Genomic DNA, 205,394 nt, shown 5'->3' with positions numbered 1-205,394 from the left:
CCGGGCGGACCCGCCCCGCCCGCGCGGCCGTGGTGGTGGGGGGCCGGGCGGCGGCCGGGCCCGCCGGCCGCGCCGCCGCCGTGGGGGGGGGGGCGGGGGGGGCGGGGGAGCCGCCCGAGCCGCGCGACCGGGTCGCCGTGGGGGACGTCGATCCGGCCGAGGCCCCCGGGCCGGGAACCGCGGTCCCCCGGGAACCGGCGGCGGTCGAGGCCGCCGTGTCCCCGGTACCGGCCTGGTGGCCGGGCCGGAACACCACGGCCGCACAGACCAGAGCACCGGCCGCGACCAGGGCGACCGGGGTGAGGGCCCACAGCGTCCGCCGGCGTCCGCGCCGTCGCGCGGCCTGCCTCGTTTCCTTCATGCGCGTTCCGTTCGGGGGATCGAGCCGGTGATGTGTCCATCAGTGGCCGCCGGAAGCGGAAAGGTTGCCGCCCGTTCCCCGGAGATCTCTCCTGCGGGCCGTGCCCGGACCGGGTCACGTCGACCGCGCGCGGCGGATCCGTTTCCGGCCCCGGGCCTGGCCCGGCACCTCGACGAGGTGATGGGTCAGGGCCGCCAACGGCAGCAGCACGGCGAGGAACGCCGCTTCGAGTACGGGACTGTCGCGGCGGTACCGGCCGATCACACCGTCGCTCACCGCCAGCAGGGCCGGATGCACCAGGTACACCGAGTAGCTGACCGTCCCCAGCCAGGTCAGCGCGCGCGGAAATCTCCGGCGGCGCAGCGCGAGGGCCACACCGAAGGTGAGTACGGCCAGCAGGAACGCGGTGATCCAGCCGCGCCGTGCGAAGTGGGCCGCCGCGCCGTGCCCGTACGCACTGCCCACGGCGCAGATCAGCACGACGGCGGCGGTGCGGGCCGCGCACGGCCAGGTGATCTCCCCGCCTTCCGCCCGCCGGACGGCGGTGCCGAGGAATATCACGGCCAGGATCACCAGGCCCTCCCAGAGGGGAACGGTGCCGTTGAAGGGGACCAGGACCAGCGCGAGGACGCCTCCCGCCACGGCCCCCGGCACACGCAGCGCGGACGTCGCGGAACTTCCGCAGAGGACGGCGAACACCAGCGCCGTCGCGGCGAGCGCGACGAGCGGTCCGGTACCGACCGCGGACGAGAGCGCCGACGCCGGCGGCACGAACGCCGCCGTCGCGCTCACGGCGGCCAGCGCTCCCAGAACCACCGCGACCGTCGCCGAGCGCCGGTGCAGCCGGACCGTGAACAGGGCGACGACCAGCAGGTAGAACGCCAGCTCGTACGACAGCGTCCACAGGACGAGGACGACACTCGGCGTCCCCAGCAGTTCCTGGAGCAGGGTGACGTGCGCGACGGCCACCGTGACGGGATTCCGCCCGTCGAAGCGAGCCCCCAGGTGCGCGACGCCCAGCAGATCCAGCGCGAGGACCGAGCCCACCACGGCGGCCCACAGCGGGTAGACGCGAAAGGCCCGTCCGATCCAGAAGGTCCTCACACAGTTCCGGCGCTCGAGCGAGGCGGGGATGACGTAGCCGCTCACCAGGAAGAACACCATGACGCCGTACCGGCCGATGTTCAGCTGGGGCATCAGCTGCCCACGGAACTCCGCCATGAAGGCGTACGACGAGTGGTCGACCGCCACGAGGAGCGCGGCGATCCCGCGCAGGGCGTCCAGCCAGCCCAGCCGCGGGGGACCGGCGGAGCCGCCGGACACGGGTGGACCTGACGCCGGGGACGGCCGGTGTGAGGGCGGCCGGGGAGCGGGAGGTGCGGGTTCCATGATGGTGCCTGCCTGGACCGGGTCCTGTGGGGTGACGGGTGCGCCGGGCCGGCCGGGAAGCGGGCGCGGGGCGGCCCGGTCCGCGATCCGCCGGCGCTCGGCTCGCGAGGCCTGGAATCCACATCGAAGTGCGGACACGCCGCGGCGCGGTACGGGACACGCCCTCAGGAGACGGCTTTCGCCGGGATTGCCTACGCGCCGGCCGGCCGCGTGTTCCGGCGACGCGCAGGCCGACCGGGTCGCGGAGCCCGCCGCGGATCTGTGGCCGGGCGCTGCCCGGCGTCGTGGGCTTCACGTGGACGCAGGGACCGGTCCGGCTTCTGGCGGCCCGGGGAGGAGAGCCGCGGCGGCGAGCGGTGGCATCGGGCATGCGTCGCATCCGGGGATGGGACAGAGTGATGCCATGGGCCGCCTGTGGATGACGTGGTCGCTGGAGGGTGTCGGATCGGCCGGCCAGAACGTCGCGGACGTCGAGGCGGCCTGCCGGGCCCTGATCGGTTCCGTGGAGCGGTCCCGGCGTGCCTTCGAGGTACCGGAGCCGTGGGAGGAACTCCGCGAGTCGGCGCTGCTCCTCCAGGAGCAGATTCTGGGGCCGGGGCGCGAGGTCCTGGGGCAGGGCCGGCACTGGGCCTCCACCCTGAGGGGCGTGAGCATTCTGCTGGTTCCGCGCGAGTGATCCGCGCGGCCGCCCGGGCCGGTGTTTCCGGCCCGGCGGCCGCCGTCCGGGCGAGGCCGTCGGCCTGCCCGGCACGCCCGGTTCCGGCGGGAGCGTCAGACGTCCGCCGCCGCCAGGGGCACCACATCACTACCGTGCCGGAAGGCGGGGTGATCGCCGAGACGGCGTACGTAGTCCAGGAGCCGGGGATGCGAGCGGAGGGCGTCGCAGGGGCCCAGCCCGGTGAGAGCCGTCCATACGTCCACGTCCGCCGCCGTGAGGGAGTCGCCCAACACGTAGGCGCTCGCGGCGAGTTGACAGTCCAGCAGTTCCAGGGCGGCCGCGAGTTCCGAGGCCGGGGCGGACGGGGTGACATCGCGGTCGAGCAGATCGCGGAGGGCTTCGATGTCGGCGGCGAGGGACGGCGGGCAGATCGCGGAGGGGCTCGTCGTGGCGTGACCGGAGAACAGTCCGGCCAGATCGCGCAGGATGGCGGGCGGGTGGTTGCTGACGATGCGTCCGCTCCACCGGTCGCACAGGGCGGGGGCGGTGAGCGGTCCGTCGAAGTGGTACTCGGTGGCCTCGTACGCGCGGCGCAGTGAGGCGAAGGCGTCGGGTGTCCGCGCGGGGTCCGCCAGGAGTGTGGTGGCGACCGAGTCCCGCAGGCCGAGCAGTTCGAGGGTGATGGCGATCCGCAGCGAGAACGGACAACTCCGCGACAGGTACAGCTCGTAGCGGTGTGGAGCCGGGTAGAAGCCGCCGGCGAGACCGGCACCGATGCGGCTGTCGACGCGGTGGGGGAGGGCGGACGGTGTCGCCGCCGGCTGGAGGCGAAGGGCCGAGGGGAACGAAATCTGCTCACAGGGGCGTGCGTCGGCAGTGCTGGACGTGCGCGAAACTGTCTCGGGCATGACTCTCCCTGGGGGAAGAAGGAAGCCGCCGCCGCTTTGTGGGCACCGGCGGCCGAATGCGGATTGACTGCGCTGGTCGCACCGGTCCGGATCGCACGGACCGGCAGCGGATCAGTAAGCGCTGGAGACACGCAACAGATCGATGTGCAGGCGCCTCGTCAAGCCGTTCCTTGGCATTCCCACCGGTCCCGACTCCGGGGCTCGCGAGACGCGAGACCGCACTTGCCCCGCCGCGCCGGCGGGACCCGGTCGTCACCCGGGGCACCCCGTCGCGGTGGAAGGGTTGCCTGTCAGCGGGCCGGGGCCGATGACCGACGGAGCGGGCGGACCCGCACCGTGGGCGCTGACAATCGTGACCGTCCATGCCAGTCTCGGTGCGCTCTGTTGCGCCGTCAAGAAGGCCGCACGCGCGGTCTCACCTGGTGGTCACCCGCATTGACATTGTTTTCGGGGCGGGCCTAACCTGCGGCCCACCAGGGGATGCCTTTTCGGCCGGAGTGGAAATGGTGACGGCGATGCACACAGCTGACGGGACGGCCGCATGGCGGCGCCTCGGCCGCGATGTGCTGTGCGCCGACCGCTCCGTGGACCTGCTGCGCGTCAACAGCGCCCTCTGTACGGGCGTGTGCCGCTCCCTCAGCCGAGGCTGACCGCCTCTTCGGGTCTTTGACGACCGCAGGCTGACGGCTCTTCGAGTCTTCGACGACCACCGCTGTCGCGATGTGTCCTTTCCCGTCCAGCCCCCGTTTCCACGTGTGCCCGCGCCTCGCCGCGTACTGAGCCGTCCCGCTCGGCCCGGCGCTGCCGCTCCGTGGTCCGGGGTGTCCGAATCCGCTGGAGCTCTCCATGAGTCAACCTCCCGGCAGCGCTGTGTCCTTGGGATCAGCGACGCCCGCCGAGGCGATCCCCCGTACCGGCTTCCCCGCCGCGCCCAAGCCTCAGGCGGCCCAGCGGGTCCTTCCGCTCCGGCGTCCCGGCCGCTGGATCATCACGGCCGTCGTGCTCGTGCTGGCCGCCCAGATCCTCCACGGCCTGGTGACCAACCCCTTCTACCAGTGGGATCGGTTCCAGTACTGGTTCTTCCGCCCGACCATTCTCGACGGCCTGCTCATCACCCTCGAAGTGGCTCTCTACAGCGCCGTGTTGGGATTGCTCGGCGGCATCGTGCTGGCTCTGGCCAGACTTTCCCGGAGCCCGGTGCTGCGCGCGGTGAGCTGGGTCTACACCTGGCTGTTCCGGTCGGTGCCGCTGATCGTGGTCCTGCTGTTCCTCTACAACTTCAGCGCGCTGTACCAGACGTTGAGCGTGGGCGTTCCGTTCGGGCCGGCCTTCTTCACCTTCGACGAGTCCCGCCTGGCCACCGACATGGCCGTCGCCGTCGTAGGACTGAGCCTGAACGAGGCGGCGTACGCCTCCGAAGTGGTACGCGGCGGCGTTCTCTCCGTCGACCAGGGCCAGCACGAGGCGGCCTCCGCCCTGGGACTGCCGAAGCGGTACCAGTTCGCGAAGATCGTCTTCCCGCAGGCACTGCGCTCCATCACCCCCAACTACGTGAACCAGCTGATCGGCCTGATCAAGGGCACCTCGCTGGTCTTCTACGTGTCCCTGCTGGACCTGTTCGGCTCGGTGCAGAGCATGGGCAGCACCTACCCCGGCGACATCGTGCCGCTGCTCCTCGTGGCCACCGCCTGGTACCTGATCCTCACCAGCGTCGTGTCCGTCATCCAGTTCTATGTCGAGCGGTACTACTCGCGGGGCGCGCTGCGCACCCTGCCGCCGACCCCGTTGCAGAAGGCGCGGAACGCTCTGCGTGACGTGCGGGCCCGGTTCCGGAGGGAGACGGCGATATGAGCGGCGAGACCCATCTGACGACAGTGAGGACTCGGACGGCCCAGGCCGCCGACGCGGCGGAAGCGGCGTCGGCCTCCTCCGCCCCGGCGGCGGGCGCCGCGGCGGCCGCCGAGAGCGCCGGAGCGCTCCAGGTCGAGCCGGCCGCGGTCGAGGTGCACGATGTGCACAAGTGGTACGGAGCCCAACGGGTTCTGGACGGTGTGGAGTTGACGGTGCGGCCCGGCGAGGTGACGGTCGTCCTCGGCCCGTCCGGCTCCGGGAAGTCCACCCTCCTGCGGGTGATCAACCACCTGGAGAAGCCCGAGATCGGCCATGTGAGCCTGAACGGTGAGCTCATCGGCGTACGCAGGCACGGCGACCGTCTCAAGGAGCTGAGCGAGCGGGCCATCCTGACCCAGCGCAGCCGGATCGGGTTCGTGTTCCAGAACTTCAACCTCTTCCCGCACCTGACCGTGCTGGACAACGTGGCCGCCGCTCCCGTGGCGACCGGGCGGCTGTCCAGGGCCGGGGCGCGGGAACTGGCCCGCGATCTGCTCGCCCGGGTGGGCCTGGCCGACAAGGCGGCCGCCTACCCCCGGCAGCTGTCGGGCGGTCAGCAGCAGCGCGTGGCCATCGCCCGCGCGCTCGCCCTGCGGCCCGGAGTCATCCTCTTCGACGAACCGACGTCGGCGCTCGATCCCGAACTGGTCGGCGAGGTCCTCGCCGTCATCAAGGATCTGGCCCACAGCGGCACCACACTGATCATCGTCACCCACGAGATCGGCTTCGCCCGCGAGATCGCCGACCGGGTGGTCTTCATGGACGGCGGCCGCATCGTCGAACAGGGCCCGCCCGAGCAGGTGTTGGACCATCCGCGAGAAGCGCGCACCAGAGAGTTCCTGAGCAAGGTGCTCTGACCGCTGCCTCTCGACGCACAGCGAGAAACCCCTCGCCGAGGTGCTCCCGCCTCACCGCCCCGACCCGGGGCGGGGGCGACTCCTCCCCGATTCGGCGGCCCGCCGGGACCGTTCCCCCACACCTCTCACCGCACACCCGATAAGGACAGTCATGCCCACCTTCAGCCTGAACCGCAAGGCCCTCCGCGGCGTCGCCGCCACCGCCGCCGTCGCCTCCCTCGCGGCCTCCCTCGCCGCGTGCGGGGGAGACAGCGACGCCGCCACCCGTACGCGGACCGACGCGGCCGGCACCGTGACCGTGGGCGCGCTCTCCAACGGGGCCGCCAAGGAGACCGTTCTGAAGGTCTCCGAGGTGAAGTCGATCAGCGATGAGCTGCCCAAGTCCGTAGCCGAGAGAGGCACGTTGGTGGTGGGGATCGGCGCACTGCCCGCCGGGTCACCGCCCTTGAACTTCGTCGGAGAGGACCAGAAGACGCTCACCGGCAGCGAACCCGATCTCGGAAAGCTGGTCGCCGCGGTCCTGGGGCTGAAGCCGGTGGTGAAGAACTCGACCTGGGAGAACCTGTTCGTCGGCGTCGACAGCGGCAAGGTCGACGTCGCCTTCTCCAACGTCACCGACACCGAGGAGCGCAAGAAGAAGTACGAGTTCGCCTCGTACCGGCAGGACAACCTCGCCTTCGAGGTCCTGAAGAAGAGCACGTGGAACTTCGACGGCGACTACCGGAACCTGGCCGACCAGACCGTCGCGGTGGGGGCCGGCACCAACCAGGAGAAGATCCTGCTGGAGTGGAAGGACAAGTTGGCCAAGGCGGGCAAGAAGCTCACCGTCAAGTACTACCAGGACAACAACGCCACGTCCCTGGCGCTGAACAGCGGGAAGATCGACTCCTTCTTCGGCCCCAACCCGGCCGTCGCCTACCGCGCCACCCAGAACGCCAAGTCCTCCCACCCGACCCGCAACGCGGGCCAGTTCTCCGGCGCGGGCGAGACGATCCAGGGGCTGATCGCGGCCACCGCGAAGAAGGACAGCGGGCTCGCCAAGCCGGTCGCCGACGCCATCAACCACCTGATCGAGAACGGCCAGTACGCCAAGTGGCTGGCCGCCTGGAACCTCTCCGACGAGGCGGTGGAGACCTCCCAGGTCAACCCGCCCGGCCTGCCGCTCGACAACTCCTGAAACCACCGTGCGCCCGAGGGACTTCGCCGTGCGCGGCGAAGTCCCGGGGCGCGTCCGGCCGCGTTCCAGATACGGAGAACCCGCACCGCCATGTCCACCAGCGTCCACGCCGCCCCCGTCCCTTCCCCGAGTCCGGCCGCACCGCACGTCCTCGACAACGCGGCGTGGGCCGCGCTGACCGGTCCGCACGCCCACCTCGCCGAGCGCGTCGGCCGGGCCGCCCGCTATCCCACGGACGTGTCCCCGTTCACCGCCCTCGCCGATCCCGCCGACCCCCGTTCGTGGGACGACCTGGCCGCACTGGTCGGTCCGGGCGCGGTCACCCCCGTCACCGCCGTGCAGGCCGTGCCCGACGGCTGGACGATCGAACACAGCGGCGACGGGGTTCAGTTGACCGCCACCACGCTGCACTCCGAGCCCGCGCCCGAAGCGGTACGGCTCGGCCCCGCCGACGTGCCCGAGATCCTCGGCCTGATCGCCCTCACCCGGCCGGGCCCCTTCCTGCCCCGAACCGTCGAACTCGGCACCTACCTGGGCATCCGGGAAGGCGGCCGCCTGATCGCCCTGGCCGGCGAGCGCCTGCGCCCGCCGGGCTGGACCGAGATCAGCGCGGTGTGCACCCACCCCGGCCACCGGGGCCGGGGCCTGGCCACCCGTCTCGTCCGCGCTGTCGCGGCGGGGATCAGGGAGCGCGGAGACATCCCCTTCCTGCACGCCGCCGCCGACAACACGAACGCGATCCGGCTCTACGAGTCGATCGGGTTCACCCTGCGCCGCCGCACGCGCTTCGTGCTCGTCCGCACACCCGGCGGACAGCAGTCGGCGCACGCCGGACAGGAAGAGGCCGGGCAGCCGGAAGAAAAGACACACCCGTGAGGTTGGGACTGTTCACGACCGTGCGGCGCCCCGTCGGGGAACCGCGAGGGCCGGGCGGACGAGAGACCCGGGAGCACCGGGCCGAGAGGGCGGAGGTGAGGCACATGCGCCGTGTGTCCCGCCGCGTGCCGAGGCCGCTCGCACCCCGCCCCCTGCACCTGTACGGCCGGCCGCACATCGATCTGCAGCGGGTCGCCGGCGCGCTCTGTCGCCCCTGACCCGTCTCCACGCAGCCCCGCCCCGCTCGCCGGGGCGGGATTCCTCGTACGGCCGATCAGGAAGGCACCTCCCGTGTCCTCGTCACGCTCTCCCCTGCACCTCGCCGTCGCCCTCGACGGCGCCGGCTGGCACCCGGCCGCCTGGCGCGAACCGGTCGCCCGCCCCGGTGAACTGCTCACCGCCGCCTACTGGGCCGGTCTGGTCACCGAGGCCGAGCACGGTCTGCTCGACTTCGTGACCATCGAGGACGCGCTCGGCCTCCAGTCCTCCTCGCCCACGGAACCGGACGGCCGCACCGACCAGGTCCGCGGACGCCTGGACGCCGTCCTCATCGCCGCGCGGATCGCGCCACTGACCCGTCACATCGGCATCGTGCCGACCGTAGTGACCACCCACACGGAGCCGTTCCATATCTCCAAGGCCATAGCCACCCTCGACTATGTGAGCACCGGCCGTGCCGGTGTGCGCGTCCAGGTCACGGCACGCCAGAACGAGGCCGCGCACTTCGGACGCCGGACCCTCCCGCCGTTCCGCGTCGAGGACTACCTCACGCCCGCCGGGCAGGAGCTCGTGACCGACCTCTTCGAGGAGGCCGCCGACTACGTCGAGGTGGTCCGCAGGCTCTGGGACAGCTGGGAGGACGACGCGGAGATACGCGACGTCGCCACCGGCCGCTTCATCGACCGCGACAAGCTGCACTACATCGACTTCGAGAGCGGCCGCTTCAGCGTCAAGGGCCCCTCCATCACCCCCCGGCCGCCCCAGGGCCAGCCGATCGTCAGCGCCCTGGCCCACGCCACCGTCCCGTACCGGCTGGTGGCCCGGGCCGCCGACCTCGGCTACGTCACCCCTCACGACGCCGGACAGGCACGCGCCGTCGTCGAGGAGATCCGCGCCGAACAGACCGCGGCCGGCCGGGGGGACGAGACCGTGCACGTCTTCGGCGACCTCGTGGTCTTCCTGGACGACGACCCCGGTGCCGCCCAGGCCCGCCGTGAGCGACTGGACGCCCTCGCGGGTCACCCGTACACGAGCGACGCCCGGATCTTCACCGGAACGCCCGCCGAACTCGCCGATCTCCTCCAGGAGTTGAGCGAGGCGGGCCTGTCCGGCTTCCGGCTGAGGCCCGCCGTCGTCGGGCACGACCTCCCCGCGATCACCCGAGGCCTGGTGCCCGAACTCCAGCGCCGGGGCGCCTTCCGGCGGGCCTACGAGGCCGACACCCTGCGCGGGCTGCTCGGACTCGCCCACCCCGCGAACCGCTACGCCACCACCGCCTGAGCCGGAAGGACCCCCGACCATGAGCAAGCCGCTCAAGCAGATCCACCTCGCGGCGCACTTCCCCGGCGTCAACAACACCACCGTGTGGAGCGACCCCGAGGCCGGCAGCCACATCGAGTTCAGCTCCTTCGCGCACTTCGCGCGCACCGCCGAGCGCGCCAGGTTCGACTTCCTGTTCCTCGCCGAAGGCCTGCGTCTGCGCGAACAGGGCGGACACATCTACGACCTGGACGTCGTCGGACGGCCCGACACCTTCACCGTCCTCGCCGCGCTCGCCGCCGTCACCGAACACCTCGGTCTGACCGGCACCATCAACTCCACCTTCAACGAGCCCTACGAGGTGGCCCGCCAGTTCGCCAGCCTCGACCACCTCTCCGACGGGCGAGCCGCCTGGAACGTCGTCACCTCCTGGGACGCCTTCACCGGCGAGAACTTCCGCCGCGGCGGCTTCCTGCCGCAGGAGGAGCGCTACTCGCGGGCCAAGGAGTTCCTGGCCACGGCGAACGAACTCTTCGACTCCTGGCGGGGGGACGAGATCGTCGCCGACCGGGCGGGCGGCACGTTCCTCGACGACGCCAAGGCCGGAGCCTTCGTCCACCACGGGCAGCACTTCGACATCGAGGGGCAGTTCAACGTCCCGCGCTCCCCGCAGGGCCGCCCGGTGATCTTCCAGGCCGGTGACTCCGAGGAAGGCCGTGAGTTCGCCGCCTCCGGCGCCGACGCCATCTTCAGCCGCTACTCCACGCTCAAGGAGGGCCAGGCCTTCTACACGGACGTCAAGGCGCGTCTCGCCCGCTACGGCCGTCGCTCCGACCAGCTGCTGATCCTGCCCGCCGCGACCTTCGTGCTCGGGGACACCGACGCCGAGGCCGAGGAGCACGCCCGCGAGGTGCGGCGCCTCCAGGTCAGCGGCGCCACCGCCATCAAGCACCTGGAATTCGTCTGGAACCGCGACCTGTCCGCCTACGACCCGGACGGCCCGCTTCCCGACATCGACCCGGACCTCGGCGAACACACCGTCGCACGAGGCCGCGCGCAGGTCCGGATGTACCGCGACCCGCTGGCCGTCGCCCGTGAGTGGCGCGAGCGGGCGGCCGCCAACAAGTGGTCCATCCGCGACCTCGTCATCGAGACCGGCAGCAGGCAGGCCTTCGTCGGCAGCCCCGCCACGGTCGCCGCGACCATCAACGACTTCGTCCAGGCGGACGCCTCCGACGGCTTCATCCTCGTCCCGCACATCACCCCGGGCGGCCTCGACGCCTTCGCCGACAAGGTCGTCCCGCTCCTCCAGGAACGCGGCGTCCACCGCACCGAGTACGAGGGCACCACCCTGCGCGACCATCTCGGCCTCGCCCACCCCGACGCCGAGGCGTACGCCGGCCGGGCGGCGTCGTGAAGTCCCCGGCGCCGCCCGTTCTCGAACCGATCCGCATATCCGCCGAGCGCTGAGGAGGCCTCCGCACATGTCCGAAATCCCTCTCGGCGTCCTCGACCTGATCCCGATCTCCTCGGGTTCCACCGCCGCGGACGCGCTGCGCAATTCCATCGACCTGGCCCGGCGGGCCGAGAGTCTCGGGTACGCCCGCTACTGGTTCGCCGAACACCATCTCAACCCGGGCGTGGCCGGAACCTCGCCCGCGGTCGTCCTCGCCCTGACCGCCTCCGCGACCTCGGCCATCCGCCTCGGCTCCGGTGCCGTGCAACTCGGCCACCGCACCGCCCTGTCCACGGTCGAGGAGTTCGGCCTGATCGACGCGCTGCACCCCGGGCGCCTCGACCTGGGCCTCGGGCGCTCCGGTGGCAAACCGTCCGGCCCGCCCTCCGTCCCGCCCGTGACCGCGACCCCCGTGGTCGACGGCCGCGCCCCGAACGGACTCCGCATTCCACCCCGCTTCTCCTTCGAACACCTTCTGGGCTCACCGCGGGTCGCCGTCCAGCGCGCCCTCCTCCAGCAGCCCAACGCCCAGTCGCAGGACTACGGCGAGCAGATCGACGACATCCTGGCGCTGCTCGCGGGCACCTACCGCTCGGCGGACGGCACGCAGGCGCGCGCCGTCCCCGGTGAGGGCGCGGACCTGCAACTGTGGATCCTGGGCAGCAGCGGTGGGACGAGCGCCGAGGTCGCGGGCCGGGGCGGGCTCAGGTTCGCGGCGAACTACCACGTCAGTCCGGCCACCGTGCTGGAGGCGGTGGACGGCTACCGAGCGGCGTTCCAGCCCTCCGAGGTCCTCGACAAGCCGTACGTCAGCGTGTCCGCGGACGTCGTGGTCGCCGAGGACGACGAGACCGCCCGTGAACTCGCCACGGGATACGGCCTCTGGGTCCGCAGCATCCGTACGGCGGAGGGGGCCATCGAGTTCCCCACGCCGGACGAGGCACGCGCCCACGTCTGGTCGGACGCCGACCGGGCACTCGTCCAGGACCGCCTCGACACCCAGTTCGTCGGCTCACCGCGCCGCGTCGCCGACCAGTTGGAGCAGCTCCAGGAAGCCACCGGAGCGGACGAGTTGCTGATCACGACCATCACTCACGGGCACACGGACCGGGTGCGGTCGTACGAGCTGCTGGCCGAGGAGTGGCGCACGCGGTGACCCGGCGTCGGCCTTCCGGGAGACGGTCAGGACGAGACGAGCCGTGATTGCCCACCGCTCGTCTCGTCCTCCCCGTTCCGCGAGGGGAGTGCTCGGGTGGGGAAGCGATCAGCGGGGCACCGGTCGAGAAGCACGGTCGCGGTGTCGCTCCGCCCCGCCGCCTCCGGGGACACCGCGCCGGGGCGTTACGACTGCGTCACGAACTCTGTTTCGGCTGGTCAGAGAGCCTATAGTCGCAGACTCCCGGATCTTGGAGCCTCATGGCCCGAACGGCCGGGTCCGGCACTTGAGCGAGCGGAACGACAGCGAATGGCGCGCGGCGGGATGACCCGACTTCACGGGTGGGCGACGGTGGCACTGCTGTGCGCGGCGGTGCCGTTCGCGACGGCCTGTACGACGCCGACCGGGAAGCCGGCGGCCAGGAAGACGCCCGAGGCCGGGACGAAGGCCACCGCGTCCACGCCGTCCTGTGCGGGCGGGGCGGTCCGGTGGACCTCGGTGCACCGGGAGCGGCGACTCACCGAAGTCTCACCGGTCGTGAACGTCGGCGAGAGCGACGGCTGGGTCACGTTTCACCCCGGGCTCGTGCGCAACATAGTGCCCCAGGTCAGCACGAGCGACGACCGCGTATCGGAGCGTCAGGTCCTCGCCGCGCTCGCCAAACGCCTCAAGCGGTGGGACCTTGAGCAACTGGCCGCTCCGGGGGAGGAGTCCGTCGATCGTCCGCGCTCTCCCGTCAAGGTCGACTTCCTCGGGCACGCGGGGCGTTTCGTCGAGGCCGAGGGGGTCCAGGCCGTCGACGCGAGCTTCACCGTGACCTGCCCCGGCCGTGACGTCTACGGCAGCGTGAGCACCTGGTTCGGCGACACGGGTGCGTCCCTGGCCTGCGGCGTGAACCCCCGCACCAAGGAGTCCTGGATCCAGGAGGCCTACCGGCTGACATGCGGCCCGCGCTGAAGGCGAGACGGACTGCCTGCCGGTGTCGGCCTGTAGGCGGTGAGGTGTTCGGCGGCTTCCGTGAACGGTCCGGCGGCCGCGGCCGGTCCTTCCGCGCTCCAGCGCGGAGTCGTGGTGTCCCGCGGACAGGCCGGCCGGCCCCGCTCCGTTCAGCAGCTCGCCCGAGCCCTCCGGATCCCTGTGGAGGGCTTCGTGCGGCGGTCCCGTTCAGCCGGTCGAGGCGAGGGCGGTCGTACGGCCTCCCAGCGCGGCGGAGAAGTGGTCCGTCACCTGCTCCAGCGCCTGGGCCGCGGCGGGCGCGATCACGGCTGTGCCGTCCTCGCCGGCGGTGACCTCCTTGTCGAGGGTGAACCAGCCGGGCACGATGTGCGACGCGCCCATGGAAGTGAGCACCGGGCGCAACGCGTAGTCGATGGCGAGGACATGGGCCGTGCTGCCGCCGGTCGCGAGGGGCAGTACCGTCTTGCCGGCCAGGGCGTACTGCGGGAGCAGGTCGAGCAGCGACTTCAACAGGCCCGAGTAGGCGGCCTTGTACACGGGCGTGCCGATCACCACCCCGTCCGCCCCTTCGATCAGGGCGGCGGCCTCGACGATCGCGGGGTGCTGGAAGTCGGCCCCGAGCAGCGCGTGGGCGGGAAGCGCACGTACCTCCAGGGGGATGACCTCATGGCCCTGGAGACGGAGCCGGTCGTCCAGGTGGCGCAGGAGACGCGTGGTGCGGGAGGTGGGGGAGGGGCTTCCGGAGACGGACACGATCGTGGCCATGGCGGACCTTCCGGGTCGGGATTCGGTTACGTGAAGCGGGTGTGCGGCGGACGGGGGGGGGGGGGGGGGGGGGGGCGGCGGGGGGGGGGGGGGGGGGGGGGGGGGGGGGGGGGGGCGCCGGGCCCCCCCCCCCCCCCCCCCCCCCCCCCCCCCCCCCCCCCCCGAGCCCTCACCAGGCGCTCGAGCGCACGGTGATCAGCGGCCGCGGGTCACCACCCCGCAGTGCTTCGAGGAAGGTGATGACCTCGGCCGCCACCGAGCGGTGCTGGAGGTCGTTGAGGACGTCGTGGTGGGCGCCGCGCACGGCCGAAAGGCGGGCCAGGGGCAGCGACTTGGCCAGGCGGGCGAGCGCCTCGTCGTCGGCGAGCGGATCGGAGTCGCCGACGAGCAGCAGGGCCGGGACGGGTGTCTCGCTGTCGTAGGCCGCGCCGAGCACGAGTTCCGGTATCGCGTCGTTGAGCGACCCCCGCCGTACCTGGGGGTCCTGGGAGAGGTTGCCCCGATGAGTGGGGCACGAGGTGCGGACGTCGAGCTCGTCGTCCCACGTCCCGCCGGCGGCGCCGGTCTCGGCGGACGGGCCGGGAAGACCGGCGAGGACCAGGGCGTCCGGCCACCAGGCGGCCGGAGTCCGGGCCCCGCCGAGGAGCGCGGCGAGCGCGACGGCCCCCGAGTCCGCGCCGACGAGGACGACCGGCCGTACGACACCGTCCTCCGCGGCGGTGTCCCCGACGGCCTCGGCGAGCCGGGCCTCCAGCTCGGTCAGGGACGCGGTCGGGTCCCCGGCGTCGAGGGCCGGGGGGTCGATCACCCGGACGCGGTAGGCGTCGGCGGCGAGCCGTCCGCCGAAGCGCGCGTAGGTCGCCCGGGTCTCGCCGCGACCGGGCACCACGATGATCGTGCCGCGGACGAGGAGCCCCTCGGGCCCGTGATGGTCGCTGTACTGGGTCATCTCATACTCCTGCGGATGCGGGCTCGTCCTCGTGCGCGGGCTTCCAGCCCAGCGCGGGTGCCACCTCGGTCGCGATGAGTTCGAGGGCACGGACGGAGGCGTCGTGGTCGGGGACGGCGGGGTTGAACTGGGTGATCAGGTCGGTCGCGACGGGCAGGACCCTCTCGCGGCCCAGGGCTGCGACGATGTCGTCGGGATGGCCGTAGAAGGCGTGGAAGCGGCGCAGCGCCTCGTCCGGGCCGAGGCCCTCCGGGAACGCGCCGCTCCCGGCCATGCGCAGTGCCGCCCGGTGCACGTCGTCGCCGATCGCGCGGAGCGCCGTGCGCCGGTCCTTGGCCGGGAAGACGAAGCGGGACAGGCCGATGCGCGGGCGGTGCGGCTGGTCCCAGGCGGCGAGAAAGGCGTCGGCCCAGGGGCGTTGCACCTCGTCGGTGGGGGCGTCGAACCCGTAGGCCGCCCGGTTGAGCAGCAGGTTCGAGCCGCTGCGCGCGGCGTACTCGGCACCCCGCGCGCTGAAGACGCCCTGCCAGAAGCGGCGGCCGAAGTCGCCGGGGCGGGGCTGGACGCGGAAGCCCGGTGTGCCCACGTCGTCGTGGGCCAGGGCCCGGCGCAGGACGCCGAGGTTCTCGCTGGTCAGTTCGCGCTTGCGGCCGGCGTCCTTGCCGAACGCGGCGTACTCCAGGGCGCTCGATCCGCTGCCCACGCCGATCTCGACGCGGCCGCCGCTGAGGGCGTCGACGGTGGCGATGTCCTCGGCGAGCCGGACCGGATCCTCCAGCGGGAGGACGGTGACGGCGGTGCCCAGCCGGATCCGGGTGGTCCGCGCGGCCGCGTGGGCGAGGAAGGTCCAGGGCGAGGACAGTCCGCCGCCCCCGAGGGAGACGTGGTGCTGGGCGACCCAGCCGACGTCGAAGCCGAGTTCGTCCGCCACGGTGAAGAGTTCCTGCGCGTTGCGGTAGGTGCGGGCGATGTCGGGATCGCGTCCCTGGACATGGGTGAGGAAGCCGAGCCTGAGACGTGGTCGCTCGCTCGTCATGGGATGTCGGCCTTTCGGTGTCGGGCCGCCGTGCCGGCCGGTTGTCGGGTGAGCGGGCCGGTGGACCCGGCCGGTGGAGGCGAAGGCGTGGTCCACCGGCCGGTCACGGCGCGGATCTCAGTCGCTCACGAGCTGCGGCTCGCGGGTGTGGCGGTTGGCCGGGAGGGGCAGGCCGAGGTTGCCGCGCAGGGTGTCGGCCGCGTACTCGGTGCGGAACAGCCCGCGCTTCTGGAGGATCGGGACGACACCGTCGACGAAGAGGTTCAGTTCGTCCTCGGTGCGGAAGGCGAGGTTGATGCCGTCGAAGGTGCCGGCGTCGAACCACTTCTCCACGGTGTCGGCGACGGTCTCCGGGGCGCCGACGAACGGCGAGCCGCGGAACTGGTTGACGGACTCGGCGACTTGACGCAGGGTCAGGCCCTCGGTCCGGGCCCGCTCGATGAGGGCGGACGCTCCGGTGCGGCCGCCCTTCTCCGCGAGGTGCGCGACATCGGGGAACGGCGCGTCCAGGTCGTGCGCGCTGAAGTCGTAGGCGCCGAAGGAGCGGCCGAGCAGGGCGAGGTTGCGGTCGAAGTCGTTGTCCTCCTCGAAGATCTCCCGTTCGCGGCGCCGGGCCGCCTCGTCGGTGGCGGCGACGACCGGACTCCCGTGGATGAAGATCTTGATGTGGTCGGGGTTCCGGCCGTAGGAAGCGGTGCGCTTCTTGATGTCGGCGTAGTACTCCTGGGCCTGCTGGAGGGTGCCGCCCGGTGCGTAGATGCCCTCGGCGACCTGCGCGGCCAGGTCACGGCCCTCCTCGGAGACCCCGGCCTGGAAGATGACCGGCTGGCCCTGCGGGGAGCGGGAGAGGTTGAGCGGTCCCGCCACCTTGAAGTGCTCGCCCTCGTGGTCGAGCGCGTGCAGCTTGGCCGGGTCGAGGAAGACGCCCCGGGCCACGTCCGCGGGGAAGGCGTCGTCCTCGTAGGAGTCCCACAGGCCGCGGGCGACCCGGACGAACTCCAGGGCGCGGCCGTAGCGGGTGGTGTAGTCGAGGTGTTCGTCGAGCCCGAAGTTCCGGGACGTACCGGTGTCGAAGCTGGTGACGACGTTCCAGCCGGCCCGGCCGCCGCTGATGTGGTCGAGGGAGGCGAACCGGCGGGCCAGGTTGAACGGCGAGTTGTACGTCGAACTCGCCGTGCCCACCAGGCCGATGTGCCGGGTGTGGGTGGCCACCGCGGACAACAGGGTCAGCGGTTCCAGGCGGTTGAGGTAGTGCGCCGGATAGGTGGCGTTGATGAACTGGCTGTCGACGATGAACAGCGCGTCGAAGAGGGCGTGTTCGGCCGCCTTCGCCAGCCGGATGTAGTAGTCGATGTCGATGCTGGCGTTCTTCGCCACGCGCGGGTCCTTCCACAGACCGTGCTGGCCGGGACCGCCGACGCCGTAGGGGTGCAGGGCGAGATGGATGGTGCGGGGCATGGCGTTTCTTCCTGTCTCTCGTGGGGGTCAGACGTTCAGCAGGGCCCGCAGGGCGGCGCGTTCGGCCCGGTCGGCCGGGGCCGAGTGCAGCGTGGGCGCGGAACGGACCAGCAGGCGGGTGTACGGGTGCCGGGGCCGGCCGATGACATCGCGGGCGGCGCCGGTCTCGACCAGCTCGCCCTGGTACAGCACGGCGATGCGGTCGGCGATCCCGGCGACGGAACCGAGGTCGTGGGAGATGAAGACGAGGGCCACACCCTCGTCGCGGAGTTCCTGGAGGATCCGCAGGATCTGGACCCGGTTGGCGGAGTCCAGGGCGCTGACCGGCTCGTCGAGGATGACAAGACGCGGTTCGGTGACCAACGCCCTTGCCACGGCGACACGTTGGCGCTGCCCGCCGGAGAGTTCACCGGGCAGCCGGTCGAGCAGGTCCTCGGACAGCTGGACGCGGGCGAGGAACGCGCGGACCCGGCGCGCGGCCTCGTCGCGGGACACACCCCGGACGAGCAGCGGCTCGGCCAGGGAGGCTTCGATCGTGAGGTCCGGGTCGAGGCTGCGCAGCGGGTCCTGGAAGACGTACTGGACCAGACCGCGGCGGCGCAGCGCGCGCCACCGGCGCCCGCCGTAGGCGGTGACGTCCTCACCGTCGACGACGACGGACCCCGCGGAGGCGCGCACCAGGCCGAGCACGGCCCGCGCCAGGGTGGACTTGCCCGAGCCCGTCTCGCCGATGATCCCGACGGTCTCGCCGGGCACGACGCGCAGCGAGACACCGCGCAGCGCGTGCCGGCGCCGTCGGCGCGGTCCGTAGCGCACTTCGAGGTCGGTGACCTCCAGGACGGGCCGCGTCGGCTCCCCGGAGGCGGTGGCCCCCGCGGCCGGGCCGGTGTTCACGGCCCGGGTGTCCGTGGCTCCGGGTTTCACGGTCTCGGTGTTCATGGCCCGGGTGTCGGTGGCTCCGGCGTCCACGGCCTGGGCGTTCGCGGTTCCGGGTTTCACGGTCTCGGTGTCCGCGGCTTCGGTCCTCGCGGTCTCCGTGCTCATGCGTCCTCCTCGGGCGCGAGGAACTTCTCCAGGCCGTACTGCTGGTGTTCGGCGATCAGCAGCCGGGTGTACTCGTGCCGCGGACGGTGGAGCACGTCCTCGGTCGGGCCCTGTTCGACCACCTCGCCGTGGCGCATGACGAGGACTTCGTCGCACAGCTGGGCGACGACGGCGAGGTCGTGGGAGACCACGACGAGGGCGAGTCCGGTCCGCTCGCGCAGATCGGCGAGCAGGTCGAGGATCTCGGCCTGGACGGTGACGTCGAGCGCGGTGGTGGCCTCGTCGGCGACGAGGATCCGCGGTCCCGCGGCGATCGCCACGGCGATGAGGACCCGTTGGAGCATGCCGCCGGACAGCTCGTGCGGGTACTGGGCGCTGACGAGTTCCGGATCCCGCAGATGGACGGACCGCAGCAGTTCGACCGCCCGGCGGCGGGCCGCGCGCCGCTTCAGTCCCTTCTTGACCCGGACGACCTCGGCGATCTGCGCCCCGACCCGGATCGAGGGGTTGAGATAGGACGCCGGGTCCTGGAAGACCGCGCTGATCGTCGCGCCCCGCAGGTCCGTCCACCGGGCCGGGGACAGTCCGGCGATGTCGTTGCCGTCGATCTCCACCGAGCCACCGGTGATCTCGAAGGGGGCGGGCAGGATGCCCAGCGCGGCACGGCAGGTGAGGGTCTTTCCGCTGCCGGACTCGCCGACGATGCCGACGGCACGGCCGGGCGTGAGCGCGAAACTCACACCGCGCACGATCTCCCGGCCGGTGGCCGGGTCGCCGATGCGCACATCGCGTACGGCCAGCACCGGGGACGGAGACCGGGCTGGCTCTCCGGGACCGGGCGCGGCGGCCTCTGCGGTCTCCGCGGCTTTCTCGGTCTCCGCGGTCTTCCCGGCTTCGGGGAGGAGCTTCTCGGACAGGGCGGTCATCGCGCACCTCCGGCGGGAGCGGGAGCGGGAGCGGGAGCGGGAGCGGGAGCGGGGTCGGCCTCGGTGCGCCGGCCGGCGCGTGTGTCACGGCCGCCGGCCGGCGTGCGGCCCGCCTCGCCGGAGACGTCGCGGACGGCGTCGGCGAGGAGGTTGCAGGCCCAGACGGTCACCATGATCAGCAGGGCGGGGGCGAGCGGTGCCCACGGCTGATGGCTGAGGTAGCCCAGATCCGAGGCGAGCAGGCCGCCCCAGGTGGGTGCGGGAGGCTGGACCCCGATCCCGAGGAAGGTCAGGCTCGACACGATGACGAAGCCGACCCCGACCGTCTGCGCGAGCGCGACCGCGATCGGCGGAAGCACCTTGCCCCAGATGTGACGGCGTACGATCCAGCCGGTCGAGGCGCCCGCGATGATCGCGGCCTCCACGTACGGCGAGCGGGCGACGGCCAGGGTGGCGGCGCGGGCCACGCGGTAGAACAGCGGGGACACCAGCGCGCCGGTGACCAGCATCGCCTGGGTGAGACCGTTGCCGAGCAGGGCGACCACGGCGACGGCGAACAGCAGGAACGGCAGGGCGACCAGCGTGTCGGCGAGCCGGAGGGTGACCCATTCGAAGACCCGGCCGAGATGGACCGACAGGATCCCGGGGACGGCGCCGATGGCCAGGGCCGTGAACGCGACCTCCAGCGAGCCGAGGACGCTGACGCGGGAACCGTCGAGGAGCCGGCTCAGCACGTCACGGCCGAGGTAGTCGGTCCCCAGCCAGTGGGCGCCGGAGGCGGCGGCGAGCGGATGGTCGCTGGTCGCCAGGGGGCTCTGCGGAGCGAGCAGCGGACCGAACACGGCGAGCACGGCGATCGCGGTGAGGACGGCCAGGGCGATCCGGCCGGAGGTGAGGGCGAGGACGCGGCGCACCATGGTCACACCCCCCGCCGGGAGGCCGGCGTCACGCGGGCCAGCACCAGGTTGACGAGCAGGTTGAAGGCGACGACCAGGACGATCGACACCACGAGGACGCCCTGCACGGCCGGTACGTCCCCGGCCTGCGCCGAGTCGTTGGCGAACCGTCCGAAACCCTGGAGTCCGAAGATCCATTCCGTGACGACGGAGGCGCCGACCAGGGCGGGGAACTTCAGGCCGAGGGTGGCGAGCGCGGGTCCGAGGCCGTTGCGCAGCACGTGGCCGAAGAAGATCCGGCGCGGACCGAGCCCGCGGACCACCGCGCCGGTCACGTAGTTCTCGCGGTAGGCCCCGACGAGGCTTCCGCGCAGCTGACGGGCGACATCGGCGACGACATCGAAGCTCAGCGCCACGGCGGGCAGGGTGATGTGGGCGAGCCACGGCCCGAACCCCTGCTCCGCCGGTACGTATCCGGCGGACGGGAACAGGTGCAGCCCCACCGAGAAGACGGCGACGAGCACGATGCCGACGACGAAGGCCGGCATCACCGAGATCACCGTCACGAAGCCGGTGATCGCGCGGTCGACCCAGGTGGTGCGGCGCACCGCCGCGAGCGTGCCGAGACCGAAGCCCGCGACGACACCGATGACCAGCGCGAAGGTCGCCACCGACAGGCTCACACCCAGGCCGAGGCCGATGAGGGTGGAGATGTCGGCGCCGTTGGTCCAGCTCGTGCCGAGCCGGCCGTGCAGGACGTCACCGAACCAGTCCCCGTACTGGACGAGGAAGGGCCGGTCGAGGCCCCAGTGGGCCTCGACACGGGCGACCGCCTCGGGAGTCGCCTCCTCGCCCAGCTGGATGCGCGCCGGGCTGAGTCCGCTCAGCGACCGCAGCGCGAACGTCACGAACGTCGCGACCAGGAAGACGGGCACGAAGATCGCGACCGACCGGGCGAGGGTGGCCAGGACGCGGCCCAGGGTGTGCCGGGTCCTGGCCGCGGCGGCCGGGAGACGGACGTCGGGCGGGGCCGTTGCCTCCGTCGTCGTCATGGGTTGCCCCCTCTCTGTGATGGACGGAGTGTCAGTTGCCGCCGGCGATGGTCACGCCGGTCCAGTCGATGTGGGCGGGGTTCTTCGGCAGGTCGGAGATGCTCTTGCTCTTGGCGATGAGGTTGGGCGAGGAGTACGTGAAGACCAGCGCCTTGCTCTTGAGGCCGGCCCGGGTCGCCGCCTGGAGGACCTTCGTGTAGTCGGGCGAGTCCAGCGGGGTCCGGCGGACCTTGGCGATGGCCGCCTCGAAGCCGGACGGCTCGTAGGGCGAGCTGAGGTTGAGCGGGCCGTTCGGGCCGAAGTGCGCGGTGAGCGTCTGCGCCGCGGAGTCACGGCCCGTGGTGCCGTACAGCGAGAACGTCAGGTCCTTGGCGAAGAACGGAGTGGCCCAGTTCTTGTCGATCTTGATCGTGACCGTGATGCCGACCTTCGCCAACTGCGCCTGGACGATCTCGGCTTGGGGGTCCTCGGCCGGGATGACCAGGTTGAGCTTGAGGTCGCCGGGCTTGTGACCGGCCTCGGCGAGAAGCTTCTTCGCCTTCGCGGGGTCGTACGCGTAGGCGTCGGCCGACTCCGGGTCGAAGGCGATGTACCCCTTCGGGAACGGCTGGTTGGTCACCGAGCCGTAGCCGAAGGTCAGCTTGTCGACGAACTCCTGACGGTTGACCGCGTAGCGGACGGCGTCGACGACCTTGTCGTTGTCGAACGGCGCCTTGTTGGTGTTGAGGCTGAGGTTGGAGGCGTTGAAGCCGGGCTGCACGAAGACGTCGAGTCCGGCCTTCTTGGCCGCGTCGGCCTGACTCGGGGCTATGTCGGCGAAGTTGTAGACGCCGGTCTGGAGTCCGGAGACGACGGTGGAGGCGTCGGGGGCGGAGCTCAGCTCGACGGTGTCGATGTGGATGTTCTCGGCGTCCCAGTAGTCCGGGTTCTTCTTCAGGACGGCCTTGGTGCCCGGGACGAGCTGGGTGACGGTGAACGGGCCGGCGCCGACCGGGCCCTGGTCCAGCTCGGCGGGGGACGCCGCCGCCTTCGGACTGGCGATCTGGAGGACGCGCTCGCCCAGCAGTTGGGGGATCTGGTAGTCGACCTGGCTGAGGTGGATCACCGCGTCGAGGCCCTTGGCGTCCACCGACGTGATCGAGGTCAGGTCGCCGAACAGGGCGGAGTTCTTCTGCTTCTTGGCCCGTTCGATCGCGGCCTTCACGGCGGCACCGTCGACCGGCGTGCCGTCGCTGAACTTCAGGCCGGGCCGCAGATGGAAGGTGACCACATCGCCCTCGGCGTTGTAGTCCCAGCTCTTGGCCAGGTCGGGGACGGCCTTTCCGTTCTCGTCCGTCCGTGTCAACGAGGCGTAGACCAGCGCGAGTTCACGGAACTGGGCGCCGCTGCCGCTGACGACCGGGTCCCAGTGGGCGGGGAAGTAGGAGGAGGTCCACTTCAGCGCGGCGGAGCCGGCGGACGAGGAGGTCTCGCCGCCGCAGGCGCTGAGCGCGGGGACGAGCACGGTGGCGAGGGCGGTGCCCAGGGCGGCGGCGCGCAGCCGGCCGGGTCGGGGGGCGGAACGGAAGGCCGTGGCGGGGGTGCGGGGCGTGAGGCGTCCGGGCATCGGATTGCTTTCTGCGAAGGCTCCCGCCGCGCCGGGGCGGCGTGGCGGGGAGCGAGGGCGGCCCGCCCCGCGGACGGACGCCACGCAGGCCGAAGACGCGCATGCCTGGGTGTGCTTCGGTGCGCACGGGGGCATGCCGCGTTCAGGGCAGGAGGCGTCGGCGGATCGCGGGGAGGGCCGGGGGGCCGGGGAGCGGAAACGACGAAACGCTGGGAGAGCGGCGCGCGATGACGGGGGCCGGGCGGCGGGTCGGCTCGGGGCCGGTGCCGGAGTCGGCGGGACGGGCGTCAGGCGCCTGGGGGCCGCGGCTGGCGGGCGGTCAGCGACAGAGTGCGCTGCAGGTGCGCCGCAGGTCCACGTAGCGGCACACCACGCCGGGGTGCGTCGTGAGCATGGTGCACATCCTGGGGCCGGTTCTCGGCGGCTGTCAATGGACACCATTTGGTGTCTCATTGGGCGGGACGGGTTCTGACCGCTGATCAGAGCACCGGCGGGGACGGGAGCGGGCTCCACGGCCACCCTCCGCCGCCCTGATCCTCCGTCAGAAGGCCCTCAGGGAACGGAGGGAGCGCCGCGGTCGAGCGCCGGGTGTGCGGCGGCCTCGTCCGGGTGCAGCCACAGGGGGCCGTTGCCGGTCTCGACGCGCACGGCGTCCCCGGGAGGCCACGGTCCGTCGCTCAGCACCGCCGCCTCGGGGCCGGTCAGGCTCCGGTGCCGCGCGAGCGCTTCCGGGGGAGCCGGCCGCGCGGGCTCCGTCAGCAGCCCGGGGCTCAGCTCCTCGAACGCCGACGCGTACTCCTCGTACGACCGCCAGCCCGGTACGACGCGCCGCCCCGCGGGAGCGCGGACCAGCAGCGTCGGCAGCGCGTAGCGGTACCCGCCGTCGGCGGTCTCCTTGGCGGCACCGGGATGCGGCGAACCACCGCGCACCGACAGCACCTCGCCGACCGGCCGACGCGCCTCGGAGCGGTCGGCGAGTACCGCTTCCCGTACGGACGCCGACGCCGCGTCGGCGGCCAGCCGCTCAGGGTCGAGGCCGGGCACACCCCGGACCGCGGACAACGCCAGCGCCGGGGTGTCCGCCGGTTCACCGAGCACGAACACGCTCTCCCGCAGGCGCCGCAGCACCCGCCCGGCCACCTCGTCGCCCTGACGCTCCGCGGCCTTGGCCACCAGCGAGGACGGCCACGAACTCGCCGCGACCCGGCTGAGCCGCCGCGCCCGCGGTGCCCCCGTGTGAGCGCTGATGTCCTCGACGTACCGCGTGTACCAGGCGGTCTCCGCGGCGGGATCGGGTGGCGGGTCGTCGTCGTGGTCGAACAGGACGCAGTACGCGCGCCGCCAGCGCACCCGGCCCGCGAGCGCGGCCCGGAGCCCGCGGAACACCGGCTCCGATCCCCAGGCCCAGGGACACAGCGGGTCGGTGTACTCGACCACCTCGACCGCTTCCACGGTGTCCACCGCCTCCACCGCCTCCACCGCCTCCACGATCGGCCGGTCCGGCGGGCGGGTCACGCGGCTCCCTTGTGGCCCATCCGCCCGGCCGTCCCGGCGGGCAGCAGCGCGGCCAGGGTCGTCCCGCCCAGTACCGCCGCGGCGTCCGCCTCGATACGGCGCCAGATCCCGGGCAGTCCGGAGGCGGGCCCCGGATAGTCGAGGCCGGCCAGCGGTTCGCCCCGCAAGGTGATCAGCTCACCGTCCACGGCGCGTACGACGTCCAGCAGGGTGATCTCGTCGGCGGGCCGGCCGAGCCAGTACCCGCCCTCGCAGCCGCGCTGGCTGCGTACCAGGCCGGCCCTGCGCAACTCGCCCACCACGGACTTCAGGAAGCGGAACGGAACATGCTGCGAGGAGGCCATGGACTCACAGGTGAGCGGGCGGGCCGGTTCGCGGGCGAGCTCCAGCAGAGCTCGCGTGGCGTAGTCCGCCTTCGCGGAGATATGCATGGGCCCATGATGCCCGACCAGGTGTGCGCCGGCGGGGTCTCCACCGGTTCCCCACGTACATTGCGGGAACATTGCCGCAGGTGAAGCGCAATGGATACCTCTTGACATCCTTTTCCGGGCCGCTCTAGCGTCCCCCTCCATGAGCGAGCCGTCGACAACCCCCGGCGAAGGTTTCCACCCCCATCTCCCGGACGCCGAAGCGCAGTCCGTACGCCCCTTGCGCACCCGCCTGCACCACATCCGCGCCGACGCCCTCGACGGCGACACGGCGCAGACCGGTGGCATGCGCAGATTCGCCGCCGTCAGCGGCACCACCGTCGGTTCCGAGAAGCTGTGGATGGGCCAGACCCACGTCGCCCCCTCCACCGCCTCCTCGGACCACCACCACGGAGCCTCCGAGACCGCCATCTATGTGGTCAGCGGACACCCCGAGTTCGTCTTCCTCGACGACTCGGGGGAAGAACCCGAGGAAGTGCGGCTGCGCACCTCACCCGGTGACTACATCTTCGTGCCGCCGTTCGTGCCGCACCGCGAGGAGAACCCGGACCCCGCCGAGGAGGCCGTCGTCGTCATCGCCCGCAGCACCCAGGAGGCGATCGTGGTCAACCTGCCGGGGCTGTACGTGCTGCGGGACGGGGAAGAGGGCTGACGGCACGGGCCGTTCGACCACTCGGTGGGTACGGTGGCGAGGACGACGTCGTGACCTGCGACTCGACCGGACCGTGGAAGGAACCACCGAGATCATGCGCGTCATCGTGGCCCGCCGCCCGACGGAGGCGTTCGGATGAGCGGCACCGAGGCACCGGGCGCCGCCGGGGAACCCGTCCTGCTGCACACCGAGGGGCGGGCCGCCCACATCACCCTCAACCGGCCCAGGGCCCTGAACGCCCTGAACCACGCGATGGTGCGCCGCATCGACCAGGCGCTCACCGCCTGGGAACACGATCCGGCCGTCGAGACCGTGGTCATCACCGGCGCCGGTGAACGCGGGCTGTGCGCGGGCGGCGACATCCGGGTCGTCCACGACGACGCGCGCGACGGGGACGGCACCGCGTCCGCCGCGTTCTGGCGCGACGAGTACCACCTCAACGCCCGTATCGCCCGCTGTCCCAAGCCGTACGTGGCGGTCATGGACGGCATCGTCATGGGCGGCGGCGTCGGCGTCTCCGCCCACGGCAGCGTCCGGATCGTCACCGAGCGCTCGCGTATCGCCATGCCCGAGACGGGCATCGGTTTCGTCCCCGACGTCGGCGGCACCTACCTGCTCGCCCTCGCCCCGGGCGAACTGGGCACCCACCTCGCCCTGACGGGCGCCTCCATCGGCGCCGGCGACGCGCTGTCGTGCGGCCTCGCCGACCACTACCTGCCGTCCTCCGCGCTCCGGCGGTTCGTGTCCGACCTCGCGGACCGGCCCGTACCGGAGGCCGTGGCGGCTCACGCGCGGCCCGCGCCACCGGCGGAACTCGCGGAGCGGCGCGAGTGGATCGACGCCTGCTACAACGCCGACACCGTCGAGGAGATCATCCGGCGCCTGCTCGCGGCGGACGACCCGGCCGCCAAGGAGACGGCGGAGATCCTCCTCGGCAACTCGCCCACCGCCCTGAAGGTCACGCTGGCCGCCCTGCGCCGGGCCCGGCGGCTCGGATCCCTGGAGCGCGTTCTGGACCAGGAGTACCGCGTCTCCTGCGCGGCCCTGTCCGCACCCGACCTGGTCGAGGGCGTCCGGGCCCAGATCATCGACAAGGACCGCGAGCCGCGCTGGTCCCCGGCCACGCTCGCCGAGGTCACCGACGCCGACGTCGAGCGCTTCTTCTCTCCCCTCGGTGAGCGTGAACTCGGGCTGTCCGACGACGAGTCCGGCACCGGCGGGGACACGGCGGGGCGGGACTGAGCACGGCGCCTCACCTGGGACGGGAGGAAGACCACCCCGGTCGGCGCGGTCCTGGCCAGGTACGCGGCACGCGGTGCCCCCGGAATCCTTCCGGGGGCCTGTCGTCCTGTACGGGCCCGCGACGGGCGGCTGCGGGGAGCCGGGCCCGTCGCGGGTCACCGCGGGTGTGAGCGGTGACCGGGCTCCGACCTGCCCCGCCACCGCCGTCCGACTCAGCGGCCTTCGCCGCCGAACACCTTCAGAATGCGTTCCGCCGCGAGCGTGGCCGTCAACCCGCCCTCCCGTACCTGCCGTTCGAGGTCGGGGGCGAGCGCCCGGACGGCCTGATCGGAGTGCAGGCGGCCCAGAAGCTCGTCCCGGACCATCGTCCAGGTCCAGTCCACCTGCTGGTCACGGCGCTTCTCGGCGAGACGGCCGGTCGAGTCGAGCAGCGCCCGGTGCTGTTCCAGGCGGTCCCAGACCGTGTCCAGGCCGGCCGACTCGCGGGCGCTGCAACTCAGCACCGGAGGCGTCCAGGCCGCGTCCCTGCCGTGCATCAGCCGCAGGGCGCCCGCCAGTTCACGCGCGGCGGACTGGGCGTCGCGCGCGTGCGGACCGTCCGCCTTGTTGACGGCGATCACGTCGGCCAGCTCCAGGACACCCTTCTTGATGCCCTGCAACTGGTCCCCGGTACGCGCCAGCGTCAACAGCAGGAAGGAGTCGACCATGTTCGCGACCGCGGTCTCCGACTGGCCGACGCCGACGGTCTCCACGAGCACCACGTCGTAGCCGGCCGCCTCCATCACCACGATCGACTCGCGGGTCGCCTTCGCCACCCCGCCGAGCGTGCCGGCGGTGGGGGAGGGGCGGATGAACGCGGCCGGGTCCACGGCCAGGCGCTCCATACGGGTCTTGTCACCGAGGATCGAGCCGCCCGTACGGGTGGAGGACGGGTCGACGGCGAGCACCGCGACCCGGTACCCGAGCGAGGTCAGCATCGTGCCGAACGCGTCGATGAACGTCGACTTGCCCACGCCCGGCACCCCGCTGACGCCGATCCGCCGGGCCTTCCCGCTGTACGGGAGCAGCTCGGTCAGCAACTCCTGCGCCAGCGCCCGGTGCTGGGGCCGGGTGGACTCGACGAGCGTGATGGCGCGGGCGACCAGCGCCCGCTTCCCGTCGAGCACACCCTTGACATAGGTGTCGAGTTGGATCACAGGTCGTGCCCGAGGTCGGCAGAGAGCCGCTGGACGAGGTCGTACGCCGCGTCCGGGATCACCGTCCCGGGCGGGAAGACCGCCGCCGCGCCCATCTCCAGCAGCGTCGGCACGTCCTGCGGCGGGATCACCCCGCCGACCACGACCATGATGTCCTCGCGGCCCTCAGCCGCCAGCTCCTCGCGCAGCGCCGGCACGAGGGTGAGGTGTCCTGCGGCCAGCGACGAGACGCCCACGATGTGCACGTCCGCCTCCACCGCCTGACGGGCGACCTCGCCCGGCGTCTGGAACAGCGGGCCGACGTCGACGTCGAAGCCCAGGTCGGCGAAGGCGGTCGCGATCACCTTCTGGCCGCGGTCGTGACCGTCCTGGCCCATCTTGGCGACCAGGATGCGCGGGCGCCGGCCCTCGGCCTCCTCGAACGCGTCCACCAGGGTGCGGGTGCGGTCCACGGACGGGGACTCCCCTGCCTCGTTGCGGTACACCCCGGAGATCGTACGGATCTGGCCCGCGTGCCGCCCGTACACCTTCTCCAGGGCGTCGGAGATCTCACCCACGGTGGCCTTCGCGCGGGCCGCGCGCACGGCCAGCTCCAGCAGGTTGCCCTCACCGCCGGCAGCGCGTGTCAGGTCGTCCAGCGCGTCCTGGCACGCCCGCTCGTCGCGCTCGGCCCGCAGCCGCCGCAGCTTCTCGATCTGCTGTGTGCGTACGGAGGAGTTGTCGACCTTGAGGACATCGATCTGCTCGTCGGTCTCCACGCGGTACTTGTTCACGCCGATGACGGGCTGGCGGCCGGAGTCGATGCGGGCCTGGGTGCGGGCCGCCGCCTCCTCGATCCGGAGCTTGGGGATACCGGCGTCGATGGCCTGCGCCATGCCGCCCGCCGCCTCGACCTCCTCGATGTGCTGCCAGGCGCGGCGGGCGAGGTCGTACGTCAGCTTCTCGATGTACGCGCTGCCGCCCCACGGGTCGATGGCCCGGGTCGTACCGGACTCCTGCTGGATCAGCAGCTGGGTGTTGCGGGCGATCCGCGCGGAGAAGTCGGTGGGCAGGGCGAGCGCCTCGTCCAGGGCGTTGGTGTGCAGCGACTGGGTGTGGCCCTGGGTGGCGGCCATGGCCTCCACACACGTGCGCGTCACGTTGTTGAACACGTCCTGAGCGGTCAGCGACCAGCCGGACGTCTGCGAATGGGTGCGCAGGGAAAGGGACTTGGAGTTCTTCGGGTCGAACTGCCTCACCATCTTCGCCCACAGCAGGCGCGCCGCCCGCATCTTGGCGATCTCCATGAAGAAGTTCATGCCGATCGCCCAGAAGAACGAGAGCCGCGGCGCGAACGCGTCCACGTCCAGCCCCGCCTCACGGCCCGCCCGGATGTACTCCACACCGTCCGCGAGCGTGTACGCCAGCTCCAGGTCGGCCGTCGCGCCCGCCTCCTGGATGTGGTACCCGGAGATGGAGATGGAGTTGTAGCGCGGCATCCGCTGCGAGGTGTACGCGAAGATGTCGGAGATGATCCGCATCGACGGCTTCGGCGGATAGATGTAGGTGTTGCGGACCATGAACTCCTTCAGAATGTCGTTCTGAATGGTTCCGGCCAGCTTCTCGGGCGGCACGCCCTGTTCCTCGGCCGCCACGATGTACAGCGCGAGGACGGGCAGTACGGCGCCGTTCATCGTCATCGACACGGTCATCTTGTCCAGCGGGATGCCGTCGAAGAGCTGCCGCATGTCGTAGATGGAGTCGATGGCCACGCCCGCCATGCCGACGTCGCCCGTCACGCGCGGGTGGTCGCTGTCGTAACCGCGGTGCGTGGGAAGGTCGAAGGCGATCGACAGGCCCTTCTGGCCCGCGGCGAGGTTGCGGCGGTAGAAGGCGTTGGACTCCTCCGCCGTGGAGAAGCCCGCGTACTGGCGGATGGTCCAGGGCTGGTTGACGTACATCGTCGGGTACGGACCGCGCAGGTACGGTGCCATGCCCGGGTACGTGTCCAGGAAGTCCAGGCCTTCCGTGTCACGGCCGGTGTACAGCGGCTTGACCGCGATGCCCTCCGGGGTCTCCCAGAACGCCTCGCTCCCGCCCGTGGCCTTCTCTGCGGCGGCACTCCACTCGTCGGCGCTGCCTTCGGTGGTGGGCGTCCCCAGTTCGATTCCGGAGAAGTCGGGGATTCCCATCAGGACACTCCCATGCGGTCGAGGGTGGCGGAGAGGACGGCGACGGCGTCGCAGCCCGCGAAGACGTAGGAGTCGACACCGGCGTGGTCCGCGGGGCGGCCGGCCAGGAAGACGTGCCGGGCCCCGGCCGCGGCGAGGGCCTCGGCGGTGCTCACGGCCTGCTCCTCGTAGAGCGCGTCGCTGGAGCACAGGACCGCCTCGGTGGCACCGCTGTCCTCGAACGAGCCGTCCGTGACGGCCTCGATGCCGCCGGCCTGGAACAGGTTCGCGACGAAGGTGCTCCGCGCCGTGTGCGCGGCGGCCGGGCCGATCGTGGCGAGATAGATCCGGGGGCGGGCCCCGGTGGCGGCGAGATGCGCGTCGGAGCGGGCCCGCAGCGCCTCGTACGCCTCGTCGCGGCGCACCCGCGGCAGTCCGCCGGACGGTGCCTCGGGAGCGGGCTCACGCTCCACCGGGCGCTCCGCCAGATGCGGGAACTCGCTGACGCCGGTGATCGGTTCGCGCCGCTTGGCGAGCTTGACCGAACGGGCCGCCCAGGTGTCCGCCAGGTCGCGCGCCAGCCGGCCCGAGCGCAGGACCGCGGCCTGGCCGCCGTCCCGCTCGATCCCCTGGAAGAACTCCCAGCCGGCGTGGGCGAGTTCGTCGGTCAGCTTCTCCACGTACCAGGAGCCGCCGGCCGGGTCGATCACCCGGGACAGGTGCGACTCCTCGATGAGGATCGTGGAGGTGTTGCGGGCGATGCGCCGCGCGAACGCGTCCGGCAGGCCGAGGGCGTGGTCGAAGGGCAGGACGGTGACGGAGTCGGCGCCGCCGACGCCGGCCGCGAGCGTCGCGATGGTCGCGCGCAGCATGTTCACCCACGGGTCGCGGCGCGACATCATCACCGGCGAGGTCACGGCGTGCTGCGTCTGCGCACCCGCGCCCGGCGCCCCGCACACCTCGGCGATCCGGGCCCACAGCCTGCGCGCCGCCCGCAGCTTGGCGATCGTCAGGAACTGGTCGGCGGTCGCGGCGTACCGGAACTCCAGCTGCGCACAGGCCTGTTCGACGGACAGGCCCGCCTCGGTCAGCTCGCGCAGATAGGCGACACCGGTCGCCAGGGAGGCGCCCAGCTCCTGCGCGGGCGAGCCGCCCGCCTCGTGGTACGGGAGCGCGTCGACGGTCAGCGCCCGGAGTCCGGGGTATTCGGCGGCGCAGCGCGCGGCGAGCGGGACGACCGCGGCGAAGTCCATCGGGGATCCCGTACGGGCCTCGTGGCCGAGCGGGTCCGCGCCGAGGTTGCCGCGCGCGGCGCTCGGCGCGACGCCTCGTGCCGCGTACAGCCGCAGCAACTCCCGGGCCGCCGCCTCGACGTCAGGTCCCGCGTCGAGGACGACGGGCGCCAGATCGAGGTAGACGCCGTCCAGGACCGCTTCGAGCGAGGGGACCGGAATGCCGCCCTCGCCGACCGTGAGCCACAGCGACGTGACGCCGTTCTCCAGGTCGCCGAGGACCAGGGCGTTGTCCGCCGCCGTGTGCCGCTGCCGTACGTCCCAGCCGCCCGCGGTATTGCCCTCGGGCCTGCTGCCCCGGACGAACGGGGCGAAGCCGGGGAAACCGGCGTCGGCGGCCGTGTCACGCGCGGTGTAGAGGGGCCTGGAGGCGAGACCGTCCTCGAGCGTCGTGGTCAGCACGTCTTCGGCTGCCGCGCCCGAGGCCTCCTTGCCCGATTTGCGCAGCACGCCTTCTACCAGGAGCTGCCACTGGTCATGGGTCGCGGAAGGGAACTCGGCGGCCAGCGCGAGCCCGTCGTTGGGCAGGACTGTCATGCTCGGATGCTAGGTCAGACCGCTAGGGCGACAGCAGAGGCCCAGGCTGTGACCTTGACCTCTTGCTGTCGGTGATCCAGATCTCAGCCGTCCGGCGGGCACGCGCGGCCCGCCGGAAACGGTCGTCAGACAGCCGGCGCGGGCACCTTCGTCGCGGGGTCGCCGTCGACGGCGGCGGCGAGCTGCGGCACCAGGCGGTCGAGCATGTACGGCAGGCTCAGCACGCTGACGAAGGACACCGCGTTGCCGTAGTCGCTGGTCTCCTCGATGTAGACCTCGCGGCTCTGCCGCGCGACCTTCAGGTCCGCGTAGAGGGCGTCCTTGTGCAGCTTGGCCTCGTCCTTGGCGGGGTCCGAGACGATCCACACGATGGCGTCGGTGTCCAGCAGGTCGGTGCGCTCCTTGCTGATGTTGGCGCCGAACTCGTCACCGATGACCTTGTCCAGGTCGGCCGGAAGGGTGAAGCCGAGGCCGGTGAGCAGACGGGAACGGGGGTCCTGGCTGCCGAAGACGAAGATGCCCTCGTACGGGGTGGCCATGACGGCACTGGACTTGGCGAACGCGGGGTTCTTCACGGCGGCGGCCTTGATGCCGGCCTCGACGCCGGAGACCAGCGACTCGGCCTTCGACTCCTGGCCGAGCGCCTTTCCGATGATCTCGGTCTGCTTCTGCCACGGCACGCCGAAGTCGTTGTACTCCTTCGGCTGGGCCACCACGGGGGCGAACTTGGACAGGGTCGTGTACTGCGCCTTGGTGAGGCCTCCGTAGACGGCGAGGATCAGGTCGGGGCGCAGTGCCGCGATCTTCTCCGTCTGCGGGCCGGTGCCGGTGTCCTTCAGGACGGTCGGGGTCGTGGCGCCGGCCGCCTTGCCGGCGGCCCAGGGGCCGATGGCCCCCTTGTAGCCGCCGAGCCATTCGGTGGTTCCGACGGGCACCTTGCCGAGGGCGAGCACGGCGTCCTGGTCGGTGAGCCCCACCGTGACGATCCGCTTCGGTTCCGACGTGACGGTCGTGCCGCCGTACTTGTGCGCGATGGTGACGGGCCATGCCTTGCCCGAGGCCGCGGGCTTCGCGGAGTCGGCGTCGTCGGTGCTCCCCGAGGAGCCGCAGGCCGCGACGGTGCTGAAGAGCATGAGGACGGAGGCGAGGGCCGCGGCGAGCCGTGTGCCTCTCAAAGAGCCGAGCATCAGTGGTCCTTCGGGGTCGGAGCGGTGTTGGTGTGCGGGGGGTGGTCGGCGTGCGCGCGCGTGCCGGACCAGGCCTGCCAGAGGGAGGCGTAGGTCCCGCCCGCCGCGCACAGTTCGTCGTGGTGGCCGCTCTCGACGATCCGGCCGTCCTCCATGACGACGATCCGGTCCGCGGCGGCGGCCTGGGTGAGGCGGTGGGCGACGACGAGGGCCGTGCGCCCCTCGATCGCCCGGGCCGCGGCCCTCTCCAGCAGCCGGGCGCCGGTACTGCCGGCCTCGGCCGTCGCCTCGTCGAGGACGGCCACCGGCGGATCGGCCAGCACCAGACGGGCCAGGGCGAGTTGCTGGACCTGGGCGGGGGTGAGCCGGTGGCCGCCCTCGCCCACGACGGTGGCGAGTCCGTCGGGCAGGGCCTCGACCCAGTCGAGCGCGTCGACGGTGGCGAGCGCGGCGCGCAGTTCGTCGTCGTCGGCCGTGTCCCGGGCCAGCCGCAGGTCCGCGGCGAGCGGCCCGGCGAAGACGTGCGTCTCCTGGGTGACCAGGGCGACGGACAGCCCGCCCGTCGCCCGCGTGCCGGGCAGGCGGACGGACCCGGAGGCCGGCCGGTGCACACCGGCGATGAGCTTGGCCAGGGTGGTCTTGCCCGCGCCGCTCGGGCCGACCAGGGCCACCCGCTCCCCGGGCCGCAGCGTGAGGTGCACGTCCCGCAGCACCGGCCGGCCCGGCTCGTAGGCGTGGTGGACACCGACCACGGCGACGGCGCCGGACGGTTCGGTGTCCGGAGCGGATGGTTCGCTGCCGGTGTTCCTGCCGGCGGAACCGGTGTCGGTGTCGGTGGGGTCGGTGCCGGAGTCGACGCCGGCCGGTGCCGGTCCGCCGGCGGGGCCGTCCGTGACGCCGACCAGCCGGTTGAGCGCCGCCGTGGCCGTCTGGGCGTCGTCGAGCAGGACGAGGGCGGAGTTGACCGGCGAGAAGAGGCTGTGGAAGTAGAGGGCGGCGGCGGTGGCCGTGCCGATGCTCACCGAACCGGCACGCACCAGGAAGAAGCCGGTGACCAGCACGGCGGCGAGGCCCGTGTACTCGGCGACGTGCAGCCGGTTGTAGAACCGCAGCACCAGCTCGACCCCGCGCATCGTCATCCCCACGGCCGCCGAGGAGCGTTCGGTGACGTGCGCGGTGTGCTCCTCCTCCAGGCGGTACGCCCGTACGGTGCCGGCACCCGCGATGGTGTCCAGCAGCTGCTGCTGCTGGGCCCCGGTGGCGATCCGCTCGCGGGCGTACAGGGGCACGGCGTTGCGGACGTACCAGCGCGCGGTGTGCGCCTGTACGGGGACGGCGATCAGGGCGGCGAGCAGGAAACGCCAGTCCAGCGCCGCCATCGCGACGAGCGTGAGCACGATGGCGAGGACCGAGCGGACCAGTTCGGGCAGGGCCGAACGGACGGCCTCGCCGACCCGTGCGACATCCCGGGTGACGCGAGCGCTGAGGTCTCCGGTGCCCGCCTTCTCGACCTGTTCCAGCGGCAGTCGCAGCGCCCGGTCCACGAACCGCTCGCGCAGCCGCGCGAGGACGCTCTCGCCGAGCTGCGACACCAGGGACAGCCCGAGCGCCGTCGCGCCGCCCTGCACCAGCGCCACCACGACCAGCAGGACGGCGGGCAGCGTGAGGTCGCCGGGCGGCCGGTGGCCGGCGACGAGGTCCACCATGTGTCCCAGCAGCGGCTGGACGAGGAGTCCCACCGCGGTGGCGGCGACCATCGTGGCGAGGCAGGCGAGAGCCGTACGGCGGTGGGGGCGGACCAGTTCGCGCAGGGCGGCCCGCGTCCTGGCCGGGGTCGCCGTGGGCAGGAGTTCGCGAGTGGTCGTGGTCCCGTCGGTCACGGTCGCCGCTTCCGCGCTCATACCAGCACCGCCGAACGGTAGATCTCGTGGCGGCGCACCAGGTCGGCGTGCGGGGCCGTGTCGGTGACCCGGCCTTCGTGGATGAGCAGCACCCGGTCGGTGACCGAGAGCAGCGCGGGGCTGGTCGTCACGAGCAACGTGGTGCGGCCCTTGCGGAGTTCACGGATGCCCGCGGCGATGCGGGCCTCGGTGACCGTGTCGACCGCCGTGGTCGGTTCGTGGACCACGAGGACGGGCCGGTCGGCAGCCAACGCGCGGGCCAGGGCGACCCGTTGACGCTGCCCGCCGGACAGCGACCGGCCCTGTTCGCTGACCGCCGTGTGCTCGCCGTCGGGCAGGGTCTCGGACACCTGGGTCACCCCGGCCGCCGTCATCGCCGCCTCGGGAGCGCTCGTCCCGGGAGCGGCGGCCGTGACGTTGCCGCGGATCGTTCCCTCGAAGAGGTCGGCGTCGTGCTCGGCCACGAGGATCGCCGTACGGATCTCGGCCGGGTCGAGGTCGCGCAGGGGCACCCCGTCCAGCTCGACCGATCCCGCGTCGGGGTCGCTGCGCCGGCTCAGACAGCGCAGCAGGTCGGCGGCGTGCGCCGGATCGGTCGTCACCACGCCGACCAGTTCGCCGGGGTCGACGTCGAGGTCGACGTCGCGTAGTCCGCCGTGGCGCAGACCGACCAGCCGTACGGCGCCCCGTACCGGCTGGGGCAGGGGGCTGCCGCCCGCGGTGACGGCGGGCGCGGTGGCCAGCACCTCCGCGATCCGGGTGGCCGAGGCCCGGCCCTGGGCGAGCTCGGCGTTGACCCAGGCGAGCACCTCCAGCGGGCCGACGAGGAAGAGGGCGAGCCCGACCGCCGACACCAACTGGCCCAGGCTGATGCTTCCCTGGGCGGCCAGCCGGCCCCCGACCAGGGCGACCGCGGCGATCAGACAGCCGGTCAGCGCGAGCACCATGCCGCTCTGGAAGGCCTGTGCCCGGGCCGCGCGCAGGGTGGCGCGCAGCGAGTCGCGGCTGGTGGCGCGGTAGCGCTCGATGGCGGCCGGCTCGCCCCCGATGCCCTTGAGGATCCGCAGCCCGGTGACCAGGTCCGCGGCGATGGCCGAGGCGTGCGCCGCCCGGTCCTGCTCGGCCTCGCTGCGTGATTCCAGCGGCTTGCTCAGCAGGTGCCCGAGCCACAGCAGGACCGGGGTGCCCACCAGGACGACCAGTCCCAGGGAGACCGAGGTGCGCAGCAGGACGACGGCGCAGGTGGCGATGCCGACGAGCGAGGAGAAGCCCAGCGTCAGCGCCAGGTTGACCGCGCCGACGCGTTTGGCGTCCTCGGTCGCGATGCTGGCCAGAGCGCCGGGCAGCCTGCCCTCCTCGGTCCCGCCCCCCGGGCTCAGGACCCGCCGTACGAGGGTGACCCGCAGGGTGTGTTCGGCCCGGACCGCGGCCAGTTCACCGGACCGGGCGCCGATCCGGAAGCTGAGGGCCAGTCCGGCGTAGACGGCCGCGAGGACCGCGAGCCACAGCACGAGCGCGCCGGAGTCGGATCCCGTGACGGCGCGGTCTATGACGACGCCGATGAGGGTGGGGACGAGGGCCTCGCCGATCTGGTGTCCGGAGGCGAGGAGCGTGCCGAGCGCCACGCGTGCGCGTTGTCCCTCGACCGAGCCTCTCAGGACGCTGCGCCCCGACGGATGTACGGCACTCATCCATACCCCTCCGGGAAGGACGGACGACGGAAACTTAGGTGAGGCTACCTTAAGTTGCGGCGAGATATGCCGTGAAGACGCGGATGGCTTCTCGGTGGCGCCGGACAGGTCGGCGTAACGGCGTGCGTCGACCTGTCCGGCGCAACTGCCTTACGGCTTAACCGAGTTCAAGCAGGGCAGTCGGTCGCCGGGACCGTCTCCGCCGCGCGGTGGGTGAGCAGGGAATCGAGGATCTCCCCGGAGCGGACGGCGGTGGTGGACAGCAGGGTCGAGGTGAGACCGTGCGTGTGCTCGGTCGCGCCCTGCACGTAGACGCCCGCCGTCACCTCGGGCGAGAACTCCACCCGGTGGTCGCGGCCGACGAGCGGCGAGTCCTTGTCGTCGCGCAGGCAGAGTTTCCCGGCCCGGCCCAGCAGCGTGTCCAGGTCCCGGGGGCGGTAGCCGGTCGCGTGGACGAGCAGATCGCAGGAGATGGTCTCCCGTTCGCCGGTGGGGAGGTATTCCACCGTGACGTCGAGCAGGTCGTCCTGGGCCCGCACGTCACGGATGCGCGAGACGTTGCGCAGGCGCAGACGCTCCTTGCCCAGCACCTTCTCGCGGTACATGGTGGCGTACAGCGACTCGATGAGGTCCATGTCGACCACGGAGTAGTTGGTGCCGCGGTGGTAGTCCACCAGGGACTGCTTCACCTCGGGCGTGGACCGGAAGTACACGTCCACCGCCTCGGGGTCGAAGATCCGGTTGGCGAAGGGACTGTCGTCGGCCGGTGTGTAGCCGTACTTCGCGAAGACCGCGCAGATCTCCGCCGCGGGGAAGGACCGGTGCAGGTAGTCGACCGCCTCGGCCCCGCTCTGGCCCGCGCCGAGGACGAGGATCCGCTCGACGGGAGCGCCGGAGCCGGCCAGTTCGGCCACCCGGGGGACCAGTTCACTGTTGTGCCAGACGCGGTCGGAGAGCGTCGTGTCCGGCGGCAGATGCGGTTCCAGGCCGACCGCCACCGACAGGTTGCGGGCTCGCCGGGTGATGGTGCGCTCCGGGGCGCCGGGCACCCGGCTGGTCACGTCGAACCAGCGGACCTCGCCGTCCTCGGAGGTCACCGGTTCGACGGCGACGACCTCGGAGTCGTAGCGGACGAGGTGCGAGAGCCGGGACGCGGCCCAGGCGAAGTACTCGTGGAACTCGATCCGCAGCGGGAAGAGCGTCTTCGCGTTGAGGAAGTCGACCAGCCTGCCCCGCTCCCGCAGGAAGCACAGGAAGGTGAAGTCGCTGGTGGGGTTGCGCATCGTGACCAGGTCCTTGAGGAAGGAGACCTGCATCGTGGCGTCGTCGATCAGCATGCCGCGGTGCCAGCCGAAGGAGGGCTGACGCTCCAGGAACTCCGCGCGGATCCGGTCCTCGGCCGATGCCTGGGCGTTGTGTTCCTCGATGGCGATGGCCAGTGCGAGATTTGACGGGCCGAAACCGATCCCGAGTACGTCGTGTATGGCGTCCGGTTCGTCGTGCAGTGCGTTCACCGCAACTTCCCTTCCCTTGGGCGCCCCTGATGGTAAATAAGGTTAGCCTTACCTTGCAATGGTGGTCTCCAAGAGAGGATCGACTATGCGGGTCGTCATGTTCGGCTACCAGACCTGGGGGCATCGCACGCTCCAGGCCCTGCTGGAGTCCGGCCACCAGGTGGTGCTGGCGGTCACCCATCCCAAGAGCGAGCACGCCTACGAAAAGATCTGGGACGACTCCGTGGCCGACCTCGCCGACAAGCACGGCATCCCGGTGCTGCTGCGCAACCGGCCCGACGACCCCGAACTCCTCGCCGCGCTGCGGGACGCGGCTCCGGACATCATCGTCGCCAACAACTGGCGCACCGTGCTTCCCCCGGAGGTCTTCGACCTCCCCCCGCACGGCACGCTCAACATCCACGACTCGCTGCTGCCGGCCTACGCGGGCTTCTCGCCCCTCATCTGGGCGCTGATCAACGGCGAGCGCGAGGTCGGTGTCACGGCGCACCGCATGAACGCCGAACTGGACGCCGGGGACATCCTGTTGCAGCGCGCGGTCCCGGTCGGTGCGACCGACACCGTCACCGACCTCTTCCACCGCACCGTGGACCTGATCACGCCGGTCGTGACCGAGTCCCTCGGCCTGATCGCCTCCGGCCGGGCCCGCTGGATACCCCAGGACCGCAGCAGGGCGAGCTTCTTCCACAAGCGCTCCGCCGAGGACAGCCGGATCGACTGGACCTGGCCGGCCGAGGACCTGGAGCGCCTGGTGCGGGCCCAGTCGGACCCGTACCCGAACGCCTTCACCCACCATCGTGGCGAGCGGATCCGCGTCGTCGACGCCGTCGTGTCCCGCGGGCGCTACGGCGGCACTCCGGGGCGGATCTTCATCCGCGAGGACGACGGGATCGTCGTCGTGGCCGGAGCGCAGGCCAGGAACGGTCGGCTGCCCGGGCTGCTGGTCCGGCGGGTGCGCACCGAGGACGGAGCCGAGCACGCGGCCACCGACTACTTCCGTACCATGGGCGGCTACCTCACGGCCCGTCCGTGAGCGCTCCGCCCGGCCTCGCCGACCCGCTCGCCCCGCTTGTCCCGGTCGAGCGGCTGCGCGGCCGCACGGTCGTCGTCAAGTACGGCGGCCACGCGATGGCGGACGCGCCGCTGCGGCGGGCCTTCGCCCAGGACGTCCTCTCCCTGCGCCGGGGCGGGGTCAGGGTGGTCGTGGTGCACGGCGGCGGCCCGCAGATCGGCGCCCACCTGGACCGGCTGGGCATCGAGTCCGCCTTCCTGGGCGGGCTCCGGGTCACCACGCCCGAGACCATGGACGTGGTGCGGATGGTGCTCTCCGGACAGGTCCAGAAGGAACTGGTCGGACTGCTCAACGAGCGGGGCGCGTACGCCGTCGGGCTCAGCGGCGAGGACGCGCGCACGCTCACCGCCGTGAAACGGTTCGCCGAAGTGGGCGGCGAGCGCGTGGACATCGGACTGGTCGGAGACGTTGTCCGGGTCAACACGGCTGTTCTCACACTGTTGTTGAAGCACCGTCACATTCCCGTGGTGTCCTCCGTGGGCCGTGGCGAGGACGGCCAGGTCTACAACGTCAACGCGGACACCGCGGCCGGGGCGGTGGCCGCCGCGCTCGGAGCGCACGCGCTGGTCGTCCTGACCGATGTGCCGGGCCTGTACGCGAACTGGCCGGACAGCGACCGAGTCGTCGACCGTGTCACCGCCGCCGAGCTGGAGTCGCTGCTGCCCCGGCTCGACGGCGGCATGGCGCCCAAGATGGAGGCGTGCCTGCGGGCCGTCCGGGTGGGGGTGGCCACGGCCCGGGTCCTCGACGGCCGTGCGCCGCACGCGCTCCTCCACGGGCTCGCCGGAGGCCGCGGCACCACGATCGTGCCGGACGCCGGGCGGTAGTCCCTCACCCCCGGCCGGCGACCGCCGGTTCACCGGCCGCACGGGACGGTTTCGCGCGGCCGGCCGGAGCCGGAGGGCCCGGACCCGGAGCGGGCCCGGACGGCGGCCGGGGACCGCTCAGTCGGCCCGTGCCGCGGTCTCCAGGGCGGGCGCGCCGTGGTGCCGTCCCATCGGAATGACCAGCGGGGTGTCGCTCACCGGGTCCGTGGTGATCGCGCAGTTCAGATCGAAGACGTCCTCGACGGTCGTGACGGTGATGACCTCGGCCGGGGGGCCCTCGGCCACGATCCGCCCGGCCTTCATGGCGACGACGTGATCGGCGTACCGGCACGCCTGGTTGAGGTCGTGCAGCACCATCACGACGGTCCGGTGCTCCCGCCGGTTGAGATCGGTGATCAGGTCCAGCACGTCGATCTGGTGCGCCAGGTCCAGATAGGTCGTCGGTTCGTCCAGGAGCAGGATCTCGGTGCCCTGGGCGACCGCCATGGCGATCCAGGCGCGCTGGCGCTGTCCGCCGGACAGTTCGTCGACGGGCCGGTCCGCGAGTTCCGTCATGCCGGTGGCGGCCAGCGCCGCCCGCACGGCCTGCTCGTCCGCCCTCGACCACTGCCGCCACCAGGTCTGATGCGGCGAGCGGCCGCGGTTGACCAGGTCGACGACGGTCAGCCCCTCCGGCGCGACGGGACTCTGCGGCAGGATGCCGAGCCGTTGCGCGAGCTCCCGCGACGGCATGGAGTGCAGTGCCCTGCCGTCCAGTTGGACGGTTCCGGTACGGGGTGTCATCAGCCGGGCGAGGGCGCGCAGCAGCGTGGACTTGCCGCACGCGTTGGCGCCGACGATCGCGGTGATCCGGCCCGGCGGGACGACGAGGTCCAGACCGTCCACCACCGTCCGGCTGTCGTAGGCCAGGTGCAGACCGGTGGCCCGCAGGTCCGGGCCCGCTCCCGGCACGCGGTCGGCCGGCACGCGGTCGGCCGGCGGGGCGCCCGCCGACAGGGGATTCGCCGACATGGGATCAACCTCCTGAACCCGCGCGGTTGGCGCGGACGAGCAGCCAGAGCAGGATCGGCGCGCCGAGGACGCCGGTGACGATGCCGACCGGGAGTTCCGTGCCGGAGACGAGGGTGCGGGCGATGAGGTCGCTGCCCAGGACCACCAGGGCTCCGGTGAGCCCGGAGGCGACGGTCGGGGGCCAGGCGGTACGGGCCAGACGCTGGGCGATCTGCGGGGCGGCCAGCGCGACGAAGGCGACGGGGCCGGCGGCGGCGGTGGCGAAGGCGATGAGGCCGACCCCGGTGAGCAGGATGGACAGCCGGACGAGCTGCACCCGGGTGCCCAGGCCGGTGGCGACCTCGTCCCCGAGCTGGAGGGTGCGCAGCAGCCGGCCGAGCAGCAGGGCCGCCGGCAGCAGCACCGCCAGCGCGACGGCCAGCGGCCGGGTCTCCTCCCAGGTGCGGCCGTTGAGGTTGCCCACCAGCCAGCCGAGGGCGGCCTGCGCCTCGAAGCGTCCGCCCTTGGCCATCAGGTAGTCGGTGGCGCTCGCGCACATCCAGGAGACGCCGATGCCGACCAGGATGATCCGGTACCCGGTGGTGCCGCGCCGCCAGGCGAGGAGATACACGAGGAAGGCGGTGGCCAGCGCGCCGAGCAGGCCGAGCGACTGGGTCCCGAGCCCCGCGTCCCAGCCGAGCACGAGGCCGGCGACGACGGCGGTGCCGGCGCCCTGCGTGAGGCCGATCATGTCCGGGCTGGCCAGGGGATTGCGGGTCATCGTCTGGAACAGCGCGCCCGAGACGCCGAACGCCGTTCCGGCGAGGAGCCCGACCAGCGCGCGCGGCAGCCGGAGGTCCTGGACGACCAGCACGGTGCCGGGATCCCCGGAGGCGCCCAGGGCACGTACGACGTCCGCGAAGCCGATCGGATAGTCGCCGATCGTCAGGCCCCAGCAGAACAGCAGGAAGGTGCCGACGCCCAGCACCGAGCACAGCGCGACGAGCCGGGGCCGCAGGATCCCCGAGACGGGCGGCACGGCGAGACGGTAGGCGCGGAAGGAGGACGACAGCGGCGGCCGGCCCGAACCGGCGCCGCCCGCCTTCGGGTTGGGGGTGGAGTTCACGGTCGGTCCGGTGATCACGGGATCGGGCACGCTACACCTCCGCCAAGCGCTGGCGGCGGACCAGGGCGATGAAGAACGGGCCGCCGATGAAGGCGACGATCACGCCCGCCTGGACCTCGGTCGGCCGGGCCACGACCCGGCCGAGGATGTCGGCGGTGAGCAGCAGACACGGGGCGAGGACGGCGGAGAGCGGCAGCAGCCAGCGGTGGTCCGGGCCGAGGCCCGCCGAGCGGGCCAGCACCCGGGCGATGTGCGGCACGACCAGCCCGATGAAGACGACGGGGCCGATCACCGCGACCGCGGCGCCGGTGAGCAGGGTGATCGCGGTGACGCCCTGGAGGCGGACCAGACCCAGCCGGCGCCCGAGCGAGGCGGCCACGTCGTCGCCCAGGGCCAGGCTGTTGAGGGCGGGCGCGCAGGCCAGCGCCAGTACCGCGCCCACGGCGAGGAACGGCAGGATGCGCAGGACGGTGGCCGAGTCCTGGTCGGCCATCGAGCCCGCGGACCAGAAGCGGTAGCGGTCCAGCGCGTCCGGGTCGGTGAGCGCGATCGCGCTGGTAAGGGAGGACAGCATCGAGGTCACCGCGATGCCGGCGAGCGCCAGTTTGACCGGCGTCAGCCCGGAACGGCCGAGCCCGCCCAGGAAGTAGACCAGCACGCTCGCCGCGAGGGCGCCGGCGAAGGCGAACCAGACGTATCCGTAGAACGAGCCGAACCCGAACACCCCCACGGCCACCACGATGGCGAACGACGCCCCCGCGCTGACCCCGAGGACTCCCGGGTCGGCGAGCGGATTGCGCGTCAGCGCCTGCATGAGCGCCCCGGCCAGGCCCAGTGCCGCGCCGGCGGTGAGGCCGAGCGTGGTGCGGGGGACCCGCGCCGTCCAGACGATGTTGTCGACGAGCCGGCTCGGCGGGTGGCCGAACAGGGCCCGCACCACGTCGTCGAGCGGTATTCCGGCCGCGCCGACGGCGATGGACACCAGGCAGAGCCCGGCCAGGACCGTGCTCAGCAGTGTCACCAGAACGACGGGGCGGACGCGCTTGCTCCCGGTCACCTTGCGGTCTCCAACGGCCAACTCCCTTAGGTTAGGCAGGCCTTAAGCGTAGTGGGCGACTCGGCAATCTCCGAGGCCATGGCCTTTTGGTTAGGTAATCCTTACCTTAGTATGGCCGCAGTCCTCCGGCTGAGCCGGTTCCGCGCATTCGGGAGGCACGGTCACCTGTGTCCGCTATCGAAGATCGTGTGTCGGGTGTCGACGACGGCGTCGCGGCGTACTGGCGCCGGCGGCTGGATCCGCTCCCTCAAGAAGCCTCGCTGCCCGTCGACTTCCCGTATCCGGCGCGGTCCGGCGGCGACCGGCGGACGCTGCGCCGCGCGCTCGCCCGCACGGCCGGCGAACCGACCCTGCTGGCCGCGTACGCGGCTCTGCTGCACCGCTACGGCGGCGCGCACGACGTCACCGTCGGGGTCGAGGGGCTGCCGGTCAGGGTCGCGCTGGACGGCGGCACCGCGTTCGCGGAACTGGCGGACCGGGTGGCCGGGGCGCTCGCGCAGGCCCGCGACCACCGGGTCGAACTCGACCTGCTGATCGCCCAGTTGGTTCCGGAGCCGACCCGCGGCGGGGGCCTGCTGTTCAACACGGCTTTCCGGGCCGCGACCGGCGAGGCGTCAAGGGGCACGGAGACGGCAGCCGTTGAGACCGGCGAAGCGTCAGAGGGCGCGGCCGGAGCCGGTGAGCCCGTGCCGACCGCCGCCCCGGACGCCCTCCACCCCTCGCTGGACCTCACCCTCGAAGTCGGCCCCGATGAGCTGCGGCTGACCTACCGTCAGGACTTGTTCACGGACGCCACGGCCCACCGGATGGCGGACCACTACGCCACCCTGCTGGCCGACGCCCTGGCCCGCCCCGACACCCTCGTCGGGGAGCTGGAACTGCTCGGGGCCGAGGAGCGCCACCGCGTCCTCCTGGAGTGGAACGACACCGGGCACGACGTCGCCTCCCGCACCTGGCCGGAGATGTTCGCCGAACAGGTGCGCCTGCGGCCGGACGCCGTCGCGCTGGTCTTCGAGGACGTCCGCCTGACCTACGCCGAACTCGACGAACGCGCCAACCGGCTGGCCCACACCCTCATCGCGCGCGGCGCCGGACCCGAACGGGTCGTGGCCCTCGCCGTCCCCCGCTCCGCCGAGCTGATCGTCGCCGAGGTCGCGGTGCTCAAGGCGGGCGCGGCCTATCTCCCCGTCGACACCGACTACCCGGCCGACCGCGTCTCGTACATGCTGGCCGACGCCTCACCCGTCTGCCTGATCACGACGGCGGAGGTGGCCGGCGACATCCCGCCGTGCCCGGGCACGGACGTCCTGGTCCTCGACGCGCCCGGGACGAGGAGCGAGCTGGCGGCGAGCCCGGTCCACGACCCGGGGGAGTCCGACCGCGGTCCGCTGGCCGTCGCGGGTGCCGCCTACGTCATCTACACCTCCGGTTCCACCGGCCGCCCCAAGGGCGTGGTGCTCTCCCACGCCGGTGTCGCCAAACTCGTCGCCACCCAGACCGAGCGGTTCGGGATCGGACCGCACAGCCGCGTCCTCCAGTTCGCCTCACCGAGCTTCGACGTCGCCTTCTGGGACCTGTGCCTCGGCCTGCTCTCCGGCGGCCGCCTCGTCGTCGTGCCCACCGAACTGCGCGTCCCGGGCGCTCCGCTCGCCGACTACGCCCACGCCCACGGCATCACCTTCATGATCCTCCCGCCGGCCCTCCTCGCCGCCATGCCCGAGGACGTCGAACTGCCGTCGGCCACCCTGCTCGCCGGCACCGAACGGGTCTCGCCCGAGCTCGTCGGCCGCTACGCCCGCGGCCGGATGATGTTCAACGCCTACGGCCCCACCGAGGCCACCACCAACTCCACGCTCGGCCTGTGCGACCCCGACACCCCCGCCGGCACCGTCGTGCCCATCGGCGTGCCCGACCCGGGCACCCGCGCCTACGTCCTCGACGCCCGGCTGCGGCCCGTCCCCGCCGGTGTCACGGGCGAGCTCCACCTCGGCGGCGCCGGACTGGCCCGCGGCTATCTCGGACGGCCCGGCCTGACCGCCGAACGCTTCGTCGCCGACCCCTTCGGCGACCCGGGGGAGCGGCTGTACCGCACCGGCGACCTCGTGCGCTGGAAGGCCGACGGACGCCTGGAGTTCCTGGGACGCGCGGACGACCAGGTGAAGATCCGCGGCTTCCGCATCGAGCCGGGCGAGATCGAGTCGGTCCTGCGCGCCCACCCCGCCGTCGACCAGGCCGCGGTGGTCATCCGCGAGGACAGGCCGGGCGACCGCAGGCTCGCCGCCTATGTCGTCCCCTCCCTCGACGCGGGAGCGGGCGCCGGTGCCGACGAACGGGTCCGGGAGTGGAAGGACCTCCACGAACTGCTGTACTCCGCCGCGGGAGCCGAGGGCCGGCGCGAGGACACCACGGCCCACGACCGGGGCACCGGGGGACTGCGCGAGAACTTCGCGGGCTGGAACAGCATGTACGACGGTCTGCCCATCCCGGTCCGGGAGCTGCGGGAGTGGCGCGACGCGACCGTCGACCGCGTCCGGGAACTCCGGCCGCGCCGGATCCTGGAGATCGGCGTCGGCAGCGGTCTCCTCCTCTCGCGCCTGGCGCCCGCCTGCGAGGAGTACTGGGGCACCGACCTCTCCGAGGAAGCCGTGCGCGCCCTGCGCGCCCAGGTCGCGTCCGCCGAGGAGCTCGCCGGACGCGTCCGGCTCGACGCCCGCCCCGCGCACGACACCACCGGTCTGCCGCGCGGCCACTTCGACACCGTCGTCCTCAACTCCGTCGCCCAGTACTTCCCCGGCGCCGGCTATCTCGCCGACGTGCTCCGGGCCGCCGGAGAACTGCTGGCGCCGGGCGGCAGCCTGTTCGTGGGCGACGTCCGCAACGCCCGCCTGCTCCGGTGCCTGCGCGCCGCGGTGGAGATCCGGCGCGCCGCCGACCCCGAGGACAAGCAGGCCCTGCGCGCCGCCGTCGAGCGGTCGGTCGCCTGGGAGGGCGAACTGCTCCTCGACCCCGACTTCTTCGCCACCCTGGACGGCTTCGACGCCGACATCCGCGTCAAGCGGGGCGGCCACCACAACGAACTGACCCGGTACCGGTACGACGTCGTCCTGCGCAAGCGGTCCGGCGCCCCCACCACGACAGCCGCCCCCGCCGCCCCGCACACCACGGCGTGGTCCAAGCTGAACGGACTCGACGCCGTCGACGCGCTGCTCGCCGACGGCCGTGCCCCGCTGCGGATCACGGGCGTGCCCAACGCCCGTCTCGCCCGCGACCTGGCCGCGCTGGCCACCCTCGACGACAGCAGCCGCACCCCGGCACCGGTCGACGCCCCCGACCCCGAGGCCTTCCACGCCCTCGGCGCCCGGCACGGTCTGCGCGTGGCCGTCACCTGGAACGGCGGCTCCGACGACGGCGGCCTCGACGTGCTCCTCGCCCCCTCCGGGACACCGCTCCCCGGACCGTACGAGGTGAACGGCGTAGTGTCCCGCGCCAACCGCCCGGCACCCTTCAGGGACGTGAACTCCCTGATGAAGACGCTGCGTTCGTACGTGACCGGACAGCTCCCGGAGTACATGGTCCCCGCCGCCCTCGTCCCCCTGGACCGCCTGCCGGTCACCCCGAGCGGCAAACTCGACGCGACCGCGCTCCCGGCTCCCGACTACGCCGCCCTCAGCTCCGGACGCCGCCCCCGGGACGCGCGCGAGGAACTGCTCTGCGCGGCCTACGCCGAGGTGCTCGGCCTGGACTCCGTCACCGTCGACGACGACTTCTTCGCGCTCGGCGGCGACAGCATCACCGCCATCCAGCTCCTCGTACGCGCCCGCGCGGCGGGCCTGCGCCTCAGCTCCCGTGACGTGTTCCGGCACCGCACCGTGGCCGCACTCGCCGAGGTGGCCGTCGACCGGACCGACCGGACCGACGGCACCGGCGGCCCGTCCGAGGCCCCCCTGCTCGACCTGACCGAGGCCGAGCGCGCGGCCCTCCAGGGCGAACACCCCCTCCCCGTCGAAGCCCTGCTGCCGCTGAGCCCGCTCCAGGAGGGCTTCTACTTCCACTCCGTCGTGGACGGGGAGGCCCGCGACGCCTACGTGGTGCAGCAGGCCCTCGAACTGGCCGGGCCGGTCGACGCCGAGGCGCTGCGCCGGTCCGTCCAGCGGGTCCTGGACCGGCACGCCCCGCTGCGCTCCTGCTTCCGCACGCTCCCCGACGGCCGGCCCGTGCAGATCGTGGCCGCCGGCGTGGAACTTCCGTGGCGCGAGGTGGACCTCTCCTTCCAGGACGGCCCGATCGCGGACGCGCTCGCCGACGCCGTGGCCGCCGACGAGCGGGGCCGCCGCTTCGACCTCGCCCACCCGCCCCTGATGCGCTGCACCCTCGTGCGCATGGCGGGGGAGAACTGCCGCCTGCTGCTCACCTTTCATCACATCGTCGCTGACGGCTGGTCGCTGCCCGTGCTGCACCGCGAGCTGATGGCGGGCTACGGGGACGCCCCCGCCCCGCTGCCCGAGGTCACCCCGTACGCCTCGTACCTGCGAAGTCTGGCCGGCGCCGACCGGGACGCCGCCCGCACGGCCTGGCGTGCGGCCCTCGCCGGGACCGAGGACGCCACCCGGCTGGTCGAGACCCCCGCCGACGGCGGCCCGGTCGAGCCGGCGCAGGTCCGCGTCGAACTGTCCGAGCGGGTCACCGCACGGCTGACCGCCCGCGCCCGGGAACTGGGCGTCACGCTCGGCACGGTCGTGCAGGGCGCCTGGGGCCTGCTCGTCGGCCGGCTGACCGCCCGTCAGGACGTGCTGTTCGGCACCACGGTCTCCGGCCGGGACGCCGAGGTCGAGGGCATCGAGTCGATGGTCGGTCTGTTCATCAACACCCTGCCCACCCGGCTGCGCTGGGAGCCCGCCGACACCCTCGCCGGGCTGCTCGGCCGCCTCCAGGACGAACAGGCCCGGCTCCTCGACCACCAGCACCTCGGCCTCGCCGAGATCCAGCGCGTCGCCGGGCACGCCGGCGGCGGCGAACTCTTCGACACCCTGGTCGTCTTCGAGAACTACCCGGCCGCGAGCGGCCTCGCCGACCCCACCGGCACCGTCCGCGTCACCGGACACGAGTTCCACGACACCGTCCACTATCCGCTCGCCCTCGTCGTGAAGCCGGGCCGCCGGCTCGACCTGCGGCTCAAGCACCACACCCGGCGGATCGGCACCGAGGAGGCGCGGCGCCTCGCGGACCGGCTCACCCTGGTGCTGCGGGCCCTGGCCGACGACCCCGGACAGCGCGCCGCCGACATCGGCCTGCTCACGGAGGCGGAGCGGGCCGGTGCCCATCTGGCGGGGGAGTCCGTCCCCGTCCCGGACACCACGCTCGCCGCCGCCTTCGAGGCCCAGGTGGCCCGTACCCCCGAGGCCTCCGCCGCGGTCGACGAGGGCGAGACCCTCAGCTACCGCGAACTCGACCTGCGGGCCGACCGGGTGGCGCGGCGGCTGCGCGCCCGCGGCGCCGGTCCCGGCACGGTCGTCGCGGTCGCCGTGCCGCGCTCGACGGACCTCCTCGTCGCCCTGCTGGGTGTGCTCAAGTCCGGCGCCGCCTATCTTCCGGTCGACATGGACTACCCCGCCGACCGGGTGACCCACATGCTGGCCGACTCCGGGACCGCCACCGTCGTCACGACCAGCGGGACCGCGCCCCGGCTGCCGTCGGTGCCGGGCCTGGCCCCCCTGCTGGTGGACGCCCCGACCGAACCCGCGGCCGCGAGCGTGCCGCCCCCCGCTCCGGCCGGCCCCGACGATCCGGCCTACCTGATCTACACCTCCGGCTCCACCGGCCGCCCCAAGGGCGTCGTCGTCACCCATCGCGCGATCGTCAACCGGCTCGCCTGGATGCAGAACCAGTACGGGCTGACCGCCGACGACCGGGTGCTCCAGAAGACCCCCGCCAGCTTCGACGTCAGCGTCTGGGAGTTCTTCTGGGCCCTGTGCGAGGGGGCCTGCGTCGTCCTCGCCCGCCCCGACGGACACCGGGACCCCGCCTACCTCGCCGGGCTCGTCCGCGAGCGACGCGTCACCACCCTGCACTTCGTGCCCTCCATGCTGGAGGCCTTCCTGCGGTCCGAGGAGATCACCGCCGACCCCACCTGGTCGCGTTCCCTGCGCCGCGCCTTCAGCAGCGGCGAGGCCCTGCCCGGCTCGGCCGCGGCCGAATGGCGCGAGCTCACCGGCGTGCCCCTGCACAACCTCTACGGCCCCACCGAGGCCGCCGTCGACGTCACCCACCATCCCTACGACGGCACCCCCGGCACGACCGTGCCCATCGGCCGCCCGGTCTGGAACACCGGCCTGCGCGTCCTCGACGCCTGCCTGCGCCCGGTCCCCGAAGGCGTCCCCGGGGAGCTCTACCTGACCGGCGTCCAGCTCGCCCGCGGCTACCACGCCCGGCCCTCCCTGACCGCCGAGCGGTTCGTGGCCGACCCCTACGGCGGTACCGGCGAACGGATGTACCGGACCGGGGACCTGGTGCGCCGCCGCGCCGACGGCGTCGTCGAGTACCTCGGGCGCACCGACCGCCAGGTCAAGATCCGCGGCAACCGGATCGAACTCGGTGAGATCGAGGCCGCGTTGGCGCGGCACCCCGCCGTCGCCCAGGCCGCCGTCACCGTCGCGGACGGCACCCTCGTCGCCTACGCCGTCCCCGCCCGCGGAGCGGCCCCGGAACCGGCCGAACTGCTCGCCCGGCTCGCGGAGTCGCTGCCCGCGCCCATGGTCCCCGGCGCCTGCGTGGTCCTGGACACCCTGCCCCTGACCCCGAGCGGCAAGCTCGACCGGGCGGCCCTGCCCGCCCCGACGACGGTCCGCGCCGAGCCGCGCGCCCCGCGCGGCGACCGCGAGCGGACCCTGACCGAGATCTTCGCGGCGGTGCTCAGGCTCGACGAGGTCGGGATCGACGACGACTTCTTCATGCTCGGCGGCGACAGCATCACCTCGATCGGCGTCTCCAGCCGCGCCCGCCGGGCCGGACTGGAGGTGAACCCCCGTGACGTCTTCGAGCACCGCACCCCGGCCGCCCTCGCGGCCGCCGCCGTCCCCGGCGCCGGACCCGCCCGCGCCGCCCGCTCCGCCTTCGCCCTCACCCCCGAGGAGACCGAGCGCGTCCACCGGCTCAGCCCCGGCCCGGTGGAGGACATCTGGCCCCTCGCCCCGCTCCAGGAAGGCCTGTTCTTCCACTCGACGTACGACAGCGGAGCCCTCGACGTCTACACGGTCCACGAGTCCTTCGACCTCGCCGTCCCGCTCGACACGGACCGGCTGCGCACGGCCGTCGCCGTCCTGCTGGAGCGCAACCCGGGCCTGCGCGCCGGATTCACCAGCGAAGGACTGCGCCAGCCGGTGCAGTTCATCGTCGCGGACCCGCCCGTCCCGCTCGAAGAGGTCGACCTGTCGGCCCTGACGGCCGGCGAACAGGACGCCAGGCTCGTCGAGTTGACCGAAGCCGAGCGCGCCCGGCGCTTCGACCTGACCCGCCCGCTGCTCTTCCGCGTGCTCCTCGTGCGGCTCGGTGCCGGACGCGGCGACCGGCTGATCATCGGCCGCCATCTGCTGCTGTGGGACGGCTGGTCCGCCTGGACCTTCCTCGACCAGCTCTTCGCCCTGTACGAGTCCGGCGGCGACCCCGGATCGCTGCCCGCGCCCGGTTCGTACCGCGACTACCTGACCTGGCTGGAGACGCAGGACGACGCCGTCGCCACCGGCGCCTGGCGGACCGCGCTCGCCGGCCTCGACGAACCCACCCTGCTCGCCGCCGCCGACCAGGGCCTCGAACCGGGCATCCCGGACCGCCTCGACGCGGTCCTGACGGCGGAACTCGGCGAGCGGCTGCGCGGGCAGGCGCGCCGCCACGGCCTGACCCTCAACTCGGTGCTCACCGCCGCCTGGGGCCTGACCCTGGCCGCCGCGACCGGCCGCACCGACGTCGTCTTCGGCACCACCGTCGCCGGCCGGCCCAGCGAGGTGCCGGACATCGAGCACGTCATCGGCATGTTCCTCAACACCGTCCCCGCCCGTATCGCGTACGACCCGGCCGAGTCCGTCCTCGAACTGCTGCGCCGGGTGCAGGACGAGCGGCTGGCCGTGATGCCGTACGAGTACCTGGGCCTGGGCGTCCTCCAGGCCGAGACCGGTCACCGCAGGCTCTTCGACACCCTCTTCGTGCTGCGCAACAGCGACACCGAGGAGCGGCTCGCGGAACTGGCGGAGCGGCACGGGGCCACCGCCGTCGCCAACGTCGACGCCACCCACTACCCGGTGAACCTGGTCGTCACCCCCGGCCGGTGCATCCAGGTCATGCTCACCCACCGCCCCGACGTCGTGCCGCGTCCGAGGGCCCAGGCCCTCCTGGACCGCTTCACCCTGCTGCTGGAACGCCTGGCCGCCGATCCGGACGCTCCCGTGGGCCGACTCGACCCGCTGCTGCCGGACGAGCACGCCGCGCTGGCCGCCGAACACGCCATCAGCCGTGTCCCGGCCCCCGAGGACACCATCGCCGACCTGCTCGCCGTCCAGGCCGCCGCGACCCCCGACGCCGTCGCCCTGGTCTTCGGCGACAGCACCCTGACGTACGCCGAGCTGGACGCCCGGATCAACCGGACGGCGGCGCTTCTGCTGGCCCGGGGTGCCGGGCCCGAGCGGGTCGTGGCACTCGGCCTGCCCCGCTCGCCCGACATGGTCGTCGCCCTGTTCGCCGTCCTGCGGGCGGGCGCCGCCTATCTGCCGCTCGAACTGGACCATCCGGACGACCGGTTGGCGGCCATGCTCGACGACGCCCGGCCCGCCCTGATCCTGTCCACGGCCCCCGTCGCCGCCCGTTTCCCGGGCGCGGCCGCCGGAACACCCCGCGTCCTGCTGGACGATCCGGCCGTCGAGGCCGAACTGGCCGCCTTCCCGGGTGACTTCACCCGGCGGCGGTTCAGCCTGGAGCACCCCGCGTACGTCATCTACACCTCCGGCTCCACGGGGCGGCCCAAGGGCGTCGTCACCCCGTACCGCGGTCTGACGAACATGCAGCTCAACCACCAGAAGGAGATCTTCACCCCGGCCATCGCCTCGGCCGGAGGACGGCGGCTGCGGATCGCGCACACCGTGTCCTTCGCCTTCGACATGTCGTGGGAGGAACTGCTCTGGCTCGTCGAGGGCCACGAGGTGCACATCTGCGACGAGGAACTGCGGCGCGACGCCGAGGCGCTGGTCGCGTACTGCGAGACCCACCGTGTCGACGTCGTGAACGTGACCCCCACCTACGCCCATCTCCTCATGGAGCAGGGCCTGTTGGAGGAACACCGTCCCCCGCTCGTCCTGCTCGGCGGCGAAGCCGTCTCGGAGGCGGTGTGGAACCGGCTCAGGGACACCGAGGGCACGTACGGCTACAACCTCTACGGCCCCACCGAGTACACGATCAACACGCTCGGCGGCGGCACCCTCGACAGCGCCGCTCCGACCGTCGGCCGCCCCATCCGCGGCACCCGCGCGCACCTCCTGGACGCCTGGCTGAGGCCGGTGCCCGACGGCGTGCCCGGCGAGCTGTACATCGCCGGGATCGGCCTGGCCCGCGGCTATCTCGACCGGCCGGGCCTGACCGCGGAGCGCTTCGTCGCCGACCCGTTCGGCGAACCGGGCGAACGCATGTACCGCACCGGCGACCTCGTCCGCCGCAACCCCGACGGCAACCTGGACTTCCTCGGCCGCACCGACGACCAGGTCAAGATCCGTGGCTACCGCGTGGAACCGGGCGAGATCGAGACCGCGCTCGCCCAGCACCCCGCCGTCGCCCAGGCCGCCGTCATCGCCCGCGACGACGCGTCGGTCCCCGGCACGCAGCGCCTGATCGGCTATGTGGTCCCCGCCGAACGCAGCGGTGAGGAACGGGAGTGGGTGGCGCGCGAACACGTCGGTGAGTGGCAGGACGTCTACTCCGACGAGTACGAGCGGATCAGCACCGCCCTGTTCACCGAGGACTACGCGGGCTGGGACAGCAGTTACGACGGCCGGCCGATCCCCTTCGCCGAGATGAGCGAGTGGCGCGAGCGGACCGTCGAGCGCGTCCGGGAACTGAACCCGCGCCGCGTGCTGGAGATCGGCGTCGGCTCCGGGCTGCTGCTGTCACGGCTGGCTCCCGACGCCGAGGCCTACTGGGCGACGGACTTCGCCGCCCCCGTGATCCGCAAGCTCGGCGAGGAACTGGGGCGCGATCCCGCGCTCGCCGCCAAGGTCGAACTGCGCTGCCGGCCCGCCCACGACCTGACGGGCCTGCCCGAGGGCTGGTTCGACACCGTCGTCATCAACTCCGTCGTCCAGTACTTCCCCGGCATCGACTACCTCACCGAGGTCGTCGAAGGAGCCATGCGGCTGCTGCGGCCCGGTGGGGCGCTGTTCGTCGGCGACGTGCGCAACCCCCGCCTCGCCCCCGTCTTCCACACCGCCGTCCAGCTCACCCGGGCGGCCGCCGACGCGGACCCCGAGGACGTCCGCAGGGCCGCCGGGCGCGGACTGCGGCTGGAGAAGGAACTCCTCGTCGACCCCGACTGGTTCACCACCCTCGGACACGACGTCGACCTGCGCACCAAGCGCGGCCATCACCACAACGAACTCTCCCGGCACCGCTACGACGCCGTCCTGTACCGCGAGGGCGCCGACCCGCTCGACCTGTCCCGCGTGCCCGCCGTCCCGTGGTCCGCCGACCTCGTGACCTGGCTCGGCGAACAGCGGCCCGGACGGCTGCGCGTCACCGAGGTGCCCGACGCGCGCACCGCGGGGGAACGCGCGGCACTGCGCGCCCTGCAGGACGGCCGCGTCGTCGGACCCGACGCCGTCGGCGGGGGAGTGGACCCGGAGGACCTGCACGCGCTCGGCGCCGCCCTCGGCTACCGGGTGCTCACCACCTGGTCGGCCGAACCCGGCCGCTACGAAGCCGTGTTCGTGCGGGCGGACGAGGAGCGGGCGGACGGAAAGGGCCGGGACCGAGGAGCCGCGGCCGCCCGCCCGGCCCCCCGGCCCGTCACCGGGCTGTACCGGCCCGGCGGCGGCGAACCCCCGTACGCCAACGCGCCGACGGCCGCCCGTGACAGGGACACCCTGATCCGGCGGGTGCGCGAGGACCTGAAGACACGGCTGCCCGACTACATGGTGCCCGCCGCCTTCGTCGTCCTCGACCGGCTGCCCATGAACGACAACGGCAAGCTCGACGTCCGCGCGCTGCCCGAGGCCGAACCCGCCGCCGCGCCCGGCACCGGCCGCGGCCCGCGCACCCCCCGCGAAGAAGTCCTGTGCCGCCTCTTCGCCGAGGTCCTCGGACTGCCGGAGGTGGGCGCCGAGGACGGGTTCTTCGACCTGGGCGGCCACTCCCTGCTCGCCACCCGGCTGATCAGCCGCGCCCGCACCGAACTGGGCGCCGAACTGGCGATCCGCGACCTGTTCGAGGCACCCACACCGGAACTGCTCGCCGCCCGCGCCGACGGCGGACGGCCGGCCCGTCCCACCGTCACCGCCGTGGCCGGACGCCCCGGACGCGTCCCGCTCTCCGCGGCTCAGCGCCGCCTGTGGCTGGTCGAGCGGATCACCGGTGGCGGCGCCGCCTACAACTTCCCGCTGGTCTTCCGGCTGCGCGGCGAACTCGATCCGGACGCCCTGCGCGAGGCCCTGCACGACGTGGTGGCGCGGCACGAATCGCTGCGCACGCTGGTCGGGGAGCACGACGGCGAGCCGTACCAGCGCGTGCTGGACGCGCGCGAGGCCGTCGTCCCGTTCACGGTGACCGACTGCGCCGAGGCCGAACTGCCCGCGCTGATCGAGGCGGAGCAGCGCCGGCCGTTCGACCTCGCCGCCGAACCGCCCCTGCGGGCCACGGTGTTCCGCCCCGTGCCGGGCGGCGGGAACGACGGCTGCGTCGTCGCGCTCGTGCTGCACCACATCGTCACCGACGAATGGTCCGACCGGCCGTTCCTGGCCGACCTGGACACCGCCTACCGGGCACGGACCTCCGGCACCGCCCCGGCCCTCGCGCCCCTGGCGGTGCAGTACGCCGACTACACGCTCTGGCAGACGGAGCTCCTGGCCCAGGTGGGCGAGCGCCAACTCGCCTACTGGACCGAGACCTTGCGCGCCCTGCCCGAGGAACTGACGCTGCCCCTGGACCGGCCGCGCCCGGCCGAGCCCAGCGGACGCGGCGCCACCCTGCGCCGCGAACTGCCCCGCGAGCTGGGGGAGGCGCTGCGCGAGCTGTCGGCCACGACCGGCACCAGCATGTTCATGCTGTTCCAGGCCGCCACGGCCGCCCTGCTGCACCGCCTGGGCGCGGGTGACGACATCCCGCTCGGGGCACCCATCGCCGGACGCACGGACAGCGCGCTCGACGACCTGGTCGGCTTCTTCGTCAACACCCTGGTCCTGCGCACGGACCTCTCCGGCCCCGACCTGTCGTTCCGTCAACTGCTGGCCAGGGTCAAGGAGTCGGACCTCGCCGCCTTCGAGCACCAGGACCTCCCCTTCGACCGTGTCGTCGAGGCCCTCAACCCGCCGCGCGTGGCGGGCCGCAACCCGCTGTTCCAGGTCATGCTCGGCTATCACCACCGCCCCGACGGCGACCCGGACCTGCTGGGCCTGCCCACCGAGTGGTACGACATGGACACCGGCACCGCCAAGTTCGACCTCGACCTCACCTTTGTCGACGAGGGCGCCGGCGGCCGCGTCACCCTGCTCCTGGAGTACGCCACCGATCTCGTCGACCCGGCCACCGCCGGACTCCTCGCCGAACGCCTCGTCCTGCTGCTGCGCCAGGCTTCCGGCACCCCGGACCTGCCCCTCGCGGCGATCGACCTGCTCACGGACACCGAGCGGACGGCCGCCGCGCACACCTGGAACGACACCGCCCACCCGGTGGAGACCCGGTCCGTTCCGGAGATCCTGGCCGCCGCGGCGGCCGCGCACCCCGGGCGGACCGCCCTGGTCACCGCCACCGGCAGCCTCACCTTCGCCGAGCTGTCCGCCCGCGTCGACGCCGTCGCCGGACTGCTCCTGCGGCACGGAGCGGGCGAGGGCACGGTCGTGGCCCTGGCCCTGCCCCGGGACGCGATGGTGCCCGCCCTGCTCGGTGTGCTCCGCGCGGGCGCCGCCTACCTGCCCCTCGACCCCGCGTACCCGGCCCACCGGCTGGAGCACATGCTCACCGACGCGGCCCCGGTCTGCGTGCTCACCACCACCGGGCAGGCCGCCCGGCTGCCCGAACAGCCGGGCCTGCCGCGACTGTTCCTGGACGCCCCGCTCCCGGCGGCCCACCCGGTCCCGCCGCGCACCCACCACCCGCTGTCCGCCGCCTACACGATCTACACCTCCGGCTCCACCGGCACCCCCAAGGGCGTGACCGGCACCCACCGCGGACTGTCCAACCTGTTCGCCTCCCACCGGCGCGACCTGATCGCACCCGCGGTCCAGGACACCGGCCGGGGCGTCCTGCGGGCCCTGCACGCGGCCTCGTTCAGCTTCGACGGGTCCTGGGAACCGCTGCTGTGGCTGCTCGCCGGACACGAACTGCACGTCGTCGACGAGGCCACCCTGCTCGACCCGGCCGCACTGCTCGCCACCCTGGACGAGCGGGCCATCGACTTCGTCGACCTCACCCCGACCTATCTGCGCGAGCTCCTCCACCACGGCTTCCTCGCCCCCGGCAGCCGTACACCGGCCGTCATCGCGGTCGGCGGCGAGGCCACCCCCGCCGCGCTCTGGCGGCGCCTGGACGCTCTGCCGGGCGTCGCCGCGCACGACCTGTACGGGCCCACCGAGTGCGCCGTCGACGCGTACGGCTGGCACGGCGGCGGCACCGGCCGCCCCGCCTGGGCGGCGCCGCTCGACAACATCCGCGCCCACGTCCTCGACGACCGGCTGCGCACCGCGCCCGTCGGCGTCCCCGGCGAGCTGTACCTCGCCGGCGAGGGCCTGGCCCGCGGCTATCTGGGCCGGCCCGCCCTCACCGCGGAACGCTTCGTCGCCGACCCGCACAGCCCGTCCGGCGAGCGCATGTACCGCACCGGCGACCTCGTGCGGCGCCGCGCGGACGGCACCCTCGAATTCCTCGGCCGCGCGGACGAGCAGGTCAAACTGCGCGGATTCCGCGTCGAACCCGGCGAGATCGAGACCGCCACGACCGCCCACCCCTCCGTCTCCGCGGCGGCGGTCGTCGTCCGTGAGGACACACCGGGAACGCGCCGGCTCGTCGCCTACGTCGTCCCCGCCACGCCCGACGGCACCGATCCGGCGACGCTGCGCGCCCACCTCGCGGCCGTCCTGCCCGAGCACATGGTCCCCGCCGCCTTCGTCCCGCTCGCCGCCCTGCCCCGCACGGTCAGCGGCAAGCTGGACCGCGCCGCCCTTCCCGCACCCGACACGACGGCGGCCCCCGGCGGACGGCTGCCGCGCACCGCCCGCGAGGAACTGCTGTGCGAGCAGTTCGCCGCCGTGCTCGGCGTGGACCGCGTCGGCATCGACGACGACTTCTTCGCCCTCGGCGGCCACTCGCTCCTCGCCATGCGCCTGGTCAGCCGCGTCCGCGCCGCACTCGACACCGAACTGTCCCTGCGCACGGTCTTCGACGCGCCCACCGTGGCCCGCCTCGCCGCCCACCTGGACGCGGCACGCACCGCCGCCCGCCCGGCCCTCACCGCCGGCCGGGCCCGCCCCGAACGGCTGCCCCTCTCCTCCGCCCAGCGCCGCCTGTGGCTGCTCCACCAGGTGGACGGACCCACCCCCGCCTACAACATCCCCGCCGCCTGGCGGCTCACCGGCGCCCTGGACCGTGCCGCCCTGGAAGCCGCGCTCGGCGACCTCGTCGCCCGGCACGCCACCCTGCGCACCGTCTTCCCCACCGGCCCCGACGGCCTGCCCCACCAGCACGTCCTGGAACCGGAACAGGCACGGATCACCCTCCGCACGGAATCCGCGGACCGGCTCGCCGAGGCCGCCGCGCACCCCTTCGACCTGGCCACCGAACCCCCGCTGCGCGCCACCCTCTGCGAGACCGGCCCGGACGAGCACGTCCTGCTCCTGCTGCTCCACCACATCGCCACCGACGAGTGGTCCGACCGGCCGCTGCTCGCCGATCTCGGCACCGCCTACGCGGCCCGCGCCGCCGGTCACGCCCCCGACTGGGCCCCGCTCCCGGCGACGTACGCCGACTACACGCTCTGGCAGGAGGAAGTGCTCTCCACCGACGGCGACGCACTGCTCGCCCACTGGACCGAGCGGCTGGCCGGCCTGCCCGAGGAACTGACCCTGCCCACCGACCGGCCGCGCCCCCGCGAGTCCGGCCACGCGGGCGGCACCGTCGGCTTCACCCTCTCCCCGGCCCTCGAACGGAGGCTGCGGGAGCTGGCCCGCGCCGAGGGCGCCAGCATGTTCATGGTCGTGCAGGCCGCCGTGGCCGCCCTGCTCCACCGGCTCGGCGCCGGGGACGACATCCCTCTCGGGGCGCCGGTCTCCGGACGCGGCGACGAAGGACTGGAGAATCTGGTCGGGTTCTTCGTCAACTCCCTGGTCCTGCGCACGGATCTGTCCGGCGCCCCCGGATTCGCCGACCTTCTGCGCCGGGTCCGCGAGACCGACCTCGCGGCCTACGACCACCAGGACCTGCCCTTCGAGCGGCTGGTCGAGGCACTCAACCCGGAACGCTCCCTCGCCCGGCACCCGTTGTTCCAGGTGATGGTCGTCCATCTGGGCGAGCCCGGCGGCGTCCCGGACCTCCCGGGTCTGACGGCACGGCGCGAACCGCTCGGCCCGCCGAGCGCCAAGTTCGACCTGAGCTTCGACTTCGTCGAACAGGGCGAAGGGGCGGGCATCCAGGGCTGGATCGAGTACAGCGCCGACCTGTTCGACGACAGCACCGTCCAGCGGATGGCGCACCGCCTCGTCCGCCTGCTGGAGCAGGTGGCCGCCGACCCCGCCCGCCCCGTACGCGATCTCGACGTGCTCGACGAGGACGAGCGCCGCGACGCGGTCGAGCGGTGGAACGACACCGTGCACGAGGTGCCGGCCACGACCCTCGTGGAACTGTTCCGCGCCCAGGCATTCCGGACGCCCGACGCGACCGCCCTGATCGAGGGTGAACAGCGGCTCACCTATGGCGAGTTGGAGTCCCGGGTCGAGCGCACCGCGCGGGTCCTGGCCGGGTTCGGCGCGGGACCCGAGCGCACGGTCGCGGTCGCGCTGCCCCGCTCGGTCGACCTCGTCGTCGCCCTGCTCGCGGTGCAGCGCACCGGGGCCGCCTATCTCCCGATCGACACCGAACACCCGCCGGAGCGCCGCGCGTTCATGCTCGCGGACGCCCGTCCGGTGTACGTGCTCGACGGCCCGCTGCCCGACGGCCCCGAAGGCGAACCGCCCGCCTCCGTGGACCCGTCGACCCCGGCCTACGTCATCTACACCTCCGGCTCCACCGGCCGGCCGAAGGCGGTACAGGTACCGCACCGGGGCATCGTCAACCGCCTGCTGTGGATGCAGGACACGTACGGTCTGACGGACACCGACCGCGTCCTGCAGAAGACCCCCGCCGGATTCGACGTGTCCGTGTGGGAGTTCTTCTGGCCGCTCATCACCGGAGCGACCCTGGTCCTCGCCCGCCCCGACGGACACCGGGACCCGGCCTACCTCGCCGGACTGATCAGGGAACAGGCCGTCACCACGGCTCACTTCGTGCCCTCGATGCTCCGCGCCTTCCTCGACGAACCCACCGCCGCGCACTGCACCGGACTGCGCCGCGTCCTGTGCAGCGGCGAGGCCCTGCCCGCCGGCCTCGCCGCACGCTTCCACACGCTCCTGCCGGCCGAACTGCACAACCTGTACGGGCCGACCGAGGCCTCCGTGGACGTCACGGCCGCACGGATCCCGCCGGGCGCCGACCGCGTCCCGATCGGCCGGCCGGTCTGGAACACCCGCCTGTACGTCCTGGACCGGGCGCTGCGGCCGGTGCCGCCGGGCGTCGCGGGCGAGCTCTACCTCGCGGGCGTCCAGCTCGCCAGGGGCTACCTCGACCGGCCCGGCCTGACGGCCGAACGCTTCGTCGCCGACCCGTACGGCCCGCCCGGCACCCGCATGTACCGCACCGGCGACCTCGCCCGCCTGACCGGCGCCGGAGTCCTCGAATACCTCGGCCGCACCGACGACCAGGTCAAGATCCGCGGCTTCCGCGTCGAACCCGGAGAGATCGAGACCGTCCTCGCCCGGCACGGGACGGTGGCCCACGCCGCCGTCGTGGCCCGCGAGCAGCGTCTCGTCGCCTACGTCGTCCCCGCCCCCGGCCACACTCCCGACCCCGCGGGCCTGCGCACCCACCTCGCCGCCCTGCTCCCCGACCACATGGTCCCCGCCGCCGTCATCACCCTCGACGCCCTGCCGCTCACCTCGAACGGCAAGCTCGACCGGAGGGCCCTGCCCGCACCCGACTTCGCGGCGGCCACCACCGGCACCCTGCCGCGCACCCCGCGCGAGGCCGAGCTGTGCGGTCTCTTCGCCGACGTCCTCGGCCTCGAACGGGTCGGCGTCGAGGACGACTTCTTCGGCCTCGGCGGGGACAGCATCGTCGCGATGCAACTCGTCGCCCGGGCCCGCGCCGCCGGACTCGCGATCAGCCCCCGCGACGTCTTCCGGCACAAGACGGCCGCCGCGCTGGCCGCCGTCGCCGGTGACCTGGCGGACAGCGCCGGCCCCGCGCCCGACGGCGACCTGTTCACGGCGCTCACCGACGACGAGCGCGCCGAACTCGCGGGACTCGGCGCCGCCGAGACCCTGCCGCTGTCACCCCTTCAGGCGGGGCTCCTGTTCCACGCCTCCTTCGACTCCGGCGACGACGGCCCCGACGTCTACACCGTGCAGGTCTCCTACGACCTCGACGGACCCCTGGACGGCGAGCGGCTGCGCAACGCGGGCCAGGCCCTGCTCGACCGGCACGGCAACCTCCGGGCCGGGTTCCGCTACCTGTCCTCCGGCCGCCCCGTCGCGGCCGTGCCCCGCACCGCCGTACTGCCCTGGCGCCAGGTCGACCTGTCGGACCTGGACGACACCGCCCGAGAGGAGCGGTGGAGCCGCTGCCTCGACCAGGAGCGGCGCCGGTTCGACCCGGCCGAGCCGCCGCTGCTGCGCCTGATGCTCGTCAAGGTCGGGCCGGCGGCACACCGGCTGGTCCTGTCCCACCAGCACCTCCTCCTCGACGGCTGGTCCGTCCCGCGCCTGTTCGGCGAGCTGTCCGAGCTCTACGCGGGCCGGGAACTGCCCGCCCCGGCGCCCTACCGCGACCACCTCGCCTGGCTCGGCCGCCAGGACGCCGAGGCCTCGGTCGCGGCCTGGGCGAACGCCCTGGACGGTCTGGAGGAACCCACCCACCTCGTGGCCGCCGACCCCGGCCGCGCCCCGGCGGTGCCCGAGACCCTGACCACACGACTGACCCCGGAGCTGACCGAAGCCCTCACCGGCCTCGCCCGCTCGCGCGGCCTGACGCTCAACACGCTGGTCCAGGGCGCCTGGAGCATCCTGCTCTCCCGGCTCACCGGACGTGCCGACGTCGTCTTCGGCGCCACCGTCTCGGGCCGCCCGCCGGAGCTGGCCGGTGTCGAGTCGATGATCGGCCTGTTCATCAACACCGTGCCCGTACGCGTCAGGATCGACGAACGGGAGAGCCTCGGCGCGTTCCTCGACCGCCTCCAGGACGAGCAGTCGCGGCTGATCGCGCACCAGCACGTCGGACTGTCCGACATCCAACGCGGCGCGGGCCTAGGCGAGTTGTTCGACACCCTCGTCGTCTTCGAGTCCTACCCGGACGCCGGGGGGCCCGGCCTCGGAGCCGACGACGGGCTGCGGGCCGAGGTGCGCGACCACCAGGACGCGACGCACTACCCGTTCGCCTGGGCCGTCGAGCCCGGCGAACGGCTGACGCTCACCGCCGAGTACCGCACCGACCTGTTCGACCCGACCGCCGTCGAACGGATCCGGACCGCGATGGTCCGGCTCTTCGAGGCGATGACCGCCGACGCCGGACAGCCGCTCGCCCGGACCGACATCCTCGGCCCCGACGACCGCCACACCGTCCTGGAGACCTGGAACGACACCGTCCTGCCCGTCGTCCCGGGCGCGCCGGCGACCGTGCCCGCGCTCTTCGAGGCGCAGGCCGCCGCCGGTCCGGACGAGGTCGCCGTCGTCTCGGGCACGGTCACCTGGACGTTCGCGGAACTGAACCGGCGCGCCAACCGGCTGGCCGGCCTGCTGGCCGAGCACGGCGCCGGACCCGAGCGGATCGTCGCCCTGTCGCTGCCGCGCACGGCCGACTTCATGGCCGCCGTGCTCGCGGTGATGAAGGCGGGCGCCGCCTACCTCCCCATCGACGCCGACCTGCCCGCCGAACGCGTCCTCACCCTCCTCGACGACGCCCGGCCCCGGCTCGTCCTGACCACCGAGGCCCTGGCGGACCGCCTCCCGGACAGCGACGTACCGCTGCTGATCCTGGACGCGGAGGAGACCGCCGGACGGCTGGCCCGCCAGTCGGCCGGGAACCCGGAAACCGGACCCGACCCGTACCACCCGGCGTACGTCATCCACACCTCCGGATCGTCCGGCCGCCCCAAGGGAGTCGTGGTCTGCCACCGCAGCGTGGTGAACCTCTTCCACAGCCACCGGAACATGCTCCACGACCTCGCCAAGCGCACCACCGGCCGGCGCCGTCTGCGCGTCGGACACGCCTGGTCGTTCTCCTTCGACGCCTCCTGGCAGCCCCAGTTGTGGCTGCTCGACGGGCATGCCCTGCACATCCTCGACGACGAGACCCGCCGCGACCCGGACCTCACGGCCGAGGCGATCCGGACCGAGGGACTCGACTTCATCGAGGTCACCCCCTCCTTCCTCGCCCAGATGGCCGACAGCGGCCTGATCGGCGACGGGTCCTGCCCGCTCGCCGTGGTCGGCGTGGGCGGCGAGGCCGTGCCGGACGCCCTGTGGAGCCAGCTGGCGGCGCTGGAGTCCACCGCGGCCTTCAACCTCTACGGCCCCACCGAGGCCACGGTCGACGCCCTCGCCGCCCGCGTAGGCGAGAGCGCCCGCCCCCTGGTCGGCCGCCCGGTCGGCAACACCCGCGCCTATGTGCTCGACGCGGCCCTGCGGCCCGTACCGCCGGGTGTGACAGGGGAGTTGTACCTCGCGGGAGAGGGACTGGCCCGGGGTTACCTCGGCCGGCCCGACCTGACCGCCGAGCGGTTCGTCGCCGATCCGTACGGCGCCCCCGGCACCCGCATGTACCGCACCGGCGACCTCGCCCGCTGGACCGAGGACGGCAGGATCGACTACCTCGGACGGGCGGACGACCAGGTCAAGATCCGCGGTTTCCGCGTCGAACTCGCCGAGATCGAGGCGGTACTGGACCGCCACGAGGACGTCGGCCAGGTCGTCGTCATCGCCCGCGAGGACCGGCCCAGGGTCAGGCAACTCGCCGCGTACGTCGTCCCCGTCGAGGGCGCCCGCAGCCCCGACCCCGAGGCGCTGCGCGCCCATGTGGCCGCCGTCCTGCCCGACTACATGGTCCCGGCCGCCGTGACCGTCCTGGACGAACTGCCCCTGCTCTCCAACGGCAAGCTCGACCGCAAGGCCCTCCCGGCCCCCGAGTTCACCCCCGCCGGGGGTGGCCGGGAACCCGCGAACGACCGGGAACGCACCCTGTGCGCCCAGTTCGCCGACGTGCTCGGACTGCCCGGGATCGGTGCCGACGACGACTTCTTCGCCCTCGGCGGCGACAGCATCGTCGCCATGCAGCTCGTCAGCCGGGCGCGCGCCGCCGGGCTGCGGGTCACCCCGCGCCAGGTCTTCCGGCACCGCACGGTCGCCGCGCTGGCCGCCGTCGCCGTCGAACTCGGCCCGGATGCCACGCACTTGGCACACGACGACGGCTCGGGCACGGTGGCGCCGACCCCGATCATGCACGCTCTGCGCGAACTGGGCGGGCCGATCGCGGGCTACCACCAGGTGGCCTTCGTCCAGACACCCGCCGCCCTCGACCCGGCCGCGCTGCGCACCGTGCTCCAGTCCGTCGCCGACCGGCACGACCTGCTCAGGGCACGCCTGGAGCGGACCGGCGGCGCGGACGGGGAACGATGGGCGCTCCAGGTGCCGCCGCCCGGCACCGTGGACGTGGCCTCGTGGCTGCGACGCGTCGACGTCACGGGCGCGGACACCACCGCCCTGCGCGCCGCCGTCGGCGAGCACGCCCGCGCGGCCCAGGACCGCCTCGACCCGGACGCCGGACGCATGGTCCAGGCCGTCTGGTTCGACGCGGGCCGCGGGACACCAGGACGTCTGCTCCTGCTCGTCCACCACCTCGTCGTCGACGGTGTCTCCTGGCGCGTCCTGCTGCCCGACCTCGCCGCCGCCTGGCGGGACGTCTCCGCGGGACGGACCCCCGGCCTCGCCCCGGTCGACCTGTCGTTCCGCCGCTGGTCGCGCAAGCTCGCCGAACGGGCCACCGATCCGGCACGCGAGGACGAACTCCCCCTGTGGACGCGGATCCTGGCCGACGCGCCCGCCCTTCCCACCCTCCGTGGGCTCGACAGCCGCCTCGACGTCACGGCCACCTCGCGGAGCCTGTCCCGCACCCTGCCGCCCGAGGTCACGGAGCCGCTGCTCGGCCGGGTTCCCAGCGTCCTCGGGGCGACCGTCAACGACGTGCTCCTGACCGCACTGGCCCTGGCCTTCGCCGACTGGCGCCGCCGACGGAGCGGGGGAGGGGAGACCGGCGGCGGGGTCCTGGTCGACCTGGAGGGCCACGGCCGCGAGGAGGAACTCGCCGGCGACGCCGATCTGTCGCGTACGGTCGGCTGGTTCACCAGCGTCGTGCCCGTACGCCTCGACCCCGGGGCGATCGACCTGGCCGACGCCTTCGCGGGCGGACCGACGCTGGACACCGCGCTGACCCGGGTCCGCGACCACCTGGCCGCCCTCCCGGCCGCGGGCGTCGGCCACGGCCTGCTGCGCCACCTCAATCCCGTCACCGGACCGCTGCTCGCCCGACTCGGCGCCCCCCAGGTCGAGTTCAACTACATGGGCCGCTTCGGGGTCCCCGAGGCCACCGACTGGTCGTACGCTCCCGAGGACGACGCCGCCGACCTCGACGGAGACCCGGGGATGCCGCTGAGCCACGCCCTGACCGTCAACGCCCTGACCGAGGACCTGCCCGCCGGTCCCGAGCTGTCCGCCCACTGGACCTTCGCCCCCGGCGTGCTGCCCGAGGAGTCGGTCCAGGACCTGGCGGACACCTGGTTCCGGGCGCTGCGGGCCCTGGTCGTCCGGGCCGGGTCCCCGGACGCGGGCCCGCGGAGCCCCGGCACCGGGGCACCCTGACCTCTGACCCCTGACGCCCCGTCCGCATCCGACCCCCGACCTCCCCACCGCACCGCCCGACCGAGAGGAACGACAGATGACCAACCCGTTCGAGAACCCCGACGGCGTCTACCGCGTGCTCGTCAACGACGAGGGCCAGTACAGCCTTTGGCCGGACTTCGTCGATGTGCCCGCCGGCTGGACCGTCGTGCACGGCCCGGGTCCCCGGCAGCAGTGCCTGGACCACATCGAGACCAACTGGACCGACATGCGGCCCAAGAGCCTGGTGGAGAGCATGCGGCGGACGGGCTGACCCGGACGATGCTCTGTACGCGACTGACGAACGCGCGCTTCCTCACCATGGACCCCGACCGCCCCGTCGCCCGTGAACTCGGCGTGTGGCGGGGCCGGATCGTGGGCCTGGACGAGGAGGTGGCCGCCCTGCCCGCCCGCCGGGTGGTGGATCTCCAGGGCGCCACCGTGCTGCCCGGGTTCATCGACGCCCATGTCCACCTGGCCTGGACCGGGTTGAAGGCGGCCACGCCGAGCGTCGCCGGGCGCCGGACCGTGGACGAGGTGCTCGCCCTCGTGGCGGACATCGCGGCCACGGTCCCGGAGGACGGCTGGGTGAACCTCGCGGGATACGACCAGCGGCCGCTGGGACGCCACTTGACCGCCGTCGAGCTGGACAAGGCGAGCGGCGGACGCAAGGTCTTCCTGATGCACGACTCCGGACACGGCTGCGTGGTCAGCACCGCCGTCCTGGACCTGCTGCCCACCGGACTTCCGCACGAGGAGGGGTTCCTGGCCGAGGGGGCGATGGGCGTCGCCCGCGCGCTGCGGCTCCCGCACGCCCAGGAGAGCCTCGCGGACGCCATCGCCCACGCGGCCAGGGAATGCCTCTCGGAAGGCGTGACGGCCTGCGCGGAGGCGGGGATCGCGGGCGCCCTGTTCGGCCACAGCCCGGTCGAACTCGGCGCGTACCAACTCGCCCGCGAGACCGGCAGACTGCCGCTGCGGGTGCAGCTCATGGTGGCGGCCGACCGGCTGCGGCCCGTCACCGCGCACACGTCCGACGGCATCCCCCGGGCCCTCGACCTCGGCCTGCGCACAGGGTTCGGCGACGAACGGCTGTCCGTGGGAGCGCTCAAGATCTACACCGACGGCGGCATGATGGCCCGCACCGCAGCGCTGAGCAGCCCCTATGAAGGACTCGACCACGCCGGTCAGTTGCAGGACGATCCCGAAGCGCTCGCCGACACCGTGGTCGCCGGGCATCTCGCCGGCTGGCAGCTCGCCGTCCACGCGATCGGCGACCGGGCGGTCGACGTGGCCCTGGACGCCCTCGAACGGGCCCAGCGCCTGAAGCCACGCCCGGACGCACGGCACCGCATCGAGCACGCGGGGCTGGTCCGCCCGGACCAACTGGCCCGCTTCGCGCGGCTCGGCGTGATCGCCGTCGTCCAGCCCAACTTCCTGCGCTCCTTCGGGGACGACTACGCGGCGATCATGGGAGCGGGGCGCGCGCCCTGGCTGTACCGGGGGAAGGGCTTCCTGCGGCACGGCATCACGCTCGTCGGCAGTTCGGACCGCCCCGTGACGGACGGATCGCCGCTGCGCGCCGTCCAGTTCATGGTGGAGCGGGCCTCCTCGTCGGGCCGGACGATCGGACCGGACGAGGGCATCACGGTGGAGGAGGCGCTGCGCGCGTACACCGTGGGCGGGGCCTTCGCCTGCCGCTGGGAGAACAGCCTCGGAAGCCTCACCCCGGGCAAGTACGCCGACCTGGCGGTGCTTTCGGACGACCCGACGACGGTGGAGACCTCGCGCATCGGCGACATCGACGTGGTCGCGACCTTCGTCGGCGGCCAGGAGACAGAGGAGGCCGGGGCGTGAGCGCTCGGGTGGACGGTTTCGACCCGCGTACGGATCCGGAAGAGGTGTCCCCGGACCCGCTCCGTTGGGTGATCTGGAACTCCCCGACCGGGGTGATGGTGTTCGACCGGGACACCAACGGCCCGCTGCTCCTGGACGACGAGTCCGCTCTGGACGAGGTGCTGAGCAGGATGCGGGAGGCGGGCGTCCCGGAGAGCGACGACTACCCGGGGCACCCCTGCTCCTGACACCGCCCGGCCTGATCGACAGCCGGTTCCGGCTCTGTCAGGGTGAACCGATGCGGATACCCAGGCAGGCAGCCAGAGTCGCGGTGCTGGACCCGGCGGGCGCCGTCTTCATGTTCCGGTACGACAACGAGGAGGTCGGCGTCCACTGGGCGCTGCCCGGCGGCGGAATGGATCCGGGGGAGACCCCGCTCCAGGCCGCCGTGCGCGAGGTGCGGGAGGAGACCGGCTGGACGGACATCGAGCCCGACGGCACGGCGCTGTGCTTCTGGGAACACGACTTCACCCGCGTCGGTGTCCCCGTACGGCAGTACGAGCACATCTTCCTCGCGTACGGCCCTCGCAGGCAGCCGGGCGGCGAACTGGGCGCCTCGCAGGCGGCGGAGGGCATTCTCGGCGGGAGATGGTGGTCGCCGCGCGACCTCTCGGACCCCGCGGAGCCGCTGTGGCCGCCCCGGCTTCCGGAACTGCTGGCCTCGGTACGGCGGGACGGCCCGCCCGCGACGCCCGTCGACCTCGGGTTCATGCCCAACGGCGGCCTCGCTCCCTGAGCGCGAGCGAGGCCCCGCGTGCGGCGGGGCCCGCCCCGGTCAGTACACGTCGCGGACGTACCGCTTCTCGGCCGCGAGTTGTTTGACGTACGCGGCGGCCCCCTCCGCGCTGTGGCCGCCGTGGGCGACGGCGATGTCCCGGAGGGCCTGGTCGACGTCCTTGGCCATGCGGGAGGCGTCGCCGCACACGAAGAAGTGCGCTCCGTCGCGGAGCCAGGACCACAGCTGGGAACCGTGCTCGCGCATCCGGTCCTGGACGTAGACCTTGGCCCGCTGGTCGCGGGAGAAGGCCGTGTCGAGGCGGCCGAGGGTGCCGTCGGCGAGGAGGCCGGCGAGCTCCTCCTCGTAGTAGAAGTCGGTGGCCCGGTGCTGCTCGCCGAAGAACAGCCAGTTGGGCGCGCGGTGGCCGAGGGCGCGTCGTTCGTGCAGGAAACCGATGAAGGGCGCGATCCCGGTGCCGGGGCCCACCATCACCATGGGGGTGGCGGGGTCGGCCGGCGGCCGGAACCTCGGGGAGGACTGGACGAAGACCGGTACCGGTGTGCCGGGGGCCGCGTCGGCGAGGAAGGGTGAGCAGACGCCCTGGCGCGGTCGTCCGGCGTGGTTCTCGTAGCGGACGACGGAGACGGTGAGCGAGACGAGGTGCGGGTCGGTCAGCGGGCTGGAGGATATGGAGTACAGCCGGGGCTGGAGCGGCCTCAGCATGTCGGTCCACTCCTGGGCGTCGGCCCGGACCGGGTGTTCGGTGATCAGGTCGACCGCCTGACGGCCCCAGGACCACCGGGCCAGTTCGTCCTTGTTGTCGGGGCGCAGGAGCTTCTTCAGGACCCGGTCGTGCGTGCGTTCGGCGACGAAGCGCAGCATCCCGGGAGTGATCCGGGTGATGTCCAGATGCCGGTGCAGGGCGTCGTGGAAGGGCACCTCCCCGCCGCCTTCCAGGCGCACGGTGCCGTCCGGCGCGAGTCCGGTCGCGGCCAGCCATTCCGCGACGAGCTCCGGGCAGTTGACGGGGCGTACGCCGAGGGCGTCGCCGGCCCGGTACACGAGCGGGGTCTCGCTGTCGCGGGTGTCGAAGGTGAAGCGCCGGACCTCCTTGCCCGCGCCGGGCAGGCTGAGCAGCCGGTTTCCGGCCAGACGGGCGGTGACGGGGCCCGGCCTCCTCGGCGGGGCGGCGGACGGCGGCGCCGGGGGAGGGGACGCTCCCGGCGCGGCCGTCTCCACGGCGTCGTCGGTCAGGGAGGCGAGGACCTGGTCGAGCCAGGCCGTGGCCGAGGGCCCGTAGTCGGGTTCGCAGTCGGTGCGCGGTGCGAGGCGTACGGCCCCCAGTTCGTCGAGGCGCCGGTCGAGGCGGCGGCCGTGCCCGCAGAAGTCGCCGTACGAGGAGTCGCCGAACGCGAGGACCGCGTAGCGCAGGCCGTCCAGGCGGGGGGTGTCGGGCGCGGCCAGGGCGTCCCAGAACCCGGAGCCGTTGTCGGGCGCGTCACCGTCACCGAAGGTGCTGGTGATCAGCAGGACGTCGGCGCCGGCGGGCAGTTCCCCCGGGTGGGCGTCGTGCATGCCGACCAGCGTGGCCTTGTGCCCGGTGGTGGTCAGCCGGTCGGCGGCGGCCGTGGCGAACTCCTCGGCGTTGCCGGTCTGCGAGGCCCACAGGACGACGACCTCCCGGACGGGGCTTGTGGGCGCCGGGGCCGGGGGCGGCGTTCCCCGAACGGCCCGGGAGTACATGCCGGCGAGCACCCCGTTCACCCACAGGGCGTGTTCGGGACTGAAGGGCGCGCCCGGAGGCAGCACCGGTACGCCGGGAGCGCCCGGTTCGATGCCGGCGAGGAAGCCGACCAGATACCGCCGCTCGTGCTCTGCCAGGACCGGTGGCGGGGCGGGCTCGAGCCCGAAGACGCCCGCGGGACCCGCGGGCAGGGCGGCCGGCGGGCCCGGCCTCCCGGTCGCGGCGGCCGCCGCGAGGGCCGGAACCGCGCCCGCCCCGCTCCCGGGTCCCGTCGTGACCGTGGCCGTTCGCGGCGCCGTCACGGACACCGGGGTCGCCACCTTGGTCAGCGACACCGCGCACACCTTGAACTCCGGCTGGAAGGACAGCGGGTCCACGGCGTCGCTCGTGACGGCGTTGACACTCAGGTATTCACCGAACAGGTCGTTCCAGTGGAAGGGCGCGAAACAGCAGCCCGGCCGTACCCGGTCGGTCACGACCGCGGGCAGCACCGCCCGGCCGCGCCGGGAGGCGACCTCCACCGAGTCGCCGTCGGCGACACCGAGCGCGGCGGCGTCGTCCGGGTGCAGTTCCACGAAGGGCCCGGGGTTGAGCTTGTTCAGCCTGGCGACCCTGCCCGTCTTGGTCAGGGTGTGCCACTGGTGCTGCACCCTGCCGGTGTTCAGGACGTACGGGTAGTCGTCGTCCGGCATCTCGGCGGGAGCGATGTGCGGGCGGGCGTGGAACACCGCGCGGCCGCTCGCCGTCGGGAAGACCGGGCCCCCGCCGTCCTCGCCCGCATAGCGGATCGGATTGCGGTCGGGACCGTCCTCGCGCGCGGAGGGCCACTGCACCGGCGTGGAGCGCAGCCGCTCGTAGGTGACGCCCCGCAGGTCGTAGCCCGTCTTCGGGTTGTGGGCGCGCTTGATCTCCTCGAAGACCTCTTCCGCGCTGTCGTAGGAGAACCCCCGCTCGTAGCCCATCGCGCGGGCGACGGCGGCGATGATCCGCCAGTCCGCCATCGCCTCCCCGGGCGGATCCACCGCGGGCCGGGCGAGCGTGACATCGCGCTCGCTGTTGACGAGGACGCCCTCCGTCTCGGTCCACAGCGCCCCCGGCAGGACGACGTCCGCGTACGCGTTGGTCTCCGTCTCGGCGAACACGTCCTGGGTGACGACGAACTCGGCCCGCTCCAGGCCCTCGATGACGGTCTTGCGGTTGGCCACGGACGCGACGGGGTTGGTGCAGATGATCCAGCACGCCTTGATGTCCCCGTCGGCCATCTTCCGGAACATCTCGATCGTGCCCTGGCCGACCCCGTCCTTGCGGACCGTGCCGGGGGCCAGTCCCCACAACTCCTCGACGAAGGCCCGCTCCGCGTCGACCAGCACCGACCGCTGGCCGGGCAGTCCCGGACCCATGTATCCCATCTCCCGGCCGCCCATGGCGTTGGGCTGGCCGGTCAGCGAGAACGGGCCGCTGCCGGTCCGGCAGATCGCTCCCGTCGCCAGGTGCAGGTTCACCAGCGCGTTGGTGTTCCAGGTGCCGTGCGTGGACTGGTTGAGGCCCATGGTCCAGCAGCTCATCCACTCCCCGGCCTCGCCGATGAGCCGGGCCGCCTCGCGGATGTCGTCCTCCGGCACACCCGTGATCCCGGCGACGGTGGCGGGCGGGTAGTCGGCCAGGAACTCCGGCATCGCCTCCCATCCCTCGGTGTGCGCGGCGATGAAGGCTTCGTCCGTGTGACCGTTCTCGTACAGCAGACGCAGCAGACCGTTGAGCAGCGCCAGGTCCGTGCCGGGCCGGACCGGCAGGAACAGGTGCGCCTTGTCGGCGGTCGCGGTGCGCCGGGGGTCGACGACGATCAGCTTGGCGCCGCCCGACTTGACCCGCTCCATCATGCGCAGGAACAGGATCGGATGGCAGTCGGCCATGTTGGAGCCGATCACCAGGAAGACGTCGGCGTGCTCGAAGTCCTGGTAGGAGCCGGGCGGGCCGTCCGCGCCCAGCGACAGCTTGTATCCGGTGCCCGCGCTGGCCATGCACAGCCGGGAGTTCGACTCGATCTGGTTGGTCCCGACGAAACCCTTGGCCAGCTTGTTCGCCAGGTACTGGGCCTCCAGGCTCATCTGCCCGGACACGTAGAACGCGAAGGCGTCCGGGCCGTGCTCGTCGATCACCGCGCGGAGCCGACGGGCCGTCTCGGCGATCGCCGCGTCCACCGGGGAGGGCTCGGCCTCCGCTCCCCGTTCGGCGCGCACGAGGGCCGAGGCCAGCCGTCCGGGGGCGGCGAGCATGTCGGCCGTGGTCGCGCCCTTGGTGCACAGACGCCCGAAGTTGGCGGGGTGCGCCTTGTCGCCGGACGCCTTCAGGACCGTACGCCGTCCGTCGGGCCCCGTACCGACGTCGAGAACCATCCCGCAGCCGACACCGCAGTACGAGCAGACCGTCCGCACCTGCTGGGTGGTCGTGGTCACGAGCGGCCCTCCGTGTGATCGGTACCTTCCTCCACCGACGCTACGAAGGACCCATTACGCGGTTGTCACGCCGCTCGATCACCGGGGGTTACGCGCTCCACACACCGCCGCTCCGGGGTCTGTGAGGTGCCCGTACGGTGTGGCCTGCGCCGATGGCCGGGGCCCGGTGATCCGTGCGACGGGGCGGTTGTACAGTCGCCGCCGATCAGTGGGCCGCTTTCGACGTGGTTCCGTGACGCCCCGGAGGGACGCGCACCGATGTGGACCGTCATCGACGACGCCGAGCGTCCGCAGCGGGACCTCGTACCGTACGAGTCCGTCGGTCCGCTTCGGTTCGGGCCTGGAGGACGTGGCCGCGGCGATGGAAGCCCGGGGCTTCTCCGGCGGCGACGACGCGATGGGCCGGCCGCACGGAGCCCTGGCACACCGTGTGGGGTACCGCCCCGAGGGCGGACCGCTGTACGAGCACGACGTGGTGGCCTACCACAGAGAGTCCGGTGAGCTGGCGGCCGTCGCGGTCGACGCCCTGCGCGGACCCCAGGTCCGCGTCGAGGGCGTCCGCCTGATCGGCCGTGTGCCGTCCCGGCTCGAGGAGGAGTTCGAGAGGTACGCGGGGGACCGTGGCCTTGAGCGATGGCACCTCATCGAGAGCGAACCGCACTCCGAGGAACTCGGCCTGATGGTCCGGGGCCAACGGGCCGGTGACATCCTCTTGACGCGAGCCTTCTTCGTCGCCGACTTCCAGGACTGGGCCTACACGCTGCATGACTGTGTCCCGTTCGACGAGTGGGACATTCGCTGACGCCCAGACGGATCATCGAGACGCAAGGACCGTCGTCCAGCCACGGGCACGCGCGCCGGCGAGGCCGCGCGGGCGTCGTGCCGCCGACGGCCGAGGGCGCCCGGACCCGCGCCGGACGCCCCGCCATCGGCTCAGTAACCGAAGCCCGTGGTCGTGTACGCGCACTCCGTGTAGATGTAGCCCGGTGACAGTTTGGCGGTGTCCGAGGCGGGGGACTTCCCGGTGCCGCTCCGGGACTTGTGCACGAAGTAGGTGGTGCCGACGGGCAGACGGATGGTCCGCTGCGGATAGTGCTTGCCGCTGTCGCTGCACGGCTTGAAGCCGATTCCCAGCGTGCTGCCCAGCGAGTACGAGGAGCAGCCCCCGCAGGCCTTGAGGTTGAAGCTCCCCGTCACGGGTCCCGTGTACAGGACCGTTATCTCGTCGGGGCTGTCGTTCTTGACCGTGACGGTGATGCTGCCGCCCGACGCCGTCGTCGGCAGGCGCTTCCCGGCCGCGGGCACGGTCTGCGCGACCTCCGCGGCGATGGCGATCTTCTGCGCGCGCGCCCGGTTCTTGTGGTGCGGGTTCTTCTTGGCGAAGTCGTTCATGGTGGTGACGGCGTCACTGAACTTCTTGTCCTTGTACTGGTCGACACCGCAGGCGTACGCGCCCGAACGCGCGCTCCGCGAGGCCCGGTCGGCGTCCTCGCCGAGGGCGTCGGCCACACCGGCCTGTTCCCCGGGCAGTCCGCGGACCTGCGTATCGAGGGTCCCGAGCCGCTCCACGGCGGTGCACGGGTCGTCGCCGCCCACGGAGCCGACCGCCTTGTCGACCGCGCTCTTCACGGCGGGCTCGACCTTCCCGGCCTGTGCGGACCTGGGGAAGGTCGACAGGAGCTCGCCGAACTGTGTGGTCCAGCCCTCGCCTTCGCCGCTCAGGGACGCCGCCGCGCATTCGTAGAGCGACGTGGCCAGCCGGTCGTCGGGCCAGCGGGCGAGGCTGCCCAGCGTCTTCCTGTCCATGGTGCGCGGCAGCGTACGCAGGTACTTCAAGGGCGGTACGGCGGAGCAGTAGTCCTCTCGCGCGTACGGGGCGGCGACGGTGGCGTAGTAGGTCTTGAGCCGGTCGGGCACTTGCCGGGCCGCGCGTGAACCCGGGTGGTCCTCGCGGAGCGCGCCGTAGGCGGCCAGGGCGCGGCGGTATCCGGCCTCGGCCGTCGCGAAGTCCTGCTTCCCGGACTGTCCGACCAGCTTGTCGGCCCGTTCGAGCCGGTCGAGGAGCATCTGTTCCGTGGCCTCGTCGCGCGCTCCGTCGTACAGGACGACTCCCGCGGCGGGCACGGCCAGCAGGACGACGCCGAGCACGGCCGCGATCAAGGCGCTCGGCAGCAGCGCCAACCGGGTCCGCAGGCCCACGGACGCGCCGTGCGCGGCGGCCAGTACGAGGAAGAGCAGGTAGAGCACGAGCGCGGCACCGGGGACCCCGTCGGGGTCCGCGGGCAGGGCCACCACGAGCAGGATCGCCGTCGCGACCCAGCACACGGCCATCAGCCCCCAGCGGCGCACGACGGCATAACCGAGCCCGAGCCCGCTGAGGTTCAGCAACGCCACCGCGAGGGCCCGCCAGGGGTTGGCGGGAGCGGGCGGCGGCGCGGCCGGCATCGGCGGAACGACGAAGCCGTCACGAGCGCCTTGATGATCCCAGGACATGACGGTCCCCCCGTCGGTCACTCCTGAAGTTACCTGACTTGTCAGCGTACGGACAGTCAGCGACCTGCGACAGTGCCCGCATCGACCCTCCGCGCCCCGCCCGCCACTCCGAACGACAGCGGCACCGCACGTCGCACACGAAGTGACCGCGTCTTCTCATCGTGTTCTGCGTCACGTGGAGCGGCCCCGTCCGTGAGCCTTCTCGGCGCCGTCCTGACGGCCGGTCCGTGACCATGAGCCATGGGGCGGCCGCGTTCCGGCGTTGCTCGACGACCGGGGCCGGCCGCGGACATCGGGCCGTCGTGAGGCGTGTGTGTCTGCAGTGGCGCTGCACCTGACGGCCCTCGCTCTCTGGTGAGAGGCGCTCTCGCCGTGTAACGTCGCTGGCAGATGTCGTGGTTCGCAGTACCTGCCCGCGCCGTGGTGCGGGCGTTTTGCTGTGCAGTGCCCGAGGACCAGGACGACTACCTCCGGGTTCGCGCGGTGCGGACCCGTCATCGAGTGAGAGGCACTGGCATGGCCAGCGGAACTGTCAAGTGGTTCAACGCCGAAAAGGGTTTCGGTTTCATCGCGCAGGACGGCGGCGGCCCCGACGTCTTCGCGCACTACTCCAACATCAACGCCACTGGCTTCCGTGAGCTCCAGGAAGGCCAGGCCGTGACGTTCGACATCACCCAGGGTCAGAAGGGCCCGCAGGCGGAGAACATCACCCCCGCCTGATTTCCGCGTAACGCCCGCACGGCGCCTCGCCGAACGTTTTCGGCCGAGGCGTCGTGCGGGACGGCGGACCACGAAGGCTCGCTGTTCCCCAGGAGGGGCGCCGGGCCGTGTACTGACACAGCAGCCGCGTGCGACATGCCGCGGTGGGCGGCATCCGCCCTTTCCGGCGCCTCCGGCGCCGATGTTCCGACGGCCCGAGTGGCGCCGTCCTCCCCCCGTCGGCGACCCACCACCTCGCGCGGGTCGTGCCGAAGCGCCCGAGACCTTCCGGCCCGAGACCGGGCCGAGTCCGTCGGCGACGGCCCTGCCGATGACGTTCGTCGCGACGCAGGCTCCCCCCCAGAGGTGCAGACTCCCCCCGGATGCCACCCGTTGCTTCCGCGGCTTGTGGTCCGGCCGCGTCGATGATGTGTCTGTCCTCCGGGTCTTGTTCCCGGGTTTTGTGTCCGGGCCGTGCTTTCGAGGCTGTGTTTCGAGGCCCTGTTTTCGAGGTCCCGTCTTCCGGGTCGTCCCGTCGAGCCTGATCCCCGACCGTCACGCGATCCGACCGGAGCGGAACGGTGTTACTCACTTTCGGGTGACGGCCCGGTGGGCTGGGATGACGTGGAGGATGCCCGGCTATCACCCGGAAGCTGTAGGAGTACGGGAGTTGGCGATGACGAGACGTCAATCATCGGCTTTCAGCAGTTAAAGGGCTGATACAAGCATCTGTAACCGACATGTCCGTAATTCGTAACAGGGGTCGGGTGTCGCCCGTCCTGGGCGGGGATGTGCAGCAAGTTATGAGTCCTCGGCCACCGGGCCGGGACTCGCACAGGGTCGCACCGTGCGGGTTCCCCGAGAGGGGTGCCCGCACGGGGTGTGCCGGCTCTCGAACCTTGAGGAGCATTCATGTCCGTTTCCACGTCTGTCACTGCCCGTCGTATGGTGGCCGCCGCCCTGGCGGCCGGCGCGCTGGTCGGTTCGGCGTCCGTGTCGGCCTCGGCCGCGGATCCGCGCTTCGACCGCTCGCACGTGGCCATCAGCAGGGTCCAGAGCAACGCGCCGGGCTTTGACGACCGCTCCGCCCGTTCCTTGAACGCGGAGTGGGTGGAAATCACCAACTCCGGTCGCCGCGGGGTGAACCTGAACGGGTGGACGCTGAAGGACAAGGACGGCAACCGCTACACCTTCAGGCACTACACCCTGGCCGGCCGTGCCACCGTCCGTGTCCACACCGGCTACGGCCGTGACACCAGCCGTGACCTCTTCCAGGACCGCCGCAACGAGGTCTGGGACAACCGTTCCGACACCGCCACGCTGCGGAACGACCGCGGCCGCTTCGTCGACAGCGTCTCCTGGGGCCGGCACCACGACCGCAACCACGGCCGTGACGACCACCGCGGCCACGGCCGTGACGACCACCGTGGCCACGGGCACGACGACCACCGTGGCCACGACGGCCGCTGAACGTCCCCTGACGGCACGCCCGTTCAGCACCGGATGACGGAGGACGACCGGCCGACGGCCGGACGCCGCCAGAGCCCGTGACCACTCGGCTCGCCGGACGGCTTCGCCGAGGAAGACCCGCACCGCACGGTGCGGGTCTTCCGTGTGTACGGGAACGCGCCACTCCGGGTCCATGACCGCTCAGCCGGGTCCCATCCCGGTGCCGCCGAGCAACAGGCCCACATCGACCGCCGCCACGACGACCGCCGTCGCGAACGCCAGCCGCTCCCTGCGGCGTCCCAGCGCCGTCCCCGTCACCGCCACCAGGAGGACCAGGGCCAGCGCCGTCACCTCGCGCCGGCCGGGCGGCCCCGCGGGCCCCAGCGCCAGCAGCGCGGACGCGATCGCCAGCGGTACCGGGAGCAGCAGCCGGGCACGGCCCGGTCCCAGCCGCTGCGGCCACCCCCGTACACCCGTCACCAGATCGCCGCGGATGTCGGGAAGGACATCGCCCAGATGCGCTCCGACCCCCAGGAGCGCTCCGGCGGCCAGGACCCACCAGGCCGGCCACGGACGGCCGGGCAGCCCGAGCGTCACGAAGGCGGGGAGCGCGGCGAACCCCAGCGCGTAGGGCGCCCAGGACCAACAGGTGGCCTTGAGCCGCAGGTTGTACGCCCATGCCGCACCGACCGCGGTCAGGTGGACGGCGCCGGCCGTGAGGCCGCAGAGGAGCGAGAGGGGTACACACAGGGCCAGCGCCGCGTACGCGGCGGCCCACGCCTGCCCCGCTCCGATCGCTCCGTCCACGACGGGCTTGCCACGGCGGCCCGCCGCGATGTCCCGCCGCGCGTCGAACGCGTCGTTGCACCAGCCGACGGACAGCTGCCCCGCGAGCACGGCGGCCCAGACCAGGAGACAACCCCCGGGACCACGGCCGGTGATCACGGCCAGCGCCGCCGTCAGCGTGGTGACCGCCACGACCGCCCCGGGGTGGCACGCCCGGCCCAGACCGGCCACCAGGCCACTCCCGCGCCCCGCGGTGTCTTTGGCCGTCGTGTGCTCGGGAGTACCCACCCGCCGATGGTAGGAGGCTTCGTCCACGTGGTCCGGGCTCGCCACGGGACGAACGGCCGGACGGGCGATCCCTGGTGGCGATGTGCGGGTCCGGGGAAGGGCTGTGGGGCAAGCCCACCCCAGCCGGTTCGGACGGGAGCCCTATGACGCGGATCGCCGCCGTTCACGGAACCCTCGCGCCGCACCGCTACGACCAGTCCGAGATCACCGACATGGTGGCCCGCAGGTGTCTGCGGGCCGGAGCCGACCGCCGCGCGCTCGACCGGCTGCACCGCGCCGCGAAGGTCGGCGGCCGCCACATGACCCTGCCGCTCGAACAGTACGAGGAGCTGGACGGATTCGGCGCCGCGAACAGCGTCTTCGTCCAGGCCGCGACGGACATGGGGGCCAAGGCCGTCCGGGAGGCACTGCGCCTGGCCGGTCTGGCCGCGGCCGATGTGGACCTGCTGGTCTTCACCTCCGTCACGGGGATCGCCGCGCCCTCCGTCGACGCCCGGCTGGCGGGCCGCCTCGGACTGCGGCCGGACGTCAGACGGGTGCCGATGTTCGGCCTGGGCTGCGCCGGGGGTGCCGCGGGCCTCTCCCGGATGCACGACTATCTGCTGGGCCGGCCCGAGGAAGTCGCGGTCCTGCTGTCGGTGGAACTGTGTTCGCTGACCTTCCAGCGCGACGACGCCTCCTTGGCCAACATGGTCGCCACCGGCCTGTTCGGGGACGGCGCGGCCGCGGTGGTGGCCTGCGGATCCCGTCGTACGGGCGAAGCCGCCGGCCCCACGATCGTGGACACGCGCAGCCGGCTGTATCCCGACACCAGCCGCGCCCTCGGCTGGGACATCAAGGACTCGGGCTTCCAGGTCGTTCTGGACCCGGAGATCCCCGAGCTGGTGCGCCGTCACCTCGCCGACGACGTAAGGGGGTTCCTGGACGACCACGGTCTGAAGACGAAGGACGTCAGCGCGTGGGTGTGCCATCCCGGCGGGCCCCGGATCCTGGAGGCCGTCGGTGAAGCACTCGACCTTCCGGACGGGGCCCTGGACGTGACCTGGCGTCATCTGGCCGACGTGGGCAACCTCTCCTCGTCGTCCGTGCTGCACGTACTGCGCGACACCCTGGCCACCCGCCGGCCGCCCGCCGGCACCCCGGGCGTGCTGCTGGCGATGGGGCCGGGCTTCGCCTGTGAACTGGTGCTGTTGCGCTGGTAGGCCACCCGGCGCACGACATGGAACGGTGGGACACGGACACATGGACTGGTACGCACTGCTGGTGGCCGCCGTCGCCGCCGAACGGGCCGGCGAACTCGTCGTCGCCCGTCGCAACGGGCGCTGGAGCCGTGCGCGCGGCGCGATCGAGGCGGGCCGGGGGCACTACCCGGCGATGGTCGCCCTGCACGCAGCCCTGCTGCTCGGCTGCCCGGCCGAGGTGTGGCTGGCCGGCCGGCCCTTCGTCCCGGCACTCGGCTGGTCCATGCTGGCCGTGCTCGCGGGCGCCCAGGCGCTGCGCTGGTGGTGCATCGCCACCCTGGGGTCCCGGTGGAACACCCGGGTGATCGTCGTGCCCGGCCTGCCGCTGGTGGCTCGCGGCCCCTACCGGGTGCTGCGGCATCCGAACTACGTGGCGGTCGTCGCGGAGGGTGTGGCCCTGCCCCTGGTGCACACCGCCTGGGTCACGGCGGTCGTCTTCACGCTGGTGAACGCCGCCGTGCTCACGGTACGCATCCGGTGCGAGAACCGGGCACTGGCCGGCGTGGCCACCTCGTTCGGGTCCGTTCCGGCGTGATCGACGTCCTGGTGGCCGGTGGCGGCCCGGCCGGTCTGGCCGCCGCGATCCACAGCGCGCTGGCGGGCCTGGAGGCGGTCGTGGTCGAGCCGCGGACCGCGCCCGTCGACAAGGCCTGCGGAGAAGGCGTCATGCCCAGCGGCGTCGCCGGGCTGCGGGCGCTGGGCGTCGAACCCGTGGGGAAGGAACTGCGCGGAATCCGGTACGTGGACGGCACCGCCCGCGCCGAGGCGTCCTTCCGCGGCTCCCGCGGCCTGGGCGTCCGCCGTACCGAGCTGCACCGCGCGCTGCACGAGCGCGCGCTCGGCCTCGGTGTGCGGATCGTGCCGGGCAGGGCGGGGGAGGTGCGCCAGACCGCGGACACGGTCACCGCCGCGGGACTCACGGCGCGCTGGCTGATCGCCGCCGACGGCCTGCACTCCGCCGTCCGCCGCGGCCTCGGGCTGGAACTGCCCGGCGGCGCGCACCGGCGCTACGGTCTGCGCCGGCACTACCGTGTCGAGCCCTGGACGGACTTCGTCGAGGTCCACTGGTCCGGCCGGGGCGAGGCCTACGTGACACCGGTCGCCGACGACCTGGTCGGTGTCGCGGTCCTCAGCCGCGTGCGGCGCGGATACGACGAGCACCTGGCCGGCTTCCCGGACCTCACCGCGTCGCTGCGCGGGGCCGGGGCCACGGAGGTGCGGGGCGCCGGGCCGCTGCTCCAGCGGGTACGCCGCAGGGTCGCCGGACGTGTCCTGCTCGTCGGCGACGCGGCGGGCTACGTCGACGCCCTCACCGGCGAGGGGATCGCCCTCGGCCTGACGACGGCCGGTGCCGCCGTCCGCTGCCTCGCGGCGGGGAGGGCGCGGGAGTACGAGCGGGCGTGGGCCCTGCTGACCAGGCGGCACCGGTTGCTGACCGGCGCCCTCCTGGCCGCGAGCCGCCGCCCCGGCACCGCCCGCATGGTCGTCCCGGCGGCGGCCCGGCTGCCTCCGGTGTTCACCGCCGCGGTCCGCGCCCTCCAGTAGCGCGGCGGAAACCTCACCGACGGGGAAACGGCGAGAACCGCCCTGGACCGCCTGGTTCGGGGTACCCGGGTCCCGAGCGACGGCCGGAGCACGCTGGGTCCCGACAATCCAGGCCCTCGTGGCCACCGTGATCGCGATCAAGAGGAGTGCCCACCGATGAGTGAACCGTCCGACGACAAGCACACCCCCACGACACCCGGCGAGATGCGTGAGCAGGTCGAGCGGACCCGCGCCGAGCTGGGAGAGACGGTCCAGGCACCGGCCGGCAAGGCCGATGCCAAGGACCGTGCCAAGGACAAGGGCGTCGAGGTCAAGGAGAAGACCGTGGAGATGGCCGAGCAGGCCAAGGAGAAGACGGCCGAGGTCGCCGAGCAGGCCCTGGCCAAGGCGGGCGAGCTGAGGACCAGGGCGGCCAGGGCCGCGCACACGGTGCAGGACAAGGTGCCCGACCCGGTCAGGGACCGGGCGGCCCAGGCCGCGGACCAGGTGCGGGACAAGGCCGCGCAGGCCGGCGGCGTGTGGCAGGAGAAGGCACCGGAGCCCCTGCGGCAGCAGGCGGCCCAGGGAGCGCGGCTGGCGCGCGAGAACCGCACGCTGGTTCTGGCCACGGCGGGCGCCGCCGTCCTCCTGTGGCTGGTGCTCCGCCACCGGAAGGGATGAACGGGCGGCCGCGCGGAGCGGCGTCGGGCTGATCCGCCGCGACGCGCGGTGCTCCTGTCCGCCGGTGTCCACCGCCGCAGGGAAGTCCCCGGCCGTCCCGGTGCGGGGACTTCCGCCGTTCCCGGGCCGCAGGGACGCGATTCCGGGAGACCCGTGAGGCCGCGGACCAATCGGGGGTACCCGATGCCACGTACGGGCCGCATCCAGGAGGAGGGCGCACCATGCCGGCGGGATCGAACAGGAAGCGCGAGCGGCAGTACGAACACATCAAGCAGAGCGCGCAGGACCGCGGGGAGTCCACGAGCCGCGCCAAGGAGATCGCGGCCCGCACGGTGAACAAGGAGCGGGCCAGGGCCGGCGAGTCCGAGACGGCGGGCAAGGCGTCCTTGCGCGACCCGAAGTCGGCGTCGCAGCGGGGCGGCGAGCGTTCGCACTCGGGGGCGCAGGGCCCCACCAGGGACCAGTTGTACGAAGAGGCCAGGAAGCGCGACATCCAGGGACGCTCGTCCATGAGCAAGCAGCAGCTGAAGAACGCGCTGGGCCGTTGAGCGACGTACCGCGGCGCCGAACGGGAGACCGGCCGTCGGCCGGGAGACCGCGTCACACGGCGCGTCACACGGGCGGGCCGCGACACGAGGGGCGGCTCGGCGGATGGTGCCACCAGGAGAGGGACTGCCGATGCAGGGCGACGAACGGACCGACGGACGCGATGAATCACCCGAGGAGCGGGCCGACCGCAAGTGGGCCGACCTGCTCCAGGAGATCCGGGTGGCCCAGACCGGCGTGCAGATCCTGTTCGGTTTCCTGCTGACCGTGGTGTTCCAGCCGTCCTACCGGCGGCTGTCCGAGGCGGACCAGACCCTGTACATGGTCACGATCGTCCTCGGTGCCGCGGCCATCGGCGCGCTGGTCGCCCCCGTGGCGTTCCACCGCATCGTGACGGGCCGCCTCATCAAGCCGGAGGCTGTCGTATGGGCGTCCAGGCTGACCCTGCTCGGCCTGCTGCTCCTGCTGCTCACCATGATCTCCTCCCTCCTGCTGGTGCTGCGCGCCGCCACCGACGACGACTCGTACGTGCCCTGGATCGTCGCGGGTGTGGCCGGGCTGTACATCCTGTGGTGGCTCGTCATCCCGGCGGTTCTTCGCGTGCGCATGGCGGACCGCGCGGCCGGCTCCCGCGACGAGGACAGCGGTGGAGCGGACTGAACCGGACGTCCGGCACACGCCCCGGGTGGGACGGCCGTGGAGGCCGTCCCACCCGGCGGACGCGGGTCGCGCGATGTCCGGGAGCGCGTGGGGGGCGTCTCGCCGTCAGCGGTTGCGGATGGCGCTGGTGGTGAAGAATCCGGTGGCGGCGGCGGCGACAAGAGCACAGACAGACAACAGCATGGTTCGACGCACGGGACGTCCTCTCTGACGGAGCGTGAGTTGGCACTGTGCACAACGCCGGTCATGCCGTCGGGGGCTCGCCGCCGCCCCATACGCCACCCGCATGGACGCGCTGCCGCTCCGCGTCGCACGGATCACCGGGGCGCGGCACATCCGCCGTCCCCGTGCCGTTCAGCGAACGCGGGCCACCGCCGTGTAGATGCCGCTGTCCTCCGGCGCCGGCGCCGGTACCTCGCCGGACCGGACCCACTGCGTCGCCGTCACGAGCCCGGGGGAGACGAGGTCGAGGCCGTCGAAGAAGCGCTCCACCTCGGCACGGGTACGGAAGCCGAGCTGGATGCCGCCCTTCGCGTACTCGGCGGTGACCTGCGCGGAGAGCTCGGGGAACACGTCGGAGGAGGCGTGCGACAGCACCAGGTAACTGCCCGGGGGCAGGGTGTCGACGAGGTTGCGGACGATGGAGTGGGCGTCCTGCTCGTCGGGGATGAAGTGCATGAGCGCGATCAGCGACAGCGCGATCGGACGGCTGAAGTCCAGCACGTGGCGGGCGTGCCGGACGATGTCCTGCGGCTGCCGCACATCGGCCTGGATGTAGTCGGTGACGCCCTCGGGGCGGCTGACCAGGAGCGCCTCGGCGTGACGCAGCACGATCGGGTCGTTGTCGGTGTAGACGACCTTCGCCGACGGCGTGATGTCCTGGACGATCTGGTGCAGGTTCGGCTGGGTGGGGATGCCGGTGCCTATGTCCAGGAACTGGTCGACGCCCTGCTCGGCGAGCCAGGCGGACGCCCGCTGCATGAACTCGCGGTTCTGCCGGGCCGCGTCCCTCGCCTCGGGCGGCAGCTTCTCTCCCACGGCCTCGTCGACCGGGTAGTTGTCCTTACCGCCCAACAGCCAGTCGTAGACCCGCGCGGGATGCGCCTTGCTGGTGTCGAGCGGCGGAAACGACTGTCGGTCGATCGTCATGCTAGCTCCCATCGCACCACGGAAACGCGGGCAGGCCAAGTGTTCGATCATCCTACTCGGAGCGGTCATGTGGTCGGCACCGTAAGGGAGTTGAGCGGACGAGGAGCCGCCCGCGAGGAACGGGACGGGCCGGGCGCCCCCGCCGGGGGGTCGCAGAGCCGCGCGGCCGGCCGGGCAGGGCTCCGGTTGCGGGGCTCCGCGGGCGCCCGCAGGCTGGCGGGAGGAGTGACCCGTGGCAGGGGATGGTCGTCGTGAGCGGATCCGCAGGCCGGACGACGGGACTGTTCTCACGCCGGGACCGCGCCGTCATCGCCGCCGCCTCGATCGCGATGCTGCTGGTGGAACTGGACTGGTTCGCGCTGAACCTGATGCTGCCCGTGATCGCCCGGGACTTCGGGACACCGGCCACGAACCTTCAGTGGCTCGTGAGCGGCTACATGCTGACACTCGGGGCACTGATGATCGTCGGCGGGCGGGCGGCCGACCTGTACGGCCGCAGACGGATCATCGTCGTCGGGCTGACCGGCTTCGCCGTGATGTCGGTGGTGTGCAGCGCCGCGCAGAACGCGGTGTGGCTGACCGGGGGACGAGTGGTCCAGGGGATGGCGGCGGCCCTGGTCCTGCCCATCGCGGTGGCGGTGGTGACCGCGCACTTTCGTGACAGCCGTCAGGGCCGGGCCGTCGGGACGGTTCTCGCCTTCAGCGCCGTCGGCACCGCGCTGGGGCCCTTCGTCGGCGGTGCCTTCGCCGAGCTCGTCAGCTGGCGCGCGGTCTTCCTGCTGAACGTTCCGTTCTGCGCGCTGGCTGTGCTGCTGATGCTGCGGTACGTGACGGAGTCGCGGGACGAGGGGGCCACGCGGGGGATGGACCTGCCGGGCGCCGTCACGCTGGCCGGCGGTCTGACAACCGTCATGATCGCCGTCGACCAGGGGTCGGACTGGGGCTGGGGCTCGGCGGCCACCCTGGCGTGCTTCGCCGTGGGCGCGTCGACGCTGGCCCTGTTCGTGGCGGTCGAGCGGCGGGCGGCGGAACCGCTGATCGACCTGACCCTGCTGCGCAACCGGCCGTTCGTGACCGTGACGGTGGCCGGGACGGTGTCGAACATCGTGTACTGCCTCGTCGCGGTGCTGGCGGCGCTGTATCTGGAGCAGGCGCGGGGGCTGTCACCGCTGGAGTCGGGAGTGGTCTTCCTGGCGCTGTCGGCGGGAGTCGGCGCGGCGAGCTACTGGTCGGGCCATCTGGCGCACCGGTGGCGGGCGGAGGTGCTGATGGCGGTGGGGCTGTTGCTGAGCGGGGTGGCGCTCGCCGCGCTGACCTGGGCGCATCCCCTGCCGCTCTACGCCGCGGTGTTCGCGGTGGTCGGAGCGGGCGTCGGGCTCGGCTGGGCGCTCACCAACGCGGCCACCCAGTCGTACGTGTCCGCCGGGCGGCTCGCGGCCGCGTCGGGCCTGGTGCTCACCTCCCTGGTGCTGTGGGGCGCGGTGGCCGTGACGGTGGCCGCGACCGTGCTGGAGGAGGTCAGCGGGTCCGCCGGCGGAGCGGCGTCCGACGGCTCGGCGATCAACGGGGTGCTGCGGGTGGTCGCCGTGCTCGCCGTGGCCGGTGCCGGAGTGCTGGTACCGCTCGTCCGTTCCGGCGCGGGAACGTCCACGGGACAGCACACGACGGCGCCCCAAGAGGTCGACGCGGCCCGGCGAACGCGCTCCTAGAATCCCGGCCGGCGCAAGGAACCGTACGAGGCCGGGGCCGACGGCGCGGTGCGGTTCCTCTCCCGGCGTCCGGGCCGCGCCGACGCCGGCGCACAGGCGTGAGCCGGCCTGAAGCGGGTACCGGTGACCGGCGGTGCGGCACCGGTGGCCGGCACGCGCTCTGACCGATCCACGGGGCGTGAGCCTCCCGAGTCGGGTTTTGAACCGCGCTTTGCACACGTACTGCAACCGCGGGCCGGTGCCCGCAGTCCCAATGAACAGTGAGGCAGGGACGATTGTGAGCCGGGGTAAAAGTGAAGCGACGTAACGGGATATCGACGGCACTCGTCATGGTTGCGGTGCTGGCGGGGGCCAGTGCCTGTGGCGGGGGTACGCCGAAGGCGAGTTCGGACGACGGAAAGGCGGGGTCGAAGAAGCCGACGGCCAGTGCGAAGCCGTCTCCATCGAAGCCCGCCGGGCCACCGATGCTGCTGGAGACGATCACGCCGCAGACCGGTGCCACGGTCGGCGTCGCGATGCCGATCTCGGTGATCTTCACGAACCCGGTGGCCCAGAAGGCCCGCGCCGGTGTCGAGAAGCACATGAAGGTCACCAGCTCCCAGCCGATGACGGGCGCGTGGCACTGGTTCGGGGACCGGCGCGCCGACTGGCGGCCCAAGTCGTACTGGGCGAGCGGTACGAAGGTGAAGATCACCGCCGACCTGAAGGGTGTCGCCAACGGCAACGGCCGCTACGGCACGCGTTCCTACGTCCACGACTTCACCGTCGGCGACGACGTCCGCGCGGATGTGTCCGTCACCGGCCACACCATGAAGGTCACCAAGAACGGCGCGCCCGTACGGACCCTGTCGATCAACGCGGGCAGCGCCGAGTACCCCACGTGGAACGGCGTGATGGCGGTGATCGACAAGCAGGAGAAGGTCCACATGACCTCGTGCAGCGTCGGCATCAGCTGCAACAAGGGCGACGCGAACTACTACGACCTGACCCTTCCCTGGGACGTCCACCTGACCCAGTCCGGGACCTACGTCCACTACTCGACCGGCGACCCGAACCCGGGCAGTGGCAGCGCCCGGGGCTCGCACGGCTGTGTCCACCTCTCGATCACCGACGCCAAGTGGTTCTACGGCCAGGTCAAGCAGGGTGACCCGGTCTCCGTCACCGGCTCCCCGCGCGCGAAGGCCTCGGCCGACAACGGCTACGCCTCGTTCAACCTGAGCTGGGACCAGTGGCTGGCGGGCAGCGCGAGCGGAGAGACCGCCGCGGGGTGACCTGCGGTGGCGCCCCGGGGCCGGGGTGATCAGAAGAGCATGGCCAGATCGCCCGGCCGCACCCGGGCCGTGACGGGGAGGGCGGCCTCGACCTCCCCGTCGGCACCGTAGGGCACGGGCCGGTCGGCCTCGATGCGGATCTCCCGGCCCCGCAGGATCACCACTTCCGGCCGGGACACGTGCGCGCCGGTCTTCAGCTCGTTCATGAGGGTGAAGAACAGCCGGCGCGGGGCCTCGCGGATCATGACGACGTCCAGCAGGCCGTCGTCCGTCAGGGCCAGCGGGGCGATGATGCGCCCGGAGCCGTAGTAGGCGGAGTTGGCGGCCACGACGGTGTAGCCGCGGTGGAGGTGTTCCTCCCCGTCGACGGTGACGCGGTACGACACCGGACGCCAGCCGGTGACCGCGCGCAGGCCGCCGGCGTAGTACGAGGCGGCCCCGCGCAGCAGGCGTGCGTGGTTGGCGTGCTGATTGGCGAGCGCGTCGACGCCCGCGTACACGCTCCCGAGAACCACGGTGCGCGCGTGCACCGCGGATTCCACCTCGATGGTGTCGACGCGCCGGGGCTCGTGGTGCAGCAGGACGCGCGTCAGGTCCGTGGCCGCGGTGGGCAGTCGGAGCGCGCGGGCGAAGTCGTTGCCGCGTCCGGCCGGTATCAGCCCGAGGACGGTGCCGGTCCCGCTCAGGGCGCCGCCGATCCCGCCCGCGATCCCGTCGCCGCCCACGGCGAGGACGACCCGGCCCCGCTCCCCGGCCCGGAGCGCGAGCTCCCGCGCGTGGGCCAGGCTGCGGCTGTACTCGGTCTCCAGACCGGCTCCGGCCTCCCTGAGCAGGCGGGCCACCGGGAGCAGTGCCGCCGCCCCGGTGGAGCCGCCCGCGGTGGGATTGACGACGGCGGTGAACTGTCGCATCGGTGTGCCTCCGGGCAGTGACGGGTGAGACGGAGCGGGCAGGGGCGGAGCCTGTGTACGGCGGCGGTGTCGGGCCGGGGCCGGCGGTACGGCTGTACGCGGCGGGGTCCGGGCCGCCGGAGCCCGATGACGTGGCAGGGGCGCCGGGCCGCCGCCACGTCACCGGGGCGGTGTCAGTCGACGGGCAGCAGGATCCCGGGATTGAGGACGCCGTCGGGGTCCAGCCGCCGCTTGACGGCCCGCAGGGCCTCGACACCCAGCGGCCCCGCTTCCCGGAGGTACCAGTCACGGTGGTCCGTTCCCACCCCGTGGTGGTGGCTGATGGTTCCGCCCGCGCTCAGCACGGCCTCGTTGGCGGCCTCCTTGGCCGGCGTCCAGTGGGCCACGGCGTCCTCGCCCTGCGCGGAGACCACCGTGAAGTAGAGCGAGGCACCGTTCTCGTAGACGTGCGAGATGTGGCACATGACCAGGGGCGGGGTTCCCGCGGCGGTGAGCGTCTCGGTCAGGGCGGCGCGCACGGCGGCGTAGAGCTCGGGAACGCGGGACCAGAAGGTCGCGGTCTCCAGGGTCTCGGCGAAGGCCCCGGCGTCGAGCAGCGCGTCACGCAGATAGGGCGCCGAGTAGCGGCCGTGCGCCCAGCGGTCGCCGGGTTCGGCGCCCAGGTAGGTGCCTCCGGCGGCGCGCAGGACCGCCGCGGCTTCCTCGCGGCGGCGCGCGGTCTCCTCCTCGGTCCCCTCGTACCCGGCGATGGCCGTGCAGCCGGCGGCCGCGGAGGCCTCGGCCGAGCCGATGGCGTCGGGCTGGGCGAGTCCGACGAAGGTCTCGGTCTCGTCGGACAGCCGCAGCACCGTGGGGCGCGGCCCGTCCTGGGCGAGCCGGCGCAGCGCGGTGGCCCCCTCCTCGAACGAGGCGAACCGCCATCCCTCGTAGACACGCGTCCGCGGCAGCGGCCTGATCCGTACGGTGACGGAGGTGATGACCCCGAAGGCACCCTCGGAGCCGAGGACCAGTTGCCGCAGGTCGGGGCCGGCCGCCGACCGGGGGGCGCGGCCCGTGTCCAGGGTGCCTTCAGGGGTCGCGAGGGTGAGTCCGAGGACCATCTCGTCGAAGCGGCCGTATCCGGCGGAGGCCTGGCCGCTGGAACGGGCGGCGGCGAACCCGCCGATGGTCGCCCACTCGTAGGACTGGGGGAAGTGCCCGAGGGTGAAGCCGTACTCGGCCAGGAGCGCCTCCGCGTCGGGAGCGCGCAGGCCCGGCTGGAGCGTGGCGGTCCGCGACACCGGGTCGATGCCGAGCATGGCGTTCATGCGGCGCAGGTCGAGGGCGACGAAGGCGCTCCGCTCCGGGGCGAGGCCGCCGACGACGGAGGTGCCGCCACCGAACGGGACGACGGCGAGGCCGTGTTCGGCGCAGACGCGCAGTACGGCGAGAACCTCGTCGTGGGTGGAGGGCAGGACGACGGCCCCGGGAGCGTCCCCCGCGTCGCCCGCGCGGAGCCTCAGCAGATCGGGCGTCGACTTCCCGCGGGTGTGCCTGATCCGGGTCTCCGCGTCGGCGCGCACGTGCTCCGCGCCGCCGACGGCGTCCGCCAGCGCGTCCAGGGCCGGGCCCGGCAGGGGCTCGGGAACGGAGATCTCGTCGAGAGCGTGTGCGGCGGTGTCCCGCGGTTTGACGCCGAGCAGATCCCGCAGCAGGCCGGTCACCGAGTCGGGCAGCGGCGCCGCCTTGGCCGGGTCGCCCCAGCCACTCCACAGCATGTCCATGAACTAGTCCTCATCGGTCGGTCGCGACGTGCCGTCTCCCGCACAGCAGCACGGGGCGTTACACTGTGACACATGACGCCTATTCGTCACAAGCACTCGGACGGCGACCCCGTCCTCGACGCCGTACGCGACTGCGTCCTGGCGGTCGGAGTCCGGCGTACCACCCTGACCGACGTGGCCCGCCGCGCCGGTGTCTCGCGCATGACGCTCTACCGGCGCTGGCCCGATGTGCGGTCGCTGGTCGGCGACCTGATGACCCGTGAGTGGATCGACGTGGCGACGCGCGCCATGCCCGAGCCGCACCCGGGCAAGGACACGCGGACCCGGATCGTGGACGGTCTGGTGGCCGGGGTGGAGGGCTTCCGTGCCCACCCGCTCTTCCGCAAGATCATCGACGTCGATCCCGAACTCCTGCTCCCCTACGTACTGGACCGCCGCGGAGCCAGCCAGGAAGCCCTCCTGGAACTCCTCGCCGACGCCCTGGAGCAGGGGCACGCCGACGGCTCGGTGCGGCTCGCGCCCACGGGAAGACAGGCCCGTGCCGTACTGCTCGTGGTCCAGTCCTTCACCCTGTCGCTGCGGACCATGACCGACGAGGACGACCCCGAACTGACCAGCACGGCCTTTCTCGACGAGCTGCGCACCCTTCTGGAGAGGACCCTCACGCCATGAGTCCCACGAGCAGTCCGTCCGGCCCGGCGGCCCCGGCGCCCGGATTCTCGCTCTCCGCCGCCCGCCGCCGCCGTGAACTGGCCGAGGCGGTGGGCGGCGACACGGTGGACGTCCTGGTGATCGGACTCGGCGCCACCGGCGCCGGGGTCGCCCTGGACGCGGCCGCGCGCGGTCTCGACGTCGTCGCCGTCGACGCCCACGACCTCGCCTTCGGCACCTCGCGCTGGAGTTCCAAGCTCATCCACGGCGGACTGCGCTACCTGGCCTCCGGACAGCTCGACGTCGCCCACGAGAGCGCGGTCGAACGCGGCGTCCTCATGGAACGCACCGCCCCCCACCTGGTTCGCGCGCAGCCCTTCGTACTGCCCCTGACGCCGCTCGTGTCACGCGGTCAGGCCTCCCTGGCCTGGGCCGGCTTCCGGGCCGGGGACACCCTGCGACTGGCGGCGCGCACCTCCCGCGCCACCCTGCCCGCTCCGCGCCGCCTCTCCGCGGTGGAGGCCCGGCACCTGGCGCCCTCGGTGCGCCCGGCGGGCCTGCGCGGCGGCCTGCTGTCCTGGGACGGCAAAGTGACCGACGACGCCCGGCTCGTGACAGCGCTCGCCCGCACCGCGGCCGCCCACGGCGCGAAGATCCTCACCCGGGTCAGGGCCCTGGAGGCGGGCGGGACCGTCACCCGGGTCCGCGACGAACTGACCGGCGAACAGGGCGAGATCAGGGCCCGCGCGGTCATCAACGCGTCCGGCGTCTGGGCGGGCGACCTGGTCGAGGGCATCCGTATCCGCCCCTCGCGCGGAACGCATCTGGTGCTGCGCGCCGACCTGTTCGGACCGCTGCCCGCCGGGCTGCACATCCCGATCCCGGGCGAGACCAACAGGTTCGTCCTCGTCCTGCCGCAGGACGACGGCCGCGTGTACGTGGGCCTGACCGACGAACCCGTCGACGGGGACCTCCCGGACGTGCCCCAGGTCCCGGAGTCGGACATCGGCTTCCTGCTCGACGTCGTCGGCTCCGCCCTGGACACCCCGGTGAGGCGCCATGACGTCGTCGGCGCGTTCGCGGGGCTGCGCCCCTTGCTCGACACCGTGCCGGGCCGCTCGGGAGAGGCCGCCCGCACCTCCGACATCTCCCGCCGGCACGCCGTCCTCACCTCCGACGACGGGGTGACCACCGTGGTCGGCGGCAAACTCACCACCTACCGGCGCATGGCCCAGGACGCCGTCGACGCGGCGGTCGAGGCCCGCGGTCTGCGTGCCGGCCCCTCGACCACCGCCTCCCTGCCGCTGGTCGGCGCGGCGGCCCCGCACCGGCTCGGGTCCCTCGCCGCCCCCGGCCACCTGATCCGTCGCTACGGCGCCGAAGCCCCCGCCGTCGACGCCCTCGCCGCCGGCGATCCCCGGCTGGGCGAGCCCGTGGTGCCAGGACACCCCGTCACGCGGGCCGCGCTGCTGTGGGCCGTGCTGCACGAGGGCGCCCTCGACGAGTCCGACCTCCTGGACCGGCGCACCCGCATCGGCCTGGTGCCCGAGGACCGGTCCGCGGCCCTGACCGCGGCGCGTGAAACGCTCGACGCGGCTGCGGAGCACTCCGTCTGACGTCTCGTCAGAACAACTCGCGCGGACGGCGGAGCCGACATGCGGCCCGCCGTTCCGCGTACCCCAACTCTGGCCCAACTCCCTCTATTTCAAGGTCTGTTGTAACGCGGACCTCATGAGCTACCGTCGGTAACAGCTGCCGGTTAACCCATCGGTAACACCTGCCGTCGGCTCATCGGTGACGCCTTTGCGCCTCGGCACCCCGCGCGCGTATCTCCCGTACCTCCGGCACCTCTTGACGAAAGGCAGCCATGGAGAACTCCAGAGGCAACTCCGCATCACGTCACGGGAACGACGCGGAGGCGGGAGGGGGCATCACACGCCGTCGCGCCCTCACCGTCACCGGAGGGATGATCGCCGGAGCCGCGCTCGCCGCCCAGGCCTTCCCCGCCTTCGGCGCCGAGTCGCAGGACGCGGACGCGATCGTGGTCGGCCACGGGCTCGCCGGGCTGGTCGCGACCGCTGAACTCGCCGCGGCCGGACGGAAGGTGCTCCTCCTCGACCAGGAGCCGGAGGCCAGTCTGGGCGGTCAGGCGTTCTGGTCCTTCGGCGGACTGTTCTTCGTCGACTCCGACGAGCAGCGGCTGATGGGTGTCAAGGACTCCCGCGACCTCGCCTGGCAGGACTGGCTCGGCAGCGCGGGCTTCGACCGGGGCGTCGGTGACCCGTCCGGCCAGGACCACTGGGCGTACAAGTGGGCCGAGGCTTATGTGAACTTCGCGTCGGGTGAGAAGCGGTCGTGGCTCTCCGGCCTGGGCGTGCAGTGGTTCCCGGTCGTCGGCTGGGCCGAGCGGGGCGGCGGGCTCGCGGACGGACACGGCAACTCGGTACCGCGCTTCCATGTCACCTGGGGCACCGGTCCCGCGGTGGTCGAGCCGTTCGAGAAGAAGGTGCGCGCCGCGGTGGCCGCGGGCAAGGTCACCTTCAAGTTCCGCCACCGGGTCGACGGGATCGTGACGACCGGCGGGGTCGTCACGGGCGTCCGCGGCGCGGTTCTGGAACCGAGCGGCGCGGCACGCGGGAAGCCCAGTTCCCGTACCGTCGTGGGTGACTTCGAGCTGCGCGCCCCGGTCGTCGTCGTCACCTCCGGGGGCATCGGCGCCAACCACGATCTCGTACGGCAGAACTGGCCGGACCGCCTCGGCGCACCGCCCAGGTCCATGGTCACCGGTGTGCCCGCGCATGTGGACGGCCGCATGCTGGCGATCACCGAGCAGGCCGGCGGCCGGATCGTGAACCCGGATCGGATGTGGCACTACACCGAGGGGCTGCGCAACTACGCCCCGATCTGGCCCGGTCACGGCATCCGCATCCTGCCCGGTCCGTCGTCGATGTGGTTCGACGCGCGGGGCCGCCGCTTCGGCAGCCCCGACATCCCCGGCTACGACACCCTCCACACCCTCAAGTCGATCACGGGTTCCGGCTACGACTACTCCTGGTTCGTCACCACGCAGAAGATCCTCGCCAAGGAGTTCGCGCTCTCCGGCTCGGAGCAGAATCCGGACCTCACCAACAAGGACGTGTGGAAACTGCTCTCCCGGATCTGGCAGAGCCCGGAGCCGATCGAGAAGTTCAAGAAGAACGGCGCCGACTTCGTGGTCGCCACCACGCTCGCCGACCTCGTCACCGGGATGAACAAGCTCACCGGCGACAACCTCGTCGACCGTGCCGACCTCCAGCGCCAGATCGAGGCCCGTGACCGAGAGATGGACAACCCGTACACCAAGGACGTCCAGGTGATGGGCATCCGGAACGCGCTCGCCTACGTCGGGGACTCCCTCAGCCGCACGGCGCCCGCCCACAAGATCCTGGACCCCGACGCCGGTCCGCTCATCGCCGTACGGCTCAACATCCTCACGCGCAAGACCCTCGGCGGCCTCCAGACCGACCTCTCGGGCCGGGTCCTGAACGCTTCCGGCAGCCCGGTTCCCGGTCTGTACGCGGCTGGTGAGGTCGCCGGCTTCGGTGGCGGCGGCGTTCACGGCTACCGCTCCCTGGAAGGCACCTTCCTGGGCGGCTGCCTCTTCTCCGGCCGCCAGGCGGGACGCGCGGCGGCGGCCGCCACCGCGACCTGACGACCGACGACGATGCCGGGGAGGGGGCAGGCCGCCCCCTCCCCGGCATCGAACAGCTGCTCCTGCACCGTGCCCGCGCACTACACCTGCTCGCGCACCGGTGGCGGCGGCGGTGGCGGTGGAGGTGGCGGCAACGCGACGGTGGCGTTCATGGTCTCCACTCCGGATCGGACGTGGTTCGTCCTGATCGCGACACCCTCGATCCGATGACCGAGGGTGTCGCGGTCACACAGCCGGTGCGGCGCGTTCCAGCCTGCGGACGAGCTGCCGGACGACGACGATCGACAGCCCTGCGGCGCAGATGTCCAGACCGTCGCTGAACATGATCTGCCACAGGGCATGCCGAGCCTGGCTCGCGCTGACCGCCTTCTTCAGATCGCCGGAGGCATCGCCGTAGGCGTTCGCCGCGACGAGGACGGACAGCCACCATGCCGTGAGCAGGGGATGTCCCCGACGGCGCCGCGGTTCCGGCCGGCCGGCGGCCCACAGATCGTTGACGAACATCTTGGGTACGAAAAGCTGCGCCACTGGTATCACCCACCCGAATACCAGCCACGCTCTGCGCCGGCGCTGTCCCTGGCGCCAGAGGACATCCGCGACGTCGCGCATGCTGGCGAGCCAGAGGCTGAACTGGAGCAGGGCCATGAGAAGCAGAGCGGTCCGCCAGCCCATCAGGTTCCTGAAGTACGTGTCGGCCTCGACCAACGGGTTGTCGACGTAGGGTCCTCGCGCCAGGGGTCCGGCCAGCAGCCGGTACTTGTACCACGCCACCAGCCCGGCCGCGAGGGTCACCAGCGCGAACGCGGCGATCGCGCCGCAGGCGAACCGGGCCTGTCCGCGCGGCACCCTGACCGATCCGGTCACTTCACACCCCCTGGGAGCCGCCCGTTCGGACTTTCCGCAGGTCGGCAGCGGATCTTAACCCCCAGGGAGCCTGATGCCCACAGCCCTGGCCCGCGAGCCCGGCGGTCCCGGGTCCGTGCCCTGTCAGGCGGTGAGGAGTGGTGCTGTTTCCTGCTAGTCGTCGATGTCGAGCACCGTGCCGTACAGCCGGTCCACCTTCAGCCGGATGACCACCCGGCGCTCGGCGACCAGCTCCTCCAGGTACGCGTCCTCGTCCTCGGGCCTCGCGGCCCGCGGGATCATCCCGAGCAGTTCCCGCCCGACCGCGTCCCCGGGAACGGTCGTGCTCTCGGAGACCACGGTCTCGCCTTCGGCGACGGCGAACGACCACACGTCGCCGCCCGGCACGTGCAGCGCCGCGCGTGGATTGCGCCGCAGGTGCCGGACCTTGACCCGGTCCGCCGTGGTCGAGAACCGCACCGTGCGGGCTTCGGGGTCCCAGCTGTACACCATGGTCGTCAGGTGGGGGTGGCCACTGCGTTTGATGGTGGCGAGCGTGCCGAACTGCTGCCGGCCGAGCAAGCTGGAGAGGGCTTCGTCGGACAGTGGGCGAGGCTCTGGTCGTTGAGTCATGAAGTGACCAACGTCCCTGACCGTCCAGCAATTTCGTGGACTCCATGAGCACAGCGCTCACATGCACGACACGCCCTCGAGCGGGGTCGCCGGCCCGTGCGGGTGGCGCGTATTCCCCTGGCTCCGCGGACGGTGGCGGGCCGTCAAAGGCACGCGGCTCATTCGCAAGTAGGGTCAGGGCATGACTGATGCAGCCTCCGCTCAGCAGGCGCCGATCGACATCACGGCACTCGCGGAAGATCCCTACGCCGTCTACGCGCAGTTTCGCCGGGCAGGGCCCGTACACCGGATCACCGGGACGGACGGGCTGCCCGCCTGGCTGGTGACCGGCTATGACGACGTACGTGAGGCGCTCGCCGACCCGCGGCTCTCCCTCGACAAGCGCAACGCGACGCCCGGTGGCTACCGAGGCATGGCCTTACCACCGGCACTGGACGCCAACCTGCTCAACATGGACCCCCCGGACCACACCCGCATCAGGCGTCTGGTGGTCCGGGCCTTCACCCCGCGCCGGATCGAGCAACTGCGCGAGCCGATCCGGCGCACCGCTGACCGGCTTCTCGACCGTATCGACGCGGATGAGCGCGTGGACCTGATCGGCTCGTACGCCGCGCCACTGCCGATCACCGTGATCTGCGACCTGCTCGGTGTGGCCCCGGCCGACCGGCTCGACTTCCGGTCATGGACCGACACTCTCGTGGCTCCCGATCCGGCGCGCCCGTCCCTCGCCGAAGAAGCGGTCGGCAGCATGCTGTCGTTCCTCACCCACCTCATCGCCGGCAAGCGGACCGCCCCGGCCGATGACCTGCTCTCCGCGCTGATCGCCGTACGCGACGAGGAAGACCGGCTGAACGAGGACGAGCTGACGTCCTTGGCCTTCCTCATCCTGTTCGCCGGGTACGAGAACACCGTGCATCTCATCGGGAACGGGATCCTGACTCTGCTGCGCCACCCCGAGCAGTCGGCCGAGCTGAAGGCCGATCCCGCGCGACTGAGCGCTGTGGTGGGGGAGTTGGCCCGTTACGACGGCCCCATGCCCCTGGCCATCCGCCGGTTCCCGACCGAGGACATCTCCATCGGCGGGGTGACTGTCCCGGCGGGCGACACCGTTCTGCTGTCCCTCGCCGCCGCCCACCGGGACCCACGCCGCTTCACCGACCCGGACCGCTTCGACATCGACCGGGACACCACCGGTCACCTCGCCCTCGGCCACGGCATCCACTACTGCCTCGGCGCTCCTCTGGCCCGCATGGAAACCGAGATCGCGCTGTCCGCGCTCCTCGGCCGCTTTCCGGACATGGCACTGGACGTGTCTCCGGCCGAACTGCAATGGCGTCCCTCGATGCGGTCCCGCGGCCTGCTCGCCCTTCCGGTCCGCACCGGTACCGCCAAGGAGTCCGCGGCGGATCGATGACGGGGCCGAGACCCGGTGGGGACCACGAAGATCCACCTCGTGGTCGCGGGAGCCCCGGTCACTCCACGACAGGTCTCGGCACTTCATAGCCGGCCGGCGCGAGCTTCATCACCACATGCTCCAACCGTCCGGGCTCCACCGCCAAACGGACGTCACCGTCAGCGGACGTGCATTCCAGCACCAGCAGGCGATAGTGCAACCGGTTCCTCTCCCGCCCCTCGGACCTTCGGATCCGTACGATCCGCGAGTCCACCGGCAGAACGGCCTCACCGGCGCGCGAACGACGTGACTCCCACGACCAGCCCCCTGGCTCGATCACGAACAAGCCCCGTTCCCAACGATCGGCTCCAGCAGGGCAGACGAGACAGGAAACAGTGACACGTCGACCGTCGATGAACCGGGCTGTAAGCCTGTCCTGCCGTCCGTTGGCGTACCAGGCGACCGCTACGGCACCGAGAAGAGCACACATGAAGAACGACAGAACATTTGGCATGCGCGCATTCAACCAGCGGGTATTGACGACGGTCCAGTGAGCGGAAGCTCCGCACCCGAGCGGTGACACCCGCCGTATGCCGCGTCAAGGACCAGGCCGGCGATCTCGACGAGGACGGCGGTCACGGGTTCGCCGCGCAGCCGGTTCATGTGACGGGAGGGGGCTGTTGGGTCTCAGGGGAACAAGGAGGACGATGCCATGCCGGCCGGCGGCGGCGTATGTCTGACGTTCCGGTGGCCAGAAGTTGCCGTTCAACCGGAGTACACGGCGTTTCAAGATCGTCTGGCCAGAGTTCCCCCTCGTGCCTACCTCACCTTCGCGTGCCGGCGTCGCCTCTGTGGCCGCCGTGTCCCTGACACTCTCAGGACTCCTCGCCACCGGATTGCTGGCCGCTCAGCCCGCGGCCGCCGCCGACCCGGCCGGCTACCAGAACGTTCGGATCAACGAAGTCACCTCATCGAACAACGACACGGTGGAGCTGTACAACTCCGGCTCGACCGCGGTGAGCATCAGCGGCTGGAAGATGTCCGACGACGGCTTCTCGCAGCAGTCGTTCAGCCCGTCCGCCACGTCCGTCCCGGCGGGTGGCTTCGTCACCTTCAACTCGCCCAAGGGGCTGGGTGATGCGGACAAGCTGGTGATCTACACGTCCGGCGGCACCGTGGTCGACCGCGTCGAGTGGGCGACCGACAAGGCGAAGCCGGCGATGGCGCGTTGCGGTGGCGACGGCACCGGAGCCTGGGTGACCGCGACCTCGGCGGCCACGTTCGGCACCGCGAACGCCTCGGGCTGCCCCTCGTCGATCCCGGCGGCGAGCCGGGTACGGATCAACGAGGTCACCTCGGACGGCTCCGACACCGTGGAGCTGTACAACGGCGGAACGAGCGCGGTCAGCGTCGGCTCGTGGAAGTACGTCGACGCCGACACCTCCCACTCCGCGGTGACGGTCTCGTCCTCCTCGCCGAGCGCGAGCAGCATCCCCGCCGGCGGCTACGTCACGTTCAACTCCACCATCGGCCTGGGCGACAACGACTCGGTCCTCCTCGTCGACGGCAGCGGCAACACCGTCGACTCGGTGACCTGGACCACCAGCGCCGCCAAGCCGTCGGACGAGCGCTGCGCCAATGGCTCCGGCTGGTTCCGGACCGCCGCGACCGCGACGCTCGGCGGCGCGAACTCCTGCTCGGGCAGCTCGGGTGGCGGCGGCGGTTCGCAGCCCGGCCAACTCCTGGGCGGCGGCGGCTCGCTCACCAGCGGGTGCGCGCCCGAGGCGCCTTCCGGTACGGGTTCCACCCCGACGGGCACGACGGCATGGCCGGGCGGGCCGGACGTCACGATCGTCGACAACGTCTGCGCGTTCACCACGTCCACCGGCCCCGAGGGCCGGGATGTGAGCGGTCTGGCGTTCGACTCGGCGAACCCGTCGGTGCTGTGGGCCGTCAAGAACAAGAACTGGCTGTACAAGCTGGTCAAGAGCAACGGCAAGTGGATCCCGGACACGACCTGGAGCGCGACCGGCAAGCAGATCCGCTTCGCGAGCGGCTCCGGCGAGCCCGACTCCGAGGGTCTGACCGTCGGCGGCAACGGCCACCTCTACGTGACCTCCGAGCGGGACAACACCAACAACACGGCGCCCAAGGACACGATCCTGGAGTTCGACCCGGCCGCGACCGGATCGACGCTCACGCCGGTCCACCAGTGGGACATGACCTCGCAGTTCCCGCAGCTCAACACCGGTGACAAGGACGACGCCAACCTCGGCTTCGAGGGCGTCGGATACGTGCCGGACAGCTGGCTGACCGCCAACGGCTGGGTCAACCCGCTCACCGGTGCCGCCTACAACCCGGCGAACTACCCGCTGCACGGATCGGGCCTGTTCTTCGCCGGCCTGGAGTGGGACGGCTCGCTGCACGTCTACGGTCTGAACTCCGACGGCACGTTCACCACGTTCGGCACGATCGCCACGGGCAAGGCCTCCGTGATGGACGTGACGTACGACGCCGGCACCCAGCGCCTCGTCGCCACCTGCGACAACACCTGCGGTGAGACCCACACCTTCATGAAGGTCAACGCCTCCGGCGCGATCGTGCCGGACGTGACCTACACGAACCCGGCCGTGATGCCGGCCGACAACCTGGAGGGCTTCGCGATCGCGCCGGCCTCGACCTGCGTCAGCGGCTTCCGCGAGGCGGTCTGGAGCGACGACGGCGTCTACGGCTTCGGTTCCGGAACCTCCTCGTACGGACACGCCCTCTACAGCGGCACCTTCCCCTGCTGATCGTGCCGGACACGGGAGGCGGCTCGTTCACGGGGCCGCCTCCCTCACTCATGCCCGGTTCCCGTGGGAGCGGTCACAGTGGGCCGCCCCACTGGCTTGAGGGCCCCCTGGTGCGTCAGCGCGGGCCCGCGTGCGTGTTTAGGTAAGAGTCCTTACTAGAATGCTCGTATGACCGCGCCGAAACCGTCCCTGGAACTGCTGCGTGCCCTGACGGACGAGAACGTGCTGCGCGTCCTGATGGCCCACGCCCGGCTCACCCGGGCGGAGATCGCCACCAGGACGGGCATCTCCAAGCCGACCATCTCCGAGAGTGTCCAGCGGCTCGAGCAGGCACGACTCGTCGTCGACACCGGCGAGCGCACCACCGGGCGCGGCCGGGTCGGCTCGTACTACGCGCTGGCCCCGCACCTCGGTACCGCCCTGGTGGCGAGCATCACCCCGCACGGTGTCGTCGCCGAGGCGGTGGACGCCCTCGGGCGCACCCACGGGCAGGTCCGCGCCGCGCTGCAAGCCGACGCGGGACAGGAAGCGGTCGCCGAGGCGCTCGGCGCGGCCGCCGTACAGCTCGGCGGCCGGACCGGCGGACCGCTGCGTCTGGCGGTCGTGAGCGCCGCCGACCCCGTCGACCGGGCGACCGGCCGGCTGGTGCACCTGCCGGACGCTCCGTTCCTGGTGGGCGCGCTCGATCCGCCCGCCGTCCTGGCCGGCACGGTGACAGGCCCGGTTCTGGTGGACAACGACGTCAACTGGGCCGCGCGCGCGGAGTACGAGCACGGCTGCGTGCAGGGCGTCGACGACTTCGTCTACCTCCACCTCGGAGAAGGCCTCGGCTGCGCGGTGGTCGGCGACGGCGTCGTGCGCCGCGGACATCGCGGGCTCGTCGGGGAGATCGCCCATCTGTACACGGCGGGGCCGGACGGACAGGTGATGACCTTCACGCAGGTGTTCGCCGCGCTCGACCTGCGCCGGGCCTCCTCCACCGCCGTCGACGTGCCGAAGCTGCTGGAAATCCTGGAAGCCCCCGGCGCCGGCGCCGAGCGGGTACGCGTCGCACTGGCACACGCCATCGGCGGTGTCCTGTCCGCGGCCCTCTCCTTCGCCGACCCCCGGACGGTCGTCGTGGGCGGACCCTGGGGCTCCCGCCCCCGCCTGATCGCCGCACTCGAGGAACACCTGGCCCGCTCGCCGCGCTCCGTCCCGGTCACCGCGGCCGCCCTGACCCTGCCCGAGCTGGCCGGAGCACGCTCCCGTGCCGTCGAGGAGCTCGGTTCCCTGATCGTCCGCTCCGCCCACCCCGCCACACAGTGGTGACCGCACAGTGGTGACCGCCCTCAGCCCCTTTCCGCACCGACCCACCCGGAACATGATGACCACGCGCCCTGCCCCTGCCTCTGTTGTCCCTGTCCCCGCCTCTCCTCCTGCTTCCTTCTCCCCTCGTCCCGACATCCGGCTCGTCGTCACCGACATGGACGGCACCCTGCTGGACGCCGACGGGCGTGTCCCGCAGGGGCTGTGGCCCCTGCTCGCCGATCTGCGCCGCCGGGGCATCGTCTTCAGCCCGGCCAGCGGACGCCAGTACGCCACGCTGGCGCACCTGTTCGCCGGCGCCGACGACGGCATGGTCTACATAGCGGAGAACGGCGCGTTCGTCGTCCGTGACGGCGTGGAGGTCTCCTCGGACCCGCTCGACCCCGCAGTCGCCGCCCGCCTGGTCAAGTCCGTCCGGCAGCTCAGGGACGAGGGTGTGGACGTGGGCGTCGTCGTCTGCGGCAAGCGCGCGGCCTACATCGAACGCGGTGACCAGGCCTTCCTCGATGAAGTGGGCCGGTACTACAACGCGCACCGCCTGGTCGACGACGCCACCGCGGTGGACGACGAGATCGTCAAGGTGGCCGTCTTCGACTTCGGGCCGATCGAGCACACCACGGCGCCCGCCCTGGCGTCCTTCGCCGACACCCACCAGGTCGTCGTCTCCAGCGAGCACTGGATCGACGTCATGAACCACAGCGCCGACAAGGGAGTCGCCGTACGCCGGCTTCAGGAGCACCTGAACATCGGTCCGGCCCAGACGATGGTGTTCGGGGACTATCTGAACGATCTCGGCATGCTCGACGCCGCCGACTGGTCGTACGCCATGGCCAACGCCCACCCCGCCGTCATCAGCCGCGCCCGCCACCTGGCTCCCGCGCACAGCGACGACGGCGTCGTCCGCACCATCAGGAGCGTTCTGGACATCTGACACCGGGCGCCGCGGCTGGAAGGTCATGTGTCACTGACGGCCCGGCATCACCCCTGGTCGACTGCCACCCGGAGTCCGCGGATCACATAGCCCCCTATCTCGTCCTGGAACGTGACGCGGGGCGGTGTGAGCATACGGATGCCCTTGAGGGCGAAGAGGTGACCGAGGAAGACGTTGGTCTCCATCATCGCGATGTCGGCACCGGGGCAGCGGTGCGGTCCGTCTCCGAAGGACAGGGCGGCCGCGTACCGCCCGGTCGTTGCCGGCCGGCCGGGGCAGACCGCCGTGGGGGCGGCGCCCACAGCCTCCGGGTCGGTGTTGGCCTCGTCCACGTGGATGTCGACGAGCGCGCCGGCGGGCACGGTGACCGGGCCGTCGGCGCCTGGGACGTCGAAGGCGCCGGTGGTTCGCCGGCTCAGTCGGGCGACCGCGGGTTCCAGGCGCAGGAGCTCATGGATCACCGCGAGGCGTTCGGTCTCGCTCCCGGCCGAGTAGCGCTCGCGCAGAGCGGCGTCGGTGAACAGATGCCATGCGGCGACGCAGATGAACTCGCGGGTCGTGACCATTCCGGCCGCGGCGTAGGTGAGGCACTCGCCGAGGATCTCGGGGTTCGAACAGCCCTCCGCGATCAGGTGCGAGATCAGGTTGTCGGCGGGCTGTTCGCGGTGGGCGCGAATGGCCGGGCGGACGTCGGCGAGGTAGATCCGCAGCCAGTTGGTGTTCTGGCGCAGCAGCCAGTAGATCCCGTGCGGGCTGGTCAGCCCGGGCCTGCCGAACTCCTCGGGGAAGAAGCGCTCCAGCCGGCGCTGGATGCCGGGTCTGCTGCGGGTCAGGCCGATCACCCCGCACGCCACGTCGATCGCGACGCCGAAGGTGAGGTCCTCCAGCCGTGCCCGGCCCTCGGTCCGCAGGGTGTTCAGGTGCTTGCGCGTGACGCGTTCGGTCAGTTCCCGGTAGTGCTCGTCCACGCGGCGGGGTGTGAAGTAGCGGGCGGTCTGACGGCGGTGTTCCCGGTGTTCGGGCCCGTCGCGGTACAGCACGGGCCGCCGGATCCGGGCGGGTAGCTTCTCGACGGTCTCGATGCCCAGACCCGCCTGTACGGTGTCGGTGCTGCGCAGAACGGCGCGCGCCGTCGGGTAGCCGCGCACCTGCCATGTGCCGTCGTCCCGGCGTTCGATCGGGCAGCCGGGTCCGGTGCGATCCCTGCGAATCTTCCGTGCGTCGTCGTCGGCTCGGTCCATCGAATGCTGCCTCCGTCGTCGTGTCGCCACCCCTCCCGGGAGGGGTCCGCTGTCAGGCACGTGCGGCCAGACTTCAGGATGGCCGCACGTGCCGCCAGTGCTTCGGCCGTAACGTCGGCCGGACGTCATGGGGTTATGACGGCCGCCCGCCGAACTGCCAGTTGTGCACCTCGATGTCGGCGTACCGGTCCGGGGTCAGGACGGTGCGTGCCGTGTCCGGGTCCGGCGCCCGGAGCAACGCCGCCGTGCCCAGCCAGGTGGCGCCGTTGTCGGACAGCAGCGGCCCGTAGGCGATCAGCTCGTCCCGGGCGGGCGGCACCGCGAGATCGGCGGCCTGCCCCGTGCCGAGGCCGAGCACCAGGTACCGGTTGCCACCGGTCCGGCCGCCGGGGAAGTCCCACATGGTGCGCCCCAGCGTGTTGCGCCACCGTCGCAGCAGCACGTCCCGGTAGGCGCCGGCCTGGTAGTTCGGCTCGTCGAAGGCGAACGCGCGGGCGGCGGCGGGATCGGGCAGGTCGACGATGTGCACGCTGCCGGTGGGTGTGTCGCCGTCGTCGGCGAGGGTCGGGCCCCGGGCGATCATCTCCTTCGCGTACCGGTCCATATATGACCAATGCTCTTCCACCAGCTCGTCGCGCAGCGGCAGGGAACCGGGACGGTCGCGGTGGAAGCAGAGGAACTCCATGCTCACAGGGTCTCTTCGACGAGGTGACCAGGTCGAGCGGATTTCACCGCGGTGACCGCTCGGCGGCCTCACCCGGAAGCGCGCGTGCGGAGTCCGCGTAACGGATGGCCGTCTCCTCGTCGATGCCGATGCCGATGCCGATGCCGATGCCGATGCCGATGCCGATGCCGAAGGCGAGCGCGAGATGGAGTGGGTCGGCGCCGCGGGCGAGGGCCTCTTCGGACGGGACCACCAGATCGAATGTTCGACCTGCTCTTACGATCAGGCCCTGTTTGGCGAACAGCTCCGCCTGTGACTGAGGGCGGACCCGGTCCGCCCTCGGAGCGCCGGCTGTACTGGCCACGGGCAGCGCCACGACGCCCTTGACGGTGTGGAGATTACCGGCCGGCCGGTCGGTGGCGATCTGGTCCGAGCAGTTGAGCGCTGTCTCTGCCGCGACCGGATCGGAGGGCTGAGCGGGAGTCTTGCCCGATGAGGGGGAGGGCGGCTGTGAACTGGAACCGGTGGAGGTGCAGCCCGCGAGTACGAGGCAGCCGACCACCGCTATGGATGTTCTGCGCGTCATCCCTGACACCATGTGTCCCCCGGTCATCACCGCATAGGAATCACGTGCATGCCACGGCTCCCGGCTCCGCCTCCGCGGCTGTGAAGTCGCCGGTGCCGAGACTGTCCGCATGAGTGAAGAATCCGCACCGCCACCGCCGCCGTCCGCCGAACGGCGCGAACGCCAACGGACCGTCGTCATGGCGACCCTCACCGTCCTGGCGGGCGCGGCCGACGCGGTCAGCTTCCTGACCATGGGCCACGTCTTCACCGCCCTGGCCACGGGCAACGTGCTCTTCCTGTCCTTCGCCGTCGCCGGTGAGGGGCAGGTGTCGGTGGCCCGCCCGGCGATCGCCCTGGCCGCCTTCGTCCTCGGTGCCCTGGCCGGCGCATTGACCACCAAGGGTCTCGTCGCACACCACCGGCACTGGTTCGCGGCCGCGCTGGCGGTGGAAGGGGTACTGCTGGCACTCGCGGGCGCGACAGCGCTGTGGCGGCACGGTTCCGGCTCGCTCGCCGAGGACCCGGACAACCTGGTCATCGCCATCGTCGGCTTCGCCATGGGACTGCGCGCGGACACCGCACTGCGCGCGGCTGTTCCCGGCATGCCCACCTTGCTCGTCCAGGTGTCGCTGGTCCGCCTCATCCACGGCCTCAGCGGAGCCGTCCCCGCGACACCGGAACGGCACACGATCCGGCCCCGGCTCGTCGCCACCGTCGGCGGCATCTTCGTGGGCGGCGCCCTCGGCACGCTCATCACGCCGTGGGGGACGGGCCGCGCGTTGCTCGCCATCGCCGCGGCGGTCCTGATCATCGCGGCCCTCAACGTGCTCCTGGTGCGGTATCACCGGCTCGCGCCGGAACTGATCGGCTGACGTCCTTTCCCGGACGGTTGGTGACCCGATGGCGGGGCGGCATCATCTGTGCAGGTCACAGCCCTGCATCGGTTCATGGAGCAGTGTTTCTGCCGAAGATCGACAGCGGCTATTCTCCGCCTATGTCCCCAACCCCCGCGCAGCGTCGGCTGCGTGACGACCCGCGTACCGCCGAGGTGGCCGCCCGCGAGATCGTCCCCCTTCCCCTCCGTCAGGCCGACGCCCTGCTCCGTACGCTCGGGTCCAGGGAGCGGGTGATCGCGCTCTACCACCAGGGGCTGGGGTACGCCGCGCTCACCGCCGACGCGCTCATCCTCCTCAACGGGGAGACGCCCGCGCGGGTCGACAGACCTCTGGTGGTCATGCGCCCCGCGCACGGGGCCGCGTCACGCGTGGACGTGTCCGTGAAGGGGCGGCGGATCACCGTGTGGGGTTCGCTGATCGACCCGTCCGGCGACCTTCTGGCCGGGACCGGGACCGGGACCGGGACCGCAGTGCAGGGCTCCACCGCCGATGATCCGCGCCTGGCCGCGGTCGTCTCCGGCGAGAAGCTGTCGCTGCCCGACGACCACAAGAAGGCGCTGCTCGCGGAACTCGGACCCGGTGAATCCGTGCGGTCCCTCTACCACTGCGGCTGGGGCTACGCCGCGCTCACCGGGCGCGGACTCGTGCTGCTCCGCGGCCTCATGGCCCCCAAGGCGACCCGGGTGCCCGAGCCCGTGTCCATCCTCCGCCGCGAGCACGGCATCCTCGACTCCACCGTCATCGTCGTCGACGGCAAGGAGTGCAAGCTTCACGGGTCCACGCTCGACCCGAAGGGGGAACTGCTCGCGGAGACGGGCGAGATGTCGCCCGCCGGCTCCGTCGTACGCCCCCACGGACGGGCCCGGGTGTGGGCATGGGCGCGCAGGCGCCCCGTCCTCGCCTCCGTGGTCGCGATGACGATGGTCTCCGCCGCCTGGGGCGCGGGACACGAGGCACCCGCCCGGGCGGGCGCCGACGGCCCCGTGGCGGTACGGGACTTCAAGGGAACGGCGCTCACCACGGCCGTCGCGGACGCGCGACGCCAGTCCTGGACGGCCGTGACGACGGCCGACGCCTCCTCGTCCTTCCGGCCGGTGAAGGACTCGGCGCCCGGCTGGCGGGTCTGCTTCCAGACGCCCTCCCGAGGGGAAACGGTCCGCCCGGCCGTCAGGGGGCTGACGCTCTACGCGGTCCCCGAGAAGGAGGCGTGCCCCACGCGGCTGCTCGGCCCCCGACGGATCGTCATGCCGGACCTCCGGGGCGAGAGTTTCCGCGAGGCCTCACATGCCGTGGACGACCTGGGGTTCGTGTACACGGCCGCCTTTCACGCGCACACGGGTGAGCGTCTCGACCACGGTTCCCGGGACGTGGACGACTGGCGGGTGTGCCGCCAGCGGCCGGCACCCGACCGGGAGGTCCTGCTCTCGACCCGGGCCGACCTGTGGCTGATCGGTCCCGCTGACTCCTGTGCCAAGCCCAGCCCGAAGCCGAAGCCCAAACCGAAGCCGAAGCCGAAGCCCAAACCGAAGCCGAAGCCGAAGCCGAAGCCCAGACCCGAGCCGAAACCGGGTACCGGGGGCACGAGCGGCTCCGCCACGGCGGGTGGTGCGTCAGGAGGGGGCACCGGCGGTGGTGGTTCCACGGGCGGCTCCTCCGGGGCCTCGGGCGGAACCACCGGCGGCACGGGCGGCGGGTCCGGCATCGGGTTCGGGCAGTACTGCTCTCCCGTGGGCGCCACCGCCACCACGGCCGACGGTCGCCCCGCGAAGTGCTTCATGGGCAGGGACGGTCAGGCCCGTTGGGGCTACAACTCCGGCTGATCGGCAACGTGTGACCTAATGCTCCGGAAAGATGAGGAGACACGGGAGTGGCTGTGCGGACGACGGACCGGTGGATCGCGGCGCGGATCCGGCAGGAGTGGTGGCACGCGGCGGCGTGGGCGCTGCTCGGACTGACCCTGTCGGCGGTGGCCGTGGGGCCGAGCCTGTACGTCCCCGGAAAGGTCGCCACGGAGGCGGCCTTCCGCGACGCCCGGCCGTGCGCCGGTGAAGCCGCGGCACGGGACGGCGGAGCCGCGGCACGGGACGACGGCGCCGGCTGCCTGCGCACGGTCCGGGGCACGGTCCTGTCCGCCCGGACGGTCAAGAGCGGCAGGACGAAGGTCTTCCGCGTGCGGCTGCGGCCGCCGGTTCCCGCCCCCGCCGATCAGTCCATCGACCTCGACGCGCACGGCGACCTCTCCGAACTCGTCCAGCCGGGGGAGGAGATGGACGTCACCACGTGGCGGAACGACGTGGTCTCCGTCAGCCAGGGCGGGGTGCGCGAGAGGCTCGCGGGACTGCCGGACGAGGACCCCACCGTGTTCACCGGAGCCGCCCTGGTCGTCGTCTGGTCGGCGGTCCTGGCCTTCATCGCCGCGTTCGGCAGCGCCCGGCGGGCCCGCTGCCTCGCCACCGGGCGCCCCGTCGTCCCCCGGGTCCCGTTCGGCAGGGCCAAGCCCGTGGGCGTGGTGGCCGTGCCGCTGGTCGCGGCCTTCTGCGCCGGTCATTTCTGGGACACCTGGACGGCTGTGGTCATGGCGGTGGTCCTCTGTGCCCTGATCGCGGTCCCGGCCACGATTCTCGCCCTGCGCTGGGACCGGGAGCCGGAGTTCGAGGAGGGCCGCCCGGACTCACCCCCTACGATGCCGCGTCCGGCGCAGAAAGGTCTCCACCGCGGTGATGATCTCCTCGTGCGCCAGCCGCCCCACCAGCGCGCCGCCGAAGACGACGACGCCGACACCGACCAGCCAGGACTGGACGACCAGGACGGTGCCGAAAGGACCGTAGTTGACGGTGCTGGAGGCGATCAGGGGCGAGAAGACCAGACGCGAGAACATCCGTAGACCGAGCAGGCCGAGTGCCGTCAGTACGGCGCCGGGCAGGAGGGCCTTCCCGGCGATCCTGCCGCCGAGCAGCATCCACTGCGACCACCAGAAGAACAGGACGGCGCTCAGTGCCGCGGTCACCGTTCCGGCGGTCGAGTGGCGCCACAACGTGGTCGTCGCGGTCACGTAGATGGTGCCGATGAGCACGGCGAGCCAGAGGACCTGGCGCCATCTGGCGTACCAGCGTGCCGCGGGCAGGTCCCAGATCTTCTCGTAGCCGGTCTGCACCGCCGCGCCGAAGCTCAGGCCGAAGACGGCGAGCGCGGCGAGACCGAAGGCCGTCGTGGTCTGCCGCACCTGCGCGGGCCCGGCGAACAGCCGCGCGACCTCGTCCCGGGCGGCCCTGGACACCCCGAGGCCGTCCCCCAGCCACTGTGCGAACCCCCGCCCGTGTGCCGGATCGGCGGAGGAGACGACGACCAGGAGGGGCACCAGCGTGAGGAAACCCAGGGCCGCGAAGCCCAGCGACCGCTGACCCAGCTCGATGTCCTTGCCGTGCCGCCATCCCCGGCCGGCCGGGGAGTCGCGCAGCGCCGCGGACAGCCGTACCCGCGCGGTGGGCCGGTCGTGGTCGTCGGCGTCCGGCGGGGCGTTTTTCGGCATGCAGACCGATTACCACAGACGACGCCGACAGCGTCAAGGGCGGCTTGCCGGTACGGGGTCCGTTCTCGCCGGATCCGGCGAGAACAGTCACGGGCGGGCCGCCCGTCACCCACGACGGGCGGCCCGGCCGGACGTCGAGTCCGGCCGGGCCGGGGGGTGGTGAGACGGAGTCAGCTCAGTGCGAACTTCTGTGCGGCGGAGCCGTTGCAGTCCCAGATGCGCAGGCGGGTGCCGTTGGCCGTGGCGCCGTCGGGGGAGTCCAGGCAGCGGCCCGACTGCGGGTTGAGCAGCGAGCCGTCGGCGCGCTGCACCCACTTCTGGCCCCCGACCCCGTTGCAGTCCCAGAGCTCGACCTGGGTGCCGTCGGCGGTGCCGTTGCCGATGATGTCCAGGCAGCGGCCGATGGTGCCGAGCGATCCGTTGGCGTTGTGCGTCCAGTACTGGTCCTCGGCGTACGACTGGCAGTTCCAGAGCTGTACGGCGGCGCCGTTCACCCCGGTGTCGTCCGCGGCGACGTCGACGCACTGGCCGCCGGGACCGCTGATGGTGCTCTGCGGACCGTTCGGGACGTTGGTCTGGCCCGAGTAGCCCACGGAGACGATGTTCGCCTGGACGGCGTTCTCGGCCGCGTCGGTCGGATAGCCCGCGACCATGACGCCCTCGAAGAACGTTCCCATGTTCCAGTTGCTGTTGTCGCCGCCCGTGCCCAGGATGATGCCGCCCTCCTGCTGCATCGGCCGGTAGCCGCCCCGTGTGGGCAGCCCTCCGTCCCACCAGGTGGTCAGGCCTCCCGACTGCGAGTTGCCTCCCTTCAGCGCGTAGGTGGTCTGGCCGTTGTTCTTCAGGACCGCCGTCACGTACGTGCTGTTGTTGCCCTTGTTCGCGGTGTTGGAGCCGTTGTCGCCCTGGAACATGCCGTTCTCCAGGTCGGCCTCGACCCAGGGGCCGGACCCGCTGCAGGGAGCGAAGTAGCAGGTGGTGGCGATGGACACGGCGTCCATGTGCCCGTTGCCGGTGTCGGCGGGAGTGGCCTCGGCGTTGCCGTAGTCGAAGCAGCAGGCGGAGCCGACGTGGGTGCCACTGGCGACCATGTAGGCGCCCTCCGGCCGGCCGTTGACCGCGGTGCCGGACGCGGCGCCGTGCGAGCGGTAGCCGACCCCGGGGGAGATCCAGATCCCGTACACCTTGTGGCCGCCCGCCGTGACGGACAGTTCACCGGCGTCCGCACCCCGGTCGGCACCCATGCCGGCCGTGCCCGCGGGACCGGGGAACAGGTCGTTGTGGCGGGACGTCTGGTCGTACACCTTCGAGATGCTGCACGTGGTGTTCGCGCAGAAGCCGTCCTGCCGGGCGGCGTTCGCGTAGCCGCCGGCCGCCAGCAACCCGATGTCGGCGCTCGCGCCGTCGGAGACGCGGGTGACCTGGTAGAGCGGGCCGTTGTACGCGGTGAACAGCGCGCGGGTCGAACTGTGGGCGGCGACGCACGGGGTGTCCGCGGCGGCGTAGATGTCGCAGGGCTGGGAACCCGCGGCCTGGGCGATGCCGGGCATGCCGACGAGGACGGTCACCAGGAGGCCGAGGACGGCCCCGACGGACAGCAGGGCGTGGCGCGGCCGGGGTGACGCCCCGGCTGCGAGCGAGGGGAAGAGAGGCGAGGAGGCAGATCTTCTTCTGCGCATGTGTGCTCCCGGAGTGGAGGGTGGAGCTACAACTCGCCCTCGGGACAGCCGAGTTCAGGGCTGCCTGGCGACTGAGACGGAAGTTACAAGCGCTGGTCGATTGCGTCAATATTTGTTGCTTTCCTTTCTGGTCGACCTTTTCCGGTGTCCGAACGTGTGGCTTTGTGGAGCCCGGCGGTCTGTGCGGAGGTCTGCTCCGGCCGACGGCCTCACTCCGCCGGGGCGGGCGAGGCGACGGGGACGTACGCGGTGTTACTGCCGCGTACCGCCACCACGGGCCGGCCCGTGACCGGTGCCGGGCCGACCCACTTCGGCCGGATCATCCCGTTTCTCTTCACGTCCCCGGCATTCGCCCTGAACAGCGGCGCGCCATCGGAAGATGAAGGAGGTACGACGACCGAAAAGCGCCTACGGCGGCCCGCCCGAGTTTTTTCGACCGGCTCTGCTGTGCAACATTCGAGCGAGGTCGAGCAACAGCCTCGGAGGGGAAACGCATTGTCGCCCACCACGGGATCCGAACACCGGTCCCCGCACGTTCTCACACAGTCCAGCGACGAATCCCTTGTCACCGAATGGGCCGGTGGAAAAGGGAAGAACCTGCACACCCTGACCGCGTCCGGATTTCAAGTACCGCGATGGTCGGTCATCGGCCTGGACGTATTCGCGGAATTCAGCCGCGGCAGCGGCCTCGACGGGCACCTGAAGCGGCTGCTCGCCGACGACTGGGAGCCGAAAGCGGGCCGGATCACCGCCGAGATCGCCGGCCTGATCGAGGCCGCTCCGCTCGACGACCGCCTCACCGACGCCATCGGACTGGCCTACGGCCTGGCCGGCGGGGGCGCCGTCGCGATCCGGTCGTCCGGTGCGCAGGAGGACGGCGCACGCCACTCGTTCGCCGGCCAGTTCGACAGCTTCCTCAACGTCCGCGGCCTCGACGAGGTCGTCGCCCATGTCCGCCGCTGCTGGGCCTCGGCCTTCAGCGAACGCTCCCTGCGCTACCGCGCGCGCCACGGGCTGGCGATCGACACCGGAGGCGTCGCCGTCATCGTGCAGCGCATGGTGGCCGCCGAAGTCAGCGGTGTGCTGTTCACCGCCGACCCGGCGAGCGGGCGCACCGACCGGCACGTCGTCAGCGCCGTCCACGGACTGGGGGAGGGGCTGGTCTCGGGCGCCGTCGACGCCGACACCGTCGTCCTGGACGCCGCCACCGGCGAGCCGCTGACCACGGTGATCGGCGACAAACGGGAGCGCTACGACGCCGGATCCGGACCCGGCTGCCAGGTGTCGCCCGTCGCCCGCGAGGACCGCGCCCAACCGGTGCTGACGGCCGCCCGGCTGGCCCGGCTGCACGCGGCCGGGGCCCGCGTCGCCGCCCGGTACGGCGCCCCCCAGGACATCGAGTGGGCCATCGACGAGGACGCCCTGTGGATCCTGCAGAGCCGGCCCGTCACGACCCTCGCCCCGGCCACCGGCCCCGCGCCCGAGCCCGGACAGGACCTGCGGCTGTGGGACAACTCCAACATCATCGAGAGTTTCAGCGGTGTCGTGTCCCCGCTCACCTTCAGCTTCGCCGCCGACACCTACGCGAAGGTATACGACAGCTACGCCCGGGCCCTGGGCGTCCGCGGGGAGCGGCTGCGCGAGGTGCGGGAGTGGACCCCGTACCTCCTCGGCTATGTCCACGGACGGGTCTACTACAACCTTTTCCACTGGTACCGCATGGTGCGCCTCGCCCCGTTGTACCCGCTCAACCGGCGCGTCCTGGAGAAATCCCTGGGAGTCGCCGAGAGCATTCCCGACGAACTCGCGGACACGCTCCACCCGTTCACGCCCCGGCGCGGGCTGCGCGGCCATGCCTCACGTCTGACACGTACGGTCATCTTTGCCGGAAGATTTCTCACCATCCGAAAGTCCGTCGACACGTTTCATCGAGATTTCTATCGCGCATACACGGTATTCAACAATGTCGACTACGACGCGCTGCCGGGAGACGAGACCTACCGCCGTTTCCGGCGGCTCCAGCGGGAACTCATCGAAAAATGGGGCCCGATGCAGACCCTCGACGCCACGATCCTGCTCTCCGTGGGGCTCCTGGCCCTGCTCACCCGCAGATGGCTGCCGGCCGCGCCCGAATGGTTCGTCTGGGCCGCTGCGGCCCCGGGCGACACGGTCGAGTCCGTGGAACCGGTCTGGGCCCTGCGCGAGCTGGCCGCCCAGGCGCGTGCCGACGCCGACATCCCGGCGCTGCTGGAACGCACACCCGACTCCGAGGCCCGACAGGCGCTGGCCGACGGCGGTCACACCGGCTTCCTGCGGGCCGTCGACGCGTACATCGCCGACTACGGCTACCGCAGCCCCGACGAACTCAAGCTGGAGGTCCCCGACCTGCGCGAGAACCCGGCGGGAGTCTTCGCGCTGCTGCGCGAGGTCCTGCCGGACACCGGCGACGGCGGCGGCACGCCGGACCGCGGCGGCGAGGCCGACGCCTACCTCGACGAACACCTGAGCCGTCCGCGACGCCTGGTGTACGAACGGGTGCGCGGCAAGGCCCGGGCCGCCCTCGCCGACCGGGAACGGCTCAGGTTCTGCCGCACCCGCGCCTTCGGAGCGGCCAAGCGCATGCTGCGCGCCCTGGGCCGCGATCTGGCGCGAGCCGGTGCCGTCGACGCCTGGGACGACGTCTTCCTGCTGCGTCTGGAGGAGATCCGGGGCGCCTACGAAGGCACGATCGCCCATACCGAACTGCGGGACCTGGTCGTGCTGCGCCGCCGGCAACAGGCCGCCGACGCCGAACTGCACGCGCCGTCCCGCTTCACCACCCACGGCGCGCCGTACTGGTCCGGCAACCTCGAACGGGCCGGCTGGAGCAGCGGCCCCGCCGCCCCCAGCGGCGCCCGCGAACTGACCGGAGTCCCCTGCTGCCCCGGCGTCGTCGAGGGGCCCGCCGTGGTCACCGACACCCCGCGCGACATCGGCGGCGGCATCCTGCTCGCCTACCGCACCGACCCGGGATGGGTGACCGCGCTCTCCTCGGCCGCGGCCCTCGTCATCGAACGGGGCAGCCCACTGACCCATGTGGCCGTCGTGGCAAGGGAGCTGGGCATTCCGACCGTCGTCCAGGTCAAGGGCGCCACCACCGAGATCCGCTCCGGCACCCGGCTGCGGGTCGACGGCGCCGCGGGGACGGTCACCGTACTCGCCGACCCGCCCCACGACAGCCCGGCCGCCGCGGACAGCCCCCGAACGGAGACACACCAGTGATCCTCACCGAGGAACGGCTGCAGGACCTGCTCGACAAGTCGCTCGCCGAACTCCCCCCTGACACCGAGTGGGCCGTGACCCTGGAGGGCTCCATCGCGGAAGGGTTCGGCAACCCCTCCTCCGACATCGACTTCCTGCTCGTGAGCCGCACGGACGACGATCTGCCGACCATGCCGTCGCTGCTGTTCGTGGACGGCAGGCGGGTGGAGATCCGCACCCGGTCGGTGCGCCGGCTCGCCGACCAGTTCACGGCGCTGGAGCAAGGAGCGGGACGGCCGGGCCGGATCTCCGAGGATCTCCTCAACCGCTGTCAGCGGGTGCTGCACAGCCATCCGCTGCGCGGGCACGGCCTCATCGAGGAAGTGAAGGCGCTGCTGCCCGTGGAGCGCTTCCGCCGGATCGCCGCCGACTGGTGGGCGCACCGGGCCCGGCAGTCCCTGCGGCACGCGATGGCGCTCCAGTGCCTCGGTGAGAGCGAAGAGGCGGTCGACTGGACGCGCGCCGCGCTCGTGCAGAGCGTCAAGTCCTGGGCGGCCGGCCTGGGCGAGACCTATCTCGAACCCAAGTGGCTGTCCATGCAACTGGACCGGGCGGGACGGGCGGACATACGCGACCGCTACTGGGAGCTCGAATCGGCCGCGGTCCGGCCCGGCGACACCGATGCCGCCCAGGCCCACCTGACCGGCTGCCTCGACTTCGCCGAGAACCTCGGACTCACCAAGGTCCCCCGGCGGCCCGAGCGGCTCACCGTCGAACGCGTGGCCCGGGTGACCACCTGGCAGACCGGCGAACGGATCCACGTCGTCCGCGGCCGACGCGACGTGTTCGTCCTCGGCGCCGACGCCGGAGCCGTCTGGCGCTCCCTCGTCCTGGGCAGGCCGCTGCCCCGAGTGCTGGCCGGGGCCGCCGGTACCGGGGTCGCCGATCCCGGAGCGCTGTTGGCCGTCTTCCTGCGTTACGGACTGATCCGCCTCGCCTGGAAGGGCGGCGGCGCCGTCACCCCGGCACTTCCCCTCGCCGCTCCGCCCGGCCCCGTGACCCCGCCGCCCTCCACCGCGCAGCCGCTGCTCTCCGTGCGCGGCGCGGCCGTCGGCGAAACCCGCTCGGTCGACCTGGTGCCCCTGCCCGCCGACCGGTTCGCCGCCGCCGCCATGGCTCTGGTGTGGTCCAACGTGGTGGTCGAGAACGCCGTCGAGGACCTGACCGGGGCCCTGCGCAGAGGCCAGCACCGGGTGGCCGAACTCACCGCGCGCCGCGCCGTGCACGCCGCGCTGCGCGCGCTGTTCAGCGCCCACGGGGTCGATCCACTGCCCGCGGACGCCGACCTCGTACGGCGTATGGACCTGCTTCCCGCAGTCACCCGGCCGATCGGCGTGCACGCCGCGGAGCTGCTGGTGCGGGGCGTGGACTCGGCGGAGGACGGCGCCGCCCTCCGCGCGGAGCTGCGTCGCTTCATCGGCCTGGTGCGGGGTGCCGTGGGCGCCGACTCCTTCCCGCTCTCGTTCGACTCCGCCCACACCTGGCGGGCGACGCTGCAGCTCGGCCACGACTGGCTGCGCATGGGCGCCCACCTCGGCGCGGAGCTGCCCATCGAAGAGGCCCGCGACCTGCTGGCCGGCAACGGGGCCCAGCCTCATCAGGCCCGGTGACGGCGCCGGGCTCCCGAGCATCCCACCCGACGTTCCGCGCGGAGGATCCACCGATGTCCGATCCGATGAACTCCGGTCCGATGAAAACCGATACGTCGGCTTCCGATCCGATGACGTCTCAGCCGAGGGTGGCCGACCCGACGGCGGCCGATCCGGCGGTGCCCGATCCGGCGGTGTCCGGCCCGATGACGGTGCTGGTGACCGGCGCCAGCGGCTTCGTGGGCGCCGAGGTGACCGCCCGGCTCACCGCCGCCGGTCACACCGTGCTGGCCGTGCTGCACCGCAACGGCGACCTCGTCCGCAACAACGGCAGAAGGCTCACCGCAGATCCGGGCACCCTCACCCGGATGACCGGTGACATCACCCGCCCCGGCCTCGGACTGAGCGGCGACGACCGGCGGCTCGCCGCCACCGCCGACCGGATCGTGCACTGCGCCGCCGTCACCGACTTCGGACTGCCACCGGAACGGTACGAGCGCGTCAACGCCGAGGGCACCCGGCACGTCCTCGGCGTCGCCCTGGCGGGCGGTGTCCCCCTGGTGCACGTCAGCACCGCCTACGTGTGCGGCGAACGCGACGGCACCGCGTACGAGGACGAACTCGACCTCGGCCAGCGCCCCGGCAACGACTACGAGAAGAGCAAGCTGGCCGCGGAGACCCTCGTCCGCAAGGCCGCGGCGGACGGCCTGAGAGTCGCCGTGGTCCGCCCGAGCATCGTCACCGGCGCCACCCGCACCGGCCGTGTCCGCGACCTCAAGACCATCTACCCCGTGCTCCGCGTCCTGACCAGAGGCCTGGTCCGCACCGTGCCCGGCCACCAGGACGCCGTCCTCGACCTGGTCCCGGTCGACCGGGTCGCCGACCTGGTGACGGAGGCCGCCATCCGGTTCCAGGACGCCGAGGGCCGCACCCTGCACGCCGTCGGCCACGAGCTGACCCTGCGGGACATGTCCGACGTCCTCGCCGAGTACCCGTCCCTCCACGTGCCGCGCTTCGTCCCCCCGTCCGCGTTCTCCGCCACGGCCCTGCCCGGCCGCGAACGCCCCTACTACGACCGTGTCGTCTCCCTGTACGCCCCCTACTTCCGGCGCCGCGTCCGCTTCGACGCCACCCACGCCGAGGACTTCGGCCACCGCCCGCCCGCGACGGGCGCACATGCCTACCTGCGCCGCCTCCTCGACCACTGCCTCGCGACCGGCTACCTCGGCCCGACCCCGCGCAAGGAGCCGGCCGCCGCCCGACCCGACGGGAGCACCCACCGATGACGCCCGCCCACCCCACCGAACCCTCGTACGGCATACCCGTCTCACCGCTGCTGACCTGCCACCCCGACAAGCAACGCCTGTACGGCGCGGACACCTACTACCAGGAGAGCCACGACCAACTCGCCGCCCTCACCGGCGACATCACCGGCTTCGCCCACCGGCACGCACTGCTGCTCCTCAAGCCCGACGCCGTCGTGGCCCGCCGGCTGGACGTGGCCGTGGACTGGCTGGCCGGTCAGGGCTTCAGGATCGTCGGCGCGGCCGTCACCCGGCTGACCCGCACCATGATCCGCTCCCTGTGGTACTTCCAGTGGAACCTCGCCACCCCCTACCGCAGGCGGCTGGCCGCACTCTTCCTGGAGGACGCCGACGCCCTCGTGCTCCTCGTCCGACCCGTCCACGACCTGGACGTGCCCGCCTCGGTCGAACTCACCCGGCTCAAGGGACCCACGGACCCGGACGCCCGCAGGCCCGGCCAGCTGCGTCATCTCCTGGGCCGCTACAGCTACTTGCTGAACCTCGTGCACACCCCCGACGAACCCGCCGACGTCCTGCGCGAGTTGGCCGTCCACTTCGACGACAGCGAGCGCGACCGCCTGTTCCGCTCCGCCCTCGCCGACGAGGACCGCACCGGGCATGCCCGGGAACTGACCGGCCGGTTGTACGACGCGACCGCGCCCCGGGACCTCGCCTTCGATCCCGCCGTCGCCCGGCTGCGCGCCACCGTGTCCCGGCACCCGGGCACCGACCCCTCCGCCACCCCGCGCACGCTGCTGGAGACCGCCTGGCGGCTGGAGATCGGACTCGACCCGTGGGACGCCGTCATCGTCGGCTCGAAGGTGCTTCCCATGCGGCAGCCGGGCCGGACGCCCGTGCTGGACGGAGCCGACGCCGACACCTGGCGCCTTCACCTGGACACCGTCCGCGTCACCGCGAACTGAGGAGCGGCCCATGCAGTTCACCCGGACACTCCCCAAGGAACTGGTCCACCGCTCCGCGACGGCGGAGGTCTTCCTGACCGACGCCGAACGGCACGGCGAGAACGAGATACTGCTGGCCGCACGGTTCCCCCGCCGTCACGCCTTCTACGACGACACCACCGGCCCCGGCGACCGCCTCGACCCCTTGCTGCTCCTCGAGGCGTGCCGGCAGGGCATCTTCGTGGTGGCCCACCGCCACCTCGGCGTCCGGCTGGGGCACAAGTTCCTGCTCCGGGCGGTCGAGTTCGAGGTGCCGGACCCGGCCGCCCTCACCCGGGAGGACCGGCCCACCGAGGCGGTCGTCGTCACCCGGATCGAGAAGCGGTTCCGGACCCGGGCCGAAGTACGGGGCCTGCGCCTCTGCTTCACGCTGGCCATCGGCGGCCGGGAGGCCCTGCTGGCCCGCATCGACTACTCCTGGATGCCGCCCGAGGACTGGACGCGTCTGAGGGCCGGACAGCGCGGCGCGCTCGGCCTGCCGGCCGTGCCCGTCGCCCTGCGCGGAGCACGCGTCGAGCCCGCACTCGTCGGCCGGCGCACCCCTGCCAACACGGTCATCTCCCCGCCGCGCACCGCGGACGACGGCACCCACACGGCAGACCTGGTCGCCGAGACCAGCCACCCCACCCTCTACGACCACTGGGTGGACCACGTGCCCGGCATGCTGGAGCTGGAGGCGTTCCGCCAACTCGCCCTGCGCGCCTGCGTGTCCGCCGGAACCGTCCGCACACCCAGCCCGCTGCCCGTCGCCCTGAGAGCACGGTTCCGATGTTTCGCCGAGATGGATCTGCCGCTGGTGTGCCGGACCGCTCCGGCCCGGCCGGGCGCCGACATCGAGTGCACCCTGCGCCAGCCAGGCACCCTGGCCGCCGAGGCCAGCATCAGGCTCGCCGACCCGGACACCCGACCGGCTCGTTCCGTGGCGGCCCCGACCACCCACAGGGCCGCATGAGTTCGGCCGTACCGAACCGAGACGCACCTCACCGGAAGGTCCCCGCAGTGCCCACCGCCGCTCCGCACGTGCCCGCCCGACCGGGCCGGCGTCTGCCCGCCCGCCCTGGCCGTCAGGTGCCCGCTCGACTCGGCCGTTTCGTGCTGCGCATGTTCCGGCCGCAGATCTACGTCACCTACGGGCTGCTGTGGGTCCTCGCCCTGGAGGGCACGGCGGTGGCCGCGACCGGCACGGCCTGGCGTCCCTCCGGTGCCACCGCGATCCGGGTCGTCAGCGTCGTACTGGCCCTGTTGTTCCTGCGGATGCTGGACGAACAGAAGGACCTCGCCCACGACCGTGTCCACCACCCGGACCGGCCGCTCGTCACCGGCGCGATCAGCGCGGCCGAACTGCGCGGCGCCATGGGGGCGATCACCGTGGTGGTGACCGGTCTGAACGCGGCCCGCTCGACGACCGACGCCCTGCTGATTCTCGCGGCCCTCGGATACGGGCTGTTCCTCGCCCCGCTGGAACGGCTCGTTCCCGCCGTGGGCGAACGGCCCCTGCTCGGCCTGGCGTTCACCTACCCGGTCCAACTGCTGCTCGGCGGCTATGTCTACGGATCCCTCGTCGCCGCGGGGACCGTCACCGCCGACTGGCGCGGCGCCGTGCTGCTCGCCCTGTGCGCCTGTGTGTTCCTGCACTTCGAGTTCGCGCGCAAGACCGCCTGGGAAGCGCCACCGGGCGCCCGGCTGTACTCGTCCGTCCTCGGCCCGAGGCGCGCCGCGGCGGTGACCGCGGGCTTCGCGGCCGGCGCCGTCGGCTGCGAGGTCGCGCTGCTCGCCCCGCACGGTCCGCTCGCCCTGCTGCCCTGCCTGGCGGCCGTCCTTCCCGCCCACGGCACCCGGCGGTTCCTGGCCGCCGGCCACGGTGGGTGGCCGGTGCCCGCCGCGATCGCTTTCGTCGTGGCCACCCACCTCGCGCTGGTCGTCCGGGCGGTGCTGCTGCCATGACCGCCGAACTTCCCCTGTCCTGCGAGGAGTTGCTGACCACCACGCGGTCGGTGCGGTACGGCCTCGACCTGGACCGGGCGGTGGACCCGGCCCTGGTCGAGGACTGTCTGAGCATCGCGCTCCAGGCGCCGAACGGCTACAACCGGCAGAACTGGCGCTGGATCGTGGTCACCGACCCGCGCGTCCGGACGGATGTCGCCGAGGTGTACCGGGCCGCGTTCTACGAACGCAACTCCGCCCGTCTCGACCGGCCGGCGGACCTGCCCGAGGGCGTACGCTCGGTCCTCGTCTCCGCCCGGGCGCTGGCCGACCGGCTGCACCGGGTACCGGTCCTGGTCATCCCGTGCCTCGAAGTGCCCGGTGGACAGCTGCCCACGGGCAACCAGGCCGGTCTGTGGGCGTCGTTGCTGCCGGCCGCCTGGAGCTACGCGCTGGCCGCCCGCAGCCGCGGCCTGGTCACCGCCTGGACGGCGGTGCACCTGGACCGTGAACGGGAGGTCGCCGACCTGCTGGGCCTGCCGCCCACGGTCCGCCAGGGCGCCCTGCTGCCCACGGCCCACCCCCTGCGCGACACGTTCCGCCCGGGCCCGAGGCTGCCCCTGGACCAGGTCCTGCACCACGACGGCTGGCAGGGCACCCGGCAGGCCTGAAGCCCCGCGCGCGGGAACGATTCGGCCGTTCCGCGCGGGGCTCGGCCGACCTCCGATTTCCGCCGCCCGCGCTTCAGCCGACCGTCGGGCTGGGGGTCGGGCTGTTGGTGTTCACGTTGAGGTCGGGGCGCGGGGTGAGGACGACCAGCGGGGCGCCGGGCTGCGGCGCGGGCGGCGTGAGCTGGTCCTTGGGGAGCGTGGGCGGGGCACTCTGCTGGGCGATGACCTGGGCGAAGTTGATGGTGCCGGTCTTCTCCATCATGGTGATGTGGTCGAGGACCGTGTCGTTGGCGAGGTCCGCGAGCTCGCGTACGAGGGAGTTGTTGGTGGTCGCGCGCACCTTGGCGATCACCGAGAAGATGGAGCCGTGCGTGACGCGCAGGATGTGGGCGGTGGTCGAGTCGAACTGCTTGCCGGTCAGGGCCGCGGAGGTCGCCACGAACTGCTGCTGCTGCGGAGACGCCTGGTTGGGCAGAGTGATGTTCAGCTGGGCGGCGACCTTGCGGTCCAGGTCGTCGAGACGGGCGTGACCCACGATCAGGTGCTTGCCGGCCTCCCGCATCGCCGCGGTCGAGCCCTTCTTGAGCGCGATCTCGCCCAAGGGGTACTCCCACAGCCCGGCCGCGCGGACCTTGACGACGAAGTCGCGGTCGGCCTCGGTGACCGGGCCCCACTGGGTGTCCGCGATGACGCGGGTCTGGGCGCTGGACGCGGTCTCGAACCCGAGCATGGCCGGGTATGCCAGCGCGGCGAGAGTCAGAGTCACCGCGCCGCCCACGAAGACCGTTCCTGCCAAGTTGCGTGAGACGGGCATGATGCCTCCTGACGTATCGATCAGATTTCACAGGGGGTACGGATGTCGCGGCCCCATTGATCATTTTGCCGGGTAAAATCTGACCTCTTCGCTGTGTTGTGCGTCACAGTCGGTGCACAGGTTGTCGGTTCGGTGCGGCGCGGTGCCGTCGGCGGCGCCGGATCCAAGGGGCCGGCCGGGAGCCGGCAGGGGTCGTCCGGCGGCCGTCCGGCGGGCGTCCTCGGCGGGAACGTACGGGGGAACCCCCGGGCGCGTCCGGCGAGGTCCGCGAAATCGTCTCCATCAATCGATTGATCGGCGCCTCCCGGCGGCATATCCTCCCCGCCATGTCCGACTCGCCACCCGCCTCACCGGCCCCGGCCCCACCGCCCGCCGACGCCAGCCGTGAACGCATCATCGCGGCGGCCACCTCCCTCTTCGCCGACCACGGCTACGACGGCACGAGCACTCGGCGGATCGCCGCCGAGGCAGGGCTGAACATGGCCACCGTCGCCTACCACGTCGGCGGGAAGCCGGACCTCTACCGCGAGGTCATGCTCCGCGCCCACCTCGCCGAGCAGCGGGTGCTGACGGACGCGCTGGCCGCCTTCCGGGAGCTCGCGCCCACCGATCCGGCCGCGGCCGTCACCGGCCTGGTCGACCGCTACCTCGACTTCTGTCTCGACCAGCCGCACATCCCGGCCCTGTGGATGCGCCGCTGGCTCTCGGACGCCGCCGAGTTCGCGGATCTGGAGGCCGCCTACGCACGGCCGCTCGTCGACGCGGTCCGCGACACCGTGCGCGAGGCCGTCCCGTCCGCGGGGTCCGGATCCGCCGAGCCCGCCGACGTCGAGATGACCGTCTGGACGGTGCTGTGGAGCACCCACGGCTTCTGCCGCTCGGGCATCCGCGCCGAGGTGCCGCGCTTCCGCGCCCACCTGCGCGCCCTCGTCCTGCGCGAACTGGGGATCGCCGCCCCGCGACCGCGCGACCGGGAGCGCGGATGACGACCGCCCTGGTCCCCCCGGCCGCCGTCGGCGACCTCACCCGGCGCCGCCTGTTCGTCTACGGACTCGGCTCGGTCGGCACCGGCGTCTTCTCCACCGTCCCCGGCCTGCTGCTCCTCTACTTCATGACCGACGCGCTCGGCGTCCCCGCCGGCATCGCCGGACTCGTCGTCGCCCTGCCCAAGGCCTGGGACGCCGTGTTCAACCCGCTGGTCGGGGCGGCGAGCGACCGTGAGGCCGTCCGCACCGGCCACCGGACCCGGCTGCTCGTCGCTGGCGGGCTCGCGCTGCCGGCCGCGTTCGCGGCGATGTTCCTGTCACCGATGACCGGCACGGGCGCGGCGGTGTGGGTGGCGGTCACCTTCGTCCTGGCCGCGAGCGCCTTCGCACTGTTCCAGGTGCCCTACGTCGCCCTGCCCGCCGAGATGTCCCCCGTGCCGTCCGTCCGCACCCGGATCATGGTCTGGCGGATCGTCTTCCTGACCCTGGGCATCCTCGTCGCGGGCGGTGCGGCACCCCTGGTGGTCGACGCCGCGGGCGGAGGCCGCAAGGGATACGGCACGATGGGGCTGACCGTGGGCCTCGTCATCGCGGCGGTCCTGCTGGTGCCCGCGTTCGGCACCCGCTGGGTGCGCTCACGGCCCGGACCCGAACCCCTCGGACTGGTCGCCGCCTTCCGCACCGCACGCGGCAACCGCGCCTTCTTCGCGCTGCTGCTCTCCTTCGTGCTCCAGGCCGCCGCCGTCGCGATCATGCTCGCCGCCGCACCGTACGTCGCCACCTACCGCCTCGGCGGCTACGGCCTGACCTCGATGCTCTTCGTCTGCCTGGTCGCACCCAGCGCCGTCGCCGTCCCGCTCTGGGCCAAGGCCGCCGGACGGTGGGGACGGCTGCGCTGCCTCACCGTCGCCACCTGCGGCTACGCCCTCGGCGCCGCCGCCCTGCTCCCGGCCGCCGGAAGCGGCAGCGGCACCGCCGCGGTCGCCGCGACCCTCGCGCTGTGCGGACTGCTCGGCGTCTGCTACGCGGCCCTCCAGGTCCTGCCGCTCGCCCTGCTGCCCGACACGGTGCACGCCGACACGGCGCGGACCGGACAGGTCCAGTCGGGCGCGTTCACCGGACTGTGGACGGCGGGGGAGACCGTCGGCCTCGCGGCCGGACCCGGCGCCTACTCGATCGCCCTGGCCGCCACCGGCTTCGTCTCCTCGACCCTGGACCACCCGGTCGCCCAGACCGCCACCGCGCGCACCGGCATCCTCCTCGGCTTCAGCCTCGTGCCCGCCCTGCTCATGCTGCTCTCCCTGCCGGCCCTGCGCGCCTACGGCCGCCGCCGCGCCGTACGAGAAACGGAAACTCCCCGATGACGACTCCTCAGCAGACCACCGCGGGTGCTCCTGCCGCCCACCCGGGCCTGCCCGAGACCGGCCGCTCCGGTGCCGACCTCCTCGCCGACCTCGCCGTCCTCACCGCCGCCGACCTGCCCACCCGGGGCGGCAACACCACCGCCTACGTCTACGACAGCGGCCGTCCCGAAGTACGCGAGGCCGCCGAACGGGCCTACCTGACGATGATGGAGGTCAACGGTCTGGACCCGACCGCGTTCCCCAGCATCGTCGCCCTCGAACGCCAGGTCGTCGGCGCGACCGCCACCCGCCTCGGCGGCGACGACACCACCCCCGGCATCTTCACCAGCGGCGGAACCGAATCGATCATCCTCGCGGTGAAGGCCGCACGGGACGCCCGCCCGGACGTCCTCGCCCCGGAGATCGTCGTCCCCGTCACCGCCCACGCCGCCTTCCACAAGGCCGGCAGCTATCTGCGGGTCACCGTGCGCAGCGCGCCCGTCGACCCCGTGACCTACCGCGCGGACCCCGCCACGATGGCCGAACTCTGCAACGAGAACACGGTCCTCGTCGTCGCCTCCGCACCCTCCTACGCCCACGGCGTCATCGACCCCGTCGCCGAGATAGCCGCCGACGCCGCCGCCCGCGGCATCCTCTGCCACGTCGACGCGTGCGTCGGAGGCTGGCTGCTGCCCTGGCTCGCCGAGGCCGGCGCGCCCGTCCCGGCCTTCGACCTCTCCGTCCCCGGCGTCACCTCCCTCTCCTGCGACCTGCACAAGTTCGGCTACGCCCCCAAGGGCGCCTCCGTCCTGCTGTTCCGTGACGAGGCACTGCGTCTCGACGCCTACTACGCCTGCGCCACCTGGCCCGGCTACAGCGTCGTCAACTCCACGATCCAGAGCAGCAAGGGGGCGGGCCCGCTCGCCGGGGCGTGGGCCACCCTTCAGGCACTCGGAGCCGACGGCTACCGCGAACTGGGCCGCGCCGCCCTGTCCGCGACCCGGACACTGATCAGCGGCGTCCAGGAGATCGACGGCCTCACCGTCCTCGGCACCCCCGAGGCCACCCTGGTCGCCATCGGCACCGATCCGGCGGCCGAGACCCCGCTCGACCTCTTCGCCCTCGCCGACGAGACCCGCGCCCGGGGCTTCTTCCTCCAGCCGCAGCTCAGCCTGGACGGGCTGCCCGCCAACCTGCACCTGACCCTCACCGGGGTCAGCGAGCGGGGCGTCGAGGAACTGCTCGCCGTCCTGCGCGAGTGCGTCGACGTCGTCCGTCCGCTCGGACCCCCGACACCGCCCGCGGACATCGTCGACCTGCTCGGGCAGGTGGACCTGACCGAACTCGACAACGCCTCCTTCGCGGCACTGCTCCCGGCCGCGGGCATCGACCTGAGCGGCGACGGCGCGGCCCGGATGGCCCCGGTCAACCGCCTCCTGGACGCCCTCCCGGCGACGACCCGCGAGGTCATCGTCACCCGTTTCCTGTCCGCTCTCTACAGTCCGTACCTGGGAGGGTGACCCGCCGGGCCGGGGCGACGCGGGTGACCGCCGTGCCGCGGCGACCGGGCCGCGTCGGCCGGGGCGGGTGTCGCGCTCAGCGCGCGACGCGCTGCTTCCGGCCGCCGTGGCGCAGGCGCATCCCTCCGTAGACGAGATCGGCGAGAAGGACGACGACGCCGATGACCAGCAGGTAGAACAGCCCGTGGGCGGCGACCCCGATGATGCCCAGGACGACCGCCACGAGAATCAGGAACAGAAACAGGCTCATCGGGCCCTCCCGGGCTCTCGGCGCGGATCAGCGACGGGCGAGCCGCCGCTCGCCCTTGACACCCGGCGTGTACTCGAGTTCGTAGTGCGCGAAGACCTCCGGCTCGTCCGTGGCGGGCAGCACACCGTCCGTGTCGATGGAGGGGGCCCTCTTCACCAGACTCCGGTCGTGGGCGACCCTCAGGTAGCCCGGGCCGACGGTCGCCCGGTCCAGGGGGACGAACACCAGGCGGTGGCGGGTGGGAAGGCCCACGGTCACGGTGGCGAAGGAAGGATCGTCGGTGGCCGTGTCGACGTAGACGGACTCCAGGGTGCCGATCTTGTGGCCACCGGGGTCCACCACGTCGTGACCACGCCATTCGCGGATGTCACCTGCCTCGAACATCATGTGCCTCCGATGCGGGGGTTCCCCTTCTGGGTTCCCCCGATCGCGGGTCTGATGCCTTGACGGCTCCGGCACCCTGCCGGCGGGCGGTTTGCTTTGATGATCGAGAACGCAATAACTTACTTGCTGTGACCATGACACGCAGAGCGATCATCAAGGGAATGGCTGCCGCCCCGTTCATCGGAGCCGCCGGCAGTGTCCTCTCCGCATCCCCGGCTCAGGCGGCGACCATCGACGCCGGCCAGTTCACCCTCACCGCCCGAACCGCCAACAGCTACGGTGAGTTCGCCGATCTGACGGTGGGTCTGGCGACGAAGCTGCCCAAGGTGGACGCGACCGCGGTCATCGCCGATGTCAACCGCAACGCCACCCACCTGACCAGCGCCCCCAGCACGTCCGAGGCGTTCCAGACGGGCTTCGCCTGGGACTCCGACGACCAGGCGGTCGACTACTGGATTCCGCAGGGCGTCACCACCAGCGCCGACGCCTACGGCAACGGCACCTACCCCGAGGGCGGAACCAACCGTGTCGTCCTCGCCTCCTGGTACTTCGAGACCAACCCCGACGACGACCCGACGGACAAGTACGCGCTCGACAAGGGCCTGAGGCTCACGGTCGTCAACTACAACAACGAGTCGGCGCCGAAGTACCGGCACGTCCTGCTGGTGGAGCCCGTCAAGACCGCGACGGGCGAGTTCTCGTTCAACCCCATCCGCAAGCACGCGGGCGGCATCATGTGGTACGGCAACCTGCTCTACGTGGTGGACACCTACAAGGGTCTGCGGGTATTCGACCTGAACACCCTGTTCAAGGTGCCGCTGACCGAGAAGGACGTGTGCGGTCTGCACACCGACGGGCAGTACTACGGGTACGGGTACCAGTACGTCCTGCCGCAGAGCCATGCCTACGACAACGCGGGAACCTACCTGCGCTACACGGCCATCGGGCTCGACCGCGCCAGCACCCCCGACAGCCTCGTCGTGAGCGAGTACTCCCTGTCGGGCACGGTCAACTACAAGGACGGCACCTTCAACGGCACGGGTGAGGGCACCGGCACGCCCAAGGTGGTCCGCTGGAACCTCGACTACACGGACCGCAGGCTCGCCTCGCTCACCGCGACGGAGGCGGTCACCGTCAGCCAGCAGAAGATCCAGGGCGTGGTGTCCCGCAACACCAAGCACTTCCTCGCCGCCAGCGACGGCCCCTCCACCAAGGGAACACTGCGCACCTTCACCTCCGGTGCCTCGACCGCGAGCGCGGTGTGCGACCTCGTCATCGGGTGCGAGGACCTCAGCTACCACAGCAGCGGGGCGTCCAACTGGTCGTTCGGCGAGTCCGTGATCTGGAACGTGGGCGAGTACGTCAACAAGCGCTACGTGTACGCGGTCCACGCGGACGGTTCGTAGCCGGTGATGGTGCTCACGCCAGGCGCGGGCGGCTGACCGCCGCGGGGGAGGGGCTGGAGACCGACGCGAGCGGATCGGCGCGCGGACTGTGACCGGCCCGTGCGTCGGGGGCCGCCTGCCGGTCGACCAGTCCGTTGAACTGGAGCCGCCGCAGAGCCAGAATGGCCGGATGCGCCGTCTCGTCGTCATCGACGCTCCGTCCAATCTCGGCCTCCGGCCGCCCGCCGAAGGCACCGTGCCCGGGTGTTACAAGCTCGCGGGCGCGCTGCGCGAGCAGCGGCTGCCGCAGCGGCTCGGGGCGTACGAGGGCGGAGTCGTCGTTCCGCCCCGCTACGACCGCGGCGGATGGCGGGAGGGCGACGGCGTGTTCAACGCCGAGGCCATCGCCACGTACAGCCGCAAGCTCGCCGACCGCGTCGAGCACCACGTCCGGGCGGGAGACTTCCCGGTCGTCCTGGGCGGGGACTGTTCCATCCAGCTCGGTGCCTCGCTCGCCCTGCGCAGGATCGGACGGTACGGACTCGTCGTCATCGACGGGTCCGCGGACTTCCGGCACCCCGGCAACTCCGGCCGCGTGGGCGCCGCGGGCGGCGAGGAACTGGCCATCGCGACCGGCCGGGGCCAGCGGGACCTGACGGATCTCGAAGGACTGCGGCCGTACGTCAGGGACGAGGACGTACGGGTCTTCGGCATCCGGGACTACGACGACGAGCGGGCCGAACTCACCGAGTTGAAGATCATGAACGCGACGGTCGGAGAGATCCGGGAGTGGGGGGCCGGTGAACTGGCGGGCGTGGTCCTGCGGACTCTCGAAGTGCCCGTGACCGAGGGGTTCTGGGTTCATCTGGACGCGGACGTGCTGGACCCGTCCGTCATGCCCGCCGTCGACAGTCCCGACCCCGGCGGGCTGCTGCCGGATGAACTCGCCGCGCTGCTGCGGACCTTGGTGCGATCGGAGCGGTGCGTCGGCTTCAACCTCACCATCTACGACCCCGATCTCGACCCCGACGGAACCTGCGCGGCCCTCCTCGCCGACCTCCTCCAGTCGGCCTTCACCGACGCCTGACCGGGAAGGGCTTCGAGCGGCCTCCGTACCGCCGGACGCGACCGGGAGTGATGCCGGGCCGGTGCCCTGCGCGGCGCCCGCCCCCGGCAGGCGCCCGCCGGGCCCGGTGCCGGATCAGGTCACGCGGTGTCCTCCGTCGACGTGCAGCACCGTTCCGGTGATGAACCCGTTGCGCATCACCGAGAGGAACGCCTGCGCGATGTCGTCGGGAGTGCCGACACGGCGGGCCGGGAGTCTCGCGGCCAGCTCGGCGAAGGCCGACTTCTTGTCCATGCCGAGCTGGTCCCAGAGGGGAGTGTCCACCCAGCCCGGGGAGATCACGTTCACGCGCACGGGCGCCAGTTCGACCGCCAGCCCGTACGCCAGTGACGCGAGCGCGCCGTTGGCCGCGGCCATGATGGTGTTCGCCCCGTTCGGCCGGTAGGCGTTGATGCCCGAGGTGTAGGTGATCGAGCCGGTGACGCGTCCGGCCGCGTGCTTGGCGACCAACCAGGCACCGATCAGCTTGGTGTTCACCAACGCCCGTGCGGTCGCGGTGGCCAGGTCGGCGGTCCGGCCGTACACACCGGTCGCGTCCGCCGCGGTGACCGCAACGTGGTCCACCCGCTCCACCCGGGCGAACAGTTCGGCGACATCCTCCTCCCGCCCCAGGTCGGCCGCGATCGTACGGACCCTCCCGCGCCCGGGACGCTCCAGTTCCGCCCGCGCCGTCGCGAGCCGGTCCGCGGACCGGCCGACGATCGTCACATCCGTTCCCTCGGCCAGCAGAGTCCGTGCCAGAGCCAGGCCCATACCGGAGCTGCCGCCGATGATGATCGTGTCTGTCATGGTCCGAGACTGTGCCGCCGGGCCTGTTCCGGGAAGGCCGCGCGGTTCCTGGGTGTGCCACGGCCACCCGGGAGCGGACCGGTCGGTGGCAGACTTCACGCCGTGAACGCGATGGCCCAGTTCCTACGGATCCGACGCGGGCGGATCGGCCCGGCCGACGTCGGGCTGCCCACCGGTCCGGGCATCCGGCGCACACCCGGGCTGCGCCGCGAGGAACTGGCCGTGCTGGCCGGCGTGAGCGTGGACTACTACGTCCGGATCGAACAGGGACGGGAGACCGCGCCCAGCGACGCGGTACTGGACGCGCTGGCCCGTGCCCTGCGGCTCACCGCCGACGAGCACACCCACCTCCTCGGCCTCGCCGACCAGGCCGCCGGACGGACACCACGCCGTCGGCCGGCCGGTCCGCGACCGCCCGGACCCGGCCTGCGGCTGCTCCTGGAATCGGTCCGGCCCAGCCCCGCGTACGTGCTCGACGAGGTCAACGACGTACTGGCCGCGAACCCGGAGGGACTCGCCCTGATGGCGGGGCTCGGCGACTGGCCCTCCGGGCAGCGCAACACGATCCGGTACACCTTCCTGCACCCGGCCGCGCGGACCCTCTTCGCCGACTGGGAACGGGTGGCCCGCAACTGCGTCGCGCACCTGCACACCGCCGAACTGACCGCCCCGGGGCGGACCGCGGCGCTGGTCGCCGAACTGGTGGCGGCCGGCGGCGAGTTCGCCGCCCTGTGGCGCAGGCACGAGGTCTGGGTCAAGCGGGCCGGTCAGACCGCGTTCCGGCACCCGGTGATCGGCTCGGTCACCCTCGCCAACGAGATACTCGGCCCCGCCGGCGACGACCGGCGCATCCTGATCTACCAGGCCCCGCCCCATACCCCCGAGCACGACGCCCTGGTCCTGCTGTCCATGACCACCCAGGACGCGGGAACCCCGTGAACCCCGTGAACTCGTGCTTGAAGGGGCGAAGGGGTCACTGACCGTTCTTCACACCCGGGCGGTGGGTGAAGGCGCCCCGGTAGGCGGCCGGGGTCATGCCGATCTGGCGGCTCAGGTGCTGGCGGAGCGACTCGCCGGAGCCGAGGCCGCTGCGGCGGGCCACGTGCTCGACGGTGAGATCGGTGGTCTCCAGCAGTTCGCGGGCCCGCAGCAGCCGCTGCTGCAGCAGCCATCGGAACGGCGTCACACCGGTCTCGGCCGTGAAGCGGCGGGTCAGGGTCCGCACACTGACCTTCGCCCGGCCGGCCAGGTCGTCCAGTGAGATGGGCCGGTCCAGGTTCCGCAGTGCCCAGACGCGGGCCGCGTCCAACGAGGAATCGGTCGTGGCCGGCAGCGGGGTCCGCACGAACTGCGCCTGCCCGCCCTGGCGCACCGGGGTGACGACCGCCGCGCGGGCCGCCGTGTTGGCCACGGCCGCGCCGTAGTCGGAGCTGATCAGGTACAGGCACAGGTCGATCCCGGCGGCCGAACCGGCGCCGGTGACGATCCGTCCGTCCTTCGCGAACAGCCGGTCGGCGTCCACGCGTACGGAGGGGAAGGCGCGCCGCAGTTCCTCGGCGAGAGCCCAGTGGGTGGTGGCGACACGGCCGTCGAGGAGCCCGGCCTGAGCGAGGACGAAGGCGCCGCTGCAGATCGAGGCGACGCGCTTGCCAGCGGCGGCCGCCTCCCGCAGGGCCTCCAGCGCGGCCGGCTCCGCGTCGTACCGGTTGGTGGTCGAGGGAACGATCACCGTGTCCGCCGCCGCGATCACCTGGAGGCCGTGCCGGATCACCACCTCGATCCCACCGGACGCGGCGACCGTACCGGGCACGGTGGTGCACACCGTCACCTCGTAACAGGGGCGCCCGTCGAGTTCGGCGGCGCCGAGCAGTGTCGACGGCATGGAGAGGTCGAAGGGCTTCACGGCGGGGACGGCCAGGACGGCGACACGATGCATGGCTGGATCCTTGGACCTCGTGGCTGTCAGGCCACTGACTCTACCGCGCGTCCCCACGGCACAGTTGGGCGAGCGGCCGGGCCCCCGCGCACCACGTTTCCCCTTCGGGGGAAGCGGTCCACACGGCGAGAAGACGGAGACAACGCCATGGCTGAATCAGTCGTCATCGGGGCGGGCGCGACCGGGTCCGCGACCGCCAGGCAACTGGCCGAGAGCGGCAGGCGGGTACGCCTCGTCACCCGCAGCGGCAGTGGTCCCGACCACCCCGGCATCGAACGGATCGCCCTGGACGCGGGCCGCACGGGGGAGTTGACCGAGGCACTGGCCGGGGCGACCACGGTCTTCAACGCCGCCATGACCCCGTATCAGACCTGGCCGGAAGCCATGCCACCGTTGTTCACGTCGATCCTCGCCGCGACCGAGCGGGCCGGGGCCGACTACGTGATGCTCGGCAACCACTACGGCTACCGGCAGACCGCCGGGCCGCTCACCGAGCGCACCCCGATGGCCCCGGCCACGCGAAAGGGCCGGGTGCGGGCCCAGTTGTGGCAGCAGGCCAGGGACGCCCACGACGAAGGGCGGTTGCGGGTCACCGAAGTGCGAGCCGGACAGTACCTGGGACCGGGCGCGGTATCGGCGTTCACGCTGCTGGTCGCGCCCCGGGTCCGCGACGGTGAACTGGCCCTCGTCCACGGCGACCCGGACGCGGCACACTCGTTCTCGTACACCGAGGACGTCGCGGCGGCGCTCGTCGCCGTCAGCGGCGACGAGCGGTCCTGGGGACGGGGCTGGCACGCCCCGGTCATCACGACGACGCTGCGCCGGGCCGCGACCGAACTCGCCGAACTCCACGGCGCGCCCGAACCGCGGTTGGAGCCCCTCACCGAACGGGACCTGGCGCTGCTGTCCTTCACCGATCCCCTGTGGCGGGAGTTCGCCGAGATGAGTTACATGTCCGAGCGCCCGTTCCTCGTGGACGACAGCGACATCCGCGACACCTTCGGACTCAAGTCCTCGACGCTCAGAGAGGCACTGACAGCCTGATCCCGCGGTGAACGCCCGCCCCTCGGCAGGTGGTCAGGAGATGCGGTCACATAGTGACGCGTCCCCTCATGTTCCCGGTGGACGAAGTGCACCGATCAGCCTCCGTCACCCCGCCGTGCCTGGCGGGCGAGCGCGCGGAAGTCCTGCCAGCGCACTCGGGGCCGGTCCAGGCCGCGTTGCCGCAGATAGCGGGCGGTGGCCCGGCGGGTCGTGCGCAGCACGGACACCGCCTCGCTCGCGCGGCCCGAGCCCATCGGCTCCACCACGCCCGCCGGGACCAGCAGCAACCCGCCGTCCGCCGCGCGCAGTTCGCCGCGTACGAGCGCGTTGTGCATGTTGTTGAGGCGCTCGTCGTGCCGGTGCACCAGCAAGGAGGCGGGGCCCGGTACGGCCGCGCAGTCGGCCGGCACGTCCACGACGAAGCCGCCGTCCGAGGGCACGGGCCGCGTGCGGGCCAGCACCGGCGCGCCGGTGGCGTCACGGGCGGCCAGCACCGCCGTCGGGTACCGCGCGAGCAGCCCGGCGCCGGGCAGCGGACTGTCCCCCTGGGCCGGCGACTGTGCCGCGGCCGGCAGCGGCGGCCGCACCACGACCAGGTCGGGGGTCACGGTGATCAGCAATCGCAGGTAGTACCAGTCCATCACGCGGCGCAGCGGAGGAAGGACGTACGCCCGGCTGTGCGGCTGCCGTTCGAACAGCGTCCGCCAGTAGTCCTCGGCGCCCTGAGGACCCGTCATGATCTCGTCGGGACACTCGGCGCGCCCTCCGACGAAGATCTGCCGGGGCTCCTTCAGACCGCTGCCGGTGGGCTCGGAGAAGAGCAGCGCGACGCGGCCGTCACGGCGGATGTTCAGCGCCTTCTGGGCGAACGCGAGGGACGTGCTCAGCAGCAGCGTCCCGTCCGGTCGGCGCCGCACGGCCGTCGGCCAGGCGAGGGGGGTGCCGTCCCGGCCCAGGGTGGCGAACTCGCAGGTCCGGTAGGCGTCCAGGACGTCGAGCGGGGCGGAGTCGAGGAGAGGCATCGTGCTACTCCCCGGCCAGCGGGGCGCGCATGGCGCGACGGTAGGCGGCGTACCGGCGTCGGCCGAGGGCCCGCCAGAGCAGCCGGCCGATCAGCGGAACCCGGCCCAGGAAGTAGGCCTGTTCCTCGGGCGTCGCCTCCTCCAGGATCGCGCCGAGCGCCAGCATCCGCTTGTTCTTCGGTATGCCGTCCATGCCCCGCTCGCCGACCAAGTCCCATTCCGGGACGGTCAGATGCTCGGCGACGAGCGGCAGGACCGACCGCTCCTCCTCGTCGAGGTGGAGCAGCAACGCCGCCCGGTGGGCGTCCAGGGCCAGGGCCAGTTCCTCCCCGGGGATCCGGTCGGCGGACCGTTCCCACACGGGGAGCCACTCGGCGACGGCCGCGAGCGTGCGGTCGATCTCCTCGTGCTGGAGCCGCATCCGGCCCACCAGTTCCCCGTCGTGCGGGGCACGGCTCCGCAGCAGCGGCCAGATCAGCTCGTCCTCGGCGTGGTGATGGTGGTGCAGGCCCATGGTGTAGTCCCGCAACGCCCCGGCGATCCGCCCCGCACGGGCCGTGTCCCCGTCGGGCACGGCCCGCACCAGCCGGGGCAGCGTGGCCGACTCGCGCCGGAACACCCGGTGCACCACGACCATTTCGTGGGTATGGGGACGCCCGGCGGTGGAAGAGACGCCGTGGCTGCTGTTGAGGGACATGCTCACTTGCTCCAACGATCGGATGCGTACGAAGTCCGCCCCAGCGTCACGTGCCCCGCTTGGCGTTCACTTGGCGCCCGCCTTGGCGCCCTGCCGGTGTGCACGGTCGCCGCCCGGGGCCGCGCGCGGCAGGCGTCCGAAGCGGCGGGCGTTTATCGTCTGTTGACGGAAGAGACGCAGGTCTCGGGTAGATTCCGCGGGCGTGCTGCGTTTGCGAGTCCTGGGTCCGCTGGGAGCCGAAGTCGCCGGGACACCGGTCGCCCTGGGCGCTCCGCGTCAGCGCGCCGTCCTGTCGCTGCTGATCGCCGCCAGGGGCAGCGTCGTACCCGTGGACCGTATGACGGACGCGCTGTGGCGGGGCGAACCGCCGGCCAAGGCGCTGGTGTCCCTGCACGCCTACCTGTCGAACCTGCGGCGCTGTCTGGAGCCGGGGCGGCCGCCGCGCACCCCGGCCACCATCCTGGTCACCGCCCCGCCCGGATACGTCCTCAGGCTGCCCGGGGACGCGGTGGACGCGTGGCGTTTCGAGACCTGGGTCGGCCGGGCCCGCAGCGCCCCGGCCGAGGAGGCGCGGGTACGGCTGGCCGAGGCGCTCGGCTGGTGGCGTGGGCCGGCCTTCGCGGGGCACGCGGACGAACCCTGGGCCGCCACCGAGGTCGCCCGGCTCGACGGACTGCGCGCCGAAGCACTCGAACTCGCCGTCGCCGCCGATCTGGCCACCGGCCGGGCGGCTCAGGCCGCGTGCGACGCGGAGGGCCTCGTCCAGGACCGTCCGCTGCGCGAGGAGGGCTGGCGGCTGCTGGTCCTGGCGCAGTGGGCCTGCGGCAGGCAGGCCGACGCGCTCGCCTCGCTGCGCCGTGCCGCTGCCGTACTGCGCGACGAGATCGGCTGCGATCCCGGCCCCGCACTGCGGGAGTTGGAACGCGCCGTGCTCGCCGGACGGCTCGACCTCCTGCGCGCGGCGGTGCCGGAACCGGCCTCCCTGCCGCTCGTACTGTCCGGACCCACCGCCGCACCGTCCGGACCCACCGCCATCCCGCCGGTACGGGTCGCCATACCGGTGGTACAGGCTGCCGTGTCGGCGGGGCTCGCCGTCGTGCCGCCCGAATGGGCCGCCGTACCGCCCGCCGCCCCGCCCGCCGCCCCGCCCGCCCGCAGTGCGGTCCCGTCCGCCGGACCCGGCCTGTTCGTCGGCCGGGGCGCGGAGTTGCGTGCTCTGGACGCGACGGCCCGGGCCGCCCGGCAGCGCGGTGGCATCGTGCTGGTCACCGGTGAGGCCGGTGCGGGCAAGTCCGCCTTCCTCGACCAGGCGGCCGCCCGGCTCAGGCGGTCCGGCTGGCGGGTCGTGATCGGGCGCTGTCCCGAGTACGAGGGCGCGCCGCCCGCCTGGGCCTGGGTGGAGGCGCTCGGCGCACTCGCCCGCGAGGTGCCCCCGGCCGCCCCGGACGAACTCGCGGTCCTGCTGCGGGAGTCGGACGGCGCGGTCGTCCCCGTCGGGGACGAGGCGGCCGCCGGCCGCTTCCGTATGCACCGGGCTTTCGCCGCCTGGCTGCGGACCGCGGCCACCCGGACACCGCTCGCCGTCCTGCTGGAGGACGTGCACCGCGCCGACGCCGAGACGCTGGCCCTCGTCGAGGCGGCCGCGGCGGTGACGGGGGTCCCGCTGCTCACCGTCGCCGGGTACCGGACTTCGGACGTGGGCGACCATCTCCTGAAGACCCTCGCCCAGTTGGCCCCCGCCGCCCCGCACCGGATCGCGCTCGGCGGTCTGGCCCCCGAGGACACCGCGACCCTGGTGGAAGCGGTCTGCGGGGGACCGGTCGACCCGGCAACGGTGGCCGCGCTCGCCGAACGCACCGGCGGGAACCCGTTCTACGTCCGGGAGAGCGCGCGTCTCCTCGCCGACGAAGGGGCTCTGGTCGCCGTCTCGGAGGTGCCGCAGGGCGTACGCGACGTGCTGCGCAGGCGCCTCGCGCTGCTGCCCGGCGCCGCCCGGACCGTCGTACAACTCGCGGCCGTGCTGGGTCTGGAGGCCGAGGCCGGTCTGCTCGTCGACGCCTCCGACGGGGAGGAGGACGAGGTCCTGGACGGGCTGGACGCGGCGCTGGCCGCCGGGCTGCTGGCCGAACCGGGCCCCGGCCGCGTCCGGTTCGTACACGCCCTCGTGCGGGACACCGTCTACGCGGACCTGTCCGGCGTACGACGAGCACGGCTGCACGCCCGCGTCGCGCGGCTGCTGCGTCTGCACCGCCCGGGCGAACTCGCCGCCCTGGCACATCACTTCGCGCACTCGGGCAGAGCGGAGGACGCCCCGCTCGCCGTCGACTACGCGCTGCGGGCCGCCGAGGCCGCCGAACGGCGTTACGCGCACGACGTCGCCGTCACCCTGATCCAGCAGGCCATCGACACCCACACGGCGGCGGCGGGCGAGGACACCCCGCCGGACCGGCTGATCGAGCTGCTGGTCCGTCTCCTCGGCGCCCAGGTCCGCACCGGTGCCACGGATGCCGCCCGCCGTACCCGGCGACGGGCGGTCGAACTCGCCGAACAGGCCGACCGGGGTGACCTGGTGGCGGCCGTATACGGCGCCTGGACCGAACCCACCCCCTGGCGCAGCCGGTTGGACGGCCCCTACGACCGGATCGCCCTGGCCCGCCTCGAACGCCTCGCCTCCGAAGAGGGGTTGGACGGCCCTACCCGTGCCCGGGTCCTCCAAGTGCTCGTCGACGCGGTCGCGGGCGAGGACGCTCCCCGCGCTCTGCGAGCGGCCCACGACCAGCTCGCCCTGGCCCGCGCGGACGGTGAACCACGTTTGATGGCGGCCGCGTTGATGACATCGGCGAGGCTGCTGCCGCACGAGGTCCACGCCGAGGCCCGGCCCCCGCTCACCGAGGAGCTGCGCGGCCTCGCGCACGCCCATGACCTGCCCGCGTACCGCTGGGTCTGTGAGCACCTCGACGCGATGACCGCCGCAGCCCGCAACGACCCCGCCGCGGTGCGCCGCCACACCGCCGAGGGGCTCGTGCTCGCCCGCCGTTACCGCCTGGTGTGGGCACAGGGGCTGGGCGCCGCGGCCTCCGCCATGCTGGCCGCCGTCACCGGCCGCTTCGACGTGGCGGAGGCCCGTTACGCGGAGGCCGACACCCTGCTCCAGCGGGTCGGAGCCCATCACGCCACCGGACTGCGCACACTCGCCCTGATCAGCATGCGGCTCCTCCAGGACCGCGCGGCCGACATCGAGCCGATGGTCCACGCCGTGTACGAGTCGGCCGGCGGCTCGGTCTCGGTGGCGCGGGCGCTGGTCCTGGCACGGCTCGGAAGACTCGACGAGGCGCGAGCCGTCCCCGTGTCCCCTGAGCCGATGCGTGACCATCTCTACGGCCTCGAACTGGACTTCCGCGCCCAGCTCGCCGTGCTCGTCGGCGATCAGGCGGGCGCGGTGGCGCTCACCGGTCATCTGGAGCCGCTGCGGGACCAGCTCGCGGGCGCGGCCGGCGTGGCCTACGCGAGCCGGCCCCTCGCGCACGCGCTCGCCGACCTGTACCGGTTCCTCGGCGAACACCGGCGGGCGGCGGACGCCTACGCGCTGGCCGAGCGCACGGCACACGCCTGGGGATCGGCCCATCTCGCCGAACACGCCGCCCGGGCCGCCGCGGACCTGTCGGCCGAACAGAGCCGCCGACGCACCCTCTAGGAGCTCAGCGTCCCCGGATAGGCTGCCGCCGTGGAGCGGATCTTGGTGGTGGGGGTCACGGGCGCGGGCAAGTCCACGCTCGCGCGCACGCTCGGCGAGCGGCTGGGTCTGGCGTACCACGAGATGGACGCGCTCTACTACGACGGCCCCGGCTGGGCCGTGAACGGCTCGTTCGCCGAGGACGTGGCGCGGCTCGGCGCGGGGCCCCGCTGGGTGGTGGACTCCCTCGGCTACCCGGAGGTCCGCGATCTCCTGTGGGGCAGGGCGGACACGGTGGTGTGGCTCGACTACCCGAGGCGCGTGGTCGCGCCCCGTGTGGTGCGCCGCTCTCTGCGGCGCTCCGCCCGTCGCGAGCTCCTCTTCGGCGGCAACAGGGAGACCTGGCGGGGGTGGCTGAGCCGGGAGCATCCGGTCTGGTGGTCCTGGTCCCAGTACGGGTCCCGCCGCCAGGAGATCGAACGCCGTACCCGCGACCCCCGCTTCGCCCCGCTCGCCACCCTGCGCTTCGCCCACCCCGACGAGACCGCCGCCTGGCTCGCGACCCTCTGACGTGCAGTGACGCTCCTTCTCACCCACGCTTCCGAGCTCTGTGACCGACGGGTGGTGTCCAACCCGGAGCGGACGGACCGGACCTATGGGGCGGGTTCGGCGATCAGCGCCGTACCGATCTCGCGGAAGCCGAGTCGGGCGTAGATCCGCGCGACGTCGTCGTCACCCGCCGACAGGAAGACGGTGTCCGCTCCCCTTGACCGGGCGTCGGCCACCAGGGCCGCGGTGACCGCGCCGGCGAGTCCGCGACGGCGAGCCGAGGGAAGCGTTCCCACGCCGACGATCTCGCTGATTCCCGCGAGCGGTTGGTGCTGGCCCGCGGACAGTGCCACCCCTTGCTCGACAGCCGCGGCGACCACCGTCAGACCTGCCCGGACGCGCCGCACGACACGTTCGACCGATCCGTCGGCGACGCGGGCTTCGGCCGCTTCCGCCAACTGCGGTGTTCCCGCGAGACCCACGTGGGTTCCAGGCTCGGCGAAGGCGAGGTGAGGAACGGCCAGGGCACTGGGCAGCGTCGGATCGTCCGCGCCGACGATCCGTACCGACAGGGTGCCGGACGGCCTCTCCACCGGCGCTGCCGGAACCCGTGGATCGAGCACCATCAGCGGATGTTCGTGGACCACGAGTCCCGATGCCTCGACCGCCGCCCGCAGTGTGGGCGTGGTCTCGGCGACCCATTCGAAACTCTCCGGGATCCCCAGTTCCCGCTGACGGGCACGGACCTTCCGCACGTCGGCCGCCTCCAGCGGACCGGACCATCCCCGTGCGGGACGTGCGTAGAACGGCCAGCCCGGTCCCTCCCGCACGAACAGGGTGAGCGGCCCGATGTCCTCGACACGGGCGCCGTGGCGCGGAACCGCGTCGTAGTACTCCTCGAGCCGGTCCAGCAATGCCCGCTCAGGGTGATCGTCAAAGTCGGCAGAAGTCACGTGAGGCATCCAAACAACTGGGCATCACCGACGCCACCTCATTCCCTCTGTCCCGGGGTGGGAGGCGATGTCAGACGGACCTCGTCCGGCCCGCGCGCCGGAAACGGCTGGAGTCTCCCCCAAGGGGAGGTCCTACCGTCCTGACCGACCGCACGCGATGCTTCGAAAGAGGTCTGTCATGACGACGTTTCTGCTGGTCCCGGGACTTTTCATGGGTGGCTGGGCCTGGGAGGCCGTGGCCGCCGAGCTGACCGCGCGGGGGCACCGGGCGCTGCCGGTCACCCTGCCCGGCATGCCCGAGCGGGCAGGGGAGGACCCCGCAGGTATCGGACTGTGTGAGCACACCGACGCCGTGGCGGCTCTTCTGGACGCGGAGGGCCCGGGGATCGTGCTGGTGGCGCACAGCTACGGCATCTTCCCCGCCCTCGCGGCGGCCGACCGGCATCCCGGACAGGTCGCCCGGGTGGTGTTCGTGGACACGGGCTTCCCGGAGCCGGGTGAGTCGCTGGTGGCGCAGATGCCACAGCTCGGCCTGCTCGACCGTGCCCTCGACGGCGTCATCCCGGTGCCCGAGGAGATCCCGGCGCTGCACGCCGTCCCGCCGGCGGAGCTGGAGCGTTACCACCATCTGGCCACCCCGCAGCCGGTCCGGACCGTCACGGAGCCGATCGAACTGACCGGCGCCTGGCTCGAGCTCCCGACCACCGGGGTCTTCTGCCTCGCGAACGGCCTCAGTCTGGAGTTCGCCCGCACCCTGCACGGTACCGGCCTGCCACGGTTCGCCAAGCTCGCCGAGCCCGGAGTCACCTTCTTCGAACTGCCCACCGGCCACTACCCGATGCTCTCCACACCGGTGGAGCTGGCAGACGTCCTGACGCGCGCGGCGGCCGGCGAAGGCGTCGGCCTGTATGAGGTCTGAGCGCCGGAACCGTGGACTTCCCCAGAGAACGGATCACATGGGACCGACGCTGTCGGCGCCTCGTCTCAGGTGAGATCGCGCCAGCCGCTGTCGAGCAGGTCGAAAGCTCTCGTGATGACCTGCTGAGGGTCGTCGTGGCCGCGAGCGGCGTGTGGTGCTTCGAGGGCGAAGTGGGCCAGGGCCGTACAGGCCGGATCGCCCGCGGGGAGGCCGCTCTCTTCGGCGATCACCTTGGCGAGCGCGGCGGTGTGGCGTAGCCACATGGCCTGGTGGTAGTCGCGCAGGGCCGGGGTGCTGTTCACCAGGTCGAGGAAGGTCGTGAAGCGGGGATCGCTGTCGGCGCCCCCTCTGCGGTGGCGCAGTGCGTGCTCGCGCAGGGCGTTCGGGATGGACCGACCGGGGGGCCGCTCGCGTACGGCGGCGAGGAGGCCTGCCTCCTGGTCGGCCTCCTCGTCGAAGACCAGCGCCTCCTTGACGGGGAAGTGCTTGAACAGCGTGGTGGTCGACACGTCCGCGGCGTCGGCGATCTCGCGGATGCCGACGTCGTCGTAGCCGCGCTCGAGGAACAGGCGCAGGGCGGCGTCGGCGATGGCCTGGCGGGTGGCCGCCTTCTTGCGCTCGCGGCGCCCCACGGGGGCAGGGGCGTCATCGCTCTGGCGGGTGGCTTCGGGCATAGAACTAATCTACACCACTAATTGTCTCGCTTAGAAAGTTGAGTCGTTGCACTTATTGATCCGGTGTGCTTTTCTGTTGTGGTGGCCGCGAGGCATTGCCCGGCCCCGGCATCCACACCTCACCGCACCTCACTCCCTCCTGTCCGAACGGAGCGATCGGCCATGTCCACGGCCGATCCCCACTCCCATGAACGGAGCACCACCGTGAACACCCGACGCACCCCCCGAATCGCCGTCGTCGGAGCCGGTCCAGGCGGTCTGACCTGCGCCCGCATCCTCCAGCAGTACGGCATCGACGCCACCGTCTACGACCGCGAAACCGGCCCGGAGGCGCGCAACCAGGGCGGCACGCTCGACCTGCACGAGGACAACGGCCAGATCGCCCTGCGCGAGGCCGGCCTGCTGGACGACTTCTTCCGCGTCTCCCGCGCCGAAGGGCAGGAGATGCGTCGACTGGACCACCTGGCAGGCGCGATCGGCTTCCACCACGTTCCTCGGGAAGGCGAGCGCTTCAAGCCCGAGATCGACCGCGGACAGCTGCGCGACCTTCTCCTGAACTCCCTCCAGCCCCACACCGTGCGCTGGGGCCACACCCTGCGTTCCGTCGGCGGATCCCCCCAGGGGCCCCGCCTGCTGCACTTCACCGACGGCACGAGCGTCGAGGCCGATCTCGTCATCGGAGCCGACGGCGGCTGGTCCAAGGTGCGCCGCGTCCTCTCCGACGCCACCCCCGAGTACACCGGGATCAGCTTCCTCGAAGCGTGGTTCCACGACGTGGACAACCGGCACCCCGGCATCGCCGGACTCGTCGGCCAGGGCAGCGCCGCGGCCGCCGACGGCGAGCGCGGGCTGTTCGCCCAGCGCAGCAGCGGCGACCACATCCGCGTCTACGTCATCCAGCGCGTCCCCGCCGACTGGATCACCGCCGCCGGCCTCACCGCCGAGGACACCGACGGCATCCGGGACATCCTCCTCGACCGCTACCGGGCCTGGTCCCCCCGCCTGAGGCAGATGCTCCGCGACAACGACGGCCTCTACGTCGACCGCCCTCTGTACGCGCTTCCCGTCCCCCACACCTGGGAACACGACCCCACTGTCACCCTGCTCGGGGACGCCGCCCACCTGATGCCCCCGCTCGGCGTCGGCGTCAACCTCGCCATGCTCGACGCCTGCGAACTCGCCCTGGCCCTCGCCCGCCACGAGACCATCGACGACGCCGTCCGGGCTTACGAGAAGACGATGCTGCCCCGCTCCACCGAAATGCAGCACGCACTCGACGGCCACGCCGCCGACCTGCTCTCCGACGAACCGCACGACCCCGACGAGGACGACACCCGCTGACCGAACGCCTCCACCGCCGAACGCCTCCACCGCCGAACGCCCCACCGCCGTACGGTCCGTGACCTCTCGACGGAAGGTGTGAACAAGGATGTGCCGTCAGGGCGACAAGGTCGCCGCCTACATCGGCACCGACGGCTACGCGCAGTGCACCGGGCGCGCCAAGCCGGTCTCCGCCGATACCGACTCGCTGGCCGCCGGCAAGGGCCAGGTGACGGCGGAGGTGCCGCGGGGCGGTGCAAGCCGCTGTCGCGGCAGACCCTCACCGTACGGTCGAAGGACGTGCTGATCTGGAAGTCCGGCGACTCGACCACCGAGCTCTACCGGTCGTCCGACGGACGGAAAGCGGTGCCGGACGAATGCGTCGGCGTCTGGGTGCCGGCAATCGGGACAAGGGGATGCTCCGGATCACCCGGGGCCCGGTCGGCGGCCGCCTGGTGCAGATCTGGGACACGGGCGCGGCGGAGGACGGATCGGAGAGCCGCGACAACACCTTCATCGTCGGCGCCGTGTCCCCGGTGCTGACCTTGAGCCCCGCGATGTACGCCGCGGACGCGGGCAAGGACTGCCGTCAGCCCGACTCCCTCTTCTTGATGGTCGACCGCAATGGTCACCTGCCGCAGTTCAGCATGGCGGTGGACGCCGAACCGGGGGAGTGGGTACGGAAGTAGCGCCACTCGTCCCGGACCCGACTTCCAAGGATTCCACCGGTGCCGGTGCCGGTGCCGGGGACGAGTGCCGGCCAGACCGGTGCACGGGAGGCGAGGTGGATCAGGACGCCTTGGGGTTCCTTGCCGAACTACCAGTCCCGGACGGACTCGACTCCGGAGATGAGGCCGGCGTGGGCGTCGTCGGTGCCGCCGCCGTGGAGTGTTTCGCACTCTTTCACGATGTGATCGAGGGCGGCGAAGAGCTCCTCGCGCTCGACCGTCTCGATGAAGCACGTCCGGCGGTCAAGTCGGTTGAACGCCTCACCGTAGGCACGCCCGAGCTCCTCCATGCGTGTCGATCGGACGACCGCGGATTCCTCGGCGAACACCTGAAGGATCGCCTTCCGTGTCGTCTTGTACTGGGTGACAGCCCGTTTGTAGACGGTTGGGCTGATGTGCTCGCGGCCGTCCCAGTCGCGCAACGGGTTGTTCCGGTTCTCCTCGACCCATGCGGGTTCCCGTGCACGGAGGACGGACACGTAGGTGCCCGCCGTGATCTCCGGTCGCCAGGTACTGCGTGTGGCCGAGGCGTACTCGGCAGGGACGCTGTAGACGTCCAGCGATTCCAGCTTCGGCACGCACTGAGGTCGAAGACGGTCCTCCCCGGACATCCCGAAGAGGTCGTAAACGAGGATCTCCTGGAGGGAGGAAAGCCTGTTCAGCTCGCCCGCGCCGGTCAGGAGACCGAGGCGCCCGTACAGGTGAAGCGTGACCACATCGGGGAAGCGCTGGACGAGCCGGGCGCAGTCGAGGGAGTCGATGGCCCTGATCGTCAGTTGCGCGATCTGTGATTGTGGTGCTGTCGGCCGGTCGAGGAATTCGTTGACCGTCACTCCGGTGTACTCCGCGTTCCAGGCTTCGACCGGATCGTCGTGGACGCCGTTGTCCCATCGCCGTTGCCGGGCGAGCTGGTCGCCCAAACGCCAGCCGGAAGCCCAGGAGTTCGACGGTTCGTCATGGAGCAGGGGCAGCGATCCGAGCACTCTGTGGCTGCGGGGCAGAACCCATGTGTGGTTGCAGAAGGACAGCGCCCCGTTCCACGAGTGGTGGGTCAGCCGCAGCGGGACGACGTCGCCGAGGTCGGCCACGGACGACGGTTCGGGGCCCGACCAGTCCAGTTCGAGCACGGCAGCCGTCTGCGAATCGGCATCGAGTCCGACTATCTGCGCGGCCGTCCACTCTCCAAGAGCGCGTGAACAGACGCTCACGACATCGCCGATCGCGAGCGGTCTTGGCGGTGCGGCCTGCTTCCGGATCGACATGCCCTGATGCTAGCGGCGACTGATCGCGTAGGCGGCGGCCGAGGTGCCCAGCGGCGACCGGCATACCATCGCGCACTACCGGCCGTCGTCCCCGTCCAGCAGCCTCCGCAGCTTCCACGACGTGCAGGGGTCGGGCAGGACGAATCCGCCCGGCGTCTGCGAGGAGTACGACAGCTTCCGCAGCGCGGTCGACGGGAACGGCCAGCACGTCTCGACGGACCAGCGCACACCGCTCAGGTCGGCGCCCGCGAGGTCGGCACCCCGCAGGTCGGCGCCCGACAGATCGGCGCCCCTCAGCCGGGCCTCGCGGAGCGAGGCGCCGTGCAGGACCGCGCCCCGCAGGTCGGCGCCCGAGAGGTCGGCATCGGACAGCACCGCGGCCACGAGGTTGGCGCCTGTCAGGCGGGCCCCTGACAAGTTCGCTTCCGTGAGGTGGGTCGTGTAGAGCTGGGCGTCCGACAGGTCCGCGCCCGCCAGGTTCGCCGAGCCGAGGTAGGTGCCCGCGAGGTCCGCGCCGACCAGGTGTGCCTCGCGCAGATCGGCGAACGGCATCAGGGCGAAGGAGAGTTGAGTTCCCGTCAGCCGCGCCCCGGCCAGTCTCCCCTGGATGAGGACGGCACTGTCGAGGTTCAGGCCGGAGAGGTCGATGTGGGCCAGCAGACCTGCCGGGAGGTAGACCAGATCCTCGACGAGGTGGCGCAGTTCCTTGACGGCGGGTGTGCGCGGGTCGCGGCATGCCTCCGGATGCCCACGCTGCCAGTCGGCCAGTTCGCGAACGCGGTCGAGGCCGGACATGGGCATCGGCATGACGCGCGTTCGGGTCGCTGGGCCGCCCTGTTCGGGGGAGGGCGCAACGACGTCCAGGAGGGCGGTCGGGCCGTACGGAGAAGGGGCGCCGGGCGTGCCTCCAGGACCACCGTCGCTGTCGCCGGGCCACGCGGGGGCGCCGGACCCGAGGCCGGCCGGGCCGTGCGTCCTGCTCCACGCGTCCATCGCGGCCCCGACCATGGCACACGCCGTTCCCGCGTCAGCGGGCCGGTCCGCCCGCTCCGGCGCCAGGAGCGCGAGGACGAGTCCGTCGACCTCGGGAGGCAGCGGTTCGCGGGAGCGGAGGGAGGGCGGGGGCGGCAGCTTCCTCTCGTAGAGGCCGCCGCACTCGGGGCGGGCTCCGGTCAGCAGTTCGTACAGCACGCAGCCCAGGGCGTACAGATCGGCCCTGCCGTCGGTCGTCCCGGGTGCGCCGAGCTGTTCGGGCGCCATGTAGGCGGGTGTTCCCACTGCCTGACCCGCCAGGGTGAGCGGGTGTGCCTGGTCCGGTTCCCGGACGAACCGGGCGATGCCGAAGTCCAGGAGCTTGACGGTCCCCGTGGGGGTGACCATCACATTGCCGGGCTTGATGTCCCGGTGCAGCAGACCGGCCGCGTGCGTGACCTCCAGGGCCCGGCAGATCTGTCCGGCCCAGTCCAGGACCAAGGGCACCGACGCGTCGGCGGCGGCCCGGTCCAGCGTGTGTCCGGCGACCAGTTCCATGACCACGAACACCGTGCCGTCCGCGTCCTGCCCGTAGTCGAGCACGGCCACCACGCGCGGGTCCCATATCCGCCCGAGCGCTCTCGCCTCCGAGGCGAGCCGTTCCTGCGCGGCCGGCACACCGTATTCGGGCGGCAGCACCTTCAGCGCCACCGTCCGGCCGATCCGCTCGTCCTCCGCGCGCCAGACGACCCCCATGCCGCCCCGGCCGAGCACGTCCTTGAGCCGGTAGCGCCCGGCGAGCAGTGCCTGTGTCATGGCTCCCCCTCGAAACAGATAACGTCGCACTGACGAGAATTATCGTCAATGCGACGTTATCGTGGCCGTGGCCGCTTATACAACCCGGTCGGCGGCCGACGGTGATCAGCGCACCACCTCGTCGGCCAGAAGGTCCATGAGAAGGCCGTCGTGCCAACTGCCGTCCAGGCCACGCTCGTACCGCCGCATGATGCCGACCGGGCGAAAGCCGACCTTGGCGTAGCAGCGGATCGCCGCGGCGTTGTCGGCCGCCGGGTCGATGATCAGACGGTGATGGCCGTGCACATCGATGAGGTGGCAGGCCAGTGTGCGTACGGCGTCGGTGCCCAGGCCCCTGCCGTGCACCGCGGGATCGAGGAAGAGGTCGATGCCGGCGTGCCGGTAGTCCGGCTCCTCCTCGGCGTGCCACTGGATCATGCCGATGATCCGCCCCTGGTGGTCCACCGTCAGGCACCGGGTGCCGGCGTCCTGCAGATCGGCCGCGAGCTCCGCCTCGAGATCGTCCCCGCCCCGCCATCGCGCACGTACCTCCGGCGTGGCCCGGATGGCGGCCAGGGCGGGGACGTCGTCCCGGACGGTGGGTCGGAGAACGACGGAAGCGCCACGCAGCACGGTCATGCCGTGTGACCCTAGTGCGACCGGCTACGAAGCGGCGCGCGCCGCGACCGGTTCAACGGAGACGACGATTCTTGACGGCGACTTCGTTCGCCGTTCCGCGAACCACGACACCTGGCGTACCGGCACGGGCAGTGCCCCGATCCTCCTGTCTCCTGGTCCTGGGGCATCCTGTTGCCATGAGTGATCCTCGATCGGCGTGGCAGGAATGGCTGAACAGCCTGGACGCGCCACGGCGGGCTGCTGCGGAGTCGCTGCGTGCCCGGTTCAGTGCCCTCGGTGTGGCCGATCCTGTCGACCTGACCAAGTCGGAGGTCATCGATGATCTTCCGCAGCTCACGCGGTCCGTGCTGCTGCGGAGCCTGTGGCAGGCTGCGGTCGACGGCTGGACCGAACCCGGCTCACTCGATCAACTGCCCGCCGCGCAGCGGCTTCTTGCCGCCGGGGCGGACCGCGAGGACCTTGTTCGCCTGGTCCGAGCCGTGTCCTACGAGGCGGTGTTCGCGACGCTCGACGAACTGGACGAGGGCGGAAACGCGCACGTGTCGGGTGTGGAGGCCGGCTGGGTGGTCATGGAGTCGGGCGAAGACGGCTCTCCGACCGGGCGGCCCCTGTCAGGCCTGCACGAAGACCTCCTGACGATGGATCCCAGCGGGCGAGACGGAGCCGACCTCTGGGAATGAGGCCGGTGCTTCGCGTCGGCATCCTGCTCATGGCCAACGCCGGAGTCATCGCCGCCACCGGGGACACGGCCCCCGACAGTTGGCGCCGCCCGCTCGGCCACCCGCTCCGTGCCGTCGCCACCCCCGGCACCGAAGCCCCCGCCCCTGTCTCCGGCCCCCGCATCAACTGCCCTCTACCGAGCGATGATCCGCTGTGGCAGGAACGCCTGGACGCCGTTTTCCCCGCAGGACCGCGCGGGGCGGGGCCGGCCGGCATCGACGTGGTGCTGCTCGACGCCACTGCCGCAGGACGCGTGTCCACCCTGGCCGGGCGATGGCGGCGCTCTCGGCCGGGAGCGTCACAGGATCCCGCGCGACCGCATCGCAGACCTGGACCTGTTCCCGCAGTCGCTCAACGTCTGATCACGGGCCCGTGTTTCCCTCGAAGGCGCCCAGGTTGATCAGGCTCACTCGGTGGTCCCAGGCGTCCCACCTCACCAGCTTCCGCGCGCCCCAGTAGTAGTTGTCGTAGCCCATGAGGTCGCCGTATGCCTCGTCCTTGCGCGCCCGGTCGGGTCTGCCGAAGGCGGCCAGGAGTTCCTCGTACGAGCTCAGGTGGGCGAAGTGGGACAGATGCGGGCCGCGTATCGAGAAGCCGACGACCGTCCCGGCTCGGACCTTGTAGGTGAGCTTGCCCGTGCAGTACAAGAATCCGTCCGACCGGACAGTGTGGTGGACGACCTCGTCGAGGGTCAGCCGCCGTCCGTCTGCGTGGTAGTACTCGCTGTCGATGTCGGTCCCGCCGCGGTACCGGGCGACTATGGAGGACTGGGCCTGGACGATGCTCAGGCGCGGGACGCCGGTGGCCGGCGCCCCCAGGGCTATGCCGTCCATCTCGACGGTCGTGAGGTCGAGGCGCGGCCGGGACAGCAGGTCCAGGTTGTCGAGGATCTCGATCACCGGAAGAGTCTATGCAGTTCGAACAGCGGTCGGCGTCCGCTTGCTCGGCGGGCCGGTCCGGGGTGGATGTCAGATCCGGGGTGGATGTCAGAGGTGTCTGGCAGGCTCTGGACATGGAGATGACGCTGCAACTGACGATCGACTGTGCCGACCCGCCGAGGCTGGTGGCGTTCTGGAGCGAGGCTCTGGGATACGTACCCGAACCCCCACCGGGTGACCATGCCACGTGGCGGGAGTACTGGGCAGCCATGGGCGTGCCCGAGGAGGAGCTTCCGGCGGGTGCGGGCGACGTCCCGGAGTCGATCGTCGATCCCGCAGGACAAGGGCCCCGGGTGTGGTTCCAGCAGGTTCCAGAACCCAAAGCCACCAAGAACCGCATACATCTCGACCTGAAGGTCGGCGGCGGGCGCGACGTCCCGTTGGCGGTCCGCACGCAGCGGGTCACCGCCACGGTGGACAGACTCGTCAAAGCCGGCGCCGGCGTGCTCCGGATCACGGATGCGCCGGACATGGGGCACTACGCCGTCCAGCTGCAGGACCCCGAAGGCAATGAATTCGACGTCGTCTAGCAGTCGTTCGGTCATGCTGCTCACGGCCATCTGCTGAGCACCGCGACGAGGGCGGTCGCTCCCGCTCGCGTGCGCGACACGGTCCATGCCGCCTACCGGGGGTTCGGACGACCTTGGAAATGGGATCGGAGAGAGTGGGCGATCCAGTCCGCCTGGTCGGCCGACACCCGCTCCGGCTCCGGTCGTCGAAGCAGCTCGAAAATGCCCGGCCCGCGATGCTCTGGCCGCAGATCCTCCGCGCGCGGAACGATGTGGAAGTGCACGTGCGCGAATCCTTCGGCCTCGGCGAATTGGATGACGTAGGTCTTCGCGCAACCGGTCATGGTTCGGAGGGCCCGGGAGAGCTTCACCTGCCACGTCCCCAGGGAAGACGCCTCGTCGTCGGTGAGGTCGTGAACCGCGGCGACGTGGCGTCGAGGCAGGAGCACCAGCCAGCCCGGCAGCGCGGTGTCGAAGGCGTGGGCCACCCGCCAGTGCTGGTCGTACATCATGCACTCGCGTGGCGGAAGGTCGTCGAACTCCGCTTCCTGGCCACATGCGAAGCAGTCGGGAGTCGTCATGAACCGTGATCGTAGAACTGTCGCATGGGGAAATGCCTGTCGGCCTCCGTCGGCAGTCACGTCAGGAGGGCTCCTTCCCGAAGGAGTTCGCGCCGCCACCGCGTCCTTGAGCCGGTCCGCGCCGCCCTTCCGGGCACGGACCGGCTCGTCCTCCGGGAGGTGTCCCGTGCGTGTCAGGGCACGGAGAAAGGCGAGCGTCCTGAGCGCATCTCGTTCCGGGACGCGGGAGGGTGCACTCGATCTTCTTCATCCTCGACCGCAACGGTCGTCTGCCGCAGTTCGGCCGGCGGCTACGAGGCAGCCCTTAGCAGTGGTATCCGTCCGGGCACTCGGGGAACAGCACTCCGAAAAACAGGAAGAAGAGAATCGGTGGAGTGGACACCGAGGCCATGACCAGGAACCGCCCGCGTGCCTGTCGCCGGTCGCTGACCCGAGCCACCACGAATCCCGCTGCCGGCACGAGGGCGGCAATGAACAGACCCGTCAGGCCGAACACCCAGCCGATCTCTCGTCGCACGTCCGGCAACCCCATCGCATGCGCGATCGCCGGGGCGAACATGACGAGGGGCACAGACGCCCACCCCCACGACAGCGCCCTGATGATCCGATCCGCTCGTGCGGGCACCAGGCCGGTCGACCTCGTTTCCCCGCGGCGGCCTTCCGGAGCGACCCCAGACGATGACATGCTCGCATCGTAGGTGGCCGAGGGGAGCCCGCGGCCCTTCGCGGCCTTGGCTCTCCCGTGAACGGGCCCGAACCCGCACGGCGCACAGGCCCCGGCGGTCAGCGTCTTGAACCGTTGCCGATCATGCCTGTGAACTGCGGTGATCCTGACACAATCATGATCACGGGGGAGTCCGGGCATGCGGCTTTCGAGGCCAGGCGGTCCCAACGCCGCGTTGTGGTGGAACAGGAAGCGACCGCGCATTTCACTGCCGGCCGCGCTGGGTGTCGCCGCCGTCTCCGTCACGGGGTGCGGCGGTAAGGAGCCGCGGTCGGGCGTCGCACCAGTCGGTGAGAGCTATGCGGCGAGCGTGGCCGGCTCGCCCAGGTGCGCGGCGGCCGTCCGCCAGGCTGCGGTCACCGCGGCTCGGGCACCCGCTGTACGCGCGGCTTGGTCGCCGGACAGGACCAGCGGCGTGCCCACGTGGACATGCAGCCGAGGACGGCGCACCGGTGCCGTGGCAAGACCGGCGAGCTGCTTGACCACTCCGCCTGAGACCATCCGCCGGGCGCCGGCCTGGCCTACGGGTACGACACGGGCGCCGGTGTGCTCGGCGAGCCGGGCCAAGCCGCTGCGGAACTCGCCGGGGGCACCCTCCGCGGAGTCCTTGCGGCGGGGCAGACCCCCTTCGGCGTAGATGAGGAGATGGTGTCCCCGCTGAAGGGCTTCCGCGGCCAGATCGAGGGCGGCCGCGGCCCGCGGGCCACCCCGGTGCACGGGGACGTGCCCTTCGCGGACGAGGGCGCGGCCGAGCACCGGGATACGCCACAGGCCTGCTGCCGCCATGACGACCGGTTCGATGCCGAGGCGGTACAGAGCGGCGACCACGACGACGGGGTCCGCGAGCGAGGTGTGATTGGCGGCGATGATGCTGCCGGGCTCGAGCTCGGCGGATGCGTCGGTGGTCACCGACAGACGCCCGAACGCGGGCACCAGCAAGTCGGCGGTGCGGCTGAGCACGAAAGGTCTCCCGGTCTGGACGGCGTTGATCCTTATCCTCGTTCCTGGACGACGCCACGGCCTGAGTCCTCGTACTCATCTTGACGGTCTTCAGACACTTCCCCGGCATTGCGCCGCCGACATCAGCCGGCATCAGCCGCCGTCGGGACAGCCGGCGCATCGGCAGGATTCCCCGATCACCAGGTGCACAACAGCGAAGGAGGGCTTCGATGAGGAGTGAGCCGGTCACCGAGGAGTCGATCGCCGAGGCACGGGCACTGGCCCGCGAGGATCCGGGCACCGGACTGCCGGTGCTCGCCCGGTGTCTGCTGGAGTTCGGATGGCGCATCGATCGCGAGAGGCCGTCTGCGCGCATCCCGTTCTTCGAGGAGGCCGTGGCGATCCATCGGGACCTTCTCGCCGGCGGTTCGGAAGAACACCTCGCAGCCGCGATGCACGCGATCTCCTACCTCGGCCTGCACTACTCGCTCGTGCATGCCGATGATCGTTCCCTGGCCGCGAAGACCGAGGCGGCGGCGCTCGCCCGGCAGTTGAACCGTCACCGCCAGGACGGAGACAAGGAGATCAAAATCCTCGGCGCGTTCGCGCACGGCCTCGCCGAGGCCGGTCGGTTCGAGCGGGCCGTGGCCGCTCAGCGCGAGGTGGTCGACATCTACCGCGCGACGGAGGGCCCGGCGGGCCACCCCTCACCTGACGGCGTCGTGTGGTCGCTCCTGGATCTGGCGATCCACCTCGATCTGGCGGGACAGACCGACGCGAGCCTCGAGACCGAACGCGAGGCGCTCCGGCTCAAGCGCCGCATGGTCGCGGCCGAACCACGGCGCCGGACCGGACTGGTGATCTGGCTCGCGGGGGTCTCGCACCGGTTCGCCGACACCGGGCATCCACAGGAAGCCGGAGAACTCCTGAACGAAGCCATCGCCGCCTGCGACCTGCTTCCACCCGAAGGCGACCGCGGGAACTTCGGATTCAACCAAGCCGTCCAGGCCGCGTTGTTCGCCAGGTCCGGCGCCCGTGACGAGCGGACCACCGACGGCCGGGCCGTCCCGGTCGGCGTCAGCCCGGATCCCCAGGCTCTCCAGCCGGTCCTCGGCGTCGACTTTCACTGGTGGGCCTTCAGCGTCCGGCAGACCTACCGCGCGGGATGTGAGGCCATCGATGACGCGATTTCCACGACAGGGGACCTGTCGGCACTCGATCCCGCACAGTTGGCCGAGCTCGGTACCCTGCTGCGCCGCCGGAACATCCGCCGATCGGTCGTGTTCGACCGCGTTCCGCAGCAGTTCGTCGAGAAGGTCATTCCGGCCCTGGGCGAAAGCGTCGCCCTCGAACGCCGGCTTGCCACCGCCCGTCCGGACGGCAGCCGTCGACGCTTGATCCGATCTCTGACCGACCAGGCCATGGGTCACCTGGTCACCGGCGCCGACTCGACGGCAGGTGAGGCGCTCCGCGAAGCTCATGACCTGTACGCAACTGCCGAGAGAGCCCAGAACTGACCTGTCTCAGGGGCAAGTGGGCATGGCGTTCGGGCAGTTCGCGACGCGGACCGCCGGAGATCGAGTGCTGCCGGGAGCCCGTCGGCGGCCTCCAGGCGCAGCGCCGTCAGGTCGAGGGCGTGGTACGAGAGTTGGCCTGTCCGGCTCGCGGTCCGGACCCTCGCCCGTACGCGAAGTCCTCCCAGCCACAAGCATCATGACGGTCGATCATATGTGCGACCGTGTGAGACCCTACCGTGCGCGGACTTCTCGCCGCGGCAGACGGCGAACACCTCCGACACCCTGACCTGTGTCCGGAACGGCGTGCGCTGCCCCCGGTCGAGCGCCGCTCACCGATCAACCCGAACCGAATCGAATTCCTGGGGAACCGATGAACTCCATCATCCGTAAAGCGGCGAACCTCGCCGTCGTCGCCGGTGCGGTCGCGGCCGCATCCATGGCCGGCGCTCCGGCCGCGAACGCCGAGCCGGTCCAGCACGGCTGCGCGTACCCGTACGTCTGCTTCTACGTGGACCGGGCCGCCGTCAACGCCGGACACCCCGCCGCCAAGTTCCAGGTCGTCACCAGCGGATTCCAGGACGTCACGTCCCGCGAAGGCTACATCGTCCTCAACACCCGCAACGACGACGTGGCCTACCTGCGCAGCAACGCGGGCACGCTCTGCGTCGGGCCGAACACGACCACCGTGATGAGCGCCGGCATCACCATCAACGGCGTGAGGATCTCCAGCAGCGCGACCTGCTGACCCCGCGGCGGGCGCGCCCCCCGTGCGCGCCCGCCCGCTCCGCGCACGGCCGGCCCGCGCGGATGCGCTCCGGCCGGGTGCCGGCGCTCGCTGTCCGCGACCTGATCCTGAAAACCGTCCCTCTGGAGACGCCCCGGCCCAAGAGGCTGCCGGCCGATGCGCCGCGCTGACGACGGGCCCGCGACACCGGGGGATGATGGGGGCGGAATGACGGAACGCGAAGTCAGGAGCTTCTATGGCGAAGCGGGTTCACCAACCCCGTGAGGACGCGGAGTTCGATTTCATCCTCGGGATGAGCAAAACCCCGGTCCTCGCCTACTTCACCGGGACATGGCCCAAGGCGATCGAGCCCTGCCGGGCGATGGACCTCGTCGTGGGCGCCGTCGCCGACGAATACGCGGGTCGCCTGACGGCAGTCCGCACCGACATCACGCGCTGTCCGTCGGCAACCGAGCGGTACGGGGTCACCGGAGCCCCGTCCTGTGTCCTGCTGAAGGAGGGCGAGGCGGTGGCGCAGGGCGCGGGGCCCATGGCCATCGCCGAGGTACGGAAGTTCCTGGACGGCCACCTCTGAGCGGCGGCCGTGGCACTGCGGCCGCGATATCGCGCCCTGGCCCACCACCCCCGACACCCCATGCTCCTCGGGCCGGCTCGTGGACACCTGTTCCTCGGCTCGAGTTCTAACGGCACGGCGGATCGTGGGAGGGGTCGGAGCCCGACTCTCCGGTGAGCCGGGCGAGGTAGGTGTCCAGGGGCTGAACACGTCCCGGGAGGACTTCCCGGAGGTTCCACCAGCGCATGGCCGCGATCTCCTCGGTGGCCCGGAAGTCCCGGACGTCGGTGGTGCGGCCTGTGAACAGCGCCAGGTTCTCGGCTCGTCGGTCGGGTGCGAGTACGAAGCCCGCGTAGCCGATGAACCGTAACGGTCCGTCGGGTACCTGGCCGCTCTCCTCCAGCAACTCCCGCGCGGCCGCCTGCCGAAGGGATTCGCCTTCCTCCACGCGGCCGCCGGGCAGTTCCCACGCCTGGCGGAATCGATCGAAGACCATGAGGACACGGTCGGCGTGCCAGAGGGCGACCAACGCCGCCGGCAGCGGCGCGTCACACGGTGGCGCGTCTTCGGTCCCGGGTGCGAAGGAGACCAGGCGATTGCCGCGACCGTCGACCGCGAGAGGCGGGACATGGGAATGGGGCACATCGTCATGATTCCCCGTTCATCGCCGTGAAAGCCTGATCCGGTCATGACGGACGAACGACCGCGACGCGGGTGGGGCGGTCGAGGGACATCGTTCCTGCGGGAGGCCTCACCGCCGGTGCGAGAAAAGGGGTGACCGCGGCGATGCCGGATAGGCTCACCGGGGTCAGGACTCAGGACTCAGGACGTGGACGGGGTGTGTCGGGTGGCCCGGGTTGCGGTGCTCTCCGCGGGATCGTGGGGAACGACCATGGCGAAGGTCTTCGCCGACGCCGGCAACGACGTCGTGGCCCACGCCCGGCGGGCCGAGGTCGCCGAGGCGATCGACGTCCGGCATCAGAATCCGTCCTACCTGCCGGGTGTCCTCCTGCCGCCCCGCCTCCGGGCGACGACGAGCGCGGCCGAGGCCCTCGACGGTGCGGCATACGTGGTGCTGTCGATCCCCGCGCAGACGCTACGGGAGAACCTCGCCGCCTGGGCCCCGCACATCGCCCCGGACGCGGTCGTCGTCAGTCTGATGAAGGGCATCGAGACGCACTCCGGGCTGCGCATGTCCGAGCTGGTCCACGAGGTGACGGGCATTTCGCGCGAGCGGATCGCCGTGCTGTCCGGGCCGAACCTGTCCCGGGAGATCGCCGACGGGCAGCCGGCCGCCTCCGTCATCGCCTGCCCCGACGAAACCGTGGCCGCCGCGGTCCAAAGGGCCTGCCACACTCCCTACTTCCGCCCGTACACGGCCACCGACGTGACGGGCTGCGAGCTCGGCGGCGCGACCAAGAACGTCATCGCCCTCGCCGTCGGGCTCGCCGCCGGTCTCGGCCTGGGCGACAACTCCCGCGCTCTGCTGATCACCCGCGGCCTCGCGGAGACCGCCCGGCTCGGCGCTGCGATGGGCGCCGACCCGCTCACCTTCTCGGGGCTCGCCGGAGCCGGCGACCTCATGGCCACCTGCTCCTCGCCCCTGTCCCGCAACCGCACCTTCGGCGAGCACCTCGGGCAGGGCATGAGCGTCGAGGAGGCCGCCAAGGCGACGAACCAGACCGCGGAGGGCGTGAAGTCCTGCCGGGCCATCCTGGACCTGGCGCGGGCCCACGGGGCCGAGATGCCGATCACCGAAGTCGTGGCCGCCGTGATCGACGGTGAGGCCACCGTGGAAGACGCCGCCGCGGTCCTGCTGTCCCGCACCCCGAAACCGGAACACTACGGCGCCTGAGGCCATCAGCCGGCCTGCGGTCCGGTCAACCGTCCGGCGGGTCCGGTCCGGCGGTCACCGCGTCACGCGTGTCCCCTGAGCTCACGTCCGTTGACCATCTCCGATTCGATCCTCACGAACACCGTGCTCCGCAACGGCATCCAGGAGGCCGGGCCGGCCTCGGACAGCCGTTCGTGCTCGGCGGGGTCGGTCACGACGGTGGCCCGTCCGGTGACGACCACGCTCCAGCCGGACCGGGTCTCCGCGTCGAACGCGTCCGCCTCGAACGCGACCACTACGCCGTCGATCGCGCGGACGAGTTCCGAGTCCGACGAGGTACGCAGCAGAACGGAGTCGTCCGTGTCCAGACAGAAGTTGACCGGCAGGACCGCGGGCAGCGCCTGCCGGGTGTACACCACGCGGCCGACCGGGACCTTCGCCAGGAGGCGAAGGCACTCCTGCCGGCCGGGTTCGTGAAACGTGTCTTCCTGCGACATCCAGCCATCGTCCCTCCCCACGCCGGGACCGAGTAGGGCCGGTCGGCCCTACTGAGGGGGAGCCGAAAGGCAGGTCCTGCTGCCGGACGGCCCAGGGCAGGGCGTCCCGGAACGCGGCCCATGAGGTCAGGCAACCGTTCCGGCGCCTGTCAGCCGGGCTCGCTCACCGGCAGGGGCTCGCGCACCATGAACACGTCCACCGGATCCTCCGCCTCGACGGTGAACCCGTACCGCTCGTACAGCCGCCGGGCCGGACTGCCCTGCAGTACGTTCAGCCGGACCGGCACACCGAGGCGGTCACACCGCTCCAGCAGCTCGCCCAGTACGCCCGAGCCGATGCCGCAGCCCTGGAGGCGAGGCGCCAGGTAGAAGTGCTCGAACCACCGGCAGTCCTCCGCCGGCCGCAGGGCCACGGACCCGGCGAACGCGCCGGCGACCTCGATCACCCAGGTGTGGGCCGGGTCGAATCCGTCCCGCAGCCGCTGGCGCACGCGGTGCGGGTCGTAGCGTCCGAGCCGCTCCAGATCCGCCCGCATCACCACGGCCCGCAGTTCGACCACCGCCTCGAGGTCTCGAAGCGAGGCCGGACGAAGATCCCAGTCAGCCATGATGATCACACTATCGCGCGGGTTTTCTGTCCAGACGACAGCACTCGGGCAGGCGCCGACCGGTGCCGGCCGATGCCGGGCCGGTGTGCCGACCGACACCGGCCCGGCATCTCTCCAGGGAGGGTTTCCGGCGTCCGCCGAGATACGGGACCCCGCCCTCACGCCGGTGTGGGGGACGCGGCTCCTTCCCCGGACGTGGAGTCGAGGGAGTCGAGGAGCTCGCGCTCACGTGGGGTGAGAGGCGGCTCGGACAGCGGCGGCAGCGAAGGACCGCCGAGTGCCGCCAGAACGGTTCGCGGGCGCAGCAGGCGGGCGGGTCCGGCCTTGAGACCGGTGACGTCCCACAGGGCGGACGCGGCGACGTAGGAACCGGTGGCGGCCTTGGTCAGGCGGCGCGTGTACCGGCCTGCGACGCGGTCGACAGCCGTCCGCCTGCCGCCGCGGACCCCGGGATACATCGAGTCCTGGCTGACCGCGATGCTCCACGCCGTTTCGACGACGGCCGCGGCGGCGCGCTGGACCCTGTGGCTGAGACCGGGTGTGCTCAGGTCGGCCTGTGCCAGTTGCCGGCTGAGGACCTGGGCGCCCAGCGCGGCCACCGACATGCCCTGTCCGTAGGCCGGGTTGAGAGTGGCGAGCGCGTCGCCGAGGACGACGAGGCCGTCCGGCCAGTCACGCGCCTTCTCCACGTAGCGGCGGGAGTTGCTGGTGCTGTGACTGACGAAGACGTCCGTGAGCGGTTCCGCTCCGGAGAGGAGCCGGCCCACGATGGGGTGAGGCAGGTCGAGGGTGTAGCGCAGGAACCCGTCGGGATCGGCCGGGGGTTCTCCGCCTCTGGTGCCTCCGAGGCTCACCATCCAGCGGTTGCCCTCGATCGGGACGATCACCGCGCTGCGCCCGGGCTCGCCCAGATAGGGGTTGGCCTGCACCATGGTCAGGGGGAAGTTCTCGGCGCCCGGCGGGGTGCGGTAGATACGGGTGGCGTTGACGAGGCCGGCGTCGACCCGTATCTCGTCGATGCCGGTGATGCCCAGGGCGGTCAGCCAGGTCAGGATGCGGGAACCGCGTCCGCTCGCGTCGACGACGATGTCGGCGTCGAGCACTTCCGGGTTCGCGGCGGTGCCGACGCGGACACCGCGGACGCGCCGGGCGTCACCGGTCAGGTCGACCACATGGGTGGTGCGGATCTCGACGTTGCCGGTGTTGTCCACGACCGCCGTTCGTACGGCCCAGTCCAGCAGCGCCCGGCTGGAGGTGATCATGTTGTGGCTGTCGTGGCGCCACCGGTGGAACCAGCCCTCCGGGCTCAGGGCCAGCATGCCCGAGCTCAGCGATATCTCGCGGGCGCCCGCGGCGAGGAGATGCTCCCTGACGCTGATCTTCGGTATCAGCTCTTCCATGGCGTCCAGACCGCCGGGCATCAAAAGGTGCGCGTGACGTCCCTGGGGGAGCCCTTTGCGGTGTTCCGGCCCGTCGGGCAGCTCGTCGCGGTCGAGCACGATCACCTCGTCGACGGCGGGGGACAGCGCCGCCGCCGCCATGACACCGCCCAGTCCGGCTCCGATCACGACAGCTCTACTCATGGTGCTCCTTGATCTCAGTCATGGGACGCGGTCACCGATCCCCGACGGGCTGCGGCGACGACGGGTGATTGCCCCAGTGCCTGGGCGAGTTCCACCAGTCCCGTCGTGACGACGGCACCGGTGGCGTGCAGGCGGTAGGTGCTGGGTTCGCTGAAGCGGCGGTCGGCCGGGGCGGCCGCCTGCCGCGCGGCGTCGGCGAGCATGGCCGCCTCCGCTATCACGCGGGCCTGGCTGGGGGTGTTGCCCTCGTCGAGCGCCGTCGCCAGCGAGATCCGGTGCACCCGGTCGTCGAAGAGGGGCGCCAGGGCAAGGAGCGCGTCGTGGATGGAGACCTCCAGCCACTGGAGTCGCGCGTAGGGAAGTTCCCACCAGGAGGGCGACGGTTTCGGCGCGGTCGCCGCGCGCTGCACCTCCGTCCACAGCGGTGTCAGCCGGCGGTAGTCGTTCAGGCTGCGCCAGTGGGTGATGGCCGGTGGCAGGAGCCGGGGGATCGTGAAGCCGGCGGAACAGAACAGAGCGCCGAGGGAGACCACGGGCGGCGCGACGTTCGTGGAGAGGAAGTCCAGGTCGTGGCCGAGCCAGCGGGCCACGACAGCGGTGATCTTCGCGATCTCGAAGCCCGCGAGGTCCAGCAGCAGGCCGACGAGTATGAGGCGAAGTCCCGTACGGAGGGGGCCTGTCACCTCACGCATCCACTTGAGGCACACGGCGCTCATCACCGCGATGCAGGCGCCGTGCCCGACCAGGTACAGCACGATCATCTCGCGCATGTACGGCGTGTTCGCGTAGTAGGTGTCGAGGTCGTTGAGCCGCTCGGTACGCGGGTCCGCCAGCGTGAACAGGACGATGACGGCGATGATGAGCAGACCGAAGACGGTGACGGCCTGGCGGGTGCTGCGCCTGACCAGTTCGGGCGGGCCGCCCCTCCACTGGATCAGCAGAATGATCAAGGAGCAGCTGTACGCGGAGATCATGCTGTACGTCAGCGGTGCGCCGAAGTTGGGTACGCCCGTCAGCCGGTTGACGGCGGCCAGGGTGACGGGTGCGGAGCACGTGAAGCACAGAGCACCGATCGAGACCGCGGCGCACGTCGAGGCCGTCAGCGGATTGCGCAGTGCGGCACGCGGCCGGCGGAACAGCAGGACGGCCGATAAGGCCAGGAGTAACGCGGCGAGGTACACGACAAGGCTCATGGGTGAGAACTCCGTTCAGCGGCCTGCGCGGTGGATGGCTGCGCCGGAGCTGTCGGCGTGTGCCTCATACGGCACCCCTGGCGGTCGGACCGGGGTGGACGGGGGTGTCCGGGAGACTGCCGGACGTGCTCAGGGCCTCGGCGATCCGTACGAGAGCCGAGGCGTCCGGCGCCGGGAGCGTCGGGCCGGAGCCGCCCGGAGAGCCGGGAGTCGGCTGCCCGCTGCGCTCCATCCGTACGGCCGCGGCGATGATCGCGGCCCAGCCGGCCGCCTGGGCCCGCTCCCGGTCTCCCGTCGCGAGCAGGGTGGCGTCATGCGTCCGCTCGTACAGATCCCGGTCGAACAGTGCGTCGAGGTAGCTCAGCGCGTTGTGGATGCTGGTCTGGCGCCACATGAGCAGGGTGGCCGGGGAAGACGGCCGTGGGCGTGGCAGCCGTAGGTTGCGGTGGGCGAGTACACCGTCCAGTTCGCGTTCGAGCGGTGCCAGGCCTACGTACGCGCGCCAGGAGTGCAGCCAGGCTGTCAGACCGGGCCCGGCCCAGGGGATGAGGATTCCCGTGACGGTCAGAAGGGCGCTGAGGCCGGCCAGTCCCGGCGAGACCTGCGTTCCGAGGGCCGACCAGTCGGGCCCGCACCAGCGGGCGACGACGGCGGTGAGCTTGGAGACGCTGTACCCGGCGCCGACCACCGTGCCCGCCCCCATGGTCAGCAGCCCCGTGCGGAGCCGGCCGTGGACCTCGCGGGCCCAGCGCAGCGACCACAGAGCGGTGGTCACCACGGCGGCCAGATGGGCGAGCAGGTACAGCACGATCATCTCGGCGATGAAAGGAGTCATCGCGTAATAGGTGTCGAAATCGGTGCGACGCTCCGTGGGCGCGTCCCCGAGCGCGAACAGCACGGCGACGAGAACGAGTACGACGCAGTAGCCGCCCATCAGAAGGCGGGCGATCCTGCGGACGTCCGGTCCGCCCTTCCAGAAGATGATCAGAACGAGGGACATGGCGCTGTAGGCGGTGATGGAGGCGTAGGTCAGCGGTGCGGCGAGATTCGGGATTCCGCCGACCCGGTTGATCGCCCCCACCGTGGGTGGCGCGCCGAGCAGGAAGCACAGGCCGGCCAGCGCCATCACCGCGCAGACGGTACGCAGAATGGGGTCGCGCCAGTGGCGTACGAGATCGGGTGCCCGCACGGTCAGGCCCAGCCACAGCACGCCGCAGCTCACGTAGTTGATCAGTCCGCTCATCGTCGTGTTCCGCGGTAGTTCAGGGCGGCCCCGATGCGACTTGCGAGATCGTCGGCGCTGTTCGGTCCGGACGCGAGGACGGAGTGGTCCGAGGCTTCCAGAAGCGCCCGGAGACGCCGTCCGAGCAGCATGCCGAACCGATCCGCCTCCTGTTCGGCCCGCAGGCTGAAGTCGGTGCGGGCGGCGGTCTGCTGGGCGTCGTGGGACACGTCCAGGTGGTGTGGCGGCGCTGCCTCTCCTTGGCTCATGTGCCACACCTCATGGCCGAAGATCACGATCTGGTGCCATACGGCCGTGCGCTCTTCGATGATGACGTCGTCATGTGTGTCGCGTTCGAGCCAGAGCCCCGTCGCCGTGTGTGGCGGGAAGGCCGCCTTGTGGACGACGACTTCGCGCCCCCGCCACTGGTTGACCGACGCGACCAGCGCGGCGAACAACGCGTCGGCGTCCGCGGGGGGCGTCACCCGGACAGGGCCGATGAGCACGTCGGCAAGCCTGCGCATCTCCCTTTTCCTACGCACCGTTCCCCCCGCGCTCATCCCCGGTTCCGGGCCGTACAAGGCTGTTGCCGACGGGCCCGACGACGGTGTCCGGCCGATCGTGCCGACGGTGTCCCGGCCCGTACGTCACCTCGGCCGGCCCTGGAGGCCCGGCACGTCGGACCGCGTGGTCCCCGCGTTCGGGAACCCGGCGGAGAGCCCGACGAAACAGTGGGGCAGGTCCGCGGACGTCGGGCCGGGCACGTCCGGCGGGCGGACGCCGTCGTCCGGAGGGGCGGTGGTGCCCCGCGCGGGGCCGTTGACGTCGAGAACGTCGGAGAGGCGCCCTCGACGGCCGGCCGGCCGGCTGATGCGCGCCGGCGTTCCGGCCAGTTGGGCACAAGCGTCCGCTGCCACCGAGCGTTCTCCAAGGCGCTTGAAAAGATGATGAGTCGACGTCCACGCGAGACTATCCGGCTGCGCCCGGGTTGTTAAGTTTTCCGTGTTTCCCGGCGGGCGGAGGGGGGTTCCCGCCGCGGGCCCGTCCCCGCACCCGACGGGTCCAGCCGGCCCGGCTGCCCCGGACGGCCTCGGCCGCGGCTTCGGCTGAGACTCCGGGGCCGAAGCGTGTCAGTGTGGAGGCGGAAACCGAAGCCGCGGCGTGAGCGATCACGAGGAGGGCTGGTCATGACCGCATTCCCCACCGCACGAGCCGTCCGCACCACCCCGGAGGGTCTCCTGTGGGAACCCAGCGCACGCTGGGTGCGCGGCCGACGCGCAGAGGTGACCGTCGTGGACAGCAGGCACCCCGTCCTCGTGTGGGAGCCGGGAGTGCCGGTGCCGCTGTACGCCTTCCCGCGCGAGGAGGTCCGCGAGGACCTGCTCCGCCCCGCGAGGAACCCCGCGACGGGCACGCACACCGGATCGCGGATCTTCTACGACCTGGAGCTCGACGGCGAGCTCCAGGAGAACGCGGCCTGGACGTTCCCCGCCTCCGACCTGGCCGGACACATCGCCTTCGAGTGGTTCGGCCGCGTCGGCCGGGGCCTGGACCACTGGTACGAGGAGGAGGAAGAGATCTTCATCCACCCGCGCGACCCGCACAAACGGGTGGACGCCATCGCGAGCGGCCGTCATGTGCGGGTCGAGATCGACGGCACGCTCGTCGCCGACACCGTCCGCCCGGTCCTGCTCTTCGAAACGGGGCTGCCGACGCGGTTCTACGTCCCGCGCGAGGACGTCCGCCTCGAACTCCTCGTCCCCACCGACCACCACACCGGCTGCCCCTACAAGGGCACGGCCGACTACTGGTCGTGGCGGGGCGGCGCCGCCGTCCCGGCGAACATCGTCTGGACCTACCCGGATCCGCTGCCGGCGGTGGGCGCGGTCAAAGACCTCCTGGCCTTCTACAACGAGGTGGTCGACATCACCGTGGACGGCGAAGGCCTGGACCGCCCCGTCACCCCGTTCACCCGAGCACTCGCGGAGCAGACACGGCCGTGACGGATCAGCCGTCCAGCCGCGACCGCCCCGGCGGAAGCAGTGATCGGTCAACCCCGCAGATGTCCCCGTACGGACCGTGCCGCGCGCTCCACGGCATGGCGGGCCTGTTCGGAGTGGTCGGTCGTCTCGAAACCGTGGCGGCCACGGGGTACGTCGATCACCTCGACATCGGCGTCGCACTCCTTGGCGGCGGCCAGGAACTCCTCGACCGTCGCCGCGATCTCGGCGCGCTCCAGTTCCACCCGGGTCAGCACGACCGGCAGCCGTTCCGCGCTTCGCAGGGCGACCGCGGGCCGGAACCGGGAATCGACGCGCCCCCGGTTCGGCATCGGCGCGAGGACCGGACAGGTCGCCGCCACACACCGCAGCCAGGGCGGGGGCGCCGCCAGCCAGTCCGCCGACAGCAGCCCGCCGGCGGAGAAGAACCACAGCGCCACACGGTCCGCGTCGACACGGGGATCGGCCCGTACGAGGTCGACCGCTTCGGCGATGTCCTCGGCGGCCCGTCCGTAGTCGGCCAGATCGTGCAGCCGGTGGTCCAGCATGACGCCGACCGCTCCGAGACCCGCCACGAGGCGGGCGTAGCCGACGAAGCCCGGCCAGTTCCGCGGAGTCGGCCGAACGTCGGGGTGAACCGGACCGCCATGGACGAACACGACCGCCGGCCATGGGCCTTCGGCTTCCGAGAGACTGTCGGGAAGGTCCGCGGGGAGGCCGTCGGACAGGGCACCGGGGAAGTGGAGATCGACTCGTCCGATCCGCTCGCGGCGCCGCTCCGGTACGTCCAGCAGGAACGGGCGAAGGTGAGCCGGCTGTTCGCTCACCGCGGCCGCCACCCGGTGGCCTTCCCCCGCGGCGGCCCGGAGCAGCGTTCCGGCCACGTCGTCCGCTCGGGAGAGCATCGGCCAGTGCCCGGTGCCGAGTTCGAAGAAGGTCACCCGGGGCTCGGTGAGGGCCCGGAGCCGAGGGTCCCCCAACGCCACCAAACCCTCGACCATCGCGATGCTCGAACCGTTGCCGGTGCACAGCACGCCGGTCGACGGCGGAGCGGAGACCGCTCCCGTCAGACGGAGCGGCCGGGTGAGCGTGCCCACCGGCTGCGGGACGGCGTTCTCCGTCAACCGGGTCAGGGCGCTCGCCGGGATCCCGGCGACGCTGCCCCAGCGCTGCCACGCCTCGAGCGGCGGGGGAGGGATCAGCCAGTCGTTTCCGTCCGCACCGGTGTGCCGCGACAGCCGCTCGCGCACGGCCCCGTCCGGCACCAAGGTCAGGGCCTGGTCGCCGTGTCGGGGCATTCCGGCGTCCAGGTGGACGATCCGGGCGATCCGCTCGGGACGCCGGTCGGCTGCGCCGAGCACCGGGTAGATGCCGTAGCAGTGACCGACCAGGACCACCTCCGGCGCGTCCAACCCGTCGATCAGCCGCACCAGATCGCCGATGTGCGTCTCAAGGTCCGTACCGGGGCCCGCCGCAGGGCCGTCGGCGCCCATGCCGGTGAGCGTCACCGGACAGGCCCGCGCCCCCGACTCCCGTAGCCGGGCGGCCACTTCCTGCCAGATCCAGCCGCCGGTGTGGGCGCCCGCCACCAGGATGAAAGTCGTCATCACCGTCTCCTCGTACGGGGGTCCGCGGCCCGGGCGTACCGGTGCTCCGCGCTCGCCGGTACGGTAGGAACTCCCCCTGAGGGAGGTTCAAGTCCGTGTCCCCCGACAGCATGTGGAGCATCGGAGAGCTCGCCGAGCGCGCCGGCGTCACCGTCAAGACCGTCCGCTTCTACTCGGACCGGGGCCTCCTGCCCGAAGGGGCCCGCAGCTCCGGCGGCCACCGCCGCTACGGCCCGGAGGCCCTCGACCGGCTGCACCTGATCCGTTCCCTGCGCACCCTCGACCTGCCGGTTCCCGAAGTGGAGCGGATCCTCGACCGGGACGACACGCTGGAGGACGTCGTCGCGGGGCAGCTGCGGCAGATCGGCTCGCGGCTGACCGCCCTGCGCTGGCAGGAGGCGGCCCTCCAACTGCTCCAGGACTGCGCCCCCGGGGAACGCGCCGCTCGCCTGCGGCTGATCGGCTCCGTGTCCGTCCCGCCCAGCACCGCGCCGCTGGCACGCTTCTGGCGGCGCTGGCTGCCTCCGCGGCTCCCGGCCCGGCTCGTCTCCGCGATCGTCGAACACTCCGTTCCGCAGCTTCCCGAAGGCCCGACTCCGGCCCAGGTGCTGGCCTTCACCCGGCTGCACGCCTTCGTCACCGCCCCCTGCCCCGGCACGGACAACGGGCAGCCCGCGGCACACCGGCCCGACGGCGGACGTCCGGCGGTGCTCTACGACGGTCTCGTCGAGGCGTACGCGCTGGCGTCGCCGCAGGTACGAGCGGAGCGGTCACCGCGAACGGGCGAGGCACTCGACTGCTTCGTCTCCGCCGACGCCCGCTCCCGTGACACGCGGGACACGCCCGCGTTCCGCCGCGGACTGAGCGGGATGCTCGCCGCGGACCCCCGTATCGACCACTACTGGAATCTCACCGCCGAGATCACCGCCTCACCCGAACCGACCCCTGGCGCCATCCACGACTGGCTGTGCGCCGCCCTGGACGACCAGATCGCTCACCAGGCCGGCTGATCCACCATGTGTGTGCTCAGAACGCCCACCGTGTGTGGGTGTAGACCCCGTCGTCGCGACCGAACCCGTACGCGGTGGCCGGGGCCACCCCGTACACCACCGCGTCTCCCTTTCTGAACGCGTTCCCGATGCCGTGGAAGGTGCCCTGAGGGGAGGTGATGTGCGGCCCGTATTTCGTCTCGTACGCCGCGATCACCTCTTCCAGAACGGCCGGATCGGCAACCGGTACCGCCTCGCCCTCGATCACGAGGTCGAGCCCTTCGGTGAGCGAGTTCCCGCCGGTGGTCAGCGCGCAGTGCCCGTTGTGGGCGAGGTTCCTCGCCTTCTGCTCCCCCGGGCCGGTGGAGAAGTACAACACCCCGTCGTGCCAGGCGGCGATCACGGGGGTGACGTGCAGCCGGCCGTCGGGCCGCACGGTCGACACCCAGAAGATCTCGGCGGCCTCCATCGTCCGCCGGGCCTCGGCCCACTCGGTGGCCGTGACGTCCGCGGCACCCGGGCGGGGACGGAGCGCGGAGCTGTAGCGGGCGTCGAGCTCGGTGGTGGGCTGTTCGGCGGGTCCCTGTGTCGGCATGGCGGAACTCCCTTCCTCGTCCTGCCTTGTCCTGCCTCTTCCTGATGACGACCGGTCGACCGTCGCGAATTCATCGCCGCGCCCCCTGTGTCGTCCCCATGGCGATAAGTGGTCCATGGGTGGGGAGCGAGGGCCGGATCAGGTGGACACGATGGCGTTGAGTCCGTAGTCCAGCTCCGAGCCGTCGACCAGGACCGCCTCGACCGTGCGCGAACGAGGGTCGATGTCGGCCACGATTCCGTCGCCCGCGTAGCGCGGGTAGCCGGTTTCGCCTGTCTCGCCGGTCGCCTCGACGGCCGCCGATCGCACAGCGGATTCCTGGGCGGAGACGGCGTCCTTGCCCACGACGTACTCGGGGACCAGCAGGACGGTGAAACGCTGGGGTTCGGTAGTCACGCTCCGGTATTTAAGTGCCTCTCCCGGCGCCCGTCGCGCAGGCGCACGGTAGTTCCTCGCACCTCGGCGGTCGGCCGAGCGGGCGACAGCGGTGGGATGCGCCGCGTGATGGGGGAAGACATCGATCATGCCGCCGTCCCGGCCGCCGCTCGGCCCCGTGACGGCGTTCCGCCGTCGGACGGTCACTCGTCGCATCGGCGGCGCGGCTGCCGTCCGGCGCGACCTCGCGCCTGAGCGGCGGCGATGGTTTCCGCGGACGGTACGGCGACGCGTCGGCCGTCGAGAACAGATGGGCGAACCGTGAGGCACAGGACTACGCAGGTACGAACGCGCAGGACGTCACCGGCTCGGAGCCGTGCGGGGTGGGCTCGGCGGCTGGCGGCCGTCACGGGGGTTCTCGTGCTGTGCGCCCTGCCCACCGGGCCGGCGGGCGCGGCGCGGGAGAACGGTCCCTCACCGGCGAGAGCGCCGCTGTTCGTGTCCGACTACGGCAACAACCGGGTGGTGAGGCTGTCGGCGATCGGCGACAGCCCGTCGACGGTCCCCCTCGACGGTGTCGTACGCCCGACCGGTCTGGCGTGGGACGCCGCCCGCGATCTCTATGTCGCCGACACGGGCAACAACAGGGTGGTGAAGGTGGTGGCGAAGGGCGGGGAGCAGTCCACCGTCCCCACCGTCGGCCTGTCGCGCCCGCTGGGCCTCGCCGTCGACGCCCACGGCACGCTCTACATCGCCGACAGCTTCAACGACCGTGTGGTGAAGGTTCCCGCCGACGGCGGCGGGCAGACCACCGTCCCCACCACGGGACTGCTCCACCCCTGGGGTCTGGCACTCGGCGCGGGCGGGGACCTGTACATCTCCGACTTCGTCAACGACCGGGTGGTGAAGGTCGCCGCGGACGGCAGCGGCCAGACCACGGTCCCCGCGGCCGGCCTGTCCCAGCCGACCGGACTCGCCCTGAACGCCGCCGGTGACCTCTACATCTCGGACAGCGGCAACAACCGCGTCGTGAAGGTGTCCGCGGGCAGTGGTACGCAGAGCACGGTGCCCACGACCGGACTGAGCGATCCGCTGGGCCTCGCCCTGGACGGCCGCGGCGGCCTCTACGTGGCCGATGGTTTCAACAACCGGGTCGTACGGGTCGCGGAGACCGGTGGTGATCAGGTCACGCTTCCCGCTTCCGGCCTGAGCACTCCGACCGGCGTCGCGTTCCCGCCGGCCGACAAGCCGCTCGGGTGACACGGAGCACCACCGAGTACTGGCACCACCGAGTACTACGGAGTACTACGGAGCACCACTGAGCGTCACGGAGAGAAGCCGTTCATGATCCGTCCGGTACGGGGACCTCCACGGGCTTGAGCGGCGTGATGCCGGCACCCGGACCGGGTACGGATCCGCCCCGCAGTTCCGGGGTCCTCGCGCCGACCCAGAGGACCGCGAACAGGCAGAGGAGACCGCCGCTGACCAGGGCGGTCGCCCCCGAGGTCCAGCCCGCGACGACGCCACCGCGCAGGTTGCCGAGGTTGGGGCCGGCCTGGCTGACGATCTGCTCGGCCGCCGTCACCCGGCCCAGCAGGGCGTCCGGTGTGTGGGTCTGGACGATCGTGCTGCGCGAGATCACCGAGATGGCGTCACCGGCCCCGGCGAGGGCCAGGAGCACGAGCCCGGCCCAGGGATCACGCACCAGGCCGAAGGCCGCGAGGGACACGCCCCACAGTCCCGCCCCGCAGAGCATCACCGGCCCAGGACGCCCCAGTCGCGTGATCGTGCCGGACAGGGCGGACGCGGAAATGCCGCCGACGGCGAGCACGGACAGGAACAGGCCGAGCGTGTGCGGACTGCCGCCGAATCGTTCGGCGTTGACCAGCGGGAACAGGCTCGTCGGCATCGAGAGCACGGTGGCTGCCAGGTCGGTGATCAGTGCGCCGCGCACCGCCCGGTGCCCGGCCAGGAAACGGAGCCCGTCCAGCACCCCGTGCAGCCCGGCCCTCGACGGTTCGCCCTCGGGCGGCAGAGCGGGCAGCCCGAACGCTCCGTAGAAGGAGAGCCCGAAGGACAGGCTGTCGACGAGGTAGCAGGGTCCGATGCCGGCCCAGCCGAGCAGGAGGCCGCCGAGTGCCGGACCGGTGAGCATCATGGCCTGACCGGTGATCTGCTGGAGTGCCAGCCCGGCCGCCACCTGCTCCTTCGGCAGCAGCCTCGGCACGAACACGCCCGCCGCGGGACCGCCGACCGCCGAGCAGCAGGACTGCGCGGCCACCAGGGCGAGCACACCCGCCACCGGAACATGCCCGGTGAAGCCCTGCACCGCCAGCAGCAGCGAGACGGTCGCCTGGCCGACGGTCGCGTACAGGTAGATCCGCCGTCGGTCGCCACGGTCCGCCCATGAACCGGCGAACAGCCCGAAGACCATCATCGGCAGCGCCTGCGCCAGCCCCACCGCGCCGGTCCAGACCGTGCTGTGCGTCATGTCCCAGACCTGGTACATGACGGTGACCATGGTCATGAAGCTGCCGAGCACGGACACGGTCCGGCCGATCAGCAGACGCCGGAAGGCCGGGGACGTACGCAGTGGCCGGACGTCGATGAGGGTGCGGGCCAGGCTCATGAGGGGCGGCGGGGGTCGTTCACGTCGCGCAGGGTAACCGGCGCCCTCCGGCCGGGGCGAATCGTTTTCGCCTCGACCGACGCTTCCCCTCCGGCGTGAGCGCCGCGGCCCTGGAGCGCGAGAGGAGCGCCTGCCCGTCGACCCGGGGCCGACACGGCCGGCCGGCGTTGTCAGTGCCCTCCTGCATAGTGCCAACCATGATCAACGAACTCGACGTCATCGACTGGTCCTCGATGACCCACGCGTACGGTCCGGCGGACGAGGTCCCTGTGTGGCTGAAGGCGATGGCCTCGACGGACGCCGTGGTCCGCGAGGACGCGCTCAGCCGCTTCTACAGCGCGGTCCACCACCAGGGAGACGTGTACACGAGTACGACGGCGAGCCTGCCGTTCCTGTTCGCCCTGGCCGACGACCCCGTCACTCCGGACCGCGCGTCGATCGTCGAATTGCTGGTCAGCATCGGGAGCCATGCCGTCGAACGCTGCGAGGACGTCTACGTCGACGGACCGGACTACGCGGGGAGCGCCGTGGTCGTCCGCGAGCGCGCGGACTCCTTCGTCGCCTACGCGTCGGACGACGATCCGCCGGTGCGCCGGGCGGCTCTCGAGGGGCTCGGCCTGTTCATCGACGACGCCGGTCGCGCGGCCGCGCTGCTGCGCGACCGGATGTCCGCCGAGGGCGGAGTCCGGGAGCGTCTGCTGGTCGTGGAGGCCATGGCCACGCTCGCGCTGCGCGTCCCGGACGCGCGGGACACCGCGAAGGCGTGGTTCGGTGTTCTGGCGGGCGACACGGAGAACGATCCGGCGGTTCGGCTCGCCGCCCTGGTGCAAAGAGCCCGTTGCGCGCCCGAACACATGGACGCGGATCTCGTGCCGGCGGCGATCGGTCTGCTGCGGCGGATCACGTTCGTCCCGCCGCGCGCGCAGGGCCGCGAGACCACTGGGCCCGGGCCTGCCGGATCCGGGTCCGAGCCCGGTTCCGGGGCGGGGGACCGCCAGTGCCCGGACGCTGTTCCTGCTTCCGCTCCCGCACAGCCCGCCGCGGCAGCGCCGGACGTGCCGCCGCAGATCGCCGCCGCGTTCGAGGACCTCGCCCGGTCCAACAGCGTCCACTCGCCGGCCACGTCCCTGCTGCGGACCCTCCACGAGGTGCTGGACTCCCGGGTGCCCGAGCGGACCGAGCTGCTCACCGAGCAGCTCGGCAGCCCTGACCCCGGTATCCGCCACGACGCGATACGCATGGCCAAGGGCTTGATGACCTCGTGGCGCGGCGACCACTCCGCTCTGCTCGTACGGGTCGCCGACGGCCTGGTGCCGGGCGATCCGTACACCGCCGCGGAGGTGGCGGAGACGCTCGGATCGCTGGCCTCGATCGCCGAACCCGTACGCGAGAGGCTCGCCGCGTACGTCGCGGCACAGCGCACCGCGTACGGCCCGGAGGTTTGGGCCACGCCGAACCCGCAGGTGCGACGGGCTCATCAGCAGGCGGTCATGGCGCTGGCCCGCCTCGGTGACCGTCGTGCGCTGCCCAGCCTGCTCACGGCGCTCGACCAAGGCGTCGATTCCTGGCGTGCGGTACAAGTCGCCGGTTCGCTTCCCGAGGCCGCGAAAGAGCTGGTGCCGCGGCTCTGCCGGGAGCTCCGGCGCGTCGAACTGTCGGCGCCGGGGCACGACATGGGTACGTCCGCCCTGGCGTCGGCGCTGGGTCGGCTCGGCGACCCGGCGGCCGTGCCGGTGCTGGCGGAGACCGTGACCGCCGCGGTGGCGGACGGGCAGTGGCCGATCGCGGCCACCGTGCTGAACGCCCTCGCCGCCTTCGGACCCGCGGCCGCACCCGCGCTGGAGGTGGTCCGGGCCGTGACCGGGGCCGTCGGTCCGGAGGTCCGCGTAGCCGCCGCGGCCGCCCTGTGGGCCGTGGAAGGGTCCACGGAGGAGGTCGTACCGCTGTTGGAGGACCTCCTCGACTCCTCCCGCCGCCACGAGGCGGCCGACGCACTGGGCCGGATCGGCCCGCCCGCGTCGCGCGTACTGCCACGCCTTCGGAAGATGCTCACCGCCGACTACGAATGGACCCGCGTCCACGCCGCCACGGCCCTGTGGGACATCGGCGGCCCGGACGAGTCGGCGCTCGTCGTGCGGACCCTGCTCGACGCCTGGCAGGAGAACGGCGCCACGGCGAACCACGCCATGGCATGCCTGGACCGGATGGGCACGGCGGCGGCCTCGGCCGCGCCCTTCGTCCGCGCGCAGCTGGCACTCGCTCGCCGGGGTGACTGGTTCTTCGGTGTCGGGAAGGACGAGGAGCTGCAGCGCGTCGGCCGGGCGTTTCTCGTACGGCTCGGCTGAATTCCGTAGCGGCCCGCCGCCGCCTCGTCGGACGGACCGACGTGTGTCAGTTCATCCGGCGGCGGGCCTGCTTCACCTCGTGGTGGACGGCCCAGGCGTCGGCGACCGGGCCCAGGTGACCGAGCTTGTCCGGGTTGAGCACCGAGCGGATGGCCTGGATCCGCCCGTCGAGCACATCGAGGGCCGGCGTGTGCAGGATCTTGCCGTCGGGAGCGCTGAAGACCGCGCCGGGCCGGCCGTTGACCTCGTACGGCTCGAACGTCACGTCGATCCGGGCCGGCACGGGGAAGACGGAGGCCAGGAGCCGGGCCACGTTCTCCGCGCCGACGACGGCCCGGGCCGGATTCGGGGCGTTGCCCCCGCCGCCTCCGAGCGTCCCACCGCCGTGGCGATCTCGTCGGACCCGAAGGCGAACACCTCCCGCAGCACGAACACCGACCGCTCCAGCGGGCTGAGCCGTTCCAGCAACAGCAAGGCCGCCATCGAAACGGAGTCGGCCGGCTCCGCGGAGCGCTCCGGATCCTGGTACGGATCACTCAGCGGAGGCTCGGGCAGCCACGGACCCGCGTCATGCCACCGCCGACGCGCACCGGCGCACCGAGCCCGAGCCGCCGCACCGAGCCGAGCCGTCGCACCGGGCATGAGCCGCCGTGGGGGGACGGCCGACGGCTGTTTTCAGCCACTGGATAAGATCCGCGAGCAAAGCGGCCCGTCCGGGCCGCCGAGTTCTGTGGGGGGACTCCGATGACGTTCCGTCTGCGCGCGCTGCGCGCCGTTCTGCTGCTGGCCGGTTTCTTCCTGATGGGCGTCGTCCTGCTGGCGGCCATGGCGGGGCTGGACTGGCTCCTGGTGACACGACTGCTCACCGCGAGAGCGGCCCGGTTCGAGGGCATGATCATCGCCGTCACCGTTCTGCTGGCGGTGGTGATCCTGCGGGGCATGTTCACCTTCCTCCGCGCCGGACGCTTCGGACCGGTGGACCACGGCGTCGCCGTCGGCCCGGACGACCAGCCGGAGCTGTGGGCACAGGTCCGGGCCGCCGCCGAGGTGGCGGGGGAGCGGCCGCCGGACGAGCTGTACCTGGTCGACGAGGTGAACGCGGGGGTCGGCGAACAGAGCCGCCTGCTGGGGCTGTTGCCCGGACGGCGCCGCATGCTCCTGGGCCTGCCCCTGCTCGCCGGTCTCACCGTTCCCCGGCTGCGCGCTGTCCTCGCCCACGAGTTCGGGCACTACAGCCATCGCGACGGCCGGCTCGGCGCTCTCACCATGCGCGGCCGGAAAGCGGTGCTCCACACGGTCGAGATGTTCCAGGAGGGCAGCACCTCGCTCCACCGGGCGATCGGCGGTCTGTACGTCGGCTACGCCCACGTGTTCCTGCGCACCTCACAGTCCGTCGCCCGTGACCAGGAGTTCGCCGCCGACCGGATGGCCGCCGAACACGCGGGCCGTGACGCGACAGCAGCGATGCTGCGCGCCCTGCCGGTCCTCGCCGCCGCCCACGCCCACTACATGAGGACCTACGCCGGGATGGGGGCGTCGACCGGAGCCCTGCCTCCGGTGGGCGAGGTGTACGGCGGATTCCGCCGGCTGCTCGCGGCCCGGCCCGGTGACCGGCTCGCCGTTCTCGCCGCCGGGACGCGTCCACCGAGGCCGCACCGCTATGACTCGCACCCCCCGGATTCCGAACGGATCGCCCGGATCGAGAAGTTGACCGCCGACGGCCGAGCCGACGGCGGGGACGGTCCGACCGCGCTCACGCTGCTGCGCGACGTGGACGGAGTGTTCGCGGCGCTGGAGAGGCGTCTGCTGCCGGGCGGGGCGGCACAGTTGCCTCGTATGAGCTGGGACGATCTCGTCATGGCGCGCGCTGTCGCCGACGCCGAGGACTGGTCGCGGCCGCTGCGGGTCGCCGTCGCCAGGGCGCTGCGCGCCTCGGCCCCGACGGCGGACGCGGCGGCACCCGTCCGCCGGGGCGGCCCGGCCGGTCAGCCGGAGGAAGCCGCTCTGCCCGGCCTCGACGAGGTGCTGGACACGTTCGACCGCGGACTCCTGTGGATGGAGGTCGCCGATCGCATGCCCAAGCCGCCCCAGGCGGCCCGGCTGACCGGGCCGTCGGCCCGGAACTTCATCCGGCCGAGGATCTTCGACGGGCTCGCCGGCATGGTCCACCTGCGTCTCGTCCGGAACGGACACGCGGTTCCCGACACCGGCTGGTCGGGACAGCCCGGACTCGCCCTGCCGGAGCACTGGGAGAAGGGCCTGGACGACGCTCTCGACGCGGCCGTGGCCGACACGCCTGACACCGCACGGCTGCGCTCCCTGCTCGCCGGCAGCGAGGCCGTCTCCGCGTGACAGCAGCCCGGGACGCATGGCCGGACGGACCCATGGCCCAGGAACGAGGCCGCTCCCGCCGTACGGGTCGCTCCTGCGGTACGGGTCGCCCCTGTCGTACGGGCTGCTCCTGCTGTACGGGCCGCTCGGGCGCTCCCGCCGTACGGGCGATTCGCGGAGGTCCGGGTGGTTCGCCCCGCCGTCGAGTGCCCGTGGTCCTCGGCGGCCGGCGCGGCTGGTTAGCCTGCCTGGATGTCATACCTGTCACTCACACCGCTCCGCTTCTCCCCGGAGGAGATCGCCGAGGTGGTCGGCCTCTACGCGAGCAATCCGGAGTACTGCCGCGCCGCCGGCGAGTACGACCCCGAGCGCATTCCGGCCGACAGGGTCGAGGCGGACCTGCGGGAAGAGGCGGGTACCGAGGGCTGCGAGGTCCTGCTCGCCCGTGACGAGGGGCACCGGATCGTCGGTCTGCTGTGTCTGCTCGACCGTCATCCCACCGACGGGCACCCGTGGATCGGACTGCTGCTGGTGCACGGGAGCCTTCACCGGCAACGGATCGGAAGGCGCCTGGCAGGCCTGGTGGAAGAGCGTTACCGCCGCGAGGGCAGGCCCGGCGTCAGGCTGGCGGTCCTGGAGAACACCCCCGCGTCTCTGGCCTTCTGGAGTTCTCTGGGATGGGAGGAGATCGACCGTCGCACCGACCGCCAGTACGGCCGCCCGTGCATCGTCATGCACAAGCAACTGACCTGATACCCAACGGAGTTGGGTTGCTTCGAGGCACCGCCCGACCGCTGAGAGCCGACGGTGTGCCCGCCACCTGCTTAAAACCGTAGGCCCGCCTGCTCACGGCCGCAGACCTGCCCGCCTGAGTGTCAGGCTCGACAGGTCGGCGATGACCTGCTGGTCTCCGCGTCGCCAGGCGTCGGCGAGGCCGCCCGGCGGGCTGGGGATCGCCGTGAGGTCGCGCTGCGGTCCGGTCAGGGCGCGCAGCGCGAGCAGGTCGGTGCCTCCGGGGGCGTCCAGGAGCCGGCGGGTGGTGGCGCTGCGCCGGATCCAGCGCAGGCGCGGCGGAAGCCACAGCACCAGGACGAAGGCCACCGAGAGGACGATCAGGGCGATCGCGGCCAGCAGGGCCACGCGGCCCACCAGGTCCTCCAGCGACTGCCCGGCGTCGGAGAGGCCGGTAGCGGCGTCGGCGGCCGACCTGAGCGGCTTCTTCAGCGAGCTCCCGACGAGCGGCACCTTCGACGCCGCGTCGCCGGCGTCGTCGAGACCGCCGGCGAGGCTGTCGCCCGCGCTCTGGGCCTTTCGCCCCGGCTCGGCCAGCAACATGATCGCGTGGTGCACCACCAGGGCGAACTTCACCGCGGCCGCGATCAGTGTCACGGCGATCAGGTCGGCGACCACCTGTCGGCTCCGGCGCGCTGGGGTCTGGGCGTAAAGGCGCATGGGCGTGCTCCTGTTCCGGCGATGCCGTAGACCGGACCGGTCGAGTCTCAGGAGGCGCTGCGGGGCGTACCGCCGAGGCTCGGCCGGTCGTGTGCGTACGAGGGAGTGGAGGTGGGTTGCGAGGAACGGGTTTCCACGGCCGGTGAGTTGAATCCGAGGGGACGGGCGGTGGCGCTGTGCCGGAGGTCGACGGGGGTCGGAGGGGCGGGCCCGAACGGTTTCCCGGGCAATGGTGACATTCCGTCAGGGCGACTTCCCGTCTTTCGCGAAGTCGTGCTCGGTGTGGTGCGTGAGGAGGCCGAGGCTTCCCGGCAGTGATGGCGGACCGTCAGGTCCCGGAGCGGCGCTCCGTCAGCCGCGTCCCGCTCGGGCCAGGGCCTGTCCGGCCTCGGATGCCAGGGCGGCGACAAGCTCGGCCGCGGGTGGCAGGTCGGTCACGAGGTCGATGCCCTCGCCCGCCCAGACCGGCTGTGCGGGCACGTTCCCGCTCGCCACATCGGCCTGATAGGCACGGTGTGCCGCCGCGGGATCCGCCGCGAGTTCTGTCTCCCGGCCCCGCCACCGGTCGAGGTACGGGTGGCCCAGGGTGCGGGCCGTGTACTTCGAAGGCCATCGGGAACTCCGCGCGATGTCGAGGATGCGGTTTCGCTCCGTGTCCTGTCCACGTCCGTCCACGAGTGCCTTGGCCGTCGCGGGATCGACGAGGGACTCCGCCGTGGCCTGGAAGCGGGTGCCGATGACCGCCCCGGCGGCGCCCAGGGCCAGGACGGCCGCGACACCCCGGCCGTCCGCGATCCCGCCGGCCGCCAGCACCGGCACGCCCTCGGCCATGTCCACGACGACGGGTACGAAGGGGAGCGTCGACCGCCCGTGCCGGCCGCCGTGCCCGCCGCTCTCGGTGCCCTGCGCCACGATGACGTCGGCCCCGAGTTCCACGGCCTGTCCGGCTTCGTCGAGATCGGTGACCTGGATGATCACGGCCGCGCCGGCCTCGCGGACCCGTTCGGTGTACGGGCTCGGATCGCCGAAGGAGAACATCACGGCCGCCGGGCCGTACTCCAGCGTCTGCTCGATCACGGCCGCGCCGGCCGCCCAGGTCTGGAACCCCACGCCCCACGGCTTCCCGGCCCCCGCCACGATCGGCAGCTCACGCGCCAGCCAGTCCGGATCTCCCCCGCCGGCGCCGAGCAGGCCGAGTCCGCCCCCGCGCGAGACGGCCGCCGCCAGCTCGCCGCCGGCCGATCCGCCCATGGGAGCCAGGGCGATGGGGTGCTCGACACCGAACAACGTCGTGAACGCGGTCGACAAGGCCATGACGGCAATCATCGCCCGTTCGCCGGATCATGCCTACAGCGTGGGCGATTCCGTGACCCCGGACCGGCATCGAGGTGACCGGACATCGAGGTGACCCGGACATCGATGTGACCGAGCCGATGACAAGAAGGGGGCCTTTGAGCCGTCCGGAGCCGTCCGGAGCGCTCACACCGCGGCGAGCAGGTCGTCGAGCGGAGCGGGTACGTGGTCGGGGGAGAGGGCCTCGACGAGGACCCGGCCGTAGTGGATCTTGCGGCCCTTCTTCGTCCCGAAAAATCGCCTCAACTGCCGCTGGGAGGAACGGCCGTGCTGTGCCGGCTGACGAACGAAGGTCCTCAGGGCGCGCAGATCACCCTCCGCCCGGACGAGCTCCTCCACCCGGGACACGCCCAGCGCGCGGATGAGCTCGTCCTCCAGATCCGCCGCGCAGACGAAGAACTCCTGTCGCCTCGCCGTGTTCCCCGCCGGACCGTCCTGCTCCAAGGCGCGGGCGTAGTAGCCCCGTTCCGCCTCGTCGCACAGTCCCGTGAGACGCAGGCCCAGACCCGAGGGGCCGAGGAGGCGGGCGAAGCGCCCCACGCTCATGGCACCGTTCATCGCCAGGACACAGACCCCTTCGGCCTCCAGATCCCGGCCGCGGCTCGCGGCGAGCGCGTCGACCGCCGCGAGATCGCTCGGCCCTTCGAGCAGAACGACCGTCCTCACGGACAGCCGCGCGGCCAGCTCGCGCGCGAGGTCACCGGGGCCACCGGCCGCCCAGGCGGTGACTGACTCCCGGAACGCCCCCATGTCGGTCATGCGCCGAGTCTGAGCCCTCTCGTCCGGCACGGCAATGGAATTCCGTCGCGGCGACGGCCAACGGGGCGGATACGCCGGAAGCGGACCGAAACGTACGCGGCTCCGGCCACCCTCCCGGAGCGAGATCGTTCATCGTCGCCGACGCCGGCCCGGACGCGGCGTCGCGAACAGAAGTCCTGTCCGCGTACGCCGACGCGAGCGTGAGTATGCTCGCTGAGTTGTCCGTCATGAAGCGGCGGAGTGGTGGCGGGTGTGGGGGTTCATTCAATGATGACGTCGCAGCCCGGGGCTGCCGGCGTGGCTTCGCCCGAGCTGGATCGCGCCGCGGCCTGGGGGACGGAAGAGCCGTCGGTGCTGCTGGTCGAGGACGACCCGGGCGACGCGCTGCTCGTGGAGGAGATGGTCGCCGACAGCGCACTCGGTATGCGTCTGCGCTGGGTGCGCTCGATGGCCGAGGCCTGCGACGTGCTCGCGTCCGAGGTCCCCGACTGCGTGCTGCTCGACCTGCACCTCCCGGACGCGCAGGGCCTGGAAGCGGTGTCGAGAGTGCGCGAGAGCGCCGAACACGTCGCCGTCGTGGTCCTGACCGGACTCGCCGAGGAGGGAACCGGTCTGGCGGCCGTGGCCGCCGGCGCGCAGGACTACCTGGTCAAGGGCCGGGTCGAACCGGAGCTGTTCGGACGGGCGGTCCGCTACGCGATCCAGCGCAAACAGGCCGAGCGCGACGCCGTGGCGTTGCAGGCCAGCCAGATGCAGGCCCAGGAGAACGCCCGCCTGGAACGGGGGCTGCTACCGCGCCCCCTGCTGCGCGGCGACGGTGTGGAGGTCGTGACCCGGTACCGGCCCGGCCGCGCGCACGCGCTGCTGGGCGGGGACTTCTACGACATCGTGCAGAGCGCCGACGGCACCGTGCACGCCCTGATCGGTGACGTCTCGGGACACGGTCCGGACGAGGCCGCCCTCGGGGTCGCGCTGCGCATCGCCTGGCGCACCCTCGTGCTCAGCGGCGTCACCGGTGCCGACCAGGTGGGCCGGCTCGAGGAGATCCTCATGGCCGAGCGGGCCAGGAACGGGGTCTTCGCCACCCTGGTCGTCCTCAGCGTGGGCCCCGGCCGGCGACGCGTCCGGATGGTGCGGGCGGGCCATCACGGCGTGCTGATGTGCGGGACCGGCGGCGTCGAGTGGGTGGAGGTCCCGGGCGGCCCGGCGCTCGGCATCATCCCGGGCGGGGCACGCTGGCCCGTCGAGGAACTGGAGCTCCCCGAGGGCGCGGCGATGGTGCTGTTCACCGACGGCCTCTTCGAGGGGCGTGTGGGCCGCGGCACGGAGCGGCTGGGCGAGGAGGGACTGCTGGCGATGGCCCGTGAACTGGACGGTCTGCCCCCGGCCGCGTTCGTCGACGGACTCATCGACCGGGCCGAGGCACTGGCCGAGACGCAGGGTGGCCTGGCCGACGACGTCGCCGTGCTCTATCTGCGCTGGGGCCGACGGGTGTGATGAACGTGCGGGAGAACAGTGACTTCGAGGACGGGACACGGAACGTGGCCGGCGGGCGGTGGGCCGGACGACGGCTGACGGTACAGGGCTGGATCAGGCTGGTGCTGGCGCTCATGGCGCTGCTGGTGGTCGTGGGCGCGGGGGTCGGCGCGGGGCTGCTCCAGCGGACGGCCTCGGTCACCGACCACCTGCTCGTGGACGTCGAACCCGCGCAGACCGATGCGTACCGGCTCCAGGCGGCCCTGGTGAACCAGGAGACGGGGATCCGCGGGTACGCCATCGCGGCCGACCGCCGGTTCCTGGAGCCGTATGCGCAGGGCCGGAAGGACGAGGCCCACGCCGTCGCCCGGATGCGCGCCCTCATCGGTGACCGCCCCGGACTGCTCCGCGAACTGGAGACGGTCGAGAAGCGGGCGGCCGACTGGCGGCGCACCTACGCCGAACCCCTCGTGGACGGCATCACACCGGGCGAGCCCCGCACGATCGACTCCGCGACCGCGGAACGCGGCAAGAAGAGCTTCGACCGTATCCGCGGCGCGTCGGCCGAGCAGATCGCCGGACTGGCGACGGCGGTCGAGGAGGGCCAAGACCAGTTGGAGTCCTCGCGGAAGGTCCGCGACGCGGTGCTCATCGCCATGGTCGTCGTGTTCCTGCTGACCGGTGTGGTGCTGACGATCCTGATCCGCTTCCTGGTGACACGCCCGCTGGACGACCTGCGGATCGCCACACGCCGGGTGGCACAGGGCGACTTCGACCATGTCATCACCGGTGGCGGGCCCGTCGACCTCACCGCCGTGGCGGGCGACGTCGAGAACATGCGCCAGCGGATCGTCGCCGAGCTGGGTTCCTCCCGGGAGCAGCGGGAGATCCTGACCCGGCAGACCGCCGACCTGGACGCGCAGGCCGTGGAGCTCCGCCGCTCCAACGCCGAACTCGAACAGTTCGCCTACGTGGCCTCCCACGACCTCCAGGAACCCCTGCGCAAGGTGGCCTCGTTCTGCCAACTGCTGGAGAAGCGCTACGGCGACCAACTGGACGACCGCGCACGGCAGTACATCGACTTCGCCGTGGACGGCGCCAAACGCATGCAGGTCCTCATCAACGACCTGCTCACCTTCTCCCGCGTGGGCCGTGTCAACGACGCCCGCCTTCCCGTCGACCTGGACCAGGCGCTCAGCAAGGCACTGGCCAATCTGGAGAGTTCGGTCACCGACAGCGGCGCGCGCATCGACCGGCCGGACGAACTGCCCCAGGTCGTAGGGGATCCGACCCTGGCCACGATGCTCTGGCAGAACCTGGTCGGCAACGCCGTCAAGTTCCGCCGCCCCGACCGCCCGCCACACATCAGCATCACCTGTGAGCGGGACCCGGAGGACTTTGGCGCCTGGCGCTTCTGTGTCACCGACAACGGAATCGGCATCCCCGGCGAGTTCGAGGACAAGGTCTTCGTCATCTTCCAGCGGCTGCACAGCCGCGATGCCTACGGTGGAACCGGTATCGGCCTCGCGCTGTGCAAGAAGATCGTCGAACACCAAGGCGGCCGCATCTGGATCGACACGGCCCACACCGACGGCACGCGTTTCTGCTTCACCATCCCGTCCACCGACACGGCGGACACCGTTCACGACAGCACCGAGAACAGGGCCCTGATATGACGACTCCCGCCGGCACCCCCATCGACGTCCTCCTCGTCGAGGACGACCCGGGCGACGAGCTGATGACCCGGGAGGCGTTCGAGGACAACAAGATAGGCAACACCCTGCACGTGGTCCGCGACGGCGAGGAGGCACTCGACTTCCTCTACCGGCGCGCCGCCCACGCCGACGCACCACGGCCCGACCTGATCCTCCTCGACCTCAACCTGCCCAAGTACGACGGCCGCCAGGTCCTGGAGAAGATCAAGTCGGACCCGGCCCTGTCCCACATCCCGGTCGTCGTCCTCACCACCTCGGCCGCGGAGGAGGACATCCTGCGCAGCTACAAACTGCACGCCAACGCCTATGTCACCAAGCCGGTCGATCTGGACCAGTTCATCGCGGCCGTCCGCCAGATCGACGACTTCTTCGTCCAGGTGGTGCGCCTGCCACGGCAGAACGGCTGATCAGGAACCGGCGGCCCCCGGCTGCCAGGTGGCCCGCACCAAGGCCCGTTCGACGCCCGCCAGATAGACGGCCGCGGCGAGCCAGGCCCGTGCGTAGCGGTCCGGGTCGGACCCACCGGTGCGGCCGAAGACGTCACGGGTGCGCCGGTCTGCCTCCGCCGTGAGACCGGCCGCCAGGTCCGCCGCCGTAGGGAAACCACCCCGTCGCAAGGCCGCGCAGTCCCCGCGCGGATCGCCGTCGCGCGCGGGTTCCGCGACCGCCCTGCGGCCGCCCGACACGGCGACCTCGACCAGCCGCCGCAGCCGCCACAGCGGCGCCTGCGCCAGCGGGTCCGGCGCTTCCTCGCCCCGGCCGTCCACGGCGGGCACGGTGGTGGCCCCCAGGACATCCGCCGGCGGGAAGTGCGCGCCCTCCAGCCGGTTGTAGCCCAGGTCGGCGTGGCCCTGCCACTCCCCGGGCAGCCGCAGTGTCGCCTCGGTCCCCGGCAGCGGGGCGACGGCCAGCGGGCGGAGCGTGGCGGCACGCTCCGGGTCCAGACGGCCGATGACCCGCAGCCGCAGCCCCGGCCGGGAAGCGAGCCGACGGAAGTTGGCCGTGTGGGCGAGGCCGGGGTGGCCGTTGGCCGGGACCAGCCGCATCAGGACGCCCTCGGTGCCCGGCCGTCCGGGGGGCAGCTCCCGGGCGATCAAGTGATCCCCGGCCGCCCCGACGAGGACGAGGTCGCAGCCGACCAGCTCGCGCGCGGCCTGCTCGGTGCGCTCCGGGTCGGCGTCGGGCGCCACGGTCAACCGCTCGGCGACAGCTTCGGCGAGCGGACGGGTGAACAGCGCGGCGAGCGGACCCGAGGCCCACGACCCACCGGTGAGCGGAGTCGCCCGTACCCCCTTGCCGGAGCCGAGGCGGCCGTCCTCGGACACCGTCGCGCCGGAGATCAGCATCCCCCCACGGGCGAGCTGGGCGTGATCGAGGTTTCCCGAGCCGAGCGCCACGGTCGCGGTGGCCGCGCCCTGGGCACGAGCCGGTCCACCGGGCTTGACGTCGGCGACCGAGAACCAGCGTCCGTCGTCGGAGACGACATGGGTGACGACCCCGCTGTACCCGGTGGCGGCGATCACCGGCTCGCTGCAGACCCCGTGGACCCGCAGGCCGCCGCCCGGCCGGTAGGCGCGGCGGGCGGTGCCGATCAGCGCCGGCCCTGGGGTTCCGGCGCCCAACAGGGCCGTGGTGAGGAGCAGTTCCCGTACCTGCGCGACGAGGTCGGCCAGCCGGTGGCCGTCATCGCGGGCACGCGCGCCACGCAGTCCTCGTACGACCCGCAGCGCGGCTGCCTCGGCGCGGTGCAGCCCGGCGAGCCGGGCCGTGTGCGCGGCCCGCAGCAACCCGGCCTGGGGGACCGCGCCCGCGGCGGGCACCCCGGCGGCGAGCAGCGCGGCGGCCGCCGTCCACAGGTCGGACGCGGCGGCCAGCTGGGCCTCGGTGAGGGAGACGGCCTCCCCGGGCTCGGTGACGGCCCCTGTGCCGACGGCCTCCGCGGCGTGCGACGCGATGGCAGCGGCGGCGGGCGACGGCGCGGGAGCAGCGGTGTGCCCCACCCCGGGAACTGCGCTGGGCGATGCCCCGGGAACGGCGAGGGGTGCCGCCCCGGGAACGGCGGCGGGCGGGGCGACGGGAACCCCGGTGGTCGTAGCGCCGAGGGCCGTGTCGGCGACCGTCTCGAAGCCCTCCCGCGGCGCGCTGTCGTCCGCGGTCCCCGCTTCGGCGTCCGTATCGGCCAGCGGGCAGGCGCCGAGGACGGCGGCCCTGTGCAGGCACCGGGGGGCGAGCAGACAACTGCACACCACCTGACCCGCGTCCGTGACGGCTCCGGACGCGCCCGGGGTGAGAGCGACCTCCGCGTCCTCACCGCACCGCACGCGCCGGACCGTGCCGTCGGCGAGGACCGGCAGGGCCGCGTACGACACGATCGCGGCGTCCAGCTTCTTGCGCAGCCTGCTCGTCAGGCCCTCCACGGCGGAGGCGACCACATCGGGCGCCACCGGGGGCAGTTCGGCGTTCATCGGGTATCTCCGCGGAGACGGTCGCCCACCCAGCGGGCGAGGGCGAGGGGACTGAGCGCGGCGACGGGCATGCCGGCCGCGACGAGTTGCTGCGCGACGGGCACCGAGTAGCGCGGGGTGCCGGTGTCGTCCAGGGCGGCGCATCCCATCAGATGCACCCCGGAGCTCGCCAGGGCCCGTACCTCACCGAGGAGGCCGCCCAGCGGGTAGCCCTCCTCGAAGTCGCTCACCACGACCACGAGCGTCCGGCTGGGCACCGTGACCAGGGAACGGGCGTGGCTGAGCCCGGCCGCGATGTGGGTGCCGCCGCCGACCCGTACCTCCAGGAGCAGCGAGAGCGGGTCGTCGACCCGGTCCGTCAGGTCGATCACGTCCGTCGAGAACGCGAGGAAGTGTGTGGACAGGGTGGGGACGCCGCCCAGGACGGCCGCCGTCAGGGCCGACCAGATGACGGAGGCCTCCATCGACCCGGACACGTCGACCACGAGGATCAGGCGCCAGTCGGCCTCCTTGCGCGAGCGGGTGCTGAACACCGGCCGCTCCGGCACCACCACGGTTCGTCCGTCGTCCGTGCGGCGTGCGTGGGCGAGGTTCGCCCGCAGGGTGCGGGGCAGGTCGAGCCGGCCGCCGGGCCGCCTGGTGGGGCGAGGTGTCGCCAGCCCGGTGAGGGCCGGGCGCATCCGGGTCGCGAGTTCCTTGGCCAGTTCATCGACCAGACGCCGTACGAGGGGGCGCAGGCCGGCCAGTTGCTTCTCGGGCATCCCGCCCGCGAGGGACAGCACCGAGGTCAGCAGATCGACCGACGGGCGGACCGCGGCGGGGTCGAGTTCGGCCAGTACGTCGCTGCGGCCCTGGTCGGCGGCGCGGGCCAGCACCTCCTCCCGGACCTGTGCTCCGAACAGCGCCTCCAGTTCCTCGGCCCAGTCGCGGGCCGTGGGGAAGGACGCCTCACGGCCACCGCCCTGGCCCGGGGGAACGCCCTCCCGGCCGAGGTCGGCGGAGCCTTCACCGCGGCCGGTGCCGTACAGCTCGTCGAGCGCGTGCGCGTAGCGGCGGGCGTGCTGCGGGAGCTTGTCGGTCTCCCGGCCGAGCAGCAGCCGCCAGCGGTCGGTGGGAGTGATCCGGAGCGCGGCGGACGGTGCGGTGCCGGCGGCTGTGGCCGCCGAGTGCGCCGGTGCGGAGGGTGCGGACGCGGGACGTCCGGCCGCCTCGGGCCGGCCGGGGACCGCGCGGATCCCGGGGTCCCCCGCTTGAGCGGCGTCCGTACCCGTGGGCAGGTCCAGCGCGCGCAGGGCCGCGCGCCCCGCGGCGTCCGCGGCCGTCCACAGCGCCAGGAGTCGCGGCGAGGCGGTGAGCGACAGGTCGAGTCGGTCACCGAGCCGCTCGGTGACCGTGTGCAGGAGCCGGTCGCGGCCTGCGGGGGTGAGCGTGTCGAAGCCCGCGCGCAGGGCGGGCAGCCGGTCGAGGAAGTCCTGGTCGGTGAGGGTGTCGACGCGGTCGAGAAGCGGGTCGAGTGCCGTCGGTGCCGACTGGAGGAGCGCGGCCGCGCCGCCGAGCAGCCCGCCGAGACGGCGGCCAAGGGCATGCCGCGCCTCAGGGCCGGTGGCCGTGTCGATCCAGCCCGCTGTACGCGCGCCGAGGACGGTGGCGTCGTCGAGGTCGAGCAGCACCCGGGCGGCCAGCGCGGCGCCCTGGACGAGTGGTGAGCCGGTGCGGGCGAGGGTGCCGAGGGCGTCGTCCATCCGCAGTCCGAGGCGGTGTTCACCGGCCCGTGAGGCCAGTTCGACGAGTGCGGCCGTGTCCTCCGGCCGGTCGCTGCCCGCCAGTCCGGGCAGGGTGCGGACCGCCGACTCCAGCAGATCGGTGGCCAGTCCGGCGGCGGCCTGCCGGGTGTCCGGGCCGGTGCCGGGCAGATGGCCGCGGCACAGAGCCTCCAGCAGATCGAGTGCGGCCAGGAGCTCGGGCAGGGTGGCCGTCGCGGGGAACAGCGCGGCGGCGTCGGCGAGCCGCTCCGACACCAGCGAGGGCAGATCGCAGCGGGCGGCGGCGCCGAGTGCCGCGAGGACATGGGCGCAGGTGGGCCCGCCGTCCGCGGACTCCCTGCGGAAGGTCTCCCGCAGGGTGCCCTCGGCGGCCAGGGCAGGGGTCACGCCCCGCATCCCGGCCAGGTCCAGCCGTACGGGGACGGCCGGTGTCCATGACACCCGCCAGCGGGTCGTCAGCGCGGCCGCGTCGCCCGTACCGGCCACCGCCACGGTCTCGCCGTAGCCCGCGCCGCACACGGCGAGGCGCTGGAGCAGGACTTCGCGGCGGCCGTCGAGGGCGGAGCGGAGCGGATCGAGCCGCACCTCGCGCGCCGCGTGGTCGTCGGGGCCGGGCAGCCGCAGCGCGGCGACCTCCGCCTCCACGTAGGGGCCGAGCCCGGAACGGGGTGTGCCCGGTGCGATCCGGCCCCGCTCGGTGCCGACCAGGACCACTTCGAGCGCCCGCGCGAGGGCCCGGCCGCGTCCGAGCGGTTCGCCCTGGCCCATCACGCTCGTCAGCGCCTCGACGACCTCGCCCCGCCCGGGTGCCGCGAGTCCGCGCACGCGCGCGAGGTCGCCCGCCATCCGCAGGGTCTCGGCGGCCTCGCCCGTTCCGGCGGGGTGCCCGGCCGCTCGCAGTTCCCGGCACACGTCGGTGACCGCTCGGGCGGCCGCGTCCCGCACCCGCTCGGGGTCGCCGCCGGCCCGGAACACCGCCTGCTGCCAGCGCGGGTCCCGGATGCCGGCCGGATAGCCGGAGCGGGAGTCCAGCAGATCGAAGGCGTAGGGGACGAGGGAGGTGACGACCTCCGGATCCTTCGTTCCGGCAGTGCGGTCGAGCGGCGCCGCCCCCTCGTCGGCGACACCCGGACCCGTGCCGGGCGCGGCGGCGGTCGCCGTCAGCGCCGGGGCGTGGAACGCGCCGACGACGGCCGCGACCCGGCGCCCGTCATCGGCGGCGCGGGCGATCGTCTCGCGCATGTGGGCCTCACGGGCCAGGTCCAGCACCGGTGCGCCGCCCGAGGCCTCGGCGTCGCTGCGCAGTGCCCAGCCGACACCGAGCGCGGCGCGGCGGATCGCCTCGGGGGTGGATCCCGGGGCGAGGACCTCCACACAGCGGTCCCACAGATCGTCGCCGTCACGGCCGGTCCCGGACGCGGCGAGAGCGTTCCCGAAGGAGACGGACGCACCCACCGGCGCCTCCTCGGCGACCGCGGTCCGGGTGTCACCCGACGGGAGGGGACCCTCCGCGGTCCACAGGGGATCGGACATCGGCAGGTCGCAGCACACGACGTCCGCCCCGCGGTCCCGTGCCCAGCGGACCGCGGCCAGCTCGGGGGAGAAGTCGGCGAACGGATAGAAGCCGAGCCGGCCGTTCCCACCCGCCCCGGCGAGCGCGACCGGCGCGACGGTGCCGGGCGCGGCCAGATGGGGCAGCCACGCCTGGAAGTCTGCGGGCAGTTCCACGCACACGACCTCCGCCCCGCACGCGTCGAGCAGGGCGGGCACCGCGGCGGCGAGCGCCGGGCTGTGGTGCCGTACGCCCAGCAGGTACGGAGCCTCGGAGCCGGCGAGGGCGGTGACGGCCGCCCGTGGATCCTGGGGGTACGTCACCGGAGGTTCTCCCGCAGGTCCCAGAGCCGACGCCACACCGCGGAACCGTCCTCGGCGCGGCGGCGCACCGGACCGTCCCAGTAGCCGAGCAGCCGCGCGTGGTCGGCGGGGTCGTCCTTGCGGACGACGCCCAGCAGGTGACCGGGGACCAGGTCGAGGGTGTCGGCCCCGGGAAGGTAGGCGGCGGCCACTCCGAGGGAGACCGCGACCTGCACCGCCTCGGCCGTCGACATGACCGTGCCGGGCCGCTCCACGTCCCAGCCCTCCACGGACCGGCCGGCCCGGAGGTCACGGAAGACGGTGACCAGCACGTCCAGGACCGCGTCGTCGACGCCGAAGGCGGCACCGGCCCGCTCGACGGCCGCGACCGCCTGCCGCCGTACGAGCGCGGTCTCGGCCTCGACGTCGGCGATCGGGTGCACGGTCTCGAAGTTGAAGCGGCGCTTGAGCGCGGCGGACATCTCCGAGACACCGCGGTCGCGGAGGTTGGCGGTGGCGATGACGGTGAACCCGGGGGTGGCCGCGACCTGGGCGTCCTCGGTGCCGGCCAGTTCGGGCACGCTCATCCGCCGGTCGGACAGGATCGACACCAGGGCGTCCTGGACCTCGGGAAGACAGCGCGTGATCTCCTCGACGCGGGCCACCTGCCCGGCGCGCATGGCGGCCAGCACCGGGGAGTCGACCAGCGCCGTCGGCGTCGGCCCCTGGGCGAGCAGCAGGGCGTAGTTCCACCCGTAGCGCAAGGCGTCCTCGGTGGTGCCCGCGGTGCCCTGGACGGTCAGCGCGCTGGTGCCGCAGACGGCCGCGGACAGCAGCTCGGAGAGCATGGACTTGGCCGTGCCCGGCTCACCGACCAGCAGGAGTCCGCGCTCTCCGGCGAGGGTGACGACACACCGCTCCACCAGGGCACGTTCGCCGACGAACTTGGGGGTGACGACGAGCTTGTCGGGCAGCGTGTCGTGGCGCCCGGGCAGTACGAGGGGCTCGCCGCCGCTGCCGCACACGAAGGTGATGACGGCGCGCGGTGTCAGCCGCCAGCCCGGTGGGCGGGGGCCCGTGTCGTGGGCGGCGAGGAAGGCGAGTTCGGTGGCGTGGCGCTCCTCGGCGGGCAGCGTCTGCCGTGCCGGAAGGGCCGTGGCCGTGTCGGTCGGGGTCATGCGTGTTCCTTGCTCGGTAGGTACGTGTGTGGTGAGCGGTTCGGTGAATACGTGTGTGGTGAGTGGCCTGGTCAATACGTGTGTGGTGCGTGGCGGAAGGCGCCGGGGCCCGGGCGGTCGCCAGGCCCCGGCGGTGGGTCAGCGGCGGCGGCCCGGTCGCACCTCGAACTCGGCGAACCGGGGCCCGCCGCCCTCCTGGACCTGCTGCCAGACCCTTCGGTACAGCTCCGCGACCGGTTCGGTCGGCACGATCACGGCGAGCAGAGCCTCCTCCTGCCACAGCAGGTCGTCGTACAGGGGCCGCTTCCACTGCTCCAGCGGAACGCGCGGAGCCTTCGGCACCACCCAGCCGCCGGGCAGGAACAGCGAACGCCCGGCCCGGGTGCGGCTGGCCTCCACCACCAGGTCGGTGGCGGCCAGTTCGGCACGGGCCGCCTTCAGACGGGCCGGTTTCCACCCCGTCCACCGGGCCGTCATCCGGTCCGTCGGGTCGGGCATGGCGAGCAGCATCAGATAGAGCGCCGCGGCGTCCTCCCCGAGGCCGTACTCCTTGGCGGCCTCCGTCACCAGATCCGGCACCGAGCGGCTGGGGTCCTGCGGCCACCAGGTGCCGTCCTTGCCCCGCCCGCCCGCCCGCGGGTCGCCCGGATCGGCGAGCAGGGCCTCGAAGCGGGCGGAGCGGGCCAGACGCAGGGCCACCTCCACCTGGTAGGGGCGCTGGCCGTCGACGCGCAGCGCGGGCAGGTACGGGTCCTGGCCCGCCTCGTCGAGCAGGGAGACCCGCAGGGCGGGGGAGGGCTGGTCGTCGTGCGTGGCGAGGACGACGGCGCCGTACCGCTCGAAGCCCTTGCCCACCTCGGTCGGCGCGCCCGCCGTCTTCCGGAAGGCGGTGATGCTGACGTACTGGTTGAGGTCGAGCATCAGCCCGGGGTGGGACAGCCGGTCGCGGACGGAGTCGAGGGCGGTGGGCAGCGCGGCACGGATCGGATCGCCGGCGGGCAGCCGGTGGGCGAGCCAGGCGGCGAGTCCGACGAAGCCGAGCAGTACCGGTCCGTCGAACCCGGCCGCGCTCCTGTCGACGCACTGGACCCGGTCACCGTCGACGGCCCACTCGAGGTCACGGGTGAGCCGGGGCTCACCGGCCGGGTCGAGCAGCGCGGGCAGTGCCTGGCGGACATTCCACTGCCCGTGCTTGAAGGCACGCACCGCGTCGCCGAGCAGTTCCTCGGGTACGGCGGCCCGTCGGCCCATCCTGCTGTTCCAGACCTCGGCCGCGGCGGCCCGGTCCGGTCCCTCGGTCCACAGGCGGGCGGGTTCGGCGGGCAGCAGCGCGGCCGCGACCGCGGTTCGGATCGCCGGATCCACCTGGCGCAGTTCCTCCTTGGCGACGGCTGCCGCGGCGGCCTTCACGCCGATGGCCGCGCATGCCTGGGCGGTCAGGAACGACCGTTCGTAGACGTCGACCTGGGGCAGACCGGCCACGATCAGCTTGGCCATGGTCTCGGTGACGCCCGTCAGCCGCGCGAACTCCTCCGCGGCCTCAGGGAACCAGGGCGCGGGTCCGCGCGCGGACAGCTCCGCGAGGAACGTGCCGAGCCGGGCAGCGTGCCCGTCCTCGCCCAGCGGGGTCGATGCCCGCAGCGTGTAGGGCTCCGGGGTCTCGAAGCGCCCGGCCGGATCGTGGAAGAAGCCGGCGAAGACGCAGCCGTCCTCATCCTGCGAGAGACGTCCCACCACGGCGATGAACGAACCGCCGCCCAGGGGCAGCACCCCGTTCCACGCACCCTCACGCCATTCGCCCGACGGGGTGCGCAGCACGCCCGCTGCCAGGTGCAGCTCCACCTTGCGCCAGCGAGAAGGCCCGGCGGCCGGTCCCAGCCCCAGGGCGTCGAACTCGGCGAGCAGCGCGTGCAGGGCCACTCGATGGTCCTCGGGGGTGGTGCACGCGCCTGCTCGGAAGGCCAGGGCGGGCACGCGGTCGAGCAGTGTCTCCAGATGCGGCTGTCCGACGGGAATCCGTCGTCCGTCGAGGTGGAGGAGCGCGGCCGGTCCCTCGGCGGCGGGAGCGCCGAAGAGCCCGGCCGCCCGCTTCATCTCGCGCAACGCACGGAAGACGGTGTCGGCCTCGTCGTCCCGGTTCCACCAGGAGCGGGTGGTTCCGCACAGACCGTTCGTGGCGTCGAGGAGCACGGTGTCCGGCGGTCCGGCCGGGCCTTCCTCCTGCGGGCCGCCGTCGAGGGCGCGGGTGAGCCGGGCCGCCACCGCGTCCAGGACGGCCTGCTGACCGCCCGCGTGCCGGACGACACCGGCGATCCCCGCGACCAGCGCGTCGTGGGTGACCGGGAGACGGGAACGGATTGCTTCGAGGAGGACGTCCTTGTCCTCTTCACCCGCGGCGGACAGCAGGGCCGCCGCGGTGTCGCGGTCGATGCCTCGCAGTGCCGCGGAGCCCTCGGGGTCGCGGGCTGTCAGACACTCCCAGTACTGCACCGGCGGCAGCAGCAGCGAGCCCTCGCCGAAGGTTCCGGGCGCGCGGTCGGTCTTGGCCACGGAGGTGACGACGCCGTCCGTGTCCACGATGGCGAGGCTCCAGCTCTCGCGGACGACCGCCCGCGCCTCCTCCGCGCCGGGGAAGACCACCAGCGTCGAGGGCCGGCCGACGCCCGCGGGCAGGGTGATGGTGTGTCCGGCCAGGTCCTGGGCGCGCACGGAGCCGTCGGGCAGCTTCACCACGCGCAGACCGACCAGGCCGTCCACGGGCGCGGAGGCAGGGGTGGCGCCGGCGGTCGGCGACGGACTCAGCCGGCCGCCACCGAACGTGCTGCCCTCGGGGGCGTCCCGCAGGGCGTCGGCGAGGAAGGCGGGCCTGCTCGCACGGCCACGCTCACCCGTCGCCGGGTCGTACTCGTGCCAGTCGTGCGCGCCGCCGTCCGCGCTCCACACCCAGTACGAGACGCCGTCGCAGAGAAGCCGGCGCTCCTCGGGCAGGGTGGTGTCCCCGGCGTGCAGGACGCCACCGCCGGTCGTACGGCCGCCGCCGGGCAGCGGCAGGGTGATCGGCCCGTTGCCCTGGTACCAGTCCATCCGGGTACCCCGGGTGTTCCGCGCGCCCTCCAGTGACACAAGGCGGTCGGGGCGCGGGTGCCAGTAGCCGCGCAGGCCGTCGGTGCGGTCGTTCCAGTAGACGAGAAGCTCGCCGTCCACGTGGTGGAAGCCCGGATCGCCCCAGGCGCCGTTCACCGGGATCCGCAGGTCGTGGGTGAGGAGTGTGCCCTCGGCGCCGATCACCCGCGCCTGGGCGGCCCCGGCCACGATGAGGTGCGGCCAGGCGTCGGCGACGACCACATCCTCGACGTCGGCCTTGGGAACGAGGGAGGCGACCGCGTCCTCCCAGGCGGGCCAGCCGAGTTCGTCGAAGAGCCCGGCCCGCAGGGTGCGCGCCAGCACCGGTGCGAGGTCGGTGCCGGCGGCGGCGCGCACCTCGTCCTCGGCCAGCGCCAGCGCCTCGGCGGGCAGCCACTTCAGCCGGGCCAGCGCCTCGGGCAGCTGGGGCAGGCCCACCGCGGTGAACCGGCGTACGACCGTGCGCACCCAGTCCGCGAGCAGGGGACCGCCGCCCGGCGACGCCGCCAGGAGCGCGATCGCCCGCAGCGACTGGTCGTCGTTGGCGAACCGGTCCGCGCCCCGGTGGAAGGCCGGGTGGAAGCGGCTGTCGGCGGCCAGTGACACCAGGTCGCGGCGCCCCTCGCCCAGGGCCCACTGCGCCAGCAGCAGCGCGTCGCCCTTCCGCGGGGTGGCCACCGGAACGTCCAGCGACAACAGCAGGTCGATCAGATCGAGATCGTAAACGACCCTCAACTCGGCGCCGGAGGAGGCGAGTTCGGCCCGCAGTCGGTCCGCTGTCCGCTCCACCAGCGGATACAGCTCGGCCATACGACTGGGATCGCGCCAGGACCGGGCCCGTTGGCGGTAGGTCAGGAACCGCTCCAGCCAGCCCGCCGTACCGTCCTGCGGCCGCTGCTCATCGGGCAGGGTGGCGTCCCACAGCCCGGCGGTGGCGCCGGAGGCCTCCAGCAGTTCCAGCCACATCGTCGGCATGTCGCTGTCGAGAGCGGCGGGCATCAGATCGAGCAGCGCGCCCCGCACCCGAGGCTCGCGTACGGCCAGGGCGACCAGAGCCGTGCGGTGCCCCTTCCACCAGCCGGCCGCCGCCCGCAGGGTGGCCGGCAGGGTGAGCAGCTCGGACACGTACTCCTGCTCGGTGAGGTTCGCGTCCCGGCCGGCCCCCCGGGCCAGCTTGCGCAGGTCGTTCGCCATCTGCACCGACGGCGGCAGCCCGCCCGCCGTGCGGCGCAGGCACAGCCGGGTGAAGCGCCGCAGCGCGTCCTCGGCCGGCACGCGCGCCGCCAGCTCCCTGGCGTAGGCCGACAGCACCTTCACCGGAAGCGCCCCGGCGAGCGCGAACTCCAGGAACACGGCGTCCAGCCGCTCCTCCTGCACCGTCAGACCGTGCTCCGCCTCGGCCTTGCGGGCACGGGTGAACAGCTGGGCCGCGTAGGTCGCGTTCTCCTCCGTCAGGAACACCCGCCCGGCCTGCTCGTAGAACGTCGGAAGGAAGTGCGGCACCGAGGCCGCCAGCCGCTCCCCGAGTTCCACGAAGGCGTCCAGAGCCGCCTTCGGACGGGACTTGACCTGCCGCGCGGCCCGCTCAAGGTCCGGCACCACGCGCAGCGCGTGGTGTCCGTCCTGCGGGTGGTGCACCAGCACCCATTCGGGAAAGCCCAGCGACTGGCGCGGCCCGAACCCGACGACGACGGGCTCGGTGTCCCGCTCCAGGCCGAGGAATCCGGCGGCCAGGTCCTCCGCCTCCCCCAGCTCGCCCGCGACCAGCCGTACCACCACCCGGTCGTCCAGGCCCGGGTGACGGTACGCCCGCGCCGTCAGCGGCACCCCCTGCTCGCCCGCGTTCTCCGTGTCAGGCGGCAGCACCGCGCCCGCCGCCAGCAGTTCCCCGTACGACACCTGCGTCCCCCCGCTCATGCGTTCTTGCCCTCCTCGATGACACGGCCCGCGTACAGCGCCGCCGCCATCCGCATCCCCTCGGACCAGGCGACCGGTCCCACCTCGCCCAGCGGCAGGGCGCGGCCGTCCTGATCCCGCCAGGTGAGCGCCCCGGTCTCGACCTCGCTGTCCCAGTACGGCTCCCCGATCCACACCGAGGATTCGAGGCTGCGTCCGCCGTCCCGAACCCGGGCGGTCGCGTACCCCCCGGACACGCGGTAGCCGAGCGAACTGGCCCGTGCGGCGAGCGCGAAGCGGGAGCGGAACGAACCCCCGGCGAAGTCCCTCACCTCGGTGGCCTTGGCGCGGAGGTCCCCGGGCTGCCGCCATATGGCCCGGTGGATCTGCTCGACGCGCTGCACCATGCCCAGTTCGGCCGCGAAGTCGCGCAGGTCGTCCAGGTCCGGGAGCAGTACCGGGTGCGGAAGCGTGACCGTGCGCGGGGCGATCCGGACGGTCTCGCCGTCCAGGTTCACCAGCCGCAGTTCGCCCGTGTCGGTGGCGCCACGCAGGAAGCCCACGTCGTCGGGGTCGTCGCCGACGACCACCAGATCGCGCAGCGCGGACTGCCAGGCCTCGTCGGGCCACACCCGGGCCAGCAGCCCCGTGGGTACGGGCAGCGACGACACCATCCACGCGTCGACCTGTTCCCCACACGCCGTGGCATGACGGTCCAGCCACTCGGCGAAGCGCCGCAGCCGGTCCACCTCCGGGTGGTCCTTCAGCGCGCGCGGGAGCGATTTGAGCTGCCGTCCCGCCGACCGGCCCGAGGTGGCACGCGCCGCCACCCGCCCCTCCACAAGGGCGACTTCATACCCGTCACCCGCCGACACCCACCCCACGAGCCACAGCCTTCCGCGTCAAGAACACCAGATGAGAGCACAGTTCACCCAGGTCAGTCCGTCCCGGGTGGAGTGCGACTATGCAGCGAACGCTAGCGTCGGCCACTGACAATCGGCCCCGCAGCCCACAGATCCCGGCAGCCGCCCCCGACCCGCGCCACCGCCGATATCGTGCCGGAGGTGAGCAACTCGTATGCGGGACTTGACGATGCCGAGGTCGCGACAGCCGCGGCCTGTGCCGGGGCGGACGTGGTGCGGGCCCTGTACGGGCGCCGCCTGACGCGGATCGACAAGGGCGGCGGAGACTTCGCGACCGCCGCCGATGTGGAAGCCGAGAAGACGATCCTCGGCATCCTTCGCGGCGCCCGGCCCGATGACGCCGTGCTCGGCGAGGAGAGCGGGCCGCAGGGCGTGGCGGGGGCCGCGCGCCAGTGGCTGGTGGATCCCTTGTGCGGCACGTTGAACTACGCCGTGGGCAACATGCTGGTGGCCGTGAACGTGGCGCTGCGCGGCGGTGCCGCCGCGGTGGCCGACCCGTTCGGCGGCGAGGTCTTCTTCACCGACGGGGAGAGCGCGTGGGTACGGCGGGACGGCGGCGACGCCCGGCTGGTGCCCACGTCCGCCACCCGGCTCGTGGATGTCAACCTGGACCCGCCGTTCCCGAACGCGCCCGGTTTCCGGGCCGTGGACCTGCTGGCCCGGTCCGCCTTCGTGGAACACTTCCGGCCCCGTGTCGTGTCCACGACGCTGGCCCTGGCCTGGGTCGCCGCCGGCAAGCGCGCCGCGTACGTGACGGACGGCGGCGACCTGTCCGGGAGCGTGCACTTCGCCGCCGGCATCGCCCTGTGCAAGGCCGCGGGCTGCGTGGTCACCGGGATCGACGGTGGCCCGACAGGACCGTCGGGCCGGGGACTTGTGGTGGCGGCCGACGCCGAGACCCACCGGCTGCTGATGTCGATGACCGGGAAGCCACGGCCGCGCGTGTGAACGACGCCCCGGAACGGGCTCAGGACGTTGACATGAAAAGTTATGGAAGGCCCTAATGAGAGGTGATGATCACTTACGGCTGTGACGTGCCGGTTCGTGGCTCGGCGGGGCGCCCGGGAGGAACTGTCCGGATGAGGAGACGCCTCGCCGCGCTCGGGGCGATGACGGCCGCCGCCGCTCTGGCCCTGACGGGTTGCGGCGACGACGCCCCCGAGAAGGCATCACCCTCCGCGTCCGGGACGGCCAAGGCGCCGTTGTACGACGAACTGCCGGAGTCGGTGAAGCGGTCCGGTGTCGTCAGGGTCGGCTCGGACATGCTCTACCCGCCGATGGAGTTCGTGCGGAACGGCAGGCCGACCGGCGTCGATCCCGACCTGGCCGCCGTGCTGGGCAGGGAACTGGGGGTGAGGTTCCAGTTCGCCAACGGCGCGCTCGACACCCTGCTCACCGGCCTGCGGGCCAAGCACTACGACGTGGTGATGTCCGCGATGACCGACACCAAGGACCGTCAGGAGGGGCTGGATCCCGCCACCGGGGAGAAGATCGGCGAGGACATCGACTTCGTCGACTACTTCGAGGCCGGATCGGCGGTCATGGTGAAGAAGGGCAATCCGGAGGGCGTCAAGACGCTGGCCGATCTCTGTGGCAAGAAGGTGGCCGTGCAGAGCGGCAGCACCACGTACGACCTGCTCCAGTCCCAGAGGTGCGACGAGCCGATGGACATCGAGGCCTACGACACCCATGACGAGGCGCAGGCCCGCCTCAAGAGCGGCGCTGTGGTGGCCGATGTCGCCGACTTCCCGGTGGTCGCCTACGCGGTGAAGACGGCGGGCGGCGGCAAGGACTTCGAGATGGTCGGCGAGCAGATCGGTGCCGGCCCGTACGGCATCGCTGTGCTGGGCTCGAACAGCCGGCTGCGGGACGCGGTCCAGGCCGCCCTGGACGCCGCCATCCGGGACGGCTCGTACGGGGAGGTCCTGAAGAAGTGGAACGTCGGCGAGGGTGCGGTGACCGACGCCACGATCAACAGCGACACCTGAGCGGACACCGGACACCGGACGCGGACGTCCGTCCCGCTCTCATCGGAACGGGACGGACGATCCCACGAAGGGGCGGACGCGCGGCAGTTCATCCGTGGCGCGACGCGTCCTCGAGCGGCGAGACGTCGAGCGACTCGAAGACCGGCCACTGGTTTCCGGCCTTGTTGATACCGGCCCGGATGGTGATGCCGCCGGAGAGCTGATCGGACGGCTGGTCCGAGACGTGGCTCAGTTCCACCAGGCCGTCGACGTACGCCGTGGTGGTGTTCCGTCCGACCTCGACGGTCACCGTGTGATCGGACTTCGGGTCCAGCGGCCGCGAGGCGACCTTGTAACCGTTGACCAGCAGGGTAGCCCGGTTCCTGGTGATCACCACGGTCACCGGTTCCTTGCTGTTGGTCCGCACACCCAGCGCGGCCTGGTTGGTGCCGTTGCCCAGCGACCCGAGCAGCGCGGTGGCGCTGTAGTCCGTCCAGTCGACGCTGCTGTTCGGCCGGTAGTCGGCCTTGGCGTACCGGGGCGTCCGCGCCGACGACGGCGCCTTGCCGAGGAACACGTCGAAGCTCGTACGGGTCTGGCGTCCTCCCCAGTTCTCCGGCTCGGACAACGGCCGGTGCGCGTCGGCCGGGACCTGGACGTTTCTCGCGACGTCCGTGAGCATCTGCTCGGGAGTGGTCTGGGCGTAGACCTCGACACGCTGGACGAGACCCGCCGACGCGGACCGGCGGCTGGCCGTGAGCGGAACGCTGGAATGATCCGTCATCACGAGCGGGAAGAGCTCCTTGAGCAGATGCCTGGCCTGCGAGTCCGTCGAGTCGGCGTCCTGCTGACCGGGTCCGTCCGAGAAGGGGACCGCGAACATCGTCGGGGTCGGCATGTCGTGGTTGACGATGTCCTTGACGGAGCCGGCGAGGTCGTGGAGCACCCGGGCGCGGTACTCGGCCGTGTTCTCCCGTCTCCCCTCGTCCTTCAGCCACAGGCGGTTCATCAGCGGTGCGCCCGTGTTGCCGGCGGCGTCCACCTGCTTGACGCTGTGCATGGCGCGCGTGTGGCTCTGGAAGTCCCATCGGCCCGACCGGTTCATCCGCTCGATCTCGCGCCAGGTCAGGTAGTAGGGGCGGTGCTTGTCCATCGACCCGGTGATCAGGAAGATCGTGCCGTGCATCTTGTGCTTGGCCAGGATGCGGTCGGCGTACTTCCACAGCCCGTCGGTGCCGTCGTCGAAGGTCAGCAGCACCGAACGCCGCGGCACCGGACCGCCGCTCATGTAGTGGGTGAACTGCTTCGCGGTCAGGGTGCGGTAGCCGGCCTTCTCCAGCGCGGTGAGCTGGGCGTCGAACGTCTTCGGTGTGAGGACGTAGGGGCTCTTGCTGCTCTTGTTGACATCGTGGAAGGTCAGCACCACAGGCGGAGCGTGGTCCGGCAGTCCTCCGCCCTGTTTCGTCCAGCCGGCCTTGTCCGCGGTCGTGATGGACGCCTGGGTCAGTGGCGCCTGCGGGGACATGTACTTCCGGGTGAGGTAGCGCTCGATGCCCGCGGCGCCCGAGGCCACCACCACGGAGAGGGTGAGGGCCCCGAGCAGGACGCGGACGGGCCACTGCGTCCAGCCCCGGCCCCACCCGTGGCCGCGGCCACGACTGCGGTCGTGGGTGGCCTTGTCGGCGTAGTCATCGCGGAAACAGGGTTCCGGACCGTTGCCGTGGTCGTGTACGACGACGGCGACGGGCTCGCGCCACGGAGCCATCAGAGCACGCTCCCTCGCGACAGGACGATCAGGTAGATGCCGCTGACGACCACGACGGCGACCACGTCGGTGATCACCCGGACGGTCTTGCGCCGCAGGAAATTCCTCATCACCGAGTCCTCGACCAGACACCGCGACGGATGGTCGCGAGGGAGTAGGGCAGCAGCCAGGACAGGAGCAGCGCCGACAGCAGACTCATCAGCGGCCGGTAGCGCCAGCGGGTGTCACCGGGGTTGTCGATCTTGAACGCCAGTCCCCAGATGCTGCCCTTGAGCACCACGCCGCACAGATACAGCACGCTCACGAAGATCCCGCCCTGTATCGGGGACAAGATCATGTGGCGGACCGCCATGAACGGTGCGGCCATCACCCACAGCACATGTCCGTAGTAGAGACAGGACGGGCCGACGCCTCGCCGCCACATGAAGGTGCCGGTGAAGAAGGTGTTGCGGATGAAGCTCTTCTTCCAGCGGATCTGCTGCTTCATGAACGGCCGGAAATGCTCGGGCACGTTGGTCCACACCTTGGCCGACTGGACGTAGCCGATACGCCACTTGCGCTCGGGGTAGTCCTGCGCGGTGACGAACGGGGAGTCGGCGTACTGCTTCTTCAGCTTCTCGCCGACCCACAGCTGTCCCAGCACGTAGCCGGTGAGCTGCCGGTCCGTCGCGAACCGGAAGGGGGCGCCCAGGAAGCGGTCGCCCGCCCAGGCGGGGAAGTAGTTGTACACCGCGTCCCGGCGGAAGACCGCCAGCGGACCGGAGACGCACGTGACCGATCCGAAGACCGACTCGGCCGCCTTGGCCACCCGGAACTGCCCCTCGTACCAGACATCCTGAGCCCGGGTGAAGAGCGTTTCGTCGACGTTCAGTGCCCGGCAGTGGCCGCTGACCGCGCCCAGTTCGGGGTGGTCGACCAGGGCCTGCACACACTTGCGCAGAGCGTCGGGCGCCAGGATGCAGTCGGAGTCCGTGAACGCCAGCACGTCGCCGGTCGCGATGCTCGCGCCCTGGACCAGGGCGTGCTTCTTGCCCAGGTTCTTCTCCAGCTTGAGCAGGGTGATGCCGAGCTCGCGCGCGAGCCCGTCCAGGATCTCCCGCGTCCCGTCCTCGGAGAGATCGTCGATCACGATGATCTCCAGGTCGGGGTAGTCACTGCCCGCCATCGAGCGGACACAGCTCTCGATGTAGTCGACCTCGTCCTTGACCGCGAGCAGGAAGGACACCTTCGGCACGGCCGGCAGGGACGGGAAGGACGCGAGGTCCTTGGGGCGCCTGCGCAGGGTACGGACCGACGGGTCGTCGTACCGGCTGTACGCGATCTGCAGCATGGCGATGGTGCCGACCAGCACCGTGATGCCGTAGCCGATGACAAGCGGTTTCTCCGGCACCAGCGGGAGCTCGCGGGCCAGGATCAGCCCCAGCGGCAGCAGGCAGAACATGGCCAGCACCCGGCGCACCGCGAAGCGGACATCGGTATGCATCCGGTTCGTCCAGCGGGTCAGCGGGCCCGGTGGCCTGCCCACGACGGCGGACGAGCGGACCGGCGGCAGCGGTACGGAGGTCCTGGGGCGCGGGTTCGGCAGAATCAGTCCGCACGAGGCGGAGGCGACCGGGACGGTCGCGCCCTCAGGGCCGACCGGCATGTCGTGGGACTCGGCCGCGGTCGCCTGACCTGGCACGCCGCCTCCCGGCGCCCTGGGCAGCACGGCCCCGGGCGCCGCGAGGGCCGCGTCCGCGGCTCCCGACGGGTGCGGGTCGCTCACAGGGTGTCCCGGGCGGCTACGGAGTCCAGCCGGTACGTGGCGTCCAGGACGTCGTCCCGGTCGTTCAGCCAGGCGAGGTCGGCGCCCGGGTGCACGGTGTGCACCAGCACCAGGTCCCACTCGTGGTCCTCGGGCGTGAGAACACTCTCCTGTATCCCGCCGGCCACCCGCGCGGCGCGCACCATGGAGTCGGTGAAGCGGACCCGGGCGCCCTCGTGGACGAGCTCGTCGAAGATCTCCAGCGCGGGCGATTCCCGCAGGTCCTCGACACCCGGCTTGTACGCCATGCCGACGATCAGGACCCGGGCTCCGGTGAGCGGCTTGCCGCGCTCACCCAGTGCCTCGCGCACCCGGCGTACGACCTGGCGCGGACGGCCGGCGATCGCGCTCATGGCGGCTTCGACCAGCGGGGAGGTGCTGCGCTCGGCGCGGAGCTGCCAGAGCAGGTAGTGCGGGTCGCAGGGGATGCAGTGCCCGCCGACTCCGGGGCCGGGGTAGAAGGGCATGAAGCCGAACGGCTTGGTCGCGGCGGCCTCGATGACGGGGATCGGGTCCAGGCCGAGGACACGGCAGTTGTCGGCGAACTCGTTCGCGAGCGCGATGTTGACCGCGCGGAAGGTGTTCTCCCACAGCTTGGTCATCTCGGCCGCCTCCGGCGAGGGCAGCACGTACACGGAGGAAGCGGTGCGCGAGAGCACGGAGATGGCCCGGTCGATGGTCTCCTGGCCCGCGCCGCCGACCACGCGCGGGGTGGTGTCCTGGGTGTGGTGGGCGTTGCCGGGGTCGATCCGCTCCGGCGAGAAGGCCACGAAGATGTCCTCGCCGACGGTGAAGCCGCGCTCGGTCAGCGGCTCGGTCAGCAGGTCACGGGTGGTGCCGACATAGGTGGTCGAGGTCAGCATCAGCAGCTGACCGGGGACGGCGTGCTCGACGACGGTGGCCGCTGCGGCGGTCAGCGCCCGCAGGTCGGGGGCGAGGTGCCGGTCCACCGGGGTCGGTACGCACACCAGGACGGTACGGGCGTCGGCGAGTGCCGCCGGGTCGTCGGTGAGGGTGAAGCGCTGATCGCCGTTGAACTCCTTCAGCCGCTCCAGGTCGCTGGGCAGCAGGTCGACGTCGACTCCCCGGATCGCCTCCAGCCGCTCGGCGCTCGCGTCGATGCCGATCACTTCGGTGCCCGCGGCCAGCAGGCCGAGTGCCGTCGGCAGACCGACATAGCCGAGGCCCACGACCGCCACGGCCCCCACCTCCGGCGCGTCCAGGGCGACTTGACCGCTGAGGGTCTCGAAAGCGGCGCCGAGGTGCAGTCCTTGAGAGGTGGGCAGGGTGTTCGTAGGCATGTGAGCGCTCCAGGTGTGGCTCTTTTGGGATGCACACCGACTGGCGCGCACGCATTGCCGCAGCGGGGACCTCGAGTCCTGCTCGGCCAATGTTCTTGGATGCTTCAACCATCCCAATTGTCCATTTCTTGGTCAAACGCTGGGAAAATGATTAAGTGTGCCGCTTCACGGCTTTTACGGAATCGTTATCAGCCAGCTGAACAGGCGCTTTACCTCTCCTTGGGGGAGTGGTGGAGTCATTCCGCGGGTGGGTCGGTGTGATGTGGCAGTCAATTTCCGGAGTCGCGGAGAGTGACGCGGGTCACTTTGTTTCCCGCGTTCGGGGTTCGGCTTTTTTTGCGGGGACCGTCACGGGCTTCGCTCTCGGTTGTCGAGGCGATATGTGGAAGAATGGGCGCATCTGCGGAGCCGTGCTCCGTGGATGAGGCGCCGCCCGGGTGAACGGCAACCGGGGCGCCGGATCAGGCGAGTGGTCTTCACCCTCGCGAAGTGCCGCGCCCGCTGTCCGGGCCGGCTGTGAATGCGGAACAAGCAGGAAATCCCCATGACTTGTGGCGTCAGGGCAGTGTCTCGCTGCCAATTCCCCCTGCCGGACGGATCGTCGCGGCATTCTCCCGTCGAGCGATGGACGCTCCGGTCGTGACGCGGAGACGACGCACGGCCTGCCTGACGGCCGTCCTCATCGGCGGTGCCGCGATGACACAGACGGCGTGCGGCGGCCGGACCCCGGCTCCTCGCCCGCCCGAGTCGTACGACGCGGCGGTGCGGGCCGACTCCCCGGCCTTCTATCTCTCGCTCGGCGCAGGGAACGCGACCCGTCAGTCCGCGGCCTCCCTCGAGCCCGCCTACCATCACGCACCCGGTGTCACCTCCATGCCCAACGGGGACCGCGCCTCCCTGTTCGACGGAACCTCGCAGTACGTGGAGATCCCGGACGACGACCGGCTCTCCGTCACCACGACCGGTGAACTGACCGTGGAGGCGTGGATCCGGCCCGACACGCTGACGTTCGCCAGGACGGCGGGCGCCGGTTACGTCAACTGGCTCGGCAAGGTCTCGAGTTCGGAGGCCCGGACCGAGTGGCTGGCCCGTATGTACTCGCGGGGCAACAGCGAAGCCCGCGCCAACCGCATCAGTGGATACGTCTTCAACCGGGACGGCGGACTCGGCGCGGGCTCGTACTTCGAGGACCGGGTCCGCCCCGGCCGGTGGATCCACTACGCACTGGTCATCAACACCCGTGAGAAGAGCGGCGCTTACCCGACCGGGTACGTCAAGGTCTACAAGGACGGTGTGCTCCGCGACCAGGACGCCCTCGACGATTACGACATCACCCCCAGCAACACCGACGCCCCGATGCGGATCGGCACCGCCGGCACCAAGTCGTACTTCAAGGGCGCGATCGGCAAGGTGGCCGTCTATGACTCCGAGGTGCCCCAGGCCCGGCTCGCCGCCCACTGCGGGGCCATGAACGCGCACCCCCGGGAATCGGTCACCGGCACCTGACAGGGCCCTTCGGCCGGGCGGTCCCGGATCGTTCGTGACGACTCCTGGACAGCCGGACCCCGCCGTGCTGTCATGTCCGCGGCGCCATTTCCAACGTTGTAGAAGCCGGACAACGTTGTCTTACTGCGAGCGGACCCCTTTCGGAAGGCAGGTCACCTGCATGTCAGTGAGCAGACGGAGAATCCTCGCCCTGGGCTCCGGCGCGCTGGGCGCCGCGGCCCTCGGAGGCACGTTCACGGGGGCCGCGGCCGCGGTGCCCCAGCCGCGAGCGGAGACGGCGCCGGCCGACGCGTTCCAGAAGCTGCCGCCCGGAAGCGTGGTCGCCCGTGGCTGGCTCGCCGGGCAGCTCCGGCTGCAGCTCGCCGGTCTGTGCGGCACGTACGAGAACCTCTCGCACTTCCTCGACTTCTCCACGACCGGCTGGGTGCATCCCGAGCACGACGCCTGGGAGGAGGTGCCGTACTGGCTGCGCGGCTACATCCCGCTGGCCATCGCCACCGGCGACCAGCACGCGCTGGCGCGGTCGCGTGAGTGGGTGGACGGGATCCTCGCGACCCAGCAGAGCGACGGCTTCTTCGGGCCCCGCGGCTTACGCACGGCACTCAACGGCGGACCGGACTTCTGGCCCTTCCTGCCGCTCCTGCAGGCACTGCGGACGCACGAGGAATACACCCACGACCAGCGGATCGTGCCGTTCCTCGTCCGCTTCCTCCGCTACATGAACGCCCAGGGCCCGGGTGCCTTCAACGCGAGCTGGGTGTCCTACCGTTGGGGCGACGGCCTCGACATCGCCGTATGGCTCCACCGCCGTACCGGCGAGGCCTTCCTGCTCGATCTCGCCGCCAAGATGCACGGTCACGGTGCCGACTGGACCGGGGCGACCCCGAGCCGGCACAACGTGAACATCGCCCAGGGCTTCCGGGAGCCCGCCCAGTACGGGCACCTGACCGGCTCCGCCGACCTCGTGAGCGCCACGTACCGGGCCTACGACACCGTGATGGGCTCCTACGGGCGGTTCCCCGGCGGCGGGTTGGCCGGGGACGAGAACTACCGACCCGGATTCGCCGACCCACGGCAGGGCTTCGAGACCTGCGGCATCGTCGAATTCATGGCCAGTCACGAGCTGTTGACCAGGATCACCGGGGACCCGGTATGGGCGGACCGCTGTGAGGACCTGGCCTTCAACATGCTCCCGGCCTCCCTCGATCCCGACGGCAAGTCCGTTCACTACATCACCAGCGCCAACAGCGTCGACCTCGACAACCGTCCCAAGACCCAGGGGCAGTTCCAGAACGGCTTCGCCATGCAGGCCTTCCACGCCGGCGTCGACCAGTACCGGTGCTGCCCCCACAACTACGGCATGGGCTGGCCCTACTTCACCGAGGAACTCTGGCTCGCGAGCGCCGACGGCGGCCTGGCCGCCGCGCTCTACGCCCCGAGCCGTGTGCGGGCGACGGTCGCCGGCGGAACGGCGGTCACCGTCACCGAGGAAACGGGTTATCCCTTCCAGGACACGATCACCCTCACCGTCTCCACGCCCCGTCCGGTGCGCTTCCCGCTGCGACTGCGCGTGCCCGGCTGGTGCGAAGGTCCCCAACTGCAGGTCAACGGTAAGGCGGTCAGCGCCTCGGACGGCCCGTCCTGGGCGCGGATCGACCGCACCTGGCGCGACGGCGACGTCGTCCGCCTGCGGTTGCCTCAGAAGGCTCAACTGCGCTCTTGGCCGGGCCAGCACGGCGCGGTCAGCGTGGAACGGGGCCCTCTCACCTATTCGTTGAAGATCGGCGAACGCTACGACCGCTACGCGGGAGACGACAGGTTCCCCGCTTACGAGGTCCACGCCACCACCGGATGGAACTACGGCCTCCTGCCGGAGACGTCCCTGACCCCGGCGCAGACCGGCACCGCCGTCCCGGACCAGCCCTTCACACCCGGTACCACGCCCGTGTCCATCGCGGCGCGGGCCCGGAGGATCCAGGAGTGGGTCGCGGACGACGAACACGTCGTCGCACCGTTGCAGGACTCTCCCGCCCGCAGCGACGCGCCGGTCGAGACGGTCACCCTCATCCCCATGGGTGCCGCGCGACTTCGCGTCACGTCGTTCCCCACGGCGGCTCCCGACGGCAGGCCCTGGACACCGGAGCCGCCCTTCCGCCGGCTCGCCAACAAGAACAGCGGCAAGGTCCTGGCCGTCGACGGGATGTCGACCGAGAACAGCGCGCGCGTGGTGCAGTTCGACAACACGGGAACGGGCGACCACGCCTGGCAGCTCATCGAGAGGGGCGACGGCTGGCATCTCCTCCGCAACGGGAACAGCGGCAAGGTGCTCGGCGTCGACCACATGTCGATGGACAACAGCGCGATCGTCGTGCAGTTCGAAGACAACGGAACGGACGACCACCTGTGGGCGCTGGTCGACAACGGCGACGGCTGGTACCGCATCCGGAACAAGAACAGCGGGAAAGTCCTCGGGGTGGACCGTATGTCCACCGGCAACAGCGCGCAGGTGGTCCAGTACGACGACAACGGAACGGCCGACCACCTGTGGCGCTTCCTGTGAACGCCTGAGCCCGGTGTGAACGCCTGAGCCCGGCGCGGCGACGGACCGGCGGCGCGGTTCCGGCCCGCCACCGATCGGGCCCCGCACCAGTGGCCCGTCCGCGCCTCGGTCCGAGCGGATGACGAACCGCCGGGGACCTGTGCGTCGCACGGGTCCCCGGCGGTGAGTTCAGTCGAAGAGGGCTATGAGGCCGTTCACCCAGATCGCGAGGAAGGCGACGACCGCCACCAGGCATCCGGCTCCCGTCAGGAAGGCGGTGAACGGACTGCTCTCGCTGTCCGTCTCCGTGCCGTCCGGCACGGTGTCCCAGTCGACGGGCTGCCCCACGGCGTCGGAGCAGGCCACGCGCACCGCTTCCAACTGCCCTCTGGCGAAGGCCGTTCCGGCCAGGGACTCCGAACCGCTCCAGGCGAGTGCGCGCATCCGCCGCTCAGGGGTGGCGTACCTGGACTCGAAGGCCGAGGTCTCGGCCGTGTCCCGATCCGGTTCGAGATACATCCAGCGGCCCGCCTCCGCGGCCTCTCCGTACAGCCGGTAGGTCTCGGCGAGGCGGCGTCGAAGCGTCAGGTCGTTCGGAAACGACGACACGAGCCCGCGCAGGCGCTGACGCGCGACGGGGATCCGGCCGGCGGCCAGGTCCGCGTCGACGCGTGCAAGGGTGTCTCTCAGTGGCATGTGCCGATGATCACCGCTGCGGCGACCGGCGTCGACTGCTTTTGAAGCCCGGTGCCGGGCGTGTGTCAGGATCGGCGTCCATGGAAATCGACATGACTCCCGCCGGTGTGGCCGACTTCCACCGGGTCCTGGCCGATCACTCCCGCTACTGGGGTGAACGGGACCTTCGCTCGCTGCATCTTCTGGCGTTGGTGCAGGAGTTCGGGGCCACCTGCCTCGTCGCACGTGCCGAGGACGGGATCCGCGGCTACGTCTTCGGGTTCGTCACGCCGGACGGCACCGGCTATGCGCATCTCATCGCCGTCAGGGACGACACCCGCGGCAGTGGTCTCGGGCGCCGTCTGTACGCGGCGTTCGCCGAGGCGGCCGAACTCCAGGGTGCGCGGCGGCTGAAGGCGATCACCTCGGTGGGGAACACCGGCTCGATCGCCTTCCACCGCAGCGTCGGCTTCGACGTGAGGATCACCGACGACTACAACGGCCCGGGTCGCGCCATGGCCGTCTTCCGGCGCGAACTGCCACTGGCGTCCTAGTGACCTGAGTCAGAGATTCGGTGGCAGTAGGCGGCGACTTTGTCGAGGATCTCGTCTGCTGTTTTTGTCCGGACGAACGGTCTGGGGTGCTCGTTCCAGTCGGCGAGCCAGGTCCGGATGTCGCGTTCGAGGGTCTGGACGGAGCGGTGGACGCCGCGCTTGAGCTTCTCCTGGGTCGGCTCGGCGAACCACCGCTCGACCAGGTTCAGCCAGGACGCACTGGTCGGCGTGAAGTGCAGGTGGAACCGTGGGTGTGCCGGCAGCCACTTCTTG

158 protein-coding genes, 3 pseudogenes and 1 riboswitch are annotated in these 205,394 nt (G+C 72.2%); of the genes and pseudogenes, 80 read left to right on the top strand and 81 right to left on the bottom strand.

The window, feature by feature from the left end; genetic code table 11:
* A pseudogene (locus ACFYW9_RS22500) lies at window positions 1–361 on the bottom strand (hypothetical protein); the annotation flags it as partial.
* A 114-nt stretch (window positions 362–475) separates the two neighbouring features.
* Window positions 476–1,684 (bottom strand): acyltransferase family protein, encoded by a 1,209-nt coding sequence (locus ACFYW9_RS22495; protein WP_389153076.1) that lies wholly within the window; start codon window positions 1,682–1,684, stop codon window positions 476–478.
* 451 nt (window positions 1,685–2,135) lie between these two features.
* On the opposite strand from ACFYW9_RS22495, the gene ACFYW9_RS22490 reads away from it, so the two are divergent.
* The gene (locus ACFYW9_RS22490; protein WP_351863536.1) at window positions 2,136–2,426 is read left to right on the top strand and encodes a hypothetical protein; all 291 of its coding nucleotides are present in this window, start codon (window positions 2,136–2,138) and stop codon (window positions 2,424–2,426) included.
* Window positions 2,427–2,521: 95 nt separating this feature from the next.
* On the opposite strand, the gene ACFYW9_RS22485 is transcribed toward ACFYW9_RS22490, so the two are convergent.
* Both ACFYW9_RS22485 and ACFYW9_RS22480 read right to left on the bottom strand, forming a co-directional pair.
* The gene (locus ACFYW9_RS22485) at window positions 2,522–3,316 is read right to left on the bottom strand and encodes a glutathione S-transferase C-terminal domain-containing protein (RefSeq protein ID WP_389153072.1); all 795 of its coding nucleotides are present in this window, start codon (window positions 3,314–3,316) and stop codon (window positions 2,522–2,524) included.
* A 111-nt stretch (window positions 3,317–3,427) separates the two neighbouring features.
* Window positions 3,428–3,493: a putative leader peptide gene (locus ACFYW9_RS22480; RefSeq protein WP_351121255.1), complete on the bottom strand. Its 66-nt coding sequence runs from the start codon at window positions 3,491–3,493 to the stop codon at window positions 3,428–3,430.
* A gap of 36 nt (window positions 3,494–3,529) precedes the next feature.
* Window positions 3,530–3,674, bottom strand: a riboswitch (SAM riboswitch).
* Window positions 3,675–3,831: 157 nt separating this feature from the next.
* Here ACFYW9_RS22480 and ACFYW9_RS22475 point away from each other — a divergent pair.
* The 9 genes from ACFYW9_RS22475 to ACFYW9_RS22435 all read left to right on the top strand — a co-directional run bounded on the left by ACFYW9_RS22475 (window position 3,832) and on the right by ACFYW9_RS22435 (window position 12,207).
* On the top strand, window positions 3,832–3,966 hold the full coding sequence (locus tag ACFYW9_RS22475; protein ID WP_389153069.1) for a hypothetical protein: 135 nt from the start codon (window positions 3,832–3,834) through the stop codon (window positions 3,964–3,966).
* 196 nt (window positions 3,967–4,162) lie between these two features.
* Window positions 4,163–5,167, top strand: coding sequence for an amino acid ABC transporter permease (locus tag ACFYW9_RS22470; RefSeq protein WP_389153066.1), 1,005 nt, complete (start codon window positions 4,163–4,165; stop codon window positions 5,165–5,167).
* Window positions 5,164–6,063: an amino acid ABC transporter ATP-binding protein gene (locus tag ACFYW9_RS22465; RefSeq protein ID WP_389153063.1), complete on the top strand. Its 900-nt coding sequence runs from the start codon at window positions 5,164–5,166 to the stop codon at window positions 6,061–6,063. Before ACFYW9_RS22470 ends, ACFYW9_RS22465 begins: the two co-directional genes overlap by 4 nt.
* A gap of 151 nt (window positions 6,064–6,214) precedes the next feature.
* Window positions 6,215–7,240 (top strand): transporter substrate-binding domain-containing protein, encoded by a 1,026-nt coding sequence (locus ACFYW9_RS22460; protein ID WP_389153060.1) that lies wholly within the window; start codon window positions 6,215–6,217, stop codon window positions 7,238–7,240.
* Between the two features lie 90 nt (window positions 7,241–7,330).
* On the top strand, window positions 7,331–8,116 hold the full coding sequence (locus ACFYW9_RS22455; protein ID WP_389153057.1) for a GNAT family N-acetyltransferase: 786 nt from the start codon (window positions 7,331–7,333) through the stop codon (window positions 8,114–8,116).
* Window positions 8,117–8,220: 104 nt separating this feature from the next.
* On the top strand, window positions 8,221–8,334 hold the full coding sequence (locus ACFYW9_RS22450) for a putative leader peptide (RefSeq protein WP_328456591.1): 114 nt from the start codon (window positions 8,221–8,223) through the stop codon (window positions 8,332–8,334).
* Window positions 8,335–8,407: 73 nt separating this feature from the next.
* Complete coding sequence (locus ACFYW9_RS22445) at window positions 8,408–9,616, top strand: LLM class flavin-dependent oxidoreductase (RefSeq protein WP_389153054.1); 1,209 nt, start codon at window positions 8,408–8,410, stop codon at window positions 9,614–9,616.
* 19 nt (window positions 9,617–9,635) lie between these two features.
* The gene (locus tag ACFYW9_RS22440) at window positions 9,636–11,012 is read left to right on the top strand and encodes an NtaA/DmoA family FMN-dependent monooxygenase (protein ID WP_389153051.1); all 1,377 of its coding nucleotides are present in this window, start codon (window positions 9,636–9,638) and stop codon (window positions 11,010–11,012) included.
* 67 nt (window positions 11,013–11,079) lie between these two features.
* On the top strand, window positions 11,080–12,207 hold the full coding sequence (locus ACFYW9_RS22435) for an MsnO8 family LLM class oxidoreductase (RefSeq protein ID WP_389153048.1): 1,128 nt from the start codon (window positions 11,080–11,082) through the stop codon (window positions 12,205–12,207).
* A gap of 335 nt (window positions 12,208–12,542) precedes the next feature.
* Here ACFYW9_RS22435 and ACFYW9_RS22430 read toward each other — a convergent pair whose 3' ends face one another.
* Window positions 12,543–12,776 carry a hypothetical protein gene (locus tag ACFYW9_RS22430; RefSeq protein WP_389153045.1) on the bottom strand — a complete coding sequence of 78 codons (234 nt, stop codon included), beginning with the start codon at window positions 12,774–12,776 and terminating at the stop codon, window positions 12,543–12,545.
* A 16-nt stretch (window positions 12,777–12,792) separates the two neighbouring features.
* Between ACFYW9_RS22430 and ACFYW9_RS22425 the strand changes: the two genes are divergently transcribed.
* Complete coding sequence (locus tag ACFYW9_RS22425; protein ID WP_389153042.1) at window positions 12,793–13,164, top strand: hypothetical protein; 372 nt, start codon at window positions 12,793–12,795, stop codon at window positions 13,162–13,164.
* Window positions 13,165–13,371: 207 nt separating this feature from the next.
* Here ACFYW9_RS22425 and ssuE read toward each other — a convergent pair whose 3' ends face one another.
* The 11 genes from ssuE to ACFYW9_RS22370 form a co-directional block, all read right to left on the bottom strand.
* Window positions 13,372–13,929, bottom strand: coding sequence for an NADPH-dependent FMN reductase (gene ssuE / locus ACFYW9_RS22420; protein WP_389153039.1), 558 nt, complete (start codon window positions 13,927–13,929; stop codon window positions 13,372–13,374).
* A 169-nt stretch (window positions 13,930–14,098) separates the two neighbouring features.
* Entirely contained in the window at window positions 14,099–14,878 is a 780-nt protein-coding gene (locus ACFYW9_RS22415; RefSeq protein WP_389153036.1) for an alpha/beta hydrolase, read from the bottom strand.
* Between the two features lies 1 nt (window position 14,879).
* The gene (locus ACFYW9_RS22410; protein WP_389153033.1) at window positions 14,880–15,914 is read right to left on the bottom strand and encodes an LLM class flavin-dependent oxidoreductase; all 1,035 of its coding nucleotides are present in this window, start codon (window positions 15,912–15,914) and stop codon (window positions 14,880–14,882) included.
* A 117-nt stretch (window positions 15,915–16,031) separates the two neighbouring features.
* A complete protein-coding gene (locus tag ACFYW9_RS22405) occupies window positions 16,032–17,372 on the bottom strand; it encodes an LLM class flavin-dependent oxidoreductase (RefSeq protein WP_389153029.1) in 1,341 nt (446 codons plus the stop codon).
* A gap of 27 nt (window positions 17,373–17,399) precedes the next feature.
* Entirely contained in the window at window positions 17,400–18,311 is a 912-nt protein-coding gene (locus ACFYW9_RS22400; protein ID WP_389153107.1) for an ABC transporter ATP-binding protein, read from the bottom strand.
* 101 nt (window positions 18,312–18,412) lie between these two features.
* Complete coding sequence (locus ACFYW9_RS22395; RefSeq protein WP_389153026.1) at window positions 18,413–19,342, bottom strand: ABC transporter ATP-binding protein; 930 nt, start codon at window positions 19,340–19,342, stop codon at window positions 18,413–18,415.
* A complete protein-coding gene (locus tag ACFYW9_RS22390; protein ID WP_389153023.1) occupies window positions 19,339–20,259 on the bottom strand; it encodes an ABC transporter permease in 921 nt (306 codons plus the stop codon). The genes ACFYW9_RS22395 and ACFYW9_RS22390 overlap by 4 nt, the downstream gene beginning before the upstream one ends.
* A 2-nt stretch (window positions 20,260–20,261) precedes the next feature.
* Complete coding sequence (locus ACFYW9_RS22385; protein WP_389153021.1) at window positions 20,262–21,290, bottom strand: ABC transporter permease; 1,029 nt, start codon at window positions 21,288–21,290, stop codon at window positions 20,262–20,264.
* A gap of 31 nt (window positions 21,291–21,321) precedes the next feature.
* Window positions 21,322–22,896, bottom strand: a complete 1,575-nt coding sequence (locus ACFYW9_RS22380) for an ABC transporter substrate-binding protein (protein ID WP_389153019.1) — start codon at window positions 22,894–22,896, stop codon at window positions 21,322–21,324.
* Window positions 22,897–23,448: 552 nt separating this feature from the next.
* Window positions 23,449–24,366 (bottom strand): DsbA family protein, encoded by a 918-nt coding sequence (locus ACFYW9_RS22375; RefSeq protein ID WP_389153104.1) that lies wholly within the window; start codon window positions 24,364–24,366, stop codon window positions 23,449–23,451.
* Window positions 24,367–24,407: 41 nt separating this feature from the next.
* Window positions 24,408–24,842 (bottom strand): RrF2 family transcriptional regulator, encoded by a 435-nt coding sequence (locus ACFYW9_RS22370; protein WP_389153016.1) that lies wholly within the window; start codon window positions 24,840–24,842, stop codon window positions 24,408–24,410.
* A gap of 139 nt (window positions 24,843–24,981) precedes the next feature.
* Between ACFYW9_RS22370 and ACFYW9_RS22365 the strand changes: the two genes are divergently transcribed.
* Both ACFYW9_RS22365 and ACFYW9_RS22360 read left to right on the top strand, forming a co-directional pair.
* Complete coding sequence (locus ACFYW9_RS22365; protein ID WP_351863495.1) at window positions 24,982–25,491, top strand: cupin domain-containing protein; 510 nt, start codon at window positions 24,982–24,984, stop codon at window positions 25,489–25,491.
* A gap of 135 nt (window positions 25,492–25,626) precedes the next feature.
* Window positions 25,627–26,733 (top strand): enoyl-CoA hydratase/isomerase family protein, encoded by a 1,107-nt coding sequence (locus tag ACFYW9_RS22360; RefSeq protein WP_389153012.1) that lies wholly within the window; start codon window positions 25,627–25,629, stop codon window positions 26,731–26,733.
* A 212-nt stretch (window positions 26,734–26,945) separates the two neighbouring features.
* Here the strand turns inward: ACFYW9_RS22360 and meaB are convergent, their stop codons facing one another.
* The 7 genes from meaB to ACFYW9_RS22325 form a co-directional block, all read right to left on the bottom strand.
* On the bottom strand, window positions 26,946–27,929 hold the full coding sequence (gene meaB / locus ACFYW9_RS22355) for a methylmalonyl Co-A mutase-associated GTPase MeaB (protein ID WP_351863492.1): 984 nt from the start codon (window positions 27,927–27,929) through the stop codon (window positions 26,946–26,948).
* Window positions 27,926–30,100, bottom strand: coding sequence for a methylmalonyl-CoA mutase (scpA, locus tag ACFYW9_RS22350; RefSeq protein ID WP_389153008.1), 2,175 nt, complete (start codon window positions 30,098–30,100; stop codon window positions 27,926–27,928). Before scpA ends, meaB begins: the two co-directional genes overlap by 4 nt.
* On the bottom strand, window positions 30,100–31,908 hold the full coding sequence (locus ACFYW9_RS22345) for a methylmalonyl-CoA mutase family protein (protein ID WP_389153005.1): 1,809 nt from the start codon (window positions 31,906–31,908) through the stop codon (window positions 30,100–30,102). Before ACFYW9_RS22345 ends, scpA begins: the two co-directional genes overlap by 1 nt.
* 125 nt (window positions 31,909–32,033) lie before the next feature.
* Window positions 32,034–33,095, bottom strand: a complete 1,062-nt coding sequence (locus ACFYW9_RS22340) for an iron-siderophore ABC transporter substrate-binding protein (protein WP_389153002.1) — start codon at window positions 33,093–33,095, stop codon at window positions 32,034–32,036.
* Window positions 33,095–34,996: an ABC transporter ATP-binding protein gene (locus tag ACFYW9_RS22335; RefSeq protein ID WP_389152999.1), complete on the bottom strand. Its 1,902-nt coding sequence runs from the start codon at window positions 34,994–34,996 to the stop codon at window positions 33,095–33,097. The genes ACFYW9_RS22340 and ACFYW9_RS22335 overlap by 1 nt, the downstream gene beginning before the upstream one ends.
* Window positions 34,993–36,687, bottom strand: coding sequence for an ABC transporter ATP-binding protein (locus ACFYW9_RS22330; protein ID WP_389152995.1), 1,695 nt, complete (start codon window positions 36,685–36,687; stop codon window positions 34,993–34,995). The genes ACFYW9_RS22335 and ACFYW9_RS22330 overlap by 4 nt, the downstream gene beginning before the upstream one ends.
* Window positions 36,688–36,854: 167 nt before the next feature.
* Window positions 36,855–38,201 (bottom strand): lysine N(6)-hydroxylase/L-ornithine N(5)-oxygenase family protein, encoded by a 1,347-nt coding sequence (locus tag ACFYW9_RS22325; protein ID WP_389152992.1) that lies wholly within the window; start codon window positions 38,199–38,201, stop codon window positions 36,855–36,857.
* Window positions 38,202–38,286: 85 nt separating this feature from the next.
* Here ACFYW9_RS22325 and ACFYW9_RS22320 point away from each other — a divergent pair, with 85 nt between their 5' ends.
* Entirely contained in the window at window positions 38,287–39,234 is a 948-nt protein-coding gene (locus tag ACFYW9_RS22320) for a methionyl-tRNA formyltransferase (RefSeq protein WP_389152989.1), read from the top strand.
* The gene (gene argB, locus ACFYW9_RS22315; protein WP_389152986.1) at window positions 39,231–40,100 is read left to right on the top strand and encodes an acetylglutamate kinase; all 870 of its coding nucleotides are present in this window, start codon (window positions 39,231–39,233) and stop codon (window positions 40,098–40,100) included. The genes ACFYW9_RS22320 and argB overlap by 4 nt, the downstream gene beginning before the upstream one ends.
* A 117-nt stretch (window positions 40,101–40,217) precedes the next feature.
* Here argB and ACFYW9_RS22310 read toward each other — a convergent pair whose 3' ends face one another.
* The 3 genes from ACFYW9_RS22310 to ACFYW9_RS22300 form a co-directional block, all read right to left on the bottom strand.
* A complete protein-coding gene (locus tag ACFYW9_RS22310) occupies window positions 40,218–41,051 on the bottom strand; it encodes an ABC transporter ATP-binding protein (protein WP_351863569.1) in 834 nt (277 codons plus the stop codon).
* A 64-nt stretch (window positions 41,052–41,115) separates the two neighbouring features.
* Window positions 41,116–42,162: a FecCD family ABC transporter permease gene (locus tag ACFYW9_RS22305; RefSeq protein ID WP_389153100.1), complete on the bottom strand. Its 1,047-nt coding sequence runs from the start codon at window positions 42,160–42,162 to the stop codon at window positions 41,116–41,118.
* 85 nt (window positions 42,163–42,247) lie between these two features.
* Window positions 42,248–43,294, bottom strand: a complete 1,047-nt coding sequence (locus ACFYW9_RS22300; protein ID WP_389152982.1) for a FecCD family ABC transporter permease — start codon at window positions 43,292–43,294, stop codon at window positions 42,248–42,250.
* A gap of 290 nt (window positions 43,295–43,584) precedes the next feature.
* Here ACFYW9_RS22300 and ACFYW9_RS22295 point away from each other — a divergent pair, with 290 nt between their 5' ends.
* The 5 genes from ACFYW9_RS22295 (at window position 43,585) to ACFYW9_RS22275 (ending at window position 68,320) form a co-directional block, all read left to right on the top strand.
* Window positions 43,585–65,670: a non-ribosomal peptide synthase/polyketide synthase gene (locus ACFYW9_RS22295; protein WP_389153097.1), complete on the top strand. Its 22,086-nt coding sequence runs from the start codon at window positions 43,585–43,587 to the stop codon at window positions 65,668–65,670.
* Window positions 65,671–65,746: 76 nt separating this feature from the next.
* Entirely contained in the window at window positions 65,747–65,962 is a 216-nt protein-coding gene (locus tag ACFYW9_RS22290) for an MbtH family protein (RefSeq protein ID WP_351863477.1), read from the top strand.
* An 8-nt stretch (window positions 65,963–65,970) separates the two neighbouring features.
* Window positions 65,971–67,545 (top strand): amidohydrolase, encoded by a 1,575-nt coding sequence (locus tag ACFYW9_RS22285; RefSeq protein WP_389152978.1) that lies wholly within the window; start codon window positions 65,971–65,973, stop codon window positions 67,543–67,545.
* Entirely contained in the window at window positions 67,542–67,772 is a 231-nt protein-coding gene (locus ACFYW9_RS22280; RefSeq protein ID WP_389152975.1) for a hypothetical protein, read from the top strand. Before ACFYW9_RS22285 ends, ACFYW9_RS22280 begins: the two co-directional genes overlap by 4 nt.
* Before the next feature lie 50 nt (window positions 67,773–67,822).
* The gene (locus ACFYW9_RS22275; protein ID WP_351863473.1) at window positions 67,823–68,320 is read left to right on the top strand and encodes an NUDIX domain-containing protein; all 498 of its coding nucleotides are present in this window, start codon (window positions 67,823–67,825) and stop codon (window positions 68,318–68,320) included.
* Window positions 68,321–68,359: 39 nt separating this feature from the next.
* Here the strand turns inward: ACFYW9_RS22275 and ACFYW9_RS22270 are convergent, their stop codons facing one another.
* Window positions 68,360–72,442, bottom strand: a complete 4,083-nt coding sequence (locus tag ACFYW9_RS22270) for a molybdopterin-dependent oxidoreductase (RefSeq protein ID WP_389153094.1) — start codon at window positions 72,440–72,442, stop codon at window positions 68,360–68,362.
* A gap of 409 nt (window positions 72,443–72,851) precedes the next feature.
* Between ACFYW9_RS22270 and ACFYW9_RS22265 the strand changes: the two genes are divergently transcribed.
* Window positions 72,852–73,304 (top strand): hypothetical protein, encoded by a 453-nt coding sequence (locus ACFYW9_RS22265; RefSeq protein ID WP_389152972.1) that lies wholly within the window; start codon window positions 72,852–72,854, stop codon window positions 73,302–73,304.
* A 131-nt stretch (window positions 73,305–73,435) separates the two neighbouring features.
* Here the strand turns inward: ACFYW9_RS22265 and ACFYW9_RS22260 are convergent, their stop codons facing one another.
* A complete protein-coding gene (locus ACFYW9_RS22260) occupies window positions 73,436–74,995 on the bottom strand; it encodes a hypothetical protein (protein ID WP_389152969.1) in 1,560 nt (519 codons plus the stop codon).
* A gap of 516 nt (window positions 74,996–75,511) precedes the next feature.
* On the opposite strand from ACFYW9_RS22260, the gene ACFYW9_RS22255 reads away from it, so the two are divergent.
* Both ACFYW9_RS22255 and ACFYW9_RS22250 read left to right on the top strand, forming a co-directional pair.
* Window positions 75,512–75,715: a cold-shock protein gene (locus ACFYW9_RS22255; RefSeq protein ID WP_037622929.1), complete on the top strand. Its 204-nt coding sequence runs from the start codon at window positions 75,512–75,514 to the stop codon at window positions 75,713–75,715.
* An 891-nt stretch (window positions 75,716–76,606) separates the two neighbouring features.
* On the top strand, window positions 76,607–77,164 hold the full coding sequence (locus tag ACFYW9_RS22250; RefSeq protein ID WP_389152964.1) for a lamin tail domain-containing protein: 558 nt from the start codon (window positions 76,607–76,609) through the stop codon (window positions 77,162–77,164).
* Window positions 77,165–77,344: 180 nt separating this feature from the next.
* Here ACFYW9_RS22250 and ACFYW9_RS22245 read toward each other — a convergent pair whose 3' ends face one another.
* Entirely contained in the window at window positions 77,345–78,217 is an 873-nt protein-coding gene (locus ACFYW9_RS22245; RefSeq protein ID WP_389152961.1) for a UbiA family prenyltransferase, read from the bottom strand.
* A 143-nt stretch (window positions 78,218–78,360) separates the two neighbouring features.
* Here ACFYW9_RS22245 and ACFYW9_RS22240 point away from each other — a divergent pair, with 143 nt between their 5' ends.
* The 6 genes from ACFYW9_RS22240 (at window position 78,361) to ACFYW9_RS22215 (ending at window position 82,869) form a co-directional block, all read left to right on the top strand.
* Entirely contained in the window at window positions 78,361–79,419 is a 1,059-nt protein-coding gene (locus ACFYW9_RS22240; RefSeq protein WP_351863465.1) for a 3-oxoacyl-[acyl-carrier-protein] synthase III C-terminal domain-containing protein, read from the top strand.
* Between the two features lie 40 nt (window positions 79,420–79,459).
* A complete protein-coding gene (locus ACFYW9_RS22235; protein ID WP_351863464.1) occupies window positions 79,460–79,993 on the top strand; it encodes an isoprenylcysteine carboxyl methyltransferase family protein in 534 nt (177 codons plus the stop codon).
* Complete coding sequence (locus ACFYW9_RS22230; protein WP_389152956.1) at window positions 79,990–81,003, top strand: NAD(P)/FAD-dependent oxidoreductase; 1,014 nt, start codon at window positions 79,990–79,992, stop codon at window positions 81,001–81,003. Before ACFYW9_RS22235 ends, ACFYW9_RS22230 begins: the two co-directional genes overlap by 4 nt.
* Window positions 81,004–81,159: 156 nt before the next feature.
* Window positions 81,160–81,663, top strand: coding sequence for a DUF3618 domain-containing protein (locus ACFYW9_RS22225; protein WP_389152953.1), 504 nt, complete (start codon window positions 81,160–81,162; stop codon window positions 81,661–81,663).
* 221 nt (window positions 81,664–81,884) lie between these two features.
* Window positions 81,885–82,211, top strand: a complete 327-nt coding sequence (locus tag ACFYW9_RS22220; protein WP_389152950.1) for a plasmid stabilization protein — start codon at window positions 81,885–81,887, stop codon at window positions 82,209–82,211.
* Window positions 82,212–82,314: 103 nt separating this feature from the next.
* Window positions 82,315–82,869, top strand: coding sequence for a DUF6328 family protein (locus ACFYW9_RS22215; protein WP_389152947.1), 555 nt, complete (start codon window positions 82,315–82,317; stop codon window positions 82,867–82,869).
* 354 nt (window positions 82,870–83,223) lie between these two features.
* Here the strand turns inward: ACFYW9_RS22215 and ACFYW9_RS22210 are convergent, their stop codons facing one another.
* On the bottom strand, window positions 83,224–84,018 hold the full coding sequence (locus ACFYW9_RS22210; RefSeq protein ID WP_351863457.1) for an SAM-dependent methyltransferase: 795 nt from the start codon (window positions 84,016–84,018) through the stop codon (window positions 83,224–83,226).
* Window positions 84,019–84,269: 251 nt separating this feature from the next.
* Between ACFYW9_RS22210 and ACFYW9_RS22205 the strand changes: the two genes are divergently transcribed.
* On the top strand, window positions 84,270–85,727 hold the full coding sequence (locus ACFYW9_RS22205; RefSeq protein WP_389152942.1) for an MFS transporter: 1,458 nt from the start codon (window positions 84,270–84,272) through the stop codon (window positions 85,725–85,727).
* Window positions 85,728–86,056: 329 nt separating this feature from the next.
* A complete protein-coding gene (locus tag ACFYW9_RS22200; protein WP_351863455.1) occupies window positions 86,057–86,998 on the top strand; it encodes a L,D-transpeptidase in 942 nt (313 codons plus the stop codon).
* A 29-nt stretch (window positions 86,999–87,027) separates the two neighbouring features.
* Here ACFYW9_RS22200 and ACFYW9_RS22195 read toward each other — a convergent pair whose 3' ends face one another.
* Both ACFYW9_RS22195 and ACFYW9_RS22190 read right to left on the bottom strand, forming a co-directional pair.
* Window positions 87,028–87,909, bottom strand: a complete 882-nt coding sequence (locus ACFYW9_RS22195; protein WP_389152937.1) for a diacylglycerol kinase family protein — start codon at window positions 87,907–87,909, stop codon at window positions 87,028–87,030.
* Between the two features lie 173 nt (window positions 87,910–88,082).
* Complete coding sequence (locus ACFYW9_RS22190) at window positions 88,083–89,672, bottom strand: FAD-binding oxidoreductase (RefSeq protein ID WP_389152934.1); 1,590 nt, start codon at window positions 89,670–89,672, stop codon at window positions 88,083–88,085.
* Window positions 89,673–89,744: 72 nt separating this feature from the next.
* On the opposite strand from ACFYW9_RS22190, the gene ACFYW9_RS22185 reads away from it, so the two are divergent.
* From ACFYW9_RS22185 to ACFYW9_RS22175, 3 genes are all read left to right on the top strand, one after another.
* Window positions 89,745–90,344 (top strand): TetR/AcrR family transcriptional regulator, encoded by a 600-nt coding sequence (locus tag ACFYW9_RS22185; protein ID WP_389152931.1) that lies wholly within the window; start codon window positions 89,745–89,747, stop codon window positions 90,342–90,344.
* Entirely contained in the window at window positions 90,341–91,939 is a 1,599-nt protein-coding gene (locus ACFYW9_RS22180) for a glycerol-3-phosphate dehydrogenase/oxidase (protein WP_389152927.1), read from the top strand. Before ACFYW9_RS22185 ends, ACFYW9_RS22180 begins: the two co-directional genes overlap by 4 nt.
* A gap of 251 nt (window positions 91,940–92,190) precedes the next feature.
* Window positions 92,191–94,014, top strand: coding sequence for an FAD-binding dehydrogenase (locus ACFYW9_RS22175; RefSeq protein WP_389152924.1), 1,824 nt, complete (start codon window positions 92,191–92,193; stop codon window positions 94,012–94,014).
* A gap of 225 nt (window positions 94,015–94,239) precedes the next feature.
* On the opposite strand, the gene ACFYW9_RS22170 is transcribed toward ACFYW9_RS22175, so the two are convergent.
* On the bottom strand, window positions 94,240–94,878 hold the full coding sequence (locus tag ACFYW9_RS22170; RefSeq protein ID WP_389152921.1) for a DUF4328 domain-containing protein: 639 nt from the start codon (window positions 94,876–94,878) through the stop codon (window positions 94,240–94,242).
* Window positions 94,879–95,031: 153 nt separating this feature from the next.
* Window positions 95,032–95,490, bottom strand: a complete 459-nt coding sequence (locus ACFYW9_RS22165) for a TIGR03618 family F420-dependent PPOX class oxidoreductase (RefSeq protein ID WP_389152918.1) — start codon at window positions 95,488–95,490, stop codon at window positions 95,032–95,034.
* A 181-nt stretch (window positions 95,491–95,671) separates the two neighbouring features.
* On the opposite strand from ACFYW9_RS22165, the gene ACFYW9_RS22160 reads away from it, so the two are divergent.
* Entirely contained in the window at window positions 95,672–96,904 is a 1,233-nt protein-coding gene (locus tag ACFYW9_RS22160) for a cytochrome P450 (RefSeq protein WP_389152915.1), read from the top strand.
* 58 nt (window positions 96,905–96,962) lie between these two features.
* Here ACFYW9_RS22160 and ACFYW9_RS22155 read toward each other — a convergent pair whose 3' ends face one another.
* Entirely contained in the window at window positions 96,963–97,397 is a 435-nt protein-coding gene (locus tag ACFYW9_RS22155) for a hypothetical protein (RefSeq protein ID WP_389152912.1), read from the bottom strand.
* 346 nt (window positions 97,398–97,743) lie between these two features.
* Here ACFYW9_RS22155 and ACFYW9_RS22150 point away from each other — a divergent pair, with 346 nt between their 5' ends.
* From ACFYW9_RS22150 to ACFYW9_RS22140, 3 genes are all read left to right on the top strand, one after another.
* Complete coding sequence (locus ACFYW9_RS22150) at window positions 97,744–99,675, top strand: lamin tail domain-containing protein (RefSeq protein WP_389152909.1); 1,932 nt, start codon at window positions 97,744–97,746, stop codon at window positions 99,673–99,675.
* Between the two features lie 168 nt (window positions 99,676–99,843).
* Window positions 99,844–100,986 (top strand): ROK family transcriptional regulator, encoded by a 1,143-nt coding sequence (locus ACFYW9_RS22145; RefSeq protein WP_389152906.1) that lies wholly within the window; start codon window positions 99,844–99,846, stop codon window positions 100,984–100,986.
* Window positions 100,987–101,041: 55 nt separating this feature from the next.
* Complete coding sequence (locus ACFYW9_RS22140; protein WP_389152903.1) at window positions 101,042–101,914, top strand: Cof-type HAD-IIB family hydrolase; 873 nt, start codon at window positions 101,042–101,044, stop codon at window positions 101,912–101,914.
* 47 nt (window positions 101,915–101,961) lie between these two features.
* Here ACFYW9_RS22140 and ACFYW9_RS22135 read toward each other — a convergent pair whose 3' ends face one another.
* The 3 genes from ACFYW9_RS22135 to ACFYW9_RS22125 all read right to left on the bottom strand — a co-directional run bounded on the left by ACFYW9_RS22135 (window position 101,962) and on the right by ACFYW9_RS22125 (window position 104,405).
* Window positions 101,962–103,155 carry a cytochrome P450 gene (locus ACFYW9_RS22135; protein ID WP_389152900.1) on the bottom strand — a complete coding sequence of 398 codons (1,194 nt, stop codon included), beginning with the start codon at window positions 103,153–103,155 and terminating at the stop codon, window positions 101,962–101,964.
* 133 nt (window positions 103,156–103,288) lie between these two features.
* Complete coding sequence (locus ACFYW9_RS22130; RefSeq protein ID WP_389153091.1) at window positions 103,289–103,840, bottom strand: YciI family protein; 552 nt, start codon at window positions 103,838–103,840, stop codon at window positions 103,289–103,291.
* A gap of 43 nt (window positions 103,841–103,883) precedes the next feature.
* A complete protein-coding gene (locus ACFYW9_RS22125; protein WP_389152897.1) occupies window positions 103,884–104,405 on the bottom strand; it encodes a hypothetical protein in 522 nt (173 codons plus the stop codon).
* Between the two features lie 109 nt (window positions 104,406–104,514).
* Between ACFYW9_RS22125 and ACFYW9_RS22120 the strand changes: the two genes are divergently transcribed.
* Together ACFYW9_RS22120 and ACFYW9_RS22115 are read left to right on the top strand one after the other, a co-directional pair.
* Entirely contained in the window at window positions 104,515–105,258 is a 744-nt protein-coding gene (locus ACFYW9_RS22120) for a YoaK family protein (RefSeq protein ID WP_389152894.1), read from the top strand.
* 122 nt (window positions 105,259–105,380) lie between these two features.
* Entirely contained in the window at window positions 105,381–107,102 is a 1,722-nt protein-coding gene (locus tag ACFYW9_RS22115; RefSeq protein WP_389152891.1) for a hypothetical protein, read from the top strand.
* 851 nt (window positions 107,103–107,953) lie between these two features.
* On the opposite strand, the gene ACFYW9_RS22110 is transcribed toward ACFYW9_RS22115, so the two are convergent.
* Window positions 107,954–108,811, bottom strand: coding sequence for a ribonuclease BN (locus tag ACFYW9_RS22110; RefSeq protein ID WP_389152888.1), 858 nt, complete (start codon window positions 108,809–108,811; stop codon window positions 107,954–107,956).
* Between the two features lie 170 nt (window positions 108,812–108,981).
* On the bottom strand, window positions 108,982–110,490 hold the full coding sequence (locus ACFYW9_RS22105) for an arabinofuranosidase catalytic domain-containing protein (RefSeq protein WP_389152885.1): 1,509 nt from the start codon (window positions 110,488–110,490) through the stop codon (window positions 108,982–108,984).
* Window positions 110,491–110,985: 495 nt separating this feature from the next.
* On the opposite strand from ACFYW9_RS22105, the gene ACFYW9_RS22100 reads away from it, so the two are divergent.
* The 7 genes from ACFYW9_RS22100 (at window position 110,986) to ACFYW9_RS22070 (ending at window position 120,239) form a co-directional block, all read left to right on the top strand.
* Window positions 110,986–113,751, top strand: coding sequence for a phosphoenolpyruvate synthase (locus tag ACFYW9_RS22100; protein WP_389152882.1), 2,766 nt, complete (start codon window positions 110,986–110,988; stop codon window positions 113,749–113,751).
* Complete coding sequence (locus ACFYW9_RS22095; RefSeq protein WP_389152879.1) at window positions 113,748–115,400, top strand: hypothetical protein; 1,653 nt, start codon at window positions 113,748–113,750, stop codon at window positions 115,398–115,400. Before ACFYW9_RS22100 ends, ACFYW9_RS22095 begins: the two co-directional genes overlap by 4 nt.
* Window positions 115,401–115,510: 110 nt before the next feature.
* Window positions 115,511–116,665 (top strand): SDR family oxidoreductase, encoded by a 1,155-nt coding sequence (locus tag ACFYW9_RS22090; protein ID WP_389152876.1) that lies wholly within the window; start codon window positions 115,511–115,513, stop codon window positions 116,663–116,665.
* Complete coding sequence (locus ACFYW9_RS22085) at window positions 116,662–117,606, top strand: nucleoside-diphosphate kinase (RefSeq protein ID WP_389152873.1); 945 nt, start codon at window positions 116,662–116,664, stop codon at window positions 117,604–117,606. The genes ACFYW9_RS22090 and ACFYW9_RS22085 overlap by 4 nt, the downstream gene beginning before the upstream one ends.
* A gap of 10 nt (window positions 117,607–117,616) precedes the next feature.
* On the top strand, window positions 117,617–118,597 hold the full coding sequence (locus ACFYW9_RS22080) for a ScbA/BarX family gamma-butyrolactone biosynthesis protein (protein ID WP_389152870.1): 981 nt from the start codon (window positions 117,617–117,619) through the stop codon (window positions 118,595–118,597).
* A 149-nt stretch (window positions 118,598–118,746) separates the two neighbouring features.
* Window positions 118,747–119,589 carry a hypothetical protein gene (locus ACFYW9_RS22075; RefSeq protein WP_389152867.1) on the top strand — a complete coding sequence of 281 codons (843 nt, stop codon included), beginning with the start codon at window positions 118,747–118,749 and terminating at the stop codon, window positions 119,587–119,589.
* Window positions 119,586–120,239 (top strand): nitroreductase family protein, encoded by a 654-nt coding sequence (locus ACFYW9_RS22070; protein WP_389152864.1) that lies wholly within the window; start codon window positions 119,586–119,588, stop codon window positions 120,237–120,239. Before ACFYW9_RS22075 ends, ACFYW9_RS22070 begins: the two co-directional genes overlap by 4 nt.
* A gap of 73 nt (window positions 120,240–120,312) precedes the next feature.
* On the opposite strand, the gene ACFYW9_RS22065 is transcribed toward ACFYW9_RS22070, so the two are convergent.
* Window positions 120,313–121,053 carry a DUF4142 domain-containing protein gene (locus ACFYW9_RS22065; RefSeq protein WP_351863414.1) on the bottom strand — a complete coding sequence of 247 codons (741 nt, stop codon included), beginning with the start codon at window positions 121,051–121,053 and terminating at the stop codon, window positions 120,313–120,315.
* 326 nt (window positions 121,054–121,379) lie between these two features.
* Here ACFYW9_RS22065 and ACFYW9_RS22060 point away from each other — a divergent pair, with 326 nt between their 5' ends.
* The 3 genes from ACFYW9_RS22060 to ACFYW9_RS22050 are packed head-to-tail and all read left to right on the top strand — an operon-like array spanning window position 121,380 to window position 124,902.
* Entirely contained in the window at window positions 121,380–122,039 is a 660-nt protein-coding gene (locus tag ACFYW9_RS22060) for a TetR/AcrR family transcriptional regulator (RefSeq protein ID WP_389152861.1), read from the top strand.
* Window positions 122,036–123,403, top strand: coding sequence for an MFS transporter (locus tag ACFYW9_RS22055; RefSeq protein ID WP_389152857.1), 1,368 nt, complete (start codon window positions 122,036–122,038; stop codon window positions 123,401–123,403). The genes ACFYW9_RS22060 and ACFYW9_RS22055 overlap by 4 nt, the downstream gene beginning before the upstream one ends.
* The gene (locus ACFYW9_RS22050) at window positions 123,400–124,902 is read left to right on the top strand and encodes a pyridoxal phosphate-dependent decarboxylase family protein (protein ID WP_389152854.1); all 1,503 of its coding nucleotides are present in this window, start codon (window positions 123,400–123,402) and stop codon (window positions 124,900–124,902) included. Before ACFYW9_RS22055 ends, ACFYW9_RS22050 begins: the two co-directional genes overlap by 4 nt.
* A 76-nt stretch (window positions 124,903–124,978) precedes the next feature.
* Here the strand turns inward: ACFYW9_RS22050 and ACFYW9_RS22045 are convergent, their stop codons facing one another.
* Together ACFYW9_RS22045 and ACFYW9_RS22040 are read right to left on the bottom strand one after the other, a co-directional pair.
* Window positions 124,979–125,152, bottom strand: coding sequence for a hypothetical protein (locus tag ACFYW9_RS22045; RefSeq protein WP_328456733.1), 174 nt, complete (start codon window positions 125,150–125,152; stop codon window positions 124,979–124,981).
* A gap of 27 nt (window positions 125,153–125,179) precedes the next feature.
* On the bottom strand, window positions 125,180–125,536 hold the full coding sequence (locus ACFYW9_RS22040) for a PRC-barrel domain-containing protein (protein WP_389153088.1): 357 nt from the start codon (window positions 125,534–125,536) through the stop codon (window positions 125,180–125,182).
* 134 nt (window positions 125,537–125,670) lie between these two features.
* Here ACFYW9_RS22040 and ACFYW9_RS22035 point away from each other — a divergent pair, with 134 nt between their 5' ends.
* Both ACFYW9_RS22035 and ACFYW9_RS22030 read left to right on the top strand, forming a co-directional pair.
* Entirely contained in the window at window positions 125,671–126,942 is a 1,272-nt protein-coding gene (locus ACFYW9_RS22035; RefSeq protein WP_389152850.1) for a hypothetical protein, read from the top strand.
* Between the two features lie 169 nt (window positions 126,943–127,111).
* A complete protein-coding gene (locus ACFYW9_RS22030) occupies window positions 127,112–128,008 on the top strand; it encodes an arginase family protein (RefSeq protein WP_389152847.1) in 897 nt (298 codons plus the stop codon).
* A gap of 114 nt (window positions 128,009–128,122) precedes the next feature.
* Here ACFYW9_RS22030 and ACFYW9_RS22025 read toward each other — a convergent pair whose 3' ends face one another.
* Window positions 128,123–128,836: an SDR family oxidoreductase gene (locus tag ACFYW9_RS22025; RefSeq protein WP_389152844.1), complete on the bottom strand. Its 714-nt coding sequence runs from the start codon at window positions 128,834–128,836 to the stop codon at window positions 128,123–128,125.
* Between the two features lie 111 nt (window positions 128,837–128,947).
* Between ACFYW9_RS22025 and ACFYW9_RS22020 the strand changes: the two genes are divergently transcribed.
* The gene (locus ACFYW9_RS22020; protein WP_389153085.1) at window positions 128,948–129,775 is read left to right on the top strand and encodes a helix-turn-helix domain-containing protein; all 828 of its coding nucleotides are present in this window, start codon (window positions 128,948–128,950) and stop codon (window positions 129,773–129,775) included.
* Between the two features lie 34 nt (window positions 129,776–129,809).
* On the opposite strand, the gene ACFYW9_RS22015 is transcribed toward ACFYW9_RS22020, so the two are convergent.
* Window positions 129,810–130,772 carry a GlxA family transcriptional regulator gene (locus ACFYW9_RS22015; RefSeq protein ID WP_389152841.1) on the bottom strand — a complete coding sequence of 321 codons (963 nt, stop codon included), beginning with the start codon at window positions 130,770–130,772 and terminating at the stop codon, window positions 129,810–129,812.
* A gap of 147 nt (window positions 130,773–130,919) precedes the next feature.
* Here ACFYW9_RS22015 and ACFYW9_RS22010 point away from each other — a divergent pair, with 147 nt between their 5' ends.
* Window positions 130,920–131,816: an NAD-dependent epimerase/dehydratase family protein gene (locus tag ACFYW9_RS22010; protein ID WP_351863401.1), complete on the top strand. Its 897-nt coding sequence runs from the start codon at window positions 130,920–130,922 to the stop codon at window positions 131,814–131,816.
* Between the two features lie 95 nt (window positions 131,817–131,911).
* Here ACFYW9_RS22010 and ACFYW9_RS22005 read toward each other — a convergent pair whose 3' ends face one another.
* Window positions 131,912–132,838 (bottom strand): pyridoxamine 5'-phosphate oxidase family protein, encoded by a 927-nt coding sequence (locus tag ACFYW9_RS22005; RefSeq protein WP_389152836.1) that lies wholly within the window; start codon window positions 132,836–132,838, stop codon window positions 131,912–131,914.
* Between the two features lie 4 nt (window positions 132,839–132,842).
* Window positions 132,843–133,535, bottom strand: a complete 693-nt coding sequence (locus ACFYW9_RS22000; protein WP_389152833.1) for a hemerythrin domain-containing protein — start codon at window positions 133,533–133,535, stop codon at window positions 132,843–132,845.
* A 202-nt stretch (window positions 133,536–133,737) separates the two neighbouring features.
* Here ACFYW9_RS22000 and ACFYW9_RS21995 point away from each other — a divergent pair, with 202 nt between their 5' ends.
* Both ACFYW9_RS21995 and ACFYW9_RS21990 read left to right on the top strand, forming a co-directional pair.
* Complete coding sequence (locus tag ACFYW9_RS21995) at window positions 133,738–137,229, top strand: BTAD domain-containing putative transcriptional regulator (RefSeq protein WP_389152830.1); 3,492 nt, start codon at window positions 133,738–133,740, stop codon at window positions 137,227–137,229.
* A 30-nt stretch (window positions 137,230–137,259) separates the two neighbouring features.
* The gene (locus ACFYW9_RS21990) at window positions 137,260–137,778 is read left to right on the top strand and encodes an adenylate kinase (RefSeq protein WP_389152827.1); all 519 of its coding nucleotides are present in this window, start codon (window positions 137,260–137,262) and stop codon (window positions 137,776–137,778) included.
* 83 nt (window positions 137,779–137,861) lie between these two features.
* Here the strand turns inward: ACFYW9_RS21990 and ACFYW9_RS21985 are convergent, their stop codons facing one another.
* The gene (locus ACFYW9_RS21985) at window positions 137,862–138,710 is read right to left on the bottom strand and encodes a GNAT family N-acetyltransferase (protein WP_389152824.1); all 849 of its coding nucleotides are present in this window, start codon (window positions 138,708–138,710) and stop codon (window positions 137,862–137,864) included.
* 178 nt (window positions 138,711–138,888) lie between these two features.
* Between ACFYW9_RS21985 and ACFYW9_RS21980 the strand changes: the two genes are divergently transcribed.
* On the top strand, window positions 138,889–139,629 hold the full coding sequence (locus ACFYW9_RS21980; protein ID WP_389152820.1) for an alpha/beta fold hydrolase: 741 nt from the start codon (window positions 138,889–138,891) through the stop codon (window positions 139,627–139,629).
* Between the two features lie 65 nt (window positions 139,630–139,694).
* On the opposite strand, the gene ACFYW9_RS21975 is transcribed toward ACFYW9_RS21980, so the two are convergent.
* The gene (locus ACFYW9_RS21975) at window positions 139,695–140,303 is read right to left on the bottom strand and encodes a TetR/AcrR family transcriptional regulator (RefSeq protein ID WP_389152817.1); all 609 of its coding nucleotides are present in this window, start codon (window positions 140,301–140,303) and stop codon (window positions 139,695–139,697) included.
* Between the two features lie 162 nt (window positions 140,304–140,465).
* On the opposite strand from ACFYW9_RS21975, the gene ACFYW9_RS21970 reads away from it, so the two are divergent.
* The 3 genes from ACFYW9_RS21970 to ACFYW9_RS21960 all read left to right on the top strand — a co-directional run bounded on the left by ACFYW9_RS21970 (window position 140,466) and on the right by ACFYW9_RS21960 (window position 142,312).
* Window positions 140,466–141,644 (top strand): FAD-dependent oxidoreductase, encoded by a 1,179-nt coding sequence (locus tag ACFYW9_RS21970; protein WP_389152814.1) that lies wholly within the window; start codon window positions 140,466–140,468, stop codon window positions 141,642–141,644.
* Window positions 141,645–141,732: 88 nt separating this feature from the next.
* Window positions 141,733–141,930, top strand: a complete 198-nt coding sequence (locus ACFYW9_RS21965; protein WP_389152811.1) for a hypothetical protein — start codon at window positions 141,733–141,735, stop codon at window positions 141,928–141,930.
* 109 nt (window positions 141,931–142,039) lie between these two features.
* Window positions 142,040–142,312, top strand: coding sequence for a hypothetical protein (locus tag ACFYW9_RS21960; protein WP_389152808.1), 273 nt, complete (start codon window positions 142,040–142,042; stop codon window positions 142,310–142,312).
* 128 nt (window positions 142,313–142,440) lie between these two features.
* Here ACFYW9_RS21960 and ACFYW9_RS21955 read toward each other — a convergent pair whose 3' ends face one another.
* The 3 genes from ACFYW9_RS21955 to ACFYW9_RS21945 form a co-directional block, all read right to left on the bottom strand.
* Window positions 142,441–143,613, bottom strand: coding sequence for a hypothetical protein (locus ACFYW9_RS21955; RefSeq protein WP_389152804.1), 1,173 nt, complete (start codon window positions 143,611–143,613; stop codon window positions 142,441–142,443).
* A 75-nt stretch (window positions 143,614–143,688) separates the two neighbouring features.
* Window positions 143,689–145,401 (bottom strand): serine/threonine-protein kinase, encoded by a 1,713-nt coding sequence (locus ACFYW9_RS21950; protein WP_389152801.1) that lies wholly within the window; start codon window positions 145,399–145,401, stop codon window positions 143,689–143,691.
* 105 nt (window positions 145,402–145,506) lie between these two features.
* A complete protein-coding gene (locus ACFYW9_RS21945) occupies window positions 145,507–146,019 on the bottom strand; it encodes a GNAT family N-acetyltransferase (protein WP_389152798.1) in 513 nt (170 codons plus the stop codon).
* A gap of 176 nt (window positions 146,020–146,195) precedes the next feature.
* Between ACFYW9_RS21945 and ACFYW9_RS21940 the strand changes: the two genes are divergently transcribed.
* Window positions 146,196–146,699, top strand: coding sequence for a hypothetical protein (locus ACFYW9_RS21940; RefSeq protein ID WP_389152795.1), 504 nt, complete (start codon window positions 146,196–146,198; stop codon window positions 146,697–146,699).
* A gap of 402 nt (window positions 146,700–147,101) precedes the next feature.
* Here the strand turns inward: ACFYW9_RS21940 and ACFYW9_RS21935 are convergent, their stop codons facing one another.
* Window positions 147,102–147,638, bottom strand: coding sequence for a hypothetical protein (locus tag ACFYW9_RS21935; RefSeq protein WP_389152792.1), 537 nt, complete (start codon window positions 147,636–147,638; stop codon window positions 147,102–147,104).
* A 113-nt stretch (window positions 147,639–147,751) separates the two neighbouring features.
* On the opposite strand from ACFYW9_RS21935, the gene ACFYW9_RS21930 reads away from it, so the two are divergent.
* Entirely contained in the window at window positions 147,752–148,207 is a 456-nt protein-coding gene (locus ACFYW9_RS21930; RefSeq protein ID WP_389152789.1) for a VOC family protein, read from the top strand.
* A 92-nt stretch (window positions 148,208–148,299) separates the two neighbouring features.
* Here the strand turns inward: ACFYW9_RS21930 and ACFYW9_RS21925 are convergent, their stop codons facing one another.
* The 3 genes from ACFYW9_RS21925 to ACFYW9_RS21915 all read right to left on the bottom strand — a co-directional run bounded on the left by ACFYW9_RS21925 (window position 148,300) and on the right by ACFYW9_RS21915 (window position 150,451).
* Window positions 148,300–148,767, bottom strand: a complete 468-nt coding sequence (locus tag ACFYW9_RS21925) for an HIT family protein (protein ID WP_389152786.1) — start codon at window positions 148,765–148,767, stop codon at window positions 148,300–148,302.
* A gap of 304 nt (window positions 148,768–149,071) precedes the next feature.
* Window positions 149,072–149,338, bottom strand: coding sequence for a hypothetical protein (locus ACFYW9_RS21920; protein ID WP_389152783.1), 267 nt, complete (start codon window positions 149,336–149,338; stop codon window positions 149,072–149,074).
* Between the two features lie 450 nt (window positions 149,339–149,788).
* Window positions 149,789–150,451: a lysophospholipid acyltransferase family protein gene (locus ACFYW9_RS21915; RefSeq protein WP_389152780.1), complete on the bottom strand. Its 663-nt coding sequence runs from the start codon at window positions 150,449–150,451 to the stop codon at window positions 149,789–149,791.
* Between the two features lie 209 nt (window positions 150,452–150,660).
* Between ACFYW9_RS21915 and ACFYW9_RS21910 the strand changes: the two genes are divergently transcribed.
* The 3 genes from ACFYW9_RS21910 (at window position 150,661) to ACFYW9_RS21900 (ending at window position 153,266) form a co-directional block, all read left to right on the top strand.
* Window positions 150,661–151,947 carry a tetratricopeptide repeat protein gene (locus tag ACFYW9_RS21910; protein WP_389152777.1) on the top strand — a complete coding sequence of 429 codons (1,287 nt, stop codon included), beginning with the start codon at window positions 150,661–150,663 and terminating at the stop codon, window positions 151,945–151,947.
* Window positions 151,948–152,317: 370 nt separating this feature from the next.
* Complete coding sequence (locus ACFYW9_RS21905; protein ID WP_351863369.1) at window positions 152,318–152,692, top strand: hypothetical protein; 375 nt, start codon at window positions 152,318–152,320, stop codon at window positions 152,690–152,692.
* 235 nt (window positions 152,693–152,927) lie between these two features.
* The gene (locus ACFYW9_RS21900) at window positions 152,928–153,266 is read left to right on the top strand and encodes a thioredoxin family protein (protein ID WP_389152772.1); all 339 of its coding nucleotides are present in this window, start codon (window positions 152,928–152,930) and stop codon (window positions 153,264–153,266) included.
* 106 nt (window positions 153,267–153,372) lie between these two features.
* Here the strand turns inward: ACFYW9_RS21900 and ACFYW9_RS21895 are convergent, their stop codons facing one another.
* Window positions 153,373–153,888: an NUDIX hydrolase gene (locus ACFYW9_RS21895; protein WP_389152769.1), complete on the bottom strand. Its 516-nt coding sequence runs from the start codon at window positions 153,886–153,888 to the stop codon at window positions 153,373–153,375.
* Window positions 153,889–154,083: 195 nt separating this feature from the next.
* Between ACFYW9_RS21895 and ACFYW9_RS21890 the strand changes: the two genes are divergently transcribed.
* A complete protein-coding gene (locus tag ACFYW9_RS21890; protein ID WP_389153082.1) occupies window positions 154,084–155,100 on the top strand; it encodes an NAD(P)H-dependent glycerol-3-phosphate dehydrogenase in 1,017 nt (338 codons plus the stop codon).
* Between the two features lie 62 nt (window positions 155,101–155,162).
* On the opposite strand, the gene ACFYW9_RS21885 is transcribed toward ACFYW9_RS21890, so the two are convergent.
* The 6 genes from ACFYW9_RS21885 to ACFYW9_RS21860 all read right to left on the bottom strand — a co-directional run bounded on the left by ACFYW9_RS21885 (window position 155,163) and on the right by ACFYW9_RS21860 (window position 160,706).
* Complete coding sequence (locus ACFYW9_RS21885) at window positions 155,163–155,576, bottom strand: pyridoxamine 5'-phosphate oxidase family protein (RefSeq protein ID WP_389152766.1); 414 nt, start codon at window positions 155,574–155,576, stop codon at window positions 155,163–155,165.
* A gap of 149 nt (window positions 155,577–155,725) precedes the next feature.
* Window positions 155,726–156,184 (bottom strand): GNAT family N-acetyltransferase, encoded by a 459-nt coding sequence (locus ACFYW9_RS21880; RefSeq protein WP_351863362.1) that lies wholly within the window; start codon window positions 156,182–156,184, stop codon window positions 155,726–155,728.
* Between the two features lie 158 nt (window positions 156,185–156,342).
* Window positions 156,343–157,767 (bottom strand): NAD(P)/FAD-dependent oxidoreductase, encoded by a 1,425-nt coding sequence (locus tag ACFYW9_RS21875; RefSeq protein WP_389152761.1) that lies wholly within the window; start codon window positions 157,765–157,767, stop codon window positions 156,343–156,345.
* A 14-nt stretch (window positions 157,768–157,781) separates the two neighbouring features.
* Window positions 157,782–158,960 carry an MAB_1171c family putative transporter gene (locus ACFYW9_RS21870; protein ID WP_389152758.1) on the bottom strand — a complete coding sequence of 393 codons (1,179 nt, stop codon included), beginning with the start codon at window positions 158,958–158,960 and terminating at the stop codon, window positions 157,782–157,784.
* Between the two features lie 64 nt (window positions 158,961–159,024).
* Window positions 159,025–160,203 carry an MAB_1171c family putative transporter gene (locus ACFYW9_RS21865; protein WP_351863356.1) on the bottom strand — a complete coding sequence of 393 codons (1,179 nt, stop codon included), beginning with the start codon at window positions 160,201–160,203 and terminating at the stop codon, window positions 159,025–159,027.
* A complete protein-coding gene (locus tag ACFYW9_RS21860; RefSeq protein ID WP_351863354.1) occupies window positions 160,200–160,706 on the bottom strand; it encodes a toxin in 507 nt (168 codons plus the stop codon). The genes ACFYW9_RS21865 and ACFYW9_RS21860 overlap by 4 nt, the downstream gene beginning before the upstream one ends.
* A gap of 663 nt (window positions 160,707–161,369) precedes the next feature.
* On the opposite strand from ACFYW9_RS21860, the gene ACFYW9_RS21855 reads away from it, so the two are divergent.
* Window positions 161,370–162,185 (top strand): DUF427 domain-containing protein, encoded by an 816-nt coding sequence (locus ACFYW9_RS21855; protein ID WP_389152753.1) that lies wholly within the window; start codon window positions 161,370–161,372, stop codon window positions 162,183–162,185.
* A gap of 47 nt (window positions 162,186–162,232) precedes the next feature.
* Here ACFYW9_RS21855 and ACFYW9_RS21850 read toward each other — a convergent pair whose 3' ends face one another.
* The gene (locus ACFYW9_RS21850; protein WP_389152750.1) at window positions 162,233–163,789 is read right to left on the bottom strand and encodes an alpha/beta fold hydrolase; all 1,557 of its coding nucleotides are present in this window, start codon (window positions 163,787–163,789) and stop codon (window positions 162,233–162,235) included.
* Window positions 163,790–163,884: 95 nt separating this feature from the next.
* Between ACFYW9_RS21850 and ACFYW9_RS21845 the strand changes: the two genes are divergently transcribed.
* Window positions 163,885–164,799, top strand: coding sequence for a MerR family transcriptional regulator (locus ACFYW9_RS21845; RefSeq protein WP_389152747.1), 915 nt, complete (start codon window positions 163,885–163,887; stop codon window positions 164,797–164,799).
* Between the two features lie 16 nt (window positions 164,800–164,815).
* Here ACFYW9_RS21845 and ACFYW9_RS21840 read toward each other — a convergent pair whose 3' ends face one another.
* Together ACFYW9_RS21840 and ACFYW9_RS21835 are read right to left on the bottom strand one after the other, a co-directional pair.
* Entirely contained in the window at window positions 164,816–165,373 is a 558-nt protein-coding gene (locus ACFYW9_RS21840; protein WP_389152744.1) for a pyridoxamine 5'-phosphate oxidase family protein, read from the bottom strand.
* Window positions 165,374–165,511: 138 nt separating this feature from the next.
* Window positions 165,512–165,769 (bottom strand): hypothetical protein, encoded by a 258-nt coding sequence (locus tag ACFYW9_RS21835; RefSeq protein WP_389152741.1) that lies wholly within the window; start codon window positions 165,767–165,769, stop codon window positions 165,512–165,514.
* A gap of 399 nt (window positions 165,770–166,168) precedes the next feature.
* On the opposite strand from ACFYW9_RS21835, the gene ACFYW9_RS21830 reads away from it, so the two are divergent.
* Window positions 166,169–167,008, top strand: coding sequence for a hypothetical protein (locus ACFYW9_RS21830; RefSeq protein ID WP_389152738.1), 840 nt, complete (start codon window positions 166,169–166,171; stop codon window positions 167,006–167,008).
* An 82-nt stretch (window positions 167,009–167,090) separates the two neighbouring features.
* Here ACFYW9_RS21830 and ACFYW9_RS21825 read toward each other — a convergent pair whose 3' ends face one another.
* Window positions 167,091–168,377, bottom strand: coding sequence for an MFS transporter (locus ACFYW9_RS21825; protein ID WP_351863345.1), 1,287 nt, complete (start codon window positions 168,375–168,377; stop codon window positions 167,091–167,093).
* A gap of 197 nt (window positions 168,378–168,574) precedes the next feature.
* Here ACFYW9_RS21825 and ACFYW9_RS21820 point away from each other — a divergent pair, with 197 nt between their 5' ends.
* Window positions 168,575–170,722, top strand: coding sequence for a HEAT repeat domain-containing protein (locus tag ACFYW9_RS21820; protein WP_389152733.1), 2,148 nt, complete (start codon window positions 168,575–168,577; stop codon window positions 170,720–170,722).
* A 46-nt stretch (window positions 170,723–170,768) separates the two neighbouring features.
* Here the strand turns inward: ACFYW9_RS21820 and ACFYW9_RS21815 are convergent.
* Window positions 170,769–171,304, bottom strand: a pseudogene (locus ACFYW9_RS21815) (sigma factor-like helix-turn-helix DNA-binding protein); the annotation flags it as partial.
* Window positions 171,305–171,466: 162 nt separating this feature from the next.
* On the opposite strand from ACFYW9_RS21815, the gene ACFYW9_RS21810 reads away from it, so the two are divergent.
* On the top strand, window positions 171,467–173,074 hold the full coding sequence (locus ACFYW9_RS21810; protein WP_389152730.1) for a M48 family metalloprotease: 1,608 nt from the start codon (window positions 171,467–171,469) through the stop codon (window positions 173,072–173,074).
* 231 nt (window positions 173,075–173,305) lie between these two features.
* Window positions 173,306–173,806: a GNAT family N-acetyltransferase gene (locus tag ACFYW9_RS21805; RefSeq protein ID WP_389152727.1), complete on the top strand. Its 501-nt coding sequence runs from the start codon at window positions 173,306–173,308 to the stop codon at window positions 173,804–173,806.
* A 93-nt stretch (window positions 173,807–173,899) separates the two neighbouring features.
* On the opposite strand, the gene ACFYW9_RS21800 is transcribed toward ACFYW9_RS21805, so the two are convergent.
* From ACFYW9_RS21800 to ACFYW9_RS21790, 3 genes are all read right to left on the bottom strand, one after another.
* On the bottom strand, window positions 173,900–174,505 hold the full coding sequence (locus ACFYW9_RS21800; RefSeq protein WP_389152724.1) for a hypothetical protein: 606 nt from the start codon (window positions 174,503–174,505) through the stop codon (window positions 173,900–173,902).
* A gap of 351 nt (window positions 174,506–174,856) precedes the next feature.
* The gene (locus ACFYW9_RS21795) at window positions 174,857–175,819 is read right to left on the bottom strand and encodes an NAD(P)H-dependent flavin oxidoreductase (protein ID WP_389152721.1); all 963 of its coding nucleotides are present in this window, start codon (window positions 175,817–175,819) and stop codon (window positions 174,857–174,859) included.
* Between the two features lie 165 nt (window positions 175,820–175,984).
* The gene (locus tag ACFYW9_RS21790) at window positions 175,985–176,617 is read right to left on the bottom strand and encodes a TOPRIM nucleotidyl transferase/hydrolase domain-containing protein (protein ID WP_351863336.1); all 633 of its coding nucleotides are present in this window, start codon (window positions 176,615–176,617) and stop codon (window positions 175,985–175,987) included.
* 270 nt (window positions 176,618–176,887) lie between these two features.
* Between ACFYW9_RS21790 and ACFYW9_RS21785 the strand changes: the two genes are divergently transcribed.
* The 3 genes from ACFYW9_RS21785 to ACFYW9_RS21775 all read left to right on the top strand — a co-directional run bounded on the left by ACFYW9_RS21785 (window position 176,888) and on the right by ACFYW9_RS21775 (window position 180,215).
* A complete protein-coding gene (locus tag ACFYW9_RS21785; RefSeq protein ID WP_389152717.1) occupies window positions 176,888–178,114 on the top strand; it encodes a PP2C family protein-serine/threonine phosphatase in 1,227 nt (408 codons plus the stop codon).
* Between the two features lie 113 nt (window positions 178,115–178,227).
* Window positions 178,228–179,769, top strand: coding sequence for a CHASE3 domain-containing protein (locus ACFYW9_RS21780; protein ID WP_389153079.1), 1,542 nt, complete (start codon window positions 178,228–178,230; stop codon window positions 179,767–179,769).
* Window positions 179,766–180,215 carry a response regulator gene (locus tag ACFYW9_RS21775; protein WP_103552443.1) on the top strand — a complete coding sequence of 150 codons (450 nt, stop codon included), beginning with the start codon at window positions 179,766–179,768 and terminating at the stop codon, window positions 180,213–180,215. The genes ACFYW9_RS21780 and ACFYW9_RS21775 overlap by 4 nt, the downstream gene beginning before the upstream one ends.
* Here the strand turns inward: ACFYW9_RS21775 and ACFYW9_RS21770 are convergent, their stop codons facing one another.
* From ACFYW9_RS21770 to ACFYW9_RS21750, 5 genes are all read right to left on the bottom strand, one after another.
* Window positions 180,216–182,273 (bottom strand): hypothetical protein, encoded by a 2,058-nt coding sequence (locus ACFYW9_RS21770; RefSeq protein ID WP_389152713.1) that lies wholly within the window; start codon window positions 182,271–182,273, stop codon window positions 180,216–180,218. It lies immediately after the preceding gene.
* Entirely contained in the window at window positions 182,270–185,911 is a 3,642-nt protein-coding gene (locus ACFYW9_RS21765) for a DUF5682 family protein (protein ID WP_389152710.1), read from the bottom strand. Before ACFYW9_RS21765 ends, ACFYW9_RS21770 begins: the two co-directional genes overlap by 4 nt.
* A complete protein-coding gene (locus ACFYW9_RS21760; protein ID WP_389152707.1) occupies window positions 185,908–187,068 on the bottom strand; it encodes an AAA family ATPase in 1,161 nt (386 codons plus the stop codon). The genes ACFYW9_RS21765 and ACFYW9_RS21760 overlap by 4 nt, the downstream gene beginning before the upstream one ends.
* A gap of 138 nt (window positions 187,069–187,206) precedes the next feature.
* Window positions 187,207–192,108: a DNA-binding protein gene (locus ACFYW9_RS21755; RefSeq protein WP_389152704.1), complete on the bottom strand. Its 4,902-nt coding sequence runs from the start codon at window positions 192,106–192,108 to the stop codon at window positions 187,207–187,209.
* A complete protein-coding gene (locus tag ACFYW9_RS21750; protein WP_389152701.1) occupies window positions 192,105–192,971 on the bottom strand; it encodes a DUF4132 domain-containing protein in 867 nt (288 codons plus the stop codon). Before ACFYW9_RS21750 ends, ACFYW9_RS21755 begins: the two co-directional genes overlap by 4 nt.
* A gap of 180 nt (window positions 192,972–193,151) precedes the next feature.
* Here ACFYW9_RS21750 and ACFYW9_RS21745 point away from each other — a divergent pair, with 180 nt between their 5' ends.
* Window positions 193,152–193,958 (top strand): inositol monophosphatase family protein, encoded by an 807-nt coding sequence (locus ACFYW9_RS21745; RefSeq protein ID WP_389152698.1) that lies wholly within the window; start codon window positions 193,152–193,154, stop codon window positions 193,956–193,958.
* 131 nt (window positions 193,959–194,089) lie between these two features.
* Window positions 194,090–194,998 (top strand): ABC transporter substrate-binding protein, encoded by a 909-nt coding sequence (locus ACFYW9_RS21740; RefSeq protein ID WP_389152695.1) that lies wholly within the window; start codon window positions 194,090–194,092, stop codon window positions 194,996–194,998.
* A gap of 88 nt (window positions 194,999–195,086) precedes the next feature.
* On the opposite strand, the gene ACFYW9_RS21735 is transcribed toward ACFYW9_RS21740, so the two are convergent.
* The 3 genes from ACFYW9_RS21735 to ACFYW9_RS21725 all read right to left on the bottom strand — a co-directional run bounded on the left by ACFYW9_RS21735 (window position 195,087) and on the right by ACFYW9_RS21725 (window position 199,847).
* A complete protein-coding gene (locus ACFYW9_RS21735) occupies window positions 195,087–196,742 on the bottom strand; it encodes a polysaccharide deacetylase family protein (protein WP_389152692.1) in 1,656 nt (551 codons plus the stop codon).
* A 109-nt stretch (window positions 196,743–196,851) separates the two neighbouring features.
* Window positions 196,852–198,507 carry a glycosyltransferase gene (locus ACFYW9_RS21730; RefSeq protein WP_389152689.1) on the bottom strand — a complete coding sequence of 552 codons (1,656 nt, stop codon included), beginning with the start codon at window positions 198,505–198,507 and terminating at the stop codon, window positions 196,852–196,854.
* Window positions 198,504–199,847 (bottom strand): nucleotide sugar dehydrogenase, encoded by a 1,344-nt coding sequence (locus ACFYW9_RS21725; RefSeq protein WP_389152686.1) that lies wholly within the window; start codon window positions 199,845–199,847, stop codon window positions 198,504–198,506. The genes ACFYW9_RS21730 and ACFYW9_RS21725 overlap by 4 nt, the downstream gene beginning before the upstream one ends.
* A 639-nt stretch (window positions 199,848–200,486) precedes the next feature.
* Here ACFYW9_RS21725 and ACFYW9_RS21720 point away from each other — a divergent pair.
* Both ACFYW9_RS21720 and ACFYW9_RS21715 read left to right on the top strand, forming a co-directional pair.
* Window positions 200,487–201,353 carry a LamG domain-containing protein gene (locus ACFYW9_RS21720; RefSeq protein ID WP_389152683.1) on the top strand — a complete coding sequence of 289 codons (867 nt, stop codon included), beginning with the start codon at window positions 200,487–200,489 and terminating at the stop codon, window positions 201,351–201,353.
* A 160-nt stretch (window positions 201,354–201,513) separates the two neighbouring features.
* The gene (locus tag ACFYW9_RS21715; protein WP_389152680.1) at window positions 201,514–203,913 is read left to right on the top strand and encodes a beta-L-arabinofuranosidase domain-containing protein; all 2,400 of its coding nucleotides are present in this window, start codon (window positions 201,514–201,516) and stop codon (window positions 203,911–203,913) included.
* A gap of 168 nt (window positions 203,914–204,081) precedes the next feature.
* On the opposite strand, the gene ACFYW9_RS21710 is transcribed toward ACFYW9_RS21715, so the two are convergent.
* Window positions 204,082–204,588 carry a DUF6584 family protein gene (locus tag ACFYW9_RS21710; RefSeq protein ID WP_351863313.1) on the bottom strand — a complete coding sequence of 169 codons (507 nt, stop codon included), beginning with the start codon at window positions 204,586–204,588 and terminating at the stop codon, window positions 204,082–204,084.
* A gap of 80 nt (window positions 204,589–204,668) precedes the next feature.
* On the opposite strand from ACFYW9_RS21710, the gene ACFYW9_RS21705 reads away from it, so the two are divergent.
* Window positions 204,669–205,121 (top strand): GNAT family N-acetyltransferase, encoded by a 453-nt coding sequence (locus ACFYW9_RS21705; protein ID WP_389152676.1) that lies wholly within the window; start codon window positions 204,669–204,671, stop codon window positions 205,119–205,121.
* On the opposite strand, the pseudogene ACFYW9_RS21700 reads toward ACFYW9_RS21705, so the two are convergent.
* A pseudogene (locus ACFYW9_RS21700) lies at window positions 205,118–205,394 on the bottom strand (IS630 family transposase); the annotation flags it as partial. The gene ACFYW9_RS21705 and the pseudogene ACFYW9_RS21700 sit on opposite strands and share 4 nt — an antisense overlap.

The sequence above is a fragment of the Streptomyces sp. NPDC002698 genome (assembly GCF_042888945.1).
Classification (GTDB): Bacteria; Actinomycetota; Actinomycetes; order Streptomycetales; family Streptomycetaceae; genus Streptomyces.
The sequence above is the reverse complement of the archived record's forward strand: the minus strand, read 5'-3'. Positions and strand labels throughout refer to the sequence as shown.

Bases quoted from the DNA above. Each gene is read 5' to 3' on its own strand.
- ACFYW9_RS22490 (WP_351863536.1), top strand. From the start codon at position 2,136: ATGGGACAGAGTGATGCCATGGGCCGCCTGTGGATGACGTGGTCGCTG.
- ACFYW9_RS22485 (WP_389153072.1), bottom strand. From the start codon at position 3,316: ATGCCCGAGACAGTTTCGCGCACGTCCAGCACTGCCGACGCACGCCCC.
- ACFYW9_RS22475 (WP_389153069.1), top strand. From the start codon at position 3,832: ATGCACACAGCTGACGGGACGGCCGCATGGCGGCGCCTCGGCCGCGAT.
- ACFYW9_RS22470 (WP_389153066.1), top strand. From the start codon at position 4,163: ATGAGTCAACCTCCCGGCAGCGCTGTGTCCTTGGGATCAGCGACGCCC.
- ACFYW9_RS22465 (WP_389153063.1), top strand. From the start codon at position 5,164: ATGAGCGGCGAGACCCATCTGACGACAGTGAGGACTCGGACGGCCCAG.
- ACFYW9_RS22460 (WP_389153060.1), top strand. From the start codon at position 6,215: ATGCCCACCTTCAGCCTGAACCGCAAGGCCCTCCGCGGCGTCGCCGCC.
- ACFYW9_RS22455 (WP_389153057.1), top strand. From the start codon at position 7,331: ATGTCCACCAGCGTCCACGCCGCCCCCGTCCCTTCCCCGAGTCCGGCC.
- ACFYW9_RS22450 (WP_328456591.1), top strand. From the start codon at position 8,221: ATGCGCCGTGTGTCCCGCCGCGTGCCGAGGCCGCTCGCACCCCGCCCC.
- ACFYW9_RS22440 (WP_389153051.1), top strand. From the start codon at position 9,636: ATGAGCAAGCCGCTCAAGCAGATCCACCTCGCGGCGCACTTCCCCGGC.
- ACFYW9_RS22435 (WP_389153048.1), top strand. From the start codon at position 11,080: ATGTCCGAAATCCCTCTCGGCGTCCTCGACCTGATCCCGATCTCCTCG.
- ssuE (WP_389153039.1), bottom strand. From the start codon at position 13,929: ATGGCCACGATCGTGTCCGTCTCCGGAAGCCCCTCCCCCACCTCCCGC.
- ACFYW9_RS22415 (WP_389153036.1), bottom strand. From the start codon at position 14,878: ATGACCCAGTACAGCGACCATCACGGGCCCGAGGGGCTCCTCGTCCGC.
- ACFYW9_RS22410 (WP_389153033.1), bottom strand. From the start codon at position 15,914: ATGACGAGCGAGCGACCACGTCTCAGGCTCGGCTTCCTCACCCATGTC.
- ACFYW9_RS22405 (WP_389153029.1), bottom strand. From the start codon at position 17,372: ATGCCCCGCACCATCCATCTCGCCCTGCACCCCTACGGCGTCGGCGGT.
- ACFYW9_RS22400 (WP_389153107.1), bottom strand. From the start codon at position 18,311: ATGAACACCGAGACCGTGAAACCCGGAGCCACGGACACCCGGGCCGTG.
- ACFYW9_RS22395 (WP_389153026.1), bottom strand. From the start codon at position 19,342: ATGACCGCCCTGTCCGAGAAGCTCCTCCCCGAAGCCGGGAAGACCGCG.
- ACFYW9_RS22390 (WP_389153023.1), bottom strand. From the start codon at position 20,259: ATGGTGCGCCGCGTCCTCGCCCTCACCTCCGGCCGGATCGCCCTGGCC.
- ACFYW9_RS22385 (WP_389153021.1), bottom strand. From the start codon at position 21,290: ATGACGACGACGGAGGCAACGGCCCCGCCCGACGTCCGTCTCCCGGCC.
- ACFYW9_RS22380 (WP_389153019.1), bottom strand. From the start codon at position 22,896: ATGCCCGGACGCCTCACGCCCCGCACCCCCGCCACGGCCTTCCGTTCC.
- ACFYW9_RS22370 (WP_389153016.1), bottom strand. From the start codon at position 24,842: ATGCATATCTCCGCGAAGGCGGACTACGCCACGCGAGCTCTGCTGGAG.
- ACFYW9_RS22365 (WP_351863495.1), top strand. From the start codon at position 24,982: ATGAGCGAGCCGTCGACAACCCCCGGCGAAGGTTTCCACCCCCATCTC.
- ACFYW9_RS22360 (WP_389153012.1), top strand. From the start codon at position 25,627: ATGAGCGGCACCGAGGCACCGGGCGCCGCCGGGGAACCCGTCCTGCTG.
- scpA (WP_389153008.1), bottom strand. From the start codon at position 30,100: ATGGGAATCCCCGACTTCTCCGGAATCGAACTGGGGACGCCCACCACC.
- ACFYW9_RS22345 (WP_389153005.1), bottom strand. From the start codon at position 31,908: ATGACAGTCCTGCCCAACGACGGGCTCGCGCTGGCCGCCGAGTTCCCT.
- ACFYW9_RS22340 (WP_389153002.1), bottom strand. From the start codon at position 33,095: ATGCTCGGCTCTTTGAGAGGCACACGGCTCGCCGCGGCCCTCGCCTCC.
- ACFYW9_RS22335 (WP_389152999.1), bottom strand. From the start codon at position 34,996: ATGAGCGCGGAAGCGGCGACCGTGACCGACGGGACCACGACCACTCGC.
- ACFYW9_RS22330 (WP_389152995.1), bottom strand. From the start codon at position 36,687: ATGAGTGCCGTACATCCGTCGGGGCGCAGCGTCCTGAGAGGCTCGGTC.
- ACFYW9_RS22320 (WP_389152989.1), top strand. From the start codon at position 38,287: ATGCGGGTCGTCATGTTCGGCTACCAGACCTGGGGGCATCGCACGCTC.
- ACFYW9_RS22290 (WP_351863477.1), top strand. From the start codon at position 65,747: ATGACCAACCCGTTCGAGAACCCCGACGGCGTCTACCGCGTGCTCGTC.
- ACFYW9_RS22285 (WP_389152978.1), top strand. From the start codon at position 65,971: ATGCTCTGTACGCGACTGACGAACGCGCGCTTCCTCACCATGGACCCC.
- ACFYW9_RS22275 (WP_351863473.1), top strand. From the start codon at position 67,823: ATGCGGATACCCAGGCAGGCAGCCAGAGTCGCGGTGCTGGACCCGGCG.
- ACFYW9_RS22270 (WP_389153094.1), bottom strand. From the start codon at position 72,442: ATGGTTCTCGACGTCGGTACGGGGCCCGACGGACGGCGTACGGTCCTG.
- ACFYW9_RS22260 (WP_389152969.1), bottom strand. From the start codon at position 74,995: ATGTCCTGGGATCATCAAGGCGCTCGTGACGGCTTCGTCGTTCCGCCG.
- ACFYW9_RS22255 (WP_037622929.1), top strand. From the start codon at position 75,512: ATGGCCAGCGGAACTGTCAAGTGGTTCAACGCCGAAAAGGGTTTCGGT.
- ACFYW9_RS22250 (WP_389152964.1), top strand. From the start codon at position 76,607: ATGTCCGTTTCCACGTCTGTCACTGCCCGTCGTATGGTGGCCGCCGCC.
- ACFYW9_RS22240 (WP_351863465.1), top strand. From the start codon at position 78,361: ATGACGCGGATCGCCGCCGTTCACGGAACCCTCGCGCCGCACCGCTAC.
- ACFYW9_RS22235 (WP_351863464.1), top strand. From the start codon at position 79,460: ATGGACTGGTACGCACTGCTGGTGGCCGCCGTCGCCGCCGAACGGGCC.
- ACFYW9_RS22225 (WP_389152953.1), top strand. From the start codon at position 81,160: ATGAGTGAACCGTCCGACGACAAGCACACCCCCACGACACCCGGCGAG.
- ACFYW9_RS22220 (WP_389152950.1), top strand. From the start codon at position 81,885: ATGCCGGCGGGATCGAACAGGAAGCGCGAGCGGCAGTACGAACACATC.
- ACFYW9_RS22215 (WP_389152947.1), top strand. From the start codon at position 82,315: ATGGTGCCACCAGGAGAGGGACTGCCGATGCAGGGCGACGAACGGACC.
- ACFYW9_RS22210 (WP_351863457.1), bottom strand. From the start codon at position 84,018: ATGACGATCGACCGACAGTCGTTTCCGCCGCTCGACACCAGCAAGGCG.
- ACFYW9_RS22200 (WP_351863455.1), top strand. From the start codon at position 86,057: ATGGTTGCGGTGCTGGCGGGGGCCAGTGCCTGTGGCGGGGGTACGCCG.
- ACFYW9_RS22195 (WP_389152937.1), bottom strand. From the start codon at position 87,909: ATGCGACAGTTCACCGCCGTCGTCAATCCCACCGCGGGCGGCTCCACC.
- ACFYW9_RS22190 (WP_389152934.1), bottom strand. From the start codon at position 89,672: ATGGACATGCTGTGGAGTGGCTGGGGCGACCCGGCCAAGGCGGCGCCG.
- ACFYW9_RS22185 (WP_389152931.1), top strand. From the start codon at position 89,745: ATGACGCCTATTCGTCACAAGCACTCGGACGGCGACCCCGTCCTCGAC.
- ACFYW9_RS22180 (WP_389152927.1), top strand. From the start codon at position 90,341: ATGAGTCCCACGAGCAGTCCGTCCGGCCCGGCGGCCCCGGCGCCCGGA.
- ACFYW9_RS22175 (WP_389152924.1), top strand. From the start codon at position 92,191: ATGGAGAACTCCAGAGGCAACTCCGCATCACGTCACGGGAACGACGCG.
- ACFYW9_RS22165 (WP_389152918.1), bottom strand. From the start codon at position 95,490: ATGACTCAACGACCAGAGCCTCGCCCACTGTCCGACGAAGCCCTCTCC.
- ACFYW9_RS22160 (WP_389152915.1), top strand. From the start codon at position 95,672: ATGACTGATGCAGCCTCCGCTCAGCAGGCGCCGATCGACATCACGGCA.
- ACFYW9_RS22155 (WP_389152912.1), bottom strand. From the start codon at position 97,397: ATGCCAAATGTTCTGTCGTTCTTCATGTGTGCTCTTCTCGGTGCCGTA.
- ACFYW9_RS22145 (WP_389152906.1), top strand. From the start codon at position 99,844: ATGACCGCGCCGAAACCGTCCCTGGAACTGCTGCGTGCCCTGACGGAC.
- ACFYW9_RS22140 (WP_389152903.1), top strand. From the start codon at position 101,042: ATGACCACGCGCCCTGCCCCTGCCTCTGTTGTCCCTGTCCCCGCCTCT.
- ACFYW9_RS22135 (WP_389152900.1), bottom strand. From the start codon at position 103,155: ATGGACCGAGCCGACGACGACGCACGGAAGATTCGCAGGGATCGCACC.
- ACFYW9_RS22130 (WP_389153091.1), bottom strand. From the start codon at position 103,840: ATGGAGTTCCTCTGCTTCCACCGCGACCGTCCCGGTTCCCTGCCGCTG.
- ACFYW9_RS22125 (WP_389152897.1), bottom strand. From the start codon at position 104,405: ATGACGCGCAGAACATCCATAGCGGTGGTCGGCTGCCTCGTACTCGCG.
- ACFYW9_RS22120 (WP_389152894.1), top strand. From the start codon at position 104,515: ATGAGTGAAGAATCCGCACCGCCACCGCCGCCGTCCGCCGAACGGCGC.
- ACFYW9_RS22115 (WP_389152891.1), top strand. From the start codon at position 105,381: ATGTCCCCAACCCCCGCGCAGCGTCGGCTGCGTGACGACCCGCGTACC.
- ACFYW9_RS22110 (WP_389152888.1), bottom strand. From the start codon at position 108,811: ATGCCGAAAAACGCCCCGCCGGACGCCGACGACCACGACCGGCCCACC.
- ACFYW9_RS22105 (WP_389152885.1), bottom strand. From the start codon at position 110,490: ATGCGCAGAAGAAGATCTGCCTCCTCGCCTCTCTTCCCCTCGCTCGCA.
- ACFYW9_RS22090 (WP_389152876.1), top strand. From the start codon at position 115,511: ATGACGTCTCAGCCGAGGGTGGCCGACCCGACGGCGGCCGATCCGGCG.
- ACFYW9_RS22085 (WP_389152873.1), top strand. From the start codon at position 116,662: ATGACGCCCGCCCACCCCACCGAACCCTCGTACGGCATACCCGTCTCA.
- ACFYW9_RS22080 (WP_389152870.1), top strand. From the start codon at position 117,617: ATGCAGTTCACCCGGACACTCCCCAAGGAACTGGTCCACCGCTCCGCG.
- ACFYW9_RS22075 (WP_389152867.1), top strand. From the start codon at position 118,747: ATGTTCCGGCCGCAGATCTACGTCACCTACGGGCTGCTGTGGGTCCTC.
- ACFYW9_RS22070 (WP_389152864.1), top strand. From the start codon at position 119,586: ATGACCGCCGAACTTCCCCTGTCCTGCGAGGAGTTGCTGACCACCACG.
- ACFYW9_RS22065 (WP_351863414.1), bottom strand. From the start codon at position 121,053: ATGCCCGTCTCACGCAACTTGGCAGGAACGGTCTTCGTGGGCGGCGCG.
- ACFYW9_RS22060 (WP_389152861.1), top strand. From the start codon at position 121,380: ATGTCCGACTCGCCACCCGCCTCACCGGCCCCGGCCCCACCGCCCGCC.
- ACFYW9_RS22055 (WP_389152857.1), top strand. From the start codon at position 122,036: ATGACGACCGCCCTGGTCCCCCCGGCCGCCGTCGGCGACCTCACCCGG.
- ACFYW9_RS22050 (WP_389152854.1), top strand. From the start codon at position 123,400: ATGACGACTCCTCAGCAGACCACCGCGGGTGCTCCTGCCGCCCACCCG.
- ACFYW9_RS22045 (WP_328456733.1), bottom strand. From the start codon at position 125,152: ATGAGCCTGTTTCTGTTCCTGATTCTCGTGGCGGTCGTCCTGGGCATC.
- ACFYW9_RS22040 (WP_389153088.1), bottom strand. From the start codon at position 125,536: ATGTTCGAGGCAGGTGACATCCGCGAATGGCGTGGTCACGACGTGGTG.
- ACFYW9_RS22035 (WP_389152850.1), top strand. From the start codon at position 125,671: ATGACACGCAGAGCGATCATCAAGGGAATGGCTGCCGCCCCGTTCATC.
- ACFYW9_RS22030 (WP_389152847.1), top strand. From the start codon at position 127,112: ATGCGCCGTCTCGTCGTCATCGACGCTCCGTCCAATCTCGGCCTCCGG.
- ACFYW9_RS22025 (WP_389152844.1), bottom strand. From the start codon at position 128,836: ATGACAGACACGATCATCATCGGCGGCAGCTCCGGTATGGGCCTGGCT.
- ACFYW9_RS22020 (WP_389153085.1), top strand. From the start codon at position 128,948: ATGGCCCAGTTCCTACGGATCCGACGCGGGCGGATCGGCCCGGCCGAC.
- ACFYW9_RS22015 (WP_389152841.1), bottom strand. From the start codon at position 130,772: ATGCATCGTGTCGCCGTCCTGGCCGTCCCCGCCGTGAAGCCCTTCGAC.
- ACFYW9_RS22010 (WP_351863401.1), top strand. From the start codon at position 130,920: ATGGCTGAATCAGTCGTCATCGGGGCGGGCGCGACCGGGTCCGCGACC.
- ACFYW9_RS22005 (WP_389152836.1), bottom strand. From the start codon at position 132,838: ATGCCTCTCCTCGACTCCGCCCCGCTCGACGTCCTGGACGCCTACCGG.
- ACFYW9_RS22000 (WP_389152833.1), bottom strand. From the start codon at position 133,535: ATGTCCCTCAACAGCAGCCACGGCGTCTCTTCCACCGCCGGGCGTCCC.
- ACFYW9_RS21980 (WP_389152820.1), top strand. From the start codon at position 138,889: ATGACGACGTTTCTGCTGGTCCCGGGACTTTTCATGGGTGGCTGGGCC.
- ACFYW9_RS21975 (WP_389152817.1), bottom strand. From the start codon at position 140,303: ATGCCCGAAGCCACCCGCCAGAGCGATGACGCCCCTGCCCCCGTGGGG.
- ACFYW9_RS21970 (WP_389152814.1), top strand. From the start codon at position 140,466: ATGTCCACGGCCGATCCCCACTCCCATGAACGGAGCACCACCGTGAAC.
- ACFYW9_RS21965 (WP_389152811.1), top strand. From the start codon at position 141,733: ATGTGCCGTCAGGGCGACAAGGTCGCCGCCTACATCGGCACCGACGGC.
- ACFYW9_RS21960 (WP_389152808.1), top strand. From the start codon at position 142,040: ATGCTCCGGATCACCCGGGGCCCGGTCGGCGGCCGCCTGGTGCAGATC.
- ACFYW9_RS21955 (WP_389152804.1), bottom strand. From the start codon at position 143,613: ATGTCGATCCGGAAGCAGGCCGCACCGCCAAGACCGCTCGCGATCGGC.
- ACFYW9_RS21950 (WP_389152801.1), bottom strand. From the start codon at position 145,401: ATGACACAGGCACTGCTCGCCGGGCGCTACCGGCTCAAGGACGTGCTC.
- ACFYW9_RS21945 (WP_389152798.1), bottom strand. From the start codon at position 146,019: ATGACCGTGCTGCGTGGCGCTTCCGTCGTTCTCCGACCCACCGTCCGG.
- ACFYW9_RS21940 (WP_389152795.1), top strand. From the start codon at position 146,196: ATGAGTGATCCTCGATCGGCGTGGCAGGAATGGCTGAACAGCCTGGAC.
- ACFYW9_RS21930 (WP_389152789.1), top strand. From the start codon at position 147,752: ATGGAGATGACGCTGCAACTGACGATCGACTGTGCCGACCCGCCGAGG.
- ACFYW9_RS21925 (WP_389152786.1), bottom strand. From the start codon at position 148,767: ATGACGACTCCCGACTGCTTCGCATGTGGCCAGGAAGCGGAGTTCGAC.
- ACFYW9_RS21910 (WP_389152777.1), top strand. From the start codon at position 150,661: ATGAGGAGTGAGCCGGTCACCGAGGAGTCGATCGCCGAGGCACGGGCA.
- ACFYW9_RS21905 (WP_351863369.1), top strand. From the start codon at position 152,318: ATGAACTCCATCATCCGTAAAGCGGCGAACCTCGCCGTCGTCGCCGGT.
- ACFYW9_RS21900 (WP_389152772.1), top strand. From the start codon at position 152,928: ATGGCGAAGCGGGTTCACCAACCCCGTGAGGACGCGGAGTTCGATTTC.
- ACFYW9_RS21885 (WP_389152766.1), bottom strand. From the start codon at position 155,576: ATGTCGCAGGAAGACACGTTTCACGAACCCGGCCGGCAGGAGTGCCTT.
- ACFYW9_RS21880 (WP_351863362.1), bottom strand. From the start codon at position 156,184: ATGGCTGACTGGGATCTTCGTCCGGCCTCGCTTCGAGACCTCGAGGCG.
- ACFYW9_RS21875 (WP_389152761.1), bottom strand. From the start codon at position 157,767: ATGAGTAGAGCTGTCGTGATCGGAGCCGGACTGGGCGGTGTCATGGCG.
- ACFYW9_RS21870 (WP_389152758.1), bottom strand. From the start codon at position 158,960: ATGAGCCTTGTCGTGTACCTCGCCGCGTTACTCCTGGCCTTATCGGCC.
- ACFYW9_RS21865 (WP_351863356.1), bottom strand. From the start codon at position 160,203: ATGAGCGGACTGATCAACTACGTGAGCTGCGGCGTGCTGTGGCTGGGC.
- ACFYW9_RS21860 (WP_351863354.1), bottom strand. From the start codon at position 160,706: ATGCGCAGGCTTGCCGACGTGCTCATCGGCCCTGTCCGGGTGACGCCC.
- ACFYW9_RS21855 (WP_389152753.1), top strand. From the start codon at position 161,370: ATGACCGCATTCCCCACCGCACGAGCCGTCCGCACCACCCCGGAGGGT.
- ACFYW9_RS21850 (WP_389152750.1), bottom strand. From the start codon at position 163,789: ATGACGACTTTCATCCTGGTGGCGGGCGCCCACACCGGCGGCTGGATC.
- ACFYW9_RS21840 (WP_389152744.1), bottom strand. From the start codon at position 165,373: ATGCCGACACAGGGACCCGCCGAACAGCCCACCACCGAGCTCGACGCC.
- ACFYW9_RS21825 (WP_351863345.1), bottom strand. From the start codon at position 168,377: ATGAGCCTGGCCCGCACCCTCATCGACGTCCGGCCACTGCGTACGTCC.
- ACFYW9_RS21820 (WP_389152733.1), top strand. From the start codon at position 168,575: ATGATCAACGAACTCGACGTCATCGACTGGTCCTCGATGACCCACGCG.
- ACFYW9_RS21810 (WP_389152730.1), top strand. From the start codon at position 171,467: ATGACGTTCCGTCTGCGCGCGCTGCGCGCCGTTCTGCTGCTGGCCGGT.
- ACFYW9_RS21805 (WP_389152727.1), top strand. From the start codon at position 173,306: ATGTCATACCTGTCACTCACACCGCTCCGCTTCTCCCCGGAGGAGATC.
- ACFYW9_RS21800 (WP_389152724.1), bottom strand. From the start codon at position 174,505: ATGCGCCTTTACGCCCAGACCCCAGCGCGCCGGAGCCGACAGGTGGTC.
- ACFYW9_RS21795 (WP_389152721.1), bottom strand. From the start codon at position 175,819: ATGGCCTTGTCGACCGCGTTCACGACGTTGTTCGGTGTCGAGCACCCC.
- ACFYW9_RS21790 (WP_351863336.1), bottom strand. From the start codon at position 176,617: ATGACCGACATGGGGGCGTTCCGGGAGTCAGTCACCGCCTGGGCGGCC.
- ACFYW9_RS21785 (WP_389152717.1), top strand. From the start codon at position 176,888: ATGACGTCGCAGCCCGGGGCTGCCGGCGTGGCTTCGCCCGAGCTGGAT.
- ACFYW9_RS21780 (WP_389153079.1), top strand. From the start codon at position 178,228: ATGGCGCTGCTGGTGGTCGTGGGCGCGGGGGTCGGCGCGGGGCTGCTC.
- ACFYW9_RS21775 (WP_103552443.1), top strand. From the start codon at position 179,766: ATGACGACTCCCGCCGGCACCCCCATCGACGTCCTCCTCGTCGAGGAC.
- ACFYW9_RS21770 (WP_389152713.1), bottom strand. From the start codon at position 182,273: ATGAACGCCGAACTGCCCCCGGTGGCGCCCGATGTGGTCGCCTCCGCC.
- ACFYW9_RS21760 (WP_389152707.1), bottom strand. From the start codon at position 187,068: ATGACCCCGACCGACACGGCCACGGCCCTTCCGGCACGGCAGACGCTG.
- ACFYW9_RS21755 (WP_389152704.1), bottom strand. From the start codon at position 192,108: ATGAGCGGGGGGACGCAGGTGTCGTACGGGGAACTGCTGGCGGCGGGC.
- ACFYW9_RS21740 (WP_389152695.1), top strand. From the start codon at position 194,090: ATGAGGAGACGCCTCGCCGCGCTCGGGGCGATGACGGCCGCCGCCGCT.
- ACFYW9_RS21735 (WP_389152692.1), bottom strand. From the start codon at position 196,742: ATGGCTCCGTGGCGCGAGCCCGTCGCCGTCGTCGTACACGACCACGGC.
- ACFYW9_RS21725 (WP_389152686.1), bottom strand. From the start codon at position 199,847: ATGCCTACGAACACCCTGCCCACCTCTCAAGGACTGCACCTCGGCGCC.
- ACFYW9_RS21715 (WP_389152680.1), top strand. From the start codon at position 201,514: ATGTCAGTGAGCAGACGGAGAATCCTCGCCCTGGGCTCCGGCGCGCTG.
- ACFYW9_RS21710 (WP_351863313.1), bottom strand. From the start codon at position 204,588: ATGCCACTGAGAGACACCCTTGCACGCGTCGACGCGGACCTGGCCGCC.
- ACFYW9_RS21705 (WP_389152676.1), top strand. From the start codon at position 204,669: ATGGAAATCGACATGACTCCCGCCGGTGTGGCCGACTTCCACCGGGTC.